This is a genomic window from Streptomyces sp. JNUCC 64, assembly GCF_054484115.1.
Genome location: NZ_CM137015.1, coordinates 979810 through 1208998, shown reverse-complemented (window position 1 = coordinate 1208998; position 229189 = coordinate 979810). Strand labels below are relative to the sequence as shown.

The 229189-nt window shown below is 73.2% G+C and carries 198 protein-coding genes, 3 tRNA genes, 2 pseudogenes and 1 riboswitch (2 of these 204 running past the window's edge); of the genes and pseudogenes, 99 read left to right on the top strand and 104 right to left on the bottom strand.

Going from position 1 to position 229189, the window contains the following annotated elements; translation table 11 throughout:
* Window positions 1–2620: the 5' portion of a CHAT domain-containing protein gene (locus ACVWNX_RS04765; RefSeq protein WP_454412603.1), read on the bottom strand. The gene continues 1907 nt to the left of window position 1, outside the view; only the first 2620 of its 4527 coding nucleotides appear in the window; the start codon lies at window positions 2618–2620; its stop codon lies beyond the left edge, outside the window.
* 30 nt (window positions 2621–2650) lie between these two features.
* Complete coding sequence (locus tag ACVWNX_RS04760; RefSeq protein ID WP_454412602.1) at window positions 2651–3019, bottom strand: hypothetical protein; 369 nt, start codon at window positions 3017–3019, stop codon at window positions 2651–2653.
* Window positions 3020–3274: 255 nt separating this feature from the next.
* On the opposite strand from ACVWNX_RS04760, the gene ACVWNX_RS04755 reads away from it, so the two are divergent.
* The 3 genes from ACVWNX_RS04755 (at window position 3275) to ACVWNX_RS04745 (ending at window position 11618) form a co-directional block, all read left to right on the top strand.
* Window positions 3275–3754, top strand: coding sequence for a VOC family protein (locus tag ACVWNX_RS04755; RefSeq protein ID WP_454412601.1), 480 nt, complete (start codon window positions 3275–3277; stop codon window positions 3752–3754).
* A gap of 165 nt (window positions 3755–3919) precedes the next feature.
* On the top strand, window positions 3920–5020 hold the full coding sequence (locus tag ACVWNX_RS04750; protein ID WP_454412600.1) for a hypothetical protein: 1101 nt from the start codon (window positions 3920–3922) through the stop codon (window positions 5018–5020).
* Window positions 5021–5285: 265 nt separating this feature from the next.
* Window positions 5286–11618: an AAA family ATPase gene (locus tag ACVWNX_RS04745; protein ID WP_454412599.1), complete on the top strand. Its 6333-nt coding sequence runs from the start codon at window positions 5286–5288 to the stop codon at window positions 11616–11618.
* A 133-nt stretch (window positions 11619–11751) separates the two neighbouring features.
* Here ACVWNX_RS04745 and ACVWNX_RS04740 read toward each other — a convergent pair whose 3' ends face one another.
* Together ACVWNX_RS04740 and ACVWNX_RS04735 are read right to left on the bottom strand one after the other, a co-directional pair.
* On the bottom strand, window positions 11752–13308 hold the full coding sequence (locus ACVWNX_RS04740) for a hypothetical protein (protein ID WP_454412598.1): 1557 nt from the start codon (window positions 13306–13308) through the stop codon (window positions 11752–11754).
* A gap of 136 nt (window positions 13309–13444) precedes the next feature.
* Window positions 13445–13750, bottom strand: coding sequence for a MazG nucleotide pyrophosphohydrolase domain-containing protein (locus ACVWNX_RS04735; protein ID WP_454412597.1), 306 nt, complete (start codon window positions 13748–13750; stop codon window positions 13445–13447).
* Between the two features lie 156 nt (window positions 13751–13906).
* Here ACVWNX_RS04735 and ACVWNX_RS04730 point away from each other — a divergent pair, with 156 nt between their 5' ends.
* Window positions 13907–14209, top strand: coding sequence for a hypothetical protein (locus tag ACVWNX_RS04730; protein WP_454412596.1), 303 nt, complete (start codon window positions 13907–13909; stop codon window positions 14207–14209).
* On the opposite strand, the gene ACVWNX_RS04725 is transcribed toward ACVWNX_RS04730, so the two are convergent.
* Complete coding sequence (locus tag ACVWNX_RS04725; protein ID WP_454412595.1) at window positions 14168–14329, bottom strand: hypothetical protein; 162 nt, start codon at window positions 14327–14329, stop codon at window positions 14168–14170. The genes ACVWNX_RS04730 and ACVWNX_RS04725 overlap by 42 nt on opposite strands.
* The gene (locus tag ACVWNX_RS04720) at window positions 14326–15273 is read right to left on the bottom strand and encodes a nucleoside 2-deoxyribosyltransferase (RefSeq protein ID WP_454412594.1); all 948 of its coding nucleotides are present in this window, start codon (window positions 15271–15273) and stop codon (window positions 14326–14328) included. The genes ACVWNX_RS04725 and ACVWNX_RS04720 overlap by 4 nt, the downstream gene beginning before the upstream one ends.
* A 37-nt stretch (window positions 15274–15310) precedes the next feature.
* Here ACVWNX_RS04720 and ACVWNX_RS04715 point away from each other — a divergent pair, with 37 nt between their 5' ends.
* Window positions 15311–15655 (top strand): VOC family protein, encoded by a 345-nt coding sequence (locus ACVWNX_RS04715; RefSeq protein ID WP_454414632.1) that lies wholly within the window; start codon window positions 15311–15313, stop codon window positions 15653–15655.
* A gap of 48 nt (window positions 15656–15703) precedes the next feature.
* On the opposite strand, the gene ACVWNX_RS04710 is transcribed toward ACVWNX_RS04715, so the two are convergent.
* Window positions 15704–15949 carry a WhiB family transcriptional regulator gene (locus tag ACVWNX_RS04710; protein WP_454414631.1) on the bottom strand — a complete coding sequence of 82 codons (246 nt, stop codon included), beginning with the start codon at window positions 15947–15949 and terminating at the stop codon, window positions 15704–15706.
* 538 nt (window positions 15950–16487) lie between these two features.
* On the opposite strand from ACVWNX_RS04710, the gene ACVWNX_RS04705 reads away from it, so the two are divergent.
* Entirely contained in the window at window positions 16488–17471 is a 984-nt protein-coding gene (locus ACVWNX_RS04705) for an IS481 family transposase (RefSeq protein ID WP_454412593.1), read from the top strand.
* Here ACVWNX_RS04705 and ACVWNX_RS04700 read toward each other — a convergent pair.
* From ACVWNX_RS04700 to tnpA, 4 genes and pseudogenes are all read right to left on the bottom strand, one after another.
* A complete protein-coding gene (locus ACVWNX_RS04700) occupies window positions 17468–18439 on the bottom strand; it encodes an acyl-ACP desaturase (RefSeq protein ID WP_454412592.1) in 972 nt (323 codons plus the stop codon). The two genes, ACVWNX_RS04705 and ACVWNX_RS04700, sit on opposite strands and share 4 nt — an antisense overlap.
* A gap of 176 nt (window positions 18440–18615) precedes the next feature.
* Window positions 18616–19392, bottom strand: a complete 777-nt coding sequence (gene ddaH / locus ACVWNX_RS04695; protein ID WP_454412591.1) for a dimethylargininase — start codon at window positions 19390–19392, stop codon at window positions 18616–18618.
* A 384-nt stretch (window positions 19393–19776) separates the two neighbouring features.
* Window positions 19777–20394: pseudogene (locus ACVWNX_RS04690) on the bottom strand (ATP-binding cassette domain-containing protein); the annotation flags it as partial.
* A gap of 54 nt (window positions 20395–20448) precedes the next feature.
* A complete protein-coding gene (gene tnpA, locus ACVWNX_RS04685) occupies window positions 20449–20877 on the bottom strand; it encodes an IS200/IS605 family transposase (RefSeq protein WP_454412590.1) in 429 nt (142 codons plus the stop codon).
* A gap of 53 nt (window positions 20878–20930) precedes the next feature.
* Here tnpA and ACVWNX_RS04680 point away from each other — a divergent pair, with 53 nt between their 5' ends.
* On the top strand, window positions 20931–22145 hold the full coding sequence (locus ACVWNX_RS04680) for an RNA-guided endonuclease InsQ/TnpB family protein (RefSeq protein WP_454412589.1): 1215 nt from the start codon (window positions 20931–20933) through the stop codon (window positions 22143–22145).
* Window positions 22146–22230: 85 nt separating this feature from the next.
* Here the strand turns inward: ACVWNX_RS04680 and ACVWNX_RS04675 are convergent, their stop codons facing one another.
* Both ACVWNX_RS04675 and ACVWNX_RS04670 read right to left on the bottom strand, forming a co-directional pair.
* Entirely contained in the window at window positions 22231–22455 is a 225-nt protein-coding gene (locus tag ACVWNX_RS04675; protein ID WP_454412588.1) for a hypothetical protein, read from the bottom strand.
* A 10-nt stretch (window positions 22456–22465) separates the two neighbouring features.
* Window positions 22466–24118: an ABC-F family ATP-binding cassette domain-containing protein gene (locus tag ACVWNX_RS04670; protein ID WP_454412587.1), complete on the bottom strand. Its 1653-nt coding sequence runs from the start codon at window positions 24116–24118 to the stop codon at window positions 22466–22468.
* Window positions 24119–24574: 456 nt separating this feature from the next.
* Here ACVWNX_RS04670 and ACVWNX_RS04665 point away from each other — a divergent pair, with 456 nt between their 5' ends.
* Complete coding sequence (locus ACVWNX_RS04665) at window positions 24575–25252, top strand: GOLPH3/VPS74 family protein (protein WP_454412586.1); 678 nt, start codon at window positions 24575–24577, stop codon at window positions 25250–25252.
* A gap of 41 nt (window positions 25253–25293) precedes the next feature.
* On the opposite strand, the gene ACVWNX_RS04660 is transcribed toward ACVWNX_RS04665, so the two are convergent.
* The 4 genes from ACVWNX_RS04660 to ACVWNX_RS04645 form a co-directional block, all read right to left on the bottom strand.
* A complete protein-coding gene (locus tag ACVWNX_RS04660) occupies window positions 25294–25917 on the bottom strand; it encodes a histidine phosphatase family protein (RefSeq protein ID WP_454412585.1) in 624 nt (207 codons plus the stop codon).
* A gap of 223 nt (window positions 25918–26140) precedes the next feature.
* A complete protein-coding gene (locus ACVWNX_RS04655) occupies window positions 26141–26878 on the bottom strand; it encodes a GNAT family N-acetyltransferase (protein WP_454412584.1) in 738 nt (245 codons plus the stop codon).
* Between the two features lie 306 nt (window positions 26879–27184).
* Window positions 27185–27601, bottom strand: coding sequence for a spore wall synthesis regulator SsgD (gene ssgD / locus ACVWNX_RS04650; RefSeq protein WP_454412583.1), 417 nt, complete (start codon window positions 27599–27601; stop codon window positions 27185–27187).
* A gap of 183 nt (window positions 27602–27784) precedes the next feature.
* A complete protein-coding gene (locus ACVWNX_RS04645; RefSeq protein ID WP_454412582.1) occupies window positions 27785–28084 on the bottom strand; it encodes a YciI family protein in 300 nt (99 codons plus the stop codon).
* 99 nt (window positions 28085–28183) lie between these two features.
* Here ACVWNX_RS04645 and ACVWNX_RS04640 point away from each other — a divergent pair, with 99 nt between their 5' ends.
* On the top strand, window positions 28184–28897 hold the full coding sequence (locus ACVWNX_RS04640) for an endonuclease V (RefSeq protein ID WP_454412581.1): 714 nt from the start codon (window positions 28184–28186) through the stop codon (window positions 28895–28897).
* A gap of 265 nt (window positions 28898–29162) precedes the next feature.
* Here the strand turns inward: ACVWNX_RS04640 and ACVWNX_RS04635 are convergent, their stop codons facing one another.
* The 3 genes from ACVWNX_RS04635 to ACVWNX_RS04625 all read right to left on the bottom strand — a co-directional run bounded on the left by ACVWNX_RS04635 (window position 29163) and on the right by ACVWNX_RS04625 (window position 31646).
* Window positions 29163–29786, bottom strand: coding sequence for a VTT domain-containing protein (locus ACVWNX_RS04635; protein WP_454412580.1), 624 nt, complete (start codon window positions 29784–29786; stop codon window positions 29163–29165).
* Window positions 29779–30528 carry an SDR family oxidoreductase gene (locus ACVWNX_RS04630; RefSeq protein ID WP_454412579.1) on the bottom strand — a complete coding sequence of 250 codons (750 nt, stop codon included), beginning with the start codon at window positions 30526–30528 and terminating at the stop codon, window positions 29779–29781. Before ACVWNX_RS04630 ends, ACVWNX_RS04635 begins: the two co-directional genes overlap by 8 nt.
* A 182-nt stretch (window positions 30529–30710) precedes the next feature.
* Window positions 30711–31646, bottom strand: a complete 936-nt coding sequence (locus tag ACVWNX_RS04625) for a helix-turn-helix domain-containing protein (protein WP_454412578.1) — start codon at window positions 31644–31646, stop codon at window positions 30711–30713.
* Between the two features lie 694 nt (window positions 31647–32340).
* Between ACVWNX_RS04625 and ACVWNX_RS04620 the strand changes: the two genes are divergently transcribed.
* From ACVWNX_RS04620 to ACVWNX_RS04590, 7 genes are all read left to right on the top strand, one after another.
* Window positions 32341–33555: an acetyl-CoA C-acetyltransferase gene (locus ACVWNX_RS04620; RefSeq protein WP_454412577.1), complete on the top strand. Its 1215-nt coding sequence runs from the start codon at window positions 32341–32343 to the stop codon at window positions 33553–33555.
* 138 nt (window positions 33556–33693) lie between these two features.
* On the top strand, window positions 33694–35904 hold the full coding sequence (locus ACVWNX_RS04615) for a 3-hydroxyacyl-CoA dehydrogenase NAD-binding domain-containing protein (RefSeq protein ID WP_454412576.1): 2211 nt from the start codon (window positions 33694–33696) through the stop codon (window positions 35902–35904).
* A gap of 209 nt (window positions 35905–36113) precedes the next feature.
* Window positions 36114–37334: an ABC transporter substrate-binding protein gene (locus ACVWNX_RS04610; RefSeq protein ID WP_454412575.1), complete on the top strand. Its 1221-nt coding sequence runs from the start codon at window positions 36114–36116 to the stop codon at window positions 37332–37334.
* A gap of 397 nt (window positions 37335–37731) precedes the next feature.
* Window positions 37732–38604: an oxygenase MpaB family protein gene (locus tag ACVWNX_RS04605; protein WP_454412574.1), complete on the top strand. Its 873-nt coding sequence runs from the start codon at window positions 37732–37734 to the stop codon at window positions 38602–38604.
* A 285-nt stretch (window positions 38605–38889) separates the two neighbouring features.
* Entirely contained in the window at window positions 38890–40272 is a 1383-nt protein-coding gene (locus ACVWNX_RS04600) for a M14 family metallopeptidase (RefSeq protein WP_454412573.1), read from the top strand.
* Between the two features lie 435 nt (window positions 40273–40707).
* On the top strand, window positions 40708–41739 hold the full coding sequence (locus ACVWNX_RS04595) for an oxidoreductase (RefSeq protein WP_454412572.1): 1032 nt from the start codon (window positions 40708–40710) through the stop codon (window positions 41737–41739).
* Window positions 41740–41966: 227 nt separating this feature from the next.
* Window positions 41967–43604: an ABC-F family ATP-binding cassette domain-containing protein gene (locus ACVWNX_RS04590; RefSeq protein WP_454412571.1), complete on the top strand. Its 1638-nt coding sequence runs from the start codon at window positions 41967–41969 to the stop codon at window positions 43602–43604.
* A 347-nt stretch (window positions 43605–43951) separates the two neighbouring features.
* Here ACVWNX_RS04590 and ACVWNX_RS04585 read toward each other — a convergent pair whose 3' ends face one another.
* Entirely contained in the window at window positions 43952–44581 is a 630-nt protein-coding gene (locus tag ACVWNX_RS04585; protein WP_454412570.1) for a VOC family protein, read from the bottom strand.
* Window positions 44582–44787: 206 nt separating this feature from the next.
* Here ACVWNX_RS04585 and ACVWNX_RS04580 point away from each other — a divergent pair, with 206 nt between their 5' ends.
* A complete protein-coding gene (locus ACVWNX_RS04580; protein WP_454412569.1) occupies window positions 44788–45444 on the top strand; it encodes a TetR/AcrR family transcriptional regulator in 657 nt (218 codons plus the stop codon).
* A 135-nt stretch (window positions 45445–45579) separates the two neighbouring features.
* Here ACVWNX_RS04580 and ACVWNX_RS04575 read toward each other — a convergent pair whose 3' ends face one another.
* On the bottom strand, window positions 45580–48036 hold the full coding sequence (locus tag ACVWNX_RS04575; RefSeq protein ID WP_454412568.1) for a Tex family protein: 2457 nt from the start codon (window positions 48034–48036) through the stop codon (window positions 45580–45582).
* A gap of 263 nt (window positions 48037–48299) precedes the next feature.
* Entirely contained in the window at window positions 48300–49163 is an 864-nt protein-coding gene (locus ACVWNX_RS04570) for an SCO6745 family protein (protein ID WP_454412567.1), read from the bottom strand.
* A gap of 145 nt (window positions 49164–49308) precedes the next feature.
* Between ACVWNX_RS04570 and ACVWNX_RS04565 the strand changes: the two genes are divergently transcribed.
* Both ACVWNX_RS04565 and ACVWNX_RS04560 read left to right on the top strand, forming a co-directional pair.
* Window positions 49309–50274: a GlxA family transcriptional regulator gene (locus ACVWNX_RS04565; RefSeq protein WP_454412566.1), complete on the top strand. Its 966-nt coding sequence runs from the start codon at window positions 49309–49311 to the stop codon at window positions 50272–50274.
* 62 nt (window positions 50275–50336) lie between these two features.
* Complete coding sequence (locus ACVWNX_RS04560; protein WP_454412565.1) at window positions 50337–50969, top strand: DJ-1/PfpI family protein; 633 nt, start codon at window positions 50337–50339, stop codon at window positions 50967–50969.
* Between the two features lie 141 nt (window positions 50970–51110).
* Here ACVWNX_RS04560 and ACVWNX_RS04555 read toward each other — a convergent pair whose 3' ends face one another.
* Window positions 51111–51875, bottom strand: a complete 765-nt coding sequence (locus tag ACVWNX_RS04555; RefSeq protein WP_454412564.1) for an enoyl-CoA hydratase/isomerase family protein — start codon at window positions 51873–51875, stop codon at window positions 51111–51113.
* A gap of 72 nt (window positions 51876–51947) precedes the next feature.
* Between ACVWNX_RS04555 and ACVWNX_RS04550 the strand changes: the two genes are divergently transcribed.
* Together ACVWNX_RS04550 and ACVWNX_RS04545 are read left to right on the top strand one after the other, a co-directional pair.
* Complete coding sequence (locus ACVWNX_RS04550; protein WP_454412563.1) at window positions 51948–52568, top strand: HdeD family acid-resistance protein; 621 nt, start codon at window positions 51948–51950, stop codon at window positions 52566–52568.
* A gap of 143 nt (window positions 52569–52711) precedes the next feature.
* Entirely contained in the window at window positions 52712–53269 is a 558-nt protein-coding gene (locus ACVWNX_RS04545; protein WP_454412562.1) for an ATP-binding protein, read from the top strand.
* A gap of 147 nt (window positions 53270–53416) precedes the next feature.
* Here the strand turns inward: ACVWNX_RS04545 and idi are convergent, their stop codons facing one another.
* Both idi and ACVWNX_RS04535 read right to left on the bottom strand, forming a co-directional pair.
* Window positions 53417–54010, bottom strand: a complete 594-nt coding sequence (gene idi, locus ACVWNX_RS04540) for an isopentenyl-diphosphate Delta-isomerase (RefSeq protein ID WP_454412561.1) — start codon at window positions 54008–54010, stop codon at window positions 53417–53419.
* A gap of 875 nt (window positions 54011–54885) precedes the next feature.
* On the bottom strand, window positions 54886–55824 hold the full coding sequence (locus ACVWNX_RS04535) for a cation diffusion facilitator family transporter (protein ID WP_454412560.1): 939 nt from the start codon (window positions 55822–55824) through the stop codon (window positions 54886–54888).
* 570 nt (window positions 55825–56394) lie between these two features.
* Between ACVWNX_RS04535 and ACVWNX_RS04530 the strand changes: the two genes are divergently transcribed.
* From ACVWNX_RS04530 to ACVWNX_RS04455, 16 genes are all read left to right on the top strand, one after another.
* Window positions 56395–58272, top strand: coding sequence for a DUF5941 domain-containing protein (locus ACVWNX_RS04530; RefSeq protein WP_454414630.1), 1878 nt, complete (start codon window positions 56395–56397; stop codon window positions 58270–58272).
* The gene (locus tag ACVWNX_RS04525) at window positions 58269–59021 is read left to right on the top strand and encodes a phosphocholine cytidylyltransferase family protein (RefSeq protein ID WP_454412559.1); all 753 of its coding nucleotides are present in this window, start codon (window positions 58269–58271) and stop codon (window positions 59019–59021) included. The genes ACVWNX_RS04530 and ACVWNX_RS04525 overlap by 4 nt, the downstream gene beginning before the upstream one ends.
* Entirely contained in the window at window positions 59009–60070 is a 1062-nt protein-coding gene (locus ACVWNX_RS04520; RefSeq protein WP_454412558.1) for an iron-containing alcohol dehydrogenase family protein, read from the top strand. The genes ACVWNX_RS04525 and ACVWNX_RS04520 overlap by 13 nt, the downstream gene beginning before the upstream one ends.
* On the top strand, window positions 60048–60827 hold the full coding sequence (locus ACVWNX_RS04515; protein ID WP_454412557.1) for a CDP-alcohol phosphatidyltransferase family protein: 780 nt from the start codon (window positions 60048–60050) through the stop codon (window positions 60825–60827). The genes ACVWNX_RS04520 and ACVWNX_RS04515 overlap by 23 nt, the downstream gene beginning before the upstream one ends.
* 226 nt (window positions 60828–61053) lie before the next feature.
* Complete coding sequence (locus ACVWNX_RS04510) at window positions 61054–61983, top strand: ABC transporter permease (RefSeq protein WP_454412556.1); 930 nt, start codon at window positions 61054–61056, stop codon at window positions 61981–61983.
* A complete protein-coding gene (locus ACVWNX_RS04505; protein ID WP_454412555.1) occupies window positions 61976–62755 on the top strand; it encodes an ABC transporter ATP-binding protein in 780 nt (259 codons plus the stop codon). Before ACVWNX_RS04510 ends, ACVWNX_RS04505 begins: the two co-directional genes overlap by 8 nt.
* Before the next feature lie 439 nt (window positions 62756–63194).
* Window positions 63195–64172 carry a squalene synthase HpnC gene (gene hpnC / locus ACVWNX_RS04500; RefSeq protein ID WP_454412554.1) on the top strand — a complete coding sequence of 326 codons (978 nt, stop codon included), beginning with the start codon at window positions 63195–63197 and terminating at the stop codon, window positions 64170–64172.
* Window positions 64169–65119: a presqualene diphosphate synthase HpnD gene (gene hpnD / locus ACVWNX_RS04495; RefSeq protein ID WP_454412553.1), complete on the top strand. Its 951-nt coding sequence runs from the start codon at window positions 64169–64171 to the stop codon at window positions 65117–65119. Before hpnC ends, hpnD begins: the two co-directional genes overlap by 4 nt.
* Window positions 65120–65318: 199 nt before the next feature.
* Window positions 65319–66752, top strand: a complete 1434-nt coding sequence (hpnE, locus tag ACVWNX_RS04490) for a hydroxysqualene dehydroxylase HpnE (protein WP_454412552.1) — start codon at window positions 65319–65321, stop codon at window positions 66750–66752.
* Window positions 66749–67882: a polyprenyl synthetase family protein gene (locus tag ACVWNX_RS04485; RefSeq protein WP_454412551.1), complete on the top strand. Its 1134-nt coding sequence runs from the start codon at window positions 66749–66751 to the stop codon at window positions 67880–67882. The genes hpnE and ACVWNX_RS04485 overlap by 4 nt, the downstream gene beginning before the upstream one ends.
* 107 nt (window positions 67883–67989) lie before the next feature.
* Window positions 67990–70131 (top strand): squalene--hopene cyclase, encoded by a 2142-nt coding sequence (shc, locus tag ACVWNX_RS04480; protein ID WP_454412550.1) that lies wholly within the window; start codon window positions 67990–67992, stop codon window positions 70129–70131.
* A 251-nt stretch (window positions 70132–70382) separates the two neighbouring features.
* On the top strand, window positions 70383–71108 hold the full coding sequence (locus tag ACVWNX_RS04475) for a phosphorylase family protein (RefSeq protein ID WP_454412549.1): 726 nt from the start codon (window positions 70383–70385) through the stop codon (window positions 71106–71108).
* A gap of 5 nt (window positions 71109–71113) precedes the next feature.
* Window positions 71114–72139, top strand: a complete 1026-nt coding sequence (gene hpnH, locus ACVWNX_RS04470; RefSeq protein ID WP_454412548.1) for an adenosyl-hopene transferase HpnH — start codon at window positions 71114–71116, stop codon at window positions 72137–72139.
* A gap of 7 nt (window positions 72140–72146) precedes the next feature.
* Window positions 72147–73532, top strand: coding sequence for an aspartate aminotransferase family protein (locus tag ACVWNX_RS04465; RefSeq protein ID WP_454412547.1), 1386 nt, complete (start codon window positions 72147–72149; stop codon window positions 73530–73532).
* A gap of 97 nt (window positions 73533–73629) precedes the next feature.
* A complete protein-coding gene (locus ACVWNX_RS04460) occupies window positions 73630–74301 on the top strand; it encodes a helix-turn-helix domain-containing protein (RefSeq protein ID WP_454412546.1) in 672 nt (223 codons plus the stop codon).
* Window positions 74298–74465 carry a DUF6126 family protein gene (locus ACVWNX_RS04455; protein ID WP_454412545.1) on the top strand — a complete coding sequence of 56 codons (168 nt, stop codon included), beginning with the start codon at window positions 74298–74300 and terminating at the stop codon, window positions 74463–74465. Before ACVWNX_RS04460 ends, ACVWNX_RS04455 begins: the two co-directional genes overlap by 4 nt.
* Before the next feature lie 35 nt (window positions 74466–74500).
* Here ACVWNX_RS04455 and ACVWNX_RS04450 read toward each other — a convergent pair whose 3' ends face one another.
* The gene (locus tag ACVWNX_RS04450; protein WP_454412544.1) at window positions 74501–75295 is read right to left on the bottom strand and encodes a tyrosine-protein phosphatase; all 795 of its coding nucleotides are present in this window, start codon (window positions 75293–75295) and stop codon (window positions 74501–74503) included.
* Window positions 75296–75798: 503 nt separating this feature from the next.
* Window positions 75799–75916: riboswitch (cyclic di-AMP (ydaO/yuaA leader) on the top strand.
* A 2-nt stretch (window positions 75917–75918) separates the two neighbouring features.
* Between ACVWNX_RS04450 and ACVWNX_RS04445 the strand changes: the two genes are divergently transcribed.
* Both ACVWNX_RS04445 and ACVWNX_RS04440 read left to right on the top strand, forming a co-directional pair.
* Window positions 75919–76890, top strand: a complete 972-nt coding sequence (locus ACVWNX_RS04445; protein ID WP_454412543.1) for a M23 family metallopeptidase — start codon at window positions 75919–75921, stop codon at window positions 76888–76890.
* Between the two features lie 293 nt (window positions 76891–77183).
* Window positions 77184–77975 carry an SGNH/GDSL hydrolase family protein gene (locus tag ACVWNX_RS04440; RefSeq protein ID WP_454412542.1) on the top strand — a complete coding sequence of 264 codons (792 nt, stop codon included), beginning with the start codon at window positions 77184–77186 and terminating at the stop codon, window positions 77973–77975.
* A 123-nt stretch (window positions 77976–78098) separates the two neighbouring features.
* Here ACVWNX_RS04440 and ACVWNX_RS04435 read toward each other — a convergent pair whose 3' ends face one another.
* The 5 genes from ACVWNX_RS04435 to ACVWNX_RS04415 are packed head-to-tail and all read right to left on the bottom strand — an operon-like array spanning window position 78099 to window position 83431.
* Entirely contained in the window at window positions 78099–79040 is a 942-nt protein-coding gene (locus ACVWNX_RS04435) for an STM4011 family radical SAM protein (protein ID WP_454412541.1), read from the bottom strand.
* Window positions 79037–80419: an STM4012 family radical SAM protein gene (locus tag ACVWNX_RS04430; RefSeq protein WP_454412540.1), complete on the bottom strand. Its 1383-nt coding sequence runs from the start codon at window positions 80417–80419 to the stop codon at window positions 79037–79039. The genes ACVWNX_RS04435 and ACVWNX_RS04430 overlap by 4 nt, the downstream gene beginning before the upstream one ends.
* Window positions 80416–81258 carry an STM4013/SEN3800 family hydrolase gene (locus ACVWNX_RS04425; protein ID WP_454414629.1) on the bottom strand — a complete coding sequence of 281 codons (843 nt, stop codon included), beginning with the start codon at window positions 81256–81258 and terminating at the stop codon, window positions 80416–80418. The genes ACVWNX_RS04430 and ACVWNX_RS04425 overlap by 4 nt, the downstream gene beginning before the upstream one ends.
* Window positions 81259–81293: 35 nt before the next feature.
* Window positions 81294–82469, bottom strand: coding sequence for an STM4014 family protein (locus tag ACVWNX_RS04420; protein ID WP_454412539.1), 1176 nt, complete (start codon window positions 82467–82469; stop codon window positions 81294–81296).
* Between the two features lie 2 nt (window positions 82470–82471).
* Window positions 82472–83431 (bottom strand): STM4015 family protein, encoded by a 960-nt coding sequence (locus tag ACVWNX_RS04415; protein WP_454412538.1) that lies wholly within the window; start codon window positions 83429–83431, stop codon window positions 82472–82474.
* Between the two features lie 215 nt (window positions 83432–83646).
* Here ACVWNX_RS04415 and ACVWNX_RS04410 point away from each other — a divergent pair, with 215 nt between their 5' ends.
* Both ACVWNX_RS04410 and ACVWNX_RS04405 read left to right on the top strand, forming a co-directional pair.
* Window positions 83647–83973 (top strand): hypothetical protein, encoded by a 327-nt coding sequence (locus tag ACVWNX_RS04410; protein ID WP_454412537.1) that lies wholly within the window; start codon window positions 83647–83649, stop codon window positions 83971–83973.
* A 226-nt stretch (window positions 83974–84199) separates the two neighbouring features.
* Complete coding sequence (locus tag ACVWNX_RS04405) at window positions 84200–85273, top strand: DUF6745 domain-containing protein (RefSeq protein ID WP_454414628.1); 1074 nt, start codon at window positions 84200–84202, stop codon at window positions 85271–85273.
* Between the two features lie 94 nt (window positions 85274–85367).
* Here ACVWNX_RS04405 and ACVWNX_RS04400 read toward each other — a convergent pair whose 3' ends face one another.
* From ACVWNX_RS04400 to ACVWNX_RS04375, 6 genes are all read right to left on the bottom strand, one after another.
* Window positions 85368–86021 (bottom strand): TetR/AcrR family transcriptional regulator, encoded by a 654-nt coding sequence (locus ACVWNX_RS04400; RefSeq protein ID WP_454412536.1) that lies wholly within the window; start codon window positions 86019–86021, stop codon window positions 85368–85370.
* Between the two features lie 65 nt (window positions 86022–86086).
* Window positions 86087–86158: transfer RNA gene (locus ACVWNX_RS04395), tRNA-Arg, on the bottom strand.
* 12 nt (window positions 86159–86170) lie between these two features.
* A tRNA-Tyr gene (locus tag ACVWNX_RS04390) sits at window positions 86171–86242 on the bottom strand.
* An 89-nt stretch (window positions 86243–86331) separates the two neighbouring features.
* A complete protein-coding gene (locus tag ACVWNX_RS04385) occupies window positions 86332–87711 on the bottom strand; it encodes a hypothetical protein (protein ID WP_454412535.1) in 1380 nt (459 codons plus the stop codon).
* Window positions 87712–87883: 172 nt separating this feature from the next.
* Window positions 87884–89080 (bottom strand): Glu/Leu/Phe/Val dehydrogenase dimerization domain-containing protein, encoded by a 1197-nt coding sequence (locus ACVWNX_RS04380; protein ID WP_454412534.1) that lies wholly within the window; start codon window positions 89078–89080, stop codon window positions 87884–87886.
* 864 nt (window positions 89081–89944) lie between these two features.
* The gene (locus tag ACVWNX_RS04375; protein ID WP_454412533.1) at window positions 89945–90544 is read right to left on the bottom strand and encodes a carboxymuconolactone decarboxylase family protein; all 600 of its coding nucleotides are present in this window, start codon (window positions 90542–90544) and stop codon (window positions 89945–89947) included.
* Window positions 90545–90980: 436 nt separating this feature from the next.
* On the opposite strand from ACVWNX_RS04375, the gene ACVWNX_RS04370 reads away from it, so the two are divergent.
* On the top strand, window positions 90981–92171 hold the full coding sequence (locus ACVWNX_RS04370; RefSeq protein WP_454412532.1) for an MBL fold metallo-hydrolase: 1191 nt from the start codon (window positions 90981–90983) through the stop codon (window positions 92169–92171).
* Between the two features lie 237 nt (window positions 92172–92408).
* Here ACVWNX_RS04370 and ACVWNX_RS04365 read toward each other — a convergent pair whose 3' ends face one another.
* The 3 genes from ACVWNX_RS04365 to ACVWNX_RS04355 all read right to left on the bottom strand — a co-directional run bounded on the left by ACVWNX_RS04365 (window position 92409) and on the right by ACVWNX_RS04355 (window position 95618).
* Complete coding sequence (locus tag ACVWNX_RS04365; RefSeq protein ID WP_454412531.1) at window positions 92409–94010, bottom strand: tripartite tricarboxylate transporter permease; 1602 nt, start codon at window positions 94008–94010, stop codon at window positions 92409–92411.
* Window positions 94011–94544, bottom strand: coding sequence for a tripartite tricarboxylate transporter TctB family protein (locus ACVWNX_RS04360; RefSeq protein ID WP_454412530.1), 534 nt, complete (start codon window positions 94542–94544; stop codon window positions 94011–94013).
* A 72-nt stretch (window positions 94545–94616) separates the two neighbouring features.
* Window positions 94617–95618, bottom strand: a complete 1002-nt coding sequence (locus tag ACVWNX_RS04355; protein ID WP_454412529.1) for a Bug family tripartite tricarboxylate transporter substrate binding protein — start codon at window positions 95616–95618, stop codon at window positions 94617–94619.
* Between the two features lie 136 nt (window positions 95619–95754).
* On the opposite strand from ACVWNX_RS04355, the gene ACVWNX_RS04350 reads away from it, so the two are divergent.
* The 4 genes from ACVWNX_RS04350 (at window position 95755) to ACVWNX_RS04335 (ending at window position 99494) form a co-directional block, all read left to right on the top strand.
* Window positions 95755–96465 (top strand): GntR family transcriptional regulator, encoded by a 711-nt coding sequence (locus ACVWNX_RS04350; protein ID WP_454412528.1) that lies wholly within the window; start codon window positions 95755–95757, stop codon window positions 96463–96465.
* An 11-nt stretch (window positions 96466–96476) separates the two neighbouring features.
* Window positions 96477–97994, top strand: coding sequence for an MmgE/PrpD family protein (locus tag ACVWNX_RS04345; protein ID WP_454412527.1), 1518 nt, complete (start codon window positions 96477–96479; stop codon window positions 97992–97994).
* Between the two features lie 9 nt (window positions 97995–98003).
* Window positions 98004–98906 carry a methylisocitrate lyase gene (gene prpB / locus ACVWNX_RS04340; RefSeq protein ID WP_454412526.1) on the top strand — a complete coding sequence of 301 codons (903 nt, stop codon included), beginning with the start codon at window positions 98004–98006 and terminating at the stop codon, window positions 98904–98906.
* A gap of 132 nt (window positions 98907–99038) precedes the next feature.
* Window positions 99039–99494, top strand: a complete 456-nt coding sequence (locus ACVWNX_RS04335; protein WP_454412525.1) for a hypothetical protein — start codon at window positions 99039–99041, stop codon at window positions 99492–99494.
* Between the two features lie 12 nt (window positions 99495–99506).
* Here the strand turns inward: ACVWNX_RS04335 and ACVWNX_RS04330 are convergent, their stop codons facing one another.
* Complete coding sequence (locus tag ACVWNX_RS04330) at window positions 99507–100463, bottom strand: DMT family transporter (RefSeq protein ID WP_454412524.1); 957 nt, start codon at window positions 100461–100463, stop codon at window positions 99507–99509.
* A 171-nt stretch (window positions 100464–100634) separates the two neighbouring features.
* On the opposite strand from ACVWNX_RS04330, the gene ACVWNX_RS04325 reads away from it, so the two are divergent.
* On the top strand, window positions 100635–101087 hold the full coding sequence (locus tag ACVWNX_RS04325) for an Lrp/AsnC family transcriptional regulator (protein ID WP_454414627.1): 453 nt from the start codon (window positions 100635–100637) through the stop codon (window positions 101085–101087).
* A gap of 111 nt (window positions 101088–101198) precedes the next feature.
* On the opposite strand, the gene ACVWNX_RS04320 is transcribed toward ACVWNX_RS04325, so the two are convergent.
* The 9 genes from ACVWNX_RS04320 to ACVWNX_RS04280 all read right to left on the bottom strand — a co-directional run bounded on the left by ACVWNX_RS04320 (window position 101199) and on the right by ACVWNX_RS04280 (window position 108816).
* Window positions 101199–102245, bottom strand: coding sequence for a histidinol-phosphate transaminase (locus tag ACVWNX_RS04320; RefSeq protein ID WP_454414626.1), 1047 nt, complete (start codon window positions 102243–102245; stop codon window positions 101199–101201).
* Window positions 102246–102379: 134 nt separating this feature from the next.
* Window positions 102380–103393 (bottom strand): ornithine cyclodeaminase family protein, encoded by a 1014-nt coding sequence (locus ACVWNX_RS04315; protein ID WP_454412523.1) that lies wholly within the window; start codon window positions 103391–103393, stop codon window positions 102380–102382.
* Window positions 103394–103564: 171 nt separating this feature from the next.
* Complete coding sequence (locus tag ACVWNX_RS04310) at window positions 103565–104191, bottom strand: prephenate dehydratase domain-containing protein (protein WP_454412522.1); 627 nt, start codon at window positions 104189–104191, stop codon at window positions 103565–103567.
* 47 nt (window positions 104192–104238) lie between these two features.
* On the bottom strand, window positions 104239–105207 hold the full coding sequence (locus ACVWNX_RS04305; protein ID WP_454412521.1) for a branched-chain amino acid transaminase: 969 nt from the start codon (window positions 105205–105207) through the stop codon (window positions 104239–104241).
* A complete protein-coding gene (locus tag ACVWNX_RS04300; protein ID WP_454412520.1) occupies window positions 105204–106628 on the bottom strand; it encodes a phenylacetate--CoA ligase family protein in 1425 nt (474 codons plus the stop codon). The genes ACVWNX_RS04305 and ACVWNX_RS04300 overlap by 4 nt, the downstream gene beginning before the upstream one ends.
* A 183-nt stretch (window positions 106629–106811) precedes the next feature.
* Window positions 106812–107228 carry a DUF2000 domain-containing protein gene (locus ACVWNX_RS04295; RefSeq protein ID WP_454412519.1) on the bottom strand — a complete coding sequence of 139 codons (417 nt, stop codon included), beginning with the start codon at window positions 107226–107228 and terminating at the stop codon, window positions 106812–106814.
* Between the two features lie 90 nt (window positions 107229–107318).
* Window positions 107319–107612: a Dabb family protein gene (locus tag ACVWNX_RS04290; protein ID WP_454412518.1), complete on the bottom strand. Its 294-nt coding sequence runs from the start codon at window positions 107610–107612 to the stop codon at window positions 107319–107321.
* The gene (locus ACVWNX_RS04285) at window positions 107609–108520 is read right to left on the bottom strand and encodes a menaquinone biosynthetic enzyme MqnA/MqnD family protein (RefSeq protein WP_454412517.1); all 912 of its coding nucleotides are present in this window, start codon (window positions 108518–108520) and stop codon (window positions 107609–107611) included. The genes ACVWNX_RS04290 and ACVWNX_RS04285 overlap by 4 nt, the downstream gene beginning before the upstream one ends.
* Window positions 108517–108816 (bottom strand): chorismate mutase, encoded by a 300-nt coding sequence (locus tag ACVWNX_RS04280; protein ID WP_454412516.1) that lies wholly within the window; start codon window positions 108814–108816, stop codon window positions 108517–108519. The genes ACVWNX_RS04285 and ACVWNX_RS04280 overlap by 4 nt, the downstream gene beginning before the upstream one ends.
* A gap of 588 nt (window positions 108817–109404) precedes the next feature.
* On the opposite strand from ACVWNX_RS04280, the gene ACVWNX_RS04275 reads away from it, so the two are divergent.
* Window positions 109405–109548 (top strand): hypothetical protein, encoded by a 144-nt coding sequence (locus tag ACVWNX_RS04275; RefSeq protein WP_454412515.1) that lies wholly within the window; start codon window positions 109405–109407, stop codon window positions 109546–109548.
* Between the two features lie 28 nt (window positions 109549–109576).
* Here the strand turns inward: ACVWNX_RS04275 and ACVWNX_RS04270 are convergent, their stop codons facing one another.
* Window positions 109577–109909, bottom strand: a complete 333-nt coding sequence (locus tag ACVWNX_RS04270; RefSeq protein ID WP_454412514.1) for a hypothetical protein — start codon at window positions 109907–109909, stop codon at window positions 109577–109579.
* 603 nt (window positions 109910–110512) lie between these two features.
* Between ACVWNX_RS04270 and ACVWNX_RS04265 the strand changes: the two genes are divergently transcribed.
* The 11 genes from ACVWNX_RS04265 to ACVWNX_RS04215 all read left to right on the top strand — a co-directional run bounded on the left by ACVWNX_RS04265 (window position 110513) and on the right by ACVWNX_RS04215 (window position 121938).
* On the top strand, window positions 110513–112954 hold the full coding sequence (locus tag ACVWNX_RS04265) for a sensor histidine kinase (RefSeq protein WP_454412513.1): 2442 nt from the start codon (window positions 110513–110515) through the stop codon (window positions 112952–112954).
* Between the two features lie 80 nt (window positions 112955–113034).
* Window positions 113035–113472, top strand: a complete 438-nt coding sequence (locus tag ACVWNX_RS04260; protein WP_454412512.1) for a roadblock/LC7 domain-containing protein — start codon at window positions 113035–113037, stop codon at window positions 113470–113472.
* Window positions 113469–113846, top strand: a complete 378-nt coding sequence (locus tag ACVWNX_RS04255; protein ID WP_454412511.1) for a DUF742 domain-containing protein — start codon at window positions 113469–113471, stop codon at window positions 113844–113846. The genes ACVWNX_RS04260 and ACVWNX_RS04255 overlap by 4 nt, the downstream gene beginning before the upstream one ends.
* Complete coding sequence (locus ACVWNX_RS04250) at window positions 113824–114423, top strand: GTP-binding protein (protein ID WP_454412510.1); 600 nt, start codon at window positions 113824–113826, stop codon at window positions 114421–114423. The genes ACVWNX_RS04255 and ACVWNX_RS04250 overlap by 23 nt, the downstream gene beginning before the upstream one ends.
* Window positions 114420–114995, top strand: a complete 576-nt coding sequence (locus tag ACVWNX_RS04245; protein ID WP_454412509.1) for a GAF domain-containing protein — start codon at window positions 114420–114422, stop codon at window positions 114993–114995. The genes ACVWNX_RS04250 and ACVWNX_RS04245 overlap by 4 nt, the downstream gene beginning before the upstream one ends.
* 323 nt (window positions 114996–115318) lie before the next feature.
* The gene (gene tdh, locus ACVWNX_RS04240; protein WP_454412508.1) at window positions 115319–116347 is read left to right on the top strand and encodes an L-threonine 3-dehydrogenase; all 1029 of its coding nucleotides are present in this window, start codon (window positions 115319–115321) and stop codon (window positions 116345–116347) included.
* 137 nt (window positions 116348–116484) lie between these two features.
* Window positions 116485–117705: a glycine C-acetyltransferase gene (locus ACVWNX_RS04235; protein ID WP_454412507.1), complete on the top strand. Its 1221-nt coding sequence runs from the start codon at window positions 116485–116487 to the stop codon at window positions 117703–117705.
* 117 nt (window positions 117706–117822) lie between these two features.
* Window positions 117823–118773 (top strand): LysR family transcriptional regulator, encoded by a 951-nt coding sequence (locus ACVWNX_RS04230; protein ID WP_454412506.1) that lies wholly within the window; start codon window positions 117823–117825, stop codon window positions 118771–118773.
* A 254-nt stretch (window positions 118774–119027) separates the two neighbouring features.
* Window positions 119028–119567, top strand: coding sequence for a GNAT family N-acetyltransferase (locus ACVWNX_RS04225; RefSeq protein WP_454414625.1), 540 nt, complete (start codon window positions 119028–119030; stop codon window positions 119565–119567).
* 87 nt (window positions 119568–119654) lie between these two features.
* Window positions 119655–120014: an MmcQ/YjbR family DNA-binding protein gene (locus ACVWNX_RS04220; RefSeq protein WP_454412505.1), complete on the top strand. Its 360-nt coding sequence runs from the start codon at window positions 119655–119657 to the stop codon at window positions 120012–120014.
* Between the two features lie 481 nt (window positions 120015–120495).
* Window positions 120496–121938, top strand: coding sequence for an MFS transporter (locus ACVWNX_RS04215; RefSeq protein WP_454412504.1), 1443 nt, complete (start codon window positions 120496–120498; stop codon window positions 121936–121938).
* Between the two features lie 136 nt (window positions 121939–122074).
* Here ACVWNX_RS04215 and ACVWNX_RS04210 read toward each other — a convergent pair whose 3' ends face one another.
* Window positions 122075–123007 (bottom strand): transketolase family protein, encoded by a 933-nt coding sequence (locus ACVWNX_RS04210; protein WP_454412503.1) that lies wholly within the window; start codon window positions 123005–123007, stop codon window positions 122075–122077.
* A 19-nt stretch (window positions 123008–123026) separates the two neighbouring features.
* Window positions 123027–123683, bottom strand: a complete 657-nt coding sequence (locus ACVWNX_RS04205; protein WP_454414624.1) for a transketolase — start codon at window positions 123681–123683, stop codon at window positions 123027–123029.
* A gap of 230 nt (window positions 123684–123913) precedes the next feature.
* On the opposite strand from ACVWNX_RS04205, the gene ACVWNX_RS04200 reads away from it, so the two are divergent.
* A tRNA-Pro gene (locus ACVWNX_RS04200) sits at window positions 123914–123990 on the top strand.
* A 419-nt stretch (window positions 123991–124409) separates the two neighbouring features.
* Here the strand turns inward: ACVWNX_RS04200 and ACVWNX_RS04195 are convergent.
* The 14 genes from ACVWNX_RS04195 to ACVWNX_RS04130 form a co-directional block, all read right to left on the bottom strand.
* Complete coding sequence (locus ACVWNX_RS04195; protein WP_454414623.1) at window positions 124410–125177, bottom strand: SDR family NAD(P)-dependent oxidoreductase; 768 nt, start codon at window positions 125175–125177, stop codon at window positions 124410–124412.
* Window positions 125177–126751, bottom strand: a complete 1575-nt coding sequence (locus tag ACVWNX_RS04190; protein ID WP_454412502.1) for a GMC family oxidoreductase — start codon at window positions 126749–126751, stop codon at window positions 125177–125179. Before ACVWNX_RS04190 ends, ACVWNX_RS04195 begins: the two co-directional genes overlap by 1 nt.
* Complete coding sequence (locus ACVWNX_RS04185; RefSeq protein ID WP_454412501.1) at window positions 126738–127367, bottom strand: D-glycero-alpha-D-manno-heptose-1,7-bisphosphate 7-phosphatase; 630 nt, start codon at window positions 127365–127367, stop codon at window positions 126738–126740. The genes ACVWNX_RS04190 and ACVWNX_RS04185 overlap by 14 nt, the downstream gene beginning before the upstream one ends.
* The gene (locus ACVWNX_RS04180; RefSeq protein ID WP_454412500.1) at window positions 127364–128608 is read right to left on the bottom strand and encodes an MFS transporter; all 1245 of its coding nucleotides are present in this window, start codon (window positions 128606–128608) and stop codon (window positions 127364–127366) included. The genes ACVWNX_RS04185 and ACVWNX_RS04180 overlap by 4 nt, the downstream gene beginning before the upstream one ends.
* A 112-nt stretch (window positions 128609–128720) precedes the next feature.
* Window positions 128721–129587, bottom strand: coding sequence for a sugar phosphate isomerase/epimerase family protein (locus tag ACVWNX_RS04175; protein WP_454412499.1), 867 nt, complete (start codon window positions 129585–129587; stop codon window positions 128721–128723).
* Window positions 129588–129634: 47 nt separating this feature from the next.
* On the bottom strand, window positions 129635–131062 hold the full coding sequence (locus ACVWNX_RS04170) for an FAD-dependent oxidoreductase (protein WP_454412498.1): 1428 nt from the start codon (window positions 131060–131062) through the stop codon (window positions 129635–129637).
* Between the two features lie 104 nt (window positions 131063–131166).
* Window positions 131167–132015: a GNAT family N-acetyltransferase gene (locus ACVWNX_RS04165; protein WP_454412497.1), complete on the bottom strand. Its 849-nt coding sequence runs from the start codon at window positions 132013–132015 to the stop codon at window positions 131167–131169.
* A 244-nt stretch (window positions 132016–132259) separates the two neighbouring features.
* Window positions 132260–133507 (bottom strand): DegT/DnrJ/EryC1/StrS family aminotransferase, encoded by a 1248-nt coding sequence (locus tag ACVWNX_RS04160; protein ID WP_454412496.1) that lies wholly within the window; start codon window positions 133505–133507, stop codon window positions 132260–132262.
* A gap of 67 nt (window positions 133508–133574) precedes the next feature.
* Complete coding sequence (locus ACVWNX_RS04155) at window positions 133575–134621, bottom strand: GNAT family N-acetyltransferase (RefSeq protein WP_454412495.1); 1047 nt, start codon at window positions 134619–134621, stop codon at window positions 133575–133577.
* Window positions 134618–135628 carry a glycosyltransferase family 9 protein gene (locus ACVWNX_RS04150; protein ID WP_454412494.1) on the bottom strand — a complete coding sequence of 337 codons (1011 nt, stop codon included), beginning with the start codon at window positions 135626–135628 and terminating at the stop codon, window positions 134618–134620. The genes ACVWNX_RS04155 and ACVWNX_RS04150 overlap by 4 nt, the downstream gene beginning before the upstream one ends.
* Before the next feature lie 27 nt (window positions 135629–135655).
* Window positions 135656–136225 (bottom strand): GNAT family N-acetyltransferase, encoded by a 570-nt coding sequence (locus ACVWNX_RS04145; RefSeq protein WP_454412493.1) that lies wholly within the window; start codon window positions 136223–136225, stop codon window positions 135656–135658.
* A complete protein-coding gene (locus ACVWNX_RS04140; protein ID WP_454412492.1) occupies window positions 136222–137220 on the bottom strand; it encodes an NAD-dependent epimerase/dehydratase family protein in 999 nt (332 codons plus the stop codon). Before ACVWNX_RS04140 ends, ACVWNX_RS04145 begins: the two co-directional genes overlap by 4 nt.
* Window positions 137221–137225: 5 nt before the next feature.
* Window positions 137226–139331: a PfkB family carbohydrate kinase gene (locus ACVWNX_RS04135; RefSeq protein WP_454412491.1), complete on the bottom strand. Its 2106-nt coding sequence runs from the start codon at window positions 139329–139331 to the stop codon at window positions 137226–137228.
* Entirely contained in the window at window positions 139328–139759 is a 432-nt protein-coding gene (locus tag ACVWNX_RS04130) for a VOC family protein (protein ID WP_454412490.1), read from the bottom strand. The genes ACVWNX_RS04135 and ACVWNX_RS04130 overlap by 4 nt, the downstream gene beginning before the upstream one ends.
* Before the next feature lie 244 nt (window positions 139760–140003).
* On the opposite strand from ACVWNX_RS04130, the gene ACVWNX_RS04125 reads away from it, so the two are divergent.
* Complete coding sequence (locus ACVWNX_RS04125) at window positions 140004–140171, top strand: hypothetical protein (protein WP_454412489.1); 168 nt, start codon at window positions 140004–140006, stop codon at window positions 140169–140171.
* Between the two features lie 2 nt (window positions 140172–140173).
* On the opposite strand, the gene ACVWNX_RS04120 is transcribed toward ACVWNX_RS04125, so the two are convergent.
* A complete protein-coding gene (locus ACVWNX_RS04120) occupies window positions 140174–141427 on the bottom strand; it encodes a PucR family transcriptional regulator (protein ID WP_454412488.1) in 1254 nt (417 codons plus the stop codon).
* A gap of 520 nt (window positions 141428–141947) precedes the next feature.
* On the opposite strand from ACVWNX_RS04120, the pseudogene ACVWNX_RS04115 reads away from it, so the two are divergent.
* The 3 genes and pseudogenes from ACVWNX_RS04115 to ACVWNX_RS04105 all read left to right on the top strand — a co-directional run.
* Window positions 141948–142145 (top strand): annotated as a pseudogene (locus ACVWNX_RS04115) (IS5/IS1182 family transposase); the annotation flags it as partial.
* Window positions 142142–142849, top strand: coding sequence for a transposase (locus tag ACVWNX_RS04110; RefSeq protein WP_454412487.1), 708 nt, complete (start codon window positions 142142–142144; stop codon window positions 142847–142849). The pseudogene ACVWNX_RS04115 and the gene ACVWNX_RS04110, both read left to right, overlap by 4 nt.
* 454 nt (window positions 142850–143303) lie before the next feature.
* Window positions 143304–144131, top strand: a complete 828-nt coding sequence (locus ACVWNX_RS04105; RefSeq protein ID WP_454414622.1) for a hypothetical protein — start codon at window positions 143304–143306, stop codon at window positions 144129–144131.
* 308 nt (window positions 144132–144439) lie between these two features.
* Here ACVWNX_RS04105 and ACVWNX_RS04100 read toward each other — a convergent pair whose 3' ends face one another.
* Complete coding sequence (locus ACVWNX_RS04100) at window positions 144440–145063, bottom strand: TetR/AcrR family transcriptional regulator (RefSeq protein WP_454412486.1); 624 nt, start codon at window positions 145061–145063, stop codon at window positions 144440–144442.
* A 156-nt stretch (window positions 145064–145219) separates the two neighbouring features.
* On the opposite strand from ACVWNX_RS04100, the gene ACVWNX_RS04095 reads away from it, so the two are divergent.
* Window positions 145220–146386: an FAD-dependent monooxygenase gene (locus ACVWNX_RS04095; RefSeq protein WP_454412485.1), complete on the top strand. Its 1167-nt coding sequence runs from the start codon at window positions 145220–145222 to the stop codon at window positions 146384–146386.
* The gene (locus tag ACVWNX_RS04090; protein ID WP_454412484.1) at window positions 146383–147846 is read left to right on the top strand and encodes an MFS transporter; all 1464 of its coding nucleotides are present in this window, start codon (window positions 146383–146385) and stop codon (window positions 147844–147846) included. The genes ACVWNX_RS04095 and ACVWNX_RS04090 overlap by 4 nt, the downstream gene beginning before the upstream one ends.
* A gap of 148 nt (window positions 147847–147994) precedes the next feature.
* Here the strand turns inward: ACVWNX_RS04090 and ACVWNX_RS04085 are convergent, their stop codons facing one another.
* The 3 genes from ACVWNX_RS04085 to rpmB all read right to left on the bottom strand — a co-directional run bounded on the left by ACVWNX_RS04085 (window position 147995) and on the right by rpmB (window position 149177).
* Window positions 147995–148198: a cold-shock protein gene (locus tag ACVWNX_RS04085; RefSeq protein ID WP_358420028.1), complete on the bottom strand. Its 204-nt coding sequence runs from the start codon at window positions 148196–148198 to the stop codon at window positions 147995–147997.
* Window positions 148199–148635: 437 nt separating this feature from the next.
* On the bottom strand, window positions 148636–148941 hold the full coding sequence (rpsN, locus tag ACVWNX_RS04080; protein WP_454412483.1) for a 30S ribosomal protein S14: 306 nt from the start codon (window positions 148939–148941) through the stop codon (window positions 148636–148638).
* Window positions 148941–149177 (bottom strand): 50S ribosomal protein L28, encoded by a 237-nt coding sequence (gene rpmB / locus ACVWNX_RS04075; protein WP_454412482.1) that lies wholly within the window; start codon window positions 149175–149177, stop codon window positions 148941–148943. Before rpmB ends, rpsN begins: the two co-directional genes overlap by 1 nt.
* Window positions 149178–149436: 259 nt before the next feature.
* Here rpmB and ACVWNX_RS04070 point away from each other — a divergent pair, with 259 nt between their 5' ends.
* The 3 genes from ACVWNX_RS04070 to rpsR are packed head-to-tail and all read left to right on the top strand — an operon-like array spanning window position 149437 to window position 151106.
* Window positions 149437–149664 carry a type B 50S ribosomal protein L31 gene (locus ACVWNX_RS04070; RefSeq protein WP_454412481.1) on the top strand — a complete coding sequence of 76 codons (228 nt, stop codon included), beginning with the start codon at window positions 149437–149439 and terminating at the stop codon, window positions 149662–149664.
* A complete protein-coding gene (locus tag ACVWNX_RS04065) occupies window positions 149664–150815 on the top strand; it encodes a CobW family GTP-binding protein (protein WP_454412480.1) in 1152 nt (383 codons plus the stop codon). Before ACVWNX_RS04070 ends, ACVWNX_RS04065 begins: the two co-directional genes overlap by 1 nt.
* Before the next feature lie 54 nt (window positions 150816–150869).
* Window positions 150870–151106: a 30S ribosomal protein S18 gene (gene rpsR, locus ACVWNX_RS04060; RefSeq protein ID WP_454412479.1), complete on the top strand. Its 237-nt coding sequence runs from the start codon at window positions 150870–150872 to the stop codon at window positions 151104–151106.
* A 148-nt stretch (window positions 151107–151254) separates the two neighbouring features.
* Here rpsR and ACVWNX_RS04055 read toward each other — a convergent pair whose 3' ends face one another.
* Window positions 151255–152454, bottom strand: a complete 1200-nt coding sequence (locus tag ACVWNX_RS04055; protein WP_454412478.1) for a YncE family protein — start codon at window positions 152452–152454, stop codon at window positions 151255–151257.
* An 85-nt stretch (window positions 152455–152539) separates the two neighbouring features.
* On the opposite strand from ACVWNX_RS04055, the gene ACVWNX_RS04050 reads away from it, so the two are divergent.
* The 11 genes from ACVWNX_RS04050 (at window position 152540) to ACVWNX_RS04000 (ending at window position 165382) form a co-directional block, all read left to right on the top strand.
* Complete coding sequence (locus ACVWNX_RS04050; protein ID WP_454412477.1) at window positions 152540–153517, top strand: ABC transporter substrate-binding protein; 978 nt, start codon at window positions 152540–152542, stop codon at window positions 153515–153517.
* 104 nt (window positions 153518–153621) lie between these two features.
* Window positions 153622–154659, top strand: a complete 1038-nt coding sequence (locus ACVWNX_RS04045) for a FecCD family ABC transporter permease (RefSeq protein ID WP_454414621.1) — start codon at window positions 153622–153624, stop codon at window positions 154657–154659.
* Window positions 154656–155663 carry a FecCD family ABC transporter permease gene (locus tag ACVWNX_RS04040; RefSeq protein WP_454412476.1) on the top strand — a complete coding sequence of 336 codons (1008 nt, stop codon included), beginning with the start codon at window positions 154656–154658 and terminating at the stop codon, window positions 155661–155663. The genes ACVWNX_RS04045 and ACVWNX_RS04040 overlap by 4 nt, the downstream gene beginning before the upstream one ends.
* Window positions 155664–155681: 18 nt before the next feature.
* Window positions 155682–156503 carry an ABC transporter ATP-binding protein gene (locus ACVWNX_RS04035; protein WP_454412475.1) on the top strand — a complete coding sequence of 274 codons (822 nt, stop codon included), beginning with the start codon at window positions 155682–155684 and terminating at the stop codon, window positions 156501–156503.
* Window positions 156504–156561: 58 nt separating this feature from the next.
* Window positions 156562–156675 carry a streptamidine family RiPP gene (amiA, locus tag ACVWNX_RS04030; protein ID WP_366331002.1) on the top strand — a complete coding sequence of 38 codons (114 nt, stop codon included), beginning with the start codon at window positions 156562–156564 and terminating at the stop codon, window positions 156673–156675.
* Between the two features lie 93 nt (window positions 156676–156768).
* Window positions 156769–157623, top strand: coding sequence for a hypothetical protein (locus ACVWNX_RS04025; RefSeq protein ID WP_454412474.1), 855 nt, complete (start codon window positions 156769–156771; stop codon window positions 157621–157623).
* Window positions 157620–159158 carry a CocE/NonD family hydrolase gene (locus ACVWNX_RS04020; protein WP_454412473.1) on the top strand — a complete coding sequence of 513 codons (1539 nt, stop codon included), beginning with the start codon at window positions 157620–157622 and terminating at the stop codon, window positions 159156–159158. The genes ACVWNX_RS04025 and ACVWNX_RS04020 overlap by 4 nt, the downstream gene beginning before the upstream one ends.
* Window positions 159155–160534: a YcaO-like family protein gene (locus tag ACVWNX_RS04015; RefSeq protein ID WP_454412472.1), complete on the top strand. Its 1380-nt coding sequence runs from the start codon at window positions 159155–159157 to the stop codon at window positions 160532–160534. The genes ACVWNX_RS04020 and ACVWNX_RS04015 overlap by 4 nt, the downstream gene beginning before the upstream one ends.
* 341 nt (window positions 160535–160875) lie before the next feature.
* Window positions 160876–161886 carry a nitroreductase family protein gene (locus ACVWNX_RS04010; RefSeq protein WP_454412471.1) on the top strand — a complete coding sequence of 337 codons (1011 nt, stop codon included), beginning with the start codon at window positions 160876–160878 and terminating at the stop codon, window positions 161884–161886.
* On the top strand, window positions 161883–163622 hold the full coding sequence (locus tag ACVWNX_RS04005) for an ABC transporter ATP-binding protein/permease (protein WP_454412470.1): 1740 nt from the start codon (window positions 161883–161885) through the stop codon (window positions 163620–163622). Before ACVWNX_RS04010 ends, ACVWNX_RS04005 begins: the two co-directional genes overlap by 4 nt.
* Window positions 163619–165382 (top strand): ABC transporter ATP-binding protein, encoded by a 1764-nt coding sequence (locus ACVWNX_RS04000; protein ID WP_454412469.1) that lies wholly within the window; start codon window positions 163619–163621, stop codon window positions 165380–165382. Before ACVWNX_RS04005 ends, ACVWNX_RS04000 begins: the two co-directional genes overlap by 4 nt.
* Window positions 165383–165412: 30 nt before the next feature.
* Here the strand turns inward: ACVWNX_RS04000 and ACVWNX_RS03995 are convergent, their stop codons facing one another.
* The 3 genes from ACVWNX_RS03995 to ACVWNX_RS03985 all read right to left on the bottom strand — a co-directional run bounded on the left by ACVWNX_RS03995 (window position 165413) and on the right by ACVWNX_RS03985 (window position 167991).
* The gene (locus ACVWNX_RS03995; RefSeq protein ID WP_454412468.1) at window positions 165413–167320 is read right to left on the bottom strand and encodes a KedN5 family methylcobalamin-dependent radical SAM C-methyltransferase; all 1908 of its coding nucleotides are present in this window, start codon (window positions 167318–167320) and stop codon (window positions 165413–165415) included.
* A 129-nt stretch (window positions 167321–167449) separates the two neighbouring features.
* Window positions 167450–167677 carry an MbtH family protein gene (locus tag ACVWNX_RS03990; RefSeq protein WP_454412467.1) on the bottom strand — a complete coding sequence of 76 codons (228 nt, stop codon included), beginning with the start codon at window positions 167675–167677 and terminating at the stop codon, window positions 167450–167452.
* 182 nt (window positions 167678–167859) lie between these two features.
* Window positions 167860–167991 (bottom strand): hypothetical protein, encoded by a 132-nt coding sequence (locus tag ACVWNX_RS03985; RefSeq protein ID WP_454412466.1) that lies wholly within the window; start codon window positions 167989–167991, stop codon window positions 167860–167862.
* A gap of 79 nt (window positions 167992–168070) precedes the next feature.
* Between ACVWNX_RS03985 and ACVWNX_RS03980 the strand changes: the two genes are divergently transcribed.
* Window positions 168071–168481 (top strand): DUF6027 family protein, encoded by a 411-nt coding sequence (locus tag ACVWNX_RS03980; RefSeq protein WP_454412465.1) that lies wholly within the window; start codon window positions 168071–168073, stop codon window positions 168479–168481.
* A 19-nt stretch (window positions 168482–168500) separates the two neighbouring features.
* On the opposite strand, the gene ACVWNX_RS03975 is transcribed toward ACVWNX_RS03980, so the two are convergent.
* From ACVWNX_RS03975 to ACVWNX_RS03945, 7 genes are read right to left on the bottom strand one after another with little or no spacing between them, the layout of a single operon-like run.
* The gene (locus tag ACVWNX_RS03975) at window positions 168501–169379 is read right to left on the bottom strand and encodes a dimethylarginine dimethylaminohydrolase family protein (protein WP_454412464.1); all 879 of its coding nucleotides are present in this window, start codon (window positions 169377–169379) and stop codon (window positions 168501–168503) included.
* Window positions 169380–169428: 49 nt separating this feature from the next.
* On the bottom strand, window positions 169429–170682 hold the full coding sequence (locus ACVWNX_RS03970; RefSeq protein WP_454412463.1) for a sulfotransferase: 1254 nt from the start codon (window positions 170680–170682) through the stop codon (window positions 169429–169431).
* Complete coding sequence (locus ACVWNX_RS03965; RefSeq protein WP_454412462.1) at window positions 170675–172606, bottom strand: methyltransferase domain-containing protein; 1932 nt, start codon at window positions 172604–172606, stop codon at window positions 170675–170677. Before ACVWNX_RS03965 ends, ACVWNX_RS03970 begins: the two co-directional genes overlap by 8 nt.
* Complete coding sequence (locus ACVWNX_RS03960; RefSeq protein WP_454412461.1) at window positions 172603–173055, bottom strand: rubrerythrin family protein; 453 nt, start codon at window positions 173053–173055, stop codon at window positions 172603–172605. Before ACVWNX_RS03960 ends, ACVWNX_RS03965 begins: the two co-directional genes overlap by 4 nt.
* A 1-nt stretch (window position 173056) precedes the next feature.
* Window positions 173057–173800 (bottom strand): class I SAM-dependent methyltransferase, encoded by a 744-nt coding sequence (locus ACVWNX_RS03955; RefSeq protein ID WP_454412460.1) that lies wholly within the window; start codon window positions 173798–173800, stop codon window positions 173057–173059.
* Complete coding sequence (locus tag ACVWNX_RS03950) at window positions 173797–174816, bottom strand: sulfotransferase family protein (protein ID WP_454412459.1); 1020 nt, start codon at window positions 174814–174816, stop codon at window positions 173797–173799. Before ACVWNX_RS03950 ends, ACVWNX_RS03955 begins: the two co-directional genes overlap by 4 nt.
* 2 nt (window positions 174817–174818) lie before the next feature.
* Window positions 174819–176483: a B12-binding domain-containing radical SAM protein gene (locus ACVWNX_RS03945; RefSeq protein ID WP_454412458.1), complete on the bottom strand. Its 1665-nt coding sequence runs from the start codon at window positions 176481–176483 to the stop codon at window positions 174819–174821.
* A 174-nt stretch (window positions 176484–176657) separates the two neighbouring features.
* Between ACVWNX_RS03945 and ACVWNX_RS03940 the strand changes: the two genes are divergently transcribed.
* Window positions 176658–177812, top strand: a complete 1155-nt coding sequence (locus ACVWNX_RS03940; protein ID WP_454412457.1) for a sulfatase — start codon at window positions 176658–176660, stop codon at window positions 177810–177812.
* Window positions 177809–179164, top strand: coding sequence for an MFS transporter (locus ACVWNX_RS03935; protein WP_454412456.1), 1356 nt, complete (start codon window positions 177809–177811; stop codon window positions 179162–179164). The genes ACVWNX_RS03940 and ACVWNX_RS03935 overlap by 4 nt, the downstream gene beginning before the upstream one ends.
* Here ACVWNX_RS03935 and ACVWNX_RS03930 read toward each other — a convergent pair.
* Window positions 179072–180067 carry a ParB/RepB/Spo0J family partition protein gene (locus tag ACVWNX_RS03930; RefSeq protein ID WP_454412455.1) on the bottom strand — a complete coding sequence of 332 codons (996 nt, stop codon included), beginning with the start codon at window positions 180065–180067 and terminating at the stop codon, window positions 179072–179074. The genes ACVWNX_RS03935 and ACVWNX_RS03930 overlap by 93 nt on opposite strands.
* Window positions 180068–180397: 330 nt before the next feature.
* On the opposite strand from ACVWNX_RS03930, the gene ACVWNX_RS03925 reads away from it, so the two are divergent.
* Genes ACVWNX_RS03925 through ACVWNX_RS03900 form a run of 6 tightly spaced genes read left to right on the top strand, consistent with a single transcriptional unit; the run spans window position 180398 to window position 193826 of the window.
* A complete protein-coding gene (locus ACVWNX_RS03925; protein ID WP_454414620.1) occupies window positions 180398–182068 on the top strand; it encodes a non-ribosomal peptide synthetase in 1671 nt (556 codons plus the stop codon).
* Complete coding sequence (locus ACVWNX_RS03920) at window positions 182065–183366, top strand: FAD-dependent oxidoreductase (RefSeq protein WP_454412454.1); 1302 nt, start codon at window positions 182065–182067, stop codon at window positions 183364–183366. The genes ACVWNX_RS03925 and ACVWNX_RS03920 overlap by 4 nt, the downstream gene beginning before the upstream one ends.
* The gene (locus ACVWNX_RS03915; protein ID WP_454412453.1) at window positions 183360–183932 is read left to right on the top strand and encodes a DUF6875 domain-containing protein; all 573 of its coding nucleotides are present in this window, start codon (window positions 183360–183362) and stop codon (window positions 183930–183932) included. Before ACVWNX_RS03920 ends, ACVWNX_RS03915 begins: the two co-directional genes overlap by 7 nt.
* Window positions 183929–191728, top strand: coding sequence for a non-ribosomal peptide synthetase (locus ACVWNX_RS03910; RefSeq protein ID WP_454412452.1), 7800 nt, complete (start codon window positions 183929–183931; stop codon window positions 191726–191728). The genes ACVWNX_RS03915 and ACVWNX_RS03910 overlap by 4 nt, the downstream gene beginning before the upstream one ends.
* On the top strand, window positions 191725–192708 hold the full coding sequence (locus tag ACVWNX_RS03905; RefSeq protein WP_454412451.1) for a methyltransferase: 984 nt from the start codon (window positions 191725–191727) through the stop codon (window positions 192706–192708). The genes ACVWNX_RS03910 and ACVWNX_RS03905 overlap by 4 nt, the downstream gene beginning before the upstream one ends.
* Window positions 192705–193826 carry a cytochrome P450 family protein gene (locus ACVWNX_RS03900; protein ID WP_454412450.1) on the top strand — a complete coding sequence of 374 codons (1122 nt, stop codon included), beginning with the start codon at window positions 192705–192707 and terminating at the stop codon, window positions 193824–193826. The genes ACVWNX_RS03905 and ACVWNX_RS03900 overlap by 4 nt, the downstream gene beginning before the upstream one ends.
* A 13-nt stretch (window positions 193827–193839) precedes the next feature.
* On the opposite strand, the gene ACVWNX_RS03895 is transcribed toward ACVWNX_RS03900, so the two are convergent.
* Window positions 193840–195426, bottom strand: a complete 1587-nt coding sequence (locus tag ACVWNX_RS03895) for a protein kinase domain-containing protein (RefSeq protein ID WP_454412449.1) — start codon at window positions 195424–195426, stop codon at window positions 193840–193842.
* Between the two features lie 390 nt (window positions 195427–195816).
* Here ACVWNX_RS03895 and ACVWNX_RS03890 point away from each other — a divergent pair, with 390 nt between their 5' ends.
* Entirely contained in the window at window positions 195817–196608 is a 792-nt protein-coding gene (locus ACVWNX_RS03890; RefSeq protein WP_454412448.1) for a class I SAM-dependent methyltransferase, read from the top strand.
* 144 nt (window positions 196609–196752) lie between these two features.
* Here ACVWNX_RS03890 and ACVWNX_RS03885 read toward each other — a convergent pair whose 3' ends face one another.
* Complete coding sequence (locus tag ACVWNX_RS03885; RefSeq protein WP_454412447.1) at window positions 196753–197871, bottom strand: fatty acid desaturase family protein; 1119 nt, start codon at window positions 197869–197871, stop codon at window positions 196753–196755.
* Window positions 197872–197878: 7 nt separating this feature from the next.
* Window positions 197879–198889, bottom strand: coding sequence for a ferredoxin reductase (locus tag ACVWNX_RS03880; protein ID WP_454414619.1), 1011 nt, complete (start codon window positions 198887–198889; stop codon window positions 197879–197881).
* 131 nt (window positions 198890–199020) lie between these two features.
* Between ACVWNX_RS03880 and ACVWNX_RS03875 the strand changes: the two genes are divergently transcribed.
* Window positions 199021–200160: a PucR family transcriptional regulator gene (locus ACVWNX_RS03875; protein ID WP_454412446.1), complete on the top strand. Its 1140-nt coding sequence runs from the start codon at window positions 199021–199023 to the stop codon at window positions 200158–200160.
* Window positions 200161–200410: 250 nt separating this feature from the next.
* Here ACVWNX_RS03875 and ACVWNX_RS03870 read toward each other — a convergent pair whose 3' ends face one another.
* Complete coding sequence (locus ACVWNX_RS03870; protein WP_454412445.1) at window positions 200411–200815, bottom strand: hypothetical protein; 405 nt, start codon at window positions 200813–200815, stop codon at window positions 200411–200413.
* Window positions 200816–200922: 107 nt separating this feature from the next.
* Window positions 200923–201264, bottom strand: a complete 342-nt coding sequence (locus ACVWNX_RS03865) for a GNAT family N-acetyltransferase (protein ID WP_454412444.1) — start codon at window positions 201262–201264, stop codon at window positions 200923–200925.
* A gap of 473 nt (window positions 201265–201737) precedes the next feature.
* Here ACVWNX_RS03865 and ACVWNX_RS03860 point away from each other — a divergent pair, with 473 nt between their 5' ends.
* Complete coding sequence (locus ACVWNX_RS03860) at window positions 201738–203156, top strand: DEAD/DEAH box helicase (protein ID WP_454412443.1); 1419 nt, start codon at window positions 201738–201740, stop codon at window positions 203154–203156.
* An 80-nt stretch (window positions 203157–203236) separates the two neighbouring features.
* The gene (locus tag ACVWNX_RS03855; protein WP_454412442.1) at window positions 203237–203575 is read left to right on the top strand and encodes a thioredoxin family protein; all 339 of its coding nucleotides are present in this window, start codon (window positions 203237–203239) and stop codon (window positions 203573–203575) included.
* Window positions 203576–203739: 164 nt separating this feature from the next.
* Here ACVWNX_RS03855 and ACVWNX_RS03850 read toward each other — a convergent pair whose 3' ends face one another.
* The 4 genes from ACVWNX_RS03850 to ACVWNX_RS03835 form a co-directional block, all read right to left on the bottom strand.
* Window positions 203740–204720 carry a hypothetical protein gene (locus ACVWNX_RS03850; protein ID WP_454412441.1) on the bottom strand — a complete coding sequence of 327 codons (981 nt, stop codon included), beginning with the start codon at window positions 204718–204720 and terminating at the stop codon, window positions 203740–203742.
* On the bottom strand, window positions 204717–205292 hold the full coding sequence (locus ACVWNX_RS03845) for an RNA polymerase sigma factor (RefSeq protein WP_454412440.1): 576 nt from the start codon (window positions 205290–205292) through the stop codon (window positions 204717–204719). The genes ACVWNX_RS03850 and ACVWNX_RS03845 overlap by 4 nt, the downstream gene beginning before the upstream one ends.
* On the bottom strand, window positions 205261–205515 hold the full coding sequence (locus ACVWNX_RS03840) for a hypothetical protein (RefSeq protein WP_454412439.1): 255 nt from the start codon (window positions 205513–205515) through the stop codon (window positions 205261–205263). The genes ACVWNX_RS03845 and ACVWNX_RS03840 overlap by 32 nt, the downstream gene beginning before the upstream one ends.
* 437 nt (window positions 205516–205952) lie before the next feature.
* Window positions 205953–206336 carry an ArsR/SmtB family transcription factor gene (locus ACVWNX_RS03835; protein ID WP_454412438.1) on the bottom strand — a complete coding sequence of 128 codons (384 nt, stop codon included), beginning with the start codon at window positions 206334–206336 and terminating at the stop codon, window positions 205953–205955.
* A gap of 111 nt (window positions 206337–206447) precedes the next feature.
* On the opposite strand from ACVWNX_RS03835, the gene ACVWNX_RS03830 reads away from it, so the two are divergent.
* Window positions 206448–207836 carry an MFS transporter gene (locus tag ACVWNX_RS03830; RefSeq protein WP_454412437.1) on the top strand — a complete coding sequence of 463 codons (1389 nt, stop codon included), beginning with the start codon at window positions 206448–206450 and terminating at the stop codon, window positions 207834–207836.
* 320 nt (window positions 207837–208156) lie between these two features.
* Here ACVWNX_RS03830 and ACVWNX_RS03825 read toward each other — a convergent pair whose 3' ends face one another.
* Both ACVWNX_RS03825 and ACVWNX_RS03820 read right to left on the bottom strand, forming a co-directional pair.
* Window positions 208157–209485: a D-arabinono-1,4-lactone oxidase gene (locus tag ACVWNX_RS03825; RefSeq protein WP_454412436.1), complete on the bottom strand. Its 1329-nt coding sequence runs from the start codon at window positions 209483–209485 to the stop codon at window positions 208157–208159.
* On the bottom strand, window positions 209482–210723 hold the full coding sequence (locus ACVWNX_RS03820) for an alanine racemase (RefSeq protein ID WP_454414618.1): 1242 nt from the start codon (window positions 210721–210723) through the stop codon (window positions 209482–209484). The genes ACVWNX_RS03825 and ACVWNX_RS03820 overlap by 4 nt, the downstream gene beginning before the upstream one ends.
* Before the next feature lie 154 nt (window positions 210724–210877).
* Between ACVWNX_RS03820 and ACVWNX_RS03815 the strand changes: the two genes are divergently transcribed.
* Complete coding sequence (locus ACVWNX_RS03815; protein ID WP_454412435.1) at window positions 210878–212275, top strand: aldehyde dehydrogenase family protein; 1398 nt, start codon at window positions 210878–210880, stop codon at window positions 212273–212275.
* Window positions 212276–212311: 36 nt separating this feature from the next.
* Here the strand turns inward: ACVWNX_RS03815 and ACVWNX_RS03810 are convergent, their stop codons facing one another.
* The gene (locus ACVWNX_RS03810; protein ID WP_454412434.1) at window positions 212312–212887 is read right to left on the bottom strand and encodes a TetR/AcrR family transcriptional regulator; all 576 of its coding nucleotides are present in this window, start codon (window positions 212885–212887) and stop codon (window positions 212312–212314) included.
* A 110-nt stretch (window positions 212888–212997) separates the two neighbouring features.
* Here ACVWNX_RS03810 and ACVWNX_RS03805 point away from each other — a divergent pair, with 110 nt between their 5' ends.
* Both ACVWNX_RS03805 and ACVWNX_RS03800 read left to right on the top strand, forming a co-directional pair.
* Window positions 212998–215229, top strand: coding sequence for a glycoside hydrolase family 3 C-terminal domain-containing protein (locus ACVWNX_RS03805; protein WP_454412433.1), 2232 nt, complete (start codon window positions 212998–213000; stop codon window positions 215227–215229).
* A complete protein-coding gene (locus ACVWNX_RS03800; RefSeq protein ID WP_454412432.1) occupies window positions 215222–216442 on the top strand; it encodes an MFS transporter in 1221 nt (406 codons plus the stop codon). The genes ACVWNX_RS03805 and ACVWNX_RS03800 overlap by 8 nt, the downstream gene beginning before the upstream one ends.
* Before the next feature lie 369 nt (window positions 216443–216811).
* Here the strand turns inward: ACVWNX_RS03800 and ACVWNX_RS03795 are convergent, their stop codons facing one another.
* From ACVWNX_RS03795 to ACVWNX_RS03785, 3 genes are all read right to left on the bottom strand, one after another.
* Window positions 216812–218140: a HAMP domain-containing sensor histidine kinase gene (locus tag ACVWNX_RS03795; RefSeq protein ID WP_454412431.1), complete on the bottom strand. Its 1329-nt coding sequence runs from the start codon at window positions 218138–218140 to the stop codon at window positions 216812–216814.
* A gap of 92 nt (window positions 218141–218232) precedes the next feature.
* Window positions 218233–218931, bottom strand: coding sequence for a response regulator transcription factor (locus ACVWNX_RS03790; protein ID WP_454412430.1), 699 nt, complete (start codon window positions 218929–218931; stop codon window positions 218233–218235).
* A gap of 80 nt (window positions 218932–219011) precedes the next feature.
* Entirely contained in the window at window positions 219012–220574 is a 1563-nt protein-coding gene (locus ACVWNX_RS03785; RefSeq protein ID WP_454412429.1) for an alpha/beta fold hydrolase, read from the bottom strand.
* Between the two features lie 942 nt (window positions 220575–221516).
* Here ACVWNX_RS03785 and ACVWNX_RS03780 point away from each other — a divergent pair.
* Both ACVWNX_RS03780 and ACVWNX_RS03775 read left to right on the top strand, forming a co-directional pair.
* Complete coding sequence (locus ACVWNX_RS03780; protein ID WP_454412428.1) at window positions 221517–222734, top strand: hypothetical protein; 1218 nt, start codon at window positions 221517–221519, stop codon at window positions 222732–222734.
* Window positions 222735–222930: 196 nt separating this feature from the next.
* On the top strand, window positions 222931–224238 hold the full coding sequence (locus tag ACVWNX_RS03775; RefSeq protein WP_454412427.1) for an erythromycin esterase family protein: 1308 nt from the start codon (window positions 222931–222933) through the stop codon (window positions 224236–224238).
* Between the two features lie 62 nt (window positions 224239–224300).
* Here ACVWNX_RS03775 and ACVWNX_RS03770 read toward each other — a convergent pair whose 3' ends face one another.
* From ACVWNX_RS03770 to ACVWNX_RS03755, 4 genes are all read right to left on the bottom strand, one after another.
* A complete protein-coding gene (locus ACVWNX_RS03770; RefSeq protein ID WP_454412426.1) occupies window positions 224301–225383 on the bottom strand; it encodes a C40 family peptidase in 1083 nt (360 codons plus the stop codon).
* A 16-nt stretch (window positions 225384–225399) separates the two neighbouring features.
* Window positions 225400–225882 (bottom strand): poly-gamma-glutamate biosynthesis protein PgsC/CapC, encoded by a 483-nt coding sequence (locus tag ACVWNX_RS03765; protein ID WP_454412425.1) that lies wholly within the window; start codon window positions 225880–225882, stop codon window positions 225400–225402.
* A gap of 74 nt (window positions 225883–225956) precedes the next feature.
* On the bottom strand, window positions 225957–227576 hold the full coding sequence (pgsB, locus tag ACVWNX_RS03760; RefSeq protein ID WP_454412424.1) for a poly-gamma-glutamate synthase PgsB: 1620 nt from the start codon (window positions 227574–227576) through the stop codon (window positions 225957–225959).
* 6 nt (window positions 227577–227582) lie between these two features.
* A protein-coding gene (locus tag ACVWNX_RS03755) for a HAMP domain-containing protein (RefSeq protein WP_454412423.1) crosses the window boundary here: on the bottom strand, window positions 227583–229189 show its 3' portion. Its footprint extends 694 nt past the window's final position; 1607 of the gene's 2301 nt are visible here — the last part of the coding sequence; its start codon lies off the right edge, out of view; its stop codon occupies window positions 227583–227585.

Genomic DNA, 229189 nt, shown 5'->3' with positions numbered 1-229189 from the left:
CGTCGCCGTGACGGCGGGCCAGCTCCACCGCCTCCACGGACAGCTCCCGGCACCGGGCGGGGGCCCGGAAGGCGGCGTGGAGCGCGGCGTGCGCCAGGACCGCCGCGCGCTCCGCGCCCTGGTCGGCGGGGCACGCCTCCAGCGCCCGGGCGAAGTACAGATCCGATTCGGTGGCGTGCCCCAACTCGCTCTCCGCCGCCGCGAGCCGGTAGTACAGCCGGTGCTCGCGGACCCGGCGCAGCATCTCCCGGCACAGCGCGGCGGACTTCCCGAACCGCATCCAGGTGTGCTCCAGCGCGGAGAGGACGACCGTCGCGTCCACCGCCAGCTCCGCCCGGTCGCCCTCCAGCGCCAGCCGCCGCACCTCCCTGAGCAGGCCGTGGTCCACCCGCCGGGGGTCCGGCACCCGGGTGAAGTCCCCCAGCTCCCGGGCGAGGGCCCGGGCGCAGCGGCCGGTCCGGCCGTCCCGCGCCGCCGGGTCGGTTCCGGTGAACACCGTGCCCAGGACCAGCGGCAGCCGGAACCGGGTCCGGCCGTCGGGCCCCTCGGCGCGCTCCAGCAGACTGAGGTCCGCCAGCCGGTGGGCGCGCTCCGCCGTCTCCCCGGGGTCCGCGCCCACCAGCCGGGCCAGGGCGGTGACCGGGACGGGCACCAGATAGGGGGCGGCCGTCTCCAGCAGCCGCCGGGCCTCCGGGCCGATCCGGTCCAGCAGCATCGGCGCGAAGACGTCCCGCTCCAGGAAGTCGCCGCGCCGCTCCCGGAACCGGGCGCGCAGGGCCTGTTCGTCGATGCCGGTGTCCAACTGGTCGCGGGCGACCTGGAACAGCCACTCCAGCAGCCGCGGGTTCTGCCCGGCGAGCTGCCGGGCCCAGCCGACCACTGCGGGCGGCAGCGGCGCCGACCGCTGCAACCGGTCGATGAGCCGCTCGATCTCGGGCCCGTGCAGCGGATGCAGCTCCAGCCGCTCCAGGTCGGCCACCCTCTCCAGGGCGGGCAGGTACCGGCTGGTGATGACGATCCGGTGTTCCCGTCGCGACCCCTGGACGGCCTCGATCAGCGTGGACAGCGTCTCGGCCGCCTCCGGCGCCGCCAGCGGGCGCCCTCCGGACAGCCGCAGGTCGTCGGGGGTGAGCCGGTCCGGACGGAAGTTGTACTCGAACTCGTCCAGCACGATCAGCAGATTGGGCGCCCGGTCCAGGAACGACTGGAGCCGCAGTCGCAGCGGGCGGCCCGGGACGACGTCGCCGAAGGCGTGCGCCAGCCGGTGCTCGCCCAGGATCGCCTCGGTCAGCCGGGACTCGTCCAGGTACCCGTGCAGCCACAGGCAGTGCCGGTCGCCGTCGCCCTCGGTCAGCCGGTCCCGGATGCGGGCGGCGAGGGTGGTCTTGCCCACCCCGCCGAACCCGTGGACGACCAGCCCGACGGTCTCCTCCCGCCCGTACCGGAAGTCGAGCAGCCGCAGCGCCCGCTGGATCTCCCGGCGCCGTCCGACGAACCGCCGGGGGTCCAGCACCCGCCCGGCGGCCGGGCGCGGCGCGGACCGGGTGACCACCCGGTCCCGGCCGGGGGCCCGCGCCGGGGTCACCAGCGGTCCCGGCGGCTCGCCCCGGACGAACATCCGCAGCAGGTGCCAGTAGGGCAGCGACCGCCGGACCAGTCTGCGGTAGGTGCCCGCCAGCGCGGCCACCGGGGAGAGGCCCTCCGCGAGCTGCTGGTAGAAGACCGCCGCCGCGTCGGTCGCCGCGGTGTCCGGCACCGGCCGTCCCCAGCCGAGGACCAGCGGGACCGCGCTGCGGGCCAGCGACTCGGCGAGCGAGGCGACCGCCCCGTCCTCGGGGTCCTCGGCGGTGCGGCACCCGGAGAGGAAGAGCAGCGCCGGGGACCGCCACAGGGCGTCCCGCAGATCGGAGGCGTCGGCCCGGACCGCCCGTCCGTGCGCGTCCTCGGTGAGGAAGACCGGACCCCGACCGGTGTGCACGGCGTGCCCCGTCAGATGGACCACGTCCACGTCGTCGGGACCGAACTCCAGTAACCGGTGCCGCAGTTGCTCCAGCTCGCCGCTCTCCTCGACCTCCAGCGCGATCCGCTGGCGCCGGGTCGCCTCCCAGATGGTGGCCTGCTCGGCGTCGTAGTCCAGCGCCTCGCCCCCGGAGGTCGGCGCGCACGCCATGAACGCCAGCCGCAGCGGACGGCTCAGCGCGGGCCGCTCCACCGCCGAGCCCGTCACCCCGCGCACCGGGACCACCGGGTTCTCCGCGGCGACCAGGAACCCCTCGCCGTCGTGCAGCAGCTCCCACGGCAGATGGCCGAACCCGGCGCCGGTGCGCAGCGCCAGCACCAGCACGTCCCAGGTCCCCCTGGTCCGTTCGACGTACCCGGACAGCCGTCGCCGGGGGGTGTCCAGAAAGGCGTACAACTGGATCCCGTACGCCTCCAGCAGGGCCCGCGTCTCCTCCGGGTCCTCCGGCAGCGGTGCGTAGTAGTCGGTCTCCGCCCGCTCCAGCATCCGGGCGAGACCGGCCGCCGGAACCGTCTCGCTGACGACGGCCGCGCCGGACCCGTAGTCGTACCGCAGGCACAGCCGGTCCGCGTCGAGCCGCTCGACGGCGACCGTGATCATCCGTTCCCGTCGCTCCATGACCGTGCCGGATCAGTCTTCCGGCTCGGACGGCGGCGCCAGCAGCCGCTCCAGCGCGGGCCCGTCCAGCTCCCGCAGCGGGACACGCCGCCCGTCGACGATGACCACGACCCGGACGGGCGCGTCGGGCCGCCCCCGCCAGCGCCCCCACCACCTGGTGATCTGTTCGGCCAGCGCGGCCGACCCCGCGACGATCCCGACGACGGCGGCGACCGTCATCAGGACGGGTTCCCGCAGGGTCGGATCGACGGGCAGGATCCGGACCGTGTCGTCCACCCCGTCCAGCGCCGCCAGTTCCCGCGCCGCCCGCTCCGCGGCCGTGCCCTCGATGAGTATCCGGATGGCCACACACGCCCCCTGGCTCTCCTGATCGATGGTCATATCGTGCCTCACCCACATGAGTTGGGGAAGCGGAATGGGACGGGGGACCCGGTGCGGCGGACGGACGCCCGTCCGCCGCATCCGTCCGGCCAGGGCAGGGGCATCCGTTCCGGTCGCCGTCCGGCCACGGCTCGGGCGGCGCGGCGCGGCCGGGGGTGGAAGACTCGGTGGCACCGGGACGGGCCCGCCCCGCACGCGCGCGGCGCCGCGCGCGGAAGCGCTCCCCACCCGTCCGCCGCTGCGGAGGAGGACGCCGTGCTCACCACCCGTTACGTCCCCGGCGCGCCGAACCGGCTGGACCTGGGCACCCCCGACCTCGACGGCGCCACGGCGTTCTACGGGGTGCTCTTCGACTGGACCTTCCGCCCGGCGGGCCCCGGCACCGGGGCGCACGGCACCTTCCAGCTGGAGGGCGGCGGCGTGGCGGGCGGGACGACCGTGGCGGCCGGGCGGGGGCCGTCGTCCTGGACGGTCTCGTACCGCAGCGACGACGTCGACGCCACGGCCTCGGCGGCCCGGGAGCACGGCGGATCGGTGCTGCTCGACCCGGTGGACGTCCCGGACGAGGGCCGGACGGCGGTCCTCGCCGATCCCGACGGGGTCGGGTTCGGCGTCTGGCGGCCCGGCGCCGTCGAGGGCCTCGACCTGGTGGGCGTCCCCGGCGCGCTGTGCTGGACCGAACTGCACAGCGCGGACCCGGCGGCGGAATGCCGCTCTGACCCCACCCCATCCTGAAATTGGCTGATTATCCGTGTGTGAGCATGCATGCTCCTGCTGGTCGGTGACGTACAGCACTCTCAGTTGGCCGAGAGCGAGGCTGGTGCCTGCGGACCCCGAACATGTCTGCTCCAGCTGGGCCGTCCCTCTATCCTGATGGCCGCCCACCCGGAGGCAGACGCCATGGCAGCACTGACAGCCCCGCTTACCGAGGAGCAACGACTCCTTCTTGACATTGCGTGGACGACGTTTGTCGATCACCAGCGCTTCCCCAACTTCTTCTACGTCGCCCACCGCATGCGTAAGCACGGCCACGACGCGATGAAAGTGCTTCACAGCTTCCCTGCGGTCGGCCAGGGTCATGTTCAGGACGGCTACCGGGCCGTCGGGTGGTGGGGACGCGGCTACACGCCTCAATCCGACGGGCCGGTGTACCTGACCATGGCGGGGCTCTATCATCTGCAACACGACCAGATGGCCCGCGATCTTGGCTGCGGACTGCTGGCGTATATGCAGCATATGACCCGTGAACAGGACAAGATCCTCGATAGCCCCTTCGATCCTCCCAACATCGACGTGAACCTCGGTGATGTCCTGAAGGGAATCGATGGCGCCGGACCCCTCGTGGAGCGCATGGCGCAGATCGCTGATCGCGAGTGGCCCGGAATGCGCTTCAGTAAGACGACCCTCACTGGCCAGCTCGGTGCTCTGCCGGATGCCGACTTCGACACCCTCGACCGGTACCTCGCCGCTGTCGCCGCCCACCTGTCGCCACCCGCGCCGTCGGCAGCGCTGTCTTTTGCCGAGCCGCGTGCTGTGTTGCGCGCGCTGAACTTCCTCGATGTCACTTACGAGCTGGTCGTCGGCGAAGCCCTGGTCATCCCGCCACCCATGGACCGCTCCAGCCTTCTCGCCCTGGACGCCGATGATGAAGCGGCTTACAACTCCGGGCTGATTGTCCTGACCGACATCCTGCGCGACTTCAAGGTTCCCGGCCGCACCCCGGGCTCAGGTCTGCTGCGCCTGGAGGGGCATCTCGCGGGCAAGCTGCCCGCGCTCGACTGCGGCGCGGTCCGCCAGGCCGTGCAGCTCCTGGACCAGATCCGCGTCATTCGCAATTCCGCCGTCCATCCGAAACTGCGGCCGGAACTCGTCACAGCCCACCATGCGCTTGGGCTTCCTTTCCCGGTCCGCGACTTCACCGCTGCCTGGGACAGCGTCCGAGCGCACGCCGAGCGGGGCGTGAGCGCCCTGCAGGAAGCGATTCAGTCCGCCAGGCCCTGACGGTGGCCGGCATGGGCGGGGACGAGACCTCTCCGGCGATCCGCAGCGGTCCAGAGAGCATGCACGACGGCCCGTCCTGCCGGTGGCACAGCTCCTGTGCAAGGCACTGCTTTTGCTCGTTCCTCGGTCGGTTCGGGGCCAGTGCGGCGCGGACACGCCCTGCGCTGCCGTGGACCGGCTGCTGCCTTGTTCAGATTGGGATCCCTCGTAGCTGTTTGGCCAGTTCCGCACAGCAGGGTGTTCAACGGTGGAGAATGCTGCCGACATGAGTGATTTGACTGCCGCGCACCGCGGTTACGAGTACCAGGACTTGATGGAGGCAGGCCGCGTTGTCGACCTGCTGCTCGGCGGAATCGCCAGGGTCCATGTCGACGAGAAGCTGGTGACGGACGACCGCTTCGATGATCTCACCGTGATCAACGCTGACGGATCCCGTGAGCGGACGCAGTTCAAGCACTCGGACGAGAAAGAGCCCCTCAGCTACGCCACGTTCACGACCGACGACCGGGGACTGAGGCTGGACCGCCTTGTGGCTGCTGCCGTCGCTGACCGGGATGGCCCCGGTGCGGGCGCCGCCGCCCACCGGCTGCGCATCGTGATGCGCGACGCACCTCCGGATCACGAGGCACTGAACGCGGTGATGGTGCCAGCCCGCTCCTCCGACGTGCCGTTCCTGCCGGGGATGAACAGCACACTCCTGCGGTTCGACGCGGAAGTGCTCTGGCGAGGGTACGACCTGCCCGCGCGGGGTCGGCGCCCGGCGGGCAACATTTTCGGGTTCCTGACCGGCGGTGACAGGGCCGTGTCCAAGCAGGACCTGGAGTGGCTGTGCGAGCACTTGGTGGTGGAGGTCGGCGCACCGGCCATGACGACAGACCTCCTGCAGCCAGGGCCGGCCGAACAGCTTCTCCTCCAACGGGTGCGTGGCGAGCTCGGCGCGGGGATCTATCCCAACGAGGGACGCTCACCGGTGAACGTAGCCGAGGCGCTGATCCGCGCAGTCCGCTCCGCCCGGCAGCGCGGAACCGACGTGACACCCCGCGAGCTACTGCGCCAGGCCCAACTGCGCAGCGACCTTGGTGCCGTCGTGCGCGCGAACCCTGTCGACCGAGCCCTGGAAGTGGCCAGGCCCGCCACGGTCGGCGTCCTGGCGGCAGCGGCCGGGACAGCGGCAGCCGACGGGGGATTCCTGCTGGTCACGGGCCCTCCGGGACAGGGTAAGTCCTGGGCATGCCAGCAGTTGGTCGACCAACTCACCGGTGACGGATGGCTGGTCGCCGAGCATTACTGCTACCTCGGCGACGCCGACGGTGACCAGCTGACCCGGGTGGTCACCGAAACGGTCTTCGGCAGCCTGCTGGGCCGGCTGGCTGAGTCGGACCCCGACCTTGTCCAGGAGCAGCGCCCGCGTTTTGCCGCCGATGCGCAAGCACTGACGACGGCTGTGGACACCGCTCTGCGCAAGGACCCCACCCGGCGCGTGGCGCTCGTCGTGGACGGACTGGACCACGTCACCCGCGTACAAGGAGGAAGGACCAGGAGAGCTGATCCGTCCCTGGCCCTCGCCGCAGTCCTCGGCTCGCTGTCGCTTCCGCCCGGTAGCGTCCTCATCGTCCTCAGCCAGCCCGGGAACCATCTCGTCCCCCTCCAGGACGCCGAGGTGGCTTCCGTCGCCGTGCCGCCGTTGACCGCGCACGAGTGCCGCGCCGTCGCGGAGCGGCTCGGGCTCGTTCCGGCGGTGGACGACGAGCGCACTGAAGCCCTGCTGACCGACAACCGCGACGTGACCGACTTCCTGGACGCGCTGCAGGAACGCTCTGGCGGCAACGCCCTCTACGCGACATACCTCTGTCGCGAGGTTGCCCTCCGACCGGAGACGATCACAAAAGCCGCGGCAGTGGTGCGGGCACTTCCGGCCCACCAGGGATCGTTGGAGGGCTACTACGCCCACCTCCACGACACGCTCGGCGCGGAAGCTGATGTTGTCGCGGACATCATCGCCCTGCTCGGAATGTCCGTCACCCGCGAGGAGCTCGGGCAGATCATCCCGGACCGGGCGCACAGGATCGACGGTGCGCTAAAGGTGCTGGCCCCGGTGCTCTCCGTGACGGCCGGACCCGGTGAAATCCGCGTCTACCACGAGTCGTTCGCCCGCTACCTGCGCCTTGGCTACGGCAGCGACCCTGGGGCCCTGGAATCGACGCTGGCGCTGATCGCCACCTGGCTGACTGGGAAGGGACTGTTCGACGACTCTCGGGCCTTTCGCCGCCTCCTGCAGATCCTCGCCGAAGCTGGACGCGACACGGAGGTGGTGGACCACATCGGGCGGGACTTCGTCACCCGGGCCGTCGCCACCGCCCACCCGGCCTCGGCTATCAGGGATAACCTGGCCACCGGCGTGCGTTGTGCCGCGCGGACGGCGAACTGGCCGATCGTCGCGCGGTGCGTCGAACTCGCCAGGGCCGCGCAGACGTACGAGTTCGAGCGCTTCGACTCGGACCTGGTGGAATTCGCTGACGTGCCGATCGCCTTGATAGGGGCTCAGGCGCTGTCGGACCGACTCCTGCACGACGGCCGAACCGTCATGCCCGCCCGGGCAGGTCTGCAGATGTGCGCCGTCCTCGACGCGGCAGGTGCTGTGGCACCCTGGCACGTGTACATCATGGCACACGACCACGAGGCCGAGTCGGACAACACCTCCTACGGGGCGGATTCCGACCGCGCCGTCGAACTCGCTTATCTGCGTGGTCGGTTGCGCCTGTCGGCTACCGGTCAGGCGATAGGCGAGGAGTCCCCCGAGGACAGGACTGACCGGCCGGTGTCGCTGGACCGCATCGCCGAGTGGTTCGACGAACGGGGTGACCAGGCAGCGGCCGACGCCGTCGTGAAGATACTCCTCGACACCGTCGGGATCGAGGCCGTCACCGACCTGGTGCCGCGCCTTGAAACGGGCGGCCCAGTATGCCTCGCACTCGCCGAGCAGATCGCCGCAGGCGCGGTGCCCGGAGAGGCGGGCAACGCCACGGACTGGGCGCAGAAGGCCGCTGGCCTGAGCTACCTGCCGGGAGCGGCGCACCGGCTGCTCGCACTGGGGATCGCCACCGCCGATCTTGCCGCTGGCCTTGCGGTAGACGAGACTTCGACCGCCCGCGACACCCTGTTCGCCCTCACCCGCGGCGTACAGAACAAACAGGTCCGGTGGAGCCCCGAGCCCGTGGCCAGGTGGCTCGATGCCCTGGCGATCACGACCCGGACCGACCTCATCGCCCTGGACGCGGTACCGGCTCTCGTCCAGGGGGCTGGCTGGTACCCCTGCTGGCTGCGGTTCGCGATCGCCCTCGCACGTGCCGAAGCCGCCGAAGCACCCACCCGGTCCGGCCTGGTCATCGAAGCCCTCGGGCTTCTGACTGCAGACCTCAGCCCCTTCGCCGGCGAACCCCGTGCGTGCGACCTCTACTCGATCCATCCGCTCATCGAAGAGTCGGTACGCCGGGCGGCCACCCTCGTGTCCGACCAGGACTGGCCGCAGGCGTGGAAGACCCTCATCCACGTCAGCCGGAGACTCAGCGTCAGCCTGCGCGGCGAGATGGGCGGACCACTGCCAGTCGACACACTCCTTACGATCGCCGTCGAGCACACCACGCCCGCACGGCGGGCCGGCGTCGCCGAAGCCGTCCGTAACGAGTTCCTCCAGCAGGCCGGCGGACGCTTCTACAGCGACCTCGCCCGTTACCTCCTCATCCACGCGCGCCTCGCCCTCACCGCCGACGACCTCGTCGAGGCCGAGGAACACTGGCTGGCAGCCTGCCACTTCCTAGTGGCCTACGGCTGGCGCAAGGACATCACCGTCTATGAGGTCCTGGATCCGCTGCCCGCCCTGGTCACCGCGGACCCGGCCCGGGGGCGGGCGCGGGTGGCGCGAATGCAGCCACTGTGCGAACGTCTTGTCCTTCACACCGACGGCAAGGAGACCAACGCTGCCCGCCCGCGGTGGTGGAACGTCCTGGCCGGGGCAGACCCCGCGGCCCTTGCCGATCTCGCAGCCACCGGCCTGCTCAGCGACTGCAACGGCCCGAACACCATCCTCCACGGCGCCAGAAAAGACCTCTGGCGCGCGTGGAACGACACCGCCGATCCAGTCGTGGCAACCGCGCTCCGCATCACCTTGGGCACCCCGCTCCTCCAAGCCGACGCCGCACTTCTGGACCGGCTCGCCCGGACAGTCTGCCCCTCCACGCCCGACGGCGTTCCACAACTGCTGCGCGTCGCACTGAGCAGGGCCGACGAACGGCAAGCCAACCGCGACTCCACCAGCGACCAGACCAGACTGGCCGACGCACTGCTGGTCGCAGAGCTTAACGCCGTCGCCGAACGCGTCGGCGCCCCGCAGCTCACCTGCCTGCCCGAACCGCCGGTCACCGACGAGTCCCAGCCCCGCCGCAGCACACCCGTCCCCGCGCAGCCGGCCACGGCCCCGACCTCACCTGCCGCCCCGTCGCCCGCGCCCTCCGAACCGGTCGGCCTGATCCGGGTACTGCGCGCATGGCACCTGACCCCGTACGAGGCCGACGCACCACAACACACCCTCGAACAGATGACAGACCTCGTCGGCGACGGCCTGCTCAACCTCGCCACCCGAGGACAGACCGACGAGGCCGCACAAGTCCTGCGTGCCATTGCCGGCCCCTTCGACTTCCGGGACGGCCCACTGCTTCTGCGTCAACTCGCGGACAAGCTCCGCCAGAACGGCCATGACGCACTCGCCGCCGAAGCCTACGCACTGACCTGGGTACGCACCCGCGGACAAGGCGGATGGCTGAACTTCGGAGGCGAAACAGCCCTCGACGCCCTTCGTATCGCCGCGCAACTCGATCGCACCCTCACCCACCGCGTCATTACCGAAGAGGCCGAAGCAGTGGTGAGCGCCGGCCGGTACGGGACCCACGGCATCACCCAGGCACTGATCTTCGCCTTCGCCCAACAAGCCTTCGGCCTGTCCCCGAACGACTCCCTCGACCTGGCCTTCGCCCTCTGGGACGAAGCCGCAACGGTCATCGAGAGCAGAGCACCACGGGTCCACGACAGCGACGACCCCCAGCACCCCTACCGCGCCCCCGACAACGACAACGGAACCCCCGCACCCGGCGATCTCGACCACGCCTTCGCGACCGCGGCACTGGCCGCACTTGCACACGCGGACCGAGAAGGCAAACGCCGAGCGATGGTTGCGACGAGATCTCTGGTCACACTGCGCCCCGAAACCACGGCACCCGCCATGGCCCTCGCGCTGGAGCAACTCTCCGATCCGGCGACCCTGATGTGGCTGCTGTGCCTGCTCCAAGAACAGGGGCCGCAAGCCCAACCTGTCGTGGACCACTGCCAGGAGGCGCTCAAGGAACTGGCCCGAGGACCACTGCTCACTGTCCGCGCCCTCGCCCGCCGACTGCTCACCGAGGAGGCCACCATTCCCATGGGGCCATCGGATCAGGCTGGACTGAACCCGCCGAGCCGCCTGTGGACCTCCGCCGCACAGGGAGACGACCCGAAAGGCCATCTCGTTACGGAGATGCTGGCAGAGGTGGCCGGCACGCGTCTGAACGAAGCCGAGCAACTGCAGCCCGGACTGATCCGAGCGGTCCTCGCCAGGGTTCGCCGCGAGGTTGATACCGAGCACAGCATCGAGAGGAACAAGACCCAGTCCCGCGCCAACCGCAGCGCCGACGAGGGCGAGCTGCCGGACGCTTACCTCGCCATCCAGGAGACCGTCGAAGTGGCGATCCAAACGGTGGCGTCGGGCAGCCGAGCGTACAGGCTCTCGCAGGGCCTGGGCGTGAGCGATCCAGCAGCTTGGGAGGACCAGCTGGCCACCGTACTGACAGACGACCCCCGCATTCCGCTGGCCTTCGAAGAGGCACGCTGGCCACGCCCCGACCTTCCCCTGCCACCCGGCCCGGACGACCTGGTCGGTCAGGATACTTCGCTGACCGGAACAACCACGGAGACAATCTCCACACGGCCACTGACGCAAGCCGTCACCCTCACCGGACAGACCCTCTTGGGCTGGCGCATCCTCGCTTCCGTGGAGGAACGGAAGTTCCTGTCACCGCACACCCGGAAGACCGGTCTGACCATCGTGAGCTTCTCAGGTCCGGAAGCGGCTGATCACAGGAACCAGGACGGCGACGCGATCCCTTTCTCGGACGGAGACATCGAGGAGTGGACCCGACCGTCGTGGCAGCACCACGCAGCTGACGTCCCACAAGGGATTCCGTTCCTCGGCCTCGACCTCGCCATGACCGCCGCAGACGCCGCCCACGGCCTGGGACTACCCGGCTTCACACTGGCACCCACCCCGGGGCTCCGCACGGCACTCCGACTGACGCCCGGAGCCCCGCTGACACTGGAGGACGATCGAGGTCCGGCCCTGCGCCTCATCTGCTGGCGCACCGAGTACGAGCGCAGTGCCTATCGCCTGCCCTGGCCGCGGGTGACCGGCTGCGCGGTCGTGATCCGCCCCGACCTCCTGGACATTCTGCCCGAGCGGGTATCTGCACCGATCGTCATCCGAGACGTCGTCATGCGGCAAGGGGCAGACTGAGGAAGCGGCGAGACACTGCGGGCGGAAGGACCGGCACCTGGTACAGAGCAACGAATCGACGCCCGGCGCGTGCGCGGGTATCTGCTTGCCATCAGCTGTGGAAAAGTCGATAGCACGAGCCGGAAGCACTGGTTCAGAGCTTCGTCCGGCAGGAGGTGGGCCGGGTCTCCTGGGGCAGGACGTGGAGCTTGTCCAGTGGTGCCTTGAGTGCCTGTTCCGTCGTGGTGTCCCAGAGCACCACGGTGCCGCCCGAGTCGCCGACCCTGAGGTACGGGTGTTCCGGCCTTAGCTCCCCGCCGTCGACAGGGATGTCCGACACCTTCCCCACCGGCTGTGTGCACACCCATTGCGGTTCGACCCCGAAGTACGCCGAGGGAATCCGACCCGTTTTTGCCTGCTCCAACGCCTTCTCGCCGGCCCAGCCCGCCGCCCCGACGCCCAGGCCGACGACCCCGAGGCCTAGGAGCACCAGGCTCGCCGCGAAGAGCAGCAGGTTCACCGGGCCCCGCTCCTTCACATACAGGTGGAGATGTTTTGCGTATCCGAGCAGTGCCGGGACAGCGAACAGCAGGCTCATGCAGGCCAGGAGCTTCAGAGCGGCAAGGAACTGGTACGCCTGGGGAACCTGGACATCCTCGGCATGAACACCGAAGGCATCGAGGTAGAAGGTGTACAACCCGAATCCGGGTGGAGTACGAAGGCTCACCAGGAGGGCCAGAAGGGCAGGTATGAGCCACGGTGCGAAGCGCTGCCAGGTCCACTGCCGGATCAGCAGCCGGAGGCCGTTGAGCCCCACTGTGGCCAGCCCAGCGTAGAGGATGAGCCGGGATCCCACGCCTTCGGCGGGTTCCGCGCGGACCGTTCCGACGCCCAGCAGCGCGGCGAGCAGGGTGGCGGCGAGACTTACCGCGACGATCGCCCCACGGGGCTTCTGCGGCGCCATACGCCGTGTCGCTGCCGCGATACCCCAGCAGGCCCCCAGCCCGGCCAGGGCGAAGCCCCACCACGCCCCGAAGCCCTGCTCGTACCGGTCGGTGATACGGGCGCCCACCCACAGGGCCGCCACCAACGCCACGATCCCCCGATTGGGCATCCGGCTCGATTCACGGCGTCTGAGCGGTACATTGGAAGCGGGTGGCTCCGTGACTCCCCAGGACCCGCGGGCGGCCACTTGCCCCGAAGGTGTCCTGGCACCGGGCAGATGCCGGGCGGCGAGGCGCCAGGCAGCGGAGACGGAGGACGCCTGGACCAGGCGTCCGGTGTCCTGTGCGCCCATGTGTTCCGCACGCCAGACCGCCCACCGCTCCGCCCATCGGTCGCGCCGGGAGAGTTCGGCGGTGAACGGGCGGACCGTGGGGCGTATATAGGCGGACCACTGAGGGAGCAGCTCCGGATCCCGATCTACGCGGTCCACGATCAGGACCTTGAGATCCAGCAACAGGGAATCAGAGAGGACTTCGACCCTTTCGTGGGCTCCCTTGATCGCATTGATGCGGCTTCCCGGAAAGCGCACCTCGATGGTGTAGCAGCGGGAGGTGTCGGCGACATCGGAGATGTTCCCCCCACGGCTGTCTAGGACCACCCAGCCCCGGTCCGCCACCGCCGCTTCGAAGAGTTCACAGTCGACTCGTGTTCCCCGCAGCTCCACCAGTGCGACCGCGCGCTGATCGAAGCCTGACCTCGTAGGCATGTGCCTCACTACCTCCAGTTCGCCGAGATCTCAACCGGGGAGAATCTTCCTCAACCGAGTCCCTCTGATGCGACTGAATAAAGCAACGGCCCAGTGTTAGCGGTGCGGCTCCTCTGTTGACGAGGTCCCAGAGAACTCATTCCTCGATGGTGCGGATCAACGTGCCATGAACGTTCCTTTCATAGACCCGACGGGTGTTCTTGTCGACTTTCCGGGCCACTTCTTCGCCCAGGTCGACGCCGTTCATCTCGGCCACCGACACCAGATAGATGAAGACATCAGCGAGTTCTTCCCCGAGATCCGGCAGGCGCTTGCGCCACGCGGTGAATGCCTCACCCACTTCGGCGGTGAGCAGACCGAACTCAAGGGCGGTGTCCGTGGTGTTGAACCCCTTGGCGAGCTTGTTCTCCCAGGCCAGCTTCTGGGCGGTGCGGATGTCCACGGGGTCCTCCGGGCAGTGGTGGCGTTGTCGAGCAGCCTAGTGAGCCCGGGGTGGGGTCTGCTGGGGAACCGGTGATGCCCGGCGTGCCGGGGGAAGTCCCGTGCTGGTGGTGTCGATGGTCTCGACGGGGCAGTAGGAGGAGAGTGCGTCGAAGACGTGCTGATAGCCGGCCACGAGTGCGGTGACTTCGGCCAGCTCTGCGGACTGGCCGTCGCGCTGGTGCAGCTGTTGCTGGATCACGGTCGGTGGCGCGGTCAGGTGGAGGAAGGCACCGTCGCGGGCGACGACGGCCTCGGCGAGGTCGATGGCCTGGGCCCAGGTGATGCGGGACCGGCCGCGCAGGAGCGGGCCGTAGACGAGTTCGCTGAGGAAGCAGCGGTCGAGGACGAGGAGGCCGGGGCGGTCGAGCAGTTCCCGTTAGCGGTCGGCGAGGTCGAGGTGGTCGGGGGTGCGGGGTGAGTGGACGATGGTGAAGCCGTGGTCCTGGGCCAGGCGGGTGGCGAGGGTGGTCTTGCCGACGCCGTCGCAGCCTTCGACGACGAGGGTGCGGCGACCGGTCGTGTCGAGGTGTCCACTCATCGGCGCAGCCAGGCCACGAGGGATTCCGGGTTGGCGAAACGGGCCTCGGCGGCGTACTGGATCATGAGGTTGCGCCAGTTGGGCTCCCGGCCCGAAGCGTGGGTCAGGACTGTACGGGGGTAGTAGGCGATGACGCGGGCTCCGCGGGCAGCCGCCGCGCCGATCAGCAGCGCGGCGCCAGGAGGGGTCTCCGGCCCGGAGGCATCGGTGACGAGGAGCCTGGCTGTACGGGAGCGGTCGAGGTCCGTCCGTGCCGCCTCCAGCGGGTCGTGGGCGGTGAAGCGGCTCGACTCCTCGGTCGCCCAACCGGCCTTCTGGACCAGAGCGGTCAGCGTCCCCACGACGGGGGTGTACGGGGACTGCTCCACGAAGGCGAGGTAGGTGTCCCCCTGAGGGAGCGCGGGTGCCGGAGGGTGAGGGACGTCCTGGGCGAGCACGCGGTCAACCGCAGTTCCCAGCGCTTGATCGAGCTGCCGGTCGTTGCGGTCGGCGAACGCCGAGTACCTCGAATCCGCCAAGTCCGCGCTGCCAGGGACGGTGCCGAGCCGGGGTGCACGGACCAGATCCGTGATTACCTCTTGGACGAGCGGGTCGGGGAAGTCGAACCGAGGGCCATCCTCATCGAACGAGTAGGTCTGGAAGTCCGTGGTCACGGCGATGATGGGGACTCCCAGGGCATGGGCGTACCCCATCTCCATACACACACCATCGTCCAGGCTCGGGCCATGCAAGATGGCGATCATGGCGGTGATCCGGCTGAGGCGTTCCCGGTCGAGTTCGAAGAGGCGCCGGCCCTTCACCTCGGCGACCAGATCTTCCTCGTCCGTGTCGCAGAACGGCAGGAAGACCTGGTCCGGCCCCACCTTCGCGGCGAGGAGCCGGGCAAGACGGGCGGCGAGGAGCCGGTCGTGGGCGGCGAACAGTCGGTGGGCGACGTAGTACACCGGAAGCTCCCATCGGTGGTGGGTCGAGCGTCACGAACTGCGTGCGGCCGTGCGGTTCTACACGGGGGTCCTCGGCTGGACGGTCACCGAGGTGCCGTTCCCGCAGGGCTCCTACACCACGCTCGCGCCCGCCGGGGGCGGACGGGACGAGGCGTTCGGCGGAATGGTGCCGGTGGACGCGGGCGGTCCGGGGAGCGGGCCGGACCCCTACTGGCTGCCCTACCTCCAGGTGACGGACGTGGACGACGTCGTCGCGCGGGCCGTCGGGGCGGGCGGAAGCGTCAGGACGCCCCCGGCCGGGATTCCGGACGTCGGCCGGATCGCCGAGCTGGCGGACCCGTACGGGGCGCGGTTCGCGCTCCTCGCGCCCGAGCCGCGGTGACGCGCCTCGCCCGGGCTGCGGTGACGCGCCGGGGCCGTTCGTACCCGGTCAGTCGCGTCCGGACGCGCGCCGCAGCTCGAACCGCTCCCGCTCGGAGAGCCCGCCCCACACCCCGAAGCGCTCGTCGTGGGTGAGCGCGTACTGGAGACACGCCTCCCGCAGATCGCACATCCGGCAGATGCGCTTGGCCTCGCGCACGGAGCTGCCCGGCTCCGGGAAGAAGAACTCCGCGCCGGTCTGCGCGCACAGGGCCCGGTCCCAGCCCGCGCCCGGCTCCGTCTCGTCGGTCCCCATGACGTCTACGACACTCTCGGTCTGCATGGCCCCGATGCTGCCGCCCGCCGAAAAACAAACGATCAACGCCCTGTTCATCGCCCCCGTGACCCCGCGACCGCGCCGGGGCCGTCCCACGGCGGCTTTCGCGTGGGGCCTCGCGGTGGCGTCCCGTCCGAAGGGGTCCGGAAGGGGTCCGAAGGGTCCGGAGGGGACGCCCCCTCCGGACCGGAAGGAGGCCCGGCACCCCTCGCGGAAAGGGGTGCCGGGCCTCGGAGGAAGTGCCGTGCCTAGGTCGTTTCTTACGGATCTGGCTGGATCAGGGAGCGGGGTCTGGTGCGTGCGATCGCAAGGCGGAGGATGGAGCCCACGCGGAGCGTCGGCGACTGACGACAACGCGGCGAGCGTGCGTGCCAGGGCCCGCGAGCCCGGCAAGATCCGTAAGAGACGGCCTAGCTGTATTGACCACGAGCGTTGTTGACGCTGGTTGGGTCTTGATCATGACGAAGACCTCCGGTGTGGTGAAGGTGTCTAAGCTGCACCGCACACGGAGGTCTTCGTGTCCCACCGTAATGCCCGTCTGACCGTTCATGGCAGGCGGATCCTGGTCGAGCGTGTTCTCGAGGGACGTCCGGTCGCGCATGTGGCGGCCGAGATGGGCATCTCCCGGCCGACCGCCCACAAGTGGGTGCGGCGCTGGCGGGCCGAGGGCGACAGTGGCCTCGCCGACCGCCCGAGCAGACCCCGCACGACGCCGCACCGCACCCCGTCCGCGGTCGAGGCCGAGGTCTGCCGGCTGCGGACCGAACGCAAGCGCGGCCCTGCGCGGATCGGCCCGGTCCTGGGCCTGCCCGCCTCGACCGTGCACCGGATCCTGGTCCGCCACGGCCTGAACCGCCTCGCCTTCCTGGACCGGCCCACCGGCCAGGTGATCCGCCGCTACGAACACGCCCGGCCGGGCGACCTGGTCCACGTCGACATCAAGAAACTGGGCAACATCCCCGACGGCGGCGGCTGGCGAACCGTGGGCAGGGCCGTCGGCGAAGCAAACCGCCAGGCCACCACCGATGAGCGCAGGAGCTGCAAACCGGTGATCGGCTACTCCTTCGTCCACTCCGGGGTCGACGACCACTCCCGCCTGGCCTGCAGCGAGGTCCTGCCCGACGAGCGCCAGCACACGGCCGCAGGCTTCTGGCAGCGGGCGAACGTGTTCTTCGCCGCCCACGGCATCACCGTCCAGCGGGTCCTCACCGACAACGGCTCCTGCTACAAGGCCCGGCTGTTCACCCGGACCCTGGCCGCCGCCGGCATCACACACAAGAAGACCCGGCCCTACCGGCCGCAGACCAATGGCAAGGTCGAACGCTTCAACCGCACCCTCCTGGACGAATGGGCCTACCAGCGGCCCTACCACTCCAACGACGAGCGCACAGCGGCCCTGGCAGACTTCCTCCACACCTACAACCACCACCGCAGCCACACCGCCCTCGGAGGCAGGCCACCCATCAGCCGCGTCAATAACCCTGCGGGTCAATACACCTAGCCCTTGCGGGCGGCCATCCGCGCCTTGCGCGCGGCGAGCCGCTCGTCGAAGGAGCGTGCCTCCGCGTCCAGTCCGCCCATGAACAGGCCCAGTTCCTCCTGGGCCCGCCGGCCCTCGGGCCCGAGCCCGTCGATCTCCATGATCTTGAGGAACCGCAGCACGGGCTGGAGCACGTCGTCGTGGTGGATGCGCAGGTTGTAGACCTCGCCGATGGCCATCTGGGCGGCGGCCCGCTCGAAGCCGGGGATGCCGTGGCCGGGCATCCGGAAGTCGACCACCACGTCCCGGACCGCCGACATCGTCAGATCGGGGGCCAGCTCGAACGCGGCCTTCAGCAGGTTCCGGTAGAACACCATGTGCAGGTTCTCGTCGGTGGCGATCCGCGCCAGCATCCGGTCGCAGACCGGGTCCCCCGACTGGTGGCCGGTGTTGCGGTGCGAGATGCGGGTGGCCAGCTCCTGGAACGCCACGTAGGCGACCGAGTGCAGCATGGAGTGCCGGTTGTCCGACTCGAAGCCCTCCGCCATGTGCGACATGCGGAACTCTTCCAGCTTGTCGGGGTCCACCGCGCGCGAGGTGAGCAGGTAGTCCCGCATCACGATGCCGTGGCGGCCCTCCTCGGCGGTCCAGCGGTGCACCCAGGTGCCCCAGGCCCCGTCCCGCCCGAACAGCGACGCTATCTCGTGGTGGTAGCTGGGGAGGTTGTCCTCGGTCAGCAGGTTGACGACGAGGGCGATCCGTCCGATCTCGGTGACCTTGGACTGCTCCTTCTCCCAGGGGTCGCCGTCCTCGAAGATCCCCGGGAAGTTGCGGCCGTCCGACCACCGCACGTACTCGTGCGGCATCCAGTCCTTCGCCACCTTCAGATGGCGGTTGAGCTCCGTCTCGACCACTTCCTCCAGCGCGTGGAGCAGCCGGGCGTCCGTCCAGGCGGACGGGCTGCCGAGGTGAGGAGAGGTGAGCGTCACTGGGGCTCCTGGAGAGGGGAGTACGTGCCGGGGAACCGCAACCTACGCAGACGTAGGCTACGTCTACGTAGGTTACGAATCCGTAGGTTAAGCCCGCTGTAAAGGCAGCCGTCGGCCGGGGGGTCGAAACCGGTTCGAACCGCCCCCGGGCGCGGCGCTTCCCGCCCGGTCCCGGGTCAGCCGTACAGCTCCCGCAGCCGGACGGAGAGGCACGTCACACAGCCGTCGCGCTTCTCGAACTCCCCGATGTCCACCAGGACGGGTTCGAAGCCCAGCCCCGCCAGCAGCTCGGCGGACCGGGGCGCGCTCGCCGCCATCAGCAGCCGGTCGCCCCCGAGCCGCACCACCCGGGCCCCCGACTCCTCCGGCACCGCCAGGAACCGGGGGAACAGCCCGGGCGCGTCGACCAGCGGCGGATACCCGATGACGGTGCCGTCCGGCAGCGCCGTCACCGCCGACGTGAGGTGGAGCGCCCGGTGGACGGGGACCGCGACGATCCGCGCCCCCAGCGGCGCGAACACCGCGCGCAGCTGACGCACCCCCGCGGCGTTGGTCCGTCCGCTCCGTCCGACGTAGAGGGTGTCGCCGACCCGGAGGACGTCACCGCCGTCCAGGGTGCCCGGCTCCCACACCCAGTTGACGGAGGCGCCGAGACCGGCCACCGCCTCCTCGACCCCCGTGGTCTCGGGACGCCGGGACGCGGCGCCGGGCCGGGTGATCAGCGCGACGTTGCGGAAGACCACCACGGTGTCCCCGACGAACACCGCGTCGGGGTGCTCGTCGGCGGGCTCCACCTCCAGGGTCTCCCAGCCGTGGGCGCGCAGCGCCCCGGCGTACGCCTCCCACTGCCCGGCGGCCCGCGCGGCGTCCGGGGGCGCGGGGGAGTGCCGGGTCGCGAGCCCCTCGGCGAGCCGGGGACCTGGGCGGCGGATCAGGGCCTTCATGCTGGGCACGGGGTCTCCGTCTCGACGGGCGCGGGCACGGGCGGGCGGGCCGGGGCCGCCCGGTCCACGGGCGGCCGGGGCGGACCCGCGACGGGGGCGGGCGGGACGCGGCCCCGGCGGCTCGGCGCCATCATGCGGCCGTCCACCGGACCGGAGACAGCCCCGGGACGCGACCGGTGGCCGGATTCCCGCGCCCCTCCCGGGAGGCGTGGCCCCGCCCCGGTTCCGCCCGCCGTCGTCGGTCGTTCCCGCCTGCCGCCTGCCGCCTGCCGCCTGCCGCCTGCCGCCTGCCGCCTGCCGCCTGCCGCCTGCCGCCTGCCGCCTGCCGCCTGCCGCCTGCCGCCTGCCGCCTGCCCGGCGCTGGGCGCTGGGCGTTCCCGTCCGTGCGTCGGCTCAGCGCCCCGCGCCGACCGGGCCGGGTGCCCCGTCCCGGTGGCGCCCCGTGGCCGCCGCCTCCCGTCGGAGCTGGGCCCCGGTGAGGGAGCCGGGGGCGTCGAGGAGGTCCATGGGGGTGCCCTCGAAGACGATCCGTCCCCCGTGCCGTCCGCCCTCGGGCCCGACGTCGATGACCCAGTCGGCCCGTCGCACGACGGCGGTGTGGTGCTCCACCACGATGACCGTGTTGCCGCCGTCGACCAGCCGGTCCAGCATCCCCACCAGCCGGTCGACGTCCGCGAGGTGCAGTCCGGTCGTCGGCTCGTCGAGCACGTACACCTCGCCGGTGCGGTGCAGCCGGGTCGCCAGTTTGACGCGCTGGCGTTCCCCGCCCGAGAGGGTGGACAGCGGCTGGCCGAGCCGCAGATAGGTGAGTCCGACCTCGCTGAGCGCCCGCAGTCGCCGCCGTACGGACGGTTCCGTGAAGTGCTCCAGCGCCTGGTCGGCCGTCATGTCCAGCACGTCCACGATCGACCGCCCGGCCACGGTCAGTCCATGGACCTCCTTCCGGAAGCGCTGTCCTCCGCAGTCCTCGCAGACCGTGGTCACCGGGTCCATCCCTGATCTTGCAGTGTGTCCCCGCCTTCGGGCGGGGAGGGAATGCGTCTCAGGACCGCTCTGACCCGTATGTCACAGTGGATGCTTTTGCTGCTCGATGTACTGGCGGATCACGGTGAGTGGTGCACCGCCGCAGGAGCCTGCGAAGTAGGAGCGGGACCAGAAGACGGAGTCCATGCCGATGCGGTTGATCCGGCCGGTGTACTCGGCCCGCAGGTATCGGGAGCTGACCCCCTTGAGGCTGTTGATCAGCTTCGACAGGGCGACTTTCGGCGGGTAGTGGATCAATAGGTGCACGTGATCGGCCTCGCCGTTGAACTCCCGTAGTTCCGTATCGAACTTGCCGCACACCTCTCGCATGATCTCCTCGCACCTCTTCAGCATGTCGTCATCGAACACGCCACGCCGGTATTTCGTGACGAACACCAAGTGGGCGTGAAGGTCGTAGGTGACGTGACGACCGGTGCGTACATCAGGGTTTGCATTCCATCGTGGCGACATACACCAAGGGTAGTATGCTCTTCGGGGGCGGCCAGAGAGAGGGGGTGGGCCGGATGATCCGTGCGTACAAGTTCCTCATCAGGCCCACCGTGGGCCAGGCCGCCGCGCTGACGGCGATGCTCGCCGACCACTGCTCGCTCTACAACGGAGCCTTGCAGGAACGCCGCGACGCTTACCGGCACACCAGCAAGACCGGCATCAAGTACGGGCAGCAGTCCGCGCAGCTCAAGGAGATCCGGGCGTTCGACCCGGAGCGACAGGGCCGCTGGTCGTTCAGCTCGCAGCAAGCGACGCTTCGGCGGCTGGACAAGGCGTTCCAAGCCTTCTTCCGGCGCGTGAAGGCTGGGGAGGAGCCCGGCTATCCCAGGTTCCGGGGCGTCAACTGGTTCGACACCGTCGACTTCCCCAAGGACGGCGACGGCTGTCGGTGGGACTCCACCCCGCACGAACCGGTGACCCGCGTCCGCTTCCAGGGCGTCGGGCACGTCAAGGTCAACCAGCACCGGCCTGTGGTCGGCAAGGTCAAGACCGTTTCCGTCAAGCGTGAGGGCAAGCGCTGGTACGTCGTCCTCACCGCCGGGCAGACCCACCCCGAACCACTGCCGGCGACCGGTTCCGTGGTCGGCATCGACATGGGCATCGTTTCCTTCCTCACCACATCCAAGGGTGAGCACGTGCCCAACCCGCGCCACGGCCGGAAGGCCGCCGCGAAGCTCGAAGCCGCACAGCAGGCCCTCAGCCGGTTCCCCCGCGTCCGACGGGACGAGCGCACCGGCAACCACAAGCGGGCCGTGCGGAAGGTTGCCGACCTGTACCGCAAGGTCCGCCGCCAGCGCCTGGACCACGCGCACAAGACCGCGCTTGACCTCGTGCGGGAACACGACTTCATCGCGTACGAAGACCTCAAGATCCGCAACATGGTCAAGAGAACCGTACCCAAGCCGGACCTCGAACAGCCGGGCGGTTTCCTGCCCAACGGGGCCAGCGCGAAGACCGGCCTCAACCGCTCGATCTCGGATGCCGGATGGGGGGTGTTCCTGACGATCCTCACCGCCAAGGCTGAAAGCGCCGGACGAGACATGATCGCTGTGGACCCCCGCAACACCTCCCGGACCTGCCCCGAATGCGGGCACGTAGCAGCGGAGAACCGGCCCACCCAAGAGAAGTTCCACTGCGTATCGTGCGGCCACCAAGCGCACGCCGACACAGTCGGGGCACTCAATGTTCTACGGGCCGGGCTGGTCCGCCGCGACGCCCAACCGGCATAGCGAGAAGCCCCCTCATTCATGAGGGGGAGGAGTCACGATCCCGAGGTAGGTGGCGGGGGTGGAAGCGGCCGGAGATCCCGACGGCCTACTGGTCGACGACCACGGAGTCCGGGTGGGCGGCAGCGAACGCCCCGGAGACCAGACTGCTCTTGCCGGGCCCGGCGACGCCCGTGACGGCGGTGAGTACCCCGGTGGGGAACTCGACGGTGACGTCCCGCAGATTGTGCACCCGGGCCCGGGTGATGACGATGTCGCGGTCCCCCGGGAGCCGGTGGGGCTCCCGGGGGACCGGGTGGGCGGTGTGGTCCATGCCGGTGACGCTAGGAGGAATACCCGACATCCTCCGGCGTGATTTCCCGCAGTTCCCCGTCCGCGCCGAACTCCAGCCACCGGGTGATCCCCAGCGACCGCAGGAACGGCGGATCGTGGCTGGCCACGATCATCGCTCCCTCGTAGGACTCCAGCGCGCTGGTGAGCTGCCGGACGCTCGCCAGGTCGAGGTTGTTGGTCGGCTCGTCCAGCATGAGCAGCTGCGGGGCGGGTTCCCCGAGCATCAGCGCCGCGAGGGCGGCCCGGAAGCGTTCCCCGCCGGAGAGCGTGGAGACCGGCTGGTCGGCCCGGTCGCCCCGGAACAGGAACCGGGCGAGCCGGGTCCTGATCAGGGTGCGCGTCGCCTCGGGGGCGAAGCGCGCCACGTTCTCCGCGACGCTGGCGTCCTCGTCCAGCAGGTCCACCCGCTGCGGCAGGTACCGCAGCGGTACGTGGGCCGTGGCGGTGCCGCCCGCCGGGGCCAGCTCCCCGGCGATGGTGCGCAGCAGCGTGGACTTGCCCGCGCCGTTGCGCCCCACCAGGGCGATCCGTTCGGGGCCGCGCACCCACAGTTCGCCCGGGACCCGGGAGCCGTACCGCAGCTCCAGCTCCCGCAGGGTCAGCACGGTCCGGCCGGGCGGGACCGCGGTGTACGGCAGGTCGACGCGGATCTCGTCGTCGTCCCGTACGGCCCCGCTGGCCTCGTCCAGGCGTTCCTTCGCCCCGGCGAGCCGTTCCTCGTGCATGATGCGGTGCTTCCCCGCCTGGACCTGGGCGGTCCTTTTCCGTTCGCCCATCACCACCTTCGGTTCGCGCTTGGTGTCCCACATCTTCTGTCCGTACCGCTTGCGCCGGGCCAACTTGACGTGGGCGTCGGCAAGTTCGCGCTTCTGCCGTCGCAGATCGGTCTCCGCGACCCGGACCATCCGTTCCGCGGCCTCCTGCGCCACGGCCAGTGCCGCCTCGTACGCCTCGAAGTCGCCCCCGTACCAGAGGAGTCCGCCGTCCCGGAGGTCGGCGATCCGGTCGACCTGGCCGAGCAGCTCGCGGTCGTGGCTGACCACCACGAGCACTCCGGTCCAGGCCCGCACGGCCGTGTACAGCCGCCTCCGCGCGTGCAGGTCGAGGTTGTTGGTCGGTTCGTCGAGCAGCAGCACGGCGGGGCGGGCCAGCAGCAGCGCGGCGAGCCGCAGCAGCACCGACTCGCCGCCGGACACCTCGCCGACCGTGCGGTCGAGGGTGAGGTGGCCGAGACCGAGCTGCCCGAGGGTGGCGAGGGCGCGTTCCTCCACGTCCCAGTCGTCGCCGACGGCCGTGAAGTGCTCCTCCGCCGGGTCGCCCGCCTCGATGGCGAGCAGGGCGGCCCGGGTGCGGGCGATGCCGAGGATCTCGTCCACCCGGGCGCCGGTGTCGAGGGTGGCGTCCTGCGGCAGGTACCCGATCTCGCCGGTGGCCCGCACGGTGCCCCGGGTGGGGGACAGTTGCCCCGCGATCAGTTTCAACAGGGTCGACTTTCCGGACCCGTTGAGGCCGACGAGCCCGGTGCGGCCGATGGTGAAGGCCGTGGACAGCCCGTCGAACACGGGGGTGCCGTCGGGCCAGCCGAAGGTCACCGAGGACAGCGTCAGCGAGGGGGTGTGCGAAGAGGAAGAGGTGAGGGACATCAGGGCCTCCCGGGTGCTCGTGGGTGTACGGGGCGGCGCGGGGGGACACCGGGGCGACCGGGCGGAGGCGGCACGGACCGTACGGGAGGCGTTCCGGTCCTCGGCCGGGACCGGGGGATTCACCGGTCGGGCGGAGGAGGGAACGGAAGGGCCACCGGATGGAAAGGGGTGGCCGGAGTGCCCCGTACGGGCGGACGGCTCGTTCACCGAGGTCGCACACGACGCATACAGCGGGCCGGAAGAGGGGGCCCGGAAAGATCAGAAAAGATCAGAACTGTATGACGCGGTGTCCCAGAGACCTCAGTAGAGCAACGTCCTTCTCCCATCAACGGCGGCAACGTCGAGGGATATTATACATCTGGATCCGGATGGGTCAAGTGCTGAAGCGAACCTCTATCGTGGCGGCGGACGGCCCCCTTCCTCTTGCCCTTCCTCTCGCCGTCCTGGAGGAACTCCGTGCCCCACGGCTCGCTCTCGCTGCCCGCCCGGCTCTACCTGCTCTCCTGGGACACCACCAGGCTCCGGGTGACCGGCGGGAGCCAGCTGCACCACCTGGTCCGGGCCGGGGCCCTCACCGAACTCGCCCAGCGCGGCCTGCTGGTGGACGACGGGGGCGTGGCCCGCCCCGCCGACCCGGACGCCCGCACCGGGGACGCCGCCCTGGACGGACTCCTCGAACTCATCACGGAGTCCGTGCCCCGCAAGTGGAGGTCCTGGGTGACCTCCCGGGCCCGGGTCACCCTCGACGCGGTCCGCGAACAGCTCGTCGCCGACGGATACCTCGGGGTCAGCCGCAAACGGGTCCTCGGCGTCTTCCCCTCGGTGGACCACACCCTGGAACGGGTCCCGGTGGTGGACGCCCTGCGCGAGACCGCCCGCGCCGCCCTGCTCGGCCCCGGCCCGGTCGAGGACGTCCCGGACCGGGACGCGGCCCTCGTCGCCCTCGCCGTCGCGGGCGAGGTCCGCACCCTCGCCACCGCCCGGGAACGCCGCGCCGGACGCGAACGGGTGGACGCCCTGGCCGCCCGGACCGGCCGGGTCGCCCCGGCGCTCGGCCGGGTCGTCCAGGAGGTCCGCGCGGCGCTCGCCCTCACCGTCGCCTCGGCCGCGGTCGGCGGCGCGACGAGCGGCTGACGCGGGAGCGGCACAGGGCCCGGCCCGTCCGGGGGCACCGCTCAGACGTGGAGCTCCGGCGGGAAGCCGGTCCAGCGCAGCTCTGCGGGCAGATGGCCGGTGTCGTTGAAGAGGAGCACCGACGGCGGACGGTCCGGGGCGTAGCGGATGACGGTCAGCGCCGCGTTGGCGTGGTTGATCCCCGTCCAGCGCCACTCGGGCGCGTCGAGGGCGGCCCGCAGGAGCCAGCCGATGAGGAAGGCGTGGGTGACGACGAGTTCATGGCGGGGCTCGTCGCCGGTGACGGGTCCGGTGAACTCCGCGAGCGCCGCCGCCGCGAGGCCCGGCCCGCGCTCGCGCTCCCCGGCCGGGAAGCCGGCCAGGAACCCCAGCACCGCGTCGGCCGTCGCCGACGGCAGTTCCTCGCGCGCCGGCAGGTACGGAAGGTAGTCGCCCGCCGCCTCGGAGCCGCGCAGCGGAACGCCGTCCAACCGCTCCGCGACCAGCCCGGCGGTCTCTTCGGCGCGGGCGAGCGGCCCGTGGTGGACCACCGCCAGCGGGACCCCGCGGAGCCGCTCCCCGAGCAGGACCGCCTGGCGGCGGCCCGCGTCCGTCAGCCCGCTCCCGTCCGGCGATGCCTCGCCGTGCCGGGTGAGGTAGAGGTGACGGGGGGCCGTGCCGGTCATGGGCGTCCTCGGGGGTCGGTGCCGCTGCTTCCCCGAGGGACGCCGTTCCCCGCGTGCCGGTTCCCCGGCGGGGCGTCCGGGCCTGGTGCGCGGGCTGTCGGGCGAACCCGGTCGCGCGCGGCCGGGGGCCGTACGGACCCGGCGTGTCCGCCGGTGCGTCGGGCCGGACGCGCCGCCTCTCCCACCCGGACGGACCGGGCGGGAGAGGCGGCGCGGGGCGGGCCTAGGGAACGACGACGGTCAGTGCCGTGGAGGTGTGGACGAAGCCCAGCCGCTCGTAGCCGCGCCGGGCCGGATTGCCCTCCGTGACCACGAGTCCGACCGAGGCCAGGCCCCGGCGGGCGGCGTCGGCCAGCACGGTGCCCAGCAGGGCGGCGCCGAGTCCCGCGTACCGCGCGTCCGGGGCGCGGAACACCTCCGCGAGCCACGGCCGCCCCTCCCGGTCGGTGAGCACCGCGCCCGCGACCACCCGGTCCCCGGCCTCCACCGCGAGGGCGCTGCTGGGCAGCACCGGACCCAGCGCGGAGCCCGTCACCAGCGGCAGCAGCCGCTCGGCGAACGCCTCCTCGTCGGTGCCCGGGTGGTGGTCGGGGTGGTCCGGCCCGAACGCGGCGCGCCAGGCGGGCAGCAGCTCCCGGGGGTCCCGGTCGACGTCCACGGCGCGGATGCCGTACGGCAGGGGCGGGGCCGACGGCGGCCCCGCCGTCAGGTCGAGGGACATGGTGTGGGCGTGCCGCAGCACCCGGGCGCCCTCGCGCACCAGGTCCTCGCCCAGCCGGACGGAGCCCGACACCACCCAGCCGGACATTCCGGTGAGGATCGCGGGGACGGGGTCGTCGGCCCCCGTCAGCTCGACCAGGTCCGCCCACGGGCGCCCCGCCCGTTCCCCGGGCACGTAGGTCAGCACCGGCTCTCCGTCGGTGCGGCGGAGCGTCCGTCGCTCCGTGTCGTTCGGTGTCACTCGTCCGTTTCCGTTCTGTTCCCGTCCGTTTCCGGCTGTTCCCGGTCCGCGCGGAATGATCCGGCCCGGGCCGCCGCCGCGCAACGGGTTCGGCGGAACGCGCCCCGGGACGGGCAGCACGGCCGGACGGCTCCGGAACCCGGGGGAGCCCGTGGCGCGGGGGTCGGACCCCGTCGCGCGGCGCCCGGTACCGCGGATGGGTGACCGTCGGCGAGGTGATCACCTCGGCCGGTTCCAGGCTCAGCGACACCTCCGGGAGGCCCGGACGGGTGAACGAGCCGGACGGGCGGTCCGGCTGAGGGGACGTCAGCAGGCGTCGCGCATCAACTCGGCGAGGTCGCCGTCGAGATCGAGGTGCCGGTGCTCCAGGCCCCGGGCGACCACAGTGTCCGTCCGGGCCAGGAACCGCCGCAGCTCACCGCTGCGCAGATGCACGATCGCCGTGCCCTCGGGGGCGTGGAACTCCATCACCGTGCGGTCGTACCCGTAGGGCCGCACCCGTACGTCGCCGTGCCCGGCGCCCGTCTCCAGTCCGGTGGCCAGCAGCTCCCTGGAGAACGTCCAGCAGACGTCCACGCCCTCCAGCGTCGCCGCGGCGGGGAAGGTCATGCGGATCGCGAAGGGATCGTCCCGTTCGTACCGCAGGACCGCCGGGATGGTGGACATCCGGGGCGCGGCGGCGACCAGGCGCGCTTCCACGGCTTGTTCGATGACGATGGACAACGCCTGCTCCCTCGTGACGCGGTGGCGGTCGGTCCGGAACCGGTTGTGCCGGACACCCAAGGAGACGGCCGAACGGCCCGGAACGGTGCACTCCGCCCGGCCGTGAGATCTGTCACGGCCACCGAACCCCGCCCCGGACCGGCCGGGGCGGGCCGTCGGGAACGGGACGGGCGGTCCGTCCCGTCAGGACGGGACCGACTGCCGGTACCCGTCGAGCGCCGGGGCGGTGCGGGTGGCGAGGAACTCGGTGACGCGGTACGCGCAGACGCCCCCGGTCACGAACGGGTCGGTCGCGGCCAGCGCCTCGATCGCCGCCCGGTCCTCGCCGACCGCGAGGAGCACCCCGCCGTCCCGGGGGTTCTTGCGGCCGGAGGCGATGACGACGCCCGACGCGTACAGGTCGTCCAGCCAGGCGATGTGCTCGGCCATCCGCGCGTCCACGGCGTCGACGGGCGCGGTGTAGGTGAGTTCCAGAACGAACATGACCGGAACCCTATCCGCCCCCGGCCCCGGGGAGAACGGGGCGTCCGTTCCGCCGGCGGTCCCGGGGCGCCCGGGCCGTGGCCGTACCCTCGGTCCATCATGAGCGCCGCACCGAACCCCCGCCCCGCCCCGACGCCCGACGGCTGGCCCACCACCGAGGAGGCCGCCCGCGCCGTCCAGGACGGACTGCGGGCCCGGCTCGTCCTGGACGAACCGGGCCCGTGTCCGGGTCCCGGACACGCGACCGGGGTGGACGTCGCCTACGACGACGCCCGGGACCTGGTGGTCGCCGCGGCGGTGGTCCTCGACCGGGTGACCCTGGAGGTCGTCGAGGAGGCGACCGCCGTGGGCCCGGTGGCCTTCCCCTACGTGCCGGGGCTGCTGGCGTTCCGTGAACTCCCCGCCGTCCTCGCGGCCCTGGAAGGGCTGCGCGCCGACCCCGGGCTGGTGGTCTGCGACGGCTACGGGCGCGCCCACCCGCGCCGCTTCGGACTGGCGAGCCATCTCGGGGTGCTCACCGGACTGCCCACCATCGGGGTGGCGAAGAACCCGTTCGTCTTCGTCCACGAGGAGCCGTCCGACGGGCGCGGCGCCCGGACCCCGCTGCTCGACGGGACCGAGGAGGTCGGGGCGGCCCTGCGGACCCGCCCCGGCGTCAAGCCGGTGTTCGTCTCGGTGGGCCACCGGGTCGACCTGCCGACGGCGCTCGCCCACACCCTCGCCCTGGCCCCCCGCTACCGGCTGCCGGAGACCACCCGCCGGGCCGACGCGCTCTGCCGCCGGGCGCTGGCCGCGCGGCTGGCCGGGGGCTGAGCGCGTCGGGGCGCGGACGACGCGGCGCGCCCGGCCCGGAGGCGGCCGCGGCTTGAGCGCAGGGGAACGGCAGGGGAACGGTCGGGGAGTGGCAGGGGAGTGGCCACGGGCGTCGGTTCGGCTCCGGACGGGCCGGTGTCGAAGGGCTCGTGCCGGACGGGCTCGTGCCGGGGGCCGGGTGCCGAGTGGGGGGCGGGCCCCTGGCACCCGTGCCGGGGACCCGCCCGCCGGAGGGGTGCCGGGTGCCCGGGCGGTTCCGGCGCGGTCAGCCGGTCCCGTGGCCCGGCCCGGGACCTCCGGTGGCGCGGGCCGCCGCGACGGCGGTGAGCGCCCGGTCGACGCCCCGGAAGCGGCGCAGCAGACCGGGGGCCCGCGCCGAGACCAGGGCGATCACGACCAGTGGCACCGGCCGCCCGGCGAGGGCGGCGAGGGCGATCGTCCAGGGGCTGATCCCGGCCAGCGCGCAGGCCACCACGGCGGTCCGGGGCGTCCACGGCAGCAGGGCGAGCAGGGCCAGCGCCCACGGGCCGTCGGCGGCCACCAGGTCGCCGATCCGGGCGAGTTCGGCGGCCTCCGGGGCGAGCCGCCCGGCGGCCTCCCGCAGCCACGGCCCGGCGGCCCGGACGGCGAGCGCCGTGAGGAACGCCCCCAGCACCGACCCGGTGACGAAGGTCAGGGCGAGCGTCCACCACCGCCGGGGGTGCAGCGCCGACAGCCCGGCGAGCAGCAACTGCCCCGGCAGCACCGGCAGCAGGTAGTCACCGAGGGGGAAGACGCCGACGGCGGGCAGGAACCACCGGCGGTGCGCGGCCCGGTCCAGCCGGGTCAGCGCCCGGACCGCCCGGGACGGCGGGGCGGGCGCGGCGCTCGGGGCGACGGTCTCAGCCATGGCGCAGCGCCCGGTAGCCGAGGGACGGGGCGACCCGCATCAGGGTCGGCAGCATCCGCGTCTTGCCCACCAGGACCTCGGGCCGTCCGCGCAGCGCCCCGGCGATCACCGCCCGGGCCGCCTCGGCCGGTCCGATCTTGCCCCGGCCCCGGCCCGCCGTCATGTCGGTGTCCACCAGCGGGAGGACCGCGTCGACCACCCGGACGTGCGGGGCGCCGTCCTCGCACTGGTAGCGCAGGGCCCGGGTGAAGGTCCGCACCGCCGACTTGGCGCCGCAGTACACCGGCGCCGAGGGCTTGGGGACGACGGCCAGCCCGCTGCTGACGTTGACGATCAGCGCGGACTCCTGCCTCCGCAGCAGGGGGAGGAGCCCGGTGGACAGGGTGATGACGGCGTCCAGATTGACGGCCAGCTCGCGGCGGAGCACCGGCCGCAGCACCCGTGGGTCCTCGGTGAGGAAGTCGGTGAGGTGCTGGACGCCCGCGTTGTTGAACACCGCCCGCAGCTCCGGGTACCGGGCGGGCAGTCCGTCGGTGAACGCGTCGAGCGCCGCCGGGTCGGCCAGGTCCACGCACTCCGCCGAGACCCGGTCGCCGTGTCCGGCCACGAGGTCCGCGAGCCGCTCCGGGTCACGGCCCACGGCCACCACCCGGGCGCCGTGGCCCACCAGTTGCCGGGTCAGCTCCCGGCCGATGCCCCGGGCGCCGCCGGTGACGAGTACGGTCGAGCCGTCGAGTTCCATGGTCCTCTGTTCCTCGGTTTCTCACTGTGCTAGGGGGTGTCTGACAATTTCCCGTGGAGTGAGGAGCGGTGTCCGGTGCGTGCGATCGCAAGGCGCCGGAGAGTCCTCGTAGCGGAGCTACTAGGGCTTTTCGGCAACGCGGCGAGGGCGCGTGCCGGGCGCCGTGACGCCGCGGGGAATTGTCAGACACCCCCTAGGGGCACGGTGGTATCGGCTGGCCGTCCGAACGCGGTCCGGTAGGCCGCCGGGGTCATCGCGGTGCGGTGCTTGAACTGACGGGTGAAGTGCGGCTGGTCCGCGTAGCCGCAGGCGAACCCGATGACGTCGAGGGGGTGCCCGTCCCGGACGAGCAGTGCCGCCGCCGCCCGCGCCCGGGTCTCGCCGAGCAGCCCGCTGAAACCGCCCGCCCCCGCCAGCAGCCGTTGCAGACCACGGGTCGAGACGCCGAACTCCCCCGCCAGGGCGCCGAGCGTCCAGCGCCGGGCGGGGTCGGTGGCGAGCAACCGCCGCGCGCGGGCCACCGGGCCGGCGTCCGTCTCCCGGGCCCGGGGCGGTGGCGGCGCCGTGCCGGACCAGGTGAACGTCCACCGGGCGCTGTCGTCCGGCGGGGGCGCGGCGGTGAAGGCGTCCGCCGCGAAGACGGGGCGCGGGGGGCGGCCGGCGGCGACGGTCACGCCTTGGGCGCCGGTCATCGTCAGCAGTCCCGTCAGCAGTCCGAGGACCACCGCGTCCTCGGCGGGACCGGGCGGGTCGCCGGGCGGTCCGGTGTGCTCGACGACCAGGTGTCCGGGGCCCGACTCCCGGGGCTCCACCCGGTGCCGGGAGTGGGTGAACCGCTCCAGCCTGCCCCAGCGTTCGAAGAGTTCGTGCGGGGTGGCGGCGCCCAGCAGGGCGGTCACGGCGGGGTCCGACCGGAACGCCGGTGCCGTACGACACCACAGTCCGGCGCGCAGCAGCGGCAGCGGCCCGTGGGCGCGCGCCACGTCCGCCAGGAAGCGGCGCTTGGCGGCGAGCGGGAGCAGCGCGCCGCTCGTCACGGGGGCGTCGGCGTGGACGCCCTCGGTGGCCAGTGCCTGGCGCACCAGCGTCACCAGCCGCGCGCTCGCGTAGTCCTCCACGGCGCTCCTCCCCTCCCGCCGTCCCCGCCCGGACCGGGCGGGTGACGACACCCACGCTAGGCGCGGGCCCACCGCCCCGTCTTGAACGATCACGCCACCGCCCGGACCGGCCGGGGGAGCGCGGCGCGGTGACGGCTCCGGCGCGGGCTCCGGCGTGCCGGGGACGAAGGGTGCGGCGGGTGCGGCGGGTGCGGCGGGTGCGGCGGGTGCGCCGGGCACGATGGGTGTGCTGGGTGTGCCGAGTGCGCTGGGCTTGACGGGTGCGCTGGACTTGACGGGTGCGACGGGTGCGACGGGTGCGACGGGTGCGACGGGTGCGACGGGTGCGACGGGTGCGACGGGTGCGACGGGCAGGACGGGTGCGACGGGCGTGTCACCGGTGTCTCGGCCCGTCGGGTCCGCGCGGCTGGCCCATCATGGGACGGGCGCGTCCCTTCCGATCCGTCCGTCGCCGCCTTGTGCGGTTACCCGCCGGTATCTAGCATCGCTGCCGGTACCGCGCCACCGGACGGACCCGGCGCGGCCCGCCCGCCCTCCCGCCCGTCCACCGCCGCAGTGCCCGCACTCCGCCTCCCGCCCCACCGACCCGGCTCGCCACCCGTCCGCCCGGTTTCCGCCTCCCGTCCGACCTCGTGCTCCTCCCCTCCCCGCTTCCTCCTCCCTCCCGCCCGGTTTCCCCCAGGAAGGCACCGCCGTGACCACCGACGCATTCGTGTACGAGGCGATCCGCACCCCGCGCGGGCGGGGGAAGGCGACCGGAGCCCTGCACGGCACCAAACCGATCGACCTGGTCACCGGGTTGATCCACGCGCTGCGCGAGCGGCTGCCCGACCTCGACCCGGCCGCGATCGACGACATCGTCCTCGGGGTGGTGGGCCCCGTCGGGGACCAGGGCTCCGACATCGCCCGGATCGCCGCGATCGCGGCCGGACTGCCCGACACGGTCGCCGGGGTCCAGCAGAACCGCTTCTGCGCCTCGGGGCTCGAAGCGGTCAACACGGCTGCCGCGAAGGTCCGTTCGGGCTGGGAGGACCTCGTCCTCGCGGGCGGCGTCGAGTCGATGTCCCGGGTGCCGATGGCCTCGGACGGCGGCGCCTGGTTCGCGGACCCGATGACCAACCTCGCCACCGGCTTCGTCCCGCAGGGCATCGGCGCCGACCTCATCGCCACCATCGAGGGCTTCTCCCGCCGGGACGTGGACGAGTACGCGGCCCTCTCCCAGGAACGCGCGGCGGCGGCCCTCGCGGACGGACGCTTCGCCCGCTCGCTGGTGCCGGTCCGGGACCGCGCCGGACTCGTGGTCCTCGACCACGACGAGCATCCGCGCCCCGGCACCACCGCCGACACGCTCGCCGCCCTGAAACCCTCCTTCGCGGACATCGGCGACCTGGGCGGCTTCGACGCGGTGGCCCTCCAGAAGTACCACTGGGTCGAGCGGATCGACCACGTCCACCACGCGGGCAACTCCTCCGGCATCGTGGACGGCGCCGCCCTCGTCGCCATCGGCTCCCGGGCGGTGGGGGAGCGCTACGGACTGCGCCCCCGGGCCCGGATCGTGTCCGCCGCGGTCTCCGGATCGGAGCCGACGATCATGCTCACCGGTCCCGCGCCCGCCACCCGCAAAGCGCTCGCCAAGGCGGGGCTCACCATCGGGGACATCGACCTGGTGGAGATCAACGAGGCGTTCGCCGCGGTCGTGCTGCGGTTCGTCCGGGAGCTGGACGTCCCCCTCGACCGCGTCAACGTCAACGGCGGCGCCATCGCGCTGGGCCATCCGCTGGGCGCCACCGGGGCGATGATCCTCGGCACCCTGGTGGACGAACTCGAACGCCGGGACCTGCGGTACGGCCTCGCCACCCTGTGCGTCGGCGGGGGCATGGGCATCGCGACCGTCGTCGAACGCCTCTGACCCGGGGCTGACACCGCTCGCCGGGCCGACGACCCCAACGCACCCCGCCCCGTCCGCCCTCCCCCTCTCTCACCCCGCTCCCCTCCCGCCCCCAGCCCCGCCTCCTTCCCGCACCCCGCCGCCGCAACGGAGCAGCCCATGAGCGAGTCCACCACCGCCCCGACGAACCGGTCCGCCGCGCCGCCCCCGTCGGCCATCCGCTGGGAACAGGACCGCGCCGGGATCGTCACCCTCGTCCTCGACGACCCCCAGCACTCCGCCAACACCATGAACGCGGCGTTCCAGGCGTCCCTCACCCGGGTCGCGGACCGGCTGGAGGCCGAGCGCAGCAGCGTCCGGGGGGTCATCCTCACCTCCGCCAAGAAGACGTTCTTCGCGGGCGGCGATCTGCGGGAGCTGATCCGGGCCCGCCCCGAGGACGCCCGACGGGTGTTCGACGCGGGTCTGGCCGTCAAACGCGATCTGCGCCGCATCGAGACGCTGGGCGTCCCGGTCGTCGCCGCGCTGGGCGGTTCCGCGCTCGGCGGCGGGTTCGAGATCGCCCTCGCCTGCCACCACCGGATCGCGCTGGACGCCCCCGGCATCGAGATCGGCCTGCCCGAGGTGACCCTGGGACTGCTGCCGGGCGGCGGCGGGGTGACCCGTGCCGTCCGATTGCTCGGGGTCGCCGACGCCCTGCTCAAAGTGCTGCTCCAGGGCACCCGTCACCGTCCGCGACGGGCCCTGGAGGCGGGGCTCGTCCACGAGGTCGTGAACCGTCCGGAGGAACTGCTCGTCCGCGCCCGGGCGTTCGTCGAGGCGCACCCCGAGTCCCGTCAGCCCTGGGACGTCCCCGGCTACCGCATCCCCGGCGGCACCCCCGCCAACCCCAGGTTCGCCGCCAACTTGCCCGCCTTTCCCGCCAACCTCAGGAAGCAGACGGGGGGCGCACCCTATCCGGCGCCGCGCAACATCCTGGCGGCCGCCGTCGAGGGCTCCCAGGTCGACTTCGCGACCGCCGAGGTGATCGAGGCCCGCTACTTCACCGAACTGGTGACGGGCCAGACCTCCAAGAACATGACCCAGGCGTTCTTCTTCGACCTCCAGAGCGTCAACTCCGGCGTCAACCGGCCCTCCGGCGTCCCGCCCCGCCGGGTGCGCCGGGTCGCCGTGCTGGGGGCGGGCGCCATGGGGGCGGGCATCGCCTACGAGTGCGCCCGCGCGGGCATCGACGTCGTCCTGCGGGACGTCACCCCCGAGGCCGCCGCCCGGGGCAAGGCGCACGCGGAACGCCTCTGCGCCAAGGCCGTCGACCGGGGCCGCGTCAGCCGGGAGAAGGCCGACGCCCTGCTCGCCCGGATCTCCCCCACCGCCGAGGTGGCGGCCCTCGAGGGCTGTGACGCCGTCATCGAGGCGGTGTACGAGGACGCCGCCCTCAAGCGACGGGTGTTCCAGGAGGTCGAACCCCTCCTCGCCCCGGACGCCCTGCTCTGCTCCAACACCTCCACCCTGCCCGTCACCGACCTCGCCCGGGGGACGGGCCGCCCCGCCGACTTCGTCGGGCTGCACTTCTTCTCCCCGGTCGACAAGATGCCGCTGGTGGAGATCGTCCGGGGCGAGCGGACCGGTCCCGAGGCCGTGGCGCGCGCCTTCGACCTGGCGCGGCAACTCCGCAAGACGCCCATCGTGGTCAACGACGGACGCGGCTTCTTCACCTCCCGGGTGATCGGACGGTTCCTCCACGAGGGGGTGGCGATGGTCGGCGAGGGCGTCGAGCCCGCCTCCGTCGAACAGGCCGCCGCCCAGGCCGGCTACCCGGCGAAGGTGCTGGCCCTGATGGACGAACTGACGCTGACCCTGGCCCGCCGCATCCGCGACGAGTCCCGGCGGGCCGTGGAGGAGGCCGGGGGAGTCTGGGAGCCGCACCCGGGGGAGGCGGTCGTCGACCGCGTGGTGGAGGAGTTCGGCCGCACCGGGCGGCCGGACGGCGCGGGTTTCTACGACTACGCCGACGGCGCCCGGGCCGCTCTGTGGCCCGGGCTGCGCACCCACTTCGCCCGCCCCGACGTCCGGGTGCCGTTCCGGGACCTCCAGGAGCGGCTGCTGTTCTCCGAGACGCTGGAGTCGGTCCGGCTGTTCGACGAGGGCGTGCTGACCTCGGTGGCCGACGCCAACATCGGCTCCCTGTTCGGCATCGGGTTCCCCGGCTGGACCGGCGGGGTGCTCCAGTACGCCAACGGGTACGAGGGCGGACTGCCCGGGTTCGTGGCCCGCTCCCGCGAACTCGCCGACCGCTACGGCGAACGGTTCGCCCCGCCCGCCTCCCTGGTGGCCCGGGCCGAACGGGGCGAGCCGTTCCACGACCGCTGAGCGGCCCCCCGCGCCACCGGCCCGGCCGACCTACCGACTGGTCAACCGGTCAATCCGGTTGACCGGAGGCGGGGGAGCCTGAGGTGATGACGGACACGATCACGCGGGCGCGTCCGGCCCGGCGGGGCGTGGGAGCCCGTCGGAGGCCCCCGCGTCCCGTCCGGTCGGGGCCGCCCGCCACCGAGCCGTCACCGGGAAGGCACCCGCGCATGAGCACCCCGCCCGCACACCCACCGGCCGCCGCACCCCCACCAGGACCGGCCGCCGCACCCCCACCGGCGACGGTCTCCGCACCCCCACCGGCGACGGCGGCGGCGCGGACACCTGACCCCTCCGGGCCGCCGTCCGTCCGGATCGGCGCCCTCGTCCCGCTGACCCGGCCCGGCTGGGTCGAGGCGGGCCGTCAGCTGCTCGCCGGGCTGGAGCTGGCCGCCCACGAGGTCAACGCCGCCGGGGGGATCGACGGCCGGCCGCTCGACCTGGTGGTCCGGGACACCGCGGCCGACCCCCGGCGGGCCGTGGCCGCCGTGGACGAACTCGCCGGGCTGGGCGTGGCGGCTCTGGCGGGGGAGTACCACAGCGTCGTCGCCCGCGCGGTCGCCACCCGGGCCGACGCCCTCGGGGTGCCGTTCCTCTGTTCCTCGGCGGTGCTCGACGAACTCACCGAGGGCCCGGCGGACGGGGTCGCCCGGCTCGCCCCGGCACAGTCCCACGGCTGGACGGCCTACGCGGACTTCCTCCTCGGCGCGGGCCGTGAACGCGTCGCCGTGGCGGCCCAGTCGAACGTCTACTGGACGTCGGGAACCCGCGTCCTGCGCGAGCGCCTCACCTCGCGCGGCGGCACCCTCGTCGGACTCGACGCGGACGCGCTCGCCCCGGCGGACCTGTGCGACGCGCTGGTCCACCACCGTGCGACGGCCCTCCTGCTGCTGACCGGCCAGCCGGACCCGGTGGCGGCGATCGTCGGGGCCGTCCGCCGTGACCGGCGGCTCGCGGGACTCCTGCTCGGCGCCCCGGCCGGGCAGCCCGAGTTCGCCGACTGGGCGGCGGCGCTGGGCGCCGACGGCGCGGGCGTCCCGTTCCTGAGTTATCTGCCCGAGCGCCCCGGTCCCCTCGGCGTCCGGGTGGCACGGGACCTGCGCCGACGGCTCGGCGGAGCACCCTCCTTCGTCGCCTTCGAGGGGTACGACACGATCGCCGTGCTCGCGGCGGTCCTGCGCGACCACGGCACGGACCGGGCGGACATCGCCGCGGCCTGGCCGCACGTCGACGTCGAGGGCACCCGGGGACGCGTCCGGTTCTCCCGGACGCCGGGCTCCGGCGTGTGGCAGTGGACGTGGCCGCCGGTCCACGTCGTCGACCGCGATCCGGCCTCCCCGGGCCGCTTCCGGTTCCTCGGGCCGGACGGGGCCGCCGCCGGTCGGCCGTGACTCCCCTGACGGTCCCTCCGGTGACGGTGACGGCCACCGTGCGGTGACGGTGACGGTGTGACCGTGACCGCGCGGGTGACGGCGCCGGGCAGGGTGCGGGACGACGGCGCGCGTCACCGTTCCGGGTGATTCGTCCCGGGGTGCCGCGTGCCGTCCGGACCGGTCGGCAACGGGTGCCGCGCCCCCGCGTCCGGGGCGCGGCACCCTCTTCGACGATGACGCGACGAACAAGGAAAGCCCTGGTGAGGGCGGCGTGTTGGAGTCGTGAAGAGAGGGTGCGCCCTTCGTGGAGCGGAGGTGCGCGAGCGAGGGCGCCCCCCGTCCTCCGCCCTGACGGCCCATCGGACGCGGGCGGCCAAATGAACCTCCCCGACAGTATCTTCCTCATACTGGACATATGTCACTTGATGTTCAGCGTGCTCCTGCCTCCCGTGTTCCCCAACCGCCCCCGCCCGGCGGCATCCTCTGGCAGGACACGGGCGACATCCGCACCCTCCTCACCCTCGGTCCGGCCTTCGTCCTCCAGGTGAGCCACCCCGCCGTGGGGGCGGGGGTGGACGACCACTCCACGTTCCGCACCGACCCCTGGGGACGCGGCGTACGGTCCATGCGGTCGGTGCTGCTGTGGGTCTACGGCGAGGACCGGGCCGTCGAGGAGGGCCGTCGGCTGCGCGCGCTGCACCGCACCATCACCGGCACCGACGCCCACGGCCGCCGCTACCACGCGCTGGCCGCCAGCACCTACGCCTGGGTGCACGCCACCGGCTTCCCGGTGACCCGCTACGCCCGCCGCTACCTCTGGTCACGGCCCTACACCGAGGCCGAGGAGCGGGAGTTCTTCGCGGAGTGGCGCCGGGTCGGGCAGATCCTCGGCATCCACGACCGGGACCTCCCGGAGACCGTCGAGGAGTTCTGGCCCTACTACCACCAGACCCTCAAGGAGATCGAACTCACCAGGGTCACCCGTGAGTTGCTGGACCCCCGGCTGCCGCTGCCCGTCCTCGACGTGGGACCCCGGGCGCTGCGGATCCCGGCGCGCTGGCTGTGGCCCGTGCTGCGGCCCGGCTTCCTCCGGCTGCGCCGCTTCCTGTCGATCGGGCTGCTGCCGCCGGAGGCCCGCGCGGCGCTCGGACTGCCGTGGACCCCCGCCCAGGAACGGCGGTTGCGGCGGGTGTGCCGGGTCGTCGCCGCGGTCGTCCCCCGGCTCCCGCACCGGATGCGCTACTTCCCCGAGGCCCACGCCGCCCGCCGCCGCCACGGCCTCGGCTGACCCTCGCGGCCACGGCCTCGACCGGCATCGACCGGCCTCGGCCGACGGCCACCGCCTCGCCAGCCCGCCGTTACCGTGCCCGCCCGCATCCATGCGCCCACGCGGGGAGCGGCAACGGTGCCCGGGCGGAGGGGTGACGGCGATCCGGAGGGACGACGGCCCACGGCCCACGGCCCTGACCGCGCGGGCCGGTGCGCGCGGCGGGCCGGTGGGCCCGGGGCGCCGTCGCGCCACGGCCCGAAGGGCGCTCTACCCCGCGCGGGTCCAGCGCAGTACCGTCCGCGCATGCCGAAGCCCGAGCGCCCCTCCGGTCGTCCCCGCCCCACGCCCGTCGGGCGCGGCCCCTTCCACGCCCGGCGGCGCGGCTCCCGTCCCGGCCTCCTCTCCCCGCTCGCCTCCCTCGCGGCCGTCGCCGCCCTCGCGGTCCCGTCGCTCCCCGCCCCGGCCGCCGCCCGGACGGCCCCGCCCCCGCCGCGCACCGGATTCGAGGAGTCCAGGGGCGCCCGCTGGACCACCGAGGGTGAGGAGCGCGACTTCCTCGCCGCCGTGGACCGCCGCTCCCCCCGGGTGACGGTCTCCCGGATCGGGACCACCGCCCGCCAGCGCCCCCTCGACCTGGTCCGGGTGGGCGGCCCGCGCCCCACCGCGCACACCCTCCTGCTGGTGTGCGGTCAGCACGGTGACGAACCCGCCGGACGCGAGGCGTGCCTGAGCACCGTCCGGGACCTGGGCCTCGCCCGCGACCGGCGCACCCGGGACCTCCTCTCCCGCACCACCGTCCTCGTCGTCCCCAACGCCAACCCCGACGGCCGCGCCGCCGGCACCCGGGGCAACGCCGACGGCGTCGACGTCAACCGGGACCACCTCGCCCTGCGCACCGCCGAGGCCCGCGCCCTCGCCGCGGTCCTGCGCGACCACCGGCCCGACGTCGTCCACGACCTGCACGAGTACCGGGCAGACCCCGGCTCCTACGACCGGGACCTGTTCGACCTCTGGCCCCGCAACCTCAACACCGCGGCGCCGGTCCACGCCGAGGCCCGGCGGCTCTCCGCCGACTACCTCCGCCCGGCCGCCGCCCGCGCCGGACACACCACCGGCACCTACGGCATCTGGACGGACCCGGTGACCGGTGAGCTCCGTCAGGTCGCGGGCGACGGCCAGGAACGCATCCTGCGCAACACCGCCGGGATCAAACACGCCGTCGGCCTGCTCATCGAGAGCCGGATCGACCCCGGCACCGACGAGGAACGCGCCGATCCCGCCCGCAACCACCGCCGCCGGGTCTCCTCCCAGCTCATCGCGCTCGACGGGCTCTACCGCTTCGCCGTCGAACGCCGTGAGCGCGTCGAGGCCGCGACCGGCGCCGCCCGCGCGGCGGGCCATCGCGACCGGGGGCCCGTCCACCTCGGCGGCGCCGACAACGACCCCGCCGAACCGTCCGAGGTCCTCGACCCGCCGCCCTGCGGCTACCGCCTCACCGCCGCCCAGTACGCCGCGTCCGGCGACGTCCTCGCCCTGCACGGGGTCCGGGCCCGGCGGACCCCCGACGGCGGAGCGGTGGTGCCCACCCGCCAGTCGGCCCGCGCCCTCGTCCCCCTGCTCCTCGACCACCGCGCCCGCCACGGACTGACCGCCGCGGAACCGCTGACCGACTGCCCGAACCGCTGACGGGGCCGCCGGGCCATTCCGAGCGCCCACCGGAGCAACGGCCCGCGCTCGCCCCTCCACAAGGGCGGCCGTGCCCGCCCCCGTCCAACTCCGTCACCCCGGGTAAGCCCTCGACCATGCGTACGCCCCGGCGCGCCCGGGAGCCGTCCGCCACCCCGGACGCCTCCCGCGCCGGTGACGCGCCCCGGCCCCGCACCGGACGCCCGTCCGCCGCCACCGGCCCGGCGCGAGGGCCGAGGTCGCCCACGACACGGGCGTCCCCGCGCCGGACTCCGTCCCGCCCGGCGGCGGCCCGACCGCCCCCGGCGACCGCCCTCCGCGCCCGGTCCGGCACCCCGGCCCGGCCCCGCCCGCGCACCGCGCCCGCGCGCCGGGGCGCGCGGGCGCGGTGCGGCCTCGTCCACGGACCCGGTCCGGCTGGGGATACTGCGGGACATGTCTGCCGCGTACGCGACCTTCGGCCTGGCACCCGCCGTCCGGGCGGGTGGGGTCCTCGCCAACGGCGAGCTCCAGGCACACCGGGACTTCGTGGACTTCGTCGTCGACGGACGCCCGCTGCTCCACCGCCTCACCGACCTCGACGCCGTCTCCCCACTGGCCTCGGACGTCCCGCCCGCGATCCTCACCGCCCAGGTCCGCGCGCTGCTGCTGGAGGCCCCGGCGCCCCTGCCCGGCGGCCGTCACGTCATCTACGGCTGCCCCGAGTGCGAGGACATCGGCTGCGGCGCCGTCACCGCCGTGATCGAACAGGACCCCGGCGGTTCCGGGGACGTGGTGTGGCGGGACTTCGCCTGGCAGACCGCCCCGCACCCGGACCTCGCGTTCGGCGGCTACCCCGGGGTGGGCCCCTTCCGCTTCCGGGGCGACGGGTACCGCGCCGCCCTGCGCGCCCTGCTCGCCGCCCCCACCGGCCCCGCGCGCCGCCGGGTCCTCCTGATCGGGGACCGGGTCGCCGTCCTCGCCCGGCTCGCCGCGGCACTGCGCACCATCGGCATCGGCGCCGAGATCACCCGGGACGCCGCCCGGGTGCCCGCCGACGAGCTGCGCACCTACGACGCGGTCGCCTTCGGCGCCTCCGTGCCCACCGCCGAACGCACCCTGGTCCGGGCCGCGTTCGACCACGCGGGCGTCCGGATCCCCTGCGTGGACGGCCTGGCCCCGATCGTCCCGCTGCTCGTCGCCCAGGTGGAACACGCCCTCGACGCCGCCCGGGCGGGCCGCCGCAGACTCACCGACCTGGTGACCACCCGGGGCGACGCGGGCGTGGACGTCACCTCTACCTGCCGGGTCCGGCTGCTCGCCTACCGGCTCGACCGGCTGCGCCGCACCCGCACCCACGAGGTGTTCGACGGGGTCCTCGGCCCCGGGCACCACCGGATTCCGCTTGACGGCGGAGTGCGCCGCGGCCGATCCTTCCTGGTGGCACGCACCACGGACAGCGTGCTGGTCGCGCCCTCCGCGCGATGAGGTCCGCGCGGCCCGGCCCCTCCCGGCCCCGCCGCGCCGACCGTCCCGCACCACCACGACCAGCAGGGGGTACCCGCCGATGCGCCGGTGACCGTCAGGAACCGTCGTCCCCCGACGGCAGCCCGGCGAGCCCGGCCCAGGCACCCCCGCGCCCACGCGCGGCACCGCGCCCGGGGCGGGACACCACCGTCGGACGCCGTCCTCACCCTCACCCGGATCGGACCGTCATGACCGCCACCCTCGTCGCCAAGGACCTCACCGCGGGCCACGGCGACCGCTCCCTGTTCTCCGGACTCGACCTGGTCGTCGCCCCCGGCGACGTCATCGGGCTCGTCGGCGCCAACGGCGCCGGGAAGTCGACCCTGCTGCGACTGCTCGCCGGACTCGACACCCCCGAACAGGGCGCCCTCCGCCTCTCCCCGCCGCACGCCACCGTCGGCCACCTCCCCCAGGAACCCGACCGCCGCCCCGGCGAGACGGTCCGCGCCTTCCTCGCCCGCCGCACCGGGGTGGCCGAGGCCCAGCGGGCCATGGACGCCGCCACCCAGGGGCTGGTGGACGGCGCCCCGGGCGCCGACGACGCCTACGCGGTCAGCCTGGAGCGCTGGCTCTCCCTCGGCGGCGCCGACCTCGACGAACGCGCCGAGGAGACGGCCGCCTCCCTCGGCCTCGGCATCGGCCTGGACCAGCCGATGACCACCCTGTCCGGCGGCCAGGCCGCCCGCGCCGGGCTCGCCTCCCTGCTGCTCTCCCGCTACGACGTGTTCCTCCTGGACGAACCCACCAACGACCTCGACCTCGACGGCCTCGACCGGCTGGAACGCTTCGTCTCCGGACTGCGCGCGGGCACCGTCGTCGTCAGCCACGACCGCGAGTTCCTGACCCGGACCGTCACCAAGGTCCTCGAACTCGACCTCGCCCAGCAGCAGATCAACCTCTACGGCGGCGGCTACGCGGCCTACCTGGAGGAGCGCGAGACCGCCCGGCGGCACGCCCGCGCCGCCTACGAGGAGTACGAGGACCGCAAGACGTCCCTGGAGGCCCGGGCCCGCGTCCAGCGCGGCTGGATGGAGAAGGGCGTCAAGAACGCGCTCCGCAAGGCCCCCGACAACGACAAGATCGGGCGCAAGGCACGGGCCGAATCCAGCGAGAAGCAGGCCGCCAAGGCCCGGCAGACCGACCGGCTCATCGAACGCCTGGAGAAGGTCGAGGAGCCCCGCAAGGAGTGGGAGCTGCGGATGGAGATCGCCGTGGCGCCCCGCTCCGGCGCCGTCGTCGCCACCCTGCGCGACGCCGAGGTGCGACGCGGCGACTTCCGGTTCGGACCGGTGAACCTCCAGATCGACTGGGCGGACCGGGTCGCCGTCACCGGCCCCAACGGCTCCGGGAAGTCGACCCTGCTCGCCGCCCTCCTCGGCAGGCTCCCCCTGGACGCGGGACACTCCGCGCTCGGCCCCGGGGTCGTCGTCGGCGAGGTCGACCAGGCACGGGCCCTGTTCCACGGGACGCTCCCGCTGCTCGACGCGTTCCGCGCGGCCGTCCCCGACGTCGAACCCGCCGAGGTGCGCACGCTGCTCGCCAAGTTCGGGCTCAAGGCCGACCACGTGCTGCGCCCCGCCGCCACCCTCTCGCCCGGCGAGCGGACCCGCGCGGCCCTCGCCCTGCTCCAGGGCCGGGGCGTCAACCTGCTGGTCCTGGACGAGCCGACCAACCACCTCGACCTGCCCGCCATCGAACAGCTGGAGTCCGCCCTCAGCGGCTACCAGGGCACCCTGCTGCTGGTCACCCACGACCGCCGGATGCTGGACGCCGTCCACACCACCCGGCGGCTCTCGGTCGCCGACGGCCGCGTCAGCGAGAGCTGACCCCGGGCGCACCCCGGACCCCGGCACCGTCCCCGCCGTTGCCCCGGCGGCCGCCCCCGGCCGTCCCGGTGGCGGCCCTACGGCCGCACCGCCCGCTGTGGGCGGTGCGGCCCGGCCGCGCTCCTCGCGCCGGAGGCGCGGGCGAGCCCAGCGGGCGCGAACGCCCCCACTGAGGGGAGCGGACCGGGCCCGCGCGTGACCGGCTAGCCGATGACGGTCGATTCGGCGGCGCCCCCGAGCGGACCGGGCCCGCGCGTGACCGGCGCCCGCGGCCGGGCCGTCCGTCATCGCCACCACGGCCGCGCCGTCCGCACCGGACGGCGCGGCCGACCGCGTACGGCGCGCCGTCAGCCGCCGATCCGCTCCGCCAGCTCGACGATGATCCCCTCCGGCCCCCGGACGTAACAGAGCCGGTAGACGTCCTCGTACCGCTCCACCTCCCCGACGCGTTCCACCCCGCGCTCCCGCAGCCCGCCGAGCACGGAGTCGAGGTCGTCGACGGAGAACGCCACATGGCGCAGACCCGGCGCGTTCGCCGGTTCGGCCCGGCGGTCCCGGCCGTCCACCGGGCTCTGGAAAGCGGCGAGTTCGATCCGCCCGTGGCCGTCCGGAGTCCGCAGCACCGCGATCCGCGCCCGGACCCCGTCCAGCCCCACGACCCGGTCCACCCACCGGCCCTCGACCGGTCCCTCGCCCTCCGGCTCCAGCCCGAGCGCCACGAAGAAGTCCGTCGCGGCGGCGAGGTCGTCGACGACGACGCCCACGTGCTCCATCCGCAGCACCGTCCCCCGGCCGCCGCCCGCGACCCCGGCGCCGGGGTTCCGTCCGGTGCCCGCCCCGGCCGCCTCGTCCGCCCCGACCATCTCGTCCGTCAGGCTCCCGTCCGGGGTGCCGTCCGCGCGGCTCCCGTTCCGGGACCCGTCGGCGGGGTCGGCGCGGCCGGGGCCGTCGGCCTCCCGCCCCGTCCGTCCGGCCATCGGTCCGTCCCTTCCTCGCCTTCCCGCAGGGCCCGGCGTCCCCGCGTCCCCGCGTTCGTTCCTCCCCCCCAGGGTCCCGCGCGACCGGCCCTCCGGCACCTCCGGACGCCGGGCCGCCGAGGGCCCGCCGATCACGGACGGTCCGGCCGGGCCGGTAACCTCCGCACGGGGCGGGCGCCCCGGCGGGACGAGACGAGGGAGACACGATGGGCGAGGGCCGGACGACGGGCCGCCGTGACGCGCTGCGCAACCGCGGACTGCTGACGGACACGGCCCGTGAGGTCTTCGCCGAACAGGGACTGGACGCCCCCCTCGACGAGATCGCCCGCCGGGCGGGCGTGGGCAACGCGACCCTCTACCGTCACTTCCCCACCCGCGCCGCCCTCGTCGACGAGGTCTTCCGGGACGGGCTCACGGAGACCATGGCGGCGGGGGAACGGGCCCGCGCCGCCGAGGACCCCTGGGCGGGGCTGACGGAGTACCTGGACGTGGTGTTCACGGGTCTGGCCGCCGACCGGGGCACCAACGACCTCATGACCACCAGCCTGGAGGGCGTCACCTCGCTGGAGGCGATCCACGCCCACCACCGCGTCACCGTCGGGGGGCTGCTGCGGCGCGGCCGTGAACAGGGCACCGTCCGGGCGGACCTCACCACCGAGGACCTGCTCCTGGCGCTGGCCGCGCTGGGCCGCACCGTCCCCGCGCTGACGACGGCCGCCCCGGACGCCTGGCGCCGCCCGCTCGCCCTCCTCCTCGACGGACTGCGCGCCCACCCGGCCGCGCCCCCGCTGCCCACCCCGGCCCTGACCCCCGCCCAGCTGGACGGAGTCCTGCTCGACCTGGGCGCCCACCGTCGCCGCTGAGCGGTCCGGACGGCCAGGAAACCCGGGGCACGTGTCTGGCCAGTGGCGCCGTGCCCCCGCGCGCCGTCTCCGGGGCGCCCGGGAACCCCGGCGGGTGCCAGGGGCGGCGGCGCGGACCGCCGCCCCCGGACCGTCTCAGCCCCCGCCGAGCCCCGCCCGTCGCAGCGCGTCCGCCATGGCGCTGTTGGCGGGCGGCGGCGCTTGCCGGGAGCCGCCGCGTCCCTGGCCGCCACCGCCACCGCCACTGCCGCGCCCCTGCCGGGGCTGGGGCGTCCGCTTGCCCCCGCCGCCCTGGCCGTCACCGTTCTGAGCACCGCGGCGGCCCTGGCCGCTCTGACCGGCGCGGCCGCGTCCGCCGCCCTGGCCGCCGTCCCGCGCGGCGGGCGCCGCCTCGTCGTCGATCCGCAGCGTCAGCGAGATCCGCTTGCGCGGCACGTCGACGTCCAGGACCTTCACCTTGACGATGTCACCGGGCTTCACCACGTCGCGGGGGTCCTTCACGAACGTCTTCGACATGGCCGACACATGGACCAGCCCGTCCTGGTGCACGCCGACGTCCACGAACGCCCCGAACGCCGCGACGTTGGTCACGACCCCTTCGAGGACCATCCCCGGCACCAGGTCGGCGAGCTTCTCCACGCCCTCCCGGAACGTCGCCGTCCGGAACGCCGGACGGGGGTCGCGCCCCGGCTTCTCCAGCTCCCGCAGGATGTCGTTGACCGTCGGCAGACCGAAGGTGTCGTCCACGAAGTCGGCGGCCCGCAGCGACCCCAGCGCGGCCCGGTCGCCGATCAGCGCCGTCACCTCCCCGCCGGTGGCCCGCGCCATCCGCCGGACCACCGGGTACGCCTCGGGGTGCACGCTGGAGGCGTCCAGCGGATCGCCGCCGCCCCGGATCCGCAGGAAGCCCGCGCACTGCTCGTACGCCTTGGGACCCAGCCGGGCCACGTCCTTCAGCGCCGTCCGGGCCCGGAACGGGCCGTTGGCGTCCCGGTGGGCCACGATGTTCTCCGCGAGGCCCGAGCTGATCCCCGACACCCGCGCCAGCAGCGGCGCCGACGCGGTGTTCACGTCCACTCCGACCCCGTTCACGCAGTCCTCGACGACCGCGTCCAGCGAGCGCGACAGCTTCGCCTCCGACAGGTCGTGCTGGTACTGGCCCACCCCGATGGACTTGGGGTCGATCTTCACCAGCTCGGCCAGCGGGTCCTGGAGCCGCCGGGCGATGGAGACCGCGCCGCGCAGCGACACGTCCATCTCCGGAAGCTCCTGGGAGGCGAACGCCGACGCCGAGTACACCGAGGCGCCCGCCTCGGAGACCATCACCTTGGTCAGCCCCAGCTCCGGATGACGGGTGATCAGATCGGCGGCCAGCCGGTCCGTCTCCCGGGAGGCGGTGCCGTTGCCGATGGCGACCAGCTCCACCCCGTGCTCCCGGGCCAGCCGCGCCAGGGTGGCCAGCGAGGCGTCCCACTGGTTGCGCGGCACGTGCGGGTGGATCACGTCCGTCGCGACGACCTTGCCGGTGGCGTCGACCACGGCGACCTTCACCCCGGTGCGGAACCCCGGGTCCAGCCCCAGCGTCGCCCGGGTGCCCGCCGGGGCCGCCAGCAGCAGGTCCCGCAGGTTCGCCGCGAACACCCGGACCGCCTCGTCCTCGGCGGCCGTCCGCAGCCGCAGCCGCAGATCGATCCCGAGGTGCACCAGGACCCGGGTCCGCCACGCCCAGCGGACCGTGTCCGCCAGCCACCGGTCCGCCGGACGCCCCCGGTCCGCGATCCCGAACCGCCCGGCGATGCTCCGCTCGTAGGAGGTGGGCACCGGGGCGGCGGACGGGGCCGGGGCGTCACCGGGGGCCTCCGGCTCCAGGGTGAGGTCCAGCACCTCCTCCTTCTCGCCGCGCAGCATCGCCAGCACCCGGTGCGAGGGCAGCTCGGTGAACGGCTCGGCGAAGTCGAAGTAGTCCGCGAACTTGGCGCCCGCCTCCTCCTTGCCGTCCCGCACCCGCGCCGCGACGCGCCCCCGGGTCCACATGCGTTCCCGCAGCTCGCCGATGAGGTCCGCGTCCTCGGAGAAGCGCTCGGTGAGGATCGCGCGGGCGCCGTCCAGGGCGGCCTGCGGATCGGCCACGCCCTTGTCGGCGGAGACGAACGCGGCGGCGGCCGTCAGCGGCTCCACCGAGGGGTCGCCGAGCAGCCCCTCCGCCAGCGGCTCCAGCCCCGCCTCGCGGGCGATCTGCGCCTTGGTGCGCCGCTTGGGCTTGAACGGCAGGTAGACGTCCTCCAGCCGGGCCTTGGTGTCGGCGGACCGGATGGCCGCCTCCACCGCCTCCGTCAGCTTGCCCTGCTCGCGCACCGATTCGAGGACCGTGGCCCGTCGCTCCTCCAGTTCCCGCAGATAGCGCAGCCGCTCCTCCAGCGCGCGCAGCTGCGCGTCGTCGAGGGACTCGGTCGCCTCCTTGCGGTAGCGGGCGACGAACGGCACGGTCGAACCGCCGTCGAGCAGTTCCACCGCGGCCCGCACCTGCCGCTCCCGCACGCCGAGCTCCTCGGCGATCCTGCCTTCGATGGACGCTGTGAGGGGTGTCGTCACGATCCCGTACCGCCTTCTCCACTGAGGGTTGCGCGGCAATTGTGGCAGGTGACGGTGACAACGGGCCCCACGACCACGACCTCGGCCGCCCCGGCCGGCGCCCTCGGCCGCTCCCGGCCCGTGGACACGCCGTCCCCGGCCCGTGGCCACCCGCCCGACGGGGAACGGCCGGGCGGCGGAGGACGGCCCGCCCGGGCGCCCGGGCCCGCTCCGGACCCACGGCCCCGGCCACGCGCGGGGAGCCGGTGGGCGAGGGCCGGGGGTCAGCCCTTGCCGAACGCCTCGGCGGGGAACGCGCCCGCCGCCAGCGCGGTGCGGGTGAAACCGCCCGCCAGCTCGGTCAGCCGGGCCGTTCCGGCCGCGCCGAGCAGCTCGTAGGGGGCGAGGTCCAGCCGGTCCGTGCGCTCCTCCAGCTCCGCGCGCAGCGCCCGCCCCCGGTCCGTCAGCTCGCCGTCGGCCGCGAGCAGCCCCCGCGCGCGCAGCCGTTCGACGGCGGCCTTCCAGTCGGTGTCCTCCCAGCCGCGCGTGGTGGTGTTCCAGCGCGGGGTCATGCCCTTGCCGGTCGCGGTGTGGCTGACCATCGCCTCCACCGGGTCCAGTCCGAGGTCGAGGAGGACGGCGAGGTGCCCGTCGCCCCGGTGCTCGCGCAGCACCGTCGCCGCGTGCCAGAGCGCCAGGTGCGGGGCGTCGGGCACGGGCAGCGCGGCGTGGGCCGCCGCCAGCGCCCGGCCGTGCGGCGCGCAGCCCTCGGCGGCGCGCAGCGCCAGCCCGGCGGCCTCGGCCATCTCCGGGGAGGCGACCGTCCCGTCGCCGAGCAGCCGCCGCAGCGCCCCGTCCGCCGCGCGCAGCCGGGCTGCGAGCACCGCCTCCGGGGCGGCCGCGCGCCAGGCGGCGGGCAGGTGGGCGGCGACGAGGGCCGGACTGAAGACGTAGAACGCCGCCGTCACGGTGGCCGAGCCGACCTCGCCCAGGGCCGCCGAGCGCATCGCGAAGTAACCGGCGGACCAGCCGTCGAGACCCAGCGCCGTCATCTCGGCACCGGCCTCGGGGGAGAAGTAGTGGGCCGCGTGGAGGGGATTGAGGACCTGGTTGCACCGGCGTCCGGCGCGCTCGGGAAGGGAACCCATGGCGTCACGCTACTGACCGGTCGTCACGGAGGGAAGGCCCGTCCGCCGCCGAGGCCGGGACGGCGCGGGGAGGGCCGGACGATGGCGGGATAGGTGGGACACCCGTCATTGCGGCCATCGGGTCCGTCCGTCGAAGATCGATGGCATGCCACAGCGAACCGTCCTCGTGCTCCTCTTCGACGGGGTGCAGAGCCTCGACGTCACCGGGCCGACCGAAGTCTTCAACGGCGCGGGACACGCCCTGGGCGACCCCGACCGGGGTTATGTGGTCCGCACCGCCTCCCTGGACGGACGTCCCGTGCGGACGACCAGCGGACTGACCCTCCTCCCGGACAGCGACCTCGCCGGAGCGCCGGTCCCGCACACCCTGGTCGTCCCGGGCGGCGCCGGTGCCCGGGACGAGGACGCGCCGCTGATCGACTGGCTGCGCGAGCACGGGCACCAGGCCGAACGGCTGGTGTCGGTCTGCACGGGCGCCGCCCTGCTGGCCCGCGCCGGACTCCTCGACGGCCGCCGGGCGACCACCCACTGGGCCTACAGCGACACCCTGGCCCGCGAGCACCCGGAGATCCGGGTGGACCCGGACCCCATCTTCGTCCGGGACGGCAACGTGGCCACCTCGGCGGGCGTCACCGCGGGCATCGACCTCGCGCTGTCCCTGGTCGAGGAGGACCACGGCCACGAGGTCTCCCTCACCGTCGCCCGCTATCTGGTGGTCTTCCTGCGCCGCCCCGGGAACCAGGCCCAGTTCAGCGCCCAGCTCGCCGCCCAGACCGCGAGCCGGTCCCCGTTGCGGGAGGTGCAGAGCTGGATCGCCGAACACCCCGGCGCGGACCTGTCCGTGGAGAAGCTCGCCGCCCGGGCCTCGCTCTCCCCCCGCCACTTCGCCCGGACCTTCCGCGCCGAGACCGGCACCACCCCCGGCCGCTACGTGGAGCGGGTCCGCGTCGAGTACGCCCGCCGACTGCTGGAGGACACCAGCGACGGCGTCGAGCAGATATCCCGCAGTTGCGGTTACCACACCCCCGAGGCGATGCGCCGCGCCTTCGTCCGCACCCTGGGCGCGCCGCCCGCGGACTACCGCCGCCGCTTCCGGTCCGTACCCGTGTGACGGCCGCCGGTCATCCGGCCGGCCGGTCGCCGCCCGACGCACACCAACGAGAGAGACCCGCCATGCAGATAGCCATCGTCCTGTTCGAGGGCTTCACCACGCTGGACGTCGTGGGCCCCTACGAGATGCTCCAGCACCTCCCCGGCGCCGAACCCGTCTTCGTCGCCGCCGACCGGACCCCGCTCCTCAACGACAGCCGGGGGCTGGCCCTCACCCCCGACCGGACCTTCGGGGAGGTGACCCGCCCGGACATCGTGGTGGTGCCCGGCGGCCCGGAGGTCAAGCCCCAGACCGAGGACCCGGTGCTGCTGGAGTGGCTGCGCGCCGTCGACGCCCACACCACCTGGACCACCTCGGTGTGCAACGGTTCGCTGATCCTCGCCGCGGCGGGGCTGCTCACCGGGCGCCGTGCCACCACCCACTGGCTGTCGCGGGAGGAACTGGGTGCCCTGGGCGCCGAGCCGGTCCCCGAGCGGGTGGTGTTCGACGGCAAGTACGTGACGGCGGCGGGGGTCTCCTCGGGGATCGACATGGGGCTGACCCTGGCGGGCCGGATCGCGGGCGACCGGGTGGCGCAGACGATCCAGCTGCTCCTGGAGTACGACCCCCAGCCGCCCTATGACGCGGGCTCTCCGGAGAAGGCCCCGGCCGACCTGGTGGCCGAGTGGCGGGAGCGGGCCGCACAGACCGCCTGACGGCCGCGCGTCCGTCAGGCGGCCACGACCGCCGGACGGCCGCGCGCCGTCGGGCCGCCCGGAGCCGACCGGGTACCGGGGGGAATCCGGTCGGCTCCGGGCCGACGGGCCCGGCGCCGTCCCGCACGATGCCGAGGGGGTTCAGTCGGCGGGATGCGGCGGCCAGGGGAAGCGGGGCGCCCGGTGTTCGAGGAACGCGGCGACGCCCTCGGCGGTCTCCCCGGTGCCCCGGGCCAGCGCCGCCCAGTGCTCGGCCCGGTCCACCCGGCCCGCCGTGAAGTCCTTGGCCGCGGCCTGGGTGAGCTGGGAGCGCGTGGTGAGCAGCCGGGTGAACTCCGCGACCCGCTCGTCCAGCTCCTCCGCCGCCAGCACCTCGTCCACCAGTCCGGTGCGCAGCGCCCGGGCCGAGTCGATCAGCTCGCCCGAGAACAGCAGGTACTTCGCCGTCGCCGGGCCGACCAGGGTGGCCAGCCGCCGGGTGGACGACTCCGGGTAGACGATGCCCAGGTTCGCGGGCGTCACCCCGAACAGCGCCTCCTCGTCGGCGAACCGCAGATCGCAGGCGACGGCCAGCTGGCAGCCGCCGCCGACGCAGTGCCCCCGCACCACGGCCAGCGTCGGCTTGGGGAACGCGGCGAGGGCTTCCTCGGCCCGCACCGCCAGTTCCTGGGCGGCCTCCGCGGTGCCGGGCGGTCCGCTCAGCGTGGAGATGTCCGCTCCCGCGCAGAACGTCCCGCCCGCTCCGGTCAGCACCAACGCCCGGACGGCGGGGTCCGCGCCCAGCTCGTCGAGGATGGGCGGCAGGGACCGCCACATCTCCTCGGTCATCGCGTTGCGCTTCGCCGGATGGCAGATGACGATCGTGGCGACCCCGTCGGTCACGCCGTAAGGCAACTGAGGCTCCATGCGCCGGATGCTATCCGGACGGGGCGAACGTACGATCATCAGTGGGGGTCGCACGGCCGTGGGAGGCGCCCCATGAGTACGCCCCGTACCGAGGTCAGGAAGCTGCGGCGGGGATTCACGGGCCTGGTGGTTCTCGGTGTGCTGCTCGTCGTCGCCGGGGTCGTCGGCCTGGTGTACGTCGGGGTGGCCACGCTCACCACCATGCTGCTGTTCGGCTGGCTGCTGCTGATCGGCGGGGTCATCGGGCTGGTGCACGCGGTCCAGTCCCGCCACGAGAACTACTTCTGGCCCGCCGTGCTCATCGCCGCGCTGTACCTGGCGGCCGGGATCGTGATCCTGCGCAGACCCGAGGTGGCGGCGGCGACGCTCACCATGTTCGCCGCCCTGCTGTTCCTGGCGGGCGGCCTGTTCCGGCTGGTCGGGGCGCTGGTGGCGCGGGGGCCCCAGTTCGGCTGGGCGCTGGTGCAGGGCGCGCTGGGCGTGCTCCTGGGCGTCCTGGTCCTGGCGGGCTGGCCCAGCAGCAGCGTCTACGTCATCGGGTGCTTCTTCTCGCTGGCCCTGCTCTTCGACGGCCTGGGACTGATCGCCACCGGCCTCGGCGGACGGCAGATCGTCGGTCTCGTCACGGACAGCCTGGCCCCTGAGGGGGAGCCGGACGCCGACCCCGGTCCACCCCCTTCGCGTACAACCTGACGAGCGTCTCGAACGCGGCAAATCGGGTCATGCGTGGTCACTCCCACTTAGCTGGCCAAGCGGGTTCGGTCACAACGCGTCGATAGATGCTGACTTCTGGTCAGGTTGCCGGGGCGGGCCCCGGCATTGCCAACACTCGACCCGTGGAGACAATCGAGCGCGAGGGCGGCGACCGGGCGATGGGCAGCGGCGGGTGGGACTCCGGACCTCCTCCGGGAACCGGAACCGGCCACGGAGCACCTCCGGGCGTCACCCACGGCCCCCCGCCGTACGAGGGGGTGTGGCGCTTCCAGGCCCCCGCGGTGGACGCCTCGGTGCCCCGGGCCCGGCGCGCGGTCCGCGATCTGCTGCTGCGCCAGCGGGTCCCGGTGACCGACGAACTGCTCCAGGGGCTGCTGCTGATCGTCTCGGAGCTGGCGACCAACGCGGTCAAGCACGCCGCGGTGCTGTCCCCGCTGCTCACCGTGGAGCTGGCGGTCGGCGCCGAGTGGGTGCGGGTCGCCGTCGAGGACAACCACCCCTACCGCCCGACCGCCCTGGAGGCCGACCACGGCCAGACCGGCGGCCGGGGGCTGCTCCTGGTGCGCGAGGTGACCCGGGAGTCCGGCGGCGTGTGCGACGTGGAGAAGACCCCCAACGGCGGCAAGGTCATCTGGGCGGCGCTGCCGCTCGGCCCCGCGCGGCTCCCGGGCCGCCGCTGACCGGCCCCGGTCCCGGGTGCCGCCGACCCGGTGGCCCGGAACACGACGGACGGCCCGGGTCTCCCGACCCGGGCCGTCCGTCGCGCTTTCCCCCGTCCTCCGGCCCCCGGTCGCGGACGGGCGCTCACCCGTCCACGGCCGGACCGCTCACCAGCCCGCGGCCGGGCCCGTCAGCTCCCTGATCGCGGGCCGCGCCGCGTCCAGCACCGTCATGAACCACGCCGAGAACGGGTCCTCCGCGTGCCGTGCCGACAGCTCCCCGGCGGTGACGAAGGCGGTCTCCCCGACCTCCGTCCCGTCGGGCCGTGGCGGCGTCCGCACCAGCCCCACGAACAGATGGTTGAACTCCTGCTCCACCAGTCCCGACGCGGGGTCCGGGTGGTTGTACCGGACGGTGCCCGCCTCGGCGAGCAGGGCGGGGGAGACCCCCAGCTCCTCGAAGGTGCGGCGGGCGGCGGCCGCGAAGGGCGCCTCGCCCGGGTACGGATGGCCGCAGCAGGTGTTCGACCAGACTCCGGGGGAGTGGTACTTGCCGAGCGCCCGCCGCTGGAGCAGCAGCCGTCCGCGCTCGTCGAACAGGAACACCGAGAACGCCCGGTGCAGCCGCCCCGGGGCCTGGTGGGCGGAGAGCTTCTCGGCCGTGCCGATGGTGTTGCCGTCCTCGTCGACCAGTTCCAGCATGATCGCTTCGGTGGTGGCGCTCGGCGCGGTGTGCTCCGCGGTCGCAGGTGTGATCGGCATACCCATCCTTCGCTTCGGTCCTCGCCCGTCAAGTCTGCCGCACATCACCGACACTTCCGGCATCGACGGCGTCCGCCGCGTGCCGTGGGACCGGGCCCGCGACCGCCGCGCGACTGGTCGGACGCCCGGGGCGCCCGACTACCTGACTCGCTTTCCCGGCCCCCGACGGAAAACACGCCCACGTCGGCTAGCGCACGCATTCGCAGAACACTCAAGCGAATCCCGTGCCCCGGGAGGGCGCGAGGAACGGTGCGGTGCCCCGCTGGTGCGGTTCCCCGCGCCCCTTCCGGGGCGTGCCGGCCGGGGTGCGTCGTCCTGCGCGGGTCCGCTGGGGTTGTTCGCGCAGTTCCCCGCGCCCCTGTCGGTGCGCTTCGGGCAGGGTCTCGCCGTCGGGTGCGGGAGCGGGACGGTGCGCTCCCGCGTCGTCGCTGTCGGCCGCGGACCGTGGCGGGCCGCTCGCGCAGTTCCCCGCGCCCCTACGGCGCCCTCCCGACGAACACCCCCACCGAACCCACACACGCGACCAACCCCAACACACCCCCACGCAACAACGCCCCCTAGCCAGGACGCCCCCGCCAGGGGCGCGAGGAACGACGCGAGCAACCACCACGCACCCGAGGCGAACCAGGGATCAGGGCCCCGCCAGGGGCGCGAGGAACGACGCGAGCAACCACGACGCACCTGCGGCGAACCGGGGAGCAGGCCCCGTCAGGGGCGCGGGGAACTGCGCGAGCAACCCCAGCGGACCCGCGGCCAACGACGGACAGCAGCCCGGCCAAGGGGCGCGGGGAACGGCGCGAACAACCACGACGCACCCGAGGCGAACCGGCAGCCCACCGCACCCCGCACCCGAAAAACCAGGGCCCCGCCCGCACTCAGTGGCAGACCCGCGCCTCGTGCTCCGCGTGCCCCCCGGGCTCCAGCTGGAAGGTGCAGTGCGCCACGTCGAAATGGTCCCCGAGGCACTCCTGCAACGCGTGCAGCATCCGCTCGTGCCCGGTCCGGTCCAGGACCTTCTCGCTGACCACCACGTGGGCCGACAGCACGGGCATCCCGGAGGTGATCGTCCAGGCGTGCAGATCGTGCACCTCCTCGACCCCCTCCAGGGCCAGGATGTGGGAGCGCACCTCGGTCATGTCCACGCCCTTGGGGGCCGACTCCAGCAGCACGTTCAGGGTCTCGCGGAGCAGCTTCACGGTCCGGGGGACGATCATCAGCCCGATGACCAGCGAGGCGATCGGGTCCGCGGCCTGCCATCCGGTGGCCATGATGACCAGCGCGGAGACGACCACGGCCAGCGAGCCGAGCGCGTCCGACAGCACCTCCAGGAAGGCGCCCCGGACGTTGAGGCTCTCCTTCTGCCCGCGCATCAGCAGCGACAGCGAGACGAGGTTCGCCACCAGGCCGATCAGACCGAAGACCACGGTGAGCCCGCCCTCGGTCTCGGTGGGCGTGATGAACCGCTGGACCGCCTCGTAGAGGACGTAGCCCCCGACGCCGAGCAGCAGCAGACAGTTGGCGAGGGCGGCGAGGATCTCCGCCCGGGCGAAGCCGAAGGTGCGGTTGGCGCTCGGCGGGCGGTTCGCGAAGTGGATCGCGAGCAGGGCCATCCCGAGGCCCACCGCGTCGGTGGCCATGTGCGCCGCGTCCGCGACGAGGGCCAGCGATCCGGTGACGAATCCGCCGATGACCTCCATCACCAGCACGGTCAGCGTGATCGACAGCGCGATCCGCAGCCGTCCCCGGTACGCGGCCGCGGCCGTACCGGTGACGGGGCCGCCGTGGCCGTGCCCGTGATCGTGCCCTGCCCCCATGAAAACCATCCCTCGCAGCAGTGGTGGACGTCCTCTCGCACCTCAGTGAACTACGGGTGGGGGGTATCCGGCAACACGGCATTGAACACCGTTGTCATATGCTCTGACCTGCGAAAACGAACCCCAGGTCAGAGCGTCGGAAAGATCCGGAACCAGGGCGGCGGTACGTTCGGCCACCCGGGCCGCGGGCCCCGCCCGAACACCGCCGGAACCCCGCCCGCGTCCCGCCGGGCGGCCAGGAAAACCCCCTCGCGGTCCGGCCCCGGGCGGCTCCCGCCCGCCACCCGCGCCGGGGCCGCCGGACCGGCCGCCCCCGCCCCGCCGTCCGGCGCGGGAAGGCCCGGGCTCCGGACGGTTTGTGATACGGGCCGTGATCAACAATGATGACCGGCACGGCGAGGGGGCGGTGGACCGCGCCGACGGAGCGTGAACGGGTGGTGAACGCCCCTCGGTACGCATCCGATAACCTCTGCCGACATGCCGCCCGGCCGGAACCCCGGCCCCGGGGCGCGCCCTCACCTATGCGCACGCCCGGCGTCAGCGTGCGCCGGAACCCAGGGAGTGAGCCCTCTGTCGACCGCCATCCTCACCGGCCGGCCGGTCCCGGGATCGTCGCTCGAAGGCGATCTGCGGGACCTCGGCTTCGACGTGCGGGTCGCCGAGGACGCGGCCGACGTCCCCGCCCTGCTCTCCGACGTCCCCGACGGACAGCGCGTGGCGCTGGTGGACAGCCGTTTCGTGGGCCACCGGCACGCGCTGCGGCTCGCCCTCACCGACCCCCGGTTCGACGCGGCGGCCGTGCCCGGCGCCGTCACCGTCCGCCCCGCCGCCCGCGCCGCCCTGGACCGCGCGGTCCGCGAGGGCGCGGCCCCGGCCGCCGGACCGACCGGAACCCCCGACTCCGCCCCCGGGTCCGACGCCCCCGCGAAGGCCACCGCCGCCCCGGACGCCGCCACCGCCGTGGCGGACACCGTCCCCGACCGGGCCGCGACCCTGGTCGAGGCGGCGGGCACCGCCGTGCACCGCCCCGAGCTGGGCAGTCTCGTCGCGACGGTCCCCGACGACCCGCAGGCCCGCAACGAGGCCCGCCAGGCCGTCGCCGCCGTCGACGACGAGGAGGTCCGGCTGCGCACCGCGGTGAAGTCCCGGGACGGCTTCTTCACCACCTTCGTCGTCAGTCCCTACTCCCGGTACGTCGCCCGCTGGTGCGCCCGGCGCGGACTGACCCCCAACCAGGTCACCACCCTGTCCCTGCTCACCGCGGTGATCGCGGCGGGCTGCGCGGCCACCGGCACCCGGGGCGGCTTCGTCGCCGCCGGGGTCCTGCTGTTGTTCTCGTTCGTCCTGGACTGCGCGGACGGCCAGCTCGCCCGCTACACCCTCCAGTACTCCACGCTCGGCGCCTGGCTCGACGCCACCTTCGACCGGGCCAAGGAATACGTCTTCTACGCGGGTCTCGCCCTGGGCGCGGCACGCGGCGGGGACGACGTCTGGGCGCTGGCGCTCGGCGCGATGGTCCTCCAGACCTGCCGCCACGTCGTCGACTTCGCCTTCAACGAGGCCAACCACGACGCCACCGGGAACACCAGCCCCACCGCCGCCCTCTCCGGCCGTCTCGACGGCGTCGGCTGGACGGTCTGGGCCCGCCGGATGATCGTGCTGCCGATCGGGGAGCGCTGGGCGCTGATCGCGGTGCTCACCGCGTTCACCACCCCCCGGATCACCCTGGTCGTGCTGATCGTGGGCTGCGCGTTCGCGGCCTGCTATACCACCGCCGGACGGGTCCTGCGCTCGCTGACCCGCCGGGCCCGGCGCACCGAGCGGGCCGCCCGCGCGCTCTTCGACCTCACCGACACCGGAGCCCTCGGCGAGGCGTTCGCGGCTGCGCTCACCGGGGTCGCCCGGCGGCTGCCGCCCTTCGCGCCGCCCGCCGTGGCCCTCCTCGGCGGCGCGGCCGTGGTGGCGAGCGCCGCCCTCACCGGCTTCGGCGGCTGGGCGACCGTCGCCGTCGGCTGTCTGTACGTGGCGGCCTCGGGGCTCGCGGTCGCCCGTCCGCTGACCGGCGCCCTCGACTGGCTGGTGCCCCCGTTCTTCCGTGCCGCCGAGTACGGCACGGTGCTGGCGCTGGCCGCCCAGGCGGGCTCGGACGGGGCGCTGCCCGCCGCGTTCGGGCTGGTGGCGGCCGTCGCCTACCATCACTACGACACGGTCTACCGCATTCGCGGTGGTACCGGCGCGCCGCCGACGTGGCTGGTGCGCGCGACCGGGGGGCAGGAGGGCAGGGTCCTGCTGGTCACCCTCGCCGCCGCGCTGCTCGGTGACACAGGTTTCACCGCCCTGCTCACGGCCCTCGCCGTGGTGGTGGCACTCGTGGTGCTCGTCGAGAGCATCCGCTTCTGGGTCTCCTCCGGAGCACCCGCCGTACACGATGAAGGAGAACCCGCATGATCGGCCTCGTGCTGGCGGCCGGCGCCGGACGGCGTCTGCGTCCCTACACCGACACGCTCCCCAAGGCGCTCGTGCCGGTGGGCCCCGAGGGCGCCGAGGACAGCCTCACCGTCCTCGACCTCACCCTCGGCAACTTCGCGGAGATCGGGCTCACCGAGGTCGCGATCATCGTCGGGTACCGCAAGGAGGCCGTGTACGAGCGCAAGGCCGCCCTGGAGGCGAAGTACGGCCTCACGCTCACCCTCATCGACAACGACAAGGCCGAGGAGTGGAACAACGCCTACTCCCTGTGGTGCGGCCGTGACGCCCTCCAGCACTCGGTGATCCTCGCCAACGGCGACACCGTGCACCCGGTCTCCGTCGAGAAGACCCTGCTCGCCGCCCGTGGCGACGGCAAGAAGATCATCCTCGCCCTGGACACGGTGAAGCAGCTCGCCGACGAGGAGATGAAGGTCGTCGTGGACCCCGCCAAGGGCGTCCAGAAGATCACCAAGCTGATGGACCCGGCCGAGGCGACGGGCGAGTACATCGGCGTCACCCTCATCGAGGGCGAGGCCGCCGCCGAGCTGGCCGACGCGCTGAAGACCACCTTCGAGCGCGACCCCGACCTTTACTACGAGGACGGCTACCAGGAGCTCGTCAACCGGGGCTTCCAGATCGACGTGGCGCCCATCGGCGACGTCAAGTGGGTCGAGATCGACAACCACGACGACCTCGCCAAGGGGCGTGAGATCGCGTGCCAGTACTGACCCGGCTGATCCCGTCGCCGCTCGTCGTCGACATCCGCGCGGGTGCCCTCGACGATCTCGGCGGGGTCCTCGCGGACCAGCGCATCTCCACCTCGGGCAAGCTCGCCGTCGCCATCAGCGGCGGCTCGGGCGCCCGGCTGCGGGAGCGGCTGGAGCCCGCGCTGCCCGGCGCCGACTGGTTCCCGGTCGGCGGCGGCACGCTGGACGACGCGGTCAAGCTGGCCGAGGCGATGCGCAAGGGCCACTACGACGCCGTGGTGGGCCTGGGCGGCGGCAAGATCATCGACTGTGCGAAGTTCGCCGCCGCCCGGGTCGGGCTGCCGCTGGTCGCCGTGGCGACCAACCTCGCCCACGACGGTCTGTGCTCCCCGGTCGCGACGCTCGACAACGACGCGGGCCGCGGCTCGTACGGGGTGCCCAACCCGATCGCGGTCGTCATCGACCTCGACGTGGTCCGCGAGGCCCCGGTGCGGTTCGTGCGCTCCGGCATCGGTGACGCCGTCTCCAACATCTCCTGCGTCGCCGACTGGGAGCTGGCCCACCGGGAGACCGGCGAGTCGATCGACGGGCTGGCCGCGGCCATCGCCCGGCAGGCGGGCGAGGCCGTGCTGCGCCACCCCGGCGGGGTCGGCGACGACGGCTTCCTCCAGGTGCTCGCGGAGGGCCTGGTCCTCACCGGCATCTCGATGTCGGTGGCGGGCGACTCCCGTCCCGCCTCCGGCGCCTGCCACGAGATCAACCACGCCTTCGACCTCCTCTTCCCCAAGCGGGCCGCGAGCCACGGCGAGCAGGTGGCGCTGGGCGCCGCCTTCGCCATGCACCTGCGCGGGGCGCACGAGGAGTCCCGGCACATGGCCGAGGTGCTGCGCCGCCACGGGCTGCCGGTCCTGCCCGGGGACATCGGCTTCACGGTGGACGAGTTCGTCCAGGCCGTGACGTTCGCCCCCCGGACCCGGCCCGGCCGCTACACCATCCTCGAACACCTCGACCTGAACACCGACCAGATCAAGGACGCATACGCCGACTATGCCAAGGCCATCGGTAGCTGAACTCCGTCCGGTCGTGCACCCCCCGGGGGTCAAGGACCGGCGCAGTGGTGAGCACTGGGCGGGACGCCTGTACATGCGGGAGATCTCGCTGCGCTGCGACCGCTACCTGGTGAACACCAGGGTCACGCCCAACCAGCTCACGTACCTGATGACCGTCTGCGGCGTGCTCGCGGCCCCGGCACTGCTGGTGCCGGGGATCGCGGGCGCCGTGCTCGGCGTGGTGATGGTCCAGCTGTACCTGCTGCTGGACTGCGTGGACGGCGAGATCGCCCGCTGGCGCCAGCAGTTCTCGCTCGGCGGGGTCTACCTGGACCGGGTCGGCGCCTACCTCACCGACGCGGCGGTGCTCGTGGGCTTCGGTCTGCGCGCCGCCGATCTGTGGGGGACCGGCCGGATCGACTGGCTGTGGGCCTTCCTCGGCACCCTGGCGGCCCTCGGGGCGATCCTGATCAAGGCGGAGACCGACCTGGTCGGCGTCGCCCGGCACCAGGGCGGGCTGCCGCCGGTCAAGGAGTCCGCGTCGGAGCCGCGCTCCTCCGGGATGGCGCTGGCCCGCCGGGCCGCCGCCGCGCTCAAGTTCCACCGGCTGATCCTCGGCATCGAGGCGTCCCTGCTGATCCTGGTCCTCGCGGTCCTGGACACCGTCCGGGGCGACCTCTTCTTCACCCGGCTCGGGGTGGCCGTCCTGGCGGGCATCGCCCTCCTCCAGACCCTGCTGCACCTGGTGTCCATCCTGGTCTCCAGCCGCCTGAAGTGAGGCGGGTCCGCCCGCGTGCCCCGCGGGCGGACCGGTGCGCGGACCGCGCTCCCCGCGTTCCGGGAGCGTGCCGTACCGTGTGGCGACCGGCCCGGCTGGGCCCGTCGGCGGCGATCTGACAAGCTCGGGTGCCAAGGACGTCCGGCCGCGCCCCCGCCCGGAGGACGACCGGGACCCGTCCGTGTCCCGTCCGACAGCTCATCTCCTGAAGACGAAAGTTTCCCTTGTGAGTGAGACAACGCACGACGGCGGTGTCGCGGTGACCGCCGCTCCGTCGCCCGACGACGGGCTCTCCGCGGCGGCGCTGGCCGCCAAGCACGGACTGACCGTGAGCGGCGCCCGCCCCGGACTGCCGCAGTACGTCCGTCAGCTGTGGGGACGGCGTCACTTCATCCTGGCGTTCTCGCAGGCCAAGCTCACCGCCCAGTACAGCCAGGCCAAGCTGGGCCAGCTCTGGCAGGTGGTCACCCCGCTGCTGAACGCGCTGGTCTACTACCTGGTCTTCGGGCTGATCCTGAACGCCAGCCGGGGCATGGAGAAGGAGGTGTACATCCCGTTCCTGGTGACCGGGGTGTTCGTCTTCACCTTCACCCAGAGCTCGGTGATGGCGGGCGTCCGGGCGATCTCCGGGAACCTCGGACTGGTGCGGGCGCTGCACTTCCCCCGGGCCTCGCTGCCGGTCTCCTTCGCGCTCCAGCAGCTCCAGCAGCTGCTCTTCTCGATGCTGGTGGTCTTCGCCGTCGCCATCGCCTGCGGCAGTTACCCCAGCCTGTCGTGGCTGCTGATCCTGCCGGCGCTGGCGCTCCAGTTCCTCTTCAACACCGGACTGGCCCTGATCATGGCCCGGCTCGGCAGCAAGACCCCCGACCTCGCCCAGCTGATGCCGTTCGTGATGCGGACCTGGATGTACGCCTCGGGCGTGATGTTCTCCATCCCGATCATGCTGGAGGGCAGGCCCGCGTGGATCGCGGACCTGCTCCAGTGGAACCCGGCCGCGATCTACATGGACCTGATGCGGTTCGCCCTGATCGACGGTTACGGCTCCGACAACCTGCCCGCGCACGTCTGGGCCATCGCCCTGGGCTGGGCGGTCCTCGTGGCGGTCGGCGGATTCGTGTACTTCTGGAAGGCGGAGGAGCGGTACGGCCGTGGCTGAACAGAGCACGGGCGCCCGGCGCCCCACCGTGATCGCGGACGAGCTGCACATCGTCTACCGCGTCAACGGCGCGAAGACCGGCAAGGGCAGCGCCACCTCGGCGCTCAGCCGCATCGTGCGGCGCGGCGGGGAGCGCGGGGTGCGCGAGGTGCACGCCGTGCGCGGGGTGTCCTTCGTGGCGTACCGGGGCGAGGCGATCGGGCTGATCGGCTCCAACGGCTCCGGCAAGTCCACCCTGCTGCGGGCCATCGCCGGACTGCTGCCCGCCGAGCGCGGCAAGGTCTACACCGACGGCCAGCCCTCGCTGCTCGGGGTGAACGCGGCCCTGATGAACGACCTCACCGGGGAGCGCAACGTCATCCTGGGCGGCCTCGCCATGGGGATGTCGCGCGAGCAGATCACCTCGCGCTACCAGCAGATCGTGGACTTCTCGGGGATCAACGAGAAGGGCGACTTCATCACCCTGCCGATGCGCACCTACTCCTCGGGCATGGCGGCCCGGCTGCGCTTCTCCATCGCCGCCGCCAAGGACCACGACGTCCTGATGATCGACGAGGCGCTGGCGACCGGCGACCGCAAGTTCCAGAAGCGCTCCGAGGCCCGGATCAGGGAACTGCGCCAGGAGGCGGGCACGGTCTTCCTCGTCAGCCACAACAACAAGTCCATCCGGGACACCTGCGACCGGGTGATCTGGCTGGAGCACGGCGAACTGCGGATGGACGGCCCCACGGCGGACGTCCTGAAGGAGTACGAGAAGTTCACCGGGAAGTAACCGCTCCCCCCGTCCCCGGGGGCATCCCCACCGGACGACCGGACCCCGCCGGAACCACCGCGCGGGGTCCTTCCGTGTGTGCCGCCAACCGCCCGGGCGGCGGGGGATCCTGACGCTCCGTGGAAAATCCGCCCGACCGGGGAACCCGGGAGCTGGCCGGTTCGTTCCCCTGAGGCAGACCGGCCCCCGCCGATGCCCCGACGTCGTACGACGTAAGCTGTGACGGTCCTGACGCGCGGCGACGGGGAGAAGGCGGTCTCAAGCCCCCCGGGCATCCCCGCGGCGTACCAGTGGGCGGTGTGTCCGAAAGGGGATGTTTTCGGTCGGTAGTGTAGAACGGAGATGTGACGGCAATGGCTACGGAGAGTCTCCGGCTCCGCGACGCTTCCGCAGTCTCCGTACCGGGCGGCACACGGTGACGGAAGCCGAGAGCACGCCCATGCGCGGCACGTCCAGCCCCCGCCCCGCCCCGGCCTTCGCGGGCACCCCCCGGCCCCCCGTGGACACCCCGTCCGCCCCGGAGCCCGACGGTCCCGCCACCCTCACCACCCTCGACAAGGCCGCGCACGAGAACTTCCCCGTCGCCCCCTTCTTCCTGCCCCGCGCCTGGCGCGCCGACCTCATGGCGCTCTACGGCTACGCCCGGCTGGTCGACGACATCGGCGACGGCGACCTCGCCCCCGGCGGAGCCGACGCCCGCCACCTCGGTCTCTCCCCGGCCGACGCCGAGGACCGGCTGACCCTCCTCGACGCCTTCGAGGCCGATCTGCGCCGGGTCTTCGCCCCCGCCTCCGACGGTCCGCGCCATCCGCTGCTGCGGCGTCTGGCCCCCACGGTCCACCGCCACCGGCTCGACCCCGCTCCCTTCCTCGGGCTGATCGCCGCCAACCGGCAGGACCAGCTCGTCAGCCGCTACGCCACCTACGACGACCTCCTCGCCTACTGCGAGCTGTCGGCCAACCCCGTCGGCCGGCTCGTCCTCGCCGTCACCGGCACCGCCACCCCCGAACGCCTGCGCCGCTCCGACGCCGTGTGCACCGGCCTCCAGATCGTCGAGCACCTCCAGGACGTCGCCGAGGACCTGGCCCGCGACCGGATCTACCTGCCCGCCGAGGACATGGCCCGCTTCCACGTCGGGGAAGGCGACCTCGCCGCCCCGCCCCCCACCGGGGCGTCGGTGCGCGCGCTCGTCGCCCACGAGGCGGCCCGCGCCCGTGACCTGCTCGCCGAGGGCACCGCCCTGGTGGACAGCGTGCACGGCAGACTCCGGCTGCTCCTCGCCGGATTCGTGGGCGGCGGCCGGGCCGCCGTCCACGCCCTGGCCGCGGCCTCCTACGACGTGCTCTCGGGCCCGCCCAGGTCCACCAAGGTCCAGCTCCTGCGCGAGGTGGGCGTCACACTGCGAGGAAAGGGGTGAACCGGGCCGTGGAGCCAGAGCCGAGCGCATCCGCGCCGGTGCTCGCCGCGTACAGCTACTGCGAGACCGTCACCGGGCAGCAGGCCCGGAACTTCGCCTACGGCATCCGACTGCTGCCGACCGCGAAGCGCCGCGCCATGTCCGCGCTGTACGCCTTCTCACGGCGGGTGGACGACATCGGCGACGGTGAACTCGCCCCGGACGTCAAGCGCGTCCGGCTGGAGGAGACCCGCGCCCTGCTGACCCGGGTCCGCGACGGCGCGGTCGAGGAGGACGACACCGACCCCGTCGCGGTCGCCCTCGGCCACACCGCACGCGTCTTCCCCGTCCCCCTCGGCGCCCTCGACGAACTGATCGACGGCGTCCTGATGGACGTCGACGGCCAGACCTACACCACCTGGGACGACCTGGAGGTCTACTGCCGCTGCGTCGCCGGGGCCATCGGACGGCTGTCCCTCGGGGTGTTCGGCACCGAGCCCGGCGCCCGGGAGGCCGACCGCGCCCCCGAGTACGCCGACACCCTCGGGCTCGCGCTCCAGCTCACCAACATCCTCCGGGACGTCCGCGAGGACGCGCTGGGCGGCCGGGTCTACCTCCCCGCCGAGGACCTCGCCAAGTTCGGCTGCGCCGACGGCTTCGACGGACCGAACCCCCCGGCGGGCGGCGACTTCACCGGTCTCGTCCACCACGAGGTCCGCCGGGCCCGCGCCCTGTTCGCCGAGGGCTACCGGCTGCTCCCGCTCCTCGACCGGCGCAGCGGCGCCTGTGTGGCCGCCATGGCCGGGATCTACCGACGGCTGCTCGACCGCATCGAACGCGACCCCGTCGCGGTGCTGCGCGGCCGGGTCTCCCTGCCGGGACACGAGAAGGCGTACGTCGCCGTCCGGGGCCTCTCCGGCCTCGACGCCCGGCACGTCGCCCGCCTCACCGCCAGGGGGCGCGTCTGATGCCCGGACCGTTCCCGCCCCCGGTCCCGTCACCGCGTCCGGCCCGGCCCGGTGCCCTGCCCACCGGCCCGTCCGACGCCCACCGGGCGGCGCTTGCCGACCGGTCCGTGCACGGCCTCCGGTCCGCGTCCGCCCACCGGTCCGCGCCCGTCGTCCGCGTCCCGGCGCACCCGTGTCACCGCACCTCCGGGGGAGCCGCGTGAACGACACCACCCCGCGTCCGGCCGGACCGGCCGCGCCCGGTGGACGCCCCGTCGACGCCGTGGTCGTCGGCGGCGGCCTCGCCGGGACCACCGCCGCCCTCGCCCTCGCGGACGCCGGGGTGTCCGTCACCCTCCTGGAGGGACGCCCCCGCCTCGGCGGCCTCGCCTTCTCCTTCCAGCGCGGCGACCTCACCGTCGACAACGGCCAGCACGTCTATCTGCGCTGCTGCACCGCCTACCGCCGGTTCCTCGACCGGATCGACGCCACCGCGCTGGCCCCGCTCCAGGACCGGCTGACCGTCCCCGTGGTGGACGCCGCCACCCGGGTGCGCACCGCCTCCGGCGAGGGCCCCCGGCTCGGCACCCTGCGCCGCGACGACCTGCCCGTACCGCTGCACCTGGCGCGCTCCCTCGCCCGGTACCCGCACCTCTCGGCCGCCGAACGGCTCTCCGTCGGCCGCGCCGCGCTCGCCCTCAAGGCCCTGGACCCGGCCGATCCGGCCCTGGACGACCAGGACTTCGGCGGCTGGCTCGCCCGGCACGGCCAGTCCGCGCGGGCCGTCGAGGCGCTCTGGGACCTCGTCGGCGTCGCCACCCTCAACGCCGTCGCCACGGACGTGTCCCTCGCCCTGGCCGCGATGGTCTTCCGCACCGGACTGCTCCAGGAGCGCGGGGCCTGTGACATCGGCTGGGCCGCCGTGCCCCTCGGCGAACTCCACGACACCCTCGCCCGCAAGGCCCTCGACGCCGCCGGGGTCCGCACCGAGCTGCGCACCCGGGTCGCCGGGGTCTCCCGCGAACCCGACGGCCGCTGGACGGTGCGCACCCCGGACGGACGGCTCACCGCGGACGCCGTCGTCCTCGCCACCGCCCAGCGCGAGACCCACGACCTGCTGCCCCCCGGAGCCCTCGACGCCCCGGGCCGTCTGCTCGAACTCGGCACCTCGCCCATCCTCAACCTGCACGTCGTCTACGACCGCGTGGTCCTGCGGCGCCCGTTCTTCGCCGCGCTCGGCTCACCCGTCCAGTGGGTCTTCGACCGCACCGCCGCCTCCGGGCTGACCGACGGGCAGTACCTCGCGGTCTCCCAGTCGGCCGCGCACCACGAGATCGACGAGCCCGTCGCGACCCTGCGCGAGCGCTACCTCCCGGAGCTGGCCAGGCTGCTGCCCGCCGCCCGGGACGCCCGGGTACGGGACTTCTTCGTCACCCGGGAGCGCACGGCGACGTTCGCGCCCGCGCCGGGCACCGGCGCGCTGCGGCCCCCCGCCCGCACCAAGGCGCCGGGGCTGTACCTGGCCGGGGCGTGGACCGCCACCGGCTGGCCCGCCACGATGGAGGGGGCGGTCCGCAGCGGTGTCAGCGCCGCCGACGCCGCGCTCGGCGTCCCCGGCCTGCCGCGTGACCACTTCTTCGGGGGCGCGGTATGACACTCGATCTCCGCGGGGCGGTCACCCGCACCCCCGGCACCACCGCAACAAGAGGAGAGACTGTGCCCACTGTGCTTCCGGGCGAACTGTCCGCCGAGGCCGTGGACGTGGCCGCGCTGCTGGAACGGGGCAGGACCCTGGCGACCCCGGTGCTGAAGGCGGCCGTGGACCGGCTTGCCGCGCCCATGGACACCGTCGCCGCCTACCACTTCGGCTGGATCGACGCCCACGGCCACCCCGCCGACGGCGACGGCGGCAAGGCGGTGCGCCCCGCGCTCGCCCTGCTCTCCGCCGAGGCCGCCGGTGCCCCGCCGGAGACCGGGGTGCCCGGCGCCGTCGCGGTGGAGCTGGTGCACAACTTCTCCCTGCTCCACGACGACCTGATGGACGGCGACGAGCAGCGCCGCCACCGCGACACCGTGTGGAAGGTGCACGGCCCGGCCCAGGCGATCCTGGTCGGCGACGCGCTGTTCGCCCTCGCGGGCGAGGTCCTGCTGGAACTCGGCACCGTCGAGGCGGGCCGCGCCACCCGCAGGCTCACCAGGGCCAGCCGCGCCCTCATCGACGGCCAGGCGCAGGACATCTCCTACGAGCACCGCGAGCGGGTCACCGTCGCGGAGTGCCTGGAGATGGAGGGCAACAAGACCGGTGCCCTGCTGGCCTGCGCCTCCTCCATCGGCGCGGTGCTCGGCGGCGCCGACGACCGCACCGCCGACTGCCTGGAGCGCTACGGCCACCACCTCGGCCTCGCCTTCCAGGCCGTCGACGACCTGCTCGGCATCTGGGGCGACCCGGAGTCCACCGGCAAGCAGACCTGGAGCGACCTCCGCCAGCGCAAGAAGTCGCTGCCGGTGGTCGCCGCCCTCGACGCCGGGGGCTCCGCCTCCGAGCGGCTCGCCGAACTCCTCGCCGCCGACGCCAAGAGCAACGACTTCGACAGCTTCTCCGAGGAGGAGTTCGCCGCCCGCGCCGCCCTCATCGAGGAGGCGGGCGGCCGGGAGTGGACCGCCCAGGAGGCCCGGCGTCAGCACGCGGTCGCCGTGGACGCCCTGGCCTCCGTGGACATGCCCGACCCGGTACGGGCGCGGTTCACCGCGCTCGCCGACTTCGTCGTCGTACGAAAGAGATGATCATCGACATCCGGAACATATGAATCGCGGTCGCCGGCCGGTGCCCACCCGGGCGCCGGCCGACGGCGGACCCAGCAGAGGAACCACACTGCGTCGAAGGGGAAGCCATGACAGCGACGACCGACGGAAGCACCGGGGCGGTACCGCCCCGCGCGGCCTCGGCCACCGAAGAGCACTCCGACGGGACGCCCCGGGCGCCCGATCCCGAGGAGACCCGGCGCGCGACCCGGCGCGCGACCGACCTCCTGCTCTCCCTCCAGTCCCCCCAGGGCTGGTGGAAGGGCGACCTGGAGACGAACGTCACCATGGACGCCGAGGACCTGCTGCTCCGGGAGTTCCTCGGCATCCGCGACGAGGCCACCACCCGGGCCGCCGCCCTGTTCGTCCGGGGCGAGCAGCGCGAGGACGGCACCTGGGCCACCTTCCACCGGGGGCCCGGCGACCTCTCCGCCACCGTCGAGGCGTACGTCGCCCTGCGGCTCGCCGGGGACGCCCCCGACGCCCCGCACATGGCCCGCGCCGCCGAGTGGATCAGGGCCCGGGGCGGGATCGCCGCCGCCCGCGTCTTCACCCGCATCTGGCTGGCCCTGTTCGGCTGGTGGCGGTGGGAGGACCTGCCCGAGGTGCCCCCGGAGATCGTCTACGTCCCCCGGTGGTTCCCCCTCAACATCTACGACTTCGGCTGCTGGGCCCGTCAGACGATCGTCCCGCTCTCCGTGGTCTCGGCGCTGCGCCCGGTACGGCCCGCGCCGTTCCCCCTCGACGAACTGCACACCGACCCCGAGCGCCCCTGTCCGCCGCGTCCGCTCGCGCCGGTGGCCTCCTGGGACGGGGTCTTCCAGCGGATCGACAAGGCGCTGCGGGTCTACCACCGGCTGGCGCCCCGCCCGCTGCGGGCGGCGGCCATGCGCTCCGCAGCCCGCTGGATCATCGAACGCCAGGAGCGGGACGGCTGCTGGGGCGGCATCCAGCCGCCCGCCGTCTACTCCGTGATCGCCCTGCACCTGCTCGGCTACGACCTCGAACACCCCGTGCTGCGGGCCGGACTCGACTCCCTCGACCGCTTCACCGTCTGGCGGCCGGACGGCTCCCGGATGGTCGAGGCGTGCCAGTCCCCGGTGTGGGACACCTGTCTGGCGACCATCGCGCTGGCCGACGCGGGCGTCCCCGCCGACCACCCCCAACTGGTGCTGGCCGCCGAGTGGATGCTCGGCGAGGAGATCGACCGGCCCGGCGACTGGTCGGTGCGCCGCCCCGGACTCGCCCCCGGCGGCTGGGCGTTCGAGTTCCACAACGACACCTACCCCGACATCGACGACACCGCCGAGGTCGTCCTGGCCCTGCGCCGGGTGGCGCACCCCGACCCCGGACGGCTGGACGGGGCCGTCGCCCGGGGCGTGGCGTGGAACCTCGGGATGCAGTCCAGGGACGGCGGATGGGGCGCGTTCGACGTCGACAACACCAGCCCGTTCCCCAACCGGCTCCCGTTCTGCGACTTCGGCAAGGTCATCGACCCCCCGTCGGCCGACGTCACCGCCCACGTCGTGGAGATACTGGCCGTCGAGGGCCGCGCCGCCGACCCGGGCACCCGCCGGGGGATCGCCTGGCTGCTCGCGGCCCAGGAGTCGGGCGGCGCCTGGTTCGGCCGCTGGGGCGTCAACTACGTGTACGGGACGGGGTCGGTGGTGCCCGCCCTGGTCGCGGCCGGGCTGCCGTGCTCGCACCCGGCGATCCGCCGGGCCGTGGCCTGGCTGGAGTCGGTGCAGAACGAGGACGGCGGCTGGGGCGAGGACCTGCGCTCCTACCGCGACGCGCCCGGCTGGGGCGGTCGCGGCACCTCCACCGCCTCGCAGACGGCGTGGGCGCTGATGGCGCTGCTGGCGGCGGGGGAGCGGGACGGCGGGGCGGTGGCCCGGGGCGTCGCCTGGCTGGTGGAGACCCAGCGCGAGGACGGCTCCTGGGACGAGCCCTACTTCACCGGCACCGGTTTCCCCTGGGACTTCTCCATCAACTACCACCTGTACCGGCAGGTGTTCCCGCTGACCGCGCTGGGACGGTATCTGCACGGGGAGCCCTTCGCGGACCGCGCCCGGGCCGCCGCCGATCCCACGACGGCGACGGGGAAGGTGGTGCTGGGGGCGACGAAGCGGTCCGGGCGCCCCGTCCGGCCGATCGTGGTGCGGGCCGCCCGGTCACTGGTCGCCGCGGCGGCCGGACGGATCGCCGAGCGGACCGGCAAGGGGGGCTGATGCGGGACTCCCCGGCCGACCCGGCCGACCCTCCCGATCCGGTGCCGACCGATCCGGCAGTCGCTGGTCCGGTGCCTTCCGATCCGGTGGCCGGTGGTCCGGTGTCTTCCGGTCCGGTGGCCGCCGACCCGTTCTCCGGCGGCCCGCCTCCCTCCGGTCCGCTCCCCGGGACTCCGTTCCCTGGCGGCCCGTTCCCCGCCGGTCCGTTCCCCGCCGGTCCGGTGGCCGGTGGTCCGGCGCCTTCCGGTCCGGTGGCCGCCGACCCGTTCCCCAGCGGCCCGCTTCCCCCGGGTCCGTTTCCCGGCGCCCCGGTCCCCGCCGGGGAACGGGGCGCCCTGCTGGTGGTCTGTGCCCTCGGGGTGGAGCGCCTCGCCCTGCGGCTCGCCGACCGTCCCCCCGTGCCCACGTCCTCCCCGGAGTCCCCGCGTCCCACGGTGCTGCGCACCGGGATGGGGCCGCGCGCGGCGGCCCGGGCGGTCGGCCGGGCGCTGGCCCGCCCGGAGCTGAGGGACGCGGCGGTCCTCGCCACCGGCTTCTGCGCGGGGCTCGTCCCGGGCATGCGCCCCGGCGACCTGGTGGTGGCGGAGGAGACCCGGGACGCCCTCGGCGGCGTCCGCTGCGCGGGCACCGCGTCCCTGGCGGAGGCGCTGACCCGGGCGCTGCCCGGCCGGACCGTGCACACCGGCCCGCTGACCGGCTCCGACCACGTGGTCCGGGGCGCCGAACGGGCCGCCCTGCGGGCCACGGGCGCCGTCGCCGTGGACATGGAGTCCGCGGTGACCCTGCGCACCGCCGTGGGCGGCGGCGCCGGGAGCGCCCGCCCGGTTGCCGCCGTCCGGGTGGTCGTGGACGCCCCGGACCACGAACTCCTCCGCATCGGCACGCTGCGCGGTGGAATATCGGCTTTCCGTGTTCTCCGCGCCGTCCTTCCCGTCTTCCGTGAATGGCACCGCATTGTGACGCTCCCCCGGAGGTGAGCCGAATGGCCATGCCGCTCCGCCAGTCCCTCAAGGTCGCGACCTATCTCTTCGAACAGAAGCTCCGCAAACGGGAGAAGTTCCCGCTGATCGTGGAGCTGGAACCGCTCTTCGCGTGCAACCTCAAGTGCGAGGGCTGCGGAAAGATCCAGCATCCGGCGGGGGTGCTCAAACAGCGGATGCCCGTCGCGCAGGCCGTCGGCGCGGTCCTGGAGTCCGGCGCCCCCATGGTGTCCATCGCGGGCGGCGAACCCCTGATGCACCCCCACATCGACGAGATCGTGCGCCAGTTGGTGGCCAGGAAGAAGTACGTCTTCCTCTGCACCAACGCCCTGCTGATGCGCAAGAAGATGGAGCGGTTCACCCCCTCGCGGTACTTCGCCTTCGCCGTGCACATCGACGGGCTGCGGGAACGCCACGACGAGTCGGTCGCCAAGGAGGGCGTCTTCGACGAGGCCGTGGCGGCGATCAAGGAGGCCAAGGAACGCGGCTTCCGGGTCACCACCAACTCCACCTTCTTCAACACGGACACCCCGCAGACCGTCATCGAGGTCCTCGACTTCCTCAACGACGACCTCCAGGTGGACGAGATGATGATCTCCCCCGCCTACGCCTACGAGAAGGCGCCGGACCAGGAGCACTTCCTCGGCGTCGAACAGACCCGTGAGCTGTTCCGCAAGGCGTTCGCCAACGGCAACCGGCGGCGCTGGCGGCTCAACCACTCGCCCCTCTTCCTCGACTTCCTGGAGGGCCGGGTCGACTTCCCGTGCACCGCCTGGGCGATCCCCAACTACTCGCTGTTCGGCTGGCAGAAGCCGTGCTACCTGATGAGCGACGGCTACGTCCCCACCTACCGCGACCTGGTGGAGAAGACCGACTGGGACGCCTACGGCCGGGGCAAGGACCCGCGCTGCGCCAACTGCATGGCCCACTGCGGGTACGAGCCCACCGCCGTGCTCGCCACCATGGGCTCGCTCCGGGAGAGCCTGCGGGCCGCCCGCGACACCGCCTCCTCCGGCGGCCGGGGGTGAGCGGCCCGTGAGCGAGGGCTTCGACCTCGGGGCGCTGCTCGCCGAACGCGGGGGCGAGGGGTACGCGCTGCACGCCCGTCACCTCAACCCCCAACTGCCCCGGATGCTGCGCACCATCGGCTTCGACAAGGTGTACGAACGGGCCGAGGGCGCGCACTTCTGGGACGCGGAGGGCAACGACCACCTCGACATGCTCGCCGGGTTCGGGGTGATGGGGCTCGGCCGCCACCACCCCGTGGTCCGCCGCGCGCTGCACGACGTGCTCGACGCCTCGCTCGCGGACCTCACCCGGTTCGACTGCCCGCCGCTGCCGGGTCTGCTCGCCGAACGGTTGCTGACCCACAGCCCCCATCTGGACCGGGTGTTCTTCGGCAACAGCGGGACGGAGGCGGTGGAGACCGCGCTGAAGTTCGCCCGCCGCGCCACCGGACGGCCCCGGGTGCTGTACTGCGCGCACGCCTTCCACGGACTCACCACCGGATCGCTCTCCGTCAACGGCGAGTCCGGGTTCCGCGAGGGCTTCGCCCCGCTGCTGCCGGACACGGCCGTCCCGCTCGGGGACCTCGACGCGCTCGCCCGGGAGCTGGCGCGCGGGGACGTGGCCGCGCTCATCGTGGAACCGATCCAGGGCAAGGGCGTGCACGAGGCCCCGCCCGGCTATCTGCGGGCCGCCCAGGAACTGCTGCGGGCCCGTGGCGCGCTGCTGATCGCCGACGAGGTGCAGACCGGGCTCGGACGGACCGGGGACTTCTACGCCTACCAGCACGAGGAGGGGGTGGAGCCGGACCTGGTCTGCGTGGCGAAGGCGCTGTCCGGGGGGTACGTACCGGTGGGGGCGACCCTGGGCCGGGACTGGATCTTCCGGAAGGTGTACTCGTCCATGGACCGGGTGCTGGTCCACTCGGCGAGCTTCGGGGGGAACGCACAGGCCATGGCGGCGGGGCTCGCGGTGCTGTCGGTGCTGGAGTCGGAGCGGCTGGTGGAGCGGGCCCGGGCCGTCGGTGATCTGCTCCGGTCGAGGCTGGCGGCCCTGGTGGACCGCTACGAGCTGCTGAGCGAGGTGCGCGGGCGGGGGCTGATGATCGGGATCGAGTTCGGCCGCCCCCGGTCGCTGGGGCTGCGCGGTCGCTGGACCGTGCTGCAGAGCGCCCGGAAGGGACTCTTCGCGCAACTGGTGGTGGCCCCGCTGCTCCAGCGGCACCACATCCTCACCCAGGTCTCCGGCGACCGGATGGAAGTGATCAAACTGATCCCGCCGCTGGTCCTGGACGAGGCGGACGTGGACCGCTTCGTCACCGCCTTCACCGCCGTGATGGACGAGGCGCACAGCGGGAGTGGCCTGATGTGGGACTTCGGGAGGACACTGGTGAGACAGGCGGTCGGCCAGCGCTGACCCCCTCCTCGCGGTCCCGCCGCCCCGGCGGGCACGATTTTTTACCTCCTGGGCAAGAGATTTGCCCAGGAGGTATTTCTCTGGCTCAATCGACGGTATGAACCCCTCCGAGCCCCCTCCCCGCGAGGAGCCCGCCCCCGCCGTCGGCGCTCCGGCCGCCGACGGTCCGGCCGGTGAGCTGCCCGTGGTGGCCCCCCGGCTGCGGGAGCGCCGCCGGGGAGCCGGGCTGACCCTGGAGACCGCCGCCGCCTCCGCCGGGCTCTCCCCGGCGCATCTGTCCCGGCTGGAGACCGGCCGCCGCCAGCCCTCGCTGCCGATGCTGCTGGCGCTGGCCCGGGTCTACGGCACCACCGTCTCCGAGCTGCTCGGCGAGACGGTCGCGGACCGCGAGGCGATCGTCCAGGCCGGGACCATGGAGCCCACCCTCGCGGGCGGCTGGACCTACTGGCAGGCCGGGGCCCCCGGCCGGGGCATGCAGGCCCTGCGGGTCCGGGTGCCCTACGGCTCCCAGGGGGACATCGTCCGGGTGCACCCCGGCGAGGAGTGGCTGTACGTCCTGTCCGGGCGGCTGCGGCTGAAGCTCGGGGACAGCACCCATGTGCTGGCGCCCGGCGACAGCGCGCACTTCGACTCGCTGACCCCGCACCGCATCGTCGCCGCCGACGAGGACGGCACCGACCTGCTGTTCGTGCACACCCTGTTGCAGAGCCCGTCCGCCGCGCTGTGCCTCGGCCCGGCCGCCGGCCACACCCTGGGAGACCCCCGATGACCGAGCCCGTCCGGCCCACCGAACCGCAGACCCCCGTGCGCCGCCAGCCGCAGCTGGAGGACAAGATGCCGCCGAGCATCTGGATCCGGCTGGTCATCTACGTGGCGGTCGGCCATGTCGTCGCCGCCTTCATCTGGCTGCTCTTCGAGGTCGGGGCCAAGTGACGGACCCCGGACCGGCGGGCCCGGTGCCCGGCGGCTCAGTCCAGCAGCCGTGACCGGAGGCGGTCGCGCAGCGCGGGGGTGACCCCGAGGGCCTCGCGGAGGTACTCCTCGGTGCCGCCCCACCGCCGGTCGACGGTGTCGAAGGCCGCCGCCAGGTACTCCGCCCGCGCTTCGAACAGCGGGCTCAGCAGCTCCATCACCTCGTGCGTGGGCCCGTCCGCGTCCGCGTCGCGCCGCACCCGGTAGCGCCGGTGGGCGGCGTTCGACTCCAGGTAGTCCGCCTCGACGGCGTCCCGTCCCACCCCGAGGGCGAGCAGGGTCACCGCGACGGCCAGGCCCGCCCGGTCCTTGCCCGCGGCGCAGTGCATCAGCACCGGCACCCCGTCCTCGGCGACCGTCCGCAGCACCAGCGCGTGCTCGGCGGTCCGCTCTTCGATCATCACCCGGTACGCGCCCGCCATCCGCTCGGCCGCCCGGCCCCGCGCCAGTACCTCGCGCAGCTCGGCCAGGTCGCCCCGGCGCACCATCCTCCAGAAGGCGGCGCCGTCGGCCGGGTCGCTCAGCGGCAGGTGCAGATTGCGGACGCCGGGCAGCTCCACGTCATGGCCGTCCAGACCGCGGTCGGCGTCGTTGCGGAAGTCGAAGACCGTGTGCAGCCCCAATGAGGTGAGGAAACGGCTGTCGGCCTCGGTGGCGTGGGCGAGGTGGCCGCTGCGGAACAGCACCCCGTGCCGGATCCGTCCGCCGTCCGTGGTCGGCAGCCCGCCGAGGTCCCGGAAGTTGCGCACTCCGGTCAGCTCGGGCTCGGTGGACGGGATCTGCTGCGTCACGGGGGCTCCTCCCAGGCCCCGCCGACGCCGTTCGACGGCGGGCGCTGTCGACGATATACGACACGGTCCCCCGAAAGGATCACTTCTCGTACGTCTGTTCCGTTCATCCCCTGGGTCGCCCCGACGTGGGCGTTATGTCTGATAGAGGCGTGATGTAAATGAATGGAGTGGTTGGGGGGAGTGTGGCCCAACTGGCTCCGGAATGAGGACAGCTGGTGACGAAGGTGGTGACCGGGATCATAGTGGTCACCGTGGGTGGCGATCACCGCTCCGCCGCCTTCCCGCCGGAGCCCGGCACTTGAGGCCGGGGAACCGCTCCGCCATCGACGGAGGGTCACCGCGAACCCCCGGCCGGGATCAAGGAACACCGGGCCCGGGACGCCGTCCGGTTGTCTGGGCCGTCGGCGCTCGCCTAGCGTCACGCTCACTCCGGGCGGACGCCTAGTCCTGCCGCCGTCCGGTATCCGACGTCCCCACCGGACACCGGCAGGAGCGGGGAACCCACACGCAGTACGCCGACTCCGGCCACCGGAGCGGCTCGGGGTGAAGCCGCGCGAGCGCGGCCGGGCATCTCCAGCCCGAACCCGACAGCTCACCTCGCAGGCGCCGGAGAGGAACGCACCATGCCCGCGACGGGAAAGCACCGCCGCCCCAAGTCCACCCGGCTCGTCCGACGGGTCGCCATCACCGGAACCGGTGGCGCGGCGGCCCTCGCCCTGCCGCTCATCGGCGCCCAGACCGCGCAGGCCGCCACCCCCCAGGCCGCCCCCGGACTCAGCCCCGCCGCCTCCGTCGCCACGGTGGCCCCGGCCGCCCCGGAGCGGTCCACCGCCCGGGCCGCCGAGGTCCGCACCTACTCGGTCAAGGTGGGCGACCACCTCTCGAAGATCGCCGACGAGCAGGACGTGCGCGGCGGCTGGCAGCGTCTGTACGAGGACAACCGGAACGCCGTCGGCGTCGACCCGAACCTCATCCGGCCCGGTCTGAAGCTCACCGTCGGCGCCCGCGCGGCCACCCCCGCCGCCGCCCCCAAGGCCGCCGAGGCCCCCGCCCCGGCCGCTCCGAAGACGGCCACCGCTCCGAAGACGGCCGCCGCGCCCAAGGCCGAGCAGCCCCGGGCCGCCGCCCCCGCCGCCCCCAAGGCCGTGCCCGTCACGGCCCAGGCGGTGCCCGCCGCGACCGCCACCGCGTCCGGCTTCACGCTGCCCGTCGCCACCGGGGTCGGCACCCCGTACCGGGCCTCCGGCAGCATGTGGTCCAGCGGTTACCACACCGGCGTCGACTTCAGCGTCCCCGCCGGTACCCCGCTCAAGGCCGTCGGCCCGGGCACCGTCGTCTCGGCGGGCTGGGCGGGCGCCTACGGCAACCAGGTGATCATCCAGCACGCCGACGGACGGTACTCGCAGTACGCCCACCTCTCGCAGCTCGGCGTGGCCGCGGGCCAGTCGGTCACCGGCGGGCAGCAGATCGGTCTCGCCGGTTCCACCGGCAACAGCACCGGACCGCACCTGCACTTCGAGATCCGCACCTCCCCGGCGTACGGCTCCGACATCGACCCGCTGGCCTATCTGCGGTCGAAGGGCGTCAACGTCTGACCCCCTCTCCCCCCTGCGGCCCGGCGGCCGCACCCCACGTACGCGGGGCCGTATCGGCGGATACGGCCCCGCGCCGCGTTTCCGGGGCGGACTCCGGGTCTCCCCGGCGGCCCGGTCTCCAGGCCGCCGCTTCCGCCGGCCCTCCGTCAGTCGTCGGCCGCCCGTCTTTCCGCCGGTCCCGTATTCCCGGACCGGCGGAAAGGCCCGCATGGTCTTTCTCACGTCGCGTCAACCCCCCGCTGCCCCTTATTACGGTGGCGTAGGTCACGCCCGGCTTGGAAACATGGGCCGACGTGACAGCAGAGTCGACCTCCCTCATCCCTGACGACATCCGGTCCTACACAGCAGTCGGCGACAGCTTCACGGAAGGCGTCGGCGACCCCGGTCCCGACGGAGCGTTCGTGGGCTGGGCCGACCGGCTGGCCGTCCTCCTCGGCGACCGGCTCCCCGAGCACGCCTTCCGCTACGCCAACCTCGCCGTCCGCGGCAGACTCCTCGACCAGATCGTCGAGGAGCAGCTTCCCCGGGTCCGGGAGCTCGCTCCCGACCTGGTGTCCTTCTGCGCGGGCGGCAACGACATCCTCCGCCCCGGAGCCGACCCCGACGACGTGGCCGAACGCTTCGAACGCGCCGTCGCCGACCTCACGGACCACGTCGGCACGGTCATGGTCACCACCGGGTTCGACACCCGGGGCGTCCCCGTCCTGCGGCATCTGCGCGGCAGGATCGCCACCTACAACGGCCACGTCCGGGCCGTCGCGGACCGCTACGGCTGCCCCGTCCTCGACCTGTGGTCGCTGAAGACCGTGCAGGACCGCCGGGCCTGGGACACCGACCGCCTCCACCTCTCCGCCGAGGGCCACACCCGGGTCGCGCTGCGCGCCGCCCAGCTCCTCGGGCTCGGCGTCCCCGCCGACCCGGACCAGCCCTGGCCCCCGCTGCCCCCGCGGGGCACCCTCGAAGGACGGCGCGACGACATCCAGTGGGCCCGGGAGTACCTGGTGCCCTGGATCGGACGGCGGCTGCGGGGCGAGTCGTCCGGCGACCACGTCGAGGCCAAGCGTCCCGATCTGCTCCCCCTCTGAACGGCGCTCCCACGGGGTGACGTCCCGGTGCCGGGCCGTCCCGTCCGTCCGTGTCCGTGTCCCCGCCCCCGCCCGTCCCTGTCCGTCCCGTCCGGACGGACACCGGACACGGACGTCAGGGCGTCACCCCGTTCCCGGACCCCGTGGCGGCGCGGGCGCGGGGTCCGCGAACGGGGACGGGGACAGCGGCAGGGGCACCGGGCCGGAGGCCGCCGGGATCCGTTCCAGGACGCCTCCCGCGAACACGTCGTACAGCGGCAGGGACTCCAGGTGCACGTACCCGATGTGGCAGTCGCACCGCGCCAGCGGACAGGGGCGCGGGGCCAGCGCCGCGCGGTAGGAGCCGTCGTACAGGTTCCCCAGCTCCGCCCGGACGAAGTGGCAGCGCCGCACCGTGCCCTCGCCGTCCACCGACACCACCGACTCGCCCGTCCGGCACGGCAGCCCCTTGCTGCGGTGCGGATGGCGGCTGTACGGGAACAGCGGGTCCAGCTCCGTCCAGCGGTCGGCCTCCTCGTCGGTGTAGGCGTGCCCCTCGGCCGCGTTCACCCACAGGTAGACCCGCTCCGGCAGCTCCGCGCGCAGCCGCCGGGCGTGCTCCAGATGCTCCGGCAGCCCCACGATCCCCACGCTGAACCGCACCCCGCGCGCGGTCAGTTCGCGGCACTTGGCGGTGAACCGCTCGTACGGGGTCTGCCCCGGGTGGTACGTGCACCAGAGGGCGAGCGTGTCGAGGTCCGCCCCGTCGAGCCACCCGGTGCGGCAGCTCAGATTGGTCTGGATCGCCACCCGCGCGATGTGCTCGTGCCGGGACAGCTCCACCAGCGCCCGCCGGTACCAGGACCGGACGAGCCCCTCGCCCCACGGGGTGAACAGCACCGAAAGCCGTCCGTCCGGATAGGACCCGGCCCAGCCGGTGAACCGCTCCAGCGCCGCCCGGTCCGCGCGCAGCAGCTCCGGGCCGTCCCGGCGCTTGGCGAACGGGCAGTAGGGGCAGTCGTAGTCGCACGAGGACAGCGGCCCCCGGTACAGCACCGTCAGATCCGTCCCGGCCACCCCGCTCACCGCGCCTGGTACCCGGCCATCGCGGCCCGCACGGCGGGCGAGAACAGCTCGGGGCCCAGCGCGTCCGAGTGCGCCAGCCCCTCGGCCGACAGCCGCAGCGTCCCGGCCGGGGCCGTGCCGTCGAGCCAGCCCAGCGCGGCGAACCGCGCGAGCTCGCCGGGGAAGTCGTCCTCCGGGTCGCCGCCGAACCGCGACCGGTAGTCGTCCCGCGCCATCCCCGGGGCCTGCAGCAGCGACTGCAGCAGATGCCGCCGCCGGGCCTCGTCGCCCCCGCCCGGACCGCCCATGAGACGCCCGTGCACCGCCCGGCCGAAGTCCTCGGTCGCGGTGTAGGCGTCGATGATCGCCCGGACCTCCCGGGCGTCCACCGCGTAGTCGAAGGAGTAGTGCAGCTCCGAGGTGTACGAGCGCGCCCCGCAGCCGAGGCCGACCATGCCGTCCGTCTGGCAGGCGTGGTCCTCCGGCCCCTCGGCGGGCGCGTCCGTCCGCCGGAACATCCGCATCGACCGCTGCTCGTACCCCCGCTCCAGCAGATGGTCGCGGCCCGCCCGGTACAGCCGCAGCCGCTGTTCGTCCCAGGCCCTGTCCATGACGTCGGTGCGTTCGCCGAGCGGTGTGAGGTCCCGTGCGTACAGCGGGTACAGGTACAGCTCTTCCGGGTGCCAGGCGAGGGCCGCGTCCAGGGAGCGGCGCCAGGACTCCTCGGTCTGGCCCGCGATGCCGTAGATCAGGTCGATGTTCAGCACCGGTATCGCGGCCTCGCGTATCCGCCCGAGGGCCGCCTCCACCTCCTCCCGCCGCTGGGGGCGCACCGCCGCCCTGGCCTCCTCGGGCACGAAGCTCTGCACCCCGAGGCTGAGCCGGGTCGCCCCCCTCTCGGCCAGCACCGCGAGCCGGTCGGCGGTGGCCGTCGCCGGGGACGCCTCCACCGACAGCGGCACCGCGCGCAGATCGGCGCCCATCCGCGACTCGGCGATGTCGCACAGCCGGGTCAGCTCGTCGGCCGTCAGGAAGGTGGGGGTGCCGCCGCCGAACGCGGCCGTGGCGAACCGCACCGGCCCGTCCCCCTCCAGCGCCCCGCGCACCGCGTCCGCCTGCCGTTCCAGCGCGTCCAGATAGCGCCGGGTCAGTTCGCCGGGCGCCCCGATCCGGGTGAACAGGTTGCAGAACCCGCACCGCACCTCGCAGAACGGGACGTGCAGATACAGCGAGAGCGCGTCCTTGGGCTCCCCGCGCCACAGCTCCGCGAGCCGGGGGCCCGGCTGCGGCAGTGGCCGGTACGCCGTCTTGTGCGGATACGCGTAGACGTAGTGCTGGTAGGGGCGTGGTGACGCGGTCCCGGACGCCGCCGGGGCCCCGATCGGGAAGGTGGTGCTCATGGATGCCTCTCGGAATGCGTTCGGGAACCGGGCGCCGGGGAGTGGGGCAGGGAGAAGTGGGCGTACGGGACGGTCCACACCACGTCGTGGCCGATCCGATGACCCGTGTAACCGTCGTCGCCGTAGGCCGTTCCGTGGTCCGAGCAGACGATCGCGAAGCAGCGGCGACGGCGGCTCATCGCCGCGAACAGCCGTCCGATGTGCCGGTCGACGTACTCCAGCGCCGCCGCGTGGGTCCGTCTGCTGTCGCCCGCCTCCCGGGTGGCGCCCGGCAGATGGAACCAGTTGGGCTGGTGCAGCGCCGACACGTTGACGAAGAGGAACAGCCGCCGCCCGGCGGGCAGTCCGGCCACGACCCGCTCGGCGCACGCCACCTGTTCCTCGAAGGAGGTGGGCGAGGCGACCCCGAACGAGGGCTCCCAGTGGCTCTCCTGGAACATCCCGGGCAGCACGTCCCCCAGCGCGCCCCGCTTGTTGAAGAAGCCGACCCCGCCGACGCACACCGTCCGGTACCCGGCGGCGGCCAGCCCGGAGACCAGGTCCGGGGTGTCGTAGACGAAGGTCCCCTCCCGGGTGGTCTCACTGCCCGCGAACCGGGCCGCGAACAGCCGGGGGTGCGGGCCGGGCGCGGCCGGGGTGGGCAGGAAACCGGCGAACATCGCCTGGTGCGAGGCGTAGGTGAAGCTGCCCGGCGCGTGCCGCTCCTCCCAGCGGCCGTCCGGCAGATGACGGGCCAGGTTCGGCAGCCGTCCCGCCGCCGCCAGTTCGACCGCGACGTCGTACCGCAGGGTGTCCAGGGTGACCAGGAGCAGATCGTCGCGGCCGACGACCTCGTTCATGTCGGGGGCGCCGCCCCGCGCGCGGATACCGGTGTTCACATCGGCCTTCCCAGGGGTTCGGCGGGGCGCCCCGGCGGCGGGGTGCCCTCGGGCGGGACCACGGGTGCGGTCCCCGCGGTCCGGAGTGCGGCGGCGACCTGCGCGGCGTAGGTGTCCAGCCCCTCCGCGCCGCTGCCCGGCAGCCCGGTCAGCCCCGGCAGCAGGTCCCCGAAGGCGTTGACCTCCGCCACGGCGAACCGCTGCCAGCCGACCGAGGGCAGCAGGTCCACCCCCACGCACAGGGTGTCCGGGAAGCGGGCCGCGGCCCGCTCGGCCACCTCCAGCACCGCCGCCCAGCTCCCGCCCGCGGTCCGGACGGCCTCCCGGACCCGGTCCAGGTCCCCCCGGGCGCCGCCGAGGTGCAGGTTGGTCATCGGGGAACGGCTGGTCCGCACCACCGCGTGGGTCGCCCGGCCGCCGACCACCACCACCCGCAGATCCGTCGCCCGTCCGTCGAGCGACGCCTTCGGCAGCCACCGCTCGATGTGCAGACCGTCCGGGGCGAGGGCGTCCACCAGCGCGGCGACCCGCCGTTCCGTCCCGTACCGGCGCACCCGCAGGGAGTTGAACAGCCCGTCGGGGGTGCCCTCCACCGAGGTGGTGGCCCGCACCCGGCCGGGCCCCGCCGTCTCCACCGCGAGCACCCCCGAGGCGGACGAACCGTGCGCCAGCTTCACGAACACCCGGGGCATCCGGTGCTCCCGCATCAGCGCCCGGACGTCCTCCCAGCCCCGCACCGGGACCCGGTCGCCCGAGGTGGGCGAGGCCGGGACCGGCACGCCCGCCTCCGCCAGCACCGCGTGGCACTGCCGCTTGTCGAACAGCGTCGCGAGGTCCGCCGGACCGTCCAGCAGGCGGCAGCCCGCCTCCCGCGCCGCGTCCGCCACCTCCCCGACCACCTCGGTGAACCGCGCGTACCAGAGCGCCGTGCCCTCCACCCGTGCGGGATCGTCGGTCCCGCGCAGCAGGTGTTCCACGTCGTCGTCCTCGCCGGGGGAGTCCAGCCGGACCGTCTCACCGGGGCGGAACGCCGTTCGGCCGCACAGCACGTCCCACCACGGCAGCACCCGCGCGGGCGGCAGCCCGGCGGAACGGACGGCGTCCAGGAAGAACGAGGTACGGCGGTTGTCCGGGTTCCCGACGACCACGAAACGGGGCGGCACGGCGCTCACGGTCACTCCGACACCGCGACGTAGCGCCAGATGTCGCCGTCGCCGTCGTCCTCCTCCTCGGCGTCGCCGCTGTCGGTGTCGACCGTCACCCCCGAGGGCTCCAGCGTCTCGCGCACCCGCTTCCGCATCTCCTCGCTGAGGTAGTTGTGGTGCAGGTCCAGGCTCTCCAGATGGGTGAGCGGCTGTCCGGACAGCAGCGCCGCCACCCCCTCGTCGGTGAGGACCCCCATCGACAGGTCGAGACGGCTGAGCTGCGCCACCACCGGCGCGGTGGCCGTGGCCGCGGCGATCTCGTCCTGGACCTCGCTGTTGCGCAGGGCGAGCGAGCGCAGGGCGGGCAGCCGCGCGCCCGTCAGGATCGGGGCGACGTCCGCCGCCTCGCAGTCACCGCCGTACTCCGAGGTGCCCAGCCACAGGTCCAGCGTCTCCAGGGCGGGGAAGTCGCTGGCCCCGACCGCCCGGACCACCTCCCGGGGCAGTCCGCCGGACTCGAAGCGCAGCGACACCAGTGCCTCGTGCCGCAGCGGGGTCAGCTCCAGGCCGTTGGCCCCCCGGACGGTGAAGTCCGTGAGCCGGGGGAACGCCGCCAGCAGCGGGTCCAGGGAGGTGTGGGTGATCCAGGAGATCTCGCACTCCTCCTGCGAGATCTCGCCCAGGAACAGCGACCGCAGCTCCCGCAGTTCGTCCCGGGCCCCGACCAGCGCGTCTATCGCCCCCTGCGGGGTGGTGTCGTACGGCTCCTCCCACGCGCCGACGATCAGCGCGGTGACCCGGGTGAGGTCCACGGCGGCCCGGAACCGCTCGAACGCCTCCGCCCACTTCTCCTCGCTGTCGTAGGACTCGACGCCGATCCGCCAGGCGACGGACCCGGCGTCCGGGAACGCGTCCGGGACCGTCCCCCCGATCCGGGGGAAGTCGAAGACCGGGAGGCCGAAGTGCGTTTCCTGAGAGGACGGGATCATGCGCTGCTCCTGGAATGGTTTCCGGTCACCGGACCGCCGACCTCGGGTCCGATGTGCCTGAAGTTGTACCAAGTCCCACTGACAGCGGATGCGGACGGGGTGGTCGGCACCGCGTCCGGCCGTGCGGGACGGCGTGGGAGGGCCCGTTGTCAGACCCCCGCCCTACTGTCGTCCCCATCGGCCGCCGCGCTCGGCACGGCCGGGGAGGGAGAGCCATGTACCGGCAGGGAGACGTGCTCGTCGCGCCCGTCGAGCAGGAGGCGGTGCCGTTCGGCGCGAAGGACGCGCCGGGTGAGCCCCGGGACGCCCGGGGGCGGTTGATCCTGGCGCTCGGCGAGGTCACCGGGCACGCCCACGCGGTCGTCGGACCGGGTCGGCTGGTCCGCGAGCCCGGCCCGCTCGGCCCGTTCCTGCTCCACCTCCCGGACGGCGGCCGGGTGGTACACGAGGAGCACGCGGCGATCCCGCTGCCCAAGGGCTGGTACCGGGTGATCCGGCAGCGGGAGTACGTCCCGGGCTCGGTGCGCATCGTCGCGGACTGAGGCGTCCGGGCGCGGCGGAACGCGCGGGGCGCGTGGAACGCGGCGAGCCCGTGAGCGCCAGGCGGCCGAGTGAGAGTCAAGAAGTACTCAGAGCATCCAGAAGAGACGTCCGGGGCGGCGTCGGCACGAGCACGGAAGCGAGCGGCGGGACATGGCGGTACGGGTGGAGGAGACGGTCGGGAACGGCGTGACCGGTGTGGACGCCGACGGAGCCGGGACGGACGTGCTGGCACGGGTCGCCCACTGGCGCGCGGTGGCCACGGCCACGGGCGGTGCTGACCGGGCCGCCGCGGAGGCCGGGATCCGTCTCGCCTACCGGCGGGCCGGTCTGGCGGAGCCGGAGCGGATCGTCTGGGCGGGTTCGCCGCGCGAGGCGGTGCGGCTGATCGCCGGAGGCGCCATGGCCCTGGGCGGCGACCCGGGCCCGGGGGTGCGCGACCGGGTGCGGAACGGTCCCTGGGCCGCCGAACGGCAGCGGCTGTTCGACGGTCTGGGACCGCGCGGCTGGTCGGCGCACTGGGCGACCACCGGCGGACAGCTCGGGGAACCGGCCGAGCTGCTGGTGCGGCGACTGCGGCAGGGCCTGGTCGAGGAGGCGGTGGGCGATCTCGCCACCGCCCCGCCAGGGGAGTCGGAGGACGACGCCCAGACCCGCCGCCAGCGGTCGCGGAGCGAGGAGCGCACCCTGCGGATGCTGCTCCTGGACGCGGTCCTCGGCCAGCACGACGCGGCCTGGCTCTGCGCCTTCGACACCGAGGGACCGCTGGACGGGGTGGCGGCCGTGGCCCGCTCCGCCGGGTGGTGGTGGCCCTACGAGAAGGTCGCCGTGGTGTGCGAGCGGCCCGTGGAACTCCACCGTGACGAGGCGGGCCGCCTCGACCGGGCCGACGGTCCCGCCGTCGTCTACCCGGACGGCTTCGCCCTGTACTCCTGGCGGGGCATGCCGGTCCCGGGCTCGTTCCTGGAGGAACTGGCGGGCCTCACCCCGGAGCGCATCCGGAACGAGGAGAACGCCGAACTGCGCCGGGTGATGCTGGAGCACTTCGGGTACGACCGCTACCTCGCGGAGTCCGGCGCGGTCCCGCGCCACCGGGACGGGACGGGTCAGCTCTGGTGCGTCCCGCTGGCCGACGACGAGGACGTGGTGATGGTCGAGGTCGTGAACTCCACCCCGGAACCGGACGGCACCAGCCGCACCTACTGGCTGCGGGTCCCCCCGGCCACCAGGACCGCGCGGGAGGGCGTCGCCTGGACCTTCGGCCTGACGGAGGAGGAGTACGCCCCGCTGCGCGAGACCTGACGGTGACGAGTACGGCACCGGCCGTCCGTCGTCGGGGCGCCCCGGGACGGACGGTTCCGGCCGTCGCCGTCCGCCGGAGTCCGGATGCCCCGGGTCAGGAGGGGTCCGAGGGCCGACCGGACGTTCCCCGGCGGCGCTCCGCCCGCAGCTCGGCCGGGGTGAGCCCCAGTTCGCGGGCCAGCGCCTCGTCCACCCAGCCCTGGAGCAGGGTCCGCGAGACGCTACCCGTGTAGACCGTGGCCTGGACGGCCAACCCGTCCAGCAGCGCGGTGAGCCGCAGGGCCACCCCCCGGGGGTCCTCGCAGACGAACTCCCCGGCTGCCGCCCCCTCCGCGATCACCTCGGTGATCGCGGCCTTCCACTGGCGGTCGAGGTCCCGGGTCACCGCCCGGAGCGCGGGCTCCCGCAGGGAGACCGCCCAGCCCTCGATCCACAGCCGCCAGCCCTTGGCCTGGCCGGTCGGCGCGTACCACCGCACCGCGGCCCGCAGTCTGCGGACCGCGGTGGTGCGGCGCCCCAGCGACGAGCGCAACCGGGCCAGATCGGCCTCGGCGGCGTGGGCGAACGCCGCGGCGACGAGTTTCTCCTTGGACGCGAAGTGGTACAGCACCAGCGCGTTGCTCACGCCGAGCGCCGCGGCCACGTCCGCGATCCGCACGGCGGCGACGCCCCGGGCCTCGATCTGCTCGATGGCGGCCCGTACCAACTCCTCGCGTCGCTCCCCGACGCTCAACCGCACTCTCGCCACACCACAACCTTAAGTGTTCATGACGGGTGACGGGGTGCCGGGCAGTGGCGGGCGCGTGCGCACGGACACCGGAACAGGATTCGAACCTGCGTCCACCCGGTCCGCAGCCGGGCGCTCCACCGCAGAGCTTCCCGGTGCCCGTACGCACCCGGCGAGGGCAGGGCTCGAACCTGCGTCCACCCGGTTTACAGCCGGGCGCTCCACCACTGAGCTTCCTCGCCGGGCTCCATCCTGACCGGAGAGGGCCGGGGGAGCAACGGATTTGGCGACGTCTCCGGAGGCCGGGCCGGCCGGGCCGCGAAGCGGGCGGTCACGCCTCCGAGGGCCCGCCCTTGCCCGAGTAGGCCCCCGCCGACCGCAGCAGCCGGGCGAGCAGCGGATCGCCTACCCGCACCCCGTGCACCAGCTCCGGCGTCGGGCGGAAGGGCACCGCCCGCGCCTCGGCACGAGCCGCCGTCCAGCCGCCCGCCGCCGGGTCCACCCCGTGCCGGACGCAGACCTCCTCGACCAGCCGGCGGGGGCAGGGAACCGTGCCCCGCACCGCCTCCCAGGGCAGCGGGAGCTCCGCCCACACCCCCGTGTCGGGATGGAGCCCGCCGCCGACGCTACGGTGCCAGGCCGCCACGTCGGCGGCCACCAGCGGCAGCACCTTCCCCGGGCACACCCGGTCGAGGACCTCGTCCGCGCCCATCGCCCGCAGCAACGCGAACCAGTTGCCGCGCGCCGTGGACCAGGCCCGCGCCGCCTGGTTCCACGTCGTCGAGTCGTCGCCGCGCCGCACGACCATCGTCGTCCGGTCCAACGGGCGCCGCCTCCACACCGCTTCGAGCTGATCGGCGACCTCGGTCAGCACCCGGTACCAGAGGCCCAGCAGATGCCCGCGCTCCCGGTCCGTCAGCCGGTCCAGCACGGTCGCCGTGGGATGGACGTGGGCGACCGCGAACCAGTCGGCGGTCGCCGGGTCGAGCCGCCGGAACAGCTTCTCGGCCACCGTGTCGTACGCCTCGGGCTGTCCCGTGATGGTGAACTCGCTGCGCAGATTGGCCCGTGCGGTGAGGTACGCGACGAACGCGGCCGTCCCGTGGTCGGCCGCGAACACCGGGTAGTCCAGCCGGGAGGCCAGCCCGCTCTTGCCGGTCATGGTGATCTCCCGCTTGCGCAGCTCCACCACGATCCGGGCGAGCTTGTCCTCCATCCGGCGCAGCAGCCGGAACCGCTTGTTGTACGCCCGCTTCGAGAGCGATCCGAGTCCGGCCTCCTCGCGGGCCGCCCGGTTGAGCCGGTCGGCCAGGAAGTCGTTGCGTCCGAACTCCTTGCAGATCTCGCCGCCCGCCGCGCGGATCACCTCCGCCACCCGCGCGGGATCGTCACCGGCCTCCTCCGGCAGGGCCTCCACCGAGGCGAACAGCTCGGCAGCCGTGGCGAGTTGGCGCTGAGCGCCCACCGGGCGGGCGAACTCCTCCAGCATCGAGGTGTAGCCGTGCCACAACCTGCGCAACGAGGTCCGCGAGGCCCGTTCCAGGGACTTCCGGGTGCTCCGGTCGAGCGGCTCGCCGGTCGCTTCGTACAGGTCGAGGACCAACTGCGCGACGTCCTCGGGCCGTTTGCGCTGGCTCAGGGAGGCGTGCAGCGCGTGGAGGTGCCGGTCCGCGGGGCGCGGCTCCCGGGGCGGGCGGGGATCGATGGACATGGCGCCAGGCTGGCATCCCGGGCGCCCATGGATCCACCGGATATCGCCGTCGCCGTGTTCCGTCCGTCCCACGGGCCCGGGCGGGCGTCGTCCCGCCCGGGAGACCGCTCGGGGACCACCCCCGCGCGGGGGCCGTCCCCGCTCGCGCAACGGCCCCCGTGCGCGGCCCGGCTCAGACGTAGGTGCCGTACCGCTCGGTGATCTCCCCGAGGTTCTCGGCGGCCAGCGCGTGGGCGGCGGACCGGGGACACGTCCCGTCGGCCTCGGCGCGGGCGAGCACCCGGCCGATCAGCTCCCGCAGCGAGGTGCGGATGTGGGCGAACGCCTCCTCCGGGTCGGGGCCGATGTCCCCGAAGAGCGTCCACCACCACCAGGCGTTGGTAGCGGAGTTGGCCACCACGTCCGGCAGCACCGAGATGCCCCGCGTCGTCATCAGCGACTCCGCCGCCGGGAGTACGGGCATGTTGGCGGCCTCGACGATCCAACGGGCCTTGACCCGGTGCTGGTTGGTGCAGTCGATGACGTGCGAGAGGGCCGCCGGGACCAGGACCTCCGCGTCGACGGCGAGCCACGCGTCCCCCGGCATCTCCCGGTCGCCCTCGCGCAGGGCGGCGCGGTCGACGGCCCCGAACGCGTCCCGCGCCCGCAGCAGCGCCTCCACGTCCAGTCCGGCCGGGTTGACGATGGTGCCCCGCACATCGCCCACGGCCACCACGGTCAGTCCGGCCCGGGCCAGGAAACGGGCCGTCGCCCCGCCCATCGTGCCGAAGCCCTGGACGGACACCCGCGTCCCCGCGTACGGCGTCCGGGTGTGGTCGAGGGCGGTGAGGACCGCCTCCGCCACCCCGCACCCCCCGACCAGTTCGTCGAGCGCGATGCCGTCCACCTCGGCCCCGAACGCGTCCGCGAGCCGGCGCCGGGCCCCGGCCTCGTCCTCCAGCAGCGGGTACACGGCCTGCACGCTCGACACCAGGCCCGCCTCGGCGGCGGCCCGGTCCACGGTGTCCTGGCTCAGCCCGAGGTCCTCGCCGGTGGTCCAGCAGCTCTCCACGTAGGGACGCGTCGCCCGCAGGAACCGCACCAGGATCCCGTACGCCTCCGGGTCCCGGGGGTCGCAGTCGATGCCGCCCTTGGCGCCGCCGAGCGGTACGTACCGGGCCTTGGGGTCGTAGTGCAGGGCCTCCTTCACGGTCATGCCGCGCGCCAGGCCGGTCACCTCCTCCAGGGTGCAGCCCTCGCGCATCCGCAGCCCGCCGCTGGCCACGCCGCGCACCAGCCGGTCGACCACGAAGTAGCCGCGGCGCCCGGTGACGTGGTCGGTCCACACGAGCGATATCAGCGGGCTGGAAACGGTCTGGAGGGTCGGCACAGGGACTCCCGGGGGCTGTTTCAGTGGATCCGGCGACCCGGAGGGGCCCGTGACGAGGAGGGAGGGCCCGGGGCCGACCGGCCTGAGGGAACTGAACGGGCGGTCAGTATCGGGACCCCGTCGCCGCTGTGTCAACGCGGCCGGTCACCGCGGGGAACCCGCCTGACGGAGACCCCGGGCACGCGCGCACGTGGTGCCGTCCCGAGGGCCCGGAACGGCACCACCACGGTGTTCCGCCCGCCGGTGGGCGGGGGACGCATGCTACGGCGTCCGGGCCCGCGTCCGTGGCGCTTCCGCCCGTATCGCTCGACATCCGGGGGAGGCGAGGTGGGTCCGGGTACCCGAGTGGGGTACCCGGACCCCGGACCCCGGATCCGGACCCGGACCCCGGGCTGGGACCCTGGCCCCGGGCTTGGCCCCGGACGGACCCCGAACAACCCGGCTGGGACCCCGACCCGGGCTTGGACCCCCACTCCGGCCCCGGCCCTGGCCCGGACCCCCACCCCACTCCGCCTTGGACCGGGTCTGGACCCCCGGCCCGGACCCCGGCCCTGGCCCCGGCCCGGACCCCACTCCGCCCTGGACCGGCTCAGGACCTCGGCCCGGACCCCGGCCCGGACCCTCACCCCACTCCGCCCCGGCCCTGGACCGGGTCTGGACCCCCGGCCCGGACTTGGACCCGGACCTGGACCTGGACCGGACCCGGCCCGGGTGCTTCGTACCAGGGTTCCCTCCGGGGCCTCCTCCTGACGTCTCTCCCCGGTGCCCCGGGCCCCGGTGCCCCGGCTCCCGCCCCGTGGGCCGTGGGCCGGGAGCCGGGGCCACTCGCCGTCAGCCCCGCCGACCCGCTTCCGTGGCCCCGCCTCAGCCCTCGCCCTCGCCCCCGCCCGCCGGGACGGCCCCCTGCCGTGCCCCGGGGGGCGGGACCTCGCAGGAGTCCTTGAACCCCTGGCTGGTCAGCCCGAGCGCGGCGTTGGTGCGGGAGCGCTGGTTCTCCAGCGCGACCATCGCGGTCAGCTCCACGAACGCCGCCTCGCCCAGTCGGCCGCGCAGCCGGTCGGCCAGCTCGTCGGTGACGGCGGGCGGGGTCGCGGTCATGGCCTCCGCGTACTCCAGGACGTCCCGCTCCACCTCGGTGTACACCTCGCTGTCGCGCCAGCGCGGCACCTCGCGGAGCTTCTCGGGGGCGACGCCCCGCCGGGTGCTCTCCCAGTACCCGAAGTCCAGGCACCACGAGCAGCCGATCACCACGGCCACGCCCATCTCGGCCAGTGCCCGGAGGGTGGGGTCGAGCCGGTCCCACTTCGCCGCCGACCGTTCGAGCCCCATCAGTGAGCGCAGCACCCGGGGGTGGTGTCCGGCCGCGCGCACCGGATCGAGCACCTGACCGTACGACCGCTTCGCGTACCACTCGACGGCGCGGTAGAAGAAGGTACGGGGCGGGTTCATCGAAATGCGGGTCATGGGTATCTGCCTCCGGGCGTACGGTGCGCGAGTCGCTTCACCCGTACGACGGACCGGACCCGCCGGATGTGACATCCGGCTGCGAGGCACCGGCTCCGAGCGTGACGTCCCGGCCGGTCACCGGGGCGCCGGGTCCGGCTGGCCACGGCCTTCCCGCTGGTCGGAGCGGCCTCCCCGCCCGGCCGGTCACCGTGGCCTCCGGCCGGAGGAGGGGGCGACCGCTCCGGTGAGGGGCGGAGGGCGGGACCCGGCCGTCCGCGCACCCGACCGGAACGGACCCCGCGGCCCCGGTCGGCCCGTGCCGTCCCCGCCGGCGTCCGTGCCCCGCCCGTGCCCCGTCCGCACCGGGAACGGACACCGGCGGGGTACGGCACCCCGCGTCGCCCGGAGCGCCGCACATAATGGAAGGCGCCCGTTCGAACGCCCAGGAGGCACCGTGACCCGACTTCCTTCCCTCCGCTCCGGGCTCCGCGCGCTGCGGCCCGCCGCCTTCGGCGCGGACGCGGAGGGGGAGCGACTGGCACGGATCCACCGCTCGCCGCACTTCGCGAACGGGTCGTTCCAGAACCCGGAGACCGCTCGGACCAGGCCCTCGGGCTCGGCGAGACGGTTCGCGGCGGTGTACTTCGACAAGGAACTGCGCCCGCTGCGCGCCCCCAGGGGGCCGGTCCCGCTGCACCCGGACACCCGCGCCGAACTGGCCCGGCCCCCGGCCGACGGGCTGCGGATCACCTGGATGGGGCACTCCACGGTGCTCGCGGAGATCGACGGGCGCCGGGTGCTGTTCGACCCGGTCTGGGGGGAGCGCTGCTCGCCGTTCGCCTTCGCCGGTCCCCGGCGGCTGCACCCCGTCCCGGTGCCGCTGGCCGCGCTGGGCACGGTCGACGTGGTGGTGATCTCCCACGACCACTACGACCACCTGGACATGCCCACGATCAAGGCGCTCGCCCGGACCGACACGGTGTTCGCGGTGCCCCTCGGCGTCGGCGCCCATCTGGAGCGCTGGGGCGTCGCCCCGGACCGGCTGCGCGAGCTGGACTGGCAGGAGTCCACCCGGATCGCGGGCCTCACCCTCACGGCGACGCCCGCCCGCCACTTCTGCGGCCGGGGGCTGCGCAACCGGCAGCAGACCCTGTGGGCCTCCTGGGTCGTGGCGGGCGACGAGCACCGGATCTACCACAGCGGCGACACGGGCTACTTCACCGGCTTCCGGGAGATCGGCGCGGACCACGGCCCCTTCGACGTCACGATGATCCAGATCGGTGCTTACAGCGACTTCTGGCCTGACATCCACATGACCCCGGCCGAGGGGCTGCGCGCCCATCTGGACCTCCAGGGCGGCGCCCCGTCGGGGGTGCTGCTGCCCATCCACTGGGGCACGTTCAACCTGGCGCCGCACGCCTGGGCGGAGCCGGGGGAGTGGACGGCGGACGCGGCCGGGGAAGCGGGCCAGACGGTGGCATCGCCCCGTCCGGGCGAGCCGTTCGAACCCGCCGGACGCGTCCCGGAGGACCCCTGGTGGCGGACGGTGTCCCCGCCCCTGCCCCGCCCGTGGCGGCCGTCCGACACCACGGGCGGACCCGTCGAGGACCGTAAGGACACCCCCGACTTCGCGGGCGAACGGTGACGCGCGGCCGGACGTGACGGGGCCGGGCGGATGGCCGACCGGGCCGGACCCCAGTGGCCCCCGCCCCACGACGGACCGCGACGCACCGCCGCCCGGACCCCGCGTCGCATGGCGACGGGAAGGGATCCGGGCGGCGGAGGCTCACATGGGGGTGAGTCAGGGGTGACGCGGGGGTGTTGCGGGGGTCGTACGGGGGTGTCGCGGGGGTAACGCCTGGGTGTCGCGGGGGTGCCGGGGTCAGTTCTCCGGGGTCTTCGGGGACTCCGGGGAGTGCTGCGGCGGCTGGGGGGCCGGCGCGTCGACGGCGACGGGAACCTCCGCCGGGTACGGGGCGACCGCGACCGGCGCCGGACGACGCCGTGCCGAACGGCGCATCAGGACGCCGCCCGCCAGCACCGCGGCCAGCAGCAGGTAGACGACGATCGTGAACGGCGTGGACACCAGCGTGGTGACGTCACCGCCCGCGATGTCGAGCGCCCGCCGCAGCTGGACCTCCGCCAGGGGGCCCAGGATCGCGCCGACGATCATCGGGGCGATCGGGAAGCCGAACCGGCGCATCAGATAGCCGACGACCCCGAAGAAGAACAGCAGTCCCACGTCGAAGGTGCTGCCGTTCACGGCGTACGCGCCGAGCAGGGCGAAGACCGTGATGCCCGCGAAGAGGTAGGGCTTCGGTATGTCCAGGAGCTTCACCCACAGCCCGATGAGCGGCAGGTTCAGACCCAGCAGGATGACGTTGGCGATCAGCAGGCTGGCGATCAGGCCCCACACCAGGGCGGACTGGGTGTCCAGCAGCTGCGGACCGGGCTGGATGCCGTACTGCTGGAAGGCCACCAGGATGACGGCGGCGGTGGCCGACGTCGGGATGCCGAGGGTCAGCAGCGGGACCAGGGTGCCGGCGGCGTTGGCGTTGTTCGCGGCCTCCGGCCCGGCGACCCCCTCGATCGCGCCGTTCCCGAACTCCTCCGGACGCTTCGACAGCTTGCGTTCGAGGGTGTAGGAGAGGAACGTCGGGATCTCGGAGCCACCGGCGGGGATCACCCCGAGCGGGAAGCCGACGGACGTTCCGCGCAGCCACGGCTTCCAGGCGCGCCGCCAGTCGTTCCGGGTCATCCAGCGGTCGCCCTTGGCCACGGGCATGACCTCGAACCGGCTCGACGTCTGGTGCGCGGCCACGTAGAGCACCTCGCCCATCGCGAACAGCGCGACGATGAGCACGACCGTGTCGATCCCGTCGAGCAGGGAGACCTCGCCGAAGGTCAGCCGCTGCTGACCGCTCTGGAAGTCGATCCCGACCATGCCGACCACCAGGCCGAGCGCCATTGACACGAGTCCGCGCAGCGGCGAGCCGCCGACCAGCGCGCTGACGGTCAGGAACGCGACCACCATGAGCGCGAAGTAGTCCGGGGCGCCCAGGTGGATCGCCACCTCGACCATCCACGGCGCGAAGAAGGCCAGCAGCAGGGTGGCGATGGTGCCCGCGACGAACGACCCGATGGCGGCGGTGGCCAGGGCGGCGGCCCCGCGTCCCTTGCGCGCCATCTTGTTGCCGTCGATCGCGGTGATGACCGATCCCGACTCGCCCGGGGTCTTCAGCAGGATCGCCGTGGTGGACCCGCCGTACATGGCGCCGTAGTAGATGCCGGCGAACATGACGAAGGCGCTGGCCGGTTCGAGCCCGTAGGTCATCGGCAGCAGCAGGGCGATGGTCAGCGCCGGGCCGATGCCCGGCAGCACGCCGATCAGCGTGCCCACGATGGTGCCGATCAGCGCGAAGAGCAGGCTCTCCGGAGTGATCGCGACGGAGAGCCCGTGGAGGAGTCCTTCCCAACCCGACATCTAGAGCACCCCTTCCAGGATTCCGGCGGGCAGTTCGATGCCGAGCGCGTGGGTGAAGATCAGATACACCGCGAGGGACAGTACGACGGCGATGGCGGCCGACTTGAGGTGGGCGCGGGCCCCGAAGGCCCACGCGGTCAGCCAGAACGCCACCGAGGAGACGATGACGTAGCCCAGCGACTCGACGCCGACGATGAAGATCAGGACCGCGCCCGCGCAGACGGCGAACGGCACCCAGTGGGTGCTGCGGACGTCGACGTCGCCCTCGCCCTCGTCGGCGGTGCCGCGCTGCCCCCGGGCCACCTGGACGCCGAGCGCCACGGAGAGCCCGATCAGCAGGACGCCGACGACCTTCGGCATGAAGCCCGCTCCGACCCCGGAGGCGGAGGTGGAGGCGGTCTGCCCGAGACCGTCGAACAGGGTGATGACCCCGATGGTGAGGAGCCCGGCGGTGATGGCCCATTCGCCCAGCGGGACCGCGGCGCGACGGCCGCGGGCCGGGGAGGTCCCGGAGGGTGTGGGGTGGGTGCTCATGAGTGGTTGTGCCTTTCTCACGCCTGGTCGGTGGGTGCCCGTGCGTCACGGGCACCCACCGAGCCGGTCAGATCACTTCTTGGACAGGCCGAGCTCGTCCAGGACCGTCTTGACCCGGGCGTTCTCTTCCTTGAGCCACGTAGCGAACTCGGGACCGGCGATGTAGTTGTCGTTCCAGGCGTTCTTCTCCAGGGCTTCCTTCCAGGACGGGGAGGCGTGCATGCGCTTCAGCGCCTCCAGGTACTGGGCCTCCAGCCCCTTGTCCAGGCCCTCCGGGGCCATCATCGACCGCCAGTTCTGGAACTCCAGCGAGGCGTCGACGTCGGCGGCGGTCTGGGCGAAGGTGACGTCGTCCAGCTGCTTGTCCGAGGAGATCAGCAGGCCCTTGAGCTTGCCGTCCTTGATCTGGGCGGCGAACTCGCTGAGGCCGGAGACGCCCGCCTGGACCTTTCCGCCCATGATCGCGGTGGCCGCCTCGCCGCCGCCGCTGTAGGCGACGTAGTTCACGTCGGACGGCTTGACGCCGAAGTGCTTGGCGAGCAGACCGACGTAGATGTGGTCGGCGCTGCCGGCGGAGCCACCGGCGATGGAGACCCCCTTCGGGTCCTCCTTGATCGCCTCGAAGAGTTCCTCGACCGACTTGTAGGGCGAGTTCTTCGGCAGGACGATGACCTCGTACTCGCCCACGAGCCGGGCGAGCGGGGTGAGGTTGTCGAGGGTGACCTCGGTGCCGCTGCTGATGACACCGCTCATCATGGCGAGGCCCGAGGTGATCCACAGGTCCTTCTCGCCGCGCTGCGGCGCGACCTGTGCGAGGGCCACGGTCCCCGAGGCCCCGGGAACGTTGCTCACTTCCGGGCTCTTGGCGAGCTTCGTGGCTCTCAGGGCGTCCTGGCTCGCGCGGGCCGTCTGGTCCCAGCCACTTCCTGGGGCGGCGGGCGCGATGATCTGCAGACGGTTCAGCGCCTCGAACTCGCCGTTCTTGGCCGACTTCGAGGAGGTGTCGTTGCTGCCGCATCCACTGAGGGCGATGACGGCGGCCACAGCGGTGGCGGCGACACGGGTGATCTTCATCGAGACGTCCTCGTCTCTCCAGCGGGTGGGTGATGTGGAGACGGAATGTATACAGGCTCGGGGTCACCCACAAGACTTTTCGCAGACTCTGCCTCAGTCGTGACGTAACGACTTGGCTCGTGTATACACTCCGGGTATGCCGACCGCTTCCTCCACTGCCGCAGGACGTGTCTACGAGCAACTACGGTCGGAGATCCTCGACGGGGGTCTGCCACCCGGCACCCCCCTCTTCGAAGTGGAACAGGCCGAGCGCCTCGGTGTCTCCCGGACACCGGTGCGCGAGGCACTGCGCCAGCTCGCCTCCGAGGGTCTCGTCGAACCGTCCGGAAAGCGCGGTCTCGTGGTCACCCAGATCCATGACCGCGATGTCCGCAACCTCTTCGAGCTGCGCACTTGTCTGGAAGCGCAGGCAGCCCAACTCGCCGCCTCCCGTGGGGAGTCAACGGTATTCGTGAGGTTCGCGGAAGAGTTCGCGCGATGGCGCGAACTCTTCGGTGGCCCCACCGTTCCCGACGAACAGGTGGGCGAGTACTTCGCCCTCATCCGGCGTTTCGACGAGGCCATCAACGAGGCCACGGAGAACTCGTTCCTGGTCGACGCGCTGGAGAACCTGCGCAGTCACGTCGCCCGGGTACGACGCATGGCGGGCCACTCACAGGCCCGGTTGGAGGCGTCCGCCTCCGAGCACGCGCTCATCGCGCGGGCGGTGTCCCGAGGGGACTCCGCCCTCGCCCTCCACGCCACTCATGTACACCTGCATAACGGTTTCGAACACTTCCGCCGGTCCTGGCACCCCGCTGAGCGGGCCGTTTCCGGGGAAGTACCGAAGCCGGGCACCCCGAACTAGGAGACGCTCCGATGGAGAAGCACCTCGTCCGATCCCACCGCAGCGAGGAGAACCTCCCCCGCGAGGAACAGCTGGCCTGGAAGCTGGCACGTGTCGCCACGGACCCGGTCGACGTCACCGGCCCCGTGGCGGAGATGATCGTCAACCGGTTCATCGACAACGCGGCCGTCGCCGCCGCCTCCCTGGACCGCACCGCCCCCTCCTCGGCGCGTGCGCAGGCCCTGTCCCACGCCCCGAGCCGGGGCGGCGAGGGAGCCGCCCTCTTCGGGCACGGGCCGGAGGTCCGCACCAGCCCCGAGTGGGCGGCCTACGCCAACGGGGTCGCCGTCCGCGAACTCGACTACCACGACACGTTCCTGGCCGCCGACTACTCGCACCCCGGCGACAACATCCCGCCGCTGCTCGCCGTCGCCCAGCACACCGGCCGGGACGGCCACGCGCTGGTCCGCGGGATCGCGACGGCCTACGAGATACAGATCGACCTCGTCCGCGCCATCAGCCTGCACAAGCACAAGATCGACCACATCGCGCACCTCGGCCCCTCGGCCGCGGCGGGCATCGGCACCCTCCTCGGGCTCTCCACCGAGGTGATCCACCAGGCCGTCGGCCAGGCGCTGCACACCACCACCACGACCCGGCAGTCCCGCAAGGGCGAGATCTCCTCCTGGAAGGCGTACGCGCCGGGCTTCGCCGGGAAGCTCGCGGTCGAGGCCGTGGACCGGGCGATGCGCGGCGAGACCAGCCCGGCCCCCGTGTACGAGGGCGAGGACGGCGTCATCGCCTGGCTCCTCGACGGCCCGGAAGGCCGGTACGAGGTGCCGCTGCCCGGTCCCGGGGAGCCCAAGGAGGCGATCCTCCTCAGCTACACCAAGGAGCACTCGGCGGAGTACCAGGCGCAGGCGTGGATCGACCTGGCGCGGAAGCTGCTGCGGGAGCACCCCGTCGTAGCCGACCCGAACAAGGTCGAGAGCATCGTGGTCCACACCTCGCACCACACCCACTACGTCATCGGCTCGGGCGCGGGGGACCCCCAGAAGTACGACCCGAACGCCTCGCGTGAGACGCTCGACCACTCCCTGCCCTACATCCTCGCCGTAGCGCTCCAGGACGGTCGCTGGCACCACGTCGACTCCTACCTCCCCGAGCGGGCCACCCGGCCCGACACCGTGGAGCTCTGGGGGAAGATCACCACCGTCGAGGACCCGGTCTGGACGGCCCGCTACCACCAGGAGGGCGACAGCCAGTCGTACGGCGGCCGGATCGTCGTGACGCTCACGGACGGCAGCGTGGTGGAGGACGAGATCGCCGTGGCGGACGCCCACCCGGCGGGTGCCCGGCCCTTCGTCCGGGAGCACTACGTCGAGAAGTTCCGCACCCTCGCCACCCCGGTCCTCGGGGAGGCCGAGGTCGAGCGGTTCCTCGCCCTCGCCCTGCGCCTGCCGGAACTGAGCGTGGACGAGGTGCGCGAGCTGACCCTGGTCGCCCAGGCGGACCGGCTGCCCTCCGCGGGCCTGCCCGGAATCTTCTGAGGAGCGGCCGTGCTCTACACCACACGCACCGACACCGCGAAGAGACGGCACTTCCGCGAGCGGCTGTCCTCGGGCGAACTCCTGAGGCTGCCGGGCGCCTTCAATCCGCTCTCCGCCCGGCTGATCGAGCGCCGGGGCTTCGACGGGATCTACGTCTCGGGGGCGGTGCTCAGCGCCGACCTCGGACTTCCGGACATCGGGCTGACCACCCTGACCGAAGTCGCCGCCCGCACCCGTCAGATCACTCGTGTCACCGATCTCCCGGCGCTCGCCGACGCGGACACCGGGTTCGGTGAGCCGATGAACGTCGCCCGCACCGTCCAGGAGTTCGAGGACGCGGGCCTCGCGGGGCTGCACATCGAGGACCAGGTGAACCCGAAGCGCTGCGGTCACCTGGACGGCAAGCAGGTGGTCGGCACCGCGGAGGCGGTGCGCCGGGTCAGGGCGGCCGTCGACGCCCGGCGCGACCCCGACTTCCTGATCATGGCCCGTACCGACGTCCGTGCGGTGGAGGGCCTGGACGCCACCGTCGACCGGGCGAGACGGCTGGTCGACGCCGGGGCGGACGCGGTCTTCCCGGAGGCGCTGCGCACCCTCGACGAGTTCGAACGGGTCCGGGCCGCGGTCGACGTGCCGCTGCTCGCGAACATGACCGAGTTCGGCAAGAGCGAACTCTTCACCGTCGACCAGCTCAGGGACGTCGGGGTCAACCTCGTCATCTGGCCGGTCTCCCTGCTGCGGATGGCGATGGGCGCCGCGGACCGGACCCTGGAGACCCTCCGGGACCGGGGCGCGCTGACCGACCGGCTCGACGAGATGCAGCACCGGCGCGATCTGTACGACCTCGTGGACTACGAGGGGTACGGCCGCTTCGACTCCTCCGTCTTCGACTTCCGGCTGGAGGGGGAGTGACCGGAGGGTGCTGAGGGGCGGGGGACGGCCGGAGCGGCGGCCGGTCCCGGACGCGCAGAATACGGTGACCGGACGCGACCCCCGCGCCCGGCCGCCGGACGCCGACCCGCGCCCGCCGTCGAGGAGGTCCCGTTGACCGACACCCCGCCCCCGGGGGCCGCCGCGCCGTCCGGCCCGGACGACTTCACCGCCCTGGACGGGCTCGCCGACCAGCGCTACGTCACCGTCCGCGCCGGAGGCCAGGAGCTGACGGTCACCGTCGACTCCCCGGACCCGGCCGGGGAGCCCGGCGCGGCGGCGGTCACCGCGCTGCTGCCGCGCGTCCGCTCCCTGCTCACCGGTTTCGCCGTCCTGCGGGAGCGGGCCGTGGAACACCTGTGGGAGTGGGGCGCGGAGGGGACGGAGACGGCCGGGGAACGGGCGGAGTTCCTCCGGGACGCCGTCCCCTCGACGCTGGTCGTCACGGCGGCCGGGACGGCCCAGCTCCACTTCGAGGGCCTGGCGGCGGACCGCACGCTCGACGGCTACTGGCCCGCCGTGCACCACGACGCGGAGGGGCGGCCCGTCCGCGTCACCGTCGAGGCGTGAGCACCGGCCGGGTCACCGGGGCCGGGCCGGGGGTCCGGCCCCGGCGGGCTCGGGGGCCGGGTCACCGGCCTCCGGCGCCGTCGCCGGGGCCCGCTCCACCATGCCCAGGGTCACCCCGAGGATGATGACGGCACCGCCCGCGACCTGCGCGAGACGGATGGACTCGCCGTTGATGACCACGGCGCCGAGCACCCCGAAGACGGGCACCAGATTGAGGATGTTGACGGCGACGCTGGACGCCATCCGCCGCAGTCCGTAGTTGTAGAGGAGGAAACCGCCGACCGAGCACGCCACGGCCAGGTAGACCAGCAGCGAGGAGGCGGCCGCGTCCGGCATCCGCCACTCCCCGGCTTCGAACAGGGCGGCGACCAGGAACCCGGCCGCGCCCGCCAGGGTCTGGTAGTAGGTGATCGTCAGGGCGTCCTGTCCCGCGCCCGCCCGTTTCACCAGCACGTTGTAGACGGCCCAGGCCAGGCCGCCGAGCAGCAGCAGCACGTCCCCGAACCAGCGGGCGCTGCCGCCGACCTCGGCGCCGTTGCGGACGATCAGGTAGGCGCCGACGGCGGCCAGCAGGACGCCCGTCACCCGGAGCGGCGGGATGCGGGTGCGGAAGGCCACCAGCTCCACCAGCATCGTCATCAGCGGATAGGTGGCCACGATCAGCGAGGCGTCGGAGGCCGTGGACAGGTCGACGCCGACGTTCTCCAGGATGAAGTAGAGCGTGATCCCGAGGAAGCCGCTGGCGTAGAGCAGCCGTCGCTGCCGGGCGTCCGGCCGGGGCGGCCGGTTGCGGGCCATCCGCACCAGCGCCGCCAGCAGCAGGGCCGCCAGGGTGAACCGGATGGCGCCGATGCTGAGCGGGCCCACGTCGTCCAGCAGGTGTTTGGTCACGGCGTAGGAACTGCTCCACACCAGTGCGGCCGCCACGACGGCGCCCACCGCGCCCGCCGAGGGCCCTCGCTCACCCATCCCGATCCACCTCTTCCTGGTCAGCCGGGCCGGGCGAGCACGTTCACCTCGCTGCCGTGTACCCGCAGTGACCGAACGAACGGCAAGTAATCTGCGATGAGGCTAGCAAGAGTGTCGGTGGGCATGCTTAGAATCCGAATGAGTATCGGAATCCGACAGAGTGAGGTGGCCGTGGACGAACTAGATTCGGCGTTGCTGCGGATGCTCCAGGAAGATGGTCGGCGCACCAACCGGGACATGGCCCAGGCGCTCGGCATCGCCCCCTCCACCTGTCTGGAGCGGATCCGCTCGCTGCGCCAGCGCGGCGTGCTGACCGGATACCACGCGGAGGTCGACCTCGCGGCGATCGGCCGGGGTCTCCAGGCCGTCATCGCGGTCCGGGTCCGCCCGCCGACGCGCGCGGTGATCGAGGCGTTCCAGGCGTTCCTGGAGGGCATGCCCGAGGTGATCTCGATCTTCGTCCTCACCGGCAACGACGACTTCCTGGTGCACGTGGCCGTCCGGGACACCGACCATCTGCACGCCGTCGTCCTCGACAAGCTGACCAAGCGTCCGGAACTCGCGGACGTACGGACGTCGGTGGTCTACGGCCACAAGCGCCGGAAGGTCATCGGCCCCACGTGAGGGGTCCCCTGGACGCCCCCGCGTGACGGGCCCGCGCGACGGGCCCGCCGGCGTCCGTCGCGGGGCCCGCTGCGGCGGGTCCGCTCCGATGGGGCCGACCGGCGGGGCGGGTCAGGACGGCGGTGGTCCCTCCTTCGCCGCCGCGATCAGCAGGTCGTTCGCTCCGGGGGCGCCCACGGTCACCCGCAGTCCGGCGCCCGGGAAGGCGCGCACCAGCAGCCCGCGCGCCTCCCACTGCCGGGCCACCGCCCCGGCGGCGGTGCCGACCGGCAGCCACAGGAAGTTGGTCGCGCTGGGCGGCACCTCCCAGCCGAGCCCGAGCAGCGCCGCGCGGGTCCGCTCCCGTTCCGCGACCACCCGGTCCACCCGGGCGAGGAGTTCGTCCGCCGCCTCCAGCGAGGCCAGCGCGGCCTCCTCGGCGACCCGGCTCACCCCGCACGGCACGGCGCACTTGCGCAGCGCCTGGGCGAGCGGGGCCGGGGCGACCCCGTAGCCGACCCGCAGCCCCGCCAGCCCGTACGCCTTGGAGAAGGTCCGGAGCGTCAGCAGATTGCCCCGCTCGTGGTGGAGGGCGACGCCGTCGGCCGCGTCGGGGGAACGGACGAACTCCACGTACGCCTCGTCCAGCACCACCAGCACGTCCCCGGGGACCCGGTCCAGGAACCGGCGCAGGCGGTCGGCGCCGACGGCGGTGCCGGTGGGGTTGTTGGGCTCGCAGAGGAAGACCACCCTGGTCCTCGGGGTGAGGGCGGCGGCCATCGCCTCCAGGTCGTGGACCCCGTCCACGAGCGGTACCTCCACCGGGACGGCCCCCGCCATCCGGGCCACGATCGGATACGCCTCGAACGAGGGCCAGGCGTAGACGACTTCGTCGCCGGGCTCCAGCAGGGCCTGCCCGATCTGCTGATAGATCCCTACCGAGCCCGGCCCGGTGACGAGGTGCCCGGGCGGTACGCCGAGGTACCGCGCGAGGGCGGCGGTGAGCCGCTCGGGGTGGATCGTCGGATAGTGGTGGGCCTCGTCCACGGCACGGGCGACGGCCGCCCGGACCGACGGCAGCGGCGGATACGGGTTCTCGTTGAGGAACAGCCGGTGGACGGGTCCCTCGGCGGGCGGTGCCGGGGGCTTGGGGACGTAGGCGGGGATCCCGGCCAGCACGGCACGGGTCGGCGGGGTGACGGGTGAACCCGCAGCGGTGGAGTCCGGGGCGGTGGAGTCCGGGGCGGGGGAGCCCGGGGCGGGGGAGCCCCGCTCTCCGGCCGGGCGCGCCGGACCGGGTCCGGTGGTCGTACTCACGGGGTCGGCTCCTCTCGTGACGGGCGGTCGGGGTCCCAGTGGTGGCCGAGTCCTTCGGCGGCGGCCGCCTCCGCGATGGCGAAGCCCGACATGATGTCCTGGACCCCCAGACCGAGCGACTTGTAGACGGTGACCTCCCCGGCGTCACCGCGCCCCGGATGACGGCCGAGCAGCACCTCGCCCAACTCCGCGCGGACGTGGTCGGGGCCGACGAGCCCGGCCTCCAGCGGGGCCCGCAGATCGCCGGACTCGGCGAGCGCGGACTCCCTGCTGTCCACGAAGAACGCCGCCCGCGCCACCGCCCCGGCGGACAGCTCCCGGTGGTCCGCGAACGAGGCGCCGACGGCGTTGACATGGGCGCCCGGCGCCAGGTGGACGGCCTCGACCAGCGGTTCCCGGGTCGCCGTGGTGGTGCACACCAGGTCCGCCCCGGCCAGCGCCTCGGCGGGGGTGTCCACCGGCTCGACCTTGACGGACAGCTCCCGGGCGGCCCAGCGCCGGTACTCCTCGGCGTGCTCCGGGGTCCGGCTCCACACCCGTACCCGGCGCAGTTCCCGGACGGCGGCCATGGCCTCCAGATGGCCGCGGGCCTGCACCCCGGAGCCGAGGACCGCGAGGTCACCGGCGTCCGGACGGGCCAGTGCGCGGGTCGCCACCGCGGAGACCGCGGCGGTCCGCACGGCGGTCACCGCGCCCGCGTCGATCAGGGCCAGCGGGGCCCCGGTGTCCGGCGAGAAGACCATCACCACCCCGATGTGCAGGTCCAGTCCGCGTGCGGGGTTCTCCGGCTTCAGCACCATCGCCTTCAGCCCGTATCCGGCCAGGTCGTCGCCGGACACGAAGCCCGGCATCGTCCCCAGCAGTCCGCTGTCGCGCTCCGGCCGCAGGATCGTGCGCAGCGGCTGGTCCACCAGGCCGGAGCTGTAGCGGCGCATGGCCTCGGCCATCACCTCGATGGCACGGGTCACCGGGTAGACCCGGCGTACCGTGTCCCGGTCGATCAGGAGCATGGGTCGATGTCTTCCTTCCTCGGTGTGCGGGTGTGCGGGTGTGCGGGTGTGCGGGTGTGCGGGTGTGCGGGCCGGGTCGTGCGGGCCGGGAGGTCCCCGGCCCGCACGGTCGCCCCGGCCGGTGCGCGGTGCCGTCCGGCGGCGGGGCGGTGGGCCCGGTGGGCCGTGGGCTCAGGCGCTCGCGGCCGGTCCCCGCGTGGACCCGAGCGCCGGGCCGGGCAGGGTGAACACCGACCAGAGCATCCGGATCGGCCGGGTGCGGGAGATGAACTCCAGTTCGTTGGCGAGCGCCGCGGGCAGGGTGGTCAGGGCCAGATCGGTCTCGCCCCGGCGGGCCTGACCGGCGGCGGCGCTGGTCGAGGCCGCGTACTGGATCCCCTCCGCCGAGTACTCCGCCGGCAGCAGTTCCTCCACCAGGGCGACCGGTGCCGGATGGGTGGCGATGCGGGGCCGCTTGGGGATCGGACGCCCGGGCGCGACCGCGATGCCGTAGTGCGGCGTATCGAAGAGGAAGGCCCCCGCGAAGCGGAGCTTCGGATCCATGTAGAAGCTGTGGACGCCCGCGTAGGCGTTGGCGATCACGAGATGGCTCACGGCCCCTTCGCGCAGGGCCTGTCCGGCCTGCTCGTAGGTGTCGTACAGCAGGATGTCCGCGGTCGGGTGGCCGCCGTGGTCGGCCCGCATCCGCAGCGCCGCCTGCTCGCTGCTGGTGCCGGTGGGGCCGAGGGTGCCGATGGTTTCGACGGGTGGGCCGTCGGTGAGTGAGGTGTCTATCCAGTGGGGTGCCTTGCAGGTCATGAGTCCCCCCGGGGACGGGTGCCGCTGGGTCGTCCGGTCGCGCCGGATCAGAGGTGGACGGGGTGGAGCCAGTGGTCGTAGCGCGGGTCCGCGCCGCGGACCACGGACCGGTAGTGTGAGAACAGCGCGGTGGTGAGCGGACCGGGGACGCCGTCGCCCACGGGGCGTCCGGCGAGTCCGGTGACCGGGGCGATCTCCGCGCCGGTCCCGGTGAGGAACACCTCGTCCGCGCCCGCAAGTTCGTCCCGGCCCAGGTCCCGGACCTCGGTCTCCGTCGACAGCAGGTCCGCCGCGAGCGTGATCACGGTCTCCCGGGTGACGCCCTCCAGGAGATCGGCGGTGACCGGCGGGGTCACCAGCCGTCCGCCGATCACGGCGAACACGTTGCAGGTGGTGGCCTCGGCGACCTGGCCCCGCCCGTTCAGCAGGATCGCGTCGTCGTACCCGGCCGCCCGTGCCTCGTCGGCGGCGAGCGCGTTGTTGACGTAGCCGCCGGTCACCTTGGCGCGCACCGGCAGCACGTCGGAGGAGGGCCTGCGCCAGGAGCTGACCGCGCAGTTGATCCCGGCCGGGTCGCTCAGGGAGCCCATCCGGAAGACGTTGACGGACAGCGCGTCGGAGACCCCGGAGAGTCCCACCCCCGGCCGCTGCCCCGGCAGCAGGGCCCGCTTGTAGGCGAGCGGACGGACGTAGAGCTCGTCGACGGCGCCGATCCGCCGGAGCAACTCCCCGGTGAGGTCGCACAGTTCGTCGACGGAGTGCCCGACGTCGATCCGCAGGGTCCGGGCGCTGCGCAGCAGCCGTCGGTAGTGGTCGGCGGCGCGGAACAGCGCGAGCCCGCCGTCCTCGCGCGGATAGGCCCGGATGCCCTCGAAGACCCCGGTGCCGTACTGGAGGGCCTGGGTGGTGACGGGCACCACCGCCCGCTCCAGCGGGACGAACGCGCCGTCGTGGTAGGCGATCGGGGCGACGGCGGGGGAGGGGCGCGCCGGGGCGCCCTCCCGGGCGACGGTCACTGGGCCCGCCCGCCGACGAGGGCGAGCGCGGCGGACCGCTCCTCGTCCGGGGCGCCCGGCCTGCGGTCCTCCACCCGGGCGGCCTTCCAGCTGACCATGGCCCCGGTGGTGGTGACCCCGCCCAGCGCGCCGTGGGCGAAGCGGACCGGCACCCCGAGCCGTTCGGCCACGGCGCGGACGATCGCCTCCTCGTCCAGCCGGACCCCGTCCCGGTCTTCGGGGAGGTCCAGCCGCAGGGTCAGTTCGTCCCGGCCGTCCACCGCGTCGATGACGATCTGGTAGTCGAGGTAGCCGCGCGGCTGGGCGAGCAGCAGCTCCTCCAGGTCGTAGCCGCTGATCCGGTGGCCGCCGATGACCAGGGCGTCACGGGTGCGGCCGAGCACCTCCAGGGTGGCGGAGGGCAGCGAACCGGCCCCGGTGGGCGGCCGGAGCCGGACCAGGTCGCCGGTGCGGTAGCGCACGAGTGGCTTGCTGCCCTGGTAGAGGGAGGTGACGACCAGCTCACCGGTGCACACCCCGTCGGCACCGGGGGAGACGGCCCGGCCGGTGTCCGGGTCGATCACCTCGTAGAGATTGAGCAGCGGCGCGGTGTACAGCCCGCCGTCTGCTCCGGCGGCGCCCATCACGGACGCCTCCTGCGAGGCGTACAGGGCGTTGTGGACCCGGGCGCCCCAGACCTCGCCGATGTTCGCCAGCAGACTGGGCGAGGCGAGTTCCCCGGTGCACATGATGACGTCGAGGTGGAAGTCCCGCCGGGGGTCGAGCCCGGCGGCCCGGGCCTTGCGGGCCAGGGCGAGCGCCATGCCGGGGGTGCTGAACAGCCCGTTCGCGCGCAGGGTGCGCAGGGTCGTCAGCGCCCGGTCGAAGCCGACCATCGGCGAGTGCGGCCACATCTTCACCACGGCGTGGCCGAGGTTGCGGCAGACGTCGCCGAAGGTGTCCCCGAAGGCGTGCAGTTCGGTGGGGCCGGAGACGCCGATGATCTGTTCGTCGCCGTACGGGCGGAAGACGGTGTCGTAGTGGACGGTGAGCGCGGTGTTGTTGTGCAGGGAGTCGGTGTTGTCGCGTGGGCAGGGGGTGCTGCGCCCGGTGGTGCCGGTGGTCTCGTAGAAGATCCACGCCTTGTGCGGGGGGAGCGACAGGACGTCGTCGAACTCCTCCCGCAGATGGGCCTTGGTGGTGAAGGGGACGGCGGCGAGGGCGTCGGGCGCGAGCGAGGCGATCCCCTCGGGGTCCACGTCCGCCAGGTGCCGTCCGTAGAAGGGGGAGCGCTGCTTCACGTACGCCAGCGTGGCGCGCAGCGCGTCGAGTTGGTGGGCGTACAGCTCTTCTTCGGTCCAGTGACCGGCCGCGAAGGCGAGGTGCCGGTCGCGTATCTCGCGGGCGGTACGGGCGAGTTCTTCGTTGAAGACGGTGAACATGCCTTCCTCACGTGATCGTTCGCGTGCGGGGTGGGGGTTCGGGGGCGGGTGTCCGGGCGCGCCCGTGCGCGGGCGCGGCGGGCCGCCGGTGGGGCCATGGACGGGCCGTGGCCCCACCGGCGGACGGACCCGGTCCCGGGCGCCACGGTCGACGGCGGCCGGGTGGGGTCAGCGGTAACGGAGTCAGCGGTACAGCGGCAGGCTTCCGGTGATCCGGTCCACCGCCTTCCGCTCGCCGCACACGGCCAGCCCGATGTAGGGGAGTTCACCCGTGGGGATGTCGGCGGTGCGACGCGTGTACTCGTCGTACGAACGCGACGACTGCGCCACGGAGGTGAAGTCGACGACGAAGACGCCGGTCGCGCCCGCAGCCCGGAGCGCGACGTCCCGCAGTTCCGTGGTGTCGGCCTTCAGGACGGGCAGCGGGATGGAGGTGATCCCCCGGTGCAGCCCGCCGTCGGCGTCCTTCACGTCGTCGCCCACGATGCCCTCGGTGAAATTCCCGACGGACAGGGCGAGCGCGGCGACGGTATTCATCGCCAGTCCCGGCGGAAGGTCCTTGTCCACGACAATGGCGCACTTCTCGTACTGGTACCCCACGGGGTTCCCCATTCCTTGTTCTCGTGCGGATCCGGATGAACTCCAGGGGTCGTGCACACGACCCTCGGATTCCATCGAGTTCATCCGGGGTTATTCTTCGACATCCGCGATGACCCAGTCGCTTATTTCCCGCCAGGCGCGGATGGCTTCTTGATGGAACGGATGCACCAGATACCGTTCCACGGCCTCCATGTCGTCCAGGAGGCCGACGGCCACGAAGTCGTGGGCGACCGGCCGGGTGGATATGTTCCGGCCGACGGTCCACGCCCGGAGTTCCGGGACCTCACCGCCCACCTCGGCCGCGACGCGTTCGGCGTGCCGGGCCCGGGGGTCGTCCCAGGAGACGCCGGGCTTCAGCTTGAACAGGACGTAGTGGCGGATCACGGGCGTCCTCCCGGGACGAGGGTGAGGGCGCGTCCGGGCACCTCGCCGTGCGCGGCGGCGTGCCGGGCGAACACCCGCACGGCGGTGAGCTGACGGGGGCCCAGACAGTGGTCGAGGGCCCGGTAGTAGTCGAGCAGGGTCCGCTCGGACAGCCGTCCGCCCGGGCCGCGGGCGGACTCCTCGGCGCCCGCCGCGGCGACCGCCGAGGGGTGCGCGCGGGCCAGGGCGACGGCCTCCCGAAGGGCGGTGGCCGTCGCCCGCACCCGTTCGGGACGGGCCCGGGCGACCGTACGGCGCACCACCCAGACGGCGAACACCATGGGCAGCCCGGTCCACTGGCGCCACAGCGCGCCGAGGTCGTGCACCCGCACTCCGGGTGGCGGGGCGGCGCCCACCCGCAGCGCCTCGTCGCCGATCAGGACGGCGGCGTCCGCGCGGGCGAGCATGCCGGGAAGGTCCTGGGGCGCCCGGTGGTAGCGGGGACGCACCCCCAGGGCGTCCTCCAGCAGGACGCGGGCCAGCAGGTTCGTGGTGCGGCTGGCCTCGGAGAGGGCGACCCCTGCGGCGTCGAGGTCCTCCAGTGGGACGCGGGACACCAGGTGGCAGGAGCGCACCGGCCCGTCGCCGCCGATCGCCACACCGCCGGGCAGCGGTTCCCAGACGTCGGTGTGGCGCAGATAGCGGACGAGGCTGACCGGACCGGCGTCCAGCCGCCCCGCCAGGAGTTCGGCCGCGATCCGCTCCGGCGGCCCGGAGACGTCGGCGGCGATCCCGTGCGCCCCGCCGCGCGCCAGTCCCCAGCGCGGCGGGACGCAGTTGAGGTAGGAGAGGTCACCCAGCCGCAGCGGGGCGGCCGGGGGCCGGGGAGAGCCGGGCCGGGGACGGCGAGCGGAGTGGACCGCGCTCACGGTGCGGGCTCGGCGCCGTCGGTCGTGACGGCGGGGGCCGGTCCCCGGCAGAGCCGGAGGACGTCCGTCACCAGGGGGACGCCCTCCGGACCGAGGGCCTGCCGGTAGCGGTCGATGACGGCCGTCTCGCGGGCCAGTACGGTGCGCGGTCCGCCACCGGTCAGCCTGCGCTGCTGGATGCGGTGGGAGATCCGGCGGCGGCTGCGGAGCATCTCGACGATCCGTGCGTCGAGCGCGTCGATTTCCCGACGGTCGTTTTCCAATGCCATATGCGCGGTGCTCTCCGGAGAGCCCACCGTTAATTCCCCCGTGTCGTGCTGTGCCACGTACGCCAACTCCTTCGGTTGCCCGAGGTTTCGTTACGACGAGTAGTCACGTTCAGCGGTCGCCCCATCTTAGATATGCGTCGCGTTACCGACGCAAGGACCGAAGGTCCCATCTCGGATCATGAGATGCCCGGGAGGGGGGATGACACGCATCCGGTCATATTCGCCTAACGCGCAGTCAGCGAATCCCGTGATGTCCTCCACGGAGGGGGAAATCGCTGCTGGGGTTGACTTCGGGGACTCCTGGGGTGACGCATACGCGCCAGGTTCCGGTCGGCCGTTCGCGAGTGGGAGCGGGCCCAAACCGTGCCGGAACCGTCCGGCGGCCTTCCGTGCGGGCGCTGACTATGTCCGGAAGTGCGCAGTCACCGCCGGGACTTCCCGGGGTGCCGTCTTTGCCGTTCGATGACCGGAGTGTGGCGCCGGGGGGGGAACACGGAGCGTTCCTCAGGCGGCGTCGGCGGGGCGGTCGGAAGCCCGCAGGATGTCCACCAGCGCCGTGCGGGCGTCGGTGAGGACGGCTATCCGGGCGTCCAGGTCGGCCAGTTGGTCCCGCAAGTGCGAGAAGACGCACGCCTGGACCGCCGCAACGCCCCCGCCCTGCTGGCCGACTTCTTCGCCGAGCTGCCCCGGCACATGGAGGGCGGCCCCGAGGCGCACTCCGGGACGATGCTGAGTTCCTATCCGTTCGGATCGGTCTGAGCGCGCACCGGTACGGGGCCGGTACGCCTCAACGGGACGGGCGTCCGGTGACGGCCCGTGGGTTCAGACGTGACCAGGCTCCGACACCCAGGGCCGTTCCGACGCCCAGGAACGCGCCGACCCCGGCGGGCACCACCCACCACGTCACCGAAGGCGCGGCGGGGGCGCCGCTTCCGACGAGGGCGAGGGCGGCGGTGAGCAGGCCGTACGGGATCAGCAGCGTTCCCGCCCAGGCGGGGACGAGCAGCAACCACCGGGGGAGCGCGCGTCCCCACGGCCGGACGAGGGCGAACGCCAGCGCCACTCCCGCCAGCGCCGCCAGCACCGCCGTGAAGTCGACGCCGTGCCGCTCCAGCCGCACCAGCGCGCGCCGGACTGACCCTGAGGGCCGCCTCCGGCACCCTCGCCCCGGACGGCCCGGCGGACGACTCCCGGCGGCTGACGCTCACCGCCGCCGCCTCGCTGGCCCCCGGCACCTATACGGTGACGTTCGCCTTCGTCGCGGACGGCGGACGCCTGCTCCCGTCGGCCCGGTTGACGGTGACCGTCAACTGAGCTCCCCGCCCGGAGGGTCGGAAACGGGCCGCCCGGAGCCCGGCCTTCCCCGGCGGCCCCGGCACCCGCCCGCCCGGAGCCCCTGGCCCGTCCCGCCCAGGGCCTCGGAGCAACGCCGTTCGGCCCCCGGACGCCTCAGGGGTCGAACGGGCGTCCGGGCGGGGCCCGTCGGTGCCCATCGGTGTCCGTCGGTGCCGGTCGGGGATTTCGGACTGCAGTGCGGAGCCTCATACCACAGCGGGACGTTCCGCGCCGGAGTTCTCCAACTGCGGGACGCGGCCGAGGGAATGACGACTACGGTGTGTGTTCGCCGGGTGACGAATCGGAGCGCGGGGCCGTTCTCAGGGTCCGAGCGCGCACCACGCCACGCGCCCGGCAGGCCAGCTGGACCCCAGAAGGACACCCACCGATGTCACACCTTCGCGCACCGGCCGAACGCGCAGCCCGCCGTGAGGGCGGCCGGCACGGCAGACCGGGCCGCACCGTTCCCCCGCTGCCCGGGCCGCACATACGCGGACAGTTGTCACGGATCGCGGTGCTCCCCGCGGTCGCGGTCGCCCTCAGCGCCACCGCCGCCGTGCTGTTCACGGTACGGGCCTCCACCACCCCCGCCGGGCCGGTCCTGTGGATCGTGCTCGCCGCGGCCCTCGCGGTCGCCCTCGCCGCGATCGTCATCGCCGCCGTCGCGGCCCGCCGGTCCGCCCGGGCCCTCGGCGACCGGATCGGCGAACTGGGCCGGGCCAGCGCGGAGGGCCGGGAGGCGGTCAGGGAACTGGTCGCCGCGCTCGGCCGGGGCGAGATCACCCCCGAGGCCCCCACCCTCACCGCCGACGGGACCGGGCCGGGCCTCCCCGGCGACGAGGACCCCGGAGACGACCCCGGGGGCGACGGCCTCGACCGCCTCGCCCGGGAGCTGGACCGCTCCCGGGAGACCGCCGTCCGGGCCGTGCACCACGCCGCCCAGCTCTCCGGCCGGGCCGGGAGCGAACAGAAGGTGGAGGTCTTCGTCAACCTCGCCCGACGCCTTCAGTCCCTGGTGCACCGGGAGATCACGATCCTGGACGAGCTGGAGAACGAGGTCGAGGACCCCGAACTGCTCAAGGGGCTCTTCCACGTCGACCACCTCGCCACCCGCATCCGCCGGCACGCGGAGAACCTCGCCGTCCTCGGCGGTGCCGTCTCCCGGCGCCAGTGGAGCAGCCCGGTCTCCCTCCACGAGGTCATGCGCTCGGCCATCGCCGAGGTGGAGCAGTACTCCCGGGTCCGGCTCGTCCCCCCGATCGAGGGCAGCCTGCAGGGCCACGCCGTCGCGGACGTCGTCCATCTGATGGCCGAACTCGTGGAGAACGCCACCGTGTTCTCCGCCCCCCACACCGAAGTGCTGCTGAGGGTGGCCCCGGTGACCTCGGGCCTCGCCGTCGAGGTCGAGGACCGCGGGCTCGGCATGCCCACCGAGGAACAGTCCCGGATGAACGCCCTGCTCACCGCCCCCGACCAGATCAAGGTCGCGAGTCTCCTCCAGGACGGCCGGATCGGTCTGCTCGTGGTCTCCCAGCTCGCCCACCGCCACGGCATCGTCGTCCGGCTCCAGACCAACATCTACGGCGGCACCCAGGCCGTCCTCGTCCTGCCGCAGGACCTCCTCGGCTCCGGCGGAGGCCCGGCCAGGGCCGCTGCGGCCCGTGAACTCCCCGCCCCGCGCCCCGCTCCCCGGGCCGTCCCCGCCGCCCCGCGCGCCGGGACCGTCCCCCCGGGCGCACGGCCCGCCCCCACCACCGGCCCCCGCCCCTCCGCGACGGCCCCCGCCGCCCCGGCCGTCCCGGGGCGGCCCACGCCGCTGCCGGTCCGTGACTCCCGGTCCGTCCGCCGGATCGCCGCTCCGCAACCCCCGCCCGCCGACCGGGCCCTCCCGGTCGACCGCGCCGTCCGCGCCGATCAGGGCGCGCCGGGCGGACCGTCCGCCGGGGACGGCGGGACCGGGCCCGGCGCGAGCGCCCCGAGGACGACCCCGCCCGGCCCCCGGCCCCCCGCCCCCGGCCCCACGGCGGCGCTTCCCGCCCCGGTCCCGCCGCCCCGGGCCATGGCCCCGCACGGTGGTGAACCCGTCGAGGAGCGCCCCACCGCCCGGCTCCTCCCGCGCGGGGGCCTACGGGCCGCCAAGGACCGTCCGGTGCTCCCCAAGCGCCAGGCGCAGCAGCACCTCGTCCCCCAGCTGCGGCAGGCGCCGGACCGCCGCCGCGCGTCCCGGGGCCCGTCCGGCGAAGCCGACCCGGGGCTGATGGCGGCCTTCCAGCGCGGGGTCGGCCTGGCCGAGGCCCAGTACGCCCAGCGCGTCCGGGACGAGCGCCTCGCCCCGCTCCCGCCCACCGCCCCGGAGCCCCCCCGCCCCGACCCGGCGGCGGACCACCCCCGTCCCCCCACGCCGGACCACCCCCGCCCGACCACGCCGGACCGCCTCCGTCCCCCCACGCCGGAGCCCCCCCGCCCCGGTACGGCGCGGACCCTCCCGGAGTACCCCCTCCCGACCGCGCCGGAGCACTTCGCCCCCGGCGGTCCCAGTGCCCCTGGCGCCCCCGGCGCGCCCGAAGCCCTGGACCACCCCGCCGTGGACCCGCCCGCCGGGACCGTCCCCGGGGGCGACGGCGGGCGGCCCCCCGTCCTCACCGCCCTAGACGTGCCCGCGCACGAACTGCCCCCCCTCACCCGCACCCCCATCCACGACCTGGCGCTCAGCGCCTTCGCCGCCGGGCGGCTGGCCACGCCCCCCGTTCCGCCGCCCACCGTCCGGGGCGTCCGTCCCGGACCCGTCGACGAGGGCCCGCCGCCCGCGTCCGGCACCCCCACCCCCTGACCGGCGGCCCCACCCCACGGGGCGCCCCGGCCCCCCCCGACCCCCTCCGTACCGCCGTACTTCCAAGGAGTCGAACCACCATGGCGAGCGATGTGCAGACCGGCCCGACGACCGACCTCGACTGGCTGATGAGCAGCCTGGTCCAGCGGGTGCCGCACACCAGCAGCGCGGTCCTGCTGTCCTCCGACGGGCTGGTCAAGTCCGTGCACGGCCTCGAACCGGACGGTGCCGACCACATGGCCGCGCTCGCCTCCGGCCTCTACTCGCTCGGCCGCAGCGCGGGCATCCGGTTCGGCGACGGCGGGGAGGTCCGGCAGGTCGTGGTCGAACTCGACGACACCCTCCTGTTCGTCTCCGCCGCCGGATCGGGCACCTGCCTCGCCGTCCTCGCCGGACGCGACGCCGACGCCGCCGTCCTCGGCTACGAGATGGCGATGCTCGTCAAGAGCGTCCGTCCCTACCTCATGACCGCGCCCCGTCAGCCGCTCGCGTCCGAACCGACCGGGATCCGGCGTTGAGTACCGTCGCCCGCACGGACGGACCATGGCTCGACGAGGCCGCCGGACGCCTGGTGCGGCCGTACACGGTGAGCAACGGCCGCACCAGGCCCACCACGTCCTTCGATCTGATGTCCCAGGTCATGAGCACCGGCGCGACCCCGCTCGGCCGACTGGGGCCGGAGCACGCGCAGGTCCTCGCGCTCTGCGACGCCCCCGTCTCCGTCGCGGAGCTCGCCGCCCAGCTGAGACTGCCGGCGGCCGTCACCAAGGTGCTGCTGTCCGACCTCGTCGACTGCGGGGCCCTGACGACGAAACCGCCCGCCTTCTTCCACAACCCCACGGACCGGTCCCTTCTGGAGGCAGTGCTCGATGGACTACGACGGCACCTCTGACCCCTTCCCGACGGCGTTGAAGATCCTGGTCGCCGGGGGCTTCGGGGTCGGCAAGACGACCTTCGTCGGAGCCGTGAGCGAGATCTCGCCACTGAGCACCGAGGAACTGCTCACCACGGTCAGCGCCACGACCGACAGCCTGGAAGGCATCGAGAACAAGACCGAGACGACCGTCGCCATGGACTTCGGCCGGATCACCCTCGACCCGCAGCACGTCCTCTACCTGTTCGGGACCCCCGGCCAGGAACGGTTCTGGTTCATGTGGGACGAACTCTCCGAGGGCGCGCTCGGCGCGGTCATCCTCGCGGACACCCGGCGGCTGGAGGAGTGCTTCCCGGCGGTCGACTTCTTCGAACAGCGCGGCCTCGCCTTCATCCTGGCCGTCAACGAGTTCGACGGCGCCCACCGCTACGACCCCGACGAGGTGCGCGCCGCCATCGACCTGGACCCCGGGGTGCCGGTCGTCCGCTGCGACGCCCGGATCTCCAGCTCCGGCGTCCAGACCCTGCTCACCCTGGTGCGCCACCTGATCGCGTACGCGCCCGCGCACCCGACGGGCCACGAGGCCCGGGCATGAGGCACCTACCGGCCGCCCGGCCCGTGCCGTTCCTGCTCACCCCGGTCGACCGGGAAGCACCCGAACGGGCCCGGCGGCTGCGGGCGCTCGGTCTGGGCGGACTGCCCGACCCGGTGTTCGACGCGTTCGCGGACCTGCTCGCCGAGACCACCGGAGCCCCCTTCGCGATGGTCAACTTCGTCGACGAGCACCAGCAGTTCCTCGCCGGACTGCGCACCCCCGCCGGACGCTGCGCCGCCGCCCTCGGCGCCGGACCGGACGGTGGCGCGCCCGGCCGCCGGATGAGCCGTGAGCGCGGCTACTGCCCGTACGTCGTCGTCCGGCGCCGCGCCCTGGTCCTGGAGGACGTCCGCGACTACCCGAGGTTCGCCGGGAACCCGCTGGTGGACGAGACCGGGGTGCGGACCTATCTGGGGGCGCCGGTGCTCGACCGGACGGGCATCGCCCTCGGCACGGTGTGCGTGGTCGACACCGAGCCGAGGCCCTGGGGGCGGGCCGGACTGGAGACCATCAAGGCCAGGGCCGCGGAGCTGGCGGCGGAGATCCGGCGCCGGGAGGACGACTTCCTGTGACCCGCCGGACGGCCACCGGACGGACCGCCGTCCGGGCGGACGTGCCGGACCGCCGTCCGGCCGGTTGCCCGGGCGGCGGGGTACCCGGCGCCGTGCCGTCCGTGGCGCCGTAGCGGGGGCGTCACCGCGCCGTCTGTAGGAAACCTGCGGCGCCGCTTAAGAAAACCTCGATGGACCCGGCCCCCGTCGTACGGCAGATTCGTTCCGTCGGCGACGAGGGCCCGCATCCGCCCCGCGCGTCCGGCACACCCCATTCCGCCCCGGACGGCGAGCCCCCGCTCCGCCGTGCCGTCGGCGTGCGACGACGACAGGGAGCCGTGGCGATGAAGGCACTGCTGAAGGACCGGGCGGAACCAGGACTCCGGCTGGCCGACGTCCCCGAACCCGAGGTGGGCCCCGGTGACGTGCTCATCCGGGTCCAGCGCACCGGGATCTGCGGCACCGACCTCCACATCCGCGCCTGGGACGGCTGGGCGCGCCGGACGATCCGCACCCCGCTGATCGTCGGCCACGAGTTCGTCGGCGAGGTCGTGGAGACCGGCCGCGAGGTCCGGGACGTCGCGGTGGGGGACCGGGTCAGCGGCGAGGGCCACCTGGTCTGCGGCACCTGTCGCAACTGCCTCGCCGGACGCCGCCACCTCTGCCGGGCCACCGTCGGGCTCGGGGTCGGCCGGGACGGGGCCTTCGCCGAGTACGTGGCGCTGCCCGCCTCCAACGTCTGGACGCACCGGGTGCCGGTGGACCTCGACATCGCCGCCATCTTCGACCCGTTCGGCAACGCGGTGCACACCGCGCTGTCGTTCCCGCTGGTCGGCGAGGACGTGCTGATCACCGGGGCCGGACCGATCGGACTGATGGCGGCGGCGGTCGCCCGGCACGCGGGCGCCCGCAACGTCGTGGTCACGGACGTCAGCCCCGAACGCCTCGACCTCGCCCGCAAGATCGGCGCCACCCTCGCCCTGGACGTCTCCACCGCCGCCATCGCGGACGGACAGCGCGCGCTCGGACTGCGCGAGGGCTTCGACGTCGGTCTGGAGATGTCCGGCCGCCCCGAGGCCCTGCGGGACATGATCGGCAACATGACCCACGGCGGCCGGATCGCCATGCTCGGCCTGCCGACCGAGGAGTTCCCCGTCGACTGGGCCCGGATCGTCACCTCCATGATCACGATCAAGGGCATCTACGGCCGGGAGATGTTCGAGACCTGGTACGCCATGTCCGTCCTGCTGGAGGGCGGACTGGACCTCGCCCCGGTGATCACCGGCCGTTACGACTACCGCGACCACGAGGCGGCCTTCGCGGACGCCGCCTCCGGACGCGGCGGCAAGGTCATCCTGGACTGGACCATCTGACACCCCGCCGGGGCACGCGCCCCGCGCACCCCGGGACGCCCGCGGCACCCCGCCGCGGGCTCCCGCGCCACCGCGTTCCACGACACCACCGCGCGCTCCCAGAGGGCCGCGCGACCCACCAAGGACGGGACCCGACGATGTTCGACTCCGTGCGCGACGACCTGCGCGCCACCCTCGACGAGATCCGCGCCGCCGGGCTGCACAAGCCCGAACGCGTCATCGCCACCCCCCAGTCCGCGACCGTCGGCGTGTCCGGCGGCGCCGAGGTGCTCAACTTCTGCGCCAACAACTACCTGGGGCTGGCCGACCACCCCGAGGTGGTCGCCGCCGCGCACACCGCCCTCGACCGCTGGGGTTACGGCATGGCCTCGGTGCGGTTCATCTGCGGCACCCAGGAGGTGCACAAGGAACTGGAGGCCCGGCTCTCCGCGTTCCTCGGCCAGGAGGACACGATCCTCTACTCCTCCTGTTTCGACGCCAACGGCGGGGTCTTCGAGACCCTGCTCGGCGCCGAGGACGCGGTGATCTCCGACGCCCTCAACCACGCCTCCATCATCGACGGCATCCGGCTCTCCAAGGCCCGCCGGCTGCGCTACGCCAACCGCGACCTCACCGAACTGGAGGAGCGGCTCAAGGAGGCGTCCGGCGCCCGGCGCAAGCTGATCGTCACCGACGGCGTCTTCTCCATGGACGGCTACGTGGCGCCCCTCGCGGAGATCTGCGACCTCGCCGACCGCTACGACGCCATGGTCATGGTCGACGACTCGCACGCCGTCGGCTTCACCGGCCCCGGCGGTCGCGGCACCCCCGCCCTGCACGGGGTCGAGGACCGGGTGGACATCGTCACCGGCACCCTCGGCAAGGCCCTCGGCGGCGCCTCCGGCGGCTATGTCGCGGCCCGCGCCGAGATCGTCGCGCTGCTGCGCCAGCGCTCCCGCCCCTACCTCTTCTCCAACACCCTCGCCCCCGTCATCGCCGCCGCCTCCCTCACCGTCCTCGATCTGCTGGAGTCCGCCGGTGACCTGCGGCGACGGCTGGCCGACAACACCGCGCTGTTCCGTTCCCGGATGACCGCCGAGGGCTTCGACGTGCTCCCCGGCGACCACCCGATCGCCCCCGTGATGATCGGTGACGCCGCCGAGGCCGCCCGGATGGCGGAACTCCTGCTCGACCGGGGCGTCTACGTGATCGGGTTCTCGTTCCCGGTGGTCCCCCGGGGCGAGGCCCGCATCCGGGTCCAGCTCTCCGCCGCGCACTCCACCGAGGACGTCGACCGCGCCGTGGACGCCTTCGTGGCCGCCCGGGCCGAGCTGGCCGCCGAGCGCGCCGCGTCGGCCGCCGGGCCCGCCGGGGACTGAGCGGTGGCCGGGGCCGGGCCGGACCCCCGGACCGGCCCCGGCCCGGGCACCCCCCGGAACCTGCGAGAATCGGACACATGGCCGATACGGAGGCAGGGACATGAGCGGGGCGCGGGCGTGATCGAGGCACGGCGGCTGCACATCCTCCGCGCGGTGGCCGACCACCGCACGGTCACCGCCGCCGCGGCCGCGCTCTACCTCACCCCCTCCGCGGTCTCCCAGCAGCTCACCGCGTTGGAACAGGAGACCGGACACCGCCTCGTCGACCGGGGCGCCCGGGGCGTGCGGCTCACCCCGGCCGGGGAGATCCTGCTCCGCCACACCCACGCCGTCCTCGCCCAGCTCGAACGCGCCGACGCCGAGCTGGCCGCCTACCGCTCCGGCTCCGCGGGCACCGTCACCGTCGCCGCGTTCGCCACCGGCATCGGCCTGGTCGTCGCCCCCGCCCTCGCCCTCCTCGCCGCCGAGGCGCCCGGCATCCACGTCCGGGTCCAGGACGCCGAGGGGGACGCCAGCCTGCCGATGGTCCTGGACCGCCAGGTGGACGTCGCGGTCGCCGTCGAGTACCGGGGCGCGCCCGGCGCCGACGACCCCCGGCTGACCCGGGTCCCGCTGTACGCCGAGCCCTTCGACGCCGTCCTGCCGCTCGGCCACCGCCTCGCCGAACGCTCGGCGCTGGCGGCGCTCGCGGAACCCTCCGCGCTGTCCGCGCTGGCGGACGACGCCTGGATCGGCCCCTACCCCGGCAACCCCTGCCACGACGTGGTCGTCCTCGCCTGTGAGCACGCCGGGTTCCAGCCCCGGCTGGAGCACCAGTCGGACGACTTCCGGGCCGTGGTCGCGCTGGCCTCGGCGGGCGCCGGGGTCGCGCTGGTGCCCCGTTCGGCGCTGCGCGGCATGGACCTCGGCGGGGTCGTCGTCCGCCCCCTGGCCGGGGCCGCGCCCACCCGGCGGGTGTTCGCGGCGGTGCGCTGCGGCGCGGAGGACCACCCACTGATCCGTCCCGTGCTGACCGCGCTCTCCGGCGCGGCGCGGGAGCGGGAGGAGCACACCGCGACGGCGCGGTGACGGCGCCCGGCGCCCGCCGCCGGAGCGCACCGGACCCCACCCGGCCCACGGGACCCGCACTCCTGCCACGGCCGACGGGAAACCAGCGAGCGAGGAGAACCACGGTGAACGACGAACCGACGACGGACGGCCACGGGACGGGTGCCGGTCCTGGCGCCGGGGCAGTGGCCCACGCGGGTGCGGGTCCCGGCCTTGGGACTGCTCCCGGCCCTGGTCCCGGTCCCGGGGCGGCCGGGCGGGAGGAACCGGTCCGGCTGCGCTCCGGCGCCGAACTGACCGCCGCCGCCGGAGAGCTGGCGGAGCTGCTGGCCGACACCGTCAACGCGGGGGCCTCCCTCGGCTTCCTCGCCCCGCTGGACCGCGCCGACGCCGCCGGGGCGTGGCGCGACGCCGTCCCCGCCGTCGAGGCGGGGCACCACGCGATCTGGGTCACCCGTGACGCGGAGGGCGTGACCGGCACCGTCGGGATCCTGTTCACCCGGAAGCCCAACGGCACCCACCGCGCCGAACTGGTCAAGCTGATGGTCCACCGCCGGGCCCGGGGCCGGGGGCTCGCCCGCGCGCTGCTCGCCGCCGCCGAGCGGGGCGCGGTGGCCGAGGGGGTGCGGCTGCTCCACCTCGACACCGAGACCGGCAGCCCCGCCGAACGCCTCTACCGGGCAGCGGGCTGGCGGGAGGCGGGCGTGATCCCCGACTTCGCGGCCGATCCGTCCGGCGTCCTGCGCCCCACCACGCTGTTCTACAAGCACCCGGCCGTCACCGGCCCGGGTGCCGGAGCGCCCTCCCCGGTGTGACGCCCCGTCGCGCGTTCCCCGGCCCGGCCGTCCCCGTGGCGGTCGGGCCGGGGGCCGCTGTCAGTGACGTTGGCTACCGTTCGTGTCATGCCAGACGCAGACGACGTACGCCGGGTGGCCCTGTCCTTCCCGGACACCACCGAGAAGACCGCCTGGAGCATGCCCACCTTCCGGGTCGCGGGCAAGATGTTCGCCACCCTCCCCGAGGAGGAGACGTCCATAGCGGTGCGCTGTCCCAAGGTCGAACGCGACGAACTCGTCCTCGCCGAGCCGGAGAAGTTCTGGATCGCGGGCCACGAGGCGTCCTTCGCCTGGGTGCGGGTGCGGCTGGCGGCCCTGGAGGACGACGCCGAGCTGACCGACATCCTCGCCGACTCCTGGCGCCAGGCCGCCCCGCCCCGGCTGCTGGAGGCCCACCCCGCCCTGGGGGTCGCGAACGGGGAGTGAAACCGCTTTCCGTGGGCGGACGCGCCTGGCATGATCCGAACCGGGGGTCGGGGGGCCCTCAGGAGGTTCACAGGTACCGACGACCCGGGGGAAGCTGGGGAGGGTACGGACAGCGATGTCGACGCTTTCGACGACGTCCGGATGGAGTGCAGACGGTCGAGGGGACGGGGTCCTCCGGCCCTGGGCGCGCGGGCCGCGCCGTGCCGGGGGAGCGCCCCGGAGGCCCGCCCGGCCGCCCGGCCCGCTGATACCCGGGGGCGCGGAGCGCGACCCCGGGACGGGCGGCCGCGCCCAGGGCTCCGGGGCCCCCGTGGACGGCCACCGGGCCGGGGCGGGACGGGCGGCCCGCGAGGACGACCCCGCCGGGAGCGGCGACGGGTCCGGGGCGGCCGGGAAGGACGACGGGACCGGTGCCGGTGCCGGAAAGGGCGCGGGTGCCGCGTCCGGAACCGGGGCCGGACGGTCCGCCTTCCGTGGACCGGTGCGTCGCCGACCGGGACGTGGTGGCCGTACCCCGGGCGGCGACGGCCCCGCGCCGGGTCGCGGCGGCTCCGGAACCCGCCTCTGGTCCCGGGACTTCAACCTGTTCTTCACCGCCCGGGCGGTCGCCAAGCTCGGCGACACCATGCTTCCGGTGGCCCTCGCCGCGGGGCTCCTCCAGCACGGGTACGGGGCCGGGGCGGTCGGTCTGGCGATGGCCGCGTCCGTCGCCTGCTTCGCGGGTCTCGTGATCTTCGGCGGGGTCTTCGCGGACCGCTTCAGCACCCGGCTGCTGATGATCGGCTCCGATCTGGTCCGGCTGGTCACCCAGGCCCTGGCCGCCGGACTCTTCTTCGCCGGACACGTCGTCCTGTGGCAGATCTGCGTCATCGGCGCCGTCAACGGAGCCGCCGCCGCGATCTTCCAGCCCGGGGTCGCCAGCACCGTGCCCCGGCTCGCCTCCGACGTCCAGGCGGCCAACGGCGCGATCCGGGTCGCGGAGTCCACCGCGCACCTCGCGGGTCCGGCCCTGGCCGGTCTGCTGGTCGCGTTCTCCTCGGCGGGCGGCGTCTTCGTCGCCCACGCCGCGACCTACGCGGTCAGCGCGCTCTGTCTGGTGCTGATGCGGCTGCCCCCGCCCGCGCCCGACGACCGCGTCGGCGGCGCCGGATTCCGCGCCGACCTGGTCGAGGGGTGGCGGGAGTTCCGGTCCCGCACCTGGCTGTGGGGCGTGATCGCCGTCTGGTGCCTCTACACGGTCGCGGTGGCGGGCCCGGCGATCCCCCTGGTGGCCACGGAGGTCATCCAGGACGAGGGCCCCCGCGCGTACGGCCTCGTCAACTCGGCGCTCGGCGCGGGCACCGTCCTCGGCGGCCTGGTCGCCCTGCGGCTGCGCCCCCGGCACATGCTCCGCGCCGGTTCGCTCGCCCTCTTCGGGTTCGCCGCCCACCCCGCGACGGTCGGCGCCGGACTGCCGGTGTGGGCCATGTGCCTGGGCGCCGTCGTCGCCGGGGCCGGTGGTTCCTTCTGGGCCGTGATGTGGGCGACCAGCGTCCAGACCCAGGTCCAGCCCGATGTGCTCAACCGCATCCACGCCTACGACGTGGCCGGTTCGCTGGCGATGGTGCCGGTCGGCCAGGCCCTCGCCGGACCCGCCTCGACCGCCACCTCCGGCGACTCGGTGCTCCTGTTCGGCGCGGTGACGGCCCTGGTCGTCCCGGCCGTGCTGCTGCTGATCCCGGCGGTCCGGGGACTGGTCCGCGCCGATCTCGCCCGGCCCGGTCCCGTCACCTCCGGCGGTCCCCCGCGCCCGCCGGGACCGGACCGGCCGGACGCCCCGGCGGAGCGGGCGGCGTGCTCCGGCGCCGGAGCCCCGCCGGGGTGCGCGGCCCCGGGCGGACCGACCGGCCGGGGCCCGGGGGAGTGCGGCGACCCGGGGCACTGATCTCCCGGGCCCGGGAGATCAGTGCCCCGGGCCCGGGGGACCCGGGGGCGCCGACCTGCCGACCTGCCGGCTGCCCCGAGGAGCTGAGCGCGCGGCGCCGGGAACGGCCCCGGGCCCGGCGGGACCGGCCCGGACCTCAGCCGGTGGGCGGCGTCCCGCCGCCGAGGAAGCCGGTCACCCGCTCCCGCAGCGACCGCGCGTCCAGCCCGTGCGCGGCGACGTGCTCCTCGATCGTGCCGTACCGGCGCAGCTCACGGCGGCCCACGCCCAGCCCGAGCACCCGGTGCGGCACATCGGCCAGCGCGTCGTTCGCGGCGGCCGTCGAGGTCCCGGCCAGGTACGGCTCCACCAGCACCACGTCCGGGGTGCCGTGCGGCCCGGCGGTCGCCAGCGCGGCCCGGCGCAGCGAGACCGCGTCGAAGGGCCGGACGGTGGTGGCGTAGAGCACGGTCACGTCCAGGCCCTCGGTGGCGGTCAGCACCTCGCCGAGGGTGGTGCCCACCGCGACCACCACTCCGCGCCCGCCCTCGCGCACGGTGTGGAAGCGCTCTCCGTCGACCGGGAACGCCCGGGGGTTGGACTGGGTCGACAGCCGTACGTACACCTTGTCGTCCCCGGCGGCGACGGCGTGCCGCAGCAGCGTCTCCGCCTCGTCCGGGTGGCCGGGGACGTGGACCGTCCAGCCGTCCAGGGTGTCGAGCAGCGCCACGTCCCCCGGGGACATGTGGGTGTAGCCGCCGGACGGCCAGTCGAACGAGGCCGCCGCGCTCACCAGCACCCCGCCCATGCCCTGGTGGCCGAAGTCCAGCTTGATCTGCTCGAACGGCCGCTCCACCAGGAAGCTGGCGAAGGTGTGCACCACGGGCCGCAGCCCGGTCAGGGCCAGTCCCGCGCCCGTGCCCACCAGCAACTGTTCGCGGATGCCCACGTCGATCACCCGGTCCGGGTGGCGGCGCGCGGCCTCGGCGAAGCCGTCGGAGCCGATCACGGCGAGCACCACGGCCACCCGGGGGTCCTCGTCCAGGATCCGGGTCAGCACGGGGGCGAAACGGTCGCGCATCGTGTCCATCGGTGGTCCTCTCCAGTGCTCAGACGTCGGCGCGCGGGGAGCCGACGCGGGCGACGACGGCGTGCGGGCGTCCGGGGTGCGGGGCGGTGAAGGCGTCGTACAGGGCCGTGTGGTCGCGGCCGTCGACGGTCACCGTGGACCAGCCCCCGGCCTCGAAGCGGGCGGCTATGCCACCGGGCCGGGCCTGGGTCGCGGAGGCGTTGTCGATCACCACGGTGTGCAGCCGGTCCAGCCCGGCGGGTCCGGCGAAGGCGATCGCCTCGTGGTTGCTTCCCTCGTCCAGTTCCCCGTCGCCGATCAGCACCCACACGGCGGGGTCGGTCAGTCCCTGGGCCCGCAGCCCGAGCGCGGTGCCCACCGCGAGCGGGAGCCCGTGCCCCAGGGAGCCGCTGCCGATCTCCGCGCCGGGGACGAGCAGCCGGTCCGGGTGGTGCCCGAGCGGCGAGTCGTACCCGCCGAAGCCGGGCAGCCACTCCACCGGGACGAACCCCTTCGCGGCGAGCACCGCGTAGTAGGCCATCGGGCCGTGGCCCTTGGAGAGCAGGAACCGGTCCCGGCCCTGGTCCCGGGCGGTGGCGGGGGAGACCCTCAGCACCCGGTCGTAGAGCACCCACAGCGCGTCCAGCGTCGAGGCCGCCGCGACGTCGTGCTTCTCGTCCCCCGTGAGTAGCCCCATCAACCGCTCCAGGTCCCCGTACCCGTATCCGTCCACGCCGTCCCCGGCCCTTCCGGCCCGCCCGTCCGGCCTCGCACGCCCCATGGCGTCGGTCACCTTGGTCATGACACCACTGTGCAACCTGAAGCGTCCTTGAGGTCAACTCTCCGGAAGTGCGCGACCACGGTCCCGAGTGCGGTATGGTTTCCGTGCACGTCCGGCCGGGGGAAAGCCCAGGTCACGACGGGCACCGGGACGTGGCGCAGCTTGGTAGCGCACTTGACTGGGGGTCAAGGGGTCGCAGGTTCAAATCCTGTCGTCCCGACCAGCGTTTTCGCAGGTCGGAAGCCGCCCTCTCATCCGTGAGAGGGCGGCCTTTCGTGCGTCTGAGGGCCGTGGTGGTCGCAGTGTGGTCGCACGCCCGTCCGGGTCCGGTTCGCCAGGGTGCTGGTGGCTCGGCCAACGCGAGCAGCGCTGGCCTCAGCCCTGGATCAAGGTCCACCGCCTTTCATTCCGGTTGGGGTGGGGTGTCAAGCCCCGCTCTTGCCGAGCTGGTTGAGCGGACGCGGCGACCGGGGGCAATGGGCTGGGCTCGGTGGGTCCGGAGCGGGCCGTGCGGCATCGCTGAGCGGTGTCCGCATCGCGTACAGCCGCGATCCCGTTCCGTGGGCCGTGATTGTGTTGGCCCTTCCGCGCCGACCGAACCGCGCTCCGATTCCAGCGGACCGAGTGGACCAGCCCCTGGTCTCACATGGCGAACCCGGACGGATCTCGATCACGCAATGCCCCTGGCCCCGCTTCGTACGCGCGTTTTGCGAGGGCGTCCGCGGCGGTGTACCCACCGTCCACGGTGATTTCCGTACCGGTGACAAAGCGAGCGCCATCGGTGAGTAGAAACGCCACGACCGAGGCGATGTCATCCGGAAACCCGTTGCGCCCCAGCGGAGTCAATCCGGCTGATTGCGCGGGGGCGTCGCCGTCGATATGGCAGGGCGATACGGCGTTGACCCGGATTCCGGACGGCCCGAGCACATTGGCGAGGCTCTTCGTGAGGTTGGTGAGCGCGGCCTTGCTCGCCGCGTAGGCGAGTGAATCGAATGAGCCCACGCTCCCCGCCGTGCTGGAGATGTTGATGATCGAACTGCCGGGCGGCATGGTCGGGGACAGCGCGATCGCGGTGGCCAGGGGGCCCCGCAGGTTGACGTCCAGCACGCTGTCCCACGAGTCCAGACTGGATGCCCACGGCGTGAACTCGATGACGCCGGCGTTGTTCACGAGCCCGTGGAAGGGACCGGTGGCGGCCAGCCGGCCGAGCGTGGCCGCTGATTCCTCCCGGTCGAGGTGGTTGAGGTGGACCATCTCCCCGACGCCGAGGGCGCGGAGTTCTTCCGCGTCGTCCGCGCCGGTGTGGTACGTGCCGACGACGCTTGCTCCGCGCCTGGCCAGATCGAGCGCGATGCCCCGGCCGATGTCCTTCGACGCTCCGGTGACCAGGATGCGCTTGTCCGCGAACATCACGCGTCCGCCTCCGCTGCCACCCGGTGCGGCTGCGGGCCGTGATCGGCGGCCAGGACGTGGGCCAGCCGCCGCGCCAGAGCCAGGGTGGTGAGCGAGGGGTTGGCGGCACCCATGCGGGGAAAGGTCGCCGGGCCGCAGGCGTAGAGGCTGGGGACGGCGGCGAACATATGGCGGTCGTCGAGTACGTCGCCCAGCGGCAACGTGCAACCCTCGTGGTCCTCGGTGCCCAACAGGCTTGACCAGGTGAAAGGCCCTTCGGACGCCTCCGTGCCGATCGACTCCGGCAGCACGAACGCGTTGGTGCGCAGCGGGCGGTCGAAGTCGTCGAAGGCCAGGGGCGCGGGGGTGAGACCGAACTCGGTGGCCAGCTGGAGCCACACCTCGTCCAGTACCCGTCGCTGGCGGGCGACCACGTCCCGGTCGACCGGGGCCAGCTCGGCTGTCACAGTGGTGCGCCACGGGAACCCGGGGGTCGGCTCGCACGTCACATGGCTACCGCTCCCGGGCACCTGCTCCCCGGTGAGCCGCACGTCGAATTGAAGGATGCCGGGTTCGGGCCGTACGACCGTGATGAACAGGTTCGAGCGGTGGCCGTCCTCGCACGCGGTCACATACGAGCCGGAGGCGATGTCCGGCAGTCCGCGGGATGCCCGGTCATCGCGCACGCGCAGGAAGAAGCCCTGGACGATGTGGTCGGTCAGCCCGTCCAGCCGGGGCGGGCGGCCGGGGTCGACCGCGCACAGCGCCTGGATGGCTAGCCTGCTGCTCTCGATGGTCCCGGCGGCAAGGATCACCGAGTCCGCGGAAATCCGGCGGGCCTCGGCGTTCGGGCCGGCTTCCCGGACGAGCACGCCGCGGGCTCGACCGTCTTTGACGTCGACCGCGAGGACGTCGGTGTCGCACAGGAACCGGATGCCGCGCGGGGCCTCCAGCGCGGCGCCCGTCACCGGGTGCCGCCAATGGTCCAGCGGGGAGTAGGCGTACCAGCGGCCGTCGTCGCCGAACCGGGTTTCGGCCTGCGGGGTGCGGACGAGACGGAATCCTCCGAGTTTCAGAGCCGGTTGCTGCGAGTTGAGCGGGGCCGGATCTACGCCGAGTTCCGCGGCGACCCGCTCGTAGAGCGGTGCGCCGCCCAGCCACGAGCCGCGCAGGTCCGCCACGACCTGCTCCGGCCAGTCGGCCAGCGCCCAGTTCTCCACCGGCAGCGACGCGCCGTACCAGTACAGCGAACGTCCACCGAGGCGCTTGCGCAGGCCGGTGGTACCGGCGTAGTGCGGGGCGGATTCCGATGTCCAGCAACGCTGGAAGTGCGGGTCGACGACGGGGTCGAGGAAGGTACGCAGCGCTTGATCGGGCCGGTGCGCGGAGTTGATGTGCAGCAGATCCCGCGCGGGTCCGCCTTCGACGACCAGGACGTCGTCGATACCGAGAGCGGCCAGTCGCCAGGCCACTTCGAGCCCCGCGAGCCCGCCTCCGACGATCACTATCCGGAAGTGCGGGTCCTCGGCGTCCGGAGCCGCAGCGGGCCATTGCCATGCGGCGGGGCGGGGCGGGAGGTCAGTTGTCGGCATGGTGGTTCCCCATGGAGTTCGTCGGGTCAGGTATGCGGTCTGCGGAGCTTGCCCAGGCCGCGATGGCGGTGAGCGCCTCGGCGGTCGTGGGTCGGTGCAGGGTCGGTGCGATACCGGTGAGGGGCTTCGGACCGACGAGAGCAGTGCGGGTTCCGGCGCGGCGGCCGGCCTCGATGTCACACGCGGAGTCGCCGACCATCCACGAGGAGGACAGGTCGCGGTCGAGGTCGCGGGCGGCTTGGTGGAGCATTCCCGGGGCGGGCTTGCGACACGGGCAGGCGAGGGAGAGCCGCGGCACGGTACCGCTTCGGTGGTGCGGGCAGAGGTAGATCCCGTCCAGCCGAACCTGGTGGTGCGCCAGGAGTTCCCGCAGCCGGTGGTGCATCGGTGCGATGGCGGCCTCGTCGAACAGGCCGCGAGCCAGTCCACTCTGGTTGGTGACCACGATCAAGGCGAAACCGGCCTGCTGGAGGACGCGTAGCGGTGGCCCGATGCCCGTCTGGAGTATCAGGTCCTCGGGGCGGGACGGGTAGTGGCGGGGTTCGGTGAGAGTGCCGTCGCGGTCGAGGAACACCGCCGACCTCCGAAGGACACGGGTGCGCGCGGGGGCGGTCATATTGCCACCTGCCCCTTGTGCGGGGTCAGCGGCGGGGCGCTGCGGACGGACGGGCTGATGGTCGCGCAGACCGCTGTGACGAGCATGACGGTGGTGAGGGCGAGGACGGCACCGGTGGGGCCCGCCGTGGTCAGCAGCAGCCCGGCGCCGAGGGAGCCGATGGGCATGGCACCCCAAGCGAGGGTCATTGCCGCGCTGGTGACCCGGCCCAGGATCTCGTTGGGGACCAGGAGCACGCTGTAGCTGATGATCACGACATTCCACAAGGGGCCGATGAAGGCGGTGGCCGCGCCTATCACCCCGATGAGCAGGGGGTTGGTGGTGAGGAGGAAGAGCGGTAAGAGGGCGGCCCAGATCCAGTTGACTCCGATGATGACCATTCTGGGCGTGAAGAAGCGATGAGCCCGGCCAGCGACCAGTGCGCCGACGAGTCCGCCGCCGGCGTAGATGCCGAGCATGGTTCCGATGGTGCCGGAGGTGGCACCGTGGCGTTGGGCGAGGACGACGATGGTCAGGACGAGTGCCTGGAAGACCAGGTTGGTGGCGGTGATCAGCAGGGTCGCGGTGCGGATGAGCGGGTGGCGCCAGATCCAGCGCAGTCCTGCCATGGTCGCCTGCCGCAGCGGCTCGGTCGGCGCGGTCGTCTTGTTCTGTAGATCCCTGCGGAGGAACAGCAGCGCGATGGAGGCGGCGGCGTAGGAGATCGCGTCGGCCAGGAAGGGCAGGGCGCGGTCGATTCCGAAGAGCAGGCCGCCGATCGGTCCGCCGGCCAGGGCGGCACCGCGGTTGCGGGCCTCGTTCTGGGCCACGGCCGCGGGCAGTTGGACGGCCGGGACGATTCTGGGAAGAGCGGCCGTCTCCGCCAGGCTGAAGAACACGAAGCACAGCCCCTGGACGAACGCGACCACAATGAGCTGGGTGGTCGTCAGCAGTCCCAGCCAGAGGGTGACCGGAACAGTGGCCAGGGCGAGGCCGGCCAGGATCTCGCTCGTCAGCAGAATCCGATGACGGCTGTACCGGTCGACCAGCGGTCCGGCCGGGAGGTAGGCGATGAGGAAGGGCAGGGTCCCAGCGGCTCCGACCAAGCCCGCGTCGGCGGGCTCTCCTGTCGTGGCCAGGACGAGCAGCGGCATCGCTGTTGAGCTGATCCGGGCGCCGAGGGTGGAAACGACCTGGGCGCTCCAGAGCGTGACGAAGTCGCGGTTGCGCCACAGCGAGGGCTCGGCAGCCGTAGAGGTCATGGTTCCTCCGTCGGTCGGGGGTGGGCAGGGCATGGCACCGCACAGAGATGTACTCCTCGTCGGCCCGGGCTCTTCCTGTTCCTGCGGGACGGCCTGCGAAGACGCCTGCGGATCACTGGTGGGACGGGGTGTGAACCCTGATCAGGTCGCGCAGGTGGTCGGCGGCCCTGGCCGTCTCGGCCAGGAGAATCGACCGCGCGCAGTGCGGTTCGAGCGTGAGGTACCCGTCGTAGCCCGCGGTCGCCAGGCTGTCGACGATCGTCGGCCAGTCCACCTCCCCGGCGCCCAGAGGCGCCGTGTCGTAGGCCCTGCCGTGGTCGGTGTACCGGGTCCAGCCATCGGGCGGGTTTTCCGCCGCCGCCGGGCGTGCGTCCTTCACATGGGCGTAGCGCACCCATGGCAGCAGCGCGGCCAGTGCGTCGGGGGCCGGGGAGACCCCCGCGCAGAGGAAATTCGCGGCATCGAAGTTCAAGCCGAAACATGGCGAGTCGACCCGGGCGAACAGCGCCGCCAACGTGGCCGGCCGTCTGCTGATGTCGGAGGCGGCCGGGTCCCAGCCGAACGCGTCGAACTCGTTCTCCAGCACGACGACCACTTCTTCGGCCGCGGCATGGTCGAGGACCGGTGCCAGCGCGTCGGCGTACGCCGCGATCGCCCTCTCGTCATCGACCACCGGCGCGTGACCGAAGTAGGTGTTCACCCGGTTGCTTCCGGTCCGTGCCGCCCACGTGATCGCCTCGTGGAGAAGCGGGACGGAGTCCGCCTCGCCGGCACCGTAGAGCTGGCTGGGGGTCGATATGCAGGCTATCCGCAGCCCGGCACGATCCAGCTTGCGGAACGCGGCGTCGGCACCGTCCCGCAGGGCGTTCTTCGGATACCAGAACTCCACCGCGTCGCACTGAGCGGCCCCGGCCATTCCTATCAGGCCGTCCACGCCGTCGGCTTCCGTGAATTCGGTGCCGGACACTGCGATCGACATTCGTTGCATCGGGGACTCCCCGCCTCCTTGGTGTCTGCTGCTGCCCGTCACCGGGCGAGGACCGCTCCCAACCGCTTGCTCAGCGCGAGCGTCGTCATCGACGGGTTCGCCGCTCCGGTGCGTGGCATCACCGACGGACCGCACGCGTACAGACCCGGTACGGCGGTGAACTGCTGTTCGTCGTCGAGGACCTCGCCGAGGGCCAAGGTGCCGGCCTCGTGTTGCTCGGAACCGATCGGGAAGCTGTAGGTACGTGGCGTCGCGGTACGGATCGCTGTCAGCCGGTCGGCGAGGTCCGGCGAACCGTGCCGCGGAGAGAACACAAGGGGGTCGGCCGGAACTCCGAGCGGGCTCGCCACTTCCGCCCACACTTCGTCGAGCAGGCGCTGCTGGCTGACGCGCACCTCCTCGTCGGCCGCGTCGAGTCCCGCGTGCACCGTCGTCGACCAGGGCCATGCGCCGCTGCCGCCGCACCGCACCCGGCCGTGCGGGCCGCGGCGCTGCTCGCCCATGGTCCAGCTGTCCAAGGTGACCGTGCCGTCCGCGCTCTCGCTGAATCGCACGAACTGGTTGGCCCGGGTACTGGCGGTACCGATGCGATGGTGGACGCGGCCCTCACGAGCAGCCGCCCGGACGGTATCGGGAAGCCGTTCGGCATCGGTGAAGGCGACCGTGAACCCCTGTGAGATCTTGTCCACGAGTCCCGGCAGTTCCCGCGGTGCGCCGGTCCCCGAGTCCGCCAGGGCCTGGATCGCCAGCCGGCTGTTCACCACCGTGCCGGCCGCCAGGACCACCCGCTTCGCGCGCAGGTCGCGCAGCTCGCCGTCCTCGGTGCGTACCTGCACGCCGATCGCCCTGCCGTGTTCGACACGGACCCCCAGAACCTCATGGCCGGCGAGGATCGGCACCCGGCGCACCCTCGGGTCGCCGTCGTCGCCCTCCCCCCACCACGCCAGCGGGCTGAACGCGCTCCACCCGCCGGCGGGTTCCTCACGGGTGGCGTGCGGCGTGCGGTCGAACTCCAGTTCACCAAGGGTCAGCCTGGGTCCTCCGGGAGGCTTGGCACCCCAATCGACCACGTCGTCGATAACCCGCTGGTACAGCGACGGCCCGCCGTCCCAGGTCTGCGTCAGTTCGGTGGCGATCGCCTCCGGCCACTTCTCGGAGAGGGCCCAGTCCTCGATGGGCAGCAGTACGCCACCCCAGTAGAGCGAGCGGCCACCGACCCGGCGACGCAGGCCGGCCAAGTCCCGGAAAGCCCCGCCGACGGTCTCATACGGACGGCTGAAGTCAGGGTCGGTGTCCGGGCGCAACCAGAGTCGGAGGGCTTCTGCCGAGGAATACTCGCTCTGGATATGGGTGCGGCCTCGTTCAGGGCCGGCCTCCAGCACGGCCACCGAATCCCGGCCTCGGCGGCCGAGCTCTGCCGCCGTCGCGAGGCCGGCCATTCCCGCCCCGACCACGAGTGTCTCCACGTCGACCAACGGTCCCATTGGCACCCCACGGTTGTGTGTCGTCTGATGTGTTTTCGTCATGGGTGGAGAGGCTGTTCCCTGATGCCCGGGGCGACCGCAACGGGTCACACCCTGCATGGCCGCTCCAGGCTCGCCGACATGGTGAGCGCGCGGCTGCTGGGCAGTTCGCGCTTGTACGCGTAGTCGCCGCGCGTCAGGTCGAAGGTGTCCGCCCCTTGGGCCGCGAGCGCGGAGACCATCGCGGCTGTCAGCAGGTGCCCGGGCGAGTCGCGAGCGTGGCCGGCGTCGTAGGCCGCGCGGTAGGTGTAGTACGTCCGGTCGTGCCAGAAGCCGAACCATCCGGCGAGCAGGGTCCCGTCCAGCCACAACTCGTGCAATCGCGCGGCGCTGGACGGCTCGGCGGCGACGGCTGCGTAGGTCCTGTCGACCACGTCGCCGTCGAACGGCGCCACCACGTCAGGCCGATCACGCCACTGCCGCGCATGCAGGTCGATGAAGGCCGGCAGGCGGGCGGCGACCCGCTCCGGGCTGTCCGCGCAGGTCAGCCGGAGCTTGCCGAGTCGCTCGATCCGGCGGCGCTTGCGCTGTATGCCGCGCCGCTCGCTGACGCGTCGGACGACGTCGGGATCGGTGAGGTCGAGTCGGAAGACCGTGTCCGACGGCTGGAGCACGGCGCCTAGTTCGGACACGGCGCGCAGCAGCGGTCCGTCAGCGATCAGGTTGCACAGTTCCAGCCGGGCGCCGAACTCCCGCTGGCACCGGTCGATGGCCTCGGCCACCCCTTCGATGTCGGGCTCGGCGCCGAGGTGCGACGTGTCACCCGCCTCCGCGACCTCGTGGTAGTCGGCCCACGGCCAGGACAAGGGGCGCAGGAGCGCGGTGCCCCCGTCCTGGTGCAACTGCAGTCCGACCACCAAGGCGGGCCGGTCGGGACTCATCGTGTGTACCAGCACCGGGGTCGCGCCTTCGCTCTCCGCCGCCTCACGTATCCACGCTCGCCACCAGCCGCACGTCTGGAACGGCGTACGCGCCGAGAGCCGGTGCGCGTCCAGGAACTCCGTTGCCGCCTGAGCACCGTATGCGAACCCAACCGTGCTCACCCGGTGCTTTCCTTCCAGGGTGACGCGTGCGGGGCTGAGGTCGGCGGCAAGGCCGTCGCGGCCGCTTCGCGTGCGGCGTCAGCATCCCGTTCCCCCCTCATGACACTGCCTTGGCCGCGTCCTCGACGGTGGACCTGAACAGCCGCGCCGCTGCCCCGATCGCCTCGTCGTCGGCGGTCGCGTCGATGCCCACTCCGCTGCCGAGGTAGGAGTCGACCACCCCGACGCTCAACGCAATGGTGCGGTTGAGCAGGTCGTCAGTGCGCGGCAGGCTGCCCAGCGGATAGCAGCGCCGTGTGACGGCGCGGTCCGGTCGGCGGGTGCCGGGCGCCGTCGCGGCCAGTGGGTCTGGCTGCAATTGGGACATGTTGGCGTAGTGGTGTTTGCCCGACCGGCTCAGGGTGATCGTGCCCAGGCGCGTTGCCACCTCCTCGGCCAGGGCCGCGGAGGTGAACGTGTACGCCTGCACCGTGGCGCAATCGCCCTCCCGGTCGTGCAGAGGGCGGGGCGTCACCCCGGGTAGGTCGCCGATCGCGTGCACGAACTTGTCCCGGTTGGCACGCAGCGTCCGCAGGATGTCCGGCACCTTGCGCACCTGAGCGAGCGCGAACGCGCCGGTCAGCTCGTGCATCCGGAGATTCAGACCGAACAGCGGCGGCCCGTCGGTGACGCCCAGCCGCAGCGGCGCGGCGCCGTGATCGTGCAGGGCGAACGCGGTCTCGTACAGCTCGTCGTCCCCGGTGAGCAGCACACCGCCGTCCCCCGCTGTGAAGGTCTTGAAGACATTGAGGCTGAACGCGCCGAATCGGCCGAACGTCCCGAGGTGCCGACCGCGGTAGGTGCCGCCACCGGCCTGTGCGCAGTCCTCCACGAGCAGCAGTCCGTGCTCACGTGTGAGGGCATCCAGGGCGTCGAGGTCGCACGGCGCTCCGAGCATGTGCACGGCGAGCACCGCCTTCGTGCGCGACGTGATTCTCGTGGCCACGTCCGCCGGATCGAGCAGCAGGGATTCGTCGATCTCGGCGAGTACCGGCTCGGCTCCCGTATGCACGACCGCGGCGATAGAGGCGATGAAGGTGTAGCCCGGCACGATCACCTCGTCACCCGGACCGACGCCCGCGGCGAGCAGCCCGGCGTACAGCGCGCTGGTGCAGCTGTTCATGCCCAGGCAGTGGCGCGCGCCGGTCAAGGCGCGGAACTCCTGCTCGAAACGCGAAACCTTCGAGGGCAGCGCGGAGCCGTCGTGGTCGTCGAAGCGGTACCGGCTGAGCTCTCGCTCGCGTACGACGTCCAACAGCTCGGCCTCTTCTTCGGGGCCGATGCGGGAAAGTCCTGGTCCGGCCATGGTGTTCCTCAATCTCGTCTAGTGCTGTCCTGTGATGCGTGCCCGACTGCGGTCCCCGGGGCCTGGACTACCTGTCTGCCAGGTCGCTCGGGAGCAGATCCATCAGCAGCGCGTCCCGCCATGCACCGTGGTGGCGTTCGTAGGACCGCATCTGGCCGACCTGCTGGAAGCCCGCCTTCTCCAGGCATCGCACAGCGGCCCCGTTGTCGGCGTTGGGCGCCGCGGTGACCCGGTGCCGACCGGCCGCGAAGACCGATCCGGCGAACAACTTGAGTGCCCGGGTCCCGATCGACCGGCCCCGGTCGGCCGGGTCGGACACCACCACCGCCTCGATTTCGATGCGTTCGAAGTCCGGATCGGTCGCCGTGCGGTACTCCAGGAAGCCGACGGGGCGATTCCGCTCCAGCACCACGAGGCAGCGCTCGTGCTGGAATCGGCTGAGCACCCCGTCGGTCGGTTCCAGCGCCCGCCACGCCAGGACGTCGGCGTCGCCGAAGGTCCGGCGGAACAGTTCGAGGTCTCCCGGTATCGCGCGTCGCAACCCGATGCCGCTCTCGTCGAGCTGGTCGTCCTCGACGACGGCGGCACCGGGCCGCACGGATGCCTGCTCGCTTGCCTCGATCAGCTTTTCGAGCAGGTCGACCAGTTCGGCGGCGTCCTCCGGGCGCGGATTCGGCACGACGCGACAGGTGGGCGCCTCGAACGCCGCGGGGTTGAGGAACGGGTGGTCGCCCAGGACCAGCAGCGGGCGTCCCGTGTCCAGGGCGAGACCGATCTCGGTGAGCGTGCCGTAACGGCCCTCGAACGCGATCATGCCGTCGCCGCACCAGTTGAGGATGTTGCTCCGGGCCAGGTCCATGGACGTGGGCAGGGCCCAGGTGGTCCCCTCCTCGGCGTCGGACAGACGGTTCCACTTCAGCAACGCGAGTGTGTCGCCGCCGACCGCCTGGCAGCCCTTGTTGGTCGCGGCCGCCACGCCGCCCTCTCCGCCGCTCACCACGCCGTAGCCGCGCTTGGCGAGCTCTTCGCCGATCTTCTCCGCGAGCAGGAGGACATCGGCTCCCGCGTTGCCGGGTCGGCCACCGAGTACTGCGATAGCGCGTCGCCGGGTCATTCGACCACCTCCTGGCGGCTGAATTGCCGCCTGCTCCATTCCAATTGGTTCAGTTCGATCAGCACGTCAGCCGGGGTCACACCGGCCGCGCACGGGGCCGGGCACCCGGTGTAGTAGAGCCGGCAGGTGCCGTTCGGCTTCATGTGGGAACACGACAGCGCGAGGGCGCTCTGCACGACCCGCGAGACGTCAGGCGGTGCCGCCGGTGACCAGATGTCGCCGTCGGTCGCCAGGTACAGCGTGACCACCGGGCACCCCAGCGCGGCCGCCAGGTGTACGGCCAGCGTGTCGTTGCTGACCAGCACGTCCAGCCCGGCGATCCAGTCGCGGAGGGCTTCCAGCGAGTGCAGATGGGCGGTCTTGGTGACACCCGGCTCCGACGACAGCCGATGTGCCAGCACCTGTTCGTCCGCTGCCAGGCCGACCGCGATCTCGACCTTTAGACCCTGGTCGCCCAGCTGCGCGATCAGAGTCGACCAGTCCTCCGTCGGCCAGCGCTTGACCGCGGCACTGGCACCGACATAGCAACCCGCCAGTCCTGGACGTGCCTGCCGCCGGTCGGCGAGCCAGGCCGGGCGGTTCAGGTCGACGGGGACATCGTGTGCGCGCAGAAGACGGGCGGCCTGTTCACCGAAGGGCAGCCGCTGAGGCCCGCCCAATTCATGCAGGTCCCAGCACTCGACCCCCCTCTTCGTTGCCTCGGAACGGAAATCGAAGTAATTTCCGTCCTCTTCGGCGAACTCCATCCTGAGATTGACGACTAGGTCTACGTCATTGCGGTCGATGAAATTCCACAGTTCCTCCCGATCAATCGGTGAGAATCGTCGCCACAGTGCCGGGAACGTCCCGGAAGACCCCTGCATACCGACCGCCGAGCGCACCCATTCCGCCTCAAGTGCGATATTCGGTGCCATAAAGTAGCGCTGCCCCGGGCGGCTTCGCTCCAGCGCCGCCAGGAGTGGCGCCGTGATGATCCCGTTGCCCACGCCTTCGTTGATGAAGACCATTGCAGTAGGCATTTGCGCCCTTCTTGGTCAGTGTCCGTCGGCTTCCGGCGGGGCGCTCAAGCGGCTCAGGAGCCGGGGGCTGGCGAGCCGGTCCAGGTACTCGGGCTCGTTCCGCGCGCGCTCGATGCCGGGGCGAAGATCCAGGAGGTAGCGCACCGAGCCCACGTCCTTGCAGCCGACTCCCATTTTCTTCGCCAAGCGGTCGTAGAGTTTCCGCGCGGGAGTGTTATCGGGTTCGGTCTCGCCTTCGGCGTACTCGTAGCCCCGCCGCATCGCCTCCACGAACGCCGCGGCCATCAGAATCGGTCCAATGCCTCGGAAACCACGGAGGGGCTCTGTTACGTACACGTCGTGCACGTACGCCACATTGTCCGCGAACTGGAGGTTCGGAATGGGATCGACCATCACGCATCCCACAGCGGCGCCCTCTTCGATCGCGATGATCTGGAAACTCGCATCATTTCCGACGACACCCTCGAAGAAGGCGCGGGTGATGGCGAGGTCGACCTCTCTTCCGCAGGCGCGCTGATGCTCGACGATCAGGGGGATGAGCAGGTCCAGTTGATCCCTGCCCACCACGACCGTGTCAATGCTCACTTGATCTCCATGCTCGGGGCGACCGCGATTTCAGCGTGCTTTCCTGTGTTCTCGAAATGCAGGTACAACTCATGGGCGGCGTTGCGCAGGTCGTCCAGACCCGGACGGGGCCGTGCCGGGAGCGCCCTGTCCAGAGCGGACATGTCGGCGCAGGTCCAGTATTGGTACCGGCCGATGTGGGGGTTCGGGACCAACCGCACGTTCAGTGGTGTCTCCGCGAAGTCCGAACACCAGTGGAGCAACTCGGCGAAGCTGACCGCATGGCCCGATCCGAGGTTGTAGATGCCGGAGGGCGCCGCGGGATCAGCCATCAGGACGCACGTCTGCGCGACCGTGGCGACGGGAACGTAGTCCCGGCACGCCTCCAACGTGTCGGCGAAGACCGTGAGCGGTTCCTGCCGCGCGGTGGCGAGGAGGAGCTGGCCGATGATGGAGGCCATCGACTCCTTGTGCAGTTCCCCGGCGCCGAAGACGTTGGTGAACCGCAGGCCCGCCCATCCCGGTCCTCCGTGGACGCCGGACCGCGTGGTCATGTGCGTGTCGAACAAGGTCTTCGACTGGGCGTAGGCGTTCAGCGGGCCGGAGCACGCGGGGGAGCCCAGTGCGGTCTCCGGCAGTGCCCGCCGACCGGTGATCCCACCGTAGACGCTGAACGAGGACGCGTAGACGAACCGCGTGCCGCTTCGCTCGCAGCGCTCCGCCAGTGCCGCGGGTCCGGTGACGTTCGTTCGCTCCAGCGCCTGCCAGTCCTCCTCGACGGTGCTGCTGATCGCGCCGAGGTGCACCACCGCGGTGAACTGGCCTGCGGCCACCGCCTGAAGGATCGCGGGATCGTCGAACGAACCGGTGTGGAAGGTGGTGTCCCGGCGGAGGTCGCAGGGCGGCGTGGCGAGGTCTACCGCGGTGACCTGGTATCCGGCTTCCAGACAGGCCCGCGCCACGTGTCGGCCGATGAACCCGGCAGCTCCCGTGACCAGCACGCTCCGCTGACTCATGCCGGTCACCGGGTCCGCGCCGACTCGATCAGCGACGACGTCGACCAGCCGGCGACGAACGGTACGACCACGGTTCGTCCGCCCAGCGAATCGACCAGCTTGCTCTCGGGAATCCCTATCCCCGAGTAGTCGCCGCCCTTGACCCAGATCGAGGGTCGCAGCGCGCGTATGGCCTCCTCGGGCGTGTCCTCGTCGAACACCAGCACGCTGTCCACGGAAGCGAGTGCTTCGAGCACGAGAGAGCGCTGCGCCGCCGGTACGACGGGGCGCGACGGGCCTTTCAGCCGGGACATCGAGTCGTCGCTGTTCAGACAGACGATCAGGCAGTCACCCAGTTGGCGCGCCTGTTCGAGCAGCCGGATGTGCCCGACGTGCAAGAGGTCGAAGCACCCGCCCGCGGCAACCACGGTGCCGCCCCTGGCCCGGACCGCCTCGGCGAGCTCGACGGCCCCGCGCGCTGCCGCCGTGCGCCCGGCCCCCGAGGGCCCGGTCGTCGGTGAGCCGTTGTCGGGCCGGTGGGCCAAGGACCCGGGGCCACCCGCCGCGACGTACTCCGACGCCGCCCGCACCGCCGATGCCACCGCCTCGCTGGGCAACTGACCGCAGGCCAGCATGGCGGCGAGGTGACCGGCGAAGAAGTCGCCAGCACCGCAGGCGTCGGCCTTCCCTCCCGCGGCAGCCTTCGCGGGCACGACCAGCGGCGGCAGATCCGCGTCGGAGAGCAGGACGGCCCCGTGCTCCTGCCGGGTGAGCACCACCTGGACCGGCCCCCACACGCGCCCTACCGCGCGTGCCGCCTCGACGTCGTCCGACAACGCGCCGCTGCCCGGTCGGGAGGCGATGATCCGGGCTTCCCGGCTGTTCGGCGTCACGACGGCGGTATGGGCGACCGGAACCGCGCCGCGCGGATGCGGGTCCCAGACCAGCGGAGAGCGCCGAGCGGCCTCGGCGAGGAGGTCACGCAGGCCGGTGTGCGCGGTGACGCCTCGACCGTAGTCGGACACCAGGACGGCGTCGGCAGCCGTCAGTGCGCGCCGTGCCGCGGGTAACGCTGTGTCGCTCTCCCGCCCGATCGGTGGGCAGACATCGTGCTCGTCCAGCATCATCAGGGTGCGCGCGGCGGCGCGTATCCGCGTCTTCACCGCAGTCGGGCCGTCCAGCCCGAGATCGACCACCTCGACTCGCGCTTCGTCCAGCAGCGTGCGCAATTGGTCGCCCACCGCGTCCTCTCCCAACGCGGTGACGAGGGTGACCGCGTGCCCCTGTCTCGCGCTCATGACGGCCGCCAGTGCGGCACCGCCGGGGCGCATGCGCGTGGTGCCACCGCTCACGACCAGGGCCGGTTCATCGGAGGCGACCCGCTCCACCCGGCCGGTGTGGTCGCGGTCGAGGAACGCATCGCCGACCACCACCAGGTTCGTGCGGACTCCGGGTGCCGCAGCCGGTCGGCCCTCCCCGACCGGCTCCGACGGCGAGGAGGCGGCCAACGAAGAGAGCGGCGCGGACGGGTGGGAACCCACGGCGTCTGCGGTGGTGGAGCCCTTGGCGGCGATGGCGTCGTCCATGGCCGCGCACATCAGGTGGATCACCACGAGGTGGCATTCCTGCGCCGTGGATGTCGCCTGCGCCGTCACGGTCACCGCTTCGTCCACCAGCGTGACCAGTGGATTGGGCGCGGGTCCCGTCAGCGCCCACGTCACCGCGCCGACCTCGCGTGCGGCCTCCGCGGCACGCAGCAGATTGGCACTGCGGCCGGAGCCGGACATGAGCAGCACGATGTCGCCCGGCCGCGCGTGTGCCCGGACTTGCCGGGCGAAGACCTGCTCGTAGCCGTAGTCGTTGCTGATCGCGGTGACTGAGGATGTCTCGGCATGCAGCGCCAACGCGGAGATCGGCGGGCGTTCCGTCTGGAATCGGCCCACCAGCTCGGCTGTCAGATGCTGGGCCTGCGCCGCGGACCCGCCGTTGCCGGCCACCAGCAGACGCTGACCGTTGTCGGCCAGTTCGGCCAGCCGTGATCCCCAGTCCGAGACCCGGGACACATCGAGCCCTCGCAGGGAAGAAATGAGCCGGTTCAGGTAATCCGTAGTGGTCGTACTCCCGGCCGTCATACCGATTCTCCTCCTGTCGGGCGTCCTAGGAAGTCGTTGAGTTCAATAGTGTGACCATCGGGGTCGGCCACGAATGCCACCGTCTCTTGATGGATTCGATATGGCTCGGTGATGACCCGGTATCCGAGTGCGCGAATATGTTCTACCAACACCGGAACATCGGCGACGCGAAACGCGATGTGCTGAGTAGGGTGCGGGTTCGGCGCGAGATCTCGTTCCTGCCAGAGTTCTACACCTGCTGGCCTGCCGTCCGGCGCCATCTGTGAAATGACCCGGTCGGTCAGATCGTAGCGCACGACGCCGGTGAGCCCGAGTGCGTCGACATAAAACCGTTCGGCGATGTCAATGTCTAATACATCCAGCCTGATGTGGTCTAAGGCAGTGACCGAGGTAGCTGCGCGCACACGGCCCTGCGATTCGCTGCCCAAACTGATTCTCCTTGAGAAGTGACATCGTTTCCGCCACGTGGTACGGCCGCATCCGATTTTGAGGAAGGGGCGGGAGCCGACTGATCCGGGCGCGGTGACTTGAATACAAGGTTCGTCGCTGCGGTCTTTTCAGTCAATGTGAAGAGGCACTGTCCTGCTCCGCCGCCGGTGTGCTTTTCACAACGTCGTCCGGGCTCATCGTCGAAGACGATCCAGGCGCCGAATTCGGATGGTCGGCGCCCGCTTGGCCGACCGGCAGGGTGCCGCCACCGAACCCGACCGGGCGCTGCCGCCCTCCGGGTCCGACGGTCGCGCTACCGTCGTCGACGGCCGCGCGCTCAAGGGCTCGGCCCGTCGCACCGCGACGCGCCGGAAGCCGCTCGCCGCGGTCGCTCACGGCACCTCGGTATGAGGTCAGCGACCTCTGTGCAGGGAGGCCGCGAGCGCTGTCCCCCGGCGGGCGGGGTCGGTCGCCGCGGGCTTCTGCCTGAGCGCGTAGAGCGCGAGGCAGAGTTCGGCGACGTCCTTCGGATCGGCGGGGGAACGGCCGGTGTGCTTGCGGATGCGGCGCAGGCGCAGGCGCACGGTATTGGGGTGGCAGTACATGCGTTTGGCGGTTTCCTCGACGGAGCCGCCGCAGTCGATCCAGGTCTCCAGCGCGTCTATCAACACCTTGCGCTCCGCCTGCGGCAGCTCGTCCAGAGGGCCGAAGACGTGGCCGGCCAGACGCTGGCCGATCTCGGGTACCGCCGCTGCGGCGACCGCCACCAGGTGGTCGTCGAACACGGTCACCGAACGTCCGCCCGCGCCCCTGCTCTGCATCGCGGCCCTGGCGTACCACCGGTGAGCACCGGTGAGGTACAGGTCCTCGTAGACCGGGCTGAGGCCGGCCCGGCGGGTCACCGCGCCCTCCAGTAGTTCGGCGAGTTCCTCAAGCTGCCCGGGTCGGCCGAGCTGGATGATGCCGACCTGGGCGTCCGTCTGAAGGTGCCAGACCGAGTGGAACCCGGACCGCCGCAGCGCCTCCTCGGTCCGCGCGAGGGCGGGAGGGCCGGCCGAAGGCAGCTCCGCCACCAGTACCGCGAACCATCCGTACCGCGGCATGCGCAGCACATCCAAGGTCGCCTGCAACATGCCGAGATCAAGGCTTCGATTGGTCAGCAGGGCGTCCAGCAGAGCCGAATGCTCCTGCGCGGCTGTCCGTATCCGCGCGGTAGCGGCCGCGCGGTAGCCGGACACCGCGGACTCGATCATGATGTCCTGGAAGCGCCAGATCGAGGACGCCGCCGCGACCAGGCCCTTGTCGTCCACCAGGCCGGTAGCCTCGGCCTCGGCTATCAGCAGTTCCCAGATATGACGGAAGCCCATGCGGTAGCCGGTCACCACGACGGCCTCCGGCATGTCCTTCTGGGCGAGCCTGCGCCCGGTACTGGCGCCGATGGTGGTGTACAGCGGAGCCTCACCGGCTAACGCTCGCAGCACATTGCGCAATTCGGCGCGGCAGGAAGCGTGCAGATCCTCCAACGGAAGGCGGTGCTCGCCAGCTGCCGAATCGATCAGCTCGGCCAGGGAGTCGCCGAGGTCGTCGACCCGCTCCAGCATGCCTGTGACGATCTTTGCAAGACCGTCGTCAACGGCCGCATCATCGCTGGCAAATGCGTCTGCCATGCGCACATTCCTTTCTTGGGTCTACGATAGAACATAGAGTTCCCCACACGGCCGCATCTCGGGGTCGTCCCGGCTCGCGCTCGGAGTTCTCGAAAACGCCTGACTGCCACCGGAATGCGAAACGAGATTCGGAATGCAAGAAGAGACCGAATCTCGGCACCATGAAGCCATCGGCCGACGCGCCCGTAATTGATGGCTCGCTGGTGTCTTCGAGGGCCTGCGCACATGGAATGGAGCTGTTCAACCCGATGGCATCGAAGCCCCGTTCATCGTGGAGAATCCCGTCGGGGCCAGGGAACCCAACCGATGCGAGAGGCATCGAGCCCACCTGGCAGTACATGCTTCATCAGAGGTTCCTTGTTATGCGGCTGCCGGGCCCAGCTGCTGGAGAGGACCGACACCTGTGATGACGACCAGAACACAGCCGGGGTTCCGTTGCTTCGCAGTGAACCGCCCGGGTCGGGCTCGCCACCGCCGAGCGGAACACCGGGCCTGGCTGCGCGAGCGCGGGCTTGTCGCGCGCCTCGCACGGCCCGGCACCGAGTCCGGCGAACGCCTCGGCCGGCACCGCTGCAAGATCGAGCGGTCGATCGCCTGGCTCTTCGGCTACCGCCGCCTCACCGTCCGATACGAACGAAAGGGCTCGCACGTCCTTGCCTTCCTCGGTCTCGCCGCCACCCTGACCTGCTACAAGAAGCTCGCGGAACGCACCACGTGAGACACCGGGTTCGCTACCACCGCCGCCGGACGCGCCGCGGCCCTGGCCTTCGTGAACGCCCGGTCCACACAGCGGTCCTCACCTCACTGAAGAGCCTCGCCCGGCGCGTCAAGCAACTCACCGTCGAACACCAGGCCCTGACCCGGGCCCTCGACAGCGAGGTCACCGCCCACAACCCCGGACTGCGGGCCGCCTACGGCGTCGGCCCCGACACCGCCGCCCAACTGCTGGTCACAGCCGGAGGCAATCCCGAACGCCTGCGGACCGAGGCGTCCTTCGCCGCCTTCTGCGGAGCCGCCCCCGTCCCCGCCTCCAGCGGCCGCACGAGGCGGCACCGCCTCTCACGAGGCGGCGACTGGGCCGCCGACGCCGCCCTCTACCGCATCGCTCTGGTCCGCATGTCCAGCGTTCCCCGCACCCGCGACTACGTGGCACGACAGACCGCCGCCGGCCGAACCGAGAAGGAGATCATCCGGTTGCTGGAACGGGCCATCGCCCGGGAGGTCTTCCGCTGTCTGACCACCACGGTCACCATCCCAGGCATCGCCGACCTGCGACCCCTGCGGCAGTCGAAGAACATCACCCTCACCGCGGCGGCCCGCCACTTGGGAGTCCGGCCCGCCACGATCTCCACCCTCGAACGCGGAATCCGCCGAGACGACAACCTCGCCATCACCTACCGCGACTGGCTCACCGCCGCTTGACACCCAATAGGAGCATCAGTCCGCCGGTCAATCCGCCTTCTCCACCCTGCGAGGACCAGAGATGACAGAGCACGCCTCGTCGCCAGGACGGTGATCCTGGGGACCAGTTGGGGACCACACGCTACGCGCGGTGGTGCACGATGCATGAGGTGGGCGGTGAGGGCATGGCCGGAGCTGGTGATCTGGGACGTGTCGGGGTGGAAGGCGGCGCTGGGTGGTGAGGGGGGAGTCGTGCCCGGCGATCTTGCGGAGGATGTGGGCGGGGGACTCCCGGTCGAGCGGCTCTGCTCGTCGGCGATCCAGCCGTGGACGGTGCGATCGACGGCACCGTTGGTGATCACGCGTACGGGGAAGTGCCCCAACGCGGGACCACACGACGACGCCAGCCCGCTAGCTAGGTGTACCCGTCAGATAGGCTGCCGCCCTTCTCGTATGGCGACATCAAGGGGTGGGAATGAAGACGGGCAGACGAACCGCCGTAGTGGCCACGCTCGTGGGGGTACTCGGTCTCTCGACGCTCAACGCACCGGCCGCCTCGGCCGCGGACACCGGCATCACCCTGTCGGACCTCGTCATCAACAAGGGCAAGCCGATCGTCGTCGGCACGTCGAAGGTGGTGAGGCCGTCCTTCACCTTCCGTGTCGTCCTGCCCCGCGGATACAGCACCGACGACCCCTTCAGCTACAGGGCGAGCCCGTTCCTCTACCGCGGCAGCATCGCGCAGGCCGGCCAGATATGGGACGACTACATCGGCGCGGCCAGCTACGGCTGCGAAGGGGAAACGCCCCGGCGCGCCAGGTGCGAGGGCGAACTCAACATCAACCCTGACTGTGATCATGACCATGTGAATGCCAACAACGACGCCACGTCCTGGAAGGTCGGTGTCTGGTTGGGGCTGGAGAGGGCCAACGGGGGTGTCGGGCCCAGCGAGCGGGAGAAGCGGTCTCTGAAGGTCCCGCTCAAGCGCCTGTCCAAGGTCACCGTCGACGCCTCGCCGGAACCGGTCACCCAGGGCGGGACCATCACCGTCAGGGGCAAGGTGACCCGGGCGAACTGGAAGACGAAGAAGTACGACCCGTACGGCGACCGCACGGTCAGCCTCCAGTACCGGGCCAAGGGCACCAGCACCTACAGAACGGTCAAGAAGGCCACCACCAGCCGCACTGGAGCGCTGAAGGCCAAGGTCACCGCCTCGGCCGACGGCTACTACCGCTGGGTGTACTACGGCAACTCCGCGACCGGCGCCGCCACCAGCGCCGCCGACTTCGTCGACGTCCGCTAAGCGCCCACGGGGTCCGGCGCGTCCGCTGTCCCGTTCCGTGGCGGGTGCGCCGGGTCGCCCGTCACGAATTCTCACCCGGCCGGGCGGGGCCCCGGGTGCGACGCCGAGCGTGCCGTCGGCGTCGGCCGGGACGAGTCCCTGCGATGCGGTCATGCGTCGCGGGTGCCCGGGAACCCGGTGTGCGGACCGGTGCGGGGCGGCCTCCGTGTCCTCGCCGCGGTCGCGACGGCAGGAGTGCCCGCCCTGGTGCGCGCGTTGTCGGCGGGGTCCGTTCCCCGTGAGCCCGGCTCCGGTCGGCCCGCCGGTGATCAGGCGGGTGGTGGTGGCGCGGTCCTGATGCCCGCGAGGACCACGTCGACGACGCGTTCCGCGTCCGCGCGCGTGAACGGGCGCAGACCGCGGTTCACCACGAGGTGGACCGGGCCGGAGAGCATCTCGCCGAGGAAGACGCTGTCGACCGGCGGCAGTTCGCCCCGGCGGACGGCCAGGTCCACACGCCGGCGCATGGCGGCGCCGCGCTGTTCGAGGATCCTCGCCACCGTCTCGCGGACCACGGGGTTCTCATGGGTGGGCTGGAGGGCGAGTTCGAGCGCCCGGCCGAAGGACGTGCCCAGTCCCCCCGCGATGGCCACCAGATGGTCGACCAGGTCATCGCGGAGGTCGCCGGTGTCGGCGATGGTCGCGAGGTCCTCGGCGTACTGGATCAGGGCCTCGGCGACCAGTTCCTCGCGGTCGGGCCAGTTGCGGTAGACGCTGGTCCGGTGGACGCCGGCCCGTTCGGCGACCTCGTCGTAGCGGAAGCCCGCGATGCCGTCGCGCGCGACCAGTTCGGCCGTCGCGCCGAGGATCCGCTCGCGCACCCGCGCGTTGCGGCCACCGGGGCGACGTGCCTGCGGGCCGTTCGCGATGCCGTCGGCCATTCCCGCGTCCACCTCCTGCTCCTCCGCCCGGACGCCGATTGTCGTCACCCCGGCCGTTGCGGTGCAACCCGATCGCGACTAGGGTCCGATTAAAGCGACGCTGTGTCTCTTTAAGGATCGCCGCAGTGCCCGGCGACACCCGACCCCGACACCTGGAGCGCGTACACCATGCACATCCTCATTTCCGGAGCCGGTATCGCCGGGCTCGCCGCCGCCCGCGAACTCGGTGCCCGCGGCCACGCCGTCACCGTCGTCGAACACGCCCACCGCTTACGACTCGAGGGAACACCCGTCGACATCCGCGGTGACGCGATCGGGGCCGTGGACCGGATGGGGCTGCTGGCGAGGATCCGGGAGCAGCGGCTCCGGATGTCCGAGTCCAGCTGCTTCGTCGACGGGGACGGCGTACCGGTCGGCCGCGTACCAGTGGCGGACACGAGCGGGGCCGACGAGGACACCGATGTCGAGATCCTGCGCGAGGACCTCGTCCGGACCCTCGCCGAGGCGCTCCCGGACAGCGTGACGATCCGCTTCGCCGACGCGGTCCGGTCACTCACCGACGACGACGACGACGGCGACGGCGGTGGCGGCCACCACGGTGTCCGCGTGCGTTTCGACTCCGGCCGCGCCGGACGGTACGACCTCGTGGTCGGCGCTGACGGGCAGCACTCCGGCGTACGCGGGCTGGTGTTCGGGCCCGAGAAGGAGTACCTCCGGCACCTCGGCGTCCACTTCGCCCTCGTCGACCTCCCCGGCGACACCTGGCCCGACGGCGTCAACATGATCCACAACGTCCCCGGCCGGCTCGCGGGCGTCTTCCGGTACAAGGACAGGACCGTCGCGGTCTTCCAGTTCCGCTCCGGACCCCTCGACCACGACGACCGCGACCCGGACGCCCGGAAACGGAGCCTCCTCGACGCCTTCGCGGGCGTCACGTCGTGGCGGATCCCCCTGCTGCTCGACGCGGTCCGGGCCGCCCCCGTCCTCTACTTCGACTCCGCGAGCCAGATCCGGCTGCCGTCCTGGCACCGCGGCCGTGTCGTCCTCGTCGGGGACGCGGGATACTGCCCGTCCTTCCTCTCCGGCCGGGGCACGTCACTCGCGCTCACCGGCGCCCGCTTCCTCGCGGAGGAACTCGAACGCTACGGCGACGACCACACCACCGCGTTCGAGCGGTACGAGGCGAGGCAGCGCCCCCATGTCGTCTCCGCCCAGGCGAGCGCCGAAGCCGGCCGCGACCGTCTGCTGCCTGCCACCCGGGCCGATCTCGCCGCCCGGGACGCGGGGCTGCGCGCGGCGGGCAGCCGGCCCCCGGTCACGAGGGGTTCGTCGTGACCGGCGCGGAGCACCGCTGGAGCGGGCGGCTCGCTCTCCGGGTCGCCGTTCTGATCCTCGCCACCGTCCTGGCCGACCTCGCCATCACCTCTCCCCTCATGGTCCTGCCCCAGATGCTCGACCACTTCGACACCGACCAGGCGGCGTGGCTGAACGCGAGCGCGATGCTGGCGGGGGCCGTCTGGTCGCCGTTGCTCGCGAAGAGCTGCGACGTCTTCGGCGAGCGCCGGACACTCGTCGTCACGCTCCTGCTGACCTGCGCGGGCGCGTTGGTCTGCCTCGCCGCGCCCAACATCGGAATCTTCCTGGTGGGGCGTTTCCTCCAGGGCGCAGCCCTGGCCACGGTCTTCATCACGGTGGCCCTCACGCTCCGGCTCTGCACCCCACGCGTGGCGATGGCCGCGGTCGGACTGGTGACTTCCGGCTCGGCGCTCGTCGGAGTGCTGGAACCGTTCCTGATGCGGCCGGTCATCGATCTGCTCGGCTACCGGAGCGTGTTCGTGGTGGGAGCCCTGCTCGCCGCGGTGGCCGCACTCTGCGTCCACGCCCTCGTTCCGGGGACGCCGGTCCGGGGCGGCGGGCGGATCGACGTACGCGGGGCGCTCCTGCTGGGCGGCGGCCTGGGCGCGGTCCTCGCCTACGCCACCCTCGGCGGGGATTCCGGGTGGCTGTCCGGGCGGATGGCCTTCCTGCTGGGGACGGGTGCCGCGGCGCTGGCCGGATGGGTGGTCCTCGCCCTGCGGACCGAGGAGCCGATCGTCGACATCCGGGCTCTCAGCCGCCCGATCGTGCTGACGCTGCTGGCCCTGCTCCTGGCCGCGGGCTCGTTCCGGAGCGTGATGCAGCTGACGGGCCTCGTCGCCCGGGTGCCGCCGGACCTCGGCCTCGGCTACGGCCTCGGCGACGGCGAGGCGGTCGCCGTACTGCTCGCCACCCCCTCGTTCGGCATCATCGTCGGCGGCACGCTCGCGGGCCGCCTCGCGGTACGGTTCGGCCCCGCGCCGCCCCTCCTCGGCGGTATCGCCCTCGGGGCGATCGCGACCCTCGCGATGCCGGCGGGGGTCTCGGCCCTCCCCCCGGCGATCGTCTGCGGCGCCGCGCTCGGCACGGCCGCCGGCGCGATCGCCGCGTCCGGCTACAACCTGGCGACCGCTCTCGCGCCGCCCGAGCGGCAGGGCACGGTCTCCGGCCTGGTGTCGGTCGTCCTCGCCCTGGGATCGGTCGTCTTCAACGTCGCCGGAGGCGAAGTCCTCAAGGCCACCCGGGCCCCCGACGTCCTCGCCGACGGCGCTCCGGTGAGCACGGCGTCCGGCGTCCACCTCTACGTCCTCATGGCCGCGGCACTGTTCGCGCTCGCCGCCGTCCCGGTGATCGCGCTCCTGCGAAGCCCCGCGCGATTCCGGGAACCGCCCTTCGGACCGGCGGGTGGCCCGGCCCCCGACCGCGTCGCGCGTGCGTAGGGGCCGTCCGCCCGAACAGCACGCGGTCGCGCGGGTTCGGCACGACCGTCTCGGCCCGGTGCCCCGGTGCCCGGCGAGACGACGACAGGCGCCGACAGCACGGCACCCGCCCCGCGAGATCGCGGGGCGGGTGCCGATGAGCGCGAGCTCAGGCGGGGGTGATGTTCTCCGCCTGAGGACCCTTCTGCCCCTGGGTGACGTCGAAGTTCACCCGCTGGCCCTCCTGAAGCTCACGGAAGCCGGAGCTGGCGATGTTCGAGTAGTGGGCGAAGACGTCGGGGCCGCCGCCGTCCTGCTCGATGAAGCCGAAGCCCTTTTCCGAGTTGAACCACTTGACGGTTCCGCTGGCCATTGTGTCCTCCAAGGGGACTCGAAGTCGGTGCCCGCACCATGCGGGCACCGGAGGTGATCGCCCTGGTCCTCAGAGAAGGTGAACAGCAGAATCGCCCGTGCGCATTGCTCACGGGCGACCAGCACTTCGGAACCACGACAGCTACCCCTGACGTTACACGGGGAGATCGGTCTTCGTTGACGAGAGCCGTTCGGTCACGAACGATACGAGGCATCCGTTCGGGCGCGTGGGATCGTCTGACCAGGCACGTCGGCGACCCTGACAGCTGTGAACGCGGGCCGGGTGCCGACCTTCATCGTGGTGCGGGTTCTCGGCCGTCGGGCGGGGGCGGCCGGTCGGGGCGGCCGTGCCCCGGGGTCCGGGTGTCCCCGCCGTGGGTCCCGCCTGATCCTCGCGGCGGGGCCCACGGCGGGGGCGCGCACGTCATCCGGGCGGGGTCACCAGGAGGACTTCGTCACGCCGGGCAGGAAACCGGCGTGGGCCTGCTGCCTGGTGCGCACCCGTGAGAGTCCGAACGCGCGGAGGTAGCCACGGGGGCGGCCGTCGACGCTGTCGCGGTTGCGGACCCGGGTCGCGCTGGCGTCGCGCGGCTGGCGCCTCAGTTCCGTCTGCGCGGCCCGTCGTTCCTCGGCGGTCGACGAGGGACGGCGGATGATCTCCTTCAGCTCGGCCCTCCGGGCGGCGTGGCGCTCCACCGTCCTCTTGCGCTTCTCGTTCTGCGCGATCTTGCTCTTCTTCGCCATCAGACCCTCACCCCTCGTGCCCGGATCCGGGCCACCGCCGCCTCGACGCCGATCGCGTCCACCGTCTTGATCGCCTTGGCGCTCAGCGTCAGCCGGACGTGCCGCCCCTCGCTGGCCAGCCAGTAGCGCTTGCGCTGGACGTTGGGGTCGAAGCGGCGCGAGGAGCGCCGGTGGGAGTGGGAGACGGTGTTGCCGAAGCCCGGCTTGGCGCCGGTCAGTTGGCAGTGGGCGGACATGGGTGTTACCTGCCTCTCTCTGCGGTCACTGCTATTGGTAATGAAAACCGTTGCCATATACTAGCCTCATGGCGCGCGGCGGACTCCGCCCGGGCGTCAAGCTCCGCTCCACGGCGGGTCCGGCTTCACGTACGCCGCCCGCGAGAACCGCTCCGGCGATCCCGACCGGTTGGCGCCGCGCGTACGTCCCGTCGCCGGTCGCCGCGTCGGCTTCCGCGAAGAACGCCGCATCCCCGTCCCCCTACCGAAAGGTCCTCCTGTGAAGCCCGGCAGCCACCCCGCCCACGGTCCCGTCGTCCTCCGTGACCCCGACTCCGGCACCGCCCTCCCCGTCCGCTCCGCCGTGACCGGCGAGAAGGCGGCCGAGCGGGAGGACGGCCGCTTCCGCCCCGGCGCCGGTGGGGAGACCTCCGCCAGGGGCGCCACCCGCGTCACCCGGGCGGCGGGCCGCGTCGAACGCTTCCAGCGCCGTTACGGGTCCCGCTGATGGCGCGGGGTTCCCGGCTGCCCGTCGTCATCGTCGCCGGGCTCCACGCCGACGCCCGCCAGGAGGTCGTCGACCGTCTGCTGCGGTCCGTTCCCGGCAGCGTCGCGCTCCACCACGATCTGTCCGGCGCGCCGGACGGCGCGGTGCGCCGCCTGGTCCGGGACGCCTCCGGACCGCTGTCCGAGGACGCGGCGCCGCTGGTCAACGACTGCGCGTGCTGCGCCCTGCGCGAGGACCTCGTCCCGGAGCTGGAGCGGATGGCCGGTGCCGGGCTGACCCGGCTCGCGGTGGTCGAACTGTGGGACTCGGTCGAGCCCAAGGGGATGGCCGAGGTCATCGCCGCCCACGCCGGAGCCGCCCTCACCCTCACCAACGTGATCACGGCGGTGGACCCGGCCCTGGTGCTGCCGTACCTCGGCAACGGCGACGACCTCTCCGAAGGCGGCCTGGCGTCCGCCCCCACCGACCGGCGCACCGTCGGCGACACCTTCGCCCGGCAGCTGGAGTACGCGCCCGTCCTCGCCCTCGTCGACAGCGGGGACGCCGACGACGAGGACCACGCCCTGCTCGCCCAGCTGCACCCCACCGCCCGCCGCGTGGCGGCCGGCTCGGGTGCTCTGGCCGAGGCCGCCTTCGCGGGCTTCGACGTCGAGGCCGCCGCGGCGGCGCAGCACCCCGCGAGCGCGCTGCTGCCCCAGGAAGCGGACGACGCCGGTGTCGCCACGCTCGTCTGGCACCGGCGCCGCCCCTTCCACCCCGAGCGCCTGTACCAGGCCCTGGAAGACCTGTGCTGCGCCGCCGCGCGCAGCCGTGGCCGGTTCTGGCTCGCCGACCGCCCCGACACCCTGCTCGCCTGGGACGCGGCGGGCGGAGCGCTGTGCGTGGAGAGCGCCGGGCCCTGGCTCGCCGCCCTGCCGGACGCGGCCTGGGGGACGGTCCCGCCGGTGCGCAGGGCCGCCGCGGCCATGGACTGGCACCCCGAGCACGGCGACTGCTGCCAGCACCTCGTCTTCACGTCCCCCGGTCTCGACCGCGAGGGAGTGGAGCGGCTCCTCGAATCCTGCCTCCTCACGGACGAGGAGTTCGCGGCGGGTCCGGAGGGCTGGAAGCGCCTCCCGGCCGCCTTCGACTCCCTCCTCGACGCCTCCTGATCTACGCCCCGGCCCAGAAGCCCGACCCAGAAGCCCGACCCAGAAGGACGCCGCATGGCCCGCCGCCAGGACACCCGCAAGCCCGTGAAGCCCCGCCCCAACCCGCTCGACGCGGCCGGGATCACGTACATCGACTACAAGGACACCGACCTGCTGCGGAAGTTCGTCTCCGACCGTGGCAAGATCCGTGGCCGACGCGTCACCCGTGTCACCGCCCAGCAGCAGCGACAGCTCGCCGCCGCCGTCAAGAACGCCCGTGAGATGGCACTGCTGCCGTACCCGGGCCGCTGACCCCGCCCGGGTCCGCGCGGGGGCCTTCCCGCGCGGCTCCACGGAGGCGGGGCGCGCCGTCGGGCCCACCCGCCGGACCCGGCCGACCGTTGACGATGCCGATCGTCAACGGTCGGCCGCGTTCGCCCGGCCTACGGGCGGCTTCGCGTCAGCGGCCCACCGGATCGCCGTCGGCGCCGTCGTCCCGGCTGAGCAGCGTGAGGTGCCCGCCGTGGTGCAGCGGGGTGTCCCCGCGCAGACGGTTCGCCTCCTCGCCCGTCCCGGCGTCGATCAGGTGCACTTCGCCGTGACCGCCACGGGTGACGGCGATCCAGTCGGAGCCGGGGGAGGCCGCCACCGCACGGCGTTCCACCCCCTCCCAGGGGGTGCCGCCGCGCCGGGGCGCGCCGTCCATGGCGGGCAGCCGGACGCGTCGGAGGGCGTCGTCCGCGTCCATGAGCACCAGTTCGTCCCCGTCGGGGTGGACGCGGGTGAAGGCGGTGTGGCTCCGGGAGAGCGCCAGCCGGAAGACCAGACCGGGACCGAGTTCGGTGCGGAACGTACGGCCCGTCCCCAGGTCGTGGCGCCATGCCTGGTTGGTCCAGTCCGGCCACCGCAGGGGGTCCGGATCGCCCCCGCGCAGAGTGGTCCACAGGGCCGGCCGACGGGTGTCGAGACGGAGGTACCAGCCACGGGCGGGCGACTCCCACGGGATCACCTCCCCGGCCACCAGGGCGTCGCCGTCGCGGTGCGCCGAGTGCACTCCCTCGCCCGTGGCGGCGAACACCCGCCCCGAGCGGGGGTCGTGCGCGTCACCGTGCCCGTCGTCCGGCAGCGGCAGGAGCGCGTGAGGGGTCACCGCGGGGCAGCCGGGCGGGGCCGCGAGGAGATCCGCGAACGAGTGGACCGCCAGCGCGCCCGGCTCCCGGTGGCGCAGCACCACGAGCGGTTCGCCGCCGCCGAGCACCGTCACGCCCGGTTCGCCGACGCGGGTGCGCACCCGTGAGGACTCTCCCGTGGCCAGGTCCACCACGGTCAGCAGGTCCGACCACGGTCGCCCGTTCTCGCCCAGCCCCGTGGTGACGACCACCCGGCGACCGGACGGATCGCAGGCCAGGTGCTCGGCGGGCACCGCCACCGGAACCGCGAGTTCCACGAGTTCCCCGCCGAACGGGTCGAGCACCAGCAGCTCCCCCCGGCGGTCGTCGACACAGGCCACCCGCCCTCCCGGCAGCGCCAGGAACCCCGCGTGCTCGGAGAGGTGACGTCCTGTCAGACGTCCGGTGATCGCACCGTCCGGCACGCTCGCCACCCACACCGCCCCGGCCATGTGGTCGGAGACGAGGAGCGCGGAAGCGTCAGTGGGCATGGGTCCTCCCGGAGTTGTTTAGTGAAAACGATTATCATGTATGTTCAGGGATGTTCCAGTTCCCGGAGAAGAAGTGAGGGCGCCGATGTCGCGCGCACCGTCGAAGGTCGTCCGTAGTTGCCTCGCCGCGGTGGCGGTGGGCTCGGTCCTGGTCGGCTGCGGCTCGTCCGCGAAGGAGCCGACGGCCGACAAGGCGCGACCGTCCGCGAAGACCGAGGTCACCGTCGAACCCATCAAGGCCGCGACGCGGTTGACCGACGTCAACGGGGTCAAGGTCTCCCTGGCGAAGCCGCCGGAGCGGATCGTCTGCCTGGTCGCGCTCTGCGACGACATCCTGACCGAACTCGGCATCGTCCCGACGGCCACCAACAGCGAACTGCTCGCCCATCCCGGCTTCCTCGGGCCGGACCGGGCCAAGGAAGCCGCCGTGGTCCCGGGCGGATTCATCGCCCCGGAAGTGGAGGCGATCCTCTCCCACAAGCCGGACCTCGTCATCGGCCTGGGGGACACCCACGGCAAGCTGGCCCCCGCGCTGAAGGGCGCCACCACGTTCTGGGCCGTGCAGCCCGAGACGTGGGAGGACAGCGTCGGCTACCTGCGCGACACCGCGGCCCTCACCGGCCGCACCACCGAGGGGGAGAAGGCCGAACGGGCCTTCCGCGCCAAGCTCGCGAAGGCGGAGAAGGCCCCGAGCGACCGGACCGCCCTCGTCATCTACGGAAGCGACGAGAACTTCGGGGTCGCCACCCCGGAAGCCGACGTGACGGCCAGCCTGATGCCCAGGATCGCCGACTATCCGTGGAAGTCCCGTGGTGTGGAAGGCACTTACAGTCTCGAAGAGATACTCGCCCGGGGGGTCGACGTCCTGTTCGTCGAGACCATGAGCTTCGGCGGCGGGGACGGGAAGCTCTCGGAGAAGCTGGCGGAGAACCCCCTCTGGAGCAAGATCCCGGCCGTCAGGAACGGCGACGTCCACGAGGTGCACCCGGACGTGTGGGCCAAGGGGCGCGGTACCCGTTCGATGGGCATCGTCCTCGACGAGGCGACGGCCGCGCTGCGGTGAGGGACTCTTCCCCGGCGCCCGGGACGGCGGACGCCCCGGCGGACAAGGACCGGCGGCCACGGCCGCGCGCACGGCGGCAACCCCTGCTGGTGATCGGGGTGCTGATGGTCGCCTCGGCCTGCGCGCTGTGCCTCGGCACCCCCTACGTCCCACCGCACCGGCTCCTCGGCGCGGCGCTGGACGGGGACGCCACGCTCGCCGGGATCGTCGTCACCGAACTGCGCGTCCCGCGACTGGTGCTGGCGCTGATCGCCGGATCCTGTCTGGGCGCGGCGGGGCTGGTGCTCCAGGAGGCGCTCCGCAATCCCCTGGCGGTGCCGGAGATGCTCGGCGTCTCCTCCGGGGCGGCGCTGGGCGTGGCGGCGCCGTTGGTGCTGGCCCTGTCGCTGCCCGCCGCGGTCGAACCCGTGCTCGCCCTCGGCGGGGCCGCGCTGGGAGGAGGGCTGACCCTGTTCGCCGCCGGGCTCGGGCGCAGTCCGTCCGCGGTGCTGCTCACGGGGGCCGCAGTCGCGGCCGCTCTGCAGGCCGCGCTGCTCGTCCTGATGGTCATGGCCGACCAGCTCGACCTCCAGCTCATCTACCGCTATCTGCTGGGGTCGCTCTCCGCCCGGACCTGGGACGACGTCGAGGGGCTGTGGCCGTGGCTGCTCGTCGCGGCTCCGGCCCTCGTGCTCTGCGCGCCGGTGCTCTCGGTCATGCGGCTGGGCGACGAGGACGCCGAGGCGCTGGGCGTGCGCGTGCGGCGGGCGCGGCTGGCGGCGCTCGCCCTGGCCGTCCTGCTGATCGCGCCCGTCACCGCTGTGTGCGGCCCCGTCGCGTGGGTGGGCTTCCTCGCCCCACACCTGGCCCGGTGGTTCGACCCCGCCGCGGGAGCCGTGCGCTGGCTGCCGTGGTCCGCCGCGTGGGGTGCCGTCGTCGTCACGGTCGCCGATGTCCCCGCCCGGCTGGCGCTGGCACCCGTGGAGACCCCGGTCGGCGCCTGGACCGCTCTGCTCGGGGTTCCGGCCGGGGTCGCCCTGATGCGGTCGGGCCGTGGTGGCCGCACCGGCGGGTCCGCCGGTCCGCCGCGTCGTGAACTGTCAGGGACGCCGGGCGCTTCGGCACCTCCGGCGCGCACGACCGGAACGGAGGGCGCCCGGTGAGCCGGCGCTTCGTGGCCCTCGTGGCACTGGCCGTCGTGTGCGCGGGGGCGCAACTGGTGGCCGGACGCGGCATGTCCCCGGGTGCGCTGTGGGAGGTGCTCGGCGGGGGCGGCGACCTGACGGAACGGCACATCTTCTGGCAACTGCGGCTGCCCAGAACGCTGGTGGCCCTGGGGGCGGGGGCGTCCCTCGCCGTGGCCGGGCTGATCCTGCAGTCCGCGCTCCGCAATCCGCTCGCCGGGCCCGAGGTGACGGGCGTGACTCCCGGGGCGGTCCTGGGGACCGTCACCGCCACGGCCCTCGGCCTCGCGGGGTGGGAATCCCCGCTGGCCGTGGTGCTCGCCGCGGGCGCGGGCGGATGCGCCGGAGCGCTGCTCCTGTGGCTGCTCGTCGGCCGCGCCGGTGGCGATCCGGCCCAGACCGCCGTGTACGGAGTCCTCGTGTCGGCGGTGCTCGGCGGACTCACCGCCGTGGTGCTGCTCGTGCGGCCGGGCGAACTCGGCAGCGTCGTGCAGTGGCTGGTCGGCACCACCGAGGGGAGGGTCTGGGAACACTGGCACCTCCTCTGGCCGTGGGCGCTGGCCTGGGGGGCGGCGGCGTGGCTGCTCGCGGGTCCGCTGACCCTGCTGCGCTGCGGTGACGACATCGCCCTGGCCGTGGGACTCGCCGCCCGACCGGCCCGCACCCTCGCCCTGCTGTGCGCGGTGGCGCTGACGGCGGGGGCGGTGGCGGCCGTCGGGGCGCTCGGCTTCGTGGGACTGCTCGTCCCGCACCTGGCCGTGGCCCTCTTCGGCGCGGACCTGCGGGTCGGTCTTCCCGGGGCCGCCCTGACGGGGGCGGTCGTCGTCTGCGGCGCGGACGCCGCGGCGCAGCTGTCCTCGCGACTGCTGCCCCTGGTGCTGGACACCGACCGGCTCACGCTGCCGGTCGGAGCCCTCACCGCCTGCCTCGGCGCCGCCCTGCTGCTCGTCGTGGTGCGCCGCGCGCCGGGCCGTACGTTCTGAATCGACGGAGGACAGAGCATGACCGACTCCATGGGGATACACGTCCGGGGGGTCCACTTCGGCTACCCCGCGCGACCCGTGCTGCGGGGCGTCGACCTGACGGTCCGGCCGGGCGAACTGACCGCTCTCATCGGCCTCAACGGATGCGGCAAGTCGACCCTGCTGCGCCTGGCCGCCGGGCTGCTGAGGCCCGACCGGGGGCGGGTGACGCTCGGCGGGGACGACCTGGCGGCCCTGTCCCGGCGCGCCACGGCGGCCAGGGTGGCGCTGCTGCACCAATCGGCCCCCTCGGTACCGGGGATGACGGTCCGGCACCTGGTGCGGCAGGGGCGGTACGCCGCGCGCGGCCCGCTGGGGATGCTGCGCGAGGGCGACGACCCGGTGGTGCGCCGGGCGTTGCGCGACGTCGGGGTCGAGCGGTGGGCCGACCGGGACGTCGACGCGCTGTCCGGGGGCGAGCGGCAGCGGGTACGGCTGGCGATGGCGCTCGCCCAGGACACCCGCGTCCTGCTGCTCGACGAGCCGACCACCTATCTGGACCTGCACCACCAGCTCGACGTGCTCCAGACGGTGGTGCGCCTGCGCGAGGAGCGCGGACTCACGGTGGTGATGGTGCTGCACGACCTGGCGCACGCCGCCCGGTTCGCCGAACGCGTCGTCGCCCTGCGCGAAGGCGTCGTCGTGGCGGACGGCACGCCGAAGGAGGTCGTCACCCCGGGCTTGCTGGCCGACGTGCTGAAGGTGGCCGGGCGCGTCGGCACGGATCCCGAGGGGGGCTGGCCGGTGTGTTACCCAGATCACCCCCTTCCCGTATTGGAAAATGAAAATCAGTTCCATTAGTGTTCGGTTCGGGGCGCTCGCCTGAACGCCCCATCTCCCTTACGAACAAGGAGAGTTCATGGACAACGAGCAGATCTTCACCCCGATCGCCGACCCGGGGCAGCTGGCCCACGCCTCGGCCACCCACTCCAACGCCCTCGTCGAGAACCCCTTCGAGGACAACGAGGAGTAAGCGAGGCCCCACCAGCCTCCACCGTGGGCCCGCCCGTTGCCTTACGGGCGGGCCCACGCCCGTGCCCGCCCCACTTCTGTCAGGAGGACCGCCGTGCCCCGCAACCGACTCGTACCCGGTGCCGAAGTCGTCGCCGTGCCCGGACGGGGTCTCGCCGTCCGCACCGCCGACGGAGAGTTCCTCAGCGTCAGGACGCGCGACGCGGACCAGGACGCCCTGCTCTCCGTGCTCACCGGGGCCGAATCCGTCCCGCCGGACGGCGAACCGCGCCGTGTCGTGGCGGCTTTCGAGGAGGCGGGCTACCTGGCGGCGGAGCGGCGCCCGCCCCGGTGGCCCGTGGAGCGCCGGGACGTCCTGCTCCTCGGCGACCCGGTGCTGACCCGCCCGCTGGCCGCGCACCTGACCGCCCTGGGCGCCGGGCCCCGGACGGCACCCGCCGTCACCGCGCCCGGCGGGGCGCCGGCAGGGATCGGGGAACTGCTCGACGGGAACCCCGCCGCCGTCGTGTGGTGCCTCGACGGCCCGGTCCCCGAGGGGCTGTGGGAGGCCGCCGACCGGTTGCCCGGGCACGGGGTCGCCTGGCTCCGCTGCCACCGCGAGGGCTGGCAGGCGTACGTCGAGCCGCTCGCCGCGACCCCGGGCGACGTCACCGCCGCCCATGTACGCGCCCGTCGGCTCGCGGCCACCCCCGCCCACCGCGAACTGGCGGCCTACTGGCGAGGGCCCCGCACCTCCGGCGTGCCGGTCACGCTCACCGTTCCCGCCGCCGCGCTCCTGGCGGCCCTGCTGGCGGACGACCTCAACGGGTGGGCCACCGGAACCCCCCGCACGGCGGGCTTCCCGGCCCGGCGGCGGCTCCGGCGGGTGGACCTGCGCACCCTCACCGTCACCGAGCACCCCGTCCTGCCGGTGCCCGCCGTCACGCCGATGCCGGAGAAGGACGGATGAGGTCCGTCCACGAGGCCGTCGGAGGTCTCGCCACCGACGTGCGCCTCCCCGACGGGGCCGGGCCCTTCCCCGCCGTACTCGTCCGCACCCCCTACGACCGCGCCCGGCACCTGGCCGAGGCGCACGGCTGGGCCCGCCGGGGCTTCGCCGCCGTCGTCCAGGACGTCCGGGGCCGGTTCGCCTCGCCGGGGCGGTGGCAGCCCTACCACGACGAGGCCGCCGACGGGGCGGTGACCGCGAGGTGGATCCGGCGGCAGCCGTGGAGCGACGGCCGGTACGTCGCCGCCGGAGCCTCCTACGCCGCCCACTGCGCCCTCGTCCTGGCCCTCGACGCGGACGAGGAGGAGGCCCGGCCGGACGCCGTCATCGCCGCCGTGCCCGCACTCGGCGCCGCCGACACCGCCCGCGAACCCTCCGGCGTGGAAAGGCTCCTGGCCCGCGCCGGCTGGTGGGCGGCCCACGGCGACCGGCCCGACTCCGACGAGGGCGCCCTCGCCCGGGCCCTCGCCACGGATCCCGGGCTGCTCACCCAGCTGCCGCTCACCGGCCTTCCCGAGCGGCTGGGCCGGAGCCTGCCCTCCTGGTCCGGACTGTGGCGGCGACGCGAGCGGGGCCGACTCGTGTCCCGGGCGGCCCTGGCCGCTGTCCCCCTGCTCGCGGTCGGAGGCCAGCACGACCACTTCGCCGAGGACACCGTCGCCCTCTGGCGCGGGTGGGGCGGCCCCTCGGCCCGCCTCCTCCTCGGCCCCTGGGGGCACGGCCTGGTCGCCGCGCCCGGACCCGGCGCCGGTCCCGCCCACCGCGTGGCCCTCGGCGAGCTGTACGCGCGGTGGGCGCACCGCGCCCTGGCCCCCGGCCGGCACGGCACACCGGCCCCCGGCCACCACCGCGCCCTGGCCCCCGGCCACCACCGCGCCCTGGCCCCCGGCCACCACGGCGCCCTGGCGCTGGGCGGTGGCGACCTGTGGCTGCCCGCGGACACCGAGGGCGAACCGCGCGCGCTACGACCGCGGCCGTTGCACGGCACCGCCTTCACCGCGGACCCCGACCGTCCCGTCCGCTCCGACGACCTCACCGTTCCCACCACGGGAACCCCCGACCGCTGTCTGCTGGCCACCCCACCGCTCCCACGCCCGCTCGACCTCGTCGGAGCCGCGCGGGTACGGCTGCGGGCCACCGCCGACACCCCCTCCGCCGACTGGGCGGCCCGCCTCGTCGCCCTCACCCCCGCCGGGCACGCCGAGCGACTGGCCGTCGGCGTCGTGCGGCGCGAGCACCCGGAGGACGACGAGTTCACCGTCGGGCTGGGCCTGCTCTCGCGCCGGCTGCCGGCCGGCACGCGGCTGCGGCTCGAAATCGCCGGACACCACTTCCCGGCCCACGCCCGCAACCCCCACACCGGCGCCGACCCCGTCACGGCCGCCCGGCTCCTCCCCTCACGGCGGGAAGTCGACCCGGCGAGCGTGACGCTGACCCTGCGCGTCCTGCCCTCCCGCCCCCGCTCCACCGACCCCGCCAAGGAGATCCTGCGATGACGGCGCTGCCGCTTGACGCACTCGTCGACCCCGTCTGCGGCATCGTCCGCGAGGTCGGGCCCGTGGAACACCCCGCCGGTGCCCCGCCCCGCTACACCGCCTACACCGCCGAGATATCCGACGCCCGCAGACTCGGTCTGTGGCCCGCCGACCGGGTCTCCCTCGGCACCACCTTCGGCGACCCCGGGCAGGCCCGCGTCGCCGCGATAGCCGAAGGGGTGGAACGGTACTGCGGCAACCGCGTGCCGCCGCCCGGTCACCCGGACGCCCCGCTGCGCGCCACCGCCGCCGAGCTGACGGCGAAGGGCACGCGGATCTACGGCCCCGACGACCTCCCCTCGTACGCGTCGTGGCAGTACGACGGGGAGGGCTTCCCCTACCGGCGCTTCACCGACGACACCCCGTCCCTCTGGACGCGCGGCACCGAACGGCTGCCCGGCGGCGGCACGACGGAGGTCTGGGCACCCGTCGCCCTCACCCACCTCAACTGGCGCCAGGGCGCGCTGCGCGGGCTGCCCCGGACCCACCACCTCAACTACGCGGGCATCGCCACCGGCCAGGGACTCGACGACGCGGTCGAACGCGGTCTGCTGGAGATCGTCGAGCGCGACGCCCTGGAACTGTGGTGGCACCTCGACGGACCGACCCGCGGCATCGACCCGGCCAGCGTTCCCGGCCTCATGGACGACCTCGCCGGAGCGGCGCTCGACGTCCACCTCGTCGAGATGCCCTCCGAGTTCGCGCCCTGCGTGGCCGCGCTGGTGCGCGACGCCCGGCGCGGTCTGTACGCCGCCGGGTTCGCCTGTAAGTACGACCCGGCCGAAGCCGCCCGCAAGGCGGTCCTCGAAGCCGTCCACACCTGGGTCTTCACCCAGGGCCTGACCGACCCCGACGGCTGGGTCTTCCAGGCCGTCGAGGCCGGACTGCTCGCCCGTGGCCTCTACCTGGAACACCGCGCCGACGGCCGGTACCTCGACGCGTGCGGCGAACGGTTCGCCCACGTGAGGGACCTGGGCGCGCACGTACAGGTGTGGCTCGACGAACGGATGTCGGCCGAGGCCCGCCGGTTCACCGACCCCGCCCACGGGACGGTGCCCGTCGACGCGGTCCGGCCCGGCGACAGGGAGCGGCTGGAGAGGGCGTTGCACACGGGCGGCCACCGCCTCATGACCTTCGACCTCACCACCGAGGACGTGGCGGAAACGTCCCTGCGGGTGGCCCGGGTCCTGGTGTCGGGCCTGCTTCCCAACGCCCCCGCCGCCTTCGGCTACTTCGGCTGCCCGCGCCTCGGCGAGGCCGCCGTCCGACGGGGCTGGCGCACGACCGCGCCGAAGGCGCCCGAGGACTTCACCCTCGCGCCCCCGCCCCACATGTGAGGACCCCAGTGGAACGTCTCGACCACGACCGCCCGGCGGACGGAGACCGCGACTCCGGACGCCGCGAGCCGCGAACCCGTGCCCCCGGAGCCGTGGAACGCCCGGGCGACGGTCCTCCGGAAGAGGCCGGACGCCTTCGGGAAGGTCCGGCGGCCGTGGGACCCCCCGGCGGCGCGGGCCACCCGGGGGTCCCGGACCGTCCGGGGGCCCCGGACCGTCCGGGGCAGGGCCTTCCGGCCGACCTCGCCGCCGCGCTGCGCGACGCCCGCTCCGGGCGGAGCCCCGGCCCCGGCACACCCGCGGGCCCGCCGGTCCCGGCCTGGCCGGGACCCCCGCTGCCCGTGCCACGGGCAGCGGGGGCCGGGCTCGACGTGGAGGCCCTGCTCCGGCTCTCCCTCGCCGCCCCGGACCCCTCGGGACGGCTGCGCCCGGCCGCCTCCGCCGGCGCGCTGCATCCGGTGGACGCCGAACTCGTCGTCGGCGCCCGCTGCTCCCTGCCCCCCGGCCGGTACGGCTACGACCCGCTGCGCCACCGCGTCCACCGTCTCGGCCCGCACCCCGAGGCCACCTTGCCGGGCGTGACCGTCGAACTCTCCGTCACCGCCCGCCGCACGGTCTCCCACTACGGCCACCGTGCCTGGCCGCTGCTGCTCCTCGACACCGGGCACGCCGCCGGAGCGCTGTTCCTCGCGGCCCGCGCGCTGGGCCTGGGCGAGCCCGGACTCCAGCTGGACGGAGCGGCCGGGCGCCCGCTCGCCGTCGTACGGATCGGCCCGCCCGGCCCCGGGCGGCACCCCGGAGCCCCCCGGACGGCCCCGCCGCCCGGGAACGTGCCCACGCCCGGCGAACTGCTGGCCCGCCGCAGCGACCCGCCGCCGCTGCGCGGGACTCCCCGCGCGCACGCCCTGCGCGCGGTCCTCCGCACCGCCTCGGAGGCGGGCGGCGGCGACCTGCGCTGGTGCGCCGCCGTCGGCCCCCCGGGACCCGGCCTGACGGAACTGGCCCCGGACGGCACGGCACTGCGCCGCCGCGCCACGGGCGAGGCCCGCCCGACGCTCGCGGCCTGGGCAGCGGGCCAGGCGTGGATCGCGGACGCGGGCGCCGTGCTCCTCGCCCGAGGCTGCCCCGAGGACGCCGGCGGACCGCACATCCGCCACACCCACCTGAGGGCCGGCTTCGCCGTCCACCTCGCCCACGTCACGGCCCGCCGCCACGGGCTGACCGCCCGACCGGTGGGTTCCTGGCAGCGGGCGGACCTCGGCGCCGCCCTCGGCGCCGCGCCCGGCCAGGACTGGATCGTCCACGGACTGGCCCTCGGCACCCATCACGCCGACGAGGAGAACTCCGCATGATCGTCCACCCCGAGCTGCGCCGGGCCGCCCGGCGCGCGTCCGGCCCGCTGCTCACGGCCACCCTCCTGCACGGCGCGGTGACCCTCACCCACCTCGCCCAGGCGGTGCTGCTGGCCCTCGCCCTCGCCGCCCTCGCCCACGGGGAGGCGGGGCCACTGCCGTGGCTGCTCGCCGGGGTGCTCGCCCTCGTCGCCGCCCGCGCGGCGCTCGGCGTCCGGCAGCGGCGGACGGCCACCCGCGCCGGAGCCGAGGTCAGGGTGGCGCTGCGGGACGAACTCCTCGCCCACCTCGGACGTCTCGGCCCCGCCCATCTGACCACCGCCCGCGCGGGAGCGGTGCGCACCACCCTCGTGGAGGGCGTGGAGGGCGTCGACGCCTACGTCTCCCGTTACCTGCCCCAGCTCCTCGTCACCCTGGCCGTGCCGCCCCTGGTGCTCGCCGCCCTGGCCGTGGTGGAACCGGCGGCACTCCTCGGTCTCGTCCCCGCCCTGCTGCTCGCCCTGTTCGGCCCGCGTGCCTGGGACCGCCTCCTCGCCGCCCGTGGCAAGGAGCACTGGGACACGTACGAACGGCTGGGCGCCGACTACCTGGAAGCCCTGCAGGGCATGCCCGCGCTGCGGGCCGCCGGTGCGGTCGGCCGCACCCGCGCGCGTCTGGAGGAGCGCTCGGCGGCACTGCACCGGGCGACCGTGGCCAAACTGCGCGTCTCCCTGGTCGACACCGGCATCACCGACCTCGCCGTCCAGGGCGGCACGACCGCCGCCGCGCTCCTCGCCTGCTGGTCCGCCGTCGGCGGATCCACCACGGCGACCGGCACCTACCTGGCGCTGCTGCTGGCCTCCGAGTGCTTCCGGCCGGTCCGCGACCTCGCCCGCGAGTGGCACGCCGGATACCTGGGCGTGTCCGCCGCGGACGGCATCGCGGCGCTCCGGACCGCCGAACCGCTGGTCCACGACACGGGCACGGCCGCCGCGGACTGGCCCCACGCGCCCGAACTCCGCTTCGAGGACGTGTGGTTCTCCTACGGCGACGGACAGGCGCCCGTCCTCCGGGGGGTCTCCTTCACCGCGCCCGCGGGACGGACCACCGCGATCGTCGGCCCGTCCGGGGCGGGCAAGTCCACCCTGCTCGCCCTGCTCCTGCGCCACCACGACCCGAGCGGGGGCCGCGTCACCCTCGACGGCCGCCCCACCACCGAGTACTCCCTCGACGGGCTGCGGCGGGGCGTCGCCGTGGTGTCACAGGACACCTACCTCTTCCACGCCACCATCGCCGACAACCTGCGCCTGGCCCGCCCGGAGGCCACGGACGCCGCCCTGACGGCGGCGGCGCGCACCGCGGGCGTCCACGACGAGATAGCCGCCCTGCCCGACGGCTACGCCACCGTCCTGGGCGAACGGGGCGCCACGCTGTCCGGCGGGCAGCGGCAGCGGCTCGCGCTCGCCCGGGCCCTGCTGGCGGACGCCCCCGTGCTCGTCCTCGACGAGGCGACCAGCTCGGTCGACGAACGCCGCGAGGCGGACATCGTCCGCGAACTGCCGAACGCCGTCGGCGACCGCACCGTCCTGGTGATCGCCCATCGGCTCGCCGCCGTCCGGCACGCCGACCACATCGTCGTCCTCGACGGGGGACGGGTGGACGACACCGGGGACCACGCCCGGCTGGTCGAGGCCGACGGCGTCTACGCCCGGCTCGTCGAGGCGGGCCGTACCCACCGAGGAGAGAACGCCGCATGAACCAGGCCACCGGCACCGCCACCGTCACGGCCGGGGCGGACGGTCCCGAGCGGGGATCGTTGCGCGCCCTGCTGCCCGCCCTCGCCGGTCACCGGGCCATGACGGCGCGCACCTGTGCCGCCGCCCTCCTCGAACAGGGCTCCCTCGTCGCGCTGGTCACGCTGGCCGCCCACACCGTCGGCACCGCCGTCGTCGAGTCGAAGGCCCCGTCGTCCGCGGCCGTCACCGCACTCGTCGCCCTGGTCCTGGTACGGGCCCTGACGACCTGGCGCGAGATGGACCTCTCGCACGACCTGGCCTACCGGGTCCTCGCCGCGCTGCGGGTACGCGTCTTCGACGGACTGGCCCGCAGCGCGCCCGCCCGGGTGGCCGGCCGGCGCAGCGGGGACCTCGCCGCCACCGCCACGGCCGATGTGGAGGCGCTGGAGTTCTTCTACGCCCACACCACCGCCCAGCTCCTGGCCGCCGGGACGGTCTTCACCGGCGGCGCGACGGTCCTCGCCGTGGTGGAGCCGTGGCTGCTCGCCGCCGTGCTGCCGGTCGCGGCCCTGCTCACCGCCGCTCCCTTCGCCGACGCGCGCGGACGCGCGGCACGCGGTGCCCGTACCCGCGCGGCCGTCGCCGCGCTGTCCGCCGACACGGTGGAGACCGTCGACGGACTGCGCGAGCTGCTCGCCTCCGGCACCCTCGCCGGACGCCGGCGCCGACTGGCCCGGCGCGGACGGGAGGTCGGCGACGCCCAGCGCGCCGAGTCCACCTGGGAGGCCGGTGCCGCCGCCGTCCGCGATCTCCTCATCGTGCTGGCGGTCCTCGGCGTGGTGACCGCGGCGGCGCAGTCCACGGCCTCGGGACGACCGCACGGGGCGTGGGCTCCGGCGGCGATGGCGCTCGCCCTGGCCGTCCTCGGCCCCGTCGCGGAGTCGGCCCGGTCCCTGAGCCAGGCCGTCTCCCTGCGCGCCGCCGCCGCACGCGTCGGCGCGGCCGTCCGCGCCCCCGCCCTCGCTCCGCCCGCCGCCTCGCCCCGCCCGCTGCCCCCCGGCCCCCTGGGCGTCCGGCTGCGCCGGGTGGGCTTCGACTACGGGGGCGGTCCCGTCCTCGACGGCGTGGAACTGACCGTCCGCGCGGGCGAGACGCTCGCCCTGGTCGGCGCCTCGGGCGCCGGAAAGTCGACCTGCGCCCACCTCCTCGCCCGCTTCTGGGACCCCTCCGAGGGCACGGTCCAGCTCCTGGCGGCCGACGGGGAGGCCATCGACCTGCGGGACGTGGCCGACGACGAACTCCGGAGCGCCGTCGCGCTGGTGGGGCAGGAGACGCCGCTCTTCCACGGAACCCTCGCCGAGAACCTGCGGCTCGCCGCCCCCGGGGCCGACGACGACCTCCTCGCCGAGACGGCCCGGCTGTGCGGCGTCGACCGGATCGCCGCGCTGGACACCCTGGTCGGCGAGCGCGGGGCCACCGTCTCCGGAGGCCAGCGGGCCCGCATCGCCCTCGCCCGCGCCCTGCTGGCGGGTCCGAGGGTCCTGATACTGGACGAGTCCACTGCCCACCTGGACAACGCGAGCGACGCCCGGCTCGCCACCGCGCTCCAGCGGAAGGGCCGCACGACCATCGTCATCGCCCACCGCCGCGCCACCATCCGCAGGGCCGACCGCGTCGCCGTCCTCGAAGCCGGACGCGTCGTGGAGGAGGGCACGTGGGAGGAGCTCACCGGCCGTCCCGGCGGCGCGCTCAGCCGCAGCCTCGCCGACATCGCTCCCTGACCGGCGCCGTACCGGAGCCGGAAGGCGGGCTCAGCGGGTGGACGCGCCGCCCCGCGGAGCGTCCGTCCGTCGCGCCGCCGGCTCCCGGATCTCCAGACAGCGACCGGCGTAGTAGGTCGCGAGTTCGTGGTTGTCGAGGTAGTCGGCGAACCCGACGCGGTACGCGAGCGTCAGTTCGACCGGTGAGGGTTCGTCGTCGAACGGCCGGCCCGCGCGGATGGCGTCGAGGACGCGCGGCATCGGGTACTGGAACCGCAGACCGTCCCGGACGTAGTGCGGCAGCCCGTCGATGCCGCGCACCTCGGCGTCCCCGGCACCCGCCGCGGAGTAGACCGGGCGGGTCACGTTGTCGTAGCGGAAGATCTCGTTCAGCAGCGGCCGGTGCCGCTCGGGCACCTTCGGCAGGACCGCCTCGTCCCACCAGCGCTGGAAGACCGGGGCGAACCGGGGGTCGGCGTAGAGCTTGCGCAGCGACTCGACGACCAGGCCGGAGTCGGTGAACTCGCGGCCGTGGCCGAGCAGTCCGGTGACGGCGGGATCGGACGAGTCCTGGAACCAGTCCGACAGCACCAGCAGCACCGCGCTCTGGGTGAGCCCGGCCAGCTCCCGCAGCGGCACCCAGATGTGCCGGAAGTACATGTTCTCGCTCATCATCCGGGCCCAGAACATGAACCGCTGCATCATCGTGTTCTCCGCGACCGTGACGGTGCGGTTGGCCAGGACGTACTCGAAGTCGTCGTTGTCGCCGCGCACGGTGACGAAGCCGTGCTTCTCGCGGTTCTCCGCGTAGTCCGTGTTGGGCAGCAGCAACAGCGGGTAGACGGCGATGCGGGACACGTGCTCCGACAGCCGGTCGTAACCCGTCAGGAAGGAGTCGACCGTCTCGCCCGGCGCGCCCCAGATCAGCTCGGCGTAGGCGTCGAGCCCCTCCGCCGCGAGCCAGCTCGCCAGCTCCTTCCACTCGTTGAGCCGCATGTTGCTCCGGCCCATGTCGCGCAACGCCGTGTCGTCCAGCGTCTGCAGCGCCACGGTGAACGAGCTCTGGAACCCCTCGGCCTTCATCCGGCGGATGATGTCGCGGAACGTCTTGGACTTGTTCTTCGCCCACGACGTCTCCAACGACCGGGGGAACCCGTACTTCTCGCGCGTCCGGACGAGGTCCTCGACGAACTCCGCGTCCGGCTGGCGCATGCCGAAGTTCGAGTCGCACAGCACCACCGTCGGAATCCGGTGGTAACCGAAGAGGTCGAGTTCCGCGCGCAGCCGCTCGCGGGAGAAGTCGCGCATCCGCTGGCCGACCGCGCCGCCCCAGTAACAGAACGAGCACTTGTACGGACAGCCCCGGTTGGTCTCCATCAGCGCGACGTCGTAGCGGAACCGGCCGTGGTGGTCCAGCATCGGGATCGCCCCGGTGAGGAACGGCGACGGAAGGCTGTCCAGGTCGGTGACGCGCGGTGCCCCGGCGGTGGTGCGGACCGTGCCCTCCTCGTCGCGGTAGGAGATGCCCGGCACCCGCGCGAGGTCGTGCGGCGACCTCTCCTCCAGGACGGCGAGCAGCAGATCGCGGAAGGTGAACTCGCCCTCGCCGTTGGCGACCACGTCGACCTCCGGGAAGCGCCGGAAGACGCGTTCCGCCTGGTGGGCGACGTGCGTTCCGCCGAAGACGACCAGGCCGTCCGGACGCACCGACTTGTAGGTCTCGGCGAGCGCGCCGAACTGGTTGACGTTCCAGCCGAACACCGAGAACGCCAGCACGTCCGGCACGACCCCGGAGAAGACCGCGCGCGCCATCGAGCCGAGGGACTCCCCACCGCGGAAGTTCTGTATCCCCACGTCGAACTCGGGTCCCACCACGGGATCGGCCCGCACCGCGGCCACCAGGTAACCGGCGGCGAGCGGCATCGACTCCTTGGGCATGTCCCAGGCGCCCTGCTGCACGATCAGCGCGCGCCCGCGCCTCTCCCGCGAACGTGGTCGTGGTAACGGAAGTATGGACCGACTCACTGTTCTGCCCCTGTTCCGCCAGGCCGCCGGGTCACCGTGGAGACCGGGCGTCCATCCGGTGGTTCACCCGGTCGGGTGGTCCAGGGCGCGGCGCAGGGAGGCCGGACGCAGATCGGTCCAGTTCTCCTCGACGTGGGCCAGGCACGCCGCCCGGCCGTCCGGGCCGTGCGTCACCCGCCATCCGGCGGGCACCGGAGCGGACTCCGGCCACAGCGAATGCTGGTCCTCGTCGTTGCGCAGTACCCGGAACACCCCGTTCTCGTCGTCGAACGGGTTGGTCGTCTCAGTCATGCCGCCTCCCAGTCGCCGCACCGTACAACGCGCCGCCGGGTGGTCAACACCGCCGCCCGCGCGCACGGTGACCCCCGGCCGAAGGGGGCCCGGGCGCCGGGCCGTTCGCGGGTGGCGGGTCCGTCCGGCCGCCCGCGCGGGACGCCCCGGCCCTCCCGTGCGGAAGGGCCGGGGCGGTTAGGTCAGATGCGGTAGCCGAGGCTGCGCAGCTGCTGACGGATCGCCTCGTCGTCGGCCGTGGCGGTGCCGCTGGTGGCGGCGCCCGAGTCGGTCGGAACGAGTGCGACGTGCTCCTCGCGAAGGTTCTCGTTCACTGGTTCTCCTTTCCTGACTTCGGTTCGGTGTTCATCCTTGCCCGGTCGGACAAGCTCGGTGCCGCCCTAGGCTGGCGGTATGGACGGCGACATGGATGACCTGGCCTTCGACGCGACCGGTACGCCGACGGTTCGGCTGCGCCAGTGGGAGCGGTGCTGGCCACCGGACGACCCGCACGCCAACTTCAAGGCCGAGGTGGTCGACTACGGGCTCCTCGACCCGATGGAGACCGTGCGCGGGATGTCCCGGAACCTCGACATCCCGGTCGGCGCGATCACCCGCTACGTACTGGCGAAGTGGGCCACCGGCGGCAGCGGCGGCCTGCTGGAACTCGGGCCGGTGATGGTGCCGCGCCTGTGGGAGCCGATCGCGGCGGCGGAGGAGGCCGATTCCGACGAACAGCGGCTCGCGGCGTACCACCAGCTCCGGCAGATGATCTCCTGGCTGAAGGTGCCGCTGGACGACCCCACGGTGTACCCGGCCCAGTGACCGGCCGGGGGACCGGCGCTCAGTGCTCACGGCGCACCACCCCGGTCACACAGCCGATGCCCCCGGCCGCCCCCAGGTACGCGCCGACGTCGATCTCGTCGACGGCCGTACCCGCCCGCTCCAGCGTCCGCCGGATCCCCGGGCAGCCCGCGGGCATCAGCACCCGCCCCGGCGCGAGCACCAGCAGGTTCATCCCGCGCCGCACCAGCAGTTCCTCGTCCGGCGGCAGCGCGATCACCCGGTAGCCGTACTCGGCGAGCAGCGCCGCCAGCTCCGGTGGGACCGCCGCCCGGTGGACGACGGCGGTGGACGCGTCGAGGAACACCACCGTCCCCAGCAGATGCTGCACGCCCGGCGCCAGCGGCACCGTCACCACCCGCGCCCCCAGTCCCGCGACCGCCGAGGCGACCTCGGCCGCACCGGCCGCGTTGGTGCGGAACCCGGTGCCCACGACCACCGTCGAGGGATCGATCCACAGCGCGTCCGCGCCCTCGAACAGGGCGGTGCCGGACACCGTGCGCAGGATCGGGAACCCGGCCCGGGCCAGCGCCAGCGCGGCGTGCCGCTCCTCGCCCGCCCGCTGCGCCGACGCCATCCGCGCCAGCACCGCCCCGGCCGGGGTCATCCAGAACAGATCGCGCGCGAACACCACGTTCGGCGTCGCCTCGGGGGCCGTCAGACACACCTCGACCCCGTGCTCCCGCAGCCGGTCCGCCAGCGCCTCGTACTGCGCCCGCATCGCCGGGAGGTCCACCGGCCCGAGCATCAGCGACGCCCCCGGCCGCCGCACCTCGGCGACGCTGTCCGGCGGACGGACCAGCAGCACCGACCGCAGCGCGGCCGTCTCCGAGCGGTACCCGCACGGCGCCCACACGCTCCCGGCCGCGACCTCGTCCACGTGCGACGCCGTCCGGGGGACCCATCCCGGGCCGCCGTGGGTGCTCGCCTCAGATCCAGTGGTCGTCACGGTCATAACCGAGCCTCTCCGCCATCGCGAGCACCTCGGGGCTCAGCACGGACCGGATCTCCGCCTCCCGCGCCCGCCACCGGCCGGGGCGTGGCGCGGCGGTGGCCACGGTGGCGGCGACGCCGTCGGTCGCGGCCCGCTCCAGCGGTCCGTCGAACGGGACCCCCAGCCAGTCAGCGATCCGTCCGACGGCCTCCGCGCGGGCGTGCGGACCGCTGATCAGGTCCTCGAACCGCACCGTGTGGTCCGCCCCGTGCGCGAGCGCCGCGCGGTGGCTCGACCACCACTGGTGGGCGCAGACCCGGGGCAGGGGGACGGCGGTGTACGCGCGCCAGCGGGGCGGCAGGTCGAACTTCCACCAGTGCCGGTCGGCCGGGCGGGCGTCGGCGTACCCGGCGATGCGCAGCGGCTCGTCCAGCCGGTACGCGTGGAACCCGTGGTGCAGCCACCCGTCGACCAGGCCGTTGATCGACGCGGCCGGGTTCCTGGTGAGGTGCAGCATCCGCAGCCGGGCGTTGGGGAACACCGCCCGCAGGAAGCCGAGCCGGTAGGCGTTGCCCGGCGTCTTGATCACCAGCGGCTTGGTGGCGAGGTCGTGTTCGTCCGCGGGCCGCCACGGGCGGGGGAGGACGAAGGGCGGCTCTTCGAGCAGCACGTCACCGGGCGGCCCGTCCGGCCGTGGTCCCGGCGACCGCCCGGGGAGGTCGTAGTACCAGGGGTTCACGCCGGTCACGCCGATCAGCGCCCGCGCGAACCGGGGGACGTCGCGGTCCAGCACCGCCTCGGCGGTCCGCACCAGGTCGACGGGGTCGAGGCCCAGCCCCGGCCACTGCACGACCAGCCGCCACGCCGCGTCCGCCGCCAGGTTCTCCACGCCGGTGCCGGGGGAGCCCGCGTCCAGCGCGAGTTCCGCCTCGAACAACGCCCGGGACCGGGGCGGGAGCCCGTGCCAGTGCGCCGCGTCCAGCGCGTCGGACCCGGTGCCGCTGTGCGGGTGGTCCAGGCCGACCAGCCGCAGCAGCGGACCCAGTTCGGCGCGCAGGTGCAGCAGGTGCGGCGAGGACCGCAGCAGCTCGGCGAGCATGCTCGACCCGCCCCGCGAACTCGACGTGACCACGACGAGGTCGCGCACCTTCGCGCAAAAGCGCGGCACCGGCGTGCCCCGCAGCGGCCGCAGCGCCTCCAGCCCGCGCACCACCTCGGCGACCGGGCGCTCCACGGTGCGGCTAGGCATGGTCGGGTTTCCGCACCGAGTACACACACCACCGCCACCGGTCGCGCACCGAGCCGTCCGGCAGCACCTCGAACGGGTGCGCCTCGCGCACCTCGCGCGGCGCGTCGTAGTAGAGGCGGTAGATCTCCTGCCGGTTCGCCGGCGTCGTCTCGTGGGTGTCGATCCACTTGTCGATCGACTCCCAGAGGAAGTACTCCTCCATCCGCACGTCGGTGAACCCGCCGCCGGTGAGCAGTGCCCGGAAGTCCTCCTCGCGGAACATCTGGTACAGCAGCGGCTGCTTCTTCTTGAACACGCGGAACATCCAGAACGCGTCCACGTCCGCGTACGGCACGATCTGCCCGACGATGAACTGCCCGCCCGGCCGCAGCACCCGGAAGATCTCCGAGACCGGCCGCTCCGGCTGGGGCAGCAGATGCAGCACCTCCCGGGTGACCACGAGGTCGAAACTGGCGTCGGGGAACGGCAGGTCGTAGACGGTGCCCTGGTGCACCACGTCCAGCCGGGTGGCGGCCAGCGCGGCCATCTCCGGGGTGAGGTCCAGCCCGACCATCTCGCCGACCCGGCCCCGGAACGCGCCGCCGACGACACCGCTGCCGCAGCACACGTCCAGCATCCGCGCGTCCGACGGCACCGCGCACAGCTCCGCGTGCTTGCCGAGCAGCTCCTCGTCGGTGAGCCAGGCGCACGAGTCGTGCCAGTCCTTCGAGCGGATCCCGAACTGCCGCTGGTAGACCGCGTAGTCGACCTCGACGGCCCGGGTGCGGGAGCGGGCCGTCCGTCCGGCCAGCCGCGCGGCGAGCCGGGCCCGGCTCGCGTCCACGGCCCGTTCGACGATGCGGCGGGCCAGCTCCGGATCGGCCTCCAGCGCCCGCCGCGCCTGCTCGGTGACCACCTCGAACACCCGGGCGCCCGCGTCCTCGTTGCGCAGGGTGCGTTTGGTCTGGCCGTCGAACCGCGCGTCCGGGATCCGGATCGCGATCACCGCGGTCAGCCCCTCCAGGATGTCGACCGCGGTCATCCGGTCCGCGGCCGGGCCGAGGTGTTCGGCCACCACCCCGGCCAGCGCGCCGCGCAGGGCCTCCACATGCGAACCGCCCAGGTCGGTGCGGATGGTGTTGACGTAGCTGAAGACCTGCTCCGCGTACCCCTCGGTCCACTGGACGGCGGCGTCGATCACGCACCCGTCCCCGGCCCAGGTGATGGTGGTCGGCTCGGCGTGCACCTTCTCGGCGTCGCGGGCGCGGTGCGCGAGCAGGCCCCGCACCCCGGTCGTCTCGCACAGCGACTCGTGCCGTCCGGTGCGGTGGTCGGTGAGGTCGACCCGCAGCCCCGGGTGCAGATACGCGATGTCGAGCAGCCGGGCGCGCACCAGGTCCGCGTCGAGCGCGCACGAGGAGAAGATCTCCGGGTCCGGACGGAACCACACCCGGGTGCCCCGGCGGTCGCTGTCGCCGATCCGCTTGAGCGGGGTCTCGACCGAGCCCCGGGCGAACGACTCGCCGTGGTGCGCGCCGTCGCGCCACACGTCCAGCCGTAGCCATTGGGACAACGCGTTCACGCAGGCCAGGCCGACGCCGTGCAGCCCGGCCGAGGTCGCGTACGAGGAACGGTCGAACTTGCCCCCCGAGTGCAGCGTGGTGAACACCAGCTCGCACGCCGGGATCCCGGCCTCCGGATGCGGATCGACGGGGATGCCCCGGCCGTCGTCGGTGACCGAGCAGGAGCCGTCGTCGTACAGCTCCACCGAGATCGTGCCGCAGTGCCCGGCGGCGGCCTCGTCCACGGCGTTGTCGATCAGTTCGAGCACCAGGTGGTGGGCGCCGTCCGGGCCGGTCGACCCGACGTACATCGACGGGTTGCGGCGCACCGCCTCCAGCCCGGAGTAGACGGTGATCGCCTCTGCGGTGTACTCGGTGGTCATGGCGCTCCGTTCCCGGCGAACCGCTGCTCGGTCAGTCCGGCGAGGGCCCGCTCCAGCCGGTCCACGTGCGTCTTCTTCAATGTGCACAGGGTCTCCAGCCAGCTCGCCAGATCGGCCACGCCGTCCAGGTGCGCCCGCGCCGCCAGGCCGGGGTAGCGTTCGGTGGCCTCCCCGAGGTCGCCGTCGATCGCCGAGGCGAGGTGGCGACGGGTGTCGCCGAGCGCGCGGCCGGTGCCCGGATCGTCGCCGCCCAGCAGGTCGCGCAGCACGTCCAGGTGCCCGTGGGCGGCGCAGACCACGCTCTCGGCCAGCTCGTCCAGCACCCGGGCCGCCTCGGTGTGGCCCTCGATCTCGGCGACCCGCGCGAAGTAGGTGTACCGCGCCGCGGTGGCCGCCTCGGCGAGGAACGCGGCCCGCACCCCGTCGGCGAGGGACTGGTCCGGTTCCATGTCAGACCCTCGTTCCGGAGGCGACGACGAACAGCATGTGGTCGGTGATCCGCCCGTCCGCCTCGGACACCGCGTGCCGCGCGCGGAACGCGGGCGACGCCTTCGCGTAGCGCTCCCGGATGGCCTCCCGGGCGTCCTCGCCGATCGCGCCGTTGTCCGACCACACGTCCACGTCCTCCACCGACACGTACCGCCGCGACCGCACCGGGTCGCACCCCGCGCCGGTGAGCAGGGCCTCGACGTCGCCGGGCCCGAAGAAGTGCCGCCGGGCCGGGTTGCGCAACCGCAGGATCTCGAAGTACTCGTCGCGGTCGTCGTCCCCGTAGGCGCACAGATGGGCCAGCACGATCCGCCCGCCCGGCCGGGTCACCCGCGCCATCTCCCGGACCGCGTCCGGCAGCGCCATGAACTGGATCCCCTGACGGCACACCACGACGTCGAACGTGCCGTCCTCGAACGGCAGCTCCTCCGCCGGGGCGATCACCAGCTCGTCCAGCGCGTCGCGCGCCTGCTCCGCCATCTCCGGCGTGATGTCCACGCCGACCAGCCGCCCCACCCGCCCGGCGAACAGCCTCGACACCAGTCCGGTGCCGCACGCCACGTCCAGGACCGCGTCGTCCGGCCGGGGCGCCGCCGCGGACAGCGTCAGCTCCCCGAGCGCGTCGTCGGTGCACCACGCGCTGGACCGGTCGTAGCCGCTCGCGCGGTCGGCGAAGTGCGTACGGACGCTTCCCGTTTCGTTCATGTGTTCTCTCCTGACGGAACCAGGGCGCGGCGCGGTCTCGCGCGGCGGCGCAGCCGGTGGACGGTGGCGTCGCGTCGCCAGCGCCGGAAGTGGTTGCGGTCGGCGCGCAGCGATCGCGCCTCCACCGCCAGCCGCACCGCCAGCCCGCGCAGCGCGACGCCGAGCGGACCGGGAGCCGGTTCGTCCAGCGAGGCCGCGTCGAACGGATAGCGCAGCGCCTCCATCCCCCGCGCGGTGACGCTCTCCACCTGACGCCGCTCCCGGTCGGACAGCCCCCGCCGGTGGCCGCCGATCCGGGCCGTGGTGATCGGGTCGCCCGCCGTGCGCCAGGACGCCGACAGCGACGCGGTCACCCGGGCGTGGTCACCGAGGTGGTGCGCCAGCATCGCGGGCTCGAACTCCTCACCGACGAAGTCGCAGACCGCCCGGATCTCCCGGTCGGGCGAGGACACCAGGTCCTCGTACCGCACCAGGTGCACCACGGACGGCCCCCACCGCTCCAGGGCCGCGCGGGCCAGCTCCTGTTCGGCCGCCCACCGCAGTGCCATCCGGTACGGGTGGCAGTGGCCGAACACGGCCCGCTTCGCCGACGCGGCCACATCGCGGGGATCGCGCACCAGCCACAGGAACCGCGCGCCCGGCAGTTCGGCGAGCACCTCGTCGACGTGCTCGACCATGAAGGTGCTCTTGCACCCCCACCGGGCCGCGCCCTCCGCGACGCGGTACTGGTCGTAGATCGCCGACACCACCCCGAACAGCGACGGACCGGCCGCCCCGGCCACCGCGGCCCGGTCGATCGGGTGCGGCCACGGATGGATGTGGTCGCGCAGCAACCGCAGCGCGTCGTCCACCATCGCGTCGACGTCACCGCCGTACGGGATGCCGGACAGGTACCGCATGAAGTGCGGCGGGTGCGGGACCGCGATCCGCGAGTGCGCGTCGAGCACCAGCCGCAGCAGGTTCGACCCGGAGCGCTCGGTCCCGATGATCAGGATCGGGCCGTCCTGGGGGGACATGGTCAGCCCCCGACCGAGAGCTTCTTCGCGCCGCAGTCCATCAGCGTGCTCCCGGCCTGGGCCACCACCGGGTCGGCCACCTTGTCCAGGGTGTACTTCTCGGAGCCGGGAACCAGGGGCGCGGCGGCCGAACTCCACTCCGCGCGCCAGCCGTTGCCGGCGTACGACGTCGACCGCTCGGTGCCGTCGGCCGGTTGCGGATGGAAGTACTGGAAGTGCTCCGGCCAGTGCCGGAAGTCCATCACCGGGCCGGGCTGGTAGGCGTCGTACACCCGTTTGTAGGCGTCCCGGCAGACCTGTTCGGGCAGCCCGCTCACGTTCAGGAACTCGTCCTCGTGCAGCGCCTGTTCCACCGACAGCCAGTTCAGGTGGTCGATCTCGGTGCGGATCACTTTATTCCGCACCGCGTCCCGGTAGACCGTCGTGCCGGGCATGGCCGACAGGTACTTCACCCGGGTCACGTGGTTGTACTGCTCGGCGAACTGCACCATGTGCGACAGGGACTCCTCGGTCTCGTTCGGCAGACCGACGATGAGCAGCGAGCCGAACCGCACGCCGCCCTCGAACGTGGTGCGCATCGCTCGGACGGTCAGGTTCTCGCTGCTGCCCTTGCGGGCCTCGCGCAACACCTCGGAGCCCAGCGACTCGACGCCGTACAGGATGATGTCCGCGCCCGCGTCCCGCATCGCGTCGATGCGCGGCACGTCCATGTCGGCGCACCGGGTCAGACAGGTCCACCGCAGATCGTGCTGGGAGATCACGTCGCACATCTCGATGGTCTGGCCCCGGTGCGAGCTGAACGTGAGGTCGACGAAGAAGCAGAAGTCCACGCCGTACTGGGTCTTCAGCCAGTCGAGGTCGCGGTCCATCTTCTCCGGCGACTTCGCCCGTACCTGCGGGGTGGTGCGGTAGCAGAACGAGCAGTCCATCTTGCAGCCGCGGCTGTAGGACGAGATCACCTGCGGCTGCATCCCGAGCGGCGACTTCGACTGGGGCCACAGGTCGAGCCGCATCCTGGGCAGCGCGTCGAGATCCATCATCTGACCGCGCGGCGAGGTGCGGTGCGGCTTTCCCTTCTCGTCCCGGTAGCAGATGCCCTTGATGTTCGGGAGATCCCGGTCCCATGAGCCCCGGGAGTAACTCTCCATCAGTTCCAGGATGGTGATCTCGCCCTCGCTGATCACCGCGACATCGCAGTCGGTCTCCGCCATGAATATCGACGGAACGGAAGTGACCAGCGAGCCGCCGCAGATGATCGGTATGTCCGGGTGGGAATCACGGACCATCGCCATCAGCGCGCGGCAGAAGGGGAAGTTGTCCTCGAACGTGCACAGCCCGAGCACATCGGTGCCCTCGGTGATCTGCTCGTACGCCGCCTGCAACGGGTTCGGGGTGTAGCGGACGTCGACGATGCGCACCGGGTACCCGGCGTTGTGCAGCACGGTCGAGATGTACGTCGCGCCTTCGTAGGGCGAGGTGAGGAAGAACTCCCAACCGCGCGGCATGGTGAACGGCGAGGGACCGACGACGAGGGTGAACCTCGGCAGCGCGGGATCGGTCGGCACCGGTTCGGCGTCCTGGTTGCGCATCTGCTCGATGTAACGCTGGTCGACGGTGCCGTTCGCGTCGGTGTAAAGCTCCAGGGCCAGGGATACCTTGCGCGCCATGTGAATTCTCCCTCGCATCACGATCGTGGGCGCTCCGCCGGGCAACTGTAGGGGCGCGGAGTGCCGTTCGGCACGGGTGTTCATTCCGCGCGGTTCGTCGTTGTCGTACGCCGGGAGCCCGTTGCTAGCCTTCGGTGCCGCTGGCGTCGACACAGGAATGCAGAGGAAATCCCGGTGACCACACAGCCGAACGTCCTGTTCATCTCCCTGGACACCGTGCGCGCCGACGTGGCCTATTCGGGGAAGTTCCCCGGTGTGGAGCGGCTGCGCGCGGGCGGGGTCAGCTTCACCCAGGCGATCTCGTCGTGTCCCCTGACCCCGGTCAGCCACGCCACGGTGTTCACCGGCCTCCAGCCGCCCCGCCACGGGATCAGGCACCTGTTCCGCGAGGCGCTGGACAAGCGGGTGCCGACGCTGGCGGAGTGCCTGTCGGCGGCCGGGTACACGACCGGCGCGGTGGTCTCCTGCCCCGGCATGAACCAGTGGTACGGGATGGACCGCGGCTTCGACTTCTACGACGACGAGATCCCGCTGCTGCCGGACGGCCGGGACCCGCTGTCGGTCGGCGACGTGAAGCTGCGCGGACTGGCGCTCAAGCGCGCGCCGCTGGTGGTCGAACGCGCCACCCGCTGGCTGGAGTCGCTGGACGGCGACCAGCCGTTCTTCCTCTTCGCGCACTTCTTCGACGCGCACTGGCCGTACGAGCCGCCGGAGGACGTCGGCGTCGAGGTGGCGAACCCGTACGAGGGCGAGATCGCCTACACCGACCACTACGTCCAGCTCCTGCTGCGCCGCCTCGCCGAGCTGGGCCACGACGTCGAGTCGATGCTGGTGGTCTGCTTCTCCGATCACGGCGAGGACCTGGCCGGGTGGTACCCCAACGACCACGCCGGTGACCTCGGCCACCCGTACGAGGAGGGCCACGGCTGTCTGCTGTTCGACGCGACCCAGCACGTGCCGCTGGTCATCAGCGGCCCCGGGGTGCCGGCGGGGACGAGCGTGGACGGCCAGGTGCGGCTGGTCGACATCATGCCGACGGTCCTCGACCACCTGGGGCTGGACCCGCGGCCGTCGGACGGCGCCTCGCTGACCGAGTTCTTCGCGGACGGCACCGGGGCGTCCCGCGAGGCGTACTCGGAGACCTACTTCCCGCAGGAGCGGGCCGCCGCCTCGGACGAGTACCCGGACCTGAAGGCGTTGCACGCGGTGCGGGCGGACGGGCGGAAGGTGATCTGGGAGGCGGACGGACGGCAGGTGTGGGCCTACGACCTCGCCGCCGATCCCGACGAACTCGACGGGCGGCTCCTCGTGTCCGGTGAGGACGCGTGACGGCAGGGGGGACCACGGCGCCCCGTTCGGTCCGCCGGGTGCTGGTGGCGAGCACCGTCGGCACCGCCATCGAGTGGTACGACTTCTATCTGTACGCGACGGCGTCGGCGCTGGTGTTCGGCCCGCTGTTCTTCCCGGGGACGTCGACCGCCGGCGGGGTGCTCGCGTCGTTCGCCACCTACGCGGCCGGGTTCGTCGCGCGCCCGCTGGGCGGCCTGCTGTTCGGCCACTTCGGCGACCGGGTGGGCCGCAAGGCGATGATGGTGTGGACGCTGCTCATCATGGGCGTGGCCACCTTCGGCATCGGGCTGCTGCCCACCTACGACACGGCCGGGGTCCTCGCGCCGGTCCTGCTGGTGACGCTGCGCGTCGCGCAGGGCATCGGCATCGGCGGCGAATGGGGGAGCGCGGTGCTGCTCAGCACCGAGCACGGCCCGCCCGGGCGCCGGGGCTTCCTCAGCAGCTGGCCCGCGATGGGCTTCGCGGTGGCGCTGTTCGGCAGCAACCTGACCTTCGTGCTGATCTCCCAGCTGCCCGAGGAGGACTTCCTGAGCTGGGGGTGGCGGCTGCCGTTCCTGGCGTCGAGCGTCCTGGTCGGCATCGGGATCTGGGTCCGGCTGGGGATCGAGGAGACACCGGAGTTCCTGCGCGCCCGGGCGGAGAACCGCGCCGCCCGGGTACCGGTGGTCGCGGTGCTCAAGCGATGGCCGCGCCGGGTGGTGATCGGCATCCTCGCCTCGCTCGGCACCGGTTCGGTGATCGCGATGTTCACCGTGTTCCTGGTGGCGCACGCGGCGAAGGCCGGACCGGAGGTGCGGTCGACCGTGCTGACCGGGTTGATGATCGCGGCCCTGGCGGAGTGCGTGACCCTGCCGGTGTTCGGCGCGCTGTCCGACCGCTTCGGCCGCAAACGGGTCATGGTCTTCGGCTACGCGGTCGCGGTGGTGGCGATGGTCCCGGCGGGCGCCTGGCTGTCCTCGGGCGATCCGGTGCTGGTCGCCCTGGTGTTCCTCCCCGCGCTGACCGTCGCGCACGGAGCGATCTACGGTTCCCTGGCGGCGTTCCTGGTGGACCTGTTCCCGACCATGGTGCGGTTCTCCGCGATCGCCGTGACCTACCAGGTGGGCGTGACGATCTCCAGCTTCTGGCCGCTGGTCGCGGTCGCGATCACCGGTGACGCGTCGTCGCTGCTTCCGGTGGTCGCGCTGTTCGCGGTGGTCGAGGCGGCGGCGGCGATCGCGGTGCTGTGCGCGCCGGACTCACGCGCTGACGCGGACCTGGCCCCGGACCCGGCAGGCGAGCGCCGACCAGTCGGCCGCGCAGCCGGTGGCGAGGTCGGCGACCACCGGTGACCAGCGCTGGGGGACGGCGGCCGCGAGACGGTCCCACTGCGCGGTGTCGAGGGTGTTGGCGTCGAGCAGCCGCAGCAGCGCGCGGCCGACCTCCGAGAACCGCAACGACGGATCGGTGCGCAGCGAGAGCAGGAACCGGTCCCGCTCGGCGCGCGGCGTGCCGTTGTCACCGCCGTTGTCGTCGCCCGGCGCGTTGTTCTCGGGCCGGTCGTCCTCCACGCGGTGTCCGGCGGAAAGGCGGTGCCGCCGCGGAATGGGATCCTCGCCGCGGCGCATTCTCTCTCTTACGTCCCGGGCGGTGCCGACCGATATTCCGGCGATCCGGGCGATCTCCCGAAGTGAAAGATTCGGGTTTTTCGAAACCGCTTGGCTCGCAATCATGCGCCCGTGGGAGGCGTCGAGTGGCCGCACTTTTCCGTCGCGGCCGAGGCGGGTGTTCAACTGAGTCGTTTCCCCGGTTGAACATCGCCGGATCGAGGCCACCGTCTTCGTGGACAGCCCCGCCGTCGACGCGATCAGCCGGTCCGACAGGTGCGGATGCGAGGAGAGGATCCGGGCGGCGGCGGCGGTGCGGTCGGCCAGCGTCAGCGGCAGCCCCTGGGTCACGTTGACGCTCACGGCGAGCAGGAACGCGTCCTCCTCGGTGCCGTCGACGAACCGCACGGCGATGGTGGCGTCCCCGCGCAGCCTGGCCGCGCGCAGCCGGTGCACACCGTCGACGACCCGCATGGTCGGCCGGTGCACCAGGATCGGCGGGAGGTCGTCCGGACACTGCGCGAGCGCGCTGACGTGGTCGGGACTGGAACCGGCGACCCGCACGGGACGCGTTTCGCTCACCTGGTCGACCGGCACGGACGTCGGTGGCGTGTCCCTTAACCGCGTGTCCAGCGATGTCCCGCTCATCCGAACTCCTCCAGATGGGCCAACCCATTTCCGAGCACGACCCGGTCCCGCTCGGCGGCGTGCGACTGATCAGGTCTCAGGAAGATACTGGCCGCCTTGGAGAGCCGAACAGACCGGCGGGGCAAGATTTTCCGTGAGCAAGTTCTCATAGTTTTCATTGTGGCCGGAACGCCGGGGAGTTCCGGAGTAAGCGCTCGTCGACTCGTTGACACCGCTCCGCGTCATGGGACAGAGTTCCCCTCGTTCCCCTAATGGATTTCCGTGGGTCACGGAGTGTGAAACGTAGTGGACGCGCGATTAGATACGGTGAATCCCCCGCCGTCCGGGACGATGGTGGGGATGTTCCGGCGCCAGGTCGCCCGGGCCCCGGAGTCGATCGCGGTGGTCGCCGCCGACGGCACGCTCTCCTACGGTGAGCTCGACGCCCGCGCCTCCGTCGTGGCGGGCGGGCTGCGGGACCGCGGGGTCGGGCCGGACGACATCGTCGCCGTCGCCGTCCCGCGCGGCGCGGACATGGTGGTGGCCGTCGTCGCGGTGCTCGCCGCGGGAGCCGCGTACCTGCCGCTCGACCCCGCCGGGCCGCCGGACCGGACGGCCGCGGTGCTCGCCGACGCCCGTCCCGCCCTGGTGCTGACGCCGGAGGAGCTACGGGCGCTGGAGGCCACGGCGGGGTCCGCCGCCCCGGTGGCGGACCCCGGTCCGGAGCGTGCCGCCTACGTCGTCTACACCTCGGGCTCGACCGGGAAGCCCAAGGGCGTGGTCGTCCCCCACGCGGGGATCGCCCGACTCGTCGCGGCGCAGCGGGAACGCTTCGGCGCGGGGCCGGGCGCCCGGGTGCTGCAGTACGCGTCGGTCGGCTTCGACGTGGCCGTCGCCGACCTGTGCATGGCGCTGCTCACCGGGGCCACGCTCGTCCTCGCGCCGCCCGAGGGGCTCCCGCCCGGCGAACCGTTCGCCCGGTTCGTCGCCGAGCACGGCGTCACCCATGTGTGCATGCCCCCGAGCGCGCTCGCGACCCAGCCGGACCTGGCGCTGCCCTCGGTCGCCTGCCTGATCGTCGCGGGGGAGGCGCTGGCCCCGGACCTCGTCGCCCGGTGGTCCGCCGGCCGCCGGATGATCAACGCCTACGGTCCGACCGAGACGACCGCCTGCGCCACCATGAGCGCGCCGCTCACCGGCGGCCCGGTGGTGTCGATCGGGACGGCGATCCCCGGCACCGAACTACGGGTGCTGGACGAGAAGTGCGCCCCGGCCGCCGAGGGCGAGCTGTACATCGGCGGCGCCGGGGTCGCGCGCGGCTATCTGGGCCGCCCCGGGGCGACCGCCGAGCGGTTCGTCGCCGATCCCTGGGGTCCGCCCGGATCGCGCATGTTCCGCACCGGGGACCTGGTCCGGGTGCTGCCCGACGGCGACCTGCTGTTCCTCGGCCGGGTCGACGACCAGGTGAAGATCCGTGGCCACCGGGTCGAACCGGGCGAGGTGGAGGCGGTGCTCGGCGCCCACCCGGCGGTGGCGCGGGCGGCGGTCGTCGCCCGCTCCGGACCGCTCGGCGCCTACCTGGTGGGCTATGTGGTGCCGCGCGGGGCGAGCGTGCCGGACCTGCGCGCGCACCTCGCCGGGCGGCTCCCGGCCCACCTCGTCCCGGACGTGATCGAGGTGGTCGGGGACTTCCCGCTGACCCCCAACGGAAAGCTGGACCGGGCCGCGTTCGCCGAGCCCGCGCCCCGGGCGTCGGGCGTGCTCGCCGACGACCTCGCCCGGCTGTTCGCCGAAGTGCTGTCGGTGGACCCGGTCGCGCCGGACGACGACTTCTTCGCCCTCGGCGGCACCTCGCTCATGGCCACCGCGCTGGTCAGCCGGATCCGGGTCGAACTGGCCGTGGAAGCGTCCGTGGCCACCGTGTTCGACGCCTCCACACCCGCCGACCTCGCCAAGACCCTGTCCGCGATGGACCCGGCGGACCCGACAGTCCCGGCGGACCCGGCCGGGAGCCGGACATGAAGGTCGTCGTCGTCGGGGCGGGCATGGCCGGGACCATGCTGGCGATCCGGCTGGCCCGCCGGGGCCACCGGGTGGACGTGGTGGAGCGGCGAGGCGATCCGCGCGGCGCGGACGGCCCGGACGCCGCGTCGATCAGCGTCGGGCTGTCCGAACGCGGACGGGCGGCGTTGCGCGACATCGGCCTCCTGGAGGAGGCCCTGGCCGAAGCGGTTCCCATGCGCGGGCGGATCGTCCACCACGGCGGCCGGGCCGCCTACCAGCCCTACGGCGCGGACGACACCGAGGTGCTGCACGCGGTCCGCCGCCACGACCTCAACATCACCCTGCTCGAAGCCGCCGAGAAGGTTCCCGGGGTGCGGCTGTGGTTCGGGCACCGCGTCACCGGTCTGACCGGCACCGGCCCGACCGGCACCGGGGTGCGGACCCCGGCCCGGACGTTCCCGGCGGACCTCGTGGTGGGCGCGGACGGCGCCTACTCGACCGTACGGGCGCAGCTGCACCGCCGGGTGGGCGCCGAGTTCCACCAGACGCATCTGGACTGGGGCTACCGGGAGTTCACCATCCCGGCCGTCGAACGGCCGGAGGCGCTGCACGTGTGGCCCGGCGAGCGGGGGCTGGTGGTGGCGCACCCCAACCCCGACGGCACGCTGACCGGCACCGTGTTCCTGCCGTTCGACGGCGCTACCGGGTTCTCGGGGCTGCGCGACCCGGCACGGGCCGGGGCGTTCCTGGCCGAGGAGTTCGGCGACCTGACCGATCTGGTGCCGGACCTGGTCACGCAGTTCCTCGCACACGAGCCGGGCAGCCTGGTGTCGGTGCGCACCGCGCCCTGGCGGCACGACCGCGTCGTCCTCGTCGGCGACGCCGCGCACGCCGTGTTCCCGTTCTACGGCCAGGGGATGAACGCCGCGTTCGAGGACTGCGCGGTGCTCGACGCCTGCCTCGCCGAGTACGCCCCGGACGAGGCGCTCGCCGCCTTCGAGGCCCGCCGCCGTCCGCACACCGACGTGCTCGCCGAGCTGTCCGCGCGCAACTTCGTGGAGCTGCGCGACCGGGTGCGGTCACCGGTGTTCCTGGCCCGCAAACGGATCGACTTCGCGCTCGGCCGTCTGCTGCCGGGGTGGCGGCCCCTGTACGAGATGATCAGCCACAGCAGCCTCCCGTACGGCGACGCGCTCGCCCGGGCCCGCCGCCAGGACCGCCTCCTCGGCGGAATCGCCGGGCTGGCCGGACTCGCCGGGCTCGGCACAGCCGCGTGGCTCGCCACGGCGCGCCGGAAGCGGAGCGGGAGATGCTGAGCCACCCGACGGGCGACGTCGCGCTGTTCGAGCCGGACCACCCGGACCTGCCCGCCGCCGCCGGGGTGGTCCTGGCGTGGGCGCGGTCCTATCTGTGCCGACCGCATCCCGATCTGGGGCGGGGCGGCGACGTCTGCCCGTACACGGCCGTCTCCCTGGAACGGGGCGGGTTCTTCCTCGCCGCGCACCCCGGACGGCCGGACCTGCGGGCGGTGATGACCGCCTACCGCGACTGGTTCCCCGACCTGCCGCCGAAAGAGGGGCCGCAGGCCAGGTACCGGACGGTCCTGGTGGTGCTGCCGGACGTGCCGCCCGGTGAGATCGACCGCACCCAGCGGGAGTTGAAGCCCGGCTTCGTGGAACGCGGCCTGATGATAGGCGAGTTCCACCCGGGACCGCCGCCCGCGCCCGGTCTGTGGAACGCCGACTTCCGGCCGATGCGCAGTCCGCTGCCGCTGCTGGCGGTGCGGCACATGGTGGCCGCCGACGCGCCGTTCCTGCGGGCCGACCCGGAGCACCTGGCGGCGTACCGGAGCCGGTTCGGGGACCGGGGAGCGCGTCGATGACGGTTCCGCTCCCGCCCGGGGCCCGGCGACTGTGGTTCCTCGAAGCGTTCGCCGACGGCGCGCCCCTGCACAACAACCCGGCGGTGTTCCGGCTGACCGGCCCCCTGTCGGTGGCCGCGCTCCGGCGCGCGGCGGACCTGGTGGTGGCCCGGCACCCGGTGCTGCGGACCACCTTCGACGAGGTCGACGGCGAGCCGGTCGGCCGGGTGGGTCCGGTGGTCGCGGCGGACCTCGTGGTGCGGACGGTGCCGGCCGCGAACGCCTCGGCGGACGCCGACGCGACCGTAGACACGGATGCTGCCGGAGCCGGAGCCGGAGCCGGAGCCGGAGCCGGAGCTGCGGACACGGACACGGACGCGGCCGCCGAGGCGTTCGCGGCGCGGGCCGTGCGGGAGCCGTTCGACCCGCGCACCGGGCCGCTGTTCCGGATCAGGCTGGGCCGGATCACGCCGACCGACCACGTACTGGTGATCAACACCCATCACGCGGTCGTCGACGGCACGTCACTATCGGTGCTGTGCCGGGAGATCAGCGCCCTGTACGCCGACCCGGCCCGGGCCCTGCCGGATCCCGGAGCGCCGCCGGACGCCGTCGACGACGACCCGTCCCGCCGGGCGTCCGATCTGGCGGGCGTGCCGGACCTGCTCACCCTGCCCACCGACCGGCCCCGCCCCAGGATGCGCGCCTTCCGGGGGGAGTTGCGCCGCCACGCCGTCGCCGAGGGACTCACCGCGCGGGTCGACGCGCTCGCCCGCGCCACCCGCGCCACCCGGTTCGTCGTGCTCCAGGCCGCGTACGCCGCCACCCTGGGCACGACGGCGGGACAGGACGACGTGGTGGTCGCCACCCTGTGGTCCGGGCGGCCGGGGCCGGAGTTCGCCGACGTCGTCGGGATGTTCGTGAACCCGGTGCCGTTGCGGGTGGGGATCGGCGGCGATCCGACCTTCCGCGAGCTGGTGGCCAGGGCCCGTCGCGCGGTCGCGGCGGGACTGGGCGGCGCGGCGGTCCCGTTCGACCGGATCGTCGAGGCGGTCGGCGCCCCCCGCGACCCGAGCCACGCGCCGCTCTGCCAGGCGCACCTCGTGATGCAGGAACCGCCCGGGGTGGCGTTCCCCGGCGTGCGGGCCGACCGGATGCTCCCGGACACGGGCACGGCCGACGTCGACCTCACCCTGATGGTGGAGTCCGGCGGCGCGGAGATGGCCGTGGTCACCGAGCACGACACGGACCTGTTCGACGGCGCCACGGTCGACGGGCTCGTCGGACGGCTGCTGGCCCTGCTGGACCGCGCGTGCGCCGACCCCGACCACCGGCTGTCGGCGTTGACGGCGAGGTCGGCGGGGGCGGCGGGGCCGCGGTCGGCGGCCGTGCCGATGGCGGCGCCGACCGGTGCTCCGGCGCCGTCGACCGTGCTGGAGCTGATCCGGTTCGGCGCGGACGGCCTCGCGGTGGGGGAGGTGTCCTACGCCGAACTGGACCGCCGTTCGGCGGCGCTGGCCTCGGTGCTGCGGGCGAGGGGCGCCGGGCCGGAGGAGTGGGTCGCGGTGGACCTGCCGCGCGGCCCGGACCTGGTGGTGGCCGTCCTCGGGATCTGGCGGGCGGGCGCGGTGTACGTGCCGGTGGAACCGTCGTGGCCCGAGCCGAGGCGCCGGGCCGTCACCGGGGCCGCCCGCGTGGTGCTGACCGGAATCCCCGAGCTGCCGGAGGAGTTCGAGCGCGTCGATCCCGGCATCACGCCCGAGTCGCTGGCGTACGTGTTCCACACGTCCGGCTCGACCGGCCGCCCGAAGGCGGTGGGCGTGCCGCACCGCGCGGTGGCCGGGATGCTGACCCGGTCGACGGCGTTGGTGGGGCTGGGCGCCGGGGACGTGATGGCGGCGATGACCTCCCCGGCGTTCGACATCTCGGTGTGGGAACTGGTGGCGCCGCTGACGGTGGGCGCCCGGGTGGTGCCGGTACCGCCGCAGACCGTGGTGGACGGCCCCGCGCTGGTGCGGCGGCTGAGGGCCGAGGCGGTCACGGCCGTCCAGGTCACCCCGTCGGTGTGGGCGGTGCTGGCGGCGGCCGGGGGAGTGCCGGAGCGCGTACGGGTCCGGGTGTCGATCGGGGAGGTGCTGACGCCGGAGCTGGCCGGGGAGCTGGGCGGGGCCGGGCTGTGGAACGCGTACGGCCCGACCGAGACGACGATCTGGTCGACCGCCGAACGGGTGCGCCCGGGCGGCCGGTTCGGCATCGGCGCCCCCCTCGACGGAGTGACCGCCCATCTGCTGAACGCGGGCCTGCGACCGGTCGACGACGATGTGGTCGGCGAGGTGTACCTGGGCGGTTTCCCGCTGGCGCGCGGCTATCTCGGCGCGCCCGGCCGGACGGCGACGAGGTTCGTCGCCGACCCGTTCTCGCCGGTCCCCGGCGCGCGCATGTACGCGACGGGCGATCTGGCGCGACGGCGGCCGGACGGTGTCGTGGAGTTCGTCGGACGGGTGGACGCGCAGCTCAAGGTGCGTGGTCACCGGGTGGAACCGGCCGAGGTGGAGGCGGCCTTGCGGGCGGACCCGGAGGTCGCCGACGCCCGGGTGGCCGGTGACGGCGACCGCTTGGTGGCCTATGTGGTCCCGGCCGCCGGGCCGCCCCGCTGGCCGGGGGTACGGGAGCGGCTGAGCCGGGTCCTGCCCGCCTATCTGGTGCCGTCGGCGATGGTGTCCGTGGCCGCGTTCCCGCTGACCAGCTCCGGAAAGCTGGACGTACGCGCGCTGCCCCCACCGGCGGAGGAGGCCGTCGTCTCCGCTCCCCGTCCGGGTCTGGAGACCACGCTCGCGGAGGTCTTCGCGGGCCTGCTGGCCCGCCCGGTCAACCGCGACGACGACTTCTTCCTGTCCGGTGGCCATTCCCTGGCGGCGGTGAAGGCCGTCGCCAGGATCCGGGCGACGGTCGGCGTGGAGGTGACGATCCGCACCCTGTTCGCCCACCCCACCGTCGCCGCGCTGGCCGCCGTGATCGAGGAGGACCGGGGAGGTCCCGGCACCCCGGAGATCCCGGAACTCCCGGAGGCCCCGGGGCCGGTGCCCGCTCCACCAGGACGGCTGTCCGGCTCGCAGCACGGACTGTGGATCATCCACCAGGCGGGCCGGGACGACGGCGCCTACGTCGTGCACGCCGCGTTCCGGCTGGAGGGCGCGCTCGACGAGGCGGAGCTGCGCGCGCGGTTCGCCCGCGCCCTGGCCGTCCATCCCGTCCTGCGATCGGCGGTCGTCGTCCAGGACGACGTTCCACGGCTGAGCGCGGCGCCCCTCACGGACGGACTGCTGGCGAGGGCCTGGCGCACCACCGACCTGAGCGGCCACGCGGACCCGTGGCCGGAGGCCGGACGCCTGGCCGCCCGGGACGCCGACCGCCCCTTCGACCTGACCCGGAGCCCGTTGGTACGGGCCCGTCTGATCAGAACCGGCCCCACGACCCACCTCCTGGCGGTCACCGCTCACCACATCGTCTGCGACGACACGTCGATGTCGATCCTGCTGACGGCCATGGCCACCACGGCCACCGTGGACCCGCTGCCCCCGCCCCTGTCCGGTGCCACGGACGTCCAGGGGACGGGGACCGCGCCCGGTACGGAGACCGGCGCACCGGAAGCACCGCTCTCCGCGCCGGGAGCCGTGGTCCCACGGCGACGGACCATCGAGTTCTGGGCGGAAGCGCTCCGCGACGCCCCGCCCGCCTCCGGACCCCCGCCGGACCACCCGTACGGCCCGGCCCCGACCCCCGGGCCGGGCGGACCGCCGCACCCGGAAACCGGTCCGGACCCGGCGCGTCCCCCACGGAGCGGTCCGGACCGGGCGCACCCCCGCCGGGTGGGCGCCGCTCCCGGTGCCACCCACCGGTTCACCGTCCCGGCCGGGCTCGCCCGCCGCTTCGCCGACTGGTGCCGGGGCGAGCGGGCCACCACCTTCGCCGGGCTCCTCGCCGTCCTCGCCCTGGTCTCCGCCACCCGGGACGGCGGTGACGACCTCGTCGTCGGCGCCCCGGTCGGCACCCGCCCGGCCGGGTGGGACGACGTGATCGGCATGTTCGTCACGACCCTCCCGCTCCGCCTCCGGGTGAACCGTCGCGCCACCCCCCGCGACCTGCTCGCCGACGCCACCGGGGTGGTGGCCGACGCGATGGACCACGCCGACGTCTCCCTGGCCGACATCCTCACCACGGTTCCCGGCCCCCGGGCGGACCACCCCCTGTTCCGGACGATGCTGGTCCTCAACCGCGAGACGGCCCCCGTCGCCTTCACCGGTCTGACCACCACCCCGCTGCCGATCGACCGCGCCACCAGCCGTTTCGACCTCACCCTCCACCTCAGGGAACGCGAGGGCGACGACTGGCCCGCCCTCATCGACTACCGCACCGACCGGTACGAGGCGGACACGATCACCAGGATCGCCGAACAGGTGCTGGCGGTCATGGACGCCGTGGTCCGCCACCCCGGTCTTCCCCTGTCCCGGCTGGACCTGCTGTCCCCGGCCGACACCGCCGCCCACACCGCCCTCGGCACCCGGTCCGGTCCGGCCTCCCCCGAAGGACCGGACACACCGTCCACCCGCCCGGCCGTCCGCGTCCGCCCCGCCGCCACGACCGTGGTGGACCTGATCGCGGCCCGCACCGCCCGGACCCCCGAGGCCACCGCCGTCCTCGACCTCGCCGCCGAGCCCCTCACCTACCGAGAACTGGACCGCCGGTCCTCGGCCGTCGCCCACCAGCTGCGCGCGTCGGGCATCCGGAACGAGGACCCGGTCGCGATCGCCATCCCGTCCGGCGCCGACGCGATCGTCGCGATCCTCGGCGTGCTCAAGGCGGGCGGATGCTTCGTCCCCGTCGACCCCGCCCAGCCGCCCGCCCGGCGGCGCGCCCTGATCACCGCCAGCGGTGCGAAGACCGTCCTGACCCGCGACGCCCTCCCGGCCACCGGCCACCACGAACCCACGCCCCTCCATCCGTCCCAGCTCGCCTACGTCGTCCACACCTCCGGTTCCACCGGCGAACCCAAGGGCGTCGAAGTGCAGCACGACACCCTCCTCAACCTCACCACCGCGTTCATCGCCGAGCACGGCCTCACCGCCGCGCACCGCCTCCTGATGGTCCCGCCCCCGCACTTCGACGCCGCGTTCGGCGACGTCTTCCCCGTCCTCGCGGCCGGGGCCACCCTGGTCATCCACCCCGAACCGGGCGGCCTCACCGGAGGGGACCTGCTCAAGCTCTGCGTCGAGCACCGGCTGTCCGCGGTGGACACGGCGGCCCCCCTGTGGCAGCGCTGGGTGGCGGATCTCGCCGGGGAACGCCTCCCGTTGGAGATGATGATGGTCGGCGGCGACGTCGTCCCGGCGGCGACCGTCCGCGCGTGGGCGAAGCACGGCGTCCCCCTCCACAACCACTACGGTCCGACGGAAGCCACCGTCTGCGCGACCAGTCACCGCACCGTCGACGGCCATGAGCACCCCACCCGGCTGCCGATCGGCCGCCCGCTGCCGAACGTCCGCGTCCACCTCCTCGACCGGTCGCTGCGCAGGGTGCCCGTCGGCGTGGTCGGCGAGGTCTACATCGGAGGGACGGCGCCCGCCCGGGGGTACCGGGGGAACCCGGCCGCGACCGCCACGGCGTTCCTCGCCGACCCGTACGGCGACCGGCCCGGCGCCCGCATGTACCGCACCGGCGACCTCGCGAGGCTGAACCCGCACGGCACGCTCGAATTCGTCGGCCGGGCCGACGACCAGGTCAAGATCCGTGGCAACCGGGTGGAACCGGGGGAGGTGGCGGCCGTGCTCGCCGCGCACCCCGCCGTCGCGGAGGCCGTGGTGGTGGCCAGGGGCGACCGCCTCATCGGCTACGTCGGCGCCCCGAACCCGACCGCCCCCGCCCGGACCGCTCCCGGTCCGACCGTTCCCGGTCCGAGGGGCGCTGTATCGGACGCTTCCGGTCCGACCGCTCCCGGCCTGAGAGCCGCAGTCCCGGATGTTCCCGGTCTGACCGCCCCCGCCCCCGCCCCCGTCCCTGAGCCGCAGGTCGCCGTCCCAGACGCCCCCGGTCCGACCGCCCCCGGCCCGCAGGCCGCCGTCCCGGGCGTTCCCGGTCCGACCGCTCCCGTCCCGCAGACCGTAGTCCCGGACGCTTCTGGTCCGAGCGCTCCCGTTCCGAGGGCCGCCGTCCCGCAGGCCGCCGTCCCGACCGCCCCCGGCCCGAGGGTCGCCGTCCCGGACGCTTCCGGCCTGCGCGCCTTCTGCGCCGGGCGTCTGCCCGCGCACCTCGTGCCGGACACCGTGGTCGTCCTCGACGCCCTTCCCACCACCAGCGGCGGCAAGGTCGACCACGCCGCCCTCCCCGAACCCCCCGGCGCCCCCTCCGCCCCGGCGGATCCGCCCCGGACCGCCACCGAGCGGGCCGTCGCCGCCATCTGGGCGACCGTGCTCGACCGGCCCGACGTGGACCGCGCCGCCGACTTCTTCGCCCTCGGCGGGCACTCGCTGATCGCCGCCCACGTCCTCGCCGCCGTTCGCGACCGCCTCGGCGTCACGGTGCCGATGCGCACCCTGTTCACCGCGCCCACCGTGGCGGCGTTCGCGACGGCCGTCGACGCCGGTGCCCCGGCGGACCTGCCCACCGTCGACCGGTTGCGCGCCGACGCCGTCCCCCCGCCCGGGATCCGCCTCCGCACCCCCGACCCGCGCAGAGCGCCCGCCGCGCACCCGCGCCGGACACCCGCCGCCCGCCCGCCCCGCGTCCCGTCCGGCACGGCGCGCCGCATCCTGCTCACCGGCGCCACCGGCTTCCTCGGCCGTCACCTCCTCGACCAGCTCCTGGCCCGGACCGACGCCCGGATCCACTGCCTCGTCCGCCGGTCCTCGATCGACCGGCTGCCGGTCCACGACCGGGTGGTCCCGGTCCCCGGCGACCTGTCCGCACCCGGACTCGGGCTGTCCACCGAGGACCACGACGCCCTCACCACCGTGGACGCGATCTACCACAACGCCGCCGTACCGCACTTCGCCGCGCCCTACGACGCCCTCAAACCCGCCCACGTCGACGCCACCGCCGCGATCCTGCGCCTGGCCGACGGCAGCGGCGCCCCGCTGCACCTGATCTCCACCCTCGGCGTCTTCCTCGGTGACGCCTACGACGGCCGCGTCGTCACCGAGGCCGACGCCCCCACCGACCCGACCGGCCTCGCCAGCGGCTACGACCTCAGCAAATGGGTGGCCGACGCCATGGCCGCCGCCGCCCGCGACCAGGGTCTGCCCGTCTCGATCCACCGCATCGCGGCCATCGTCGGCGACACCGTCACCGGCGCCGCCGACCCGCGCTCCGCGTTCAGCCGCTGGCTCACCGGATGCGTCGCCGCGGGCGCCGTCCCGGACACCGCCGAGGTGCTGGACATGGTGCCCGTCGACACGGTGGCCGCGGCGGTCGTCGCGCTCTCCCAGGTCCCGGACCACCTCGGCCGGGACCACCACTACCACGGCGACGGCGGCCTCACCCGGGCCGCCCTCGCCGCCGCCCTCACCTCGGCCGGTCACCCGACCGAGGTGGTGCCGTACCACCGATGGCGGGAGCGGATGCTCGCCGACCCGGCCGGGCCCTTCGCCCCGCTCGCCTTCTCCCTGCCCGAACGCCCCCGCCCGCACCCGCGGTTCGACTGCTCCCGCACCTGGGCCGCCGCGGCCGGGGCGGGGGTGGGGTTCCCCCCGGCCGACGAGCGAATGCTGCGCAGGCACCTGGACTTCCTCACGGATGCCGGCGCGCTTTCCGGAAGTGGATGACCATGCCCTTGCCCGAAGAATCCCTCGGTGTCCCGGCTCCGGTACTGGACCGGCTCGGCGCGGCCGGATACCGGGCCATGATCGCCGGTGTCCGGCTCGGGGTGTTCACCGCGCTGGAACCCGGCCCGCTGTCCGTCGGGGAACTGGCCACCAGGATCGACGGCGACCCGGCCGGAGTGCGCAGCCTGGTGAACGTCCTGGTCACCTTCGGCTATCTGCGGCACGACGAGGACGGGGTCACGACCGTCGCCGCGCCCGGCCAGGTGGACGCCGAACTGTTCTGGCACGAGGTCCTGTTCGAGCACTGGGCCGACATCGAGGACACCATCCGCACCGGCACGCCCCGCCGGGGCTTCTACACCTGGCTGGACGAGCGCCCCGCCAGCGGGGCCCGGCTGCGCCGGATGCTCGCCGGTGCCGCCGTGGAACTGGCCGACGGCATCGCCGCCGCGCTGCCCCCCGCGGCGACCGTCCTGGACATCGGCGGCGGCCACGGCGACCACGCCGTCGAACTGTGCCGCCGCCGCCCGGACGTCCGGGTCACCGTCTTCGACCTGCCCGGGACGGTCACGGCCCTGCGCGAAGACGCCCCGCCGGACCGGGTGACGGCGCGGGCGGGCGACTACCTCACCGACGACCTGGGCTCCGGACACGACCTGGTGCTGCTCTTCAACGTCCTGCACGGCCACCGCCCCGAGGAATGCCGCGAGCTGTTCCGGCGCGCGGCGAAATCGCTGTCCCCCACCGGAAGCGTCGCCATCCTCGACCACGACCGGGAACCCCCGGCCGGGCTGGGCCCGGCCGCGAACGGGTACCTCGGCATGTTCGACCTGACCCTGTGGCAGGGCCACGGCGGCGGAGTGCACCGCTACACCGACCTCGCGGCCTGGCTGGGCGAGGCCGGGCTCACCGAGACACGGGTCGTGCCGCTCGCCGCGTCCCCGCTGGAGAAACTGCTGATCGCCGGTCGTCCGTCGTGACCGCCGACCCGTACCCGGGCTACGCCTGGTTGCGCGCGCACGACCCGGTCTGCCCCGTCGACGACCCGCGCGTCCCCGGTCGGACCTGGCTGGTGACCCGGTACGACGACGTCCGCGCCTGCCTGGCCGACCGCCGCCTGGGCAGCCGCGCCCCGGCCGACCCCGACCCGCGCCCGCCCGGTCTGTCCCAGCTGGACGATCCCGGACACACCAGGCTGCGTCGGCTCGTCGCCTCGGCGTTCACCCCCGCCGCCGTGTCCCGGCTGCGCGATCGCACCGCCCGGACCTGCGCGCACGCCGTCGGGTCGTTCGCCGGGCGGGGGCACGCGGACCTCGTCGCCGAGTACACCCGGGAGATCCCGGTCGCCGTGGTGCACGATCTGCTCGGCGTCCCGGAGACCGAACGCCCGCCCGCCGCCGACGTGTTGGACATGTGGTACCGCGCGAAGTTCCAGCAGCCCCGCGACGAGGTGAAGCTGGCGGAGGTGCTGGAGTACGTCCGGAGGCTGGTGGCCTACAAACGCTCCCACCCGGGGGACGACCTGCCGACGCGGTTGATCGAGTCGGACGCGCTGACCGGCGACGAACTGGAGGTGATGGTCATGACCTTGATCGGCGCCGGTCACATCACCACGATCCAGTTCCTCGGCACCACCATCCTGCGACTGCTCGGCGACCCCGGTCAGCGGGCCGCCCTGCTCGGCGGCGCCGTCGACTGGTCCCGGGCGGTCAACGAACTGCTGCGCCTGGACCCGCCGGACCACGTGGCGGAGTACCGGTACGCGGGCGAGGAGCTGACGATCGCGGACACCCGGGTGGGGGAGGGCGACGTGGTGCTGCTGTCGCTGGCGGCGGCGAACCGCGACCCCGACCGGTTCCCCGACCCCGACGCCCTGGACCTCACCCGTGACGCCCGCCCGCACCTGGCGCTGGGCCACGGCGCGCACGCCTGCCTGGGCAGCCATCTGGTGAAGCTGCAGACGGAGATCGCGATCACCACGCTCTTCGGCCGCCTGCCGGACCTGACCCTGGACATCCCGGGCGACCGGGTCGACTGGGGCTACGCCCCGACGTTCCGGGGCCCCCGGGCCCTCCCGGTCACCTTCACCCCCGTATGAGCCCCCGGTCCGGTCAGCTCCGGGCGGGCTCCACGGCCACGACCGTTCCGCTCAGCTTCTCGTGGAGCATCCGGTGGCCGGTGCCGTTGCGGACGATGAACAACGCGTCGACGACCATGACCAGGGTGAACAGCGGATAGAACTGTACGTAGAAGAGCAACGTGTGGAAGAAGGCGCCCCAGCCCGGACGCCCGCCCGTGGCACGGACCAGCGGCCGGAGGCCCTTGACCCGGTGTCCCACCGTCCGGCCGAAGAGGAAGCACGCCAGGATCTCGTAGACCAGCAGCATCCCCAGGAGGAACGCGGGGACGGCCGCCAGCAGCGCCAGCGCCGCGCCCAGCAGGACGGCGGGCACCAGACAGACCGCCGCGTCGATGCCCCAGGCGCCCGCCCGGCTCCCGAGCGGGGCGTGCGTCAGCGGCTGCTCCGGACCGACGGCGGGAGGAGCCGTGGGGACGGTGCTCCGGTCCGACGACGCGGCGGCACGCCGGACGGCCGGGTCCGGGGTGCTCGGGGCGGCGGAGCGCGGCGCGCCGGATCCCGCCGGTACGGCGGTCTCCCCGGCGACGGCCGTGGGGCGGAGATCCCGAGGGGCCGTGGCGGACCGGTCCGCCACGGTCACCGGCTCGGCGGGGGTCCCGGCCCCGGGTCCGGCGGGGGCGGTGACGGGCTTCGTCGGCTGCTCCGCAGGGTCGACCAGGGTCGGCGGCACAGCGGCGCTCCGGGTCGCCCCGGTCCGGCCCGCACGGCCTCCCGGCAGCGCTTCCTCCAGCGCGTCGCGCATCGCGGCGGCGTCCGGATAGCGGTCCCCGGGCTTCTTCGCCAGGGCCCGCAGCACGACCTCGTCCACCGTCCCCGGCACTCCCGCGCGTCGTTCCCCCGGCGGCACCGGTATCCCCTGGATGTGCTGGAGCAGGATCACGAACGGCGAGTCCCCCAGGAACGGCGGCTGCCTCGTGAGCAGTTGGTACAGCAGACATCCGGTGGAGTACAGATCGGAACGGGCGTCGACGTCCCGCCCCTCCGCCTGCTCCGGCGACAGATACGCCGGTGTCCCCACCGTGGCCCCCGTCGCCGTCAGCCGCGTCGAGGTCTCCGCCAGCAGCCGCGCGATCCCGAAGTCCAGCACCTTCACCCGGTCCCGCGTACCCCCCGACCCCGCCAGTGGACCGCTCACCATCACGTTCGACGGTTTGACGTCCCGGTGCACCACACCCTGTCCATGACTGTGCTCCAGCGCGTCCAGCACGTCCACGGCGATCCGGACCGCCTGGTCCACCGACAGCGGCCGCTCGTACACGATGCCGTCGAGGGTGCGGCCTTCCACGTACTCCATGACGATGAACGGAGTCCGGGTCTCCCCGTCGGCGTCCTCACCGACGTCGTGGAGCACCGCGATGCCGGGATGGCTCAGCCGCGCCGCCGTCCGCGCCTCCCGCCAGAACCGGGCGGTGAACTGGGGGTCCCGCAGCAGCTCCGGCGGAAGGGTCTTCACCGCGACCTGCCGCCCCAGCTCCCGGTCCAGTGCCCGGTGCACCACTCCCATCCCGCCCTGCCCCAGCGTCCCCTGGATCTCGTACCGCCCCGCCAGCACCCGCATCCCCGTCCGCGCCCTTCCGTCCGTACCGTCCCGCGACGGTGATGGTCCGCCGCTGCCACAGTGTGTGGGGTGCCGTCGCCGCGTGTCCGGACTTCCGCGCGAATCCCGGTACGGCCCGGGCGGACGCCGCGAATCCGGCCGCCGCGGTCGCGTGCCGACCGCCGCGGTGGACGCGGCGCCGCCTGGCGGCGAGGGCGGCCGGTACCGGTGATCCGGGGCATGCCGTGCCGGTGCCGGGATGCTCAGGCCGGGGAGGGACCGGCCCCGTGGACACACCCGGCATCCCCGGCATCCGCGAATTCCGTTGAGTCCGCGCCCCCCGATCGTGTTGGCTGGAGGCACCGGACCGTCAGTACCGCAGGGTCCGCCTGGCCGTAGCAGGGAGCAAACGTGCAGGACGATGTCGTCGACCCCGTCGCCCACAACCGGGCCGCCTGGGACAAGTACGCCCAGGAGGGCGACGAGTGGACGCTGCCGGTGAGCACCGAGGAGGTCGAGCGCGCCCGCACGGGCGACTGGTCGATCGTCCTCATCGGGAACGAGCCGGTCGACCGCTCCTGGCTGCCGACGGACCTGACCGGCAAGGACGTGCTGTGTCTGGCCTCCGGCGGTGGCCAGCAGGGTCCGATCCTCGCCGCGGCGGGGGCGCGGGTCACCGTCTTCGACAACTCACCCGGCCAGCTCGGCCAGGACCGGTTGGTGGCGGAGCGCGACGGGCTCGACCTGCGCACCGCCCTGGGCGACATGCGCGACCTCGGCGCCTTCGGCGACGCGACGTTCGACGTGGTGTTCCATCCGGTCTCCAACCTGTTCGTACCGGAGCTGGCACCGGTGTGGCGGGAGTGCTTCCGGGTCCTGAGGCCGGGGGGAACCCTGCTCTCGGGCTTCATCAACCCCGACGCGTACCTGTTCGACCACGAGGCGCTGGAGGAGCGCGGCGAGCTGGTCGTCGCGCACAAGCTGCCCTACAGCGACGTCACGCACTACTCGGCGGAGGAACGCGCCGCCAAGTTCGGCGCGGACGCCGCCCTTGAGTACGGCCACACCCTCACCGACCAGATCGGCGGGCAGCTCGCCGCGGGGTTCGTCCTCACCGGCTTCGCGGAAGGGCCGCACCACTCCGACGCGTCCGCCGCCTACTTCTCGGGCTATTTCGCGACGCGCGCGGTCAAGCCGGGCTGACCCGGCCGTGGCGTGGGGCCGTGGCCGGGACCGCCCGGCCACGGGGCCGCCCGGGACGGCGAGCGTCCCCGTGCGGCCGGGTGTGCCGTGCCGCCGGGACGGACGGGGGCGCGCCCGTCCCGGCGGCACGGCACCGGGACGGGATCAGCCCGCGACCAGCTCCCGCTTCCGGCGCGGCTTGTCGGCCTTGGGCTTCCTGTTCGGCAGCGAGAGCCGGACGACCTTGCGCCACGCGGAGAACACCTGCTTGGGCAGCGGCCCGGTGACGTACTCCAGCTCGTACTTCTCGAAGAGCGCGCGCACCTTCACCGAGACCTCGGCGTACCGGTTGCTCGGCAGGTCCGGGAACAGGTGGTGCTCGATCTGGTGCGACAGGTTGCCGGTCATGAAGTGCATGGCCTTGCTGCCGCTGATGTTCGCGGAGCCCATCATCTGGCGCAGGTACCACTGGCCGCGCGTCTCGCCCCTGATCGACCGGCGCTCGAAGACCTGCACGCCCTCGGGGAAGTGTCCGCACATGATCACCGAGTGGGACCAGAGGTTGCGGACCAGGTTCGCGGTGAACGTGGCGGCGAGCGTGGTGAGGAACGACGGACCGGACAGCAGCGGGTGGATCACGTAGTCCTTGAGCACCTGCTTGCGGATCTTGCGTCCCACGGCCTTGGCCCGCGCGCGGAACTCCGGGTTCTTGCGGCGGTGCTTGCTCAGGTTCCGGCCGAGCTCCAGGTCGTACGCGGCGATGCCGTACTCGAAGAAGCAGGCGTTGACGAAGTTCCACAGCGGCTGGCCGAGGTGGAACGGGTACCACTTCTGGTCCTCGTCGACGCGCATGATGCCGTAGCCGAGGTCATTGTCCTTGCCGATCACATTGGTGTACGTGTGGTGCAGCTCGTTGTGCGAGTGCTTCCACTGCTCGGCGGGCGAGGCGTGGTCCCACTCCCAGGTGGTGGAGTGGATCTTCGGATCCCGCATCCAGTCCCACTGCCCGTGCAGGACGTTGTGGCCGATCTCCATGTTCTCCATGATCTTCGCCACGGACAGCCCCGCGGTGCCGATCACCCACGCGGGCGGGAAGATCGAGAACAGCAGCACGCCCCGGCTGACCAGCTCCAGCTTGCGTTGCGCCGAGATGACCTTGCGGATGTAGGCGGCGTCCTTCTCACCACGGCTGGCGATCACCTCGTCGCGGATCGCGTCCAGCTCGCGACCGAGCTCCTCGATCTGCTCCGGGGTCAGATGGGCGGTGGGGTCGATGGCGGTCAAGGTGTTCCTACCGTTCGATGTCGCAGGGGCCCGCCGCGGCGGACACACAGGTCTGGATGAGGACGCCCGGCTCGGCCTCGGTGATCTCGCCGGTGCGCAGGTCGCGGACGGCGCCCGCCTTGAGCGGCGAGACGCAGCCGAAGCAGATGCCCATGCGGCACCCGGAGGGCATGAGCACGCCGGCCTCCTCACCGACGTCCAGCAACGGCGTGGCGCCGTCCGCCTCGACGGTCTTCCCGGTGGTGCTGAACGTGACCTCGCCACCGTCGCCGACGGCGGCGACGACGGGACGGAAGCGCTCGGTGTGCAGCCGCTCCGGCACGCCGTGTCCGGCCCAGTGCTTCTCGGCGGCGTCGAGCAGACCGGCGGGTCCGCAGGCCCAGGTCTCGCGCTCGGCCCAGTCGGGCACCAGTTCGTCGAGACGGGCGATGTCCAGCACGCCGTCCGTGTCGGTGTGCACCTCGGTGAGACGCAGCTTCCCGTCCGCGACCAGGGCGTGGAGCTCGTCGCGGAAGATCACGTCCTGCGGCCGGGGCGCGGAGTGCACCATGACGACGTCGTCCAGCCCGGTGTCGCGCAGCATGCCCATCACCGGAGTGATGCCGCTGCCGGCCGTCAGATAGAGCACCTTGGCGGGCCTGGCCTGCGGCAGCACGAAGTCACCGGTCGCCTGGTCCAGCCGGATCAGCGTGCCCGGTGTCGCCTGGCGGACCAGGTGGTTGCTGACCTTGCCGTCCGGGATCGCCTTCACGGTGATCGTGACGCGGCCGTCCCGGCGGTCCGTCGGCGAGGTGAGGGAGTAGGCGCGCCACAGGCGCACCCCGTCGACGTCGACCCCGATCCGCACGTACTGACCGGCCGTGTGGCCGCGCCAGCCCCGTCCCGGCCTGATCACCACGGTCGCGGCGTCACCCGTCTCGGGACGCACGGCCTCGATGCGCCCGTGCAGGTCGGCGCCCGCGCGCAGCGGGCTGACCAGGTCGAGGTAGTCCGACGGCAGCAGCGGCGTCGTGACCATCTCCAGCAGTTTCCACGCCCTACTGCGGAGGGCTGCACTCGTCATGACTCCAGCTTGATGCGCCTCCGGGCGTAGAGTCCTACCCGTAGGACGTGAATCTGGTCAACCGAATTGTTCGCAGGGAACAAAACATGGGGCATGTAACCCGGAGGGCCGCCGAGCTGGCCCTGGACGAGACGACGGTCACCGCACTCCGGGCGGCGCTGAAGGGCACCGCCGACGAGGTCGTCCAGGCGATCATCGACGAGGTGCCTCCCTACGCCAACGCCCTTTCGGGCCGCATGGGCGGCACCATCCGCCGGGCCGTCCGCACCGCCCTGGGGCACTACCTGGACCTCGCCAGCGGGAACGCCACGAGCGGCGACGCCGGTGACGCGGCCTACGAGCTGGGCCGGGGCGAGGTGCGCGACGGCCGTTCGATGGACGCCCTGCTCAGCGCCTACCGGGTCGGCGCCCGGGTGGCCTGGCGATGCCTGGCGGCGGGCGCCGTGCCCGCGGGGCTGCCCGCCGCCGAGGTCGCCAAGTTCGCCGAGCTGACCTTCGCCTACATCGACGAGCTCTCCGCCGCGAGCGCCGCGGGCCACGCCGACGAGCTGGCCGCCCGGGGCCGGGCCCACGAGCGCCACCTGGAACACCTGGCCCGTGACCTCCTCGCCGACGCCAGCCCCGACGTGCTGCTGGCCTCCGCCCAGCGGGCGGGGTGGCAGCCCCCGGGCTCGCTGACCGCGGTCCTGCTGCCCGCCGCCCAGGCCCGCCCCGCCTACCGCGCGCTCGACCCGAGCACCCTCGTCCTCGACGACCTGCCGGACGCCACCGGCGTGCTGCTCGTCCCCGACGCCGACCGCGCGCACCTCCTGCGACGGCTGACCGACCGGACCGCCGTGGTCGGCCCGGCCCGGCCGTGGATCAGGGCGTCCGCCTCGTACGAGCGGGCCGTCCGCGCGCGCTCCCTCTCCTCCGACATCCGCGACACCGAGGACCATCTGCCCGAGCTGGTGCTGAGCGCCGACGCGGACGCGTTCGCGGACCTGCGCGTCCGGGCCCTCGCACCACTGCGGACCGTGCCCGTCGCGACGGCGCGGCGGCTGGAGGAAACCCTGCGGGAGTGGCTGCTGCACCAGGGCAGACGGGACGAGGTGGCGGCGGCGCTGTTCGTCCACCCCCAGACGGTCCGGTACCGGATGGCGCAGCTGCGGGAGCTGTTCCCGGATCTGGCGTCTCCCGGACGGGTCCTCGAACTGACGCTCGCGGTCGGCCTCCGCACCGGCTGACGCGCACGGCGACCGTCCTGTCCGTGGCCGCGAGCGGTCCGGGGCCGGGGCCGACGCGGCGGCTAGGTCGTTTCTTACGGGTCTGGCTGGATCAGGGAGCGGGGCCTGGTGCGTGCGATCGCAAGGCGGAGGATGGAGCCCACGCGGAGCGTCGGCGACTGACGACAACGCGGCTGGGGGTCCCCCCGGGCGGAGCCTGGGGGAGTGCGTGCCAGGCCCCGCGAGCCCAGCAAGATCCGTAAGAGACGGCCTACGGGCGGGTGGCCGACGCGGGGACTCCCGCCTTCCGCATCCGGTCGGCGAGGAACTCCATCTCGGGAAGGGTTCCCGAGAGTTCCCCGGCCAGCACGCGGCTCAGCGCGGCCTTGGCCCCGGCCGGATCGAGGCCCAGCGCGGCCCGCAGCACCCGCATGGCCGGGACGTTCCTCCCCCGGGGGACCACCCGCAACGTCGCCGCTCCGTGCTCGGAGAGCATCCGTTCCCGCAGCTCGGCGGGGAGGGCCGCGTCGCACTCGGCGATCGCGAACCCACAGGCCGAGCAGGCCGCCTCCACGTCCCACCGCAAGGAGTCGCCCACCAGGGCCTGGACCCCGTGGCACTCCAGTCGCGCTCCGCAGTCCTGGCACACCGTGGTGTACGTGAGGGACTCCCACACCGTCCTTCCCACCTCCAAGAACCCGACCGGTCGGGTGCCGCTTCCGCGCCGGATCACCACCGCTCCCGCGCGGTGCGGACCGTGATGTCCAGGGACCGCCGGGGAGGTCAGCGCTTCAGCCGGGCGTCGAGCCAGGTGAGGACCTCGGGGGTGACGGGGTCGGTGATGTCCGCGAACTCCCGGTGCTTGGTGAGGAACTTCGCCACGTAGGGGCAGACCGGAACGATCCGCTTCCCGGAGGCCCGGACGTCGGTCAGGGCCCGTTCGACGAGGATCCCGGCGAGCCCCCGGCCCGCGTGGGCGTCGTCGATCTCGGTGTGGAAGAAGACCCGCTGGTCGTCGCGGTCGCGGTAGGCGGTGAGCCCGGCCCGTCCGTCCTCGACGTGGATCTCGTAGCGGTGACGGGCGTCCACGCGGTGGACGACGGGGTCGGCGGTCCGCTCGCTCATGGTGGGGTCCTCGGGGTGCGGGGGTCGGCGGGGGTGAGAACGGCGTGGGCTTCGCGCACGATGCGCCGTCAGCAAGAGAGGACGGCATCGTACGCGGGAGGTACCGGACCATGACCACCAAGCCACTGGCCCACGGCACGGGCGGCGCGCCCCCGGCGGCCCTCCCCGGTCGTGCGACCGCCCTGAGCGTATCGCCCGCCACCCCCACCGCCTCGGCCTGACAGGTCCGCACGAAGCGGGCCCGGGGTGTTGAGCCCGACAGATCCGGGGCGGAACGGGCCCGCCCCGCGGCTCCTCCCGGCGGGAAGGGCGGCTGGTTCCGTCCAGGGTCCTGGAACCCACCGCGCTCCGGGATCCGGGCCGTGAGCCCGGCGCTGGTAAGATCGGTGTCACGTTCGTAGACAGACTGGGGCCCGTGCCGGACAAGGCACGGGCCCCGGCCCGTTCAGGGCACCGCGATGAGGAAGGACCCCATGAAGGCGAAGCAGCCGTCCTCCGGCCGCTCCGGACCGGGCAGGTCCGACCAGGGGAGGCCCCCGCGGGGCGAGCTCTCCGTGCCGGGGACGTCCGCCCCCGGCCTTCCGCCCGCCGCGTCCTTCGCGGAGCTGGAACTGCCGGCCGCGCTGACGAGGGCGCTGGCGGAGCTCGGGGTACGGGAGCCCTTCCCGATCCAGGCGGCCATCCTGCCCAGCGCGCTGGCCGGCCGGGACGTCCTGGGCCGCGCGCGGACCGGATCGGGAAAGACCCTCGCCTTCGGGCTGGCGCTCCTCGCCCGTACGGCGGGCCGTCGCGCCGAACCGAAGCGCCCCCTCGCGCTGGTCCTGGTGCCGACGAGGGAACTCGCGCAGCAGGTGAGCGAGGCGCTGGCGCCCTACGCGGAGGCGCTCGGACTGCGGTCGGCGACCGTGGTCGGCGGGCTGGCGATCAACCGGCAGGCGGCGGCGCTCCGGGCGGGCGCCGAGCTCGTGGTGGCGACGCCGGGACGGCTGGCCGATCTCGTCGCCCGGCGGGACTGCCACCTGGACCGGGTACGGATCGCGGTGCTGGACGAGGCGGACCAGATGTGCGACATGGGCTTCCTGCCGCAGGTCTCACAGGCCCTGGACCAGGTTCCCCCCGGCGGGCAGCGGATGCTGTTCTCCGCGACGCTCGACCGCAACGTCGATCACCTGGTCGGCCAGTATCTGAGCGAGCCGGTGCTCGCCACGGTCGACCGGGCGGAGGGTTCGGTCGCGACGATGGAGCACCACGTGCTGAACGTCCACCCCGCCGACAAGTACGCGACAGCCACCGAGATCGCGGCCCGGGACGGGCGGGTGCTGATGTTCCTGGACACCAAGCACGCGGTGGACCAGTTCACCCGCCATCTGCGGAGCAGCGGCATCAAGGCGGGCGCTCTGCACAGCGGGAAGTCGCAGCCGCAGCGCACGCACACGCTGGCCCAGTTCAAGGACGGCGCGATCACGGTGCTGGTGGCCACCAACGTCGCCGCCCGTGGCATCCACGTCGAGCACCTGGACCTCGTCGTCAACGTCGATCCGCCCGCCGAACCCAAGGACTACCTCCACCGAGGCGGGCGCACCGCGCGGGCCGGAGAGTCCGGCAGCGTGGTCACCCTGGTCACGCCCGGCCAGCGCCGGGACGTGAACCGGATGATGTCGGACGCCGGCATCCGGCCCACGGTCACCCAGGTCCGCTCCGGCGAGCAGGCACTGACCGCCATCACCGGCGCGAAACGCCCGCCGGTGCGGGACGGGGCGAAGACCGGCAACGTGGCGTTCCGGGGTCTGGGCGCCCCCACGGGCCGCCCGCCGAAGGAATCCCGGAAGGCCGCGGAGGCACGGATGATGGCGGAGGCCCGCAGAGCGGGCCGCGTGCGCAAGGCCCGCTGACGGGCGCCGCGCCCACAGCGGGCAGCGGACACCAGGAGGCACCCACCGCCTCACGTCGAGTACAGCGTCAAGGAGCACCGATGGCGGACAGGGTCCATCAACCCCGGGAGGACGCCGAGTTCGCGTTCATCCTGGCCAGGGCGGACGTCCCGGTGCTGGCGTACTTCCACGGCGTGTGGCCCAAGGCCCTGGCGGCGTGCAAGGAGACGGAGCCCCTGGTGCGGGAGGTGGCCGACGCCTACCAGGGGCGGCTGATCGTCGTGCGGGCCGACATCGCCAGGTGCCCCGGCCCGGTACGGCGGTACGGCGTCACCGGCGCGCCCTCCTTCGTACTGATCGACGGGGACGAGGCGACCACGGCCGGGAGCGGTCCGATGACCGGGGCCGCGCTCAAGGAGTTCCTGGACGCCCGTCTGTGAGCGGGCCGCGTACCACCGGCGGGCGGGACGGCACCCCGCCGCGCTGAGGCGCGGGAAGAGCCGGGCCCGGCCGTCCACGGACGCGGGGACGCGGGTGTGGCGATCCGGGCGCCGGGTCCGTCTCTGACCTTCTCGGGTGCGACGCGGTCCATCGGGTCATGGGTTCAGGCCTCGGCCGGGATGAGGGAGAGCCGGGGATCCGAGGCGATCACCAGGGTTCCCTGGTGCGCGTCGTGGGGGAGCGACGCACGGCGGATGCGGGGTTCCCAGTCGTCCGGCCAGATCGTGGCGGCGTCCCAGAGCACCCCCTTGAGCCAGGCGTTGCCGAGCGGTGCGCGGGTGAGGTCGGCGCCGGTGAAGTCGTCGTTGAGCCGTTCCAGCTCTGCCGCCGCTTCGGACAGCTCCCGCGCGTGGCGTGCCGCGTACGCGAGGTCGTCGGCGACGTCCTGGGCGACGCTTCCCGCCAAGGCGACGTCATGGGGCCGTGGGTCCGTGGCGCGGATCAGGGGGGTCAACTCCTCGGTCAGGAGGTGCCACGCCTGCTCCACTTCATGGCGTAGTTCCTCCGCGGGGCGGGCGAGGCGGACCTCGGCCTCCGTGAGGAAGTCGGTGCCTTCGGCTGACGCCGGCCGTTGCCGGGTGGTGGGCAGCTTCCGGACTTCCGCCAGCCTGGCCCCGACCTTCTCGACGATGGCCCGCTCCCGGCAGCCGGACGCCCGCGCGGGACCGTCCTCCAGGCGCTCCAGCATCTCCCGCGCGCTGCGGAGCATGTCCAGCAGGTCGCACGGCCAGTAGGCCCGGACCAGCAGAAGGGTGTCCTGGCGGTGCTTCAGCCTGGTCTCCGCGGGGCTCGTCAGCTTGCCCGGCTGCTTGCTGGGCGGCTGTTTCACGGGCGCGGTGAGGGAGCGCGCGGGCGCGGACCTCCGGTCCAGCCGCTGTTTCACGGCGGTCAGCGCGGAACGGTGGGCCGCCGCGAGGATTCTGGACAGGGCCAGTTCCGGGTCCTGAAGCTCCGGAACTCCCCCCTGAGCCGTGACGCGCTGTTCCACGGCGCGCCCGAGACGGTTGTGGGTCGAGGCCAGCATGCGCGTGAGTTCGGATTCCGCCTTCCGGTCCGCCGTGGGGACGGACTGGTGGTCGTTCATCGTTCTCCTCTCGGCGCTTCCAGCCCGAGCGCCGCCTTCAGCGAGGCCCGGGCGCGTGCCAGGTTCTGTCGGACGGCCGCCTGCGTGGTCCCCATCGCCCGGGCGGTTTCCTCCGTCGTGAAACCGTCCAGGTGCCAGGCCATGGCGGCGCGTTGTTTGGCGGGCAGTCGCAGGAGCAGCGCGATCACCTGCCGTGCCTCCTCCTGGATCTCGGTGGCGTGAGCCGGGGTCCGCCAGTTCATGGTGGCGGGAGTCTCGGGGAGCTGGGCGCTGTTGTCTTCGTGCTTGACCTGCTGCCGTAGCCAGGAACGGGTCGCCACCGTGCGCAGCCACGCCTTGGGGAAGGCGATGGAAAGGCCTGGCGTGCACATCTGGGTGAAAGCGTCCTGAGCGGCGTCCTGGGCCTCGTTCCATGACGCGCCCTGAATGAGGAGGAACCGCACGAGGGACGGGTACTGATCGTCGTGGATCTCTTCGGCGATCTCCCGGCCGGGCAACGCGACTCTGGCCTCTCCGGCCGGGGCCGCCGTGATCTCCGGGTCAGTGCCGACCGCGCGTTTCGCCACGGTCACCCCCGGTGTCGATGGTCGGCGAGGCGGCCCACACGGTGCGACCCCGTCCCGTCTCCTGCAGGGATCCACGGGATCCCGAGACGCGGACCCGTTCCGTCAGCCCCTCGTCGGCGATCCTGGCCAGCTCCACCTTCGCCATCTGCCGCCCCCGCAGAGTCTTCGCCACTGCGCTCACCACGCTGATGACGACCGCCGCCACCGCCCCGACCAGCACCGGGTCCACCCTGAGTTCTCCTTCGGTCGGTCTCATCGGCGGCCGCTGAACGACCACCCCTGCGACCTAGTGCGGAGACCGGCCCGGGCTGTGACATCCAGCAGGTCAGGGAGATCCCCGTCCGCGCGCGGACGGGCGGGAGACGCCGGTAGCCGCCTACGGGGGCGGACGGGACCGTGCGGTGACGACCGCCCACGGCGACCCCAGGCGAAGAACTCGCGGACGCCTCGGTCCACTTGGCGGCGCCCGACGAGTGCTCCCGCCGCGCGGTCGAAACAAACAGCCGCACAGGGAGGGGTCACAATCGGGCCGGGACCGATAGCGACCCTCGGCGACCGGTTGAGGCCGGGCGAAGCCGCCGCGACGGGAGCGTCCAGGGGCAAGCGCCGTAACCCCCGCCTGCCACGGTTTCACCGGACGTCGGGACTGGGCGGCCGGGGGACGGGTCAGTCGTGGGAGGCGCGTCCGCTCACCCGGTGGTCGGCGTAGCTCAACGCCTCCAGGACCAGTCTGCGCAGGTGGCCGTCGAGGAGGCGGTAGACGACGTGGCGACCCTCGCGGCGGGTCTCCACCAGTCCCGCGAGGCGCAGTTTGGCCAGGTGCTGGCTCACCGCGGTCCGTGAGGCGCCGCTCCGCTCGGCCAGCGAACCGACGTCCGACTCGTCCTGCGCGAGCATCCAGAGCAGATGGAGCCGGGTCGCGTCGGCGGCCATGGCGAACACCTCGGCCGCCTGTGCCAGGCGGGCCGGGTCCGGGGTGCGCAGATGCGTCCCCTCCGGTACCGGCAGTTGCGTGGCGGTCGCAGGTGCGACCGGCTCGTGGTGGGCCATGGGCCACAGTGTAGAACTCGCCACTTCGATACGTTCATGTGCGCAGATGCGCACATGAACGTACTATGGGGTCGTGCGTCCGCCCCATCCGTCCTGCCGAGGAGCACAGGGATGCCGTCCGTGCCGCGCGACCGCGCCTACCGCCATCTGTTCGCCGCCCAGGTCGTCGCGCTGGTGGGAACGGGGCTGGCCACCGTGGCCCTCGGGCTCCTCGCGTACGACCTGGCGGGTCCGGCGGCCGGGTCGGTGCTCGGGACGGCCCTGACGATCAAGATGGCGGCCTACGTGCTGATCGCTCCGGTCGTCGGCGCGCTGGCCCACCGGCTGCCGCGCCGCACGCTGATGGCCGCGTCCGACCTGATGCGCGGCGGCGCCGCGCTGGCCCTGCCCTTCGTCACCGAACTGTGGCAGGTCTACGTACTGGTCCTGGTACTCCAGGCCGCCTCCGCCGTCTTCACCCCCACGTTCCAGGCCACCCTTCCCGAGGTGCTCACCGATGAGCGCGAGTACACCCGGGCACTGTCGCTCTCCCGGCTCGCCTACGACCTCGAAAGCCTCTTCAGCCCCGTCCTGGCGGCGGCGTTGCTCACGCTGATCGGCTACGACTGGCTGTTCCTCGGGACCGCCGCCGGTTTCCTCGCGTCCGCCGCGCTGGTGGTGTCGGCGGCGTTGCCCAAGCCGGTGGCCGCCCCCACCGCCGGTGGCGCGTACACGAGGCTCACCGCGGGCGTCCGCCTCTTCCTCGGCGTGCCGAGACTGCGGTCCCTGCTGGCTCTCGACCTCGCCGTCGCCGCGGCGGGTGCCGTGGTCCTGGTGAACACGGTGGTCCACGTCCGGGAGGAGCTCGGGCGCGGCGCCGGTGACGTGGCGGTGGCACTCGGCGCGTACGGAGCCGGGTCCATGGCCGTCGCCCTGCTGCTGCCCCGCCTCCTCGACCGGGTCGCGGACCGCACGGTGATGCTGGGCGGCGCCCTGGCGCTGGTGCCGGTGTTCGCGGTCCTCGGCGGAATCACCGCGTCGGGCGGCGGCACCTGGCGGTGGCCCGCGCTCCTGGCCGCCTGGGCGGCGTTCGGAGGAGCCGCTTCCGCGGTGCTCACCCCGACCGGACGCCTGATCCGGCGTTCCACGCCGCCCGAGGGGCGCGCCTCCGCCTTCGCCGCCCAGTTCTCCCTCTCCCACGCCGCCTGGCTGCTCACCTACCCGCTCGCGGGCTGGCTGAGCGCGACGGCCGGGCTCCTCCCGGCGGTCCTCGCACTGGGCGGGGTCACCCTGGCCGCCGCGCTCCTCGCCGTACGGCTGTGGCCGGGACGGACCGCCCCGGCCGGACGGACCGCCCCCGCCGGGGACCTGCCGCACCCGCGCGAGAGCGGCCCCGCCGTCCACCGGCACACCGGGCTCACCGCCACGCACCCCCACCTCGTCGACGCCGTCCGGGTCCCCGGAGGGTGGGAACACAGCCACCTTCCCGTCCTCGACGAACTGCACCACTCGCGAAGCTGACACCGGGACCGACCGCAACGGGGCAGCCCCCGCTCGCGGGCCGCACTCACCGCCGGTGGCGTCAGCGAACGACGTTCCGTGCCGGTGGTGGCCTCGGATTCGGTGACGTCCTGGCGGTCCGCCTCGTACTGGCGGACATGGTGGGCGATGGTCGCCGCCCGGGTGGTGACGGTTCCGGCGGTCTCGGCCGAGCGCGTCCTCGGCCGGAACGGATCGGGGCCGCCGGACTCGGAGAACAGACCGCGGACAGACGTCCCCGGCGCTTCCCACGCGACATCGCCGGGCGACCGGCCCGGCGGACGCGGATCATCCGCCACCGCTCATGGTCCGAGCACTCGGCGGGTATAGCTGTTCTGAAACACTCCCGCAGGATCCAGCCGCGAGCGGATCGCCAGAAACTCCGGCATTCGCTCATACGACGTTGACAGCCGCTCCGCGCAGAGCGTGTGCATCTTGCCCCAGTGCGGTCGCCCGTCGAAGGCGCGCAGCACCGGCTCGACGGCATCGAAGTACTCGTGCGGGTCTTCTCGCCAGTACCGGTGAACAGCGACATACGCCGATTCCCGTCGATACGCCGTCGAGAGGAGATTCTCGTCGGCGGCCGCATACCGAAGCTCGACGGGGAAGGAGATGCGGAGCCTTCGCGATTCGATGACGCGGCGGATCTCGCGAAGCACGTCGGGGAGCGCCTCCGCCGGAACCGCGTACTCCATCTCCCGGAACCTGACCCGGCGCGGGCTCGTGAACACTGCGTGCGAGTCACCGACGTACGTGCCGCCTCCGAAGACGGCCGCCGCGAGCCGGTTGATTCCCGGCGTCGCCCACGGCACGAGCGCGGCAAGCCCGCACACGGCCCGATGCCCGGCCGTACCGACCAGCTCCTCGTTGAACCAGGTGCGCAGCCGACCGGGCGCCACATGGCGCGCATCCCACGGAAGCCGTGTGTTCTCTTTCATCGAGAGCACGTCCGTGTGCGGCCACCAGAAGGCCTCGACGTGATCCACCTCTCTGGCGCGGTGAATCATCTCGTCGACGCTGTCGACGTGGGCGCTGTACTCGACCGCTCGGAGCAGATAGGCCGGCACGCACTGGAGTTCCACGGAGACGAGGATGCCGAGGGCCCCGAGCCCGAGTCGAACGGCGGGCAGGAGTTCAGGGCGCTCGTCTTCCGAGACGCGGATGACCTCGCCGTGACCGTCGACCAGCGTTACGGCCGTGATCTGCGTCGACAGACCACCGAAACCGATCCCCGTGCCATGGGTTCCCGTCGACGTCGCGCCGGCGATCGTCTGGGTGTCGATGTCTCCCATGTTCTCGAGTGCCAGTCCGAGTGGCCGGAGGATGCCGGGAAGGTCCCGGAGACGCGTGCCCGCGCCCAGTGTCACCCGCATGCGCTTGGCATCGTGGAACAGGAGCCCGGAAAGAGCGCTCACGTCGACGAGGAATCCATCGGTCATGGCGATCGCACTGAACGAGTGGCCGGCTCCGACGGCCTTCATCGTGCGTCCGCCGTCTCGAACCGTGAGGACCGTGAGGACGATGTCATCGACGGTTGCGGGGGCGAGTACGCGGACGGGATCGGCCCGCTCGCTTCGTCCCCAGTTGACCACTGGTCCACGCTGCGTGGTGATGTCGGGTGAGGTGTTCACAGAAACGTTTTCCCTTCGCCTCGATACGTCGGGACATCGCCGATGACCTCGTCGCCGTCGATCAGGTGGATACCGTCAAGGTGCTCGGCGAGCTCACCGGCTTTCGCGTGACGCAGCCAGACGCGTTCCCCGATGCGCAGCTGTGCGGCGGGCCGACCGCGAATCGGCGTCTGCACCTCACCCGCGCCCTCGATCCTCGTGAGCCTCAGGTCCGGCGGCCACACCGGGCGGGGAAGACGATCTCCGCCCTGGCGCCCGGAGGCGATCCAGCCGCCACCGAGCAGCGTCGCGACTCCTCGATCGGGACGTCGCGTGACCGAGATCGCGAAGGCCGCGGCCGGTGCCGGCGAGAACGACCGGTAGCGGTCGAAGAGGTGCGGGGCGAACAGCCCCGAGCCGGCGGCGATCTCAGTGATGGACGGGTCGGTGCGGGTTGACTCGATCGATCCGGTCCCTCCGCCGTTGACGAACTCGATGACATGCCCGGAGTCGGCGGCGATCTCTCGCAGTCGCGCCACAGCCATGGTGCGTCGTCCTCGAAGCTCCGCGGCCGAGAGCCGTTTGATCAGACGCATGACCGATCGAGCGGGCCCCGCGTCCGGCACGCCCGCGATCTGCGCCTCGTACGACATCAGACCGACCAGGGAGAGTCCCGGACGGGACACGATCTCCCGAGCGAGGGCTTCGACCGACGCCGGGGTGCGAAGCGGTGATCTCCGAACGCCGACATGTCCTCCGACCGCTGTCCGCAAGGACGCGTCGAGGTCGATGGCGACCCGGATCCGGGCTCGGTGCCGAGGCGGTGCGACCGCGTCGAGGACCTCTAGCTGGCGCGTATCGTCGATCATCAGGGTGACCGTGCGCGCCAGGTGCTCATCTGCTGCGAGCGTCGAGAGGTCGCGTCGATGCACGGTGGGGTAGCCGACGACGATGTCGTCGATGCCCTTGCGCGCGAGCCAGATCGCCTCCGCGAGGGTGAACGCGAGCACCCCGCGGAACCCCTCCAGCGCGAGCACCGCTTCGAGCGCCCCGCGAACGCGCAACGACTTGCTCGCCACCCTGATCGGCGTGCCGTTCGCGCGCCGCAGGAGGTCGTGCGCATTGTGCGCCAGAGCACCGAGGTGCACGACGCCGAAGGGCGGATCGAGGTGGGCCGACGCCGCGTCGACGGCTCCCCAGAACCGCGCGGGTTCACGCCAGGTTTGCGCCGGGCGGGACGGCGGCGGCGGAAGCTGGATTCTCACGCGACCCGCCCTCCGTCCGCACGGAGGGAACGGCTGATCGCGGTGGACGGGAACGATGAGCGACGCATTCGTACGACTCCTCCCCTGAAGTGGGTCAACCGTCCCAGACAATTGACCCACACGCAACCAGGGGCCTACTGTGCGGCTCATGACCACAGCAGAGGCACTCTCCGTGGAGCCAACCGTGCGTCAGGCGCGCGCCGCGTTCGACCGCGGCCGCACGGCCCCTCTCGTCTGGCGGCGGAGACAGCTGCGCGGACTGATCTCGATGCTGAAAGAGCACGGTCCGGAGTGGGAGCGCGCGCTCGCCTCCGATCTCGGCAAGCCCGCCGACGAAGTGCATCTCACGGAGATCGGCATCGTTTTGTCCGAGGCCCGTCACGCGCTGTCGTCGCTGCGGCGCTGGGCGGCGCCACGGCGTGTGCGGCTCCCCTGGTATCTGCTGCCGGGAAGCGCACGCACCAGACCGGCGCCACGCGGCGTCGCCCTCGTGATCGCCCCCTGGAACTACCCGCTGCAGTTGCAGCTCGCCCCGACCGTCGGCGCGCTCGCCGCGGGATGCGCCGTCGTGTTGAAGCCGAGCGAGCATGCTCCCGCGACCGCCGCTCTTCTCGCCGAGCTCGTTCCCCGCCATCTCGACCCGGAAGCCGTGCGGGTCGCGACGGGCGGTGCCGAGGTGGCTCAGTCGCTGCTCGACCAGAAGTTCGACCAGATCTTCTACACCGGAGGCGACCGAGTCGGCCGCGTCGTCGCGGCCGCCGCGGCCGCCCGGCTGACCCCGGCTGTGCTGGAGCTCGGTGGCGCCTGCCCGGTCTGGGTCGACGAGTCGGCCGACGTCCCTCTCGCCGCACGACGCATCGTCTGGGCGAAGCTCCTGGCGTCAGGACAGACCTGTGTCGCACCGAACCACGTGTTCGTCGCCGAGAAAGTGCACGACCGCATGCTCGAAGCCATCCGCGACGCCATCGCGCGGCAACTCGGCGACGACGCTCGGCGAAGCCCGGACTTCGCCCGGGTTGTTTCCGACACCCACGTGGAGCGGTTGGAGGAACTGCTGCGCGGACGTGACGTCCACGTCGGCGGTGACAGCGTTCGTCACGATCGCTACCTGGCGCCGACGGTCGTCGCGGAGTCCGATCCGCATTCCCCGCTCATGAGCGAAGAGACCTTCGGTCCGATTCTCCCGGTCTGCGCACTGCGCGACGTCGATGAGTTCATCGCCCTGCAGCGGGCCCGCGCGCATCCGCTCGCCATCTACGGATTCGCCCGCAGCCGCCCGGTGCTCGACCGCATCGAACACGAGACGACCTCCGGCGCGTTCGGGCGCAACGTCCTTCTGACTCAGCTCCAGGTGCACGGCCTGCCATTCGGCGGCGTCGGCGCCTCCGGCCACGGGGCGTACCACGGGAAACGAAGTTTCGACGTGTTCAGCTACGAGAAGGCCGTGGTCTCAAAGCCGCCGGGCCCCGACCCGCTCGACCTCGTCATCCCTCCGCACACGCCGCTCGTGCGTCGCGCGATCCGCCGACTCATCACCCGCAGCTGAGAACGCCATGCCGAATCCGCCGTCTCCCGACGCCGCTCACACTCGTTCCTCGGCGAAGGACGCGACCATCTCCGCACACGCGTCCACCACGTCCGCCAGAGGATCGTCGCTGACGATCCGACTGACCGTCGCCCCGTCACTCAGGATCAGCACGATGGACGCCAGCACGTGGGGGTCGCGGGTCCACCGCATCCCGGTCGCGTCCGCGGCCGCGACCAGGAGTTCGCTGAGCAGCAATCGATACTGCTCATGCTGCCATTTCGCGACGGCAGCCAGACTCTCCGTCCGCGCGGCGTGCAGCGACAGCTCCAGCATTCCGTGCTCGCGCCCCGGCTGCACCCCGAACGTGGCCAGGTATCCGCTCAGCGCCCTGCTGAGCACCGAGGCGAGAGCCGCGCGACCGGACGCCCCGTCATGGCCGGCGAGCGCCGCCGCGGTGATGTCGCGCTCCCCGGCGACGACCAGCGTGACGACTTCCCGCAGCAGTTCCTCGCGTGAGGAGAACGCGTAGTGGAAGCTCGCGAGGCTCATCCCCGCCTCAGCGACGATCGCCCGTGTCGTCGTGCTGTCCAAGCCCTCGCGGCTCAGCACCCGAAGCGCTGCCTCGGCCAACGCGGCTCGCCGTTCTCCTACAGGTACCCGCATGTGATTCTGCCTCCCGGACTACGTCCTGAGTATCCATATCTCGCCGCCCGATCACAAACCACCGCAGGAGACAGCACATGACATTTCCGAACCGGATGAGCATTCACGAGAAGGCCATGCTCACGACCGGCCAGGACTTCTTCACCACCCGTCCCGCCGCCGGTATCCCGTCGATCCGCATGGCGGACGGACCGTATGGAGTTCGTTTCCAGCCGAAGGACGAGGATCATCTCGGCGTAGCGGAGAGCGTGCCTGCGACGTGTTTCCCCCCGGGTGTCGCACTGGCGCAGACCTGGGACACCGATCTCGCGGAGAGAGTCGGACGCGCACTGGCAGTCGAATGCCGCGCCGTCGGCGTCCACGTGCTCCTCGGACCTGGAGTCAACCTCAAGCGCGCGCCGCTCGGCGGACGAAACTTCGAGTACTTCTCCGAGGATCCCGTGCTGACCGCGGCGCTGGGAACCGCGTGGGTCCGCGGGGTGCAGAGCGGCGGCGTCGGCGCTTCCCTGAAACACTTCATCGGGAACGAGCAAGAGACCGATCGTCAGCGGATCAGCTCGAACATCGCTGCGCGGCCACTTCGCGAGGTGTATCTGCGTGCGTTCCGACGTGTCGTGGAAGAGGGCGAACCGTGGACCGTGATGTCGTCCTACAACCGCGTCAACGGCGTCTACACCTCTGAGGACGCGTCGCTCTTCAGCATTCTCCGAGAGGAATGGGGATTCGACGGTCTCGTCGTCAGCGACTGGGGCGGAATCACCGACCGCGTCGCGGCGGCGGCTGCGGGCGTCGACCTGGAGATGCCGTCGACCGGGAGCCTCGGCCCCGACAAGCTTGTCGACGCGCTGCGCGCCGGGCGGATAGACGAGGACGTTCTGGATCGCATCGTCGACAGGCTGGCGGGTCTCGGCTCAAGGATCAGCACCGAGACTCCCGAGGCCGTCGACCTCGACGACCACCACGAGCTGGCCAGGGCGGCGGCCGAGCGGGCGATCGTTCTTCTGAAGAACGAGGGAGATCTGCTCCCGATCGCTTCCCGCCGGTCGATCGCCGTCATCGGCGAGCTCGCTCGCTCTCCCCGCTTTCAGGGCGGCGGCAGTGCCTTCGTCTCGGCGGCCAGGGTTGACAGCCCCCTCGACGAGATCCGTGCCGTCCACGGTTCCGGCGTTCGCTACGAACGCGGATACACCCTGGACGGCGGCGAGGACGCGTCACTTGCCAAGGCCGCCGAGGTGCTCGCCGCGGAGGCCGACGTCGTCGTGCTCTTCCTCGGGTTGCCGCTCGCCGACGAATCCGAAGGCTACGACCGCACGACCCTGCCGTTGCCGGACGCGCAGCTCCGGGTGCTCAGACGCGTTCTCGACGCGAATCCGCGCACGGTCGTGGTGTTGTCTCATGGCGGGGTCGTCGATGTGCGCGAGGTCGTCGCGGCACCCGCGATCCTCGACGGCGGACTCCTGGGCCAGGGTGGCGGGCGGGCGCTCGCCAAGGTGCTGGCCGGTCAGGTGAATCCTTCTGGTCACCTCGCGGAGACAGTGCCCCTGCGACTTCAGGACACGCCCTCCTATCTGAGTTTTCCCGGAGAGCACGGCCGCGTGGACTACAGCGAGGGGATCTTCGTCGGGCACCGCTGGTACGACGCCCGCGAGCTGGACGTAGCGTTCCCGTTCGGACACGGCCTGAGCTATACGACGTTCGAGTACGGCGACCTCGTTCTCGACGAATGCCAGGAGGGCATTCGAGCTCGACTCACCGTGGTGAATTCCGGTCAGGTCGCCGGGCGCGCGGTCCCACAGCTCTACCTGGGAATGCCGGCGTCCACCGTCGTCCGGCCGCCACGCGAACTGAAAGCCTTCGCCTCCGTCATGCTGGCTCCCGGTGAGCGGCAGACGACCGAGATGCTCCTCCGGCGCCAGGACCTTGAGTACTGGGACGTGCGATTCGACCGGTGGATCCTCGAGCCGGGCACATATGTCGTGTCCGCCGGAGAATCGAGCCGCGATATCCGGGTCACGGCGGCGATCACCCTCGCGGGAGATTCCGTGTCCGCGCCACTGACGCGTGAGTCCACGCTCGCCGAGGTGCTCGCGCACCCTGTCGCCGGAGCCGCACTGGAGTCCATGCTCAAGCGGGCGTTCGCCGAAGGAAGCGAAGCCGTCGACGACCAGGGCGTCGACCCGTTCGAGCTGATGTCGCAGTTTCCCGTGGGCCGTGCCGTGAGCTTCTCCCAGGGGCAGCTCATGAACGACGGCCAGCTCGATGACTTCCTGGCATTCGCGAACTCCCAACACGGCGGCAGCGATGATTGACATCACCACGCGCGACCGCAGGACCGCGCCTGTGTCCAGAGACCTTCGCCGTGCTCGGGTCTCGGTCAACGTCGCGTTCGCCGTGCAGTCGCTGAACACCGCGACGTTGGCCGTCGTCCTTCCTGGAATGACGACAAGACAGTCGCTCAGCGCAGGAGACATCTCCCTGCTGATGCTGACGATCGCCGGTTTCGCGGCGGTGGGTTCGCTGCTCGCGGGCCGGTTGTCGCGACTGCGCGGGAGCGGCGCGCTGATCCCGCCCGGTCTGGCCGCGCAGGCGGCGATGCTCGGCGTGATCGTCATCGCCCTTCCCGTCGGAGTGCTCTTTCCGGTATACGCCGTCTACGGGCTGGCCGTCGGCATCGTCGACGCGGGCAATGGGATGCAGGCGCTGGCTGTCCAGCGCGCGTACGGAACAACGATCATCAACCAGTTCTTCGCCTTTCAGAGCCTGGGGATCATCACCGCCGCACTTGTCGCCTCGGGAGTCGGCGCTCTGGGCCTCCCCTTCGAATCGGCGTTCGTCTTCGCCGTACTCATCGGGATCGCCTCGTGCGTCGCGATCCGAGGTCGGTTCACACCGGATTCCGAGGACGACGACCGCGCGCCTGAGACACCGCTCCGGCTTCCCTGGGGGCACGTCCTCGTCTTCGGGACCGTGATCGCCGTGGCGTACGTCGCCGACACGGCCATCTCGACGTGGAGTACGGTCTATCTCGGCGACGCACTCGATGGCGCGGCCTTTGTCGCGCCGCTCGGTCTCGTCGGCTACCAGGCGGCGATGCTGGTGGCGCGGCTCTGGGGCGACGTGCTCGTCAGGCGCAACGGCCGTGTTCCCGTCATCGCCGTAGCCGTCCCGCTCAGCGCCGCCGGATTCTTCCTGGTCGCGCTGACCCCATCGCCTTATGCCGGAGTCCTCGCGTTCACGGTCATCGGTCTCGGTCTCGGCGTCATCGTTCCGTTGGCGTTCTCCGCGGCCGGCGAGACCGACCCCACGCGCGTCGACGACGTCGTGTCGCGGCTCAATCTCGCCAACTATCTCGGCGCCACCGTAGGCGCCGTCGTGATCGGCCTCGTCGCCGAGGCGTCCGATCTGCATATCGCCTACCTCCTTCCGGGTGTCCTCCTGATCGCGACCCTCGTCACCGTCGGCGCGTTCCGGGAGAGAGGGCGGCGTGGGCAAGCAGTCGCCGCGTCGATCGAACCTCTCTGAGCGGCACCGCACGCTGCCCTTGGCCGCGCAGGGCGGTACACCATGCGGACAGACCTGCGACGTGTGCGGGGTGCCGAGGCGTTCGCGGTGCGCGTGGGCAGCGCCACCTGCGTATCAGCGCACCGTGATCCACCATCCGAGATCATTCGAAGGCGGTTTCCAGTAGTCCAGCCGCCAGCTGCCGCTGTCGCAGGGTGTCCTCCTCCGCCGCGGTGTACAGCGCGCGTTCCTGGCCTGACCGCGGTGGAGGTGGAGCCGGCCGGGCGTCTGTTCGGCGGACGTGCGCGTGCCCTCCCGTGCCGACCGGGCTTCGTCCCGGCCGGGCGTGCCTCCAGGACCTGGCGGAGGGCTGGTCCCTGGCGGAGGTTCTCACTCCGTCGGGCTGCCTATCCGGATCCGCCGTCTGGCAGTCGGTGTGTTCGGGTCGGGCCCGGCTGGGGGGAGGGTGAAGCCGACCTCGGCGCCGCCGTCGTCGGCGTCCGTCGCGAACACCGTGCCCCCGTCTGTTGTGACGCTGTCGTGCACGATGGCCAGACCGAGTCCGGACCCGGGGGTGGCCTGGGTGCGCGCGCCCCGGTGGAAGCGGTCGAAGACGGCGTCGCGGTCGGCCGGCTCGATGCCGGGGCCTTTGTCGCGTACGGATAGTCGGCGGCCTTCGATGTGCAGGGAGATCGGGGTCCCCTGCGGGCTGAATTTGACGGCGTTGCCGAGGAGGTTGTCGACGCAGCGCTGGAGCGCCCGGGGCCTGGCCCGTACCGGAAGGGGTTCTTCGGCGGTGACGGTGATGGCGCGGCCGGTGCGGGCGCGGTGGCGGCGCGCGGTGTCCTCGGCGAGGACCGTCAGGTCGATGGTGTCCGGGGCTTCGTCGGTGTAGCGGTCGGTGGCCAGTTCGACGAGTTCGCGCACCAGGTCGTCGAGGGCGGCGGACTCGGCGACCAGGGTGGAGAGGATCTGTTCCTCGTCTTCGGGGGTGAGTCTGCCGCGGCCCCGCTGGAGGAGTTCGGCGCTGCCGCGCACCGAGGTGAGCGGGGTGCGCAGCTCGTGGCTGGCGTCCTGGACGAGCCGGTGCTGCTGGTCCCGGGAGCGGCGCAGGGCGGTGAGCATGGAGGTGAAGCTGCGGGTGAGCTGGCCTACTTCGTCGGTTCCGGCCGGGGGCAGTTCGGTGGAGAGGTCTCGGGTGGCCGTGATGTGCGCGGTGGTGCGGGCGAGGTTGCGGACGGGTCGCAGGATCCGGCCGAGGACGAACCAGCTCAGCAGGGCGGACAGGGCGAGGGCGGCGGCGGTCGTGCCGGTGACCCGCCGCAGGAACGCGTCGTCGACGCGGGCGGCGCCCTCGTAGCTCTGTGCCACCGTGACCGCGCCTCCGTCGGGCAGGGGCCGGGTGAGGACGCTGTACTCGATTCCGTCGACGACGAGGTCCTCCACGGGTCCGTTCTGACCCGTCCGGGCCGTCCGCAGGGCGGATGCCGTGACGGGGACGCGGGGGTCAGCGGGGGCGAGGCGGCGCACGGTCCCCTGGTCGGACAGGATCTGGTGCGTCATGCCCGGCCGGGGCGGGGGTGTCAGACCGGCGGCGACCAGGGTGTGGACCGTGTGCATGCGGTCTTCCAAGCCGTGGTCGAGTTCGGCGCGTACGAGGTCGCTGACGTTCCGGTACGACATGACGGCGGCGAGGGCCATGGCGAGCGCGGCGGCCATGACGACGACTGCGGTGATCTTGCTGCGGAGTGTGAGGCGCCCCGGGCGGTCCGCACCGGCCGCCGGACGACCCGCGACGGACGGGCGAGCCATCAGCCGGCCCGCACGGTGTAGCCGACGCTGCGCACGGTGTGGATCAGCCGGGGCTCGCCGTCCTGTTCGGTCTTCTGGCGGAGGTAGCCGATGTAGACGTCCAGGGAACGCGATGTGGTGTCGAAGTCGTAGCCCCAGATGTTCTCGTAGATCTGGGAGCGGGTGAGTACCACGCCCGGATGGCTCAGGAGGAGTTCCAGCACGTCGAACTCCGTTTTGGTGAGGTCGAGTTGCCGGGGGCCGCGGAACGCCAGGCGGGCCTCGGGGTCCAGGGTGAGGTCCGCGACCGCTGGCGTGCCGCCCGTCCCGGCCGGGTCGGTGCGGCGCAGGAGCGCTCGTATCCGCGCGAAGAGCTCCTCGGTCGCGAACGGCTTGGCGAGGTAGTCGTCGGCCCCCGCGTCCAGTCCGGCCACCCGGTCGCCCACCTCGTGCCGTGCCGTCAGAACGAGTACCGGCAGCCGGTCGCCGCGCCTGCGGAGCATCCTGCACAGGCCCAGGCCGTCCAGGTTCGGCATGCCCACGTCCAGCACCGCCACGTCCGGACGCTCTCGTTCGAGGAGCCCCAGGGCCTCCAGTCCGTCGGCGGCCAGCAGCACCCTGTACCCCTCGAAGCGCAGCAGTTGGTCCAGGGTGCTGCGCACTCCCGGATCGTCCTCGGCGACGAGCACCGTGCGGGGGCGCTCCGTTGCGTCTCTCATGTGGTCATCTTCGCTGGTGGCGGACCCGCGCGGACAGCCGGCCCGCTCGCCGGGCCGGCTGTCCGCGCCGTGTTCTACGGTCACCCGCGCACGGGCTCGACGGTGATCGGTGCCAGGGCGGACAGACAGGACGTGTCGCCGACGTCGCCGGTGCGCAGGAAGCGGGTGGAGACGCCGGTGACGCAGCCGGTCGGCTCTCCTTCCGGGACGTGACCGGTGTTGGCCACGGAGAGGAACCTGCTGTCGCGGAACTGCTTCGCGGCCAGCATCCCGTTCGCGTCGGGGGTGTTGGCGTCGAGGTCGCCGGAGAGTACGAGGACCGGGACGTCGGGCAGCTTCGGGTGCGTGGGCTGCGGGTCGGGCGCGGTGTTCTCGCGCGGCCAGCCGATGCAGACGTCCCCGCCGTCCGTGACCCCCTCGTTGAAGCCCTCGGCGCCGAAGGCGCCGTACTCGCCGTGGTCCGCCTCCGCCAGCGCGGCCCGGTACTGGCGCCACCGCTCTGGCACCGGCGCCTTGGCCGACCAGGGCTTGCGGTAGTCGTTGCACACGACGGCGATGTACGGTGCCTGGTCCTCCAGGCTGCCGGACGCGCCGTCCTCCTGGGCCAGCGCGCGCAGCGCCGACACGTCGCCGTGGACGAACCGGTTCAGCGCCGAGGGCAGTCGTCCCAGCAGCGAGGGCTGTTCCGGGGCCGCGCCGACGCCGTCGCTGGCCGCCTCGAACAGCAGATTGGCGAGCTTGCCCTCGGTGAACCGCACGGAGTACGCGCCGTGGTCGGTGGTGACCGGGACGGTCATCGGCCGGGCCCGCAGCCGCGCGGCGACGGTCGCGAGATCCCGTACCGCCTGCTCACCGTCGCAGGCCACGGGGACACCGCGGTCGCACACCCGGCGCAGCGTCGTGGAGACGGCCTGGGCCTGGGGGCGCCCCATCGGGTCGAAGGCGAGGGGGTAGGCGCCGGACTGCACGATCGAGCGGACCCGCTCCGGGTGCCGGGAGGCGTACACGGGCATCAGATACGTGCCGTACGACAGCCCGTACAGGGAGAGCTGGGGCACGCCGAGGCGGGCGCGGACGGCGTCGATGTCGTCGGCGGTGGCCGCGCTGGTGTACGCGGCGGCCTTGGGGCCGAGGTTCGCGGCACACCGTTTCACGGCGGCGCGCTGCTGGGCGCGGGTGCCGAAGCGGTATTCGGTGTCGGTGACCCCGCAGGGGACGCGCTCGGAGCGGCCGGTGCCGCGCGGGTCGACGAGGAGGAGGTCGTGGTCCTTCAGCAGGTCGCCGAGTACGTGGCCGAAGACGGGAGCCCGGTCGATGGCGACCTGGCCGGGGCCTCCGGTGTTGATGGCCACGGTGCCCTTGGCGGGACCGGGCGCGCTGTGCCGTACGACCGCGTAGCTCACCCCGACCTTCCCCAGAGCCGGTTTGCCCGTGACCAGCGGACGGTCCAGGGTGTCGCAGTCGACCCGGTGCCCGGGGACGGTGGGACACCACGTCGGGGCTGTCGCGGTCCGAGGCGCGGAGGCAGCCGCCGAAGCCGTCGGACCGCCCGCGGGCAGGGCGGTCGCGACGGTCGCCAGCAGCGCCGTGACGGCGACGCCCAGCCCCGCCCGCCGCGCCCTTCTGTCGTTCCGGTCCATCATGTCCACTCCTTGTCTCCACGCGGCGAGGCTGTTCCCCGCCGCGCCGCTCTCGGCCGCGGGAACGACATTGCCGGGCCTGCTTCACAGCCACGGCAGAGCAATGACAGAGCCGCGTAAGAATCCGGAAGGGACGGTGAACAGCGCTTTCAAGCCCCGCCTCCGGCCGTCGCGCTTACTGGGCGTTGACGTCGGCGCTCGGAGGAATCTGTTGCGAGCGCCGAGGCGCTGGTCGTCGGCGGTGTCCGTGTAGTAGGCGTTTTCGACGGCGGGGCACCAGACCCGGGTTCGCCGCTTGTCGGCGTGGGGTGTACCAGCTGCGGATGGGTGACGGTGTGGCGGTAACCGCGCCTGCCGTGCACGTGGCGGGCCGCCTCGTGTCCGTGGAGGGCGGTGCGGACGGGCCCGGTCGCCGATCGCGTGGGCATGGATCTGCCTCGCCCTTGGCGTCGAGCCACGCCAGGTCCTCGCGGGGCTCCCGGATCTCCCGGGCGTCGAGTCGCAGGGCCGCCGCGACGCGCTGCGGCGGCCGTCCGGTGCGGGAGACCCCCGTCCGCTGACGTCTCCCGGGGGTGCGGAGCGGTCACCCGGTCCATGTCCGGGGTCGCGGAGTGGCTGGAATTCGTTGTTGTGGGTCCGCTGTGCGGGGGTGGTCGAGGCCGCGTCGGCTGTGGTGCCGATCGGGGTCCGTGGGGCCGGAAGCGCTGCTGGGGTGCCCTCAATCGGAGGCGGGGTCCGTCCGTGGGTGGGGCGGACGTCTCGGACAAGCGGGTGGTATGGCGCAAGGCGAACTGCCGTATGGATCAAGCCGTTTTAGAGATCGGGTTTTCAACTGGCCTCTGGGGGCGGAAACTTGAGCGCCGCAGGTTCTCTGTTTGGCTTGGAATAGATGACATGCCCATGCACTTGCACATCAATCTTCTTGAAGAGATCAGGAGTGCCCGGATGGCCCCCACGCGTGTCCCCCGCCCTGTGCATCTCGCCGCCGCGACGGCGACCGCCCTGCTCCTCCTGGGTTCGGCGCCCATGGCGGTGGCCGAACCCGCCGACGCTCAGCTGGACGTGAGACTGCTCCCGATCCCGCAGGGAGGGCTGCACAGTTTCGTCAAGGGGCTGAACAGCGGCGGCACGATAGTTGGCGAGTACTACGCGGAAGGCTCCACCGGACCGCTGGGGATCAAGTGGAACGCCGAACGCCCCGGCTACACCCGTCTGGCGCCCCTGCCCGGTGACCAGTTCAGCACCGCGACCGCGCTCAGCGACCGCGGCTGGTCGGCCGGTCTGTCCTACGACACCCTGCCCGAGTCCCACCCCGTCCGTTGGACCCCGGGCGCCACCGCTCAGCGGCTGGCGCTCCCCGCGGGAGCCCGTGGCGGCAAGGCGGCGGCCGTCAACAACTCCGGGGTCGTGGTCGGCGAGGCGTCCGGGGCGGACGGCCGTTCCCAGCCGCTGCGCTGGAAGTCCCAGGGCGACCTGACCGAGCTGCCGGTGCCCTCCGGTGACAACAGCGGCACCGTGACGTCGCTCAACAACGCGGGCACGGCGGTCGGATGGACCGAGAAGCGCGACGCCAACGGTGGCGGCACCGCGCACCCCGTGCGCTGGAACGCGGCGGGCGCCGTGCGCGAACTGCCCCTCCCGGCCGGTGTCGACGGGGCCCGGACCAGCCAGATCACCGACAACGGCGTGATCCTCGGCGTCGGGCGGCGGGCCGGGAGCACGGCCTACGACCGGATCCTGGTGTGGGCGGCCGACGGCACCGTCCGCGACGCCGGACGCGGACGCGGCTACGACGTCAACCGGGCGGGCACCGCCGTGGGGGCCTCGCTGGACGACGACCCGAACGGCGTCACGGCCCGCTGGAACGCGGACGGCACCCGGACCGTGCTCCCCAACCCGGCGGAGGCGGCCGGAGAGGTGCTGGGGATCAACAACCGGGGGACGGCCGTCGGGTACGCGTGGCCGCCGGCCGGCAACCCCGCCCTGGACAAGGCCCTGCTGTGGAAGCCCGACGGCACGGTCGTCCCGCTGCCGCCGTCGTCCCTCGGCCCCTACGCCGCGGCGTTCGCGGTCAACGACGACGGGGTGGTCTCCGGGTTCTCCGTCGGCACCGACGGCGCCGGGAACGCGACGACCTGGCGGGCGACCGTCTGGAAGGACTGACGCCCACCGGCCCCCCTCGCCGGGAGTTCCGGCGAGGGGGGCCGGTCACCGCCACACGGCGGCTGTCGCCGCCGGTGAAGGTCCCGGGTGGGTCCCGGATGGTCGCCGGGTGGCCTCCAGTGCGGGACGGCCGACCGGTCGGTGTCCGCCCGGACGGACTGGACCTCGACCGGACTTGATGTCCGAAGGTGGCTCCATGACGATCCCCTCGCAACAGCGCGCCGCCGTCCGGAACTGGATCGGGGCCACGGCGCACCCCCTGACCACCACGGACGCGTCGGCGCCGCTGGACGACCTGCGGCCCCTGCTCGGCATGCTCCCCGAGAGGACGGCCGTCGTGGGCTACGGCTCCGGTACGCGCGGCGCGCACCAGGTCTTCGCCCTCCAGACCCGCGTCGCCCGGCTGCTGGTCGGCGAGGCGGGCTTCCGCTCGGTCGCCCTCGACCAGGACTGGACGCTCGTCGCCCGGCTCGACGCCCATGTCCGCACCGGCGCCGGGGACCCGGTGGCGCTGCTGGAGGCCGCCGAACCGTTCTCCCGCACCGAGGAGGTCCTCGCCCTCGTCCGCTGGGCGCGCGCCGTCAACGAGACCCGTCCGGACGACCCGGTCCGCCTCGTCGGGGTCAGCCCCCACGAGACGGGGGCGTCGGCGTACGACACGGTGACCGACTACGCGCGCCGGGCCGCCCCCGGGCTGCTGGACGAACTGGAGCGCTGTTACGACGGCCTCCGGCCGGAAGGAGGGGCCGCCGCGCACACCCGCCGGTTCCGCGCCCTGCCCGACCGGCGGCTCTGGCGCGACCGCGCGCGGGCGGCCCATGACCTGGTCGCGGCGGCGCCGGGGCACCCCGGGCACGCGTGGGCGCTCCAGCACGCCCGGCTGATCGTCCAGTACTACGAACTCCACGACCACGACGACGATCCGCTGGACCCCCACAACATGGCCTGCTATGAGCGGTCGTTCGCCGAGAACGTCCTGTGGTGGCACCGGCACACCGGTCACCGGACGCTCTTCTGGTCCTCCAGCTCCCACACCGCCGACGCGCCCGACCGGACCGTCAGCTTCCCGCCGGACCCGGCCGCCCCGTCCCCGAACGCGGGCAGCCTGCTGCGGGAACGCCTCGGCGCCCGGTACCTGTCGGTCGGTCTCACCTTCGGCGCGGGGGAACTCGCCGCCTACGGCGGTGCCCCGGACCACCGGCTGCCCGCCCCCGTACCGCCGCTGGTGGAGTCGGTGCTGGACGACGATGCCCTGGGCGACTACCTGCTGGACCTCCGCGCGGACGCTCCGCCGGGGGTCGCCGACTGGCTTGCCCGGCCCGCCCGGTCCCGGCTCGTCGGGCCGCGCCACGACCCGCGACGCGACACCGACCACCACATGACGGGCGGTTCGCTGGCCGGGTGGTTCGACGTCCTCGTCCATCTGCGGCGGGTGACTCCGGCCCGCCCGCTGCGCGGGGCGGGGCCCCCGGCCGGTGCTGCCGCCCACGGCGACGCGGGCTGAGGGTCCGGGACGGGCCGCGCCGGGTGCCGCCCGGGACCCGGCCCGGCCCGGCCCGTCCGGCCTCAGAGGCGCTTGGCGCTGCGCAGGGTCTTCGCGTAGTAGCCGTTGCCGTCCAGCCGGGAGACGCCCCCGACGTCGCCGATGGTGGGGCCGTTGATCTCCTCGCGGCTGGAGACGAAGATCAGATGGCCCTCGGTGTCATGGCCGAGGACGATGCCCACGTGGTCCAGACGCTCCCCGGTGCGCTTGTCGAGCTTGAAGAACACCAGGTCGCCCGGCTGGAGTTCGTCGATCGCGGAGGGGCGGTCCTTCGCCGACACCCCGGTCAGCGGAAGGATGTCCGTGCCCCGGTCCGAGCGCGCCATGCCGTTGGCGGTGCGCGGCAGACCGTCGCCGGACCGGTCCGAGGACATCAGCGGGTAGCGCCCCCGGTAGCCCATCACCATGCGGATGTAGCCCGAGCAGTCCAGGGACTTGGCGCGCATGGGCTCGGGGACGCCGAGGCGGCCGTCCCGGAAGGGGTACGGGACGCCGAGGTAGTCGTAGAAGTCGGACTGCTCCAGACGCAGATCGCCGTTCTCGTCCCCCTCGGGGTTCAGCGGACCGAAGTTCGCGTCGCCCGCGATGGCGAGGCCGGTCGCGTCCTGGCGCGGCTTGGCGTCCGCCACGTACTGGAACGCGAAGGCGAAGAGGTCGTCCTTCTCGCTGCCCTCGTGCTCGGCGTACCACTCCTCGAACCACTTCTCCTTCTCCGCGCCCTTGGACCAGGGCTCCGGCAGCAGCCGGATCCAGTCCGTGGTGGAGACCTTGGAGGCGGTGGAGGCGGGCTCCTCGAAGGTGCGGGCCGGGCCGGTCAGCGTCGCGGTCCGCGCGCCGTCGGTCAGCACGGCCTTGATCTGGCCGTCGGCGTCCCGGAGCACGCTGCGTGCCGGGTTCGCCATCCGGGACCACTTCTCCCCGGCCTGGTCCCCGGCCGCCGGGGAGGCCGCTCCCCGTCCGGAGTTCAGCACGCCGGCGTTGCGGATCTCCGTGACGCCCGGGTCCTCCCGCTGGCGCAGTTCCAGGGTCAGGTACCCGGAGGTGCCGACCAGTCCGAGGAGCACGAGGCCCGGGACGACGGCGCGCGTCTTCTTCTTCGCAGTCAACGTTCTTCCTCGGTTCTCAGACGGTGGGCATGACGCCGAGCAGCAGACCGGCGGCGACGACGATGTAGGCCATGAGCGAGACGGAGGCCGTCGCCAGCAGCGTGGGGCCCTTCGGCTGGCGCACGAGCTGGTAGGCGATCAGGCCGGGGACGATGAACCCGAGCGTCTCGTTGCCGTGCAGCAGCGGGAACTCGATCGACAGCACGACCATCACGGTGGCCTGGAGCAGCACGCCGAGGAGCACCACGGCGGCGAACAGCCGCTTGCCGTAAAGGATCATCATTCGCTGCATGAGCTTGGTGCCCGCGTAGGTCAGGGCGGTGACGCCGATGACCATGGCGGCCCGCTGGAGGTCCTCGATGAAGGTCAGCGCGAGCCAGCCCGGCGTGATCATGCCGCCGGGGGAGAGGTTGGTGGTGAGGTAGCAGAGGAGGGAGAAGAACAGACCTATGGCGATGCCCAGGGCGGCCATCTCGGGGGTCAGGGCGGCGGTGGTCAACGGGGGCTCCGGGCGGATGGTGCGGGTGGTGAGGTGGCGGGCGGGAGGTGCGGCGGCCGGTGGCCGTCCGGCCGTCAGGCGTGGTGGTGCGGGGGCAGCCGGTCGCCCTCGTGGGGCTGCTGGGACGGCTGCTGGTGGGGGATCCGGAGGGGTGCCCGGTGGACCGGCCCGTACGTCGGCCCGTCCTGGGTGTACGGCCCGTCCTGCGGGTACGGCTCGGCCGACGGGTACGGCTGGACCGACGGGTACGGCTGGACCGACGGGTACGGCTCGGCCGGTGCGTACGGACCGGCCGACGGATACGGCTGCTCCGACGGGTACGGCTGCTCCGACGGGTACGGCTGGGCCTGGGGGTACGGCTGGGCCGGGACCGGCGGCTGGGACGGCGGGTACGGCCGCGCCTGGACGGGGTGCTGCGCCTGGAGGTGCGGGGCGTACGGGTCCGGGCGGGCGGGCAGCGCGGGCCGGGCGGGGGCGGCGGCCGCCGTCCGCTGACCGGTGCCGGAGCCGGACTCGTCCGCCGGGAGCGCGCCGAGGTACTCCAGCAGTTCCTCGCCCTGGCCGTGGATGTTGCCGATGGCGACGAGGGAGGAGCCGTCGGCCATCCGGCCCAGCAGGGCGGGCATGAACTCCTCGGCCGACCGCCGGTCGCCGCCCAGGTCGACCGCCCGGTCCCGCCACTCGGCGGGGATGGCGTCGATGGCGCTCCGGGCGGGGTGGCCGATGACGAAGACGTGGTCCGGCCGCAGCTCGGGGATGATCTCGCCCATCTGCCCGTTCCGCTCGACGCGGTCGGGACGGCAGTTGATGACCACGTTCAGCGGGCGGTTGACCGCCCCCAGGTCGAGCAGCTGGTTGACGTTCATCAGCGTCGACTCGGGGTCGTTCGCCGCGAAGACGTTGGCGAAGGCCAGCCGCTTGCCCTCGGGCGTCACGTAACGCTCCACGGAGAGGACGCCCGGGTCCGGCGGGGCGTCGTACATGCCCTGGAGGGCGACCCGGCGTTCGACGCCGAGCAGCTCCGCCACGGTGAGCGCGATCGCCACGTTCTCCTTGAAGGTGAACCAGCTGAAGCCGCGCAGCTCCTCGTCGGTGACCGTCTCGGGGTCGGCGTAGACCAGCTCGCAGTTACGGGCGTCCGCCTCCTCCTGGAGGATGGCGAAGCGCTCCCGCTCGGCGGTCACGCAGATGCCGTTCTCCGGCATCGAACGGCACAGCGAGCGGGCCACGTCGTCCAGGGTGGGGCCCATCTCGGCGAGGTGGTCCTCGCGCACGTTGCACAGCACGCCGATGGTGGAGCGGATCAGCTTGCTCTGGTTGACCTCCTGCAGGGCGGGCATGACCGCCATGCACTCGATGACCAGGGCGTCGGGCCGGTAGGTGGCGGCCCGTCGCACGATGCCGATCTGCTCGACCACGTTGGCGATGCCGAACTTGCGGTAGACCGGCTCCTCGGTCGCGTCGGGGTGGATGAAGCGCGCGGCCGTCCCCGTGGTCTTGGCGACGGTGACCAGGTCACCGCCGCGCAGCGCGCCCGCGCACAGCCGGGTGATGGACGACTTCCCGCGGATGCCGTTGACGAGCACCCGCGAGGGGATGGAGTGCAGGGCGGCGTAGTGCCTGCGCTGTTCCACGATGCCCGCGATCAGCAGGAACACCGCTCCGGTCAGCAGTACGAGGTAGAGGTAGAGCACGGCCTGTCACCTTTCTCCGGCGTCGGCGCGGGTCCCGGCACTCCGGCGGGCCAGGTTCTGTCGGTGGGACTGCGCCCGTTGCCGCAGCAGTTCGAGGCTGCGGACGACGGCGCCCACCTCGTCCTGGTAGCGGGGGTACAGCACGGTCTTCAGATCGCCGTCCGCGAGCTTCTCGGCGCTGGTGGCCAGCGCCCTCAGCGGCCGGACGACGACCAGGTGCAGCCAGCCGAGGCAGAGGATGATCGCGGCCAGTCCGAGCATTCCGGCGAGCACGCTGCGGTCCTCGCGCTCGTACGGGGTGATCCGGAAGTTGTCGGCGTCCTGCCAGCTCACGACGGTCCAGCCGATGTCGGCCGTGACGCCGCCGCCGGAGAACGGGGCCGCCGCGGCGACGCTGACGTCGTCCCCCTTCCGCAGCAGCAGACCGTTCTCCAGCGGGCCCGCGCCGATCCGTACGCCCGCCGCGCGGACGAGGTCGGTCAGGGACCGGTCGGGGAGCTTCTCGAAGGCCAGGTAGCCGTCGTTGGCGGCGATGGTCAGACCCTCGGGGTCCACCACCCGGATCTGGCCGAGACCGGGCCGGTCCAGCATCGAGTTGAGGAACTCGATCCGGATCTCGCCGACCAGGGTGACGCCCTCGCGTCCGGGCACCGGGGCACCGGCCTGGATCACCGGCTTCCGGTCGCCCTTCTTCCCGGAGAGCCGGACCAGCGGCTGGTCCCCGCCGTCGCGCCAGGCGTGGGGGGAGCCGCCCGCCCGGGCGATGACGTCGCCGTCGGCGCCCACGAGGTACAGGGACCGGTAGCGGGGGTGCTTCTTCAGGGTCTCCTTGAGCAGCGGTTCGACGGCGGCGTCACCGGAGGTGCCGGTTGCCCCGGACTCACTCGTGTCACCGGAGTCGGCGGCCTTGTCGGAGACGGTCTTCGCGCCGATCAGCCGGGAGGTGGAGACGAGGTCCGCGTGCGCCTCGTTGAGCGCCCTGCGGACCCGGTCGGCGACCAGGTCGGTCCGTTCCCGCTGGTCGTTGACCATGGTCATCGGCACGCTGACCGTGCTGTCGGTACGGTTCAGCAGCAGACCGACGGGCAGGCACCACACCAGCAGCAGGGCGGCCGTCAGCACCAGCGACCCGCGTCCTCCGAACCGCGTCCCGCGGCGGGAGACGCGACCGGAGCCCGGCCCGCCGAGCTGCTGGCGCAGCCGTTCCAGGGCCGCGCCGATCCGGGCGGCCTCCCCACGGCGGGGCACCGCGACCGGCCGGGTCAGATCGCCCTGGGCGAGTCGTCGCGACTCCAGGAACAGCCGCAGCAGGGGCCGCTGCACGGTCAGCCAGAGCACGGCCACCGCCAGCAGTCCGAGCAGGATCAGCGCACCGGCGACGGCCAGGGCGTACGGGCCGTCGTCCGCCGGGGCGTCCTGCTGGACCACGGGGAGCAGGGAGACGACCGTCAGTCCGAGACCGGCGGCCACGCTCTTCTTCTCCGAGGGGTCGGAGGAGGCGAGCGAGGCGTATCCGGCGAGGGCCGTGCGCCCGTTGTACTCACCGCCGACGAGGGTGCCGCTGACCCCCGGGTAGCCCCGGGAGCCGGGCTCCTTGGCGGTGACGGGGTGCT

Excerpts from the sequence above, each read along its gene's own strand:
- rpsN (WP_454412483.1), bottom strand. The coding sequence starts at position 148,941 with ATGGCGAAGAAGAGCAAGATCGCGCAGAACGAGAAGCGCAAGAGGACG.
- ACVWNX_RS04185 (WP_454412501.1), bottom strand. The coding sequence starts at position 127,367 with ATGACCGCCCCCGCGCGCACCCGTGTCCTTCGGAGGTCGGCGGTGTTC.
- ACVWNX_RS03980 (WP_454412465.1), top strand. The coding sequence starts at position 168,071 with ATGGACGGCGACATGGATGACCTGGCCTTCGACGCGACCGGTACGCCG.
- ACVWNX_RS03880 (WP_454414619.1), bottom strand. The coding sequence starts at position 198,889 with ATGGTCACGACGCCGCTGCTGCCGTCGGACTACCTCGACCTGGTCAGC.
- ACVWNX_RS03795 (WP_454412431.1), bottom strand. The coding sequence starts at position 218,140 with ATGGCCGCCGCGCTCGCCATGGCCCTCGCCGCCGTCATGTCGTACCGG.
- ACVWNX_RS04610 (WP_454412575.1), top strand. The coding sequence starts at position 36,114 with ATGAGCACCCCGCCCGCACACCCACCGGCCGCCGCACCCCCACCAGGA.
- ACVWNX_RS04635 (WP_454412580.1), bottom strand. The coding sequence starts at position 29,786 with ATGGCTGAGACCGTCGCCCCGAGCGCCGCGCCCGCCCCGCCGTCCCGG.
- ACVWNX_RS03785 (WP_454412429.1), bottom strand. The coding sequence starts at position 220,574 with ATGATGGACCGGAACGACAGAAGGGCGCGGCGGGCGGGGCTGGGCGTC.
- ACVWNX_RS04645 (WP_454412582.1), bottom strand. The coding sequence starts at position 28,084 with ATGTTCGTTCTGGAACTCACCTACACCGCGCCCGTCGACGCCGTGGAC.
- ACVWNX_RS04250 (WP_454412510.1), top strand. The coding sequence starts at position 113,824 with ATGGACTACGACGGCACCTCTGACCCCTTCCCGACGGCGTTGAAGATC.
- ACVWNX_RS03970 (WP_454412463.1), bottom strand. The coding sequence starts at position 170,682 with ATGCCTAGCCGCACCGTGGAGCGCCCGGTCGCCGAGGTGGTGCGCGGG.
- rpmB (WP_454412482.1), bottom strand. The coding sequence starts at position 149,177 with ATGTCCGCCCACTGCCAACTGACCGGCGCCAAGCCGGGCTTCGGCAAC.
- ACVWNX_RS04050 (WP_454412477.1), top strand. The coding sequence starts at position 152,540 with ATGTCGCGCGCACCGTCGAAGGTCGTCCGTAGTTGCCTCGCCGCGGTG.
- ACVWNX_RS03965 (WP_454412462.1), bottom strand. The coding sequence starts at position 172,606 with ATGACCACCGAGTACACCGCAGAGGCGATCACCGTCTACTCCGGGCTG.
- amiA (WP_366331002.1), top strand. The coding sequence starts at position 156,562 with ATGGACAACGAGCAGATCTTCACCCCGATCGCCGACCCGGGGCAGCTG.
- tnpA (WP_454412590.1), bottom strand. The coding sequence starts at position 20,877 with ATGTCGCCACGATGGAATGCAAACCCTGATGTACGCACCGGTCGTCAC.
- ACVWNX_RS04415 (WP_454412538.1), bottom strand. The coding sequence starts at position 83,431 with ATGATCCCGTCCTCTCAGGAAACGCACTTCGGCCTCCCGGTCTTCGAC.
- idi (WP_454412561.1), bottom strand. The coding sequence starts at position 54,010 with ATGCCGATCACACCTGCGACCGCGGAGCACACCGCGCCGAGCGCCACC.
- ACVWNX_RS04535 (WP_454412560.1), bottom strand. The coding sequence starts at position 55,824 with ATGGGGGCAGGGCACGATCACGGGCACGGCCACGGCGGCCCCGTCACC.
- ACVWNX_RS04595 (WP_454412572.1), top strand. The coding sequence starts at position 40,708 with ATGTCTGCCGCGTACGCGACCTTCGGCCTGGCACCCGCCGTCCGGGCG.
- ACVWNX_RS03775 (WP_454412427.1), top strand. The coding sequence starts at position 222,931 with ATGACGATCCCCTCGCAACAGCGCGCCGCCGTCCGGAACTGGATCGGG.
- ACVWNX_RS04015 (WP_454412472.1), top strand. The coding sequence starts at position 159,155 with ATGACGGCGCTGCCGCTTGACGCACTCGTCGACCCCGTCTGCGGCATC.
- ACVWNX_RS04630 (WP_454412579.1), bottom strand. The coding sequence starts at position 30,528 with ATGGAACTCGACGGCTCGACCGTACTCGTCACCGGCGGCGCCCGGGGC.
- ACVWNX_RS04660 (WP_454412585.1), bottom strand. The coding sequence starts at position 25,917 with ATGACCGGCACGGCCCCCCGTCACCTCTACCTCACCCGGCACGGCGAG.
- ACVWNX_RS03915 (WP_454412453.1), top strand. The coding sequence starts at position 183,360 with ATGCTGAGCCACCCGACGGGCGACGTCGCGCTGTTCGAGCCGGACCAC.
- ACVWNX_RS03960 (WP_454412461.1), bottom strand. The coding sequence starts at position 173,055 with ATGGAACCGGACCAGTCCCTCGCCGACGGGGTGCGGGCCGCGTTCCTC.
- ACVWNX_RS04710 (WP_454414631.1), bottom strand. The coding sequence starts at position 15,949 with ATGGGGACCGACGAGACGGAGCCGGGCGCGGGCTGGGACCGGGCCCTG.
- ACVWNX_RS03905 (WP_454412451.1), top strand. The coding sequence starts at position 191,725 with ATGACCATGCCCTTGCCCGAAGAATCCCTCGGTGTCCCGGCTCCGGTA.
- ACVWNX_RS04245 (WP_454412509.1), top strand. The coding sequence starts at position 114,420 with ATGAGGCACCTACCGGCCGCCCGGCCCGTGCCGTTCCTGCTCACCCCG.
- ACVWNX_RS03875 (WP_454412446.1), top strand. The coding sequence starts at position 199,021 with ATGGGGCATGTAACCCGGAGGGCCGCCGAGCTGGCCCTGGACGAGACG.
- ACVWNX_RS04425 (WP_454414629.1), bottom strand. The coding sequence starts at position 81,258 with ATGAACGAGGTCGTCGGCCGCGACGATCTGCTCCTGGTCACCCTGGAC.
- ACVWNX_RS04485 (WP_454412551.1), top strand. The coding sequence starts at position 66,749 with ATGACACTCGATCTCCGCGGGGCGGTCACCCGCACCCCCGGCACCACC.
- ACVWNX_RS03990 (WP_454412467.1), bottom strand. The coding sequence starts at position 167,677 with ATGACTGAGACGACCAACCCGTTCGACGACGAGAACGGGGTGTTCCGG.
- ACVWNX_RS03945 (WP_454412458.1), bottom strand. The coding sequence starts at position 176,483 with ATGGCGCGCAAGGTATCCCTGGCCCTGGAGCTTTACACCGACGCGAAC.
- ACVWNX_RS04565 (WP_454412566.1), top strand. The coding sequence starts at position 49,309 with ATGCCACAGCGAACCGTCCTCGTGCTCCTCTTCGACGGGGTGCAGAGC.
- ACVWNX_RS04155 (WP_454412495.1), bottom strand. The coding sequence starts at position 134,621 with ATGACCCGGCGACGCGCTATCGCAGTACTCGGTGGCCGACCCGGCAAC.
- ACVWNX_RS04095 (WP_454412485.1), top strand. The coding sequence starts at position 145,220 with ATGCACATCCTCATTTCCGGAGCCGGTATCGCCGGGCTCGCCGCCGCC.
- ACVWNX_RS04740 (WP_454412598.1), bottom strand. The coding sequence starts at position 13,308 with ATGCCTACGAGGTCAGGCTTCGATCAGCGCGCGGTCGCACTGGTGGAG.
- ACVWNX_RS04725 (WP_454412595.1), bottom strand. The coding sequence starts at position 14,329 with ATGAGTGGACACCTCGACACGACCGGTCGCCGCACCCTCGTCGTCGAA.
- ACVWNX_RS04065 (WP_454412480.1), top strand. The coding sequence starts at position 149,664 with ATGGCGCGGGGTTCCCGGCTGCCCGTCGTCATCGTCGCCGGGCTCCAC.
- ACVWNX_RS04600 (WP_454412573.1), top strand. The coding sequence starts at position 38,890 with ATGCCGAAGCCCGAGCGCCCCTCCGGTCGTCCCCGCCCCACGCCCGTC.
- ACVWNX_RS04205 (WP_454414624.1), bottom strand. The coding sequence starts at position 123,683 with ATGGGGCTACTCACGGGGGACGAGAAGCACGACGTCGCGGCGGCCTCG.
- ACVWNX_RS04675 (WP_454412588.1), bottom strand. The coding sequence starts at position 22,455 with ATGGACCACACCGCCCACCCGGTCCCCCGGGAGCCCCACCGGCTCCCG.
- ACVWNX_RS04330 (WP_454412524.1), bottom strand. The coding sequence starts at position 100,463 with ATGGGTGAGCGAGGGCCCTCGGCGGGCGCGGTGGGCGCCGTCGTGGCG.
- ACVWNX_RS04035 (WP_454412475.1), top strand. The coding sequence starts at position 155,682 with ATGACCGACTCCATGGGGATACACGTCCGGGGGGTCCACTTCGGCTAC.
- ACVWNX_RS04455 (WP_454412545.1), top strand. The coding sequence starts at position 74,298 with ATGACCGAGCCCGTCCGGCCCACCGAACCGCAGACCCCCGTGCGCCGC.
- ACVWNX_RS04590 (WP_454412571.1), top strand. The coding sequence starts at position 41,967 with ATGACCGCCACCCTCGTCGCCAAGGACCTCACCGCGGGCCACGGCGAC.
- ACVWNX_RS03895 (WP_454412449.1), bottom strand. The coding sequence starts at position 195,426 with ATGCGGGTGCTGGCGGGGCGGTACGAGATCCAGGGGACGCTGGGGCAG.
- ACVWNX_RS04680 (WP_454412589.1), top strand. The coding sequence starts at position 20,931 with ATGATCCGTGCGTACAAGTTCCTCATCAGGCCCACCGTGGGCCAGGCC.
- ACVWNX_RS04640 (WP_454412581.1), top strand. The coding sequence starts at position 28,184 with ATGAGCGCCGCACCGAACCCCCGCCCCGCCCCGACGCCCGACGGCTGG.
- tdh (WP_454412508.1), top strand. The coding sequence starts at position 115,319 with ATGAAGGCACTGCTGAAGGACCGGGCGGAACCAGGACTCCGGCTGGCC.
- ACVWNX_RS04385 (WP_454412535.1), bottom strand. The coding sequence starts at position 87,711 with ATGTCCATCGATCCCCGCCCGCCCCGGGAGCCGCGCCCCGCGGACCGG.
- ACVWNX_RS03930 (WP_454412455.1), bottom strand. The coding sequence starts at position 180,067 with ATGAGCGGGACATCGCTGGACACGCGGTTAAGGGACACGCCACCGACG.
- ACVWNX_RS04515 (WP_454412557.1), top strand. The coding sequence starts at position 60,048 with ATGCCAAGGCCATCGGTAGCTGAACTCCGTCCGGTCGTGCACCCCCCG.
- ACVWNX_RS04140 (WP_454412492.1), bottom strand. The coding sequence starts at position 137,220 with ATGAGTCAGCGGAGCGTGCTGGTCACGGGAGCTGCCGGGTTCATCGGC.
- ACVWNX_RS04175 (WP_454412499.1), bottom strand. The coding sequence starts at position 129,587 with ATGTCGATCGCAGTGTCCGGCACCGAATTCACGGAAGCCGACGGCGTG.
- ACVWNX_RS04615 (WP_454412576.1), top strand. The coding sequence starts at position 33,694 with ATGAGCGAGTCCACCACCGCCCCGACGAACCGGTCCGCCGCGCCGCCC.
- ACVWNX_RS03910 (WP_454412452.1), top strand. The coding sequence starts at position 183,929 with ATGACGGTTCCGCTCCCGCCCGGGGCCCGGCGACTGTGGTTCCTCGAA.
- ACVWNX_RS03920 (WP_454412454.1), top strand. The coding sequence starts at position 182,065 with ATGAAGGTCGTCGTCGTCGGGGCGGGCATGGCCGGGACCATGCTGGCG.
- ACVWNX_RS03860 (WP_454412443.1), top strand. The coding sequence starts at position 201,738 with ATGAAGGCGAAGCAGCCGTCCTCCGGCCGCTCCGGACCGGGCAGGTCC.
- ACVWNX_RS04315 (WP_454412523.1), bottom strand. The coding sequence starts at position 103,393 with ATGCTCCTGATCGACCGGGACACGGTACGCCGGGTCTACCCGGTGACC.
- ACVWNX_RS04210 (WP_454412503.1), bottom strand. The coding sequence starts at position 123,007 with ATGGACACGATGCGCGACCGTTTCGCCCCCGTGCTGACCCGGATCCTG.
- ACVWNX_RS04180 (WP_454412500.1), bottom strand. The coding sequence starts at position 128,608 with ATGACCTCTACGGCTGCCGAGCCCTCGCTGTGGCGCAACCGCGACTTC.
- ACVWNX_RS03850 (WP_454412441.1), bottom strand. The coding sequence starts at position 204,720 with ATGAACGACCACCAGTCCGTCCCCACGGCGGACCGGAAGGCGGAATCC.
- ACVWNX_RS04120 (WP_454412488.1), bottom strand. The coding sequence starts at position 141,427 with ATGGCAGACGCATTTGCCAGCGATGATGCGGCCGTTGACGACGGTCTT.
- ACVWNX_RS04375 (WP_454412533.1), bottom strand. The coding sequence starts at position 90,544 with ATGACCCGCATTTCGATGAACCCGCCCCGTACCTTCTTCTACCGCGCC.
- hpnC (WP_454412554.1), top strand. The coding sequence starts at position 63,195 with ATGCGCGGCACGTCCAGCCCCCGCCCCGCCCCGGCCTTCGCGGGCACC.
- rpsR (WP_454412479.1), top strand. The coding sequence starts at position 150,870 with ATGGCCCGCCGCCAGGACACCCGCAAGCCCGTGAAGCCCCGCCCCAAC.
- ACVWNX_RS04365 (WP_454412531.1), bottom strand. The coding sequence starts at position 94,010 with ATGTCGGGTTGGGAAGGACTCCTCCACGGGCTCTCCGTCGCGATCACT.
- ACVWNX_RS04560 (WP_454412565.1), top strand. The coding sequence starts at position 50,337 with ATGCAGATAGCCATCGTCCTGTTCGAGGGCTTCACCACGCTGGACGTC.
- ACVWNX_RS04355 (WP_454412529.1), bottom strand. The coding sequence starts at position 95,618 with ATGAAGATCACCCGTGTCGCCGCCACCGCTGTGGCCGCCGTCATCGCC.
- ACVWNX_RS03950 (WP_454412459.1), bottom strand. The coding sequence starts at position 174,816 with ATGTCCCCCCAGGACGGCCCGATCCTGATCATCGGGACCGAGCGCTCC.
- ACVWNX_RS03955 (WP_454412460.1), bottom strand. The coding sequence starts at position 173,800 with ATGAACGAAACGGGAAGCGTCCGTACGCACTTCGCCGACCGCGCGAGC.
- ACVWNX_RS04220 (WP_454412505.1), top strand. The coding sequence starts at position 119,655 with ATGCCAGACGCAGACGACGTACGCCGGGTGGCCCTGTCCTTCCCGGAC.
- ACVWNX_RS04445 (WP_454412543.1), top strand. The coding sequence starts at position 75,919 with ATGCCCGCGACGGGAAAGCACCGCCGCCCCAAGTCCACCCGGCTCGTC.
- ACVWNX_RS03830 (WP_454412437.1), top strand. The coding sequence starts at position 206,448 with ATGCCGTCCGTGCCGCGCGACCGCGCCTACCGCCATCTGTTCGCCGCC.
- ACVWNX_RS04555 (WP_454412564.1), bottom strand. The coding sequence starts at position 51,875 with ATGGAGCCTCAGTTGCCTTACGGCGTGACCGACGGGGTCGCCACGATC.
- ACVWNX_RS03780 (WP_454412428.1), top strand. The coding sequence starts at position 221,517 with ATGGCCCCCACGCGTGTCCCCCGCCCTGTGCATCTCGCCGCCGCGACG.
- ACVWNX_RS04085 (WP_358420028.1), bottom strand. The coding sequence starts at position 148,198 with ATGGCCAGCGGAACCGTCAAGTGGTTCAACTCGGAAAAGGGCTTCGGC.
- ACVWNX_RS03815 (WP_454412435.1), top strand. The coding sequence starts at position 210,878 with ATGACCACAGCAGAGGCACTCTCCGTGGAGCCAACCGTGCGTCAGGCG.
- ACVWNX_RS04160 (WP_454412496.1), bottom strand. The coding sequence starts at position 133,507 with ATGGCCGGACCAGGACTTTCCCGCATCGGCCCCGAAGAAGAGGCCGAG.
- ACVWNX_RS04235 (WP_454412507.1), top strand. The coding sequence starts at position 116,485 with ATGTTCGACTCCGTGCGCGACGACCTGCGCGCCACCCTCGACGAGATC.
- ACVWNX_RS04570 (WP_454412567.1), bottom strand. The coding sequence starts at position 49,163 with ATGGGTTCCCTTCCCGAGCGCGCCGGACGCCGGTGCAACCAGGTCCTC.
- ACVWNX_RS04605 (WP_454412574.1), top strand. The coding sequence starts at position 37,732 with ATGTCACTTGATGTTCAGCGTGCTCCTGCCTCCCGTGTTCCCCAACCG.
- ACVWNX_RS04105 (WP_454414622.1), top strand. The coding sequence starts at position 143,304 with ATGAAGACGGGCAGACGAACCGCCGTAGTGGCCACGCTCGTGGGGGTA.
- ACVWNX_RS04525 (WP_454412559.1), top strand. The coding sequence starts at position 58,269 with ATGATCGGCCTCGTGCTGGCGGCCGGCGCCGGACGGCGTCTGCGTCCC.
- ACVWNX_RS04750 (WP_454412600.1), top strand. The coding sequence starts at position 3,920 with ATGGCAGCACTGACAGCCCCGCTTACCGAGGAGCAACGACTCCTTCTT.
- ACVWNX_RS04020 (WP_454412473.1), top strand. The coding sequence starts at position 157,620 with ATGAGGTCCGTCCACGAGGCCGTCGGAGGTCTCGCCACCGACGTGCGC.
- ACVWNX_RS03835 (WP_454412438.1), bottom strand. The coding sequence starts at position 206,336 with ATGGCCCACCACGAGCCGGTCGCACCTGCGACCGCCACGCAACTGCCG.
- ACVWNX_RS03805 (WP_454412433.1), top strand. The coding sequence starts at position 212,998 with ATGACATTTCCGAACCGGATGAGCATTCACGAGAAGGCCATGCTCACG.
- ACVWNX_RS04000 (WP_454412469.1), top strand. The coding sequence starts at position 163,619 with ATGAACCAGGCCACCGGCACCGCCACCGTCACGGCCGGGGCGGACGGT.
- ACVWNX_RS04430 (WP_454412540.1), bottom strand. The coding sequence starts at position 80,419 with ATGAGCACCACCTTCCCGATCGGGGCCCCGGCGGCGTCCGGGACCGCG.
- hpnH (WP_454412548.1), top strand. The coding sequence starts at position 71,114 with ATGGCCATGCCGCTCCGCCAGTCCCTCAAGGTCGCGACCTATCTCTTC.
- ACVWNX_RS04190 (WP_454412502.1), bottom strand. The coding sequence starts at position 126,751 with ATGCCGACAACTGACCTCCCGCCCCGCCCCGCCGCATGGCAATGGCCC.
- ACVWNX_RS03790 (WP_454412430.1), bottom strand. The coding sequence starts at position 218,931 with ATGAGAGACGCAACGGAGCGCCCCCGCACGGTGCTCGTCGCCGAGGAC.
- ACVWNX_RS04045 (WP_454414621.1), top strand. The coding sequence starts at position 153,622 with ATGGTCGCCTCGGCCTGCGCGCTGTGCCTCGGCACCCCCTACGTCCCA.
- ACVWNX_RS03865 (WP_454412444.1), bottom strand. The coding sequence starts at position 201,264 with ATGAGCGAGCGGACCGCCGACCCCGTCGTCCACCGCGTGGACGCCCGT.
- ACVWNX_RS04135 (WP_454412491.1), bottom strand. The coding sequence starts at position 139,331 with ATGACGGCCGGGAGTACGACCACTACGGATTACCTGAACCGGCTCATT.
- ACVWNX_RS04055 (WP_454412478.1), bottom strand. The coding sequence starts at position 152,454 with ATGCCCACTGACGCTTCCGCGCTCCTCGTCTCCGACCACATGGCCGGG.
- ACVWNX_RS04195 (WP_454414623.1), bottom strand. The coding sequence starts at position 125,177 with ATGTTCGCGGACAAGCGCATCCTGGTCACCGGAGCGTCGAAGGACATC.
- ACVWNX_RS04670 (WP_454412587.1), bottom strand. The coding sequence starts at position 24,118 with ATGTCCCTCACCTCTTCCTCTTCGCACACCCCCTCGCTGACGCTGTCC.
- ACVWNX_RS03800 (WP_454412432.1), top strand. The coding sequence starts at position 215,222 with ATGATTGACATCACCACGCGCGACCGCAGGACCGCGCCTGTGTCCAGA.
- ACVWNX_RS03925 (WP_454414620.1), top strand. The coding sequence starts at position 180,398 with ATGGTGGGGATGTTCCGGCGCCAGGTCGCCCGGGCCCCGGAGTCGATC.
- ACVWNX_RS04260 (WP_454412512.1), top strand. The coding sequence starts at position 113,035 with ATGGCGAGCGATGTGCAGACCGGCCCGACGACCGACCTCGACTGGCTG.
- ACVWNX_RS04760 (WP_454412602.1), bottom strand. The coding sequence starts at position 3,019 with ATGACCATCGATCAGGAGAGCCAGGGGGCGTGTGTGGCCATCCGGATA.
- ACVWNX_RS04265 (WP_454412513.1), top strand. The coding sequence starts at position 110,513 with ATGTCACACCTTCGCGCACCGGCCGAACGCGCAGCCCGCCGTGAGGGC.
- ACVWNX_RS04585 (WP_454412570.1), bottom strand. The coding sequence starts at position 44,581 with ATGGCCGGACGGACGGGGCGGGAGGCCGACGGCCCCGGCCGCGCCGAC.
- ACVWNX_RS04345 (WP_454412527.1), top strand. The coding sequence starts at position 96,477 with ATGGAGAAGCACCTCGTCCGATCCCACCGCAGCGAGGAGAACCTCCCC.
- ACVWNX_RS04310 (WP_454412522.1), bottom strand. The coding sequence starts at position 104,191 with ATGACCTGCAAGGCACCCCACTGGATAGACACCTCACTCACCGACGGC.
- ACVWNX_RS04150 (WP_454412494.1), bottom strand. The coding sequence starts at position 135,628 with ATGGTCTTCATCAACGAAGGCGTGGGCAACGGGATCATCACGGCGCCA.
- ACVWNX_RS04460 (WP_454412546.1), top strand. The coding sequence starts at position 73,630 with ATGAACCCCTCCGAGCCCCCTCCCCGCGAGGAGCCCGCCCCCGCCGTC.
- ACVWNX_RS04410 (WP_454412537.1), top strand. The coding sequence starts at position 83,647 with ATGTACCGGCAGGGAGACGTGCTCGTCGCGCCCGTCGAGCAGGAGGCG.
- ACVWNX_RS04745 (WP_454412599.1), top strand. The coding sequence starts at position 5,286 with ATGAGTGATTTGACTGCCGCGCACCGCGGTTACGAGTACCAGGACTTG.
- ACVWNX_RS04550 (WP_454412563.1), top strand. The coding sequence starts at position 51,948 with ATGAGTACGCCCCGTACCGAGGTCAGGAAGCTGCGGCGGGGATTCACG.
- ACVWNX_RS03855 (WP_454412442.1), top strand. The coding sequence starts at position 203,237 with ATGGCGGACAGGGTCCATCAACCCCGGGAGGACGCCGAGTTCGCGTTC.
- ACVWNX_RS04360 (WP_454412530.1), bottom strand. The coding sequence starts at position 94,544 with ATGAGCACCCACCCCACACCCTCCGGGACCTCCCCGGCCCGCGGCCGT.
- ACVWNX_RS04580 (WP_454412569.1), top strand. The coding sequence starts at position 44,788 with ATGGGCGAGGGCCGGACGACGGGCCGCCGTGACGCGCTGCGCAACCGC.
- shc (WP_454412550.1), top strand. The coding sequence starts at position 67,990 with ATGACAGCGACGACCGACGGAAGCACCGGGGCGGTACCGCCCCGCGCG.
- ACVWNX_RS04005 (WP_454412470.1), top strand. The coding sequence starts at position 161,883 with ATGATCGTCCACCCCGAGCTGCGCCGGGCCGCCCGGCGCGCGTCCGGC.
- ACVWNX_RS04350 (WP_454412528.1), top strand. The coding sequence starts at position 95,755 with ATGCCGACCGCTTCCTCCACTGCCGCAGGACGTGTCTACGAGCAACTA.
- ACVWNX_RS04300 (WP_454412520.1), bottom strand. The coding sequence starts at position 106,628 with ATGTTCACCGTCTTCAACGAAGAACTCGCCCGTACCGCCCGCGAGATA.